Source organism: Aquimarina sp. MMG016 (genome assembly GCF_018100805.1).
Taxonomy (GTDB): Bacteria; Bacteroidota; Bacteroidia; order Flavobacteriales; family Flavobacteriaceae; genus Aquimarina.
In genome coordinates this window covers 576,713-758,352 of record NZ_JAGJEA010000001.1, presented here as the reverse complement: position 1 = coordinate 758,352, position 181,640 = coordinate 576,713, and the positions used below count along the sequence as shown (strand labels likewise).

At 34.5% G+C, this 181,640-nt stretch carries 142 protein-coding genes, 2 tRNA genes and 1 pseudogene (1 of these 145 cut by a window edge); 62 read left to right on the top strand and 83 right to left on the bottom strand.

Features of this window, described 5'->3' with window-relative positions; translation table 11 throughout:
* Positions 1 to 986: 986 nt before the first annotated feature.
* Positions 987 to 1,985 carry an IS110 family transposase gene (locus J8M14_RS03125; RefSeq protein ID WP_211072955.1) on the top strand — a complete coding sequence of 333 codons (999 nt, stop codon included), beginning with the start codon at positions 987 to 989 and terminating at the stop codon, positions 1,983 to 1,985.
* Positions 1,986 to 2,205: 220 nt separating this feature from the next.
* Here J8M14_RS03125 and J8M14_RS03120 read toward each other — a convergent pair whose 3' ends face one another.
* The 7 genes and pseudogenes from J8M14_RS03120 to J8M14_RS03095 all read right to left on the bottom strand — a co-directional run bounded on the left by J8M14_RS03120 (position 2,206) and on the right by J8M14_RS03095 (position 15,246).
* On the bottom strand, positions 2,206 to 2,520 hold the full coding sequence (locus tag J8M14_RS03120) for a hypothetical protein (protein WP_211072954.1): 315 nt from the start codon (positions 2,518 to 2,520) through the stop codon (positions 2,206 to 2,208).
* 121 nt (positions 2,521 to 2,641) lie between these two features.
* A pseudogene (locus J8M14_RS22985) lies at positions 2,642 to 2,777 on the bottom strand (transposase); the annotation flags it as partial.
* 446 nt (positions 2,778 to 3,223) lie between these two features.
* On the bottom strand, positions 3,224 to 3,874 hold the full coding sequence (locus tag J8M14_RS03115) for a DUF6794 domain-containing protein (protein WP_211072953.1): 651 nt from the start codon (positions 3,872 to 3,874) through the stop codon (positions 3,224 to 3,226).
* Positions 3,875 to 4,362: 488 nt separating this feature from the next.
* Positions 4,363 to 4,926 (bottom strand): hypothetical protein, encoded by a 564-nt coding sequence (locus J8M14_RS03110; RefSeq protein ID WP_211072952.1) that lies wholly within the window; start codon positions 4,924 to 4,926, stop codon positions 4,363 to 4,365.
* Positions 4,927 to 4,951: 25 nt separating this feature from the next.
* A complete protein-coding gene (locus tag J8M14_RS03105; RefSeq protein ID WP_211072951.1) occupies positions 4,952 to 9,751 on the bottom strand; it encodes a DUF6443 domain-containing protein in 4,800 nt (1,599 codons plus the stop codon).
* A 15-nt stretch (positions 9,752 to 9,766) separates the two neighbouring features.
* Positions 9,767 to 13,195 (bottom strand): hypothetical protein, encoded by a 3,429-nt coding sequence (locus tag J8M14_RS03100; protein WP_211072950.1) that lies wholly within the window; start codon positions 13,193 to 13,195, stop codon positions 9,767 to 9,769.
* A gap of 350 nt (positions 13,196 to 13,545) precedes the next feature.
* Positions 13,546 to 15,246, bottom strand: coding sequence for a tetratricopeptide repeat protein (locus J8M14_RS03095; protein WP_211072948.1), 1,701 nt, complete (start codon positions 15,244 to 15,246; stop codon positions 13,546 to 13,548).
* Between the two features lie 503 nt (positions 15,247 to 15,749).
* On the opposite strand from J8M14_RS03095, the gene J8M14_RS03090 reads away from it, so the two are divergent.
* The 6 genes from J8M14_RS03090 (at position 15,750) to J8M14_RS03065 (ending at position 41,370) form a co-directional block, all read left to right on the top strand.
* Positions 15,750 to 17,933, top strand: coding sequence for a family 16 glycosylhydrolase (locus J8M14_RS03090; protein WP_211072946.1), 2,184 nt, complete (start codon positions 15,750 to 15,752; stop codon positions 17,931 to 17,933).
* Between the two features lie 18 nt (positions 17,934 to 17,951).
* A complete protein-coding gene (locus J8M14_RS03085; RefSeq protein WP_211072945.1) occupies positions 17,952 to 24,284 on the top strand; it encodes a glycoside hydrolase family 48 protein in 6,333 nt (2,110 codons plus the stop codon).
* A 66-nt stretch (positions 24,285 to 24,350) separates the two neighbouring features.
* Positions 24,351 to 26,750: a cellulase family glycosylhydrolase gene (locus J8M14_RS03080; RefSeq protein WP_211072943.1), complete on the top strand. Its 2,400-nt coding sequence runs from the start codon at positions 24,351 to 24,353 to the stop codon at positions 26,748 to 26,750.
* A 70-nt stretch (positions 26,751 to 26,820) separates the two neighbouring features.
* Positions 26,821 to 30,717 (top strand): carbohydrate-binding protein, encoded by a 3,897-nt coding sequence (locus J8M14_RS03075; protein WP_211072941.1) that lies wholly within the window; start codon positions 26,821 to 26,823, stop codon positions 30,715 to 30,717.
* A 130-nt stretch (positions 30,718 to 30,847) separates the two neighbouring features.
* Positions 30,848 to 37,801, top strand: coding sequence for a PKD domain-containing protein (locus J8M14_RS03070; RefSeq protein WP_211072939.1), 6,954 nt, complete (start codon positions 30,848 to 30,850; stop codon positions 37,799 to 37,801).
* Between the two features lie 170 nt (positions 37,802 to 37,971).
* Positions 37,972 to 41,370: a PKD domain-containing protein gene (locus tag J8M14_RS03065; RefSeq protein ID WP_211072937.1), complete on the top strand. Its 3,399-nt coding sequence runs from the start codon at positions 37,972 to 37,974 to the stop codon at positions 41,368 to 41,370.
* 184 nt (positions 41,371 to 41,554) lie between these two features.
* On the opposite strand, the gene J8M14_RS03060 is transcribed toward J8M14_RS03065, so the two are convergent.
* The 3 genes from J8M14_RS03060 to rseP form a co-directional block, all read right to left on the bottom strand.
* Positions 41,555 to 47,851, bottom strand: a complete 6,297-nt coding sequence (locus J8M14_RS03060) for an ELWxxDGT repeat protein (RefSeq protein ID WP_211072935.1) — start codon at positions 47,849 to 47,851, stop codon at positions 41,555 to 41,557.
* Positions 47,852 to 48,233: 382 nt separating this feature from the next.
* Positions 48,234 to 48,307 (bottom strand) — tRNA-Asn (locus tag J8M14_RS03055).
* 96 nt (positions 48,308 to 48,403) lie between these two features.
* On the bottom strand, positions 48,404 to 49,738 hold the full coding sequence (gene rseP, locus J8M14_RS03050; RefSeq protein ID WP_211072933.1) for an RIP metalloprotease RseP: 1,335 nt from the start codon (positions 49,736 to 49,738) through the stop codon (positions 48,404 to 48,406).
* A gap of 163 nt (positions 49,739 to 49,901) precedes the next feature.
* On the opposite strand from rseP, the gene J8M14_RS03045 reads away from it, so the two are divergent.
* The 4 genes from J8M14_RS03045 (at position 49,902) to J8M14_RS03030 (ending at position 53,194) form a co-directional block, all read left to right on the top strand.
* Complete coding sequence (locus J8M14_RS03045) at positions 49,902 to 50,573, top strand: SCO family protein (protein WP_211072932.1); 672 nt, start codon at positions 49,902 to 49,904, stop codon at positions 50,571 to 50,573.
* Between the two features lie 104 nt (positions 50,574 to 50,677).
* Complete coding sequence (locus J8M14_RS03040) at positions 50,678 to 50,905, top strand: FeoA family protein (RefSeq protein ID WP_211072931.1); 228 nt, start codon at positions 50,678 to 50,680, stop codon at positions 50,903 to 50,905.
* Positions 50,906 to 50,914: 9 nt separating this feature from the next.
* Positions 50,915 to 53,011: a ferrous iron transport protein B gene (gene feoB, locus J8M14_RS03035; protein ID WP_211072930.1), complete on the top strand. Its 2,097-nt coding sequence runs from the start codon at positions 50,915 to 50,917 to the stop codon at positions 53,009 to 53,011.
* 30 nt (positions 53,012 to 53,041) lie between these two features.
* Positions 53,042 to 53,194 (top strand): hypothetical protein, encoded by a 153-nt coding sequence (locus J8M14_RS03030; RefSeq protein WP_211072929.1) that lies wholly within the window; start codon positions 53,042 to 53,044, stop codon positions 53,192 to 53,194.
* A gap of 218 nt (positions 53,195 to 53,412) precedes the next feature.
* Here the strand turns inward: J8M14_RS03030 and J8M14_RS03025 are convergent, their stop codons facing one another.
* Positions 53,413 to 54,333 carry a DMT family transporter gene (locus J8M14_RS03025; protein WP_211072928.1) on the bottom strand — a complete coding sequence of 307 codons (921 nt, stop codon included), beginning with the start codon at positions 54,331 to 54,333 and terminating at the stop codon, positions 53,413 to 53,415.
* Between the two features lie 47 nt (positions 54,334 to 54,380).
* Positions 54,381 to 54,797, bottom strand: coding sequence for a hypothetical protein (locus J8M14_RS03020; protein WP_211072927.1), 417 nt, complete (start codon positions 54,795 to 54,797; stop codon positions 54,381 to 54,383).
* An 88-nt stretch (positions 54,798 to 54,885) separates the two neighbouring features.
* On the opposite strand from J8M14_RS03020, the gene crtD reads away from it, so the two are divergent.
* Genes crtD through J8M14_RS03005 form a run of 3 tightly spaced genes read left to right on the top strand, consistent with a single transcriptional unit; the run spans position 54,886 to position 58,147 of the window.
* Positions 54,886 to 56,367 (top strand): 1-hydroxycarotenoid 3,4-desaturase CrtD, encoded by a 1,482-nt coding sequence (gene crtD / locus J8M14_RS03015; RefSeq protein ID WP_211072925.1) that lies wholly within the window; start codon positions 54,886 to 54,888, stop codon positions 56,365 to 56,367.
* Positions 56,364 to 56,990, top strand: a complete 627-nt coding sequence (locus tag J8M14_RS03010; RefSeq protein ID WP_211072923.1) for a carotenoid biosynthesis protein — start codon at positions 56,364 to 56,366, stop codon at positions 56,988 to 56,990. The genes crtD and J8M14_RS03010 overlap by 4 nt, the downstream gene beginning before the upstream one ends.
* Positions 56,990 to 58,147 (top strand): lycopene cyclase family protein, encoded by a 1,158-nt coding sequence (locus tag J8M14_RS03005; RefSeq protein WP_211072921.1) that lies wholly within the window; start codon positions 56,990 to 56,992, stop codon positions 58,145 to 58,147. Before J8M14_RS03010 ends, J8M14_RS03005 begins: the two co-directional genes overlap by 1 nt.
* A gap of 78 nt (positions 58,148 to 58,225) precedes the next feature.
* Here the strand turns inward: J8M14_RS03005 and J8M14_RS03000 are convergent, their stop codons facing one another.
* Positions 58,226 to 58,960, bottom strand: a complete 735-nt coding sequence (locus J8M14_RS03000) for a TerB family tellurite resistance protein (protein ID WP_211072919.1) — start codon at positions 58,958 to 58,960, stop codon at positions 58,226 to 58,228.
* Between the two features lie 210 nt (positions 58,961 to 59,170).
* On the opposite strand from J8M14_RS03000, the gene J8M14_RS02995 reads away from it, so the two are divergent.
* From J8M14_RS02995 to J8M14_RS02980, 4 genes are all read left to right on the top strand, one after another.
* Positions 59,171 to 59,581: a BrxA/BrxB family bacilliredoxin gene (locus J8M14_RS02995; RefSeq protein WP_211072917.1), complete on the top strand. Its 411-nt coding sequence runs from the start codon at positions 59,171 to 59,173 to the stop codon at positions 59,579 to 59,581.
* Positions 59,582 to 59,706: 125 nt separating this feature from the next.
* A complete protein-coding gene (locus tag J8M14_RS02990; RefSeq protein WP_247672531.1) occupies positions 59,707 to 60,477 on the top strand; it encodes a lysophospholipid acyltransferase family protein in 771 nt (256 codons plus the stop codon).
* Between the two features lie 13 nt (positions 60,478 to 60,490).
* Positions 60,491 to 61,492 (top strand): acyl-ACP desaturase, encoded by a 1,002-nt coding sequence (locus J8M14_RS02985; RefSeq protein WP_211072915.1) that lies wholly within the window; start codon positions 60,491 to 60,493, stop codon positions 61,490 to 61,492.
* Between the two features lie 12 nt (positions 61,493 to 61,504).
* Positions 61,505 to 62,158 carry an HD domain-containing protein gene (locus tag J8M14_RS02980; RefSeq protein WP_211072913.1) on the top strand — a complete coding sequence of 218 codons (654 nt, stop codon included), beginning with the start codon at positions 61,505 to 61,507 and terminating at the stop codon, positions 62,156 to 62,158.
* Positions 62,159 to 62,435: 277 nt separating this feature from the next.
* On the opposite strand, the gene J8M14_RS02975 is transcribed toward J8M14_RS02980, so the two are convergent.
* The 3 genes from J8M14_RS02975 to J8M14_RS02965 form a co-directional block, all read right to left on the bottom strand.
* Positions 62,436 to 62,816, bottom strand: coding sequence for a hypothetical protein (locus J8M14_RS02975; RefSeq protein ID WP_211072911.1), 381 nt, complete (start codon positions 62,814 to 62,816; stop codon positions 62,436 to 62,438).
* Positions 62,817 to 63,028: 212 nt separating this feature from the next.
* Positions 63,029 to 64,789, bottom strand: a complete 1,761-nt coding sequence (locus J8M14_RS02970) for an AraC family transcriptional regulator (RefSeq protein ID WP_211072909.1) — start codon at positions 64,787 to 64,789, stop codon at positions 63,029 to 63,031.
* Positions 64,790 to 64,835: 46 nt separating this feature from the next.
* Positions 64,836 to 65,909: a PA0069 family radical SAM protein gene (locus J8M14_RS02965; RefSeq protein WP_211072906.1), complete on the bottom strand. Its 1,074-nt coding sequence runs from the start codon at positions 65,907 to 65,909 to the stop codon at positions 64,836 to 64,838.
* 115 nt (positions 65,910 to 66,024) lie between these two features.
* Between J8M14_RS02965 and J8M14_RS02960 the strand changes: the two genes are divergently transcribed.
* The 5 genes from J8M14_RS02960 (at position 66,025) to J8M14_RS02940 (ending at position 75,038) form a co-directional block, all read left to right on the top strand.
* Positions 66,025 to 67,047: a TIR domain-containing protein gene (locus tag J8M14_RS02960; RefSeq protein ID WP_211072904.1), complete on the top strand. Its 1,023-nt coding sequence runs from the start codon at positions 66,025 to 66,027 to the stop codon at positions 67,045 to 67,047.
* Positions 67,048 to 67,050: 3 nt separating this feature from the next.
* Entirely contained in the window at positions 67,051 to 68,121 is a 1,071-nt protein-coding gene (locus J8M14_RS02955; protein WP_211072902.1) for an isoaspartyl peptidase/L-asparaginase, read from the top strand.
* A 96-nt stretch (positions 68,122 to 68,217) separates the two neighbouring features.
* Complete coding sequence (locus J8M14_RS02950) at positions 68,218 to 73,755, top strand: MG2 domain-containing protein (protein ID WP_211072900.1); 5,538 nt, start codon at positions 68,218 to 68,220, stop codon at positions 73,753 to 73,755.
* Positions 73,756 to 73,840: 85 nt separating this feature from the next.
* A complete protein-coding gene (locus J8M14_RS02945) occupies positions 73,841 to 74,134 on the top strand; it encodes an antibiotic biosynthesis monooxygenase (RefSeq protein ID WP_211072898.1) in 294 nt (97 codons plus the stop codon).
* A gap of 16 nt (positions 74,135 to 74,150) precedes the next feature.
* On the top strand, positions 74,151 to 75,038 hold the full coding sequence (locus J8M14_RS02940; protein WP_211072896.1) for a M28 family peptidase: 888 nt from the start codon (positions 74,151 to 74,153) through the stop codon (positions 75,036 to 75,038).
* A 35-nt stretch (positions 75,039 to 75,073) separates the two neighbouring features.
* Here the strand turns inward: J8M14_RS02940 and J8M14_RS02935 are convergent, their stop codons facing one another.
* Positions 75,074 to 77,284, bottom strand: a complete 2,211-nt coding sequence (locus J8M14_RS02935) for a response regulator (RefSeq protein ID WP_211072894.1) — start codon at positions 77,282 to 77,284, stop codon at positions 75,074 to 75,076.
* A gap of 394 nt (positions 77,285 to 77,678) precedes the next feature.
* Between J8M14_RS02935 and pbpC the strand changes: the two genes are divergently transcribed.
* The 12 genes from pbpC (at position 77,679) to J8M14_RS02875 (ending at position 94,445) form a co-directional block, all read left to right on the top strand.
* Positions 77,679 to 79,976, top strand: a complete 2,298-nt coding sequence (gene pbpC / locus J8M14_RS02930; RefSeq protein WP_211072892.1) for a penicillin-binding protein 1C — start codon at positions 77,679 to 77,681, stop codon at positions 79,974 to 79,976.
* A gap of 148 nt (positions 79,977 to 80,124) precedes the next feature.
* Entirely contained in the window at positions 80,125 to 80,793 is a 669-nt protein-coding gene (locus J8M14_RS02925; protein ID WP_211072890.1) for a TetR/AcrR family transcriptional regulator, read from the top strand.
* 10 nt (positions 80,794 to 80,803) lie between these two features.
* Positions 80,804 to 82,489 (top strand): AMP-binding protein, encoded by a 1,686-nt coding sequence (locus J8M14_RS02920; protein WP_211072889.1) that lies wholly within the window; start codon positions 80,804 to 80,806, stop codon positions 82,487 to 82,489.
* Complete coding sequence (locus J8M14_RS02915; RefSeq protein ID WP_211072888.1) at positions 82,480 to 83,280, top strand: SDR family NAD(P)-dependent oxidoreductase; 801 nt, start codon at positions 82,480 to 82,482, stop codon at positions 83,278 to 83,280. Before J8M14_RS02920 ends, J8M14_RS02915 begins: the two co-directional genes overlap by 10 nt.
* On the top strand, positions 83,281 to 84,882 hold the full coding sequence (locus J8M14_RS02910) for a carboxyl transferase domain-containing protein (RefSeq protein ID WP_211072886.1): 1,602 nt from the start codon (positions 83,281 to 83,283) through the stop codon (positions 84,880 to 84,882). It begins immediately after the preceding gene.
* 14 nt (positions 84,883 to 84,896) lie between these two features.
* Positions 84,897 to 86,876, top strand: a complete 1,980-nt coding sequence (locus J8M14_RS02905; protein WP_211072885.1) for a biotin carboxylase N-terminal domain-containing protein — start codon at positions 84,897 to 84,899, stop codon at positions 86,874 to 86,876.
* A gap of 2 nt (positions 86,877 to 86,878) precedes the next feature.
* Positions 86,879 to 87,697, top strand: coding sequence for an enoyl-CoA hydratase-related protein (locus tag J8M14_RS02900; protein WP_211072882.1), 819 nt, complete (start codon positions 86,879 to 86,881; stop codon positions 87,695 to 87,697).
* A 318-nt stretch (positions 87,698 to 88,015) separates the two neighbouring features.
* Positions 88,016 to 88,885: a 3-keto-5-aminohexanoate cleavage protein gene (locus J8M14_RS02895; RefSeq protein ID WP_211072880.1), complete on the top strand. Its 870-nt coding sequence runs from the start codon at positions 88,016 to 88,018 to the stop codon at positions 88,883 to 88,885.
* Positions 88,886 to 88,887: 2 nt separating this feature from the next.
* The gene (locus tag J8M14_RS02890; RefSeq protein WP_211072877.1) at positions 88,888 to 89,691 is read left to right on the top strand and encodes an SDR family oxidoreductase; all 804 of its coding nucleotides are present in this window, start codon (positions 88,888 to 88,890) and stop codon (positions 89,689 to 89,691) included.
* 2 nt (positions 89,692 to 89,693) lie between these two features.
* Positions 89,694 to 91,472 carry an acyl-CoA dehydrogenase family protein gene (locus J8M14_RS02885; protein ID WP_211072876.1) on the top strand — a complete coding sequence of 593 codons (1,779 nt, stop codon included), beginning with the start codon at positions 89,694 to 89,696 and terminating at the stop codon, positions 91,470 to 91,472.
* Between the two features lie 11 nt (positions 91,473 to 91,483).
* On the top strand, positions 91,484 to 92,989 hold the full coding sequence (locus J8M14_RS02880) for an acyl-CoA dehydrogenase family protein (RefSeq protein WP_211072875.1): 1,506 nt from the start codon (positions 91,484 to 91,486) through the stop codon (positions 92,987 to 92,989).
* Between the two features lie 34 nt (positions 92,990 to 93,023).
* Entirely contained in the window at positions 93,024 to 94,445 is a 1,422-nt protein-coding gene (locus J8M14_RS02875; RefSeq protein WP_211072874.1) for an aldehyde dehydrogenase family protein, read from the top strand.
* Positions 94,446 to 94,456: 11 nt separating this feature from the next.
* Here the strand turns inward: J8M14_RS02875 and J8M14_RS02870 are convergent, their stop codons facing one another.
* The 7 genes from J8M14_RS02870 to J8M14_RS02840 all read right to left on the bottom strand — a co-directional run bounded on the left by J8M14_RS02870 (position 94,457) and on the right by J8M14_RS02840 (position 100,114).
* Positions 94,457 to 94,987: a hypothetical protein gene (locus J8M14_RS02870; protein ID WP_211072873.1), complete on the bottom strand. Its 531-nt coding sequence runs from the start codon at positions 94,985 to 94,987 to the stop codon at positions 94,457 to 94,459.
* Positions 94,988 to 95,054: 67 nt separating this feature from the next.
* Positions 95,055 to 95,960, bottom strand: a complete 906-nt coding sequence (locus J8M14_RS02865) for a hypothetical protein (protein WP_211072872.1) — start codon at positions 95,958 to 95,960, stop codon at positions 95,055 to 95,057.
* A gap of 116 nt (positions 95,961 to 96,076) precedes the next feature.
* The gene (locus J8M14_RS02860) at positions 96,077 to 96,544 is read right to left on the bottom strand and encodes a CYTH domain-containing protein (protein WP_211072871.1); all 468 of its coding nucleotides are present in this window, start codon (positions 96,542 to 96,544) and stop codon (positions 96,077 to 96,079) included.
* A 75-nt stretch (positions 96,545 to 96,619) separates the two neighbouring features.
* Positions 96,620 to 97,465 carry a DUF2911 domain-containing protein gene (locus J8M14_RS02855; protein ID WP_211072869.1) on the bottom strand — a complete coding sequence of 282 codons (846 nt, stop codon included), beginning with the start codon at positions 97,463 to 97,465 and terminating at the stop codon, positions 96,620 to 96,622.
* A 5-nt stretch (positions 97,466 to 97,470) separates the two neighbouring features.
* On the bottom strand, positions 97,471 to 98,607 hold the full coding sequence (locus tag J8M14_RS02850; protein ID WP_211072867.1) for a helix-turn-helix domain-containing protein: 1,137 nt from the start codon (positions 98,605 to 98,607) through the stop codon (positions 97,471 to 97,473).
* A 32-nt stretch (positions 98,608 to 98,639) separates the two neighbouring features.
* Complete coding sequence (locus J8M14_RS02845; protein WP_211072866.1) at positions 98,640 to 99,338, bottom strand: hypothetical protein; 699 nt, start codon at positions 99,336 to 99,338, stop codon at positions 98,640 to 98,642.
* A 113-nt stretch (positions 99,339 to 99,451) separates the two neighbouring features.
* Positions 99,452 to 100,114 (bottom strand): NAD-dependent epimerase/dehydratase family protein, encoded by a 663-nt coding sequence (locus J8M14_RS02840; RefSeq protein ID WP_211072865.1) that lies wholly within the window; start codon positions 100,112 to 100,114, stop codon positions 99,452 to 99,454.
* A gap of 89 nt (positions 100,115 to 100,203) precedes the next feature.
* On the opposite strand from J8M14_RS02840, the gene dinB reads away from it, so the two are divergent.
* Positions 100,204 to 101,310, top strand: a complete 1,107-nt coding sequence (dinB, locus tag J8M14_RS02835; protein ID WP_211072864.1) for a DNA polymerase IV — start codon at positions 100,204 to 100,206, stop codon at positions 101,308 to 101,310.
* Here dinB and J8M14_RS02830 read toward each other — a convergent pair.
* Both J8M14_RS02830 and J8M14_RS02825 read right to left on the bottom strand, forming a co-directional pair.
* Positions 101,293 to 101,562, bottom strand: coding sequence for a helix-turn-helix transcriptional regulator (locus J8M14_RS02830; protein WP_211072863.1), 270 nt, complete (start codon positions 101,560 to 101,562; stop codon positions 101,293 to 101,295). The two genes, dinB and J8M14_RS02830, sit on opposite strands and share 18 nt — an antisense overlap.
* A gap of 451 nt (positions 101,563 to 102,013) precedes the next feature.
* A complete protein-coding gene (locus J8M14_RS02825) occupies positions 102,014 to 103,159 on the bottom strand; it encodes a methionine aminotransferase (RefSeq protein WP_211072862.1) in 1,146 nt (381 codons plus the stop codon).
* A 207-nt stretch (positions 103,160 to 103,366) separates the two neighbouring features.
* On the opposite strand from J8M14_RS02825, the gene J8M14_RS02820 reads away from it, so the two are divergent.
* Genes J8M14_RS02820 through J8M14_RS02810 form a run of 3 tightly spaced genes read left to right on the top strand, consistent with a single transcriptional unit; the run spans position 103,367 to position 106,809 of the window.
* On the top strand, positions 103,367 to 104,026 hold the full coding sequence (locus J8M14_RS02820) for a succinate dehydrogenase cytochrome b subunit (RefSeq protein ID WP_211072861.1): 660 nt from the start codon (positions 103,367 to 103,369) through the stop codon (positions 104,024 to 104,026).
* A 14-nt stretch (positions 104,027 to 104,040) separates the two neighbouring features.
* A complete protein-coding gene (locus J8M14_RS02815) occupies positions 104,041 to 106,056 on the top strand; it encodes a fumarate reductase/succinate dehydrogenase flavoprotein subunit (RefSeq protein WP_211072859.1) in 2,016 nt (671 codons plus the stop codon).
* A gap of 6 nt (positions 106,057 to 106,062) precedes the next feature.
* Entirely contained in the window at positions 106,063 to 106,809 is a 747-nt protein-coding gene (locus tag J8M14_RS02810) for a succinate dehydrogenase/fumarate reductase iron-sulfur subunit (protein ID WP_211072857.1), read from the top strand.
* Positions 106,810 to 106,914: 105 nt separating this feature from the next.
* Here the strand turns inward: J8M14_RS02810 and J8M14_RS02805 are convergent, their stop codons facing one another.
* The 3 genes from J8M14_RS02805 to J8M14_RS02795 all read right to left on the bottom strand — a co-directional run bounded on the left by J8M14_RS02805 (position 106,915) and on the right by J8M14_RS02795 (position 111,781).
* Positions 106,915 to 108,204, bottom strand: a complete 1,290-nt coding sequence (locus J8M14_RS02805; RefSeq protein WP_211072854.1) for a polysaccharide lyase family 7 protein — start codon at positions 108,202 to 108,204, stop codon at positions 106,915 to 106,917.
* 384 nt (positions 108,205 to 108,588) lie between these two features.
* Positions 108,589 to 109,407, bottom strand: a complete 819-nt coding sequence (locus tag J8M14_RS02800) for an NAD(P)H-binding protein (RefSeq protein ID WP_211072852.1) — start codon at positions 109,405 to 109,407, stop codon at positions 108,589 to 108,591.
* A complete protein-coding gene (locus J8M14_RS02795) occupies positions 109,400 to 111,781 on the bottom strand; it encodes a M28 family peptidase (RefSeq protein ID WP_211072849.1) in 2,382 nt (793 codons plus the stop codon). Before J8M14_RS02795 ends, J8M14_RS02800 begins: the two co-directional genes overlap by 8 nt.
* Before the next feature lie 216 nt (positions 111,782 to 111,997).
* On the opposite strand from J8M14_RS02795, the gene J8M14_RS02790 reads away from it, so the two are divergent.
* Entirely contained in the window at positions 111,998 to 112,468 is a 471-nt protein-coding gene (locus J8M14_RS02790) for a CBS domain-containing protein (RefSeq protein ID WP_211072847.1), read from the top strand.
* Here J8M14_RS02790 and J8M14_RS02785 read toward each other — a convergent pair.
* The 9 genes from J8M14_RS02785 to J8M14_RS02745 form a co-directional block, all read right to left on the bottom strand.
* Positions 112,463 to 113,188 carry a hypothetical protein gene (locus J8M14_RS02785; protein ID WP_211072845.1) on the bottom strand — a complete coding sequence of 242 codons (726 nt, stop codon included), beginning with the start codon at positions 113,186 to 113,188 and terminating at the stop codon, positions 112,463 to 112,465. The genes J8M14_RS02790 and J8M14_RS02785 overlap by 6 nt on opposite strands.
* Position 113,189: 1 nt before the next feature.
* Positions 113,190 to 113,540 (bottom strand): DUF2116 family Zn-ribbon domain-containing protein, encoded by a 351-nt coding sequence (locus J8M14_RS02780; protein WP_211072842.1) that lies wholly within the window; start codon positions 113,538 to 113,540, stop codon positions 113,190 to 113,192.
* Between the two features lie 56 nt (positions 113,541 to 113,596).
* Positions 113,597 to 114,499 (bottom strand): histone deacetylase, encoded by a 903-nt coding sequence (locus J8M14_RS02775; RefSeq protein ID WP_211072839.1) that lies wholly within the window; start codon positions 114,497 to 114,499, stop codon positions 113,597 to 113,599.
* A 4-nt stretch (positions 114,500 to 114,503) separates the two neighbouring features.
* Positions 114,504 to 115,991, bottom strand: coding sequence for a hypothetical protein (locus J8M14_RS02770; protein WP_211072837.1), 1,488 nt, complete (start codon positions 115,989 to 115,991; stop codon positions 114,504 to 114,506).
* Positions 115,992 to 116,008: 17 nt separating this feature from the next.
* Positions 116,009 to 117,487 carry a hypothetical protein gene (locus tag J8M14_RS02765; RefSeq protein ID WP_211072835.1) on the bottom strand — a complete coding sequence of 493 codons (1,479 nt, stop codon included), beginning with the start codon at positions 117,485 to 117,487 and terminating at the stop codon, positions 116,009 to 116,011.
* 80 nt (positions 117,488 to 117,567) lie between these two features.
* Complete coding sequence (locus J8M14_RS02760) at positions 117,568 to 117,888, bottom strand: GIY-YIG nuclease family protein (protein WP_211072833.1); 321 nt, start codon at positions 117,886 to 117,888, stop codon at positions 117,568 to 117,570.
* Between the two features lie 54 nt (positions 117,889 to 117,942).
* Positions 117,943 to 120,009 carry a methionine--tRNA ligase gene (metG, locus tag J8M14_RS02755; RefSeq protein WP_211072831.1) on the bottom strand — a complete coding sequence of 689 codons (2,067 nt, stop codon included), beginning with the start codon at positions 120,007 to 120,009 and terminating at the stop codon, positions 117,943 to 117,945.
* A 114-nt stretch (positions 120,010 to 120,123) separates the two neighbouring features.
* Entirely contained in the window at positions 120,124 to 121,785 is a 1,662-nt protein-coding gene (locus J8M14_RS02750) for a DUF1501 domain-containing protein (protein WP_211072829.1), read from the bottom strand.
* An 8-nt stretch (positions 121,786 to 121,793) separates the two neighbouring features.
* Positions 121,794 to 123,320: a DUF1800 domain-containing protein gene (locus tag J8M14_RS02745; RefSeq protein WP_211072827.1), complete on the bottom strand. Its 1,527-nt coding sequence runs from the start codon at positions 123,318 to 123,320 to the stop codon at positions 121,794 to 121,796.
* Positions 123,321 to 123,427: 107 nt separating this feature from the next.
* Here J8M14_RS02745 and J8M14_RS02740 point away from each other — a divergent pair, with 107 nt between their 5' ends.
* The 6 genes from J8M14_RS02740 (at position 123,428) to J8M14_RS02715 (ending at position 128,029) form a co-directional block, all read left to right on the top strand.
* Positions 123,428 to 124,324, top strand: a complete 897-nt coding sequence (locus tag J8M14_RS02740; RefSeq protein WP_211072825.1) for an LD-carboxypeptidase — start codon at positions 123,428 to 123,430, stop codon at positions 124,322 to 124,324.
* 2 nt (positions 124,325 to 124,326) lie between these two features.
* Positions 124,327 to 124,686: a YraN family protein gene (locus J8M14_RS02735; protein ID WP_211072822.1), complete on the top strand. Its 360-nt coding sequence runs from the start codon at positions 124,327 to 124,329 to the stop codon at positions 124,684 to 124,686.
* Positions 124,687 to 124,704: 18 nt separating this feature from the next.
* Positions 124,705 to 125,595, top strand: coding sequence for an aldo/keto reductase (locus J8M14_RS02730; protein WP_211072820.1), 891 nt, complete (start codon positions 124,705 to 124,707; stop codon positions 125,593 to 125,595).
* 100 nt (positions 125,596 to 125,695) lie between these two features.
* On the top strand, positions 125,696 to 126,820 hold the full coding sequence (locus J8M14_RS02725; RefSeq protein WP_211072818.1) for an AraC family transcriptional regulator: 1,125 nt from the start codon (positions 125,696 to 125,698) through the stop codon (positions 126,818 to 126,820).
* An 83-nt stretch (positions 126,821 to 126,903) separates the two neighbouring features.
* A complete protein-coding gene (locus tag J8M14_RS02720; RefSeq protein WP_211072816.1) occupies positions 126,904 to 127,809 on the top strand; it encodes an SMP-30/gluconolactonase/LRE family protein in 906 nt (301 codons plus the stop codon).
* A 49-nt stretch (positions 127,810 to 127,858) separates the two neighbouring features.
* Positions 127,859 to 128,029: a hypothetical protein gene (locus tag J8M14_RS02715; protein ID WP_211072814.1), complete on the top strand. Its 171-nt coding sequence runs from the start codon at positions 127,859 to 127,861 to the stop codon at positions 128,027 to 128,029.
* A gap of 94 nt (positions 128,030 to 128,123) precedes the next feature.
* On the opposite strand, the gene J8M14_RS02710 is transcribed toward J8M14_RS02715, so the two are convergent.
* The 6 genes from J8M14_RS02710 to J8M14_RS02685 all read right to left on the bottom strand — a co-directional run bounded on the left by J8M14_RS02710 (position 128,124) and on the right by J8M14_RS02685 (position 137,766).
* Positions 128,124 to 129,317 carry a serine hydrolase domain-containing protein gene (locus J8M14_RS02710; RefSeq protein WP_211072812.1) on the bottom strand — a complete coding sequence of 398 codons (1,194 nt, stop codon included), beginning with the start codon at positions 129,315 to 129,317 and terminating at the stop codon, positions 128,124 to 128,126.
* 89 nt (positions 129,318 to 129,406) lie between these two features.
* A complete protein-coding gene (locus J8M14_RS02705; protein ID WP_211072810.1) occupies positions 129,407 to 130,318 on the bottom strand; it encodes a helix-turn-helix transcriptional regulator in 912 nt (303 codons plus the stop codon).
* A gap of 112 nt (positions 130,319 to 130,430) precedes the next feature.
* Complete coding sequence (locus tag J8M14_RS02700; RefSeq protein WP_211072808.1) at positions 130,431 to 131,342, bottom strand: alpha/beta hydrolase; 912 nt, start codon at positions 131,340 to 131,342, stop codon at positions 130,431 to 130,433.
* A gap of 287 nt (positions 131,343 to 131,629) precedes the next feature.
* Complete coding sequence (locus tag J8M14_RS02695; RefSeq protein ID WP_211072806.1) at positions 131,630 to 132,952, bottom strand: IPT/TIG domain-containing protein; 1,323 nt, start codon at positions 132,950 to 132,952, stop codon at positions 131,630 to 131,632.
* 259 nt (positions 132,953 to 133,211) lie between these two features.
* The gene (gene mfd / locus J8M14_RS02690) at positions 133,212 to 136,559 is read right to left on the bottom strand and encodes a transcription-repair coupling factor (RefSeq protein WP_211072804.1); all 3,348 of its coding nucleotides are present in this window, start codon (positions 136,557 to 136,559) and stop codon (positions 133,212 to 133,214) included.
* Positions 136,560 to 136,623: 64 nt separating this feature from the next.
* Positions 136,624 to 137,766, bottom strand: a complete 1,143-nt coding sequence (locus tag J8M14_RS02685) for an aminotransferase class V-fold PLP-dependent enzyme (protein ID WP_211072802.1) — start codon at positions 137,764 to 137,766, stop codon at positions 136,624 to 136,626.
* A gap of 133 nt (positions 137,767 to 137,899) precedes the next feature.
* Between J8M14_RS02685 and J8M14_RS02680 the strand changes: the two genes are divergently transcribed.
* The 5 genes from J8M14_RS02680 (at position 137,900) to J8M14_RS02660 (ending at position 140,603) form a co-directional block, all read left to right on the top strand.
* A complete protein-coding gene (locus J8M14_RS02680) occupies positions 137,900 to 138,406 on the top strand; it encodes a hypothetical protein (RefSeq protein ID WP_211072800.1) in 507 nt (168 codons plus the stop codon).
* A gap of 33 nt (positions 138,407 to 138,439) precedes the next feature.
* Entirely contained in the window at positions 138,440 to 139,078 is a 639-nt protein-coding gene (locus tag J8M14_RS02675; protein ID WP_211072798.1) for a hypothetical protein, read from the top strand.
* 15 nt (positions 139,079 to 139,093) lie between these two features.
* Positions 139,094 to 139,651 carry an ankyrin repeat domain-containing protein gene (locus tag J8M14_RS02670; RefSeq protein WP_211072796.1) on the top strand — a complete coding sequence of 186 codons (558 nt, stop codon included), beginning with the start codon at positions 139,094 to 139,096 and terminating at the stop codon, positions 139,649 to 139,651.
* A 9-nt stretch (positions 139,652 to 139,660) separates the two neighbouring features.
* Complete coding sequence (locus J8M14_RS02665) at positions 139,661 to 140,065, top strand: hypothetical protein (RefSeq protein WP_211072794.1); 405 nt, start codon at positions 139,661 to 139,663, stop codon at positions 140,063 to 140,065.
* A 106-nt stretch (positions 140,066 to 140,171) separates the two neighbouring features.
* Positions 140,172 to 140,603 carry a TerB family tellurite resistance protein gene (locus J8M14_RS02660; protein ID WP_211072991.1) on the top strand — a complete coding sequence of 144 codons (432 nt, stop codon included), beginning with the start codon at positions 140,172 to 140,174 and terminating at the stop codon, positions 140,601 to 140,603.
* A gap of 38 nt (positions 140,604 to 140,641) precedes the next feature.
* On the opposite strand, the gene J8M14_RS02655 is transcribed toward J8M14_RS02660, so the two are convergent.
* From J8M14_RS02655 to fbp, 5 genes are all read right to left on the bottom strand, one after another.
* Positions 140,642 to 142,183, bottom strand: coding sequence for an ATP-binding protein (locus J8M14_RS02655; RefSeq protein ID WP_211072793.1), 1,542 nt, complete (start codon positions 142,181 to 142,183; stop codon positions 140,642 to 140,644).
* Positions 142,184 to 142,187: 4 nt separating this feature from the next.
* Positions 142,188 to 142,682 carry a Rab family GTPase gene (locus tag J8M14_RS02650; protein ID WP_211072792.1) on the bottom strand — a complete coding sequence of 165 codons (495 nt, stop codon included), beginning with the start codon at positions 142,680 to 142,682 and terminating at the stop codon, positions 142,188 to 142,190.
* Entirely contained in the window at positions 142,669 to 143,493 is an 825-nt protein-coding gene (locus tag J8M14_RS02645; RefSeq protein WP_211072791.1) for a cell envelope biogenesis protein OmpA, read from the bottom strand. The genes J8M14_RS02650 and J8M14_RS02645 overlap by 14 nt, the downstream gene beginning before the upstream one ends.
* Positions 143,494 to 143,510: 17 nt before the next feature.
* Complete coding sequence (locus tag J8M14_RS02640; protein ID WP_211072790.1) at positions 143,511 to 143,864, bottom strand: fructose 1,6-bisphosphatase; 354 nt, start codon at positions 143,862 to 143,864, stop codon at positions 143,511 to 143,513.
* A gap of 208 nt (positions 143,865 to 144,072) precedes the next feature.
* Entirely contained in the window at positions 144,073 to 145,071 is a 999-nt protein-coding gene (fbp, locus tag J8M14_RS02635; protein WP_211072789.1) for a class 1 fructose-bisphosphatase, read from the bottom strand.
* A 174-nt stretch (positions 145,072 to 145,245) separates the two neighbouring features.
* Between fbp and J8M14_RS02630 the strand changes: the two genes are divergently transcribed.
* From J8M14_RS02630 to J8M14_RS02620, 3 genes are read left to right on the top strand one after another with little or no spacing between them, the layout of a single operon-like run.
* On the top strand, positions 145,246 to 145,725 hold the full coding sequence (locus tag J8M14_RS02630; protein ID WP_211072788.1) for a GNAT family N-acetyltransferase: 480 nt from the start codon (positions 145,246 to 145,248) through the stop codon (positions 145,723 to 145,725).
* A gap of 24 nt (positions 145,726 to 145,749) precedes the next feature.
* Positions 145,750 to 147,003 carry an aspartate kinase gene (locus tag J8M14_RS02625; protein WP_211072787.1) on the top strand — a complete coding sequence of 418 codons (1,254 nt, stop codon included), beginning with the start codon at positions 145,750 to 145,752 and terminating at the stop codon, positions 147,001 to 147,003.
* Between the two features lie 53 nt (positions 147,004 to 147,056).
* The gene (locus J8M14_RS02620) at positions 147,057 to 148,865 is read left to right on the top strand and encodes a lysophospholipid acyltransferase family protein (RefSeq protein WP_211072786.1); all 1,809 of its coding nucleotides are present in this window, start codon (positions 147,057 to 147,059) and stop codon (positions 148,863 to 148,865) included.
* A 104-nt stretch (positions 148,866 to 148,969) separates the two neighbouring features.
* Here J8M14_RS02620 and J8M14_RS02615 read toward each other — a convergent pair whose 3' ends face one another.
* The 5 genes from J8M14_RS02615 to J8M14_RS02595 all read right to left on the bottom strand — a co-directional run bounded on the left by J8M14_RS02615 (position 148,970) and on the right by J8M14_RS02595 (position 151,201).
* The gene (locus J8M14_RS02615; RefSeq protein ID WP_211072785.1) at positions 148,970 to 149,395 is read right to left on the bottom strand and encodes an arsenate reductase ArsC; all 426 of its coding nucleotides are present in this window, start codon (positions 149,393 to 149,395) and stop codon (positions 148,970 to 148,972) included.
* A gap of 17 nt (positions 149,396 to 149,412) precedes the next feature.
* Complete coding sequence (locus J8M14_RS02610; RefSeq protein ID WP_211072784.1) at positions 149,413 to 149,913, bottom strand: GNAT family N-acetyltransferase; 501 nt, start codon at positions 149,911 to 149,913, stop codon at positions 149,413 to 149,415.
* Position 149,914: 1 nt separating this feature from the next.
* Complete coding sequence (locus tag J8M14_RS02605) at positions 149,915 to 150,400, bottom strand: DUF6428 family protein (protein ID WP_211072783.1); 486 nt, start codon at positions 150,398 to 150,400, stop codon at positions 149,915 to 149,917.
* Positions 150,401 to 150,421: 21 nt separating this feature from the next.
* Positions 150,422 to 150,745, bottom strand: a complete 324-nt coding sequence (locus J8M14_RS02600; RefSeq protein ID WP_211072782.1) for a metalloregulator ArsR/SmtB family transcription factor — start codon at positions 150,743 to 150,745, stop codon at positions 150,422 to 150,424.
* An 84-nt stretch (positions 150,746 to 150,829) separates the two neighbouring features.
* Positions 150,830 to 151,201, bottom strand: a complete 372-nt coding sequence (locus J8M14_RS02595) for a TM2 domain-containing protein (protein ID WP_211072781.1) — start codon at positions 151,199 to 151,201, stop codon at positions 150,830 to 150,832.
* A 182-nt stretch (positions 151,202 to 151,383) separates the two neighbouring features.
* On the opposite strand from J8M14_RS02595, the gene J8M14_RS02590 reads away from it, so the two are divergent.
* A complete protein-coding gene (locus J8M14_RS02590; RefSeq protein ID WP_211072780.1) occupies positions 151,384 to 151,782 on the top strand; it encodes a DUF805 domain-containing protein in 399 nt (132 codons plus the stop codon).
* Between the two features lie 52 nt (positions 151,783 to 151,834).
* Here the strand turns inward: J8M14_RS02590 and J8M14_RS02585 are convergent, their stop codons facing one another.
* From J8M14_RS02585 to J8M14_RS02540, 10 genes are all read right to left on the bottom strand, one after another.
* Positions 151,835 to 152,221: a VOC family protein gene (locus J8M14_RS02585; RefSeq protein ID WP_211072779.1), complete on the bottom strand. Its 387-nt coding sequence runs from the start codon at positions 152,219 to 152,221 to the stop codon at positions 151,835 to 151,837.
* A 42-nt stretch (positions 152,222 to 152,263) separates the two neighbouring features.
* Positions 152,264 to 152,722 (bottom strand): DUF1801 domain-containing protein, encoded by a 459-nt coding sequence (locus J8M14_RS02580; RefSeq protein ID WP_211072778.1) that lies wholly within the window; start codon positions 152,720 to 152,722, stop codon positions 152,264 to 152,266.
* Between the two features lie 28 nt (positions 152,723 to 152,750).
* Positions 152,751 to 153,269, bottom strand: coding sequence for a DUF4199 domain-containing protein (locus J8M14_RS02575; RefSeq protein ID WP_211072777.1), 519 nt, complete (start codon positions 153,267 to 153,269; stop codon positions 152,751 to 152,753).
* 102 nt (positions 153,270 to 153,371) lie between these two features.
* On the bottom strand, positions 153,372 to 153,788 hold the full coding sequence (locus J8M14_RS23250) for a response regulator transcription factor (RefSeq protein WP_348772821.1): 417 nt from the start codon (positions 153,786 to 153,788) through the stop codon (positions 153,372 to 153,374).
* A gap of 25 nt (positions 153,789 to 153,813) precedes the next feature.
* Complete coding sequence (locus J8M14_RS02565) at positions 153,814 to 154,434, bottom strand: hypothetical protein (RefSeq protein ID WP_211072776.1); 621 nt, start codon at positions 154,432 to 154,434, stop codon at positions 153,814 to 153,816.
* Positions 154,428 to 155,363: a 2-hydroxyacid dehydrogenase gene (locus J8M14_RS02560; RefSeq protein ID WP_211072775.1), complete on the bottom strand. Its 936-nt coding sequence runs from the start codon at positions 155,361 to 155,363 to the stop codon at positions 154,428 to 154,430. Before J8M14_RS02560 ends, J8M14_RS02565 begins: the two co-directional genes overlap by 7 nt.
* Before the next feature lie 39 nt (positions 155,364 to 155,402).
* Entirely contained in the window at positions 155,403 to 156,491 is a 1,089-nt protein-coding gene (locus J8M14_RS02555) for a Gfo/Idh/MocA family oxidoreductase (protein ID WP_211072774.1), read from the bottom strand.
* Between the two features lie 11 nt (positions 156,492 to 156,502).
* The gene (locus tag J8M14_RS02550; protein WP_211072773.1) at positions 156,503 to 156,985 is read right to left on the bottom strand and encodes a GNAT family N-acetyltransferase; all 483 of its coding nucleotides are present in this window, start codon (positions 156,983 to 156,985) and stop codon (positions 156,503 to 156,505) included.
* 24 nt (positions 156,986 to 157,009) lie between these two features.
* Positions 157,010 to 157,375: a cupin domain-containing protein gene (locus J8M14_RS02545; protein WP_211072772.1), complete on the bottom strand. Its 366-nt coding sequence runs from the start codon at positions 157,373 to 157,375 to the stop codon at positions 157,010 to 157,012.
* A gap of 11 nt (positions 157,376 to 157,386) precedes the next feature.
* Positions 157,387 to 157,782, bottom strand: coding sequence for a thioesterase family protein (locus tag J8M14_RS02540; protein WP_211072771.1), 396 nt, complete (start codon positions 157,780 to 157,782; stop codon positions 157,387 to 157,389).
* Between the two features lie 123 nt (positions 157,783 to 157,905).
* Between J8M14_RS02540 and J8M14_RS02535 the strand changes: the two genes are divergently transcribed.
* A complete protein-coding gene (locus J8M14_RS02535) occupies positions 157,906 to 158,085 on the top strand; it encodes a hypothetical protein (protein WP_211072770.1) in 180 nt (59 codons plus the stop codon).
* Between the two features lie 55 nt (positions 158,086 to 158,140).
* Here the strand turns inward: J8M14_RS02535 and mgtE are convergent, their stop codons facing one another.
* The 6 genes from mgtE to serS form a co-directional block, all read right to left on the bottom strand.
* On the bottom strand, positions 158,141 to 159,490 hold the full coding sequence (gene mgtE, locus J8M14_RS02530) for a magnesium transporter (protein ID WP_211072769.1): 1,350 nt from the start codon (positions 159,488 to 159,490) through the stop codon (positions 158,141 to 158,143).
* Between the two features lie 81 nt (positions 159,491 to 159,571).
* Positions 159,572 to 160,438: a 16S rRNA (adenine(1518)-N(6)/adenine(1519)-N(6))-dimethyltransferase RsmA gene (gene rsmA / locus J8M14_RS02525; protein WP_211072768.1), complete on the bottom strand. Its 867-nt coding sequence runs from the start codon at positions 160,436 to 160,438 to the stop codon at positions 159,572 to 159,574.
* A 1-nt stretch (position 160,439) separates the two neighbouring features.
* Entirely contained in the window at positions 160,440 to 160,868 is a 429-nt protein-coding gene (locus J8M14_RS02520; protein ID WP_211072767.1) for a hypothetical protein, read from the bottom strand.
* Positions 160,868 to 161,176 (bottom strand): DUF4286 family protein, encoded by a 309-nt coding sequence (locus tag J8M14_RS02515; RefSeq protein ID WP_211072766.1) that lies wholly within the window; start codon positions 161,174 to 161,176, stop codon positions 160,868 to 160,870. Before J8M14_RS02515 ends, J8M14_RS02520 begins: the two co-directional genes overlap by 1 nt.
* Positions 161,177 to 161,263: 87 nt before the next feature.
* A complete protein-coding gene (locus tag J8M14_RS02510; RefSeq protein WP_211072765.1) occupies positions 161,264 to 163,051 on the bottom strand; it encodes a tetratricopeptide repeat protein in 1,788 nt (595 codons plus the stop codon).
* Between the two features lie 160 nt (positions 163,052 to 163,211).
* Positions 163,212 to 164,483, bottom strand: a complete 1,272-nt coding sequence (serS, locus tag J8M14_RS02505; RefSeq protein WP_211072764.1) for a serine--tRNA ligase — start codon at positions 164,481 to 164,483, stop codon at positions 163,212 to 163,214.
* Positions 164,484 to 164,826: 343 nt separating this feature from the next.
* On the opposite strand from serS, the gene J8M14_RS02500 reads away from it, so the two are divergent.
* On the top strand, positions 164,827 to 167,949 hold the full coding sequence (locus J8M14_RS02500) for a CHAT domain-containing tetratricopeptide repeat protein (protein ID WP_211072763.1): 3,123 nt from the start codon (positions 164,827 to 164,829) through the stop codon (positions 167,947 to 167,949).
* Here the strand turns inward: J8M14_RS02500 and J8M14_RS02495 are convergent.
* Both J8M14_RS02495 and J8M14_RS02490 read right to left on the bottom strand, forming a co-directional pair.
* Entirely contained in the window at positions 167,938 to 168,687 is a 750-nt protein-coding gene (locus J8M14_RS02495) for a hypothetical protein (RefSeq protein ID WP_211072762.1), read from the bottom strand. The two genes, J8M14_RS02500 and J8M14_RS02495, sit on opposite strands and share 12 nt — an antisense overlap.
* Position 168,688: 1 nt before the next feature.
* Positions 168,689 to 169,291 (bottom strand): hypothetical protein, encoded by a 603-nt coding sequence (locus J8M14_RS02490; RefSeq protein ID WP_211072761.1) that lies wholly within the window; start codon positions 169,289 to 169,291, stop codon positions 168,689 to 168,691.
* Between the two features lie 297 nt (positions 169,292 to 169,588).
* Here J8M14_RS02490 and J8M14_RS02485 point away from each other — a divergent pair, with 297 nt between their 5' ends.
* The 3 genes from J8M14_RS02485 (at position 169,589) to J8M14_RS02475 (ending at position 170,705) form a co-directional block, all read left to right on the top strand.
* The gene (locus tag J8M14_RS02485; protein WP_211072760.1) at positions 169,589 to 169,801 is read left to right on the top strand and encodes a hypothetical protein; all 213 of its coding nucleotides are present in this window, start codon (positions 169,589 to 169,591) and stop codon (positions 169,799 to 169,801) included.
* Positions 169,802 to 169,850: 49 nt separating this feature from the next.
* A complete protein-coding gene (locus J8M14_RS02480; RefSeq protein WP_211072759.1) occupies positions 169,851 to 170,009 on the top strand; it encodes a hypothetical protein in 159 nt (52 codons plus the stop codon).
* Between the two features lie 252 nt (positions 170,010 to 170,261).
* Positions 170,262 to 170,705: a M23 family metallopeptidase gene (locus J8M14_RS02475; RefSeq protein ID WP_247672530.1), complete on the top strand. Its 444-nt coding sequence runs from the start codon at positions 170,262 to 170,264 to the stop codon at positions 170,703 to 170,705.
* A gap of 3 nt (positions 170,706 to 170,708) precedes the next feature.
* On the opposite strand, the gene J8M14_RS02470 is transcribed toward J8M14_RS02475, so the two are convergent.
* From J8M14_RS02470 to J8M14_RS02450, 5 genes are all read right to left on the bottom strand, one after another.
* Positions 170,709 to 172,052 (bottom strand): HTTM domain-containing protein, encoded by a 1,344-nt coding sequence (locus J8M14_RS02470; RefSeq protein WP_211072757.1) that lies wholly within the window; start codon positions 172,050 to 172,052, stop codon positions 170,709 to 170,711.
* A complete protein-coding gene (locus J8M14_RS02465) occupies positions 172,049 to 172,981 on the bottom strand; it encodes a bifunctional riboflavin kinase/FAD synthetase (RefSeq protein WP_211072756.1) in 933 nt (310 codons plus the stop codon). Before J8M14_RS02465 ends, J8M14_RS02470 begins: the two co-directional genes overlap by 4 nt.
* A gap of 224 nt (positions 172,982 to 173,205) precedes the next feature.
* A complete protein-coding gene (gene pth, locus J8M14_RS02460; RefSeq protein ID WP_211072988.1) occupies positions 173,206 to 173,838 on the bottom strand; it encodes an aminoacyl-tRNA hydrolase in 633 nt (210 codons plus the stop codon).
* A 223-nt stretch (positions 173,839 to 174,061) separates the two neighbouring features.
* Positions 174,062 to 174,691: a 50S ribosomal protein L25/general stress protein Ctc gene (locus J8M14_RS02455; protein WP_211072755.1), complete on the bottom strand. Its 630-nt coding sequence runs from the start codon at positions 174,689 to 174,691 to the stop codon at positions 174,062 to 174,064.
* A 23-nt stretch (positions 174,692 to 174,714) separates the two neighbouring features.
* Positions 174,715 to 175,656 carry a ribose-phosphate pyrophosphokinase gene (locus J8M14_RS02450; protein WP_211072754.1) on the bottom strand — a complete coding sequence of 314 codons (942 nt, stop codon included), beginning with the start codon at positions 175,654 to 175,656 and terminating at the stop codon, positions 174,715 to 174,717.
* A gap of 155 nt (positions 175,657 to 175,811) precedes the next feature.
* On the opposite strand from J8M14_RS02450, the gene J8M14_RS02445 reads away from it, so the two are divergent.
* Positions 175,812 to 175,893: transfer RNA gene (locus J8M14_RS02445), tRNA-Leu, on the top strand.
* A 224-nt stretch (positions 175,894 to 176,117) separates the two neighbouring features.
* Positions 176,118 to 176,477: a hypothetical protein gene (locus J8M14_RS02440; protein WP_211072753.1), complete on the top strand. Its 360-nt coding sequence runs from the start codon at positions 176,118 to 176,120 to the stop codon at positions 176,475 to 176,477.
* Positions 176,478 to 176,499: 22 nt separating this feature from the next.
* Here J8M14_RS02440 and J8M14_RS02435 read toward each other — a convergent pair whose 3' ends face one another.
* The 6 genes from J8M14_RS02435 to J8M14_RS02410 form a co-directional block, all read right to left on the bottom strand.
* Positions 176,500 to 177,219, bottom strand: a complete 720-nt coding sequence (locus tag J8M14_RS02435; protein WP_211072752.1) for a site-specific DNA-methyltransferase — start codon at positions 177,217 to 177,219, stop codon at positions 176,500 to 176,502.
* Positions 177,220 to 177,234: 15 nt separating this feature from the next.
* Positions 177,235 to 178,344: a hypothetical protein gene (locus J8M14_RS02430; protein WP_211072751.1), complete on the bottom strand. Its 1,110-nt coding sequence runs from the start codon at positions 178,342 to 178,344 to the stop codon at positions 177,235 to 177,237.
* Between the two features lie 43 nt (positions 178,345 to 178,387).
* Positions 178,388 to 178,729: a hypothetical protein gene (locus J8M14_RS02425; RefSeq protein ID WP_211072750.1), complete on the bottom strand. Its 342-nt coding sequence runs from the start codon at positions 178,727 to 178,729 to the stop codon at positions 178,388 to 178,390.
* Between the two features lie 24 nt (positions 178,730 to 178,753).
* On the bottom strand, positions 178,754 to 178,999 hold the full coding sequence (locus tag J8M14_RS02420; RefSeq protein ID WP_211072749.1) for a hypothetical protein: 246 nt from the start codon (positions 178,997 to 178,999) through the stop codon (positions 178,754 to 178,756).
* An 83-nt stretch (positions 179,000 to 179,082) separates the two neighbouring features.
* Positions 179,083 to 179,700 (bottom strand): hypothetical protein, encoded by a 618-nt coding sequence (locus tag J8M14_RS02415; protein ID WP_211072748.1) that lies wholly within the window; start codon positions 179,698 to 179,700, stop codon positions 179,083 to 179,085.
* 28 nt (positions 179,701 to 179,728) lie between these two features.
* Positions 179,729 to 181,640 carry the 3' portion of a DEAD/DEAH box helicase family protein gene (locus J8M14_RS02410; protein ID WP_211072747.1) on the bottom strand. It continues 587 nt past the right edge of the window, so 1,912 of the gene's 2,499 nt are visible here — the last part of the coding sequence; the start codon falls outside the window, past its right edge; the stop codon is at positions 179,729 to 179,731.

Here is a 181,640-nt window from a genome sequence, read left to right as displayed (position 1 = left end):
CCGCTAGTTTGCAACTAGTGTGCCACGCAACAAAGCTATGTATATACTACCAAAAAAATATAACAAGCTGGTTTCGTTTTTTTGAAACTAGCTTGTTACTGTATTATTTACTCGATATCGCCACTAGTCACAGACTAGCGGGAGCGGGGAGCGGGGGTAAAGTTTACTTTACTTATTTTTTAAGAAGAATTCTTTTTAAGAAGAATTTAAAACAAAATAATACTATAGTTACTAAACCAAATATAATAAGCGTATTATATATATTATTTTGCTCTAATTTTTCACCATAGTTTTTTAACAAAACTCTAAGTAAAATAATAATATCTGTAAATAAGACTACTTTAAACAAGAAAGAAACTATGTTCAATATATTTTCCAAAACATCTTTTTTTTGTAACATCATTTTCCAACTCTAGTTTTATCCACTTTTTTTTCATTCATAGTTCTTTCGTCTACTTGTTTACTAATATGATTACTGTTATTACTTAAAGAAACATTTTTTGTTTCATTAGAAGCAAAGTCTCCTTCGCTGCCGCTAGTTTGCAACTAGTGTGCCATGTAACAAAGCTATGTATATACTACCAAAAAATATAACAAGCTGGTTTCATTTTTTTGAAACTAGCTTGTTACTGTATTGCTTACTCGATATCGCCGCTAGTCACAGACTAGCGGGAGCCCTTAGTTTAGTAGAGTTATTCACATAGAGATTATTTAACGAAGTTAATATTGATGTAAATGATTGATTTTCTTTTGTTTTTGCTTCTTTTTATTTTCTTTGTTTATAACCTCAATAATTGTGGATAACCACCCAACCGATAAGGGAGAATTAGGAGCGCTGCAAAGCTTTTAGGCTTATCCCCCGATTAAATCCTTTATCGGTTATTTCTGAACCAGCATCAAATGGAAATTCAGGCTACTAGGCCTATTATCAGGGCTTCGATTGTAATTCAGATTCTTGGGTTGATTATCTCTAAAAATCTCGCATTATGAAGAAACAAAATTTTTCTCACTTTATCGGTGTTGACATAGCTAAATTAAGCTTTGATGTAGCAATCATTAATAATTTAGATAAGATAGACTCTTATGTTTTTGACAACACTAAAAAAGGTATCAAAGCTTTTTTAAGGCTGCTTAAGAACCAGAATATTGATTTGTGCGATTGCCTTATTTGTATGGAACACACAGGTATATATGGCAAACTAATTATTACATCGTTAGTAGACAATAAAGCCAACATATGCGTAGAAATGTCTCTAAAGATTATGAGAAGTCTAGGTATTCAGCGTGGTAAAAATGATAAGATTGATGCTATCCGTATTGCTAAGTATGTAGCTAAAAATTATCTAGAGCTAGAATTATATCAACCTGTACCTGAAATCCTTGATCAAATTAAAACATTGATCACTATCAGGGAAAGATTGGTTAAGAGCAGAGCTGATTTAACCAAATACCCTAATGAACTTGAACATTTTGCTCCAAATCTCTCTAAGTTAGCTAAAAAGAATATCAAAAAATCAGTAAAGACGTTTACAGAGGAAATCAAAAGGATAGAAGAACAAATACATAAACTTATTTTGTCTGATGACAGATTACATAAAACCATTGACCTAGCTAGTTCTGTAACAGGAATAGGAGTGTTTACAGCGTTGTATTTAACAATTTATACAAACTTCTTTACAAGATACTCAAACCCAAAACAACTAGCTTGTTATTGTGGTGTAGTGCCTTTTGAACACTCCTCAGGAACAAGTATTCATAAAAGAGCAAGGGTACATCATATGGCCAATAAAACACTCAAAAAACAATTACACCTATGTGCACTGGCAGCTATGACCTATGATCCACAACTTAAAGCGTATTATACCCGAAAAGTAGAAGAAGGAAAATCCAAAATGTTGGTTATAAATAATATCAGAAACAAACTCGTACACAGGGTCTGTGCCGTAATAAAAAGGCAGCAACCATATAAAAAAGTTGCTGCCTAAATCATATGATATTTTAACAATTATTACTTGGTTTTACCATGGAAATCGGGGGGAAGAATTATTATACAAAAAGTCCTATTATTGGTTTACAATAATAGGACTAAGAATAAGTTGTAAAGCTTTTTTAGGATTAATTTAAAAAATGTAAACTTTTTTTAGGACGAGACAACCTTAACTTAATGACATTTCGATCGCACTATCGCGGGAAAATCTGTTATCATTATTTTATTTTAAAGTGTCGTTCTATAACTTTGTTCTTGCTTAAATAATCTTTAAAGCAATTTATACTAGAACCGGGATCTCCACTAATTTTTGAAAATTCAGATTCAAAATAATCTAAATCCATTTCACTCTTAAATTGTGATATATCCTCATCGAAAGAAAAGTAATGTATAAAACTTTCGTCAAGTTCTTTAATATTAAAAATAGCCTTAACAATATCAGTGTCTTTTCCATTCAAAAACAAATAATGAAGGGTTTTGCTCATTTGAACAATACCACTTCTTCCATGTTTATCACATATAACTATTCCCATAATAGGCTTATTGATTATCAAATAATGTTTTTATAAAATAGTTTTGTTGTAATGAGTTTTTAGGTACATCTACTCCTCCCTGCTCCTTGTTAGCGCGAGCGTCTCGCTCGTGCCGTTAGAGTTAAATCAACCCTAACAAATAACCATCACTATCAATTTCTAAAACAGTATGATCATCCTGATAATTTCTAGCGCTACTATATTTCCAATCTATAGTATTCTGATGCTATTGGATTGTTATGGATATAATCCTCCTTCGCTGCCGCTAGTTTGCAACTAGTGTGCCACGCAACAAAGCTATGTATATACTACCAAAAAAATATAACAAGCTGGTTTCATTTTTTTGAAACTAGCTTGTTACTGTATTACTTACTCGATATCGCCACTAGTCACAGACTAGCGGGAGCGGGGAAAAACAGCCACATTATATATAAATGTGACTGCTTTTTCTTATTTATTGTTTTACATACATATCGCTCAAAGTCGGGAGACTTTGCGCAACATTCTAACTTTTATTTTATCACTCTTTGCGGAGCGGGGACTTTGCGCAGCATTTCGCTTTTATTTTTAATCACTCTTTGCGGAGCGGGTTGATATTGTGTAGCTTCACTTTAGAGCATAAAAAAACAGCTACATTGCTGTAGCTGCTTCTTAAGTTATAATGTTGTCCTAAAATCAGTAAGCACCAATTTGGAACATTACCTTACCTAATATCTTCAATAATATCAAGCTTAAAGTCAGATTCAATTTCATCTCCAACACTTACATCTCTCATCAAGACTTTTACTCCCTCTCTATTCATAGATAAAATTTTTAGCTTAATTGACATGTCACTTGTATCTTTTAGCTCTGGCTTTGAAGTTATAAGACCTTTAATCAATAAATCAATACTGTCATTATAAATCCATCCACTATTCTCGGGATACGAGTATTGAGTTGCATTATTATTGCTGTTAACAGGCATTCTTACTAAGATAGTATCACCTGTCTTATATTTGTCATAATACTTAAATGCTCTTTTAACATTTTTGTCATTTAAGGCTTTGGATTTTGCAATAACAGCCTTTATTAACTTTAATTGACTATCTAAGTCAATTGATTTGTTATTGAGCTTTCTATGTAAAGAGGTGAAAACAATATTTGATATATGATCCTCATGATAAATACCCAATGAATTAAAATATTTTAGTAATGTTGAGTCCTTAGGGTTTCTTAGTGTTTTATTCCTAAAATACATTCCATACCCAAAATGAACATCACGTACAGCCGAGCTATCAGGTTTATTTGCAAACTCTTCTAATTGGTCTTCAGTCCAAGTAATTTCAATGTCTTCTAAAGCTTTGTCTAGGGGCATTTTCTTGCTTTCACACCCTAGCAAAACAGTAAGTATTAGTATCAATAAAAAATTACGCATATTATTATTTCTTTATGGTTTTGAGATTAACACTAGTTCTAATCCTTTCGGGCTGACCACCTTTATTCTTATATATTTGAAAATCCCCCTCGCTGCCGCTAGTTTGCAACTAGTGTGCCACGCAACAAAGCTATGTATATACTACCAAAAAAAATATAACAAGCTGGTTTCGTTTTTTTGAAACTAGCTTGTTACTGTATTACTTACTCGATATCGCCACTAGTCACAGACTAGCGGGAGCGGGGAAGCTTCGGTTATTAGACTCTTTGGATGATGTAGAAAAAGTATCTATTTATAATTTGATTGATTCCCTTATTTCTAAGAAGAAGCTAAAAGATAATCTTACCAACCTTATTTCTTCGTAACAGCATTGCATAAAAAAACAGCCACCGTTTGAGTAGCTGTTTTCTCAATCTTTCTAAAATACCTTAGTTATATTTATCTAAAGCTACTTTTAAAGAGCTCAGGATTTTATTTTTGACCTCTTCATTGACTTCTAACTCAATAATCTTTTGAGTTAATTTTTTTAAATCTATAAGGTCATTTATAGGAGATTCTAATTTCTCACAGATAGTTTCCACATTAATCCCAACATCATTTTTTGATATTATATCTATAACTGATTTAGGGTTTTTATCTAAAATCGCAAATAATACTTCATTGCTATACTCACCATATTCAGCATTTGAACTACAACTCTCATCAAAGGTTAATAAGAAGTTTTTAATATCCTTTTTATTAGCATTACCAATATTTTTTTGTAATACCTTTACATAATTGGTATTACAAAAGTAGGATGAATCTCGAGCAATAATATGCTTGGTTCCTGAGTTATCTTTAGCAACTTCAGTTTTTTTAAGATCTTTGTTTATCTCTGTTTTTGATTGATTTTCCAATGAAGGGTTAACATTTTCTTTCTTTTTCTCATTACAAGAAAATACTAATGTCAATAACAAAATGAGTAACACCGTATTGTTAATTGTTTTTTTCATTATGTTTTATTTTTAATATAACGTATCAGTTATTACCTTGTTGTGATGATTGCGTACTTGTTCCGTTATTAATCTCTTGCATTTTCTTTAGTACCTTTTCCGCTTGGATCAAAACTCCTTTCATCTCAAAAATAGCTTTGTATGCATCCCTTACTTCTTCGGTTCCTCTTACTACTTGAATTGTACCACTAGAATCACCAGTTGTTTCAGCTGTATTTGTCCAGTTAAAGTTTTCAAAAAATGAATCAACATCATCAGGATGGCAAGTAATACAAGCCTGCGAACCTCTACTATTATAGTTTCCATTGTCACTTGCTCCCGAGTGAACATTTTCATATTGTATAGTTACAGAATCTCCATTAGGTTTTGTGCCTGGAGATTTTCTATCCCCATTCTCATCCACAAGGTTTAAGCCTTTTTTAGTTTGACCGCTATGCCCTGATTCATTATTATAATCATGAGTTCCTTCATTTAGAGTATTATATGATGTTGAATTATCAGAGTTAGATTTAGAATTAGGATAAGTACTACTCCTATATGGACCGCTAACTTCTCCAGTGGTTTCATTTAGGTAATACATTTGAGCAGTATATGTTTTTCCTGCGGTTCCATTATCTTGAGGCCTTTTATCTAGGTCAACAATTAAAATCTTTTCCAACCCTTCTAATTCTACCGCATCTATGACTCTGTTTTCAGAAAAGTTATAAGTTCCGTTATAAACATAATCCTCTGCCAATGGATCAATTTGCCAGAACCTACCAATAGCAGGATCACTTACACGATATTTCCATTCATGAGTGTTTAGTCCTAAGTCTTCTGTAAATTCTTGATCTTGGAATGTTTTTAAATTGTTCTTGGTTCCCCTAACTATGTCGTTGTATCCTTTATGTTCGAGTCCAAAAGGATAGTAGTTACGTTCTTGTAAGATTTCGTGAGCATTGTCACCATCTCCATCCATGTCTGCATTGTTTCGAACTATATCTATTTTTCCATCTCCATCTTTGTCTGAATATATGATTCTTACATTATTCACTTGATCTTTAATCTGATATACATAATCATACTCATTAACAGTATTTGGTTCGATATACCCTTCGGGGTGGAATATTTGTAGTAATTCTCCATTTTTATAGATGTAATTTCCAGCATACTCTGTTGTTGTTAAAGAACTTCCCTCTGTAGCAATTTTCTTTAGTTTTGCTCCAGTGGCATCGTAAATATAACTAATATTTCCGTTAGCAGTGTTGGATGGTAAAAGATTATTTACGGTTACCTGAGTAGGTAGATTAAGATGGTTATAGCTAATACCTGTGATACCCTTATTACGATCGATGGTCATATTACCATTCTGATCATATACAAAATCATTATTGGTGTTAACACAATCAATAAATCCATAGTTATCATTACCACTATCTGTAACTTTCTGTAATTTATTACTTGTACCATAGTCATACACTAGATTATCCATATTCAAATAACTACTACTATTTTGCCATCCAAGACGTTTTAATCTAGTTATGTTACCATTTTTATCATAGTGTACACTAGTAAGACTATAGCGGTTGTTATTATCGGTTGCTTTGATTATTCTATTTAACGGATCATAACTATACTTATACCAACGTTGTTGGTTGTCATTCGCAGTTTTCCACTCAGTTTCAGCTATGTTACCATTAAATAGTGCTTCAGCTCCGTGTTGAGTGATATTGTAATTGATTTTAAAAGTAAACAAATCATCACCAATAGCATTCACATCATTGATACCCTTCAGCCATCCTCTGATGTTATAGGTATAGTCTACAGTTTGTAATGGTGCTTGTGCTGCATTACCTACTTTCTTTTGTGCTAATTGCCCTAGCTCATCGTATACATTGTGAGCGATTAACTCTTCTGTTTGGTTATTGATCTTCTGTTTTTGGGTCAATAGCCTACCCATATGGTCATACTCAAATTTGTCAACGGTCACAATGGGTGCATTGTTTCCTTTGGTATGGGTGGTTTTAGTTTCTAATACTTTACCTGCAAAATCGAGTTTGGTTTCTACTATATCGGTAGTGCCTAGATAATCGTTTTTACTGGCTACATAAATCGGTCTTCCTTTTGCATCATAATAAGTAACCGTTGTGATCCAATAACTTGTTTCCAGCACTCGTACTTTAGAACCTGTAGGTAATCCTTTTACATTGTTGGTAGTAGCTGCTCCATATACACTAGCAGGTTTATTAATTCCTGCACGATCAAAAGTGTAATCATCGTAGTAGTTGATGGTGTAGACTTCTGAAATATTAATAGGTTTTGCATCATTAGTGTAATATATTAATGTTCCGGCTAAGGATATTGCATTCTGAGTTTTTGTAACATATTGTTCATTGCTTTGATTCAAAACTGATTCCATATATGCTCTGTTGCCATTGTTTTGTATCACTCCTACATATGCTAATCTTCCAAAAGCGTCATATTTAGTAAATAACCATTCCTTTGGAGATTTGGATCTCTGAACTGCATCCTGAGTCATCACGGGTTGATCCAGTTTGTTATATACGATATACTCCCAACCTTTACCCGGTATTTTCTTTTCGATCAGTCGGTTACGCTGATCATATTTATATTGGTAACACAACTCATTTAGCTCAGTGGCATCTACTCCATTACTTACAGTAACTTTAGGAGGGATCACATACGTAAGATTCCCAAACTTATCATATACATAGTAGGTATCATGTGCCTCAGAGCTTGCTGAGCTTGTCGAAGCATAGGTACGTTTAAGGATCACTCTACCTTGTTTGTCTTTGTATTCTTTGGTGGTATGATTATCACCATCGGTGGGTTGCCAGTTTTCATCCTTGGTGATGGATACATAGAGTTGGTTAACTTCATAATACCCTTCTTTTACTAAACTAGGTGCTTCAGTATTATTAGGATCAGCAAAATTGACTTTAAAATACACTACTTCATTAGTGCCATTGGCACCCCAATCAAACTTGATGGTATGGTCACTATCGCTATTAGGGTTGGCTTTCCAGGCTGTACCCGGAGCTCCTTGTTCTAATACACGATTCAGTGGTGAATCTTCAAAAATACTTTCTGAATATGGATTCGTTGTATTTTCATACTTGGTAATATAATACGCATTGAGTTCTGCCAATGGATTGGTATAGATATCTCCATTTTGGGTTTGATCAGAAGCATAAGGCAGATACTGTTTGGCTTGTCTGCCTAGATCATCATACTCATAATGAGTGATAATATCCTTAGGTTTAGACTGCGCAATCAGCTGTGCAATGGGTTGTTGTTGGTCATCCAGTTGTGTCAGTACGGGGTTCCAGAAGTATTGTCGCACATTGGTATCTACAGCATAGTATAGATAGTTTCTAAACCTGGAAGTAGTGGTATTACTTCTCCATTTAAAATCGTTACCACTTCGCACTTTAGTACCATTACTATCATAGACTCCACTGATCCCAGAGTTTCCACCGGTATAGGTATAGGGATGTACTACCCCAACCATTAGGTACCAGGTATTCAATTGAGGCAAGTCTCCTGCCCAGAAATATGGATTGTTATTAGCTGCACCATTTAAGTTATTTACATTTTGGGTACCGTGATAGGTCTTTCCGTCCTGTGATCCGGTTCGTTTTACCCAAACCGCATATCGATACCCTACATTTTTATCAACAGCGATGTAATCGGTGTTCCATCCACCATCAGCACCACTGGCAGCATCATTCACACACTCCCAAAGTAAGGATTGTTCGCCAAAAGGGTTTTCTCCAAAACTACGTTGATTTTCTGTTGGCTCACCATTCCTATTGAATAAGGGTGTAGACCCACTACCCACAGTCCAGTCATCTCTCCAATCCAGGATATTGGTAGCTTGTCCTTGTCCACCGGCTCTAACCGCAACGGATTGTTTGGCCCTGCCCAGTCCGTCAACATAGTTGATATTGACAATTTTATCATCTTCCAGCACCTGGGATTGTTGCCCTTCTTTGACTTCGGTTTGATACGTGATGATTTTAACGTAGTTTTCATTATTGGATCCTCCATCGGTATCCGCTACAGGTAATACGGTGTAGTTTACTGTTCTGCTGGTACTCCAACATCCGGAACTATTATTTCTGGCTCTGAGGTAATAGGTGGTACCTGTGGTTCTGGTAATGGATACTGCGGAATTAGCAAGACTAGTTCCTGAGGCACTACTCTGCCAATACCAGGTAGTTCCTGATGGAGGGTTTCCTCTGGTTAAGAGAGTGCTACCGGGAGTATTGGTTGCTGTTGGTACAGATGGTGTAGCCGGTATAGTTTTTATACTATACGTTACGGTTCTGGCGGTACTCCAACACTGTGTGCTATTTTTTCTTGCCCGTAAGTAATAGGTACTCCCACTGTTTCGGGTAATGGATGTACTGGAATTGGAGGTACTAGTTCCGGAAGCAGAGCTTTGCCAATACCAGGTGATTCCGCTAGGGGGATTACTTCTGGTCAAGACACTACTTCCGCAGTTATTAGCTACCGTTACTGTGGATGGGGTAGCCGGTTTAGGAGCTTCATCAATTTGACCATCACAGTCATTATCGATCCCATCGCATAGTTCTGTGGCAAATGGGTGGATAGCAGCATTATTATCGTTACAATCTTGTTTGTTACTCACATAACCGCTGGTAGGCGAAGTGAGGTATGAAGAATTTGGATTTCCATACCCATCACCATCGGCATCTCTATAGTATTTTGTGGTTCCGCCACCACCAACGGGATCACTCCCGAATTGTGCATTGGCAGTATAAGCACATAAAACCAGTATGATATATATATAATTTTTCATTTGTATTTCCCCTAATTATTGTTTGTATTGATACTTGTTTTCTGAGATGATATTATCGTCCTGATCTTTTACGAATTCTAGTCGGTTAAAGTCATCATAGTGATACGTCATCGTATATCCCCTGGGGTCGGTAACACTGGTCGCACCAATCATAGGATCATAGGTATAGGACGTAATCAAAGCACCTTTTAAAAAGGGCTTAGCCCGTAAGGCATCAAATTGTGATCTCATAGCGTTTTCTGAACTCACAGCGTTTTCTGTATTGGATGCAGCTCGTATCTGATTAATTAAGGTGGTTACATCCGATGGCATCCCGGTATAGGTGGCATTTTCAATCTTGGCAATAGGGTAGGTATCGTTATATCCCCAGATGTAGATGATATGTGAACCATCAGCCTTGGAGACTTCCAGTGGATTGCCAGAACTATCGTATTTATGGTATTGGATGCGGTTTTTTATGTCTTCATTTCCTTTAGCCGTTTTTATGGCCTCCGGGAGAATGATTGCATTTCCCCAATCTTTAAATAGTGTACGCTGAGTAGATAATTTGGATAGGTCAGCTCCTACTTCTTCATAGGTTTCTACCTGTATAGGAGTAGCAGATTGGTTTTGGTATGCCCTTTTTAGTTTAGTAATCGCATTGTATTGAGTTTGGGTAAGATTACCACCCGGCAGACTCGATACACTGGTCACATCATCGGGGTAATATGTTTTAGTAACGGTTTGATTACCCTTACTATCAGTTACCTTGGTCCGTGTGGGTAGTCTATGAAAATTATTGTCATAATAGTATTTGGTGGTGGTCGTTATTGGATTTTCTCCATTGCGATCATAGGTCTTGGCCACGGTATTATCCATATAATAGCGTTCTGAGATATGTTGTTCCCGAACCACGGTCAAAAAGGTGGACACTTCGTAATCAAAATAGATATCGTGTTGTATAATAGAATTTACCGGTTTTCCATAGCAGGGATGGTTTCGATATACTGTAATGTTATTATTTCCGGGAGCGATACAGCTATACCCATTATCAATATGCCATTGATGGGTGTGTGTTGCACTACAATAGGCATAGGGATAGGTTTTGTTTACATCTTCTGCAGTACATCCATAATGGATTAAACCGGCTCTTATCGGGTTAAAATCTTTTTGTACTACATAACTATTTACCGTATTGGAATAGGTATTGTCCTTAGCATAGGTATTGATGGTTTGTTGCGCTTTGACAAAACTATTTCCTTTTTTGGTATATACAGTCACTTTTTTAGGAAACCCATTATTCACTGCATCTGCATTGTTTAATTGGAAAGGGATAAATTCTCCGGAACCCCAAATTAGCTGATTGGTAGTATTCCTGTTAATGATAAACTCGTGTTCTTCCATACCATATTTACCATCTGGATCTCCATTGCTGACGCATACGAACGGGTAATAGATCGCGTACCCACGTTGGTTAAACAACATATTGGCACTGTTACTGGATAGTGCTATATATTTACAATGCGTATAACTTCCCAGTCCGGTAACTCCTCCGGTAGATGAAGCTGTGGAACATGAATTACGCGTTTGATATTTGTTTTCAAATGTTATGGGTAACCCTCTAACTCCTGAAGAAACTCCTGGAGTGTCTAGTTTTTCGTAACGATAATATTTGCTATTGGTTTTTAGATTGTTATCATCTTTGGTATGCACCTCTGTAATACGTAATCCGGCTTGTACAGCATCTACTACTTCTGTTTCAGAACGGTGATACTCCAGATTAGCAATGTAATGTAGAGTGCCTGAATTGGTAATGTTAAAGGTATAACTGTTGTTTTTATTTAAGACAATGGTTTCATCAACAGGAACCGCTCTACTTACAGTTTTACTAAATACGGTACGATTTTCTGTATTATCATAAATACTGATTTGTCCTGTTCCGGTACAATTCGGGCAGCTATATCCTTCCAGATCCATATAAGCAACGACCCTAGTGGGATAGATACTGTTTTGGATATAATTATTTGGTAATGCAATGTTGATATTGTTAGGATTCAAACTTCCGCTATGTATCCGCTCTCTGGTCAAAGGATATGTAAATTGATTTTCGTTTATCCTGTTAGGTTCGTATACAAATTCATTATACCCCTTGGTAGGGTATGTTATTCGTTGTAACAAGCCTTTTTTGGCATGATCAGGAGAGGGTTTACGATCTGCTCCAAAGTTGTTAAAGATCGGATTATCATTTTTAGGAACTCTATGCGTATTAATTTTACCATTATAGTATCCCCAATAGTCCTGGGCCTTGGATAATCGACTAGGAAAATCCTGTTTGTCAATATAGCTAAGCTCATAAAATTGTTTGGGATCTTTTAGTATCACTTTGTCCAAAAAAGCTCGGGTATTGTTGGTAATAGTGTATTGTAAAGTAAAGTCTTCGATTATGGTATTGTTTGCATTTTTTATCTGAACCTGGTCTAGTAACCCAAAAGGAATATCCGGGTGTTTATTACTTGCAGAAAAGACAACATTTCCTGCTGAAGGGTTGTTGCTGCTAATACCTGTTAGGTTCACTCCATAAATAGACACCCTGGTTTCTGAAGTAGAAAGATTGCCTGGAGCGCAAGGGTTATCGCCATCACATTCATTTTCTTCTAATAGCTTGGAATAGGATTCTCCCTCTGCCTGAACAAATTGATAGTTGTTGCTGGTATAGGTAAAAGTAATCTCATCACCCAGGGGATGAATGATCTTAGTCATAAACCAGGAAGTCACGGTTCTGGGAGGATCATATGATGCTGTTGGTGGCACTAAGACATCACTACTTTCTATAGCAGTAAACTCATAAGTGACTCCATCCTGGGTAGTAATCGCAAAGGTTCGGTTAAATTGATAACCCGTAGTAGTAATCTTTAATAATGGATTATCTGATAGGATATGCACTCTGTTTTGGCGATCCAGAATAAAACGCCCCGAAGCTCCCATTACATTAAAATTATAAATATCATACTCTGTATCTACTCCTGACCCCGTACCATCAATATAAAAATCTAAGACTTTAGGGTTGACTGTATTGCCTCCCGCTGCCACCATTTCATCGATTTCTTTATCCGGAGCATTTCTCATTAACCCAGCTCCGGCACCATCATCATCTTCATCTTTGATTGTTCTGGTAATCACTCCACCGGCATTAAGGCTCCATCCTAAACCAACCCAACTGGTCATTTGATCCACACGTAGCCCATTAGAATTATAGCTCAGCGTAATAGGAACTGACAAGTTTTTGGTTTTATATTGATATAACGGTATGCTAACATTTGCCGTACCGGTAAACATTCCTACAGGAACTTCTCCATATTTTCCAAGCTCAAAAGCCGTGGGAGAGGGCGGAACAATAGTAGGTAAGTCCTGCCCAACAACAGTAATCCCTAAAAAGAATAGAGATAGTAAAAAAAGTTTTCTCATAAAAGATGTAATTAACTGACTAATTAAATATGGTTTATATATAGGTAGTGCCATTTATAGCAAAAATGTTACCCTACTTTTTTAAAAAAAGATGTTTTCCCTTCAACTTTTTTAAAAACAAGCGGCAAATCTAAGGGAAAAAGTAACGTGGAACAATAGACAGAACAGGGTGTTTTTCCCCTTTGTGCTTAACAATTTGTTAAGAAGTCGGATAGTAACGATCAACTACACAGAATTAACTTTTTTGTGATGAAAAATGTTAAACTTTAACATTTGGATAATGGTTTTTGATTTCTGTGTCCTGAGATGATGTTTCGGCTTAAAAAAGCTATAACAAAAAGCAAAAATATTTATGTATTCTGTAAATGGTCTTTTAAGGAAATATGATCCGGGATGTTCATTTTTTTCTTTAATCGTTTCCGAGCCATTTTTACAGCATGTGTAGAAACACTAAGTAATTGAGCAGATTCTTTGATAGATAGGTTGAGTTTCATCAAAAGGCAATGTCTAACGTCATTGGTAGACAAATCAGGATAACTGGTGTTTATCTGTGCCGTGATACCTGGATATTGTGATTCTATACGATCTTTTAAAACACTCAGGTCAGAAGTGGAAGAGATAAAACGCTCCAATCTTTTTTCGACATCTATGATTTCTTCTCTGTTATTATATTTTATGGCAGAGGATAAGTTCTTTTTGATATAAGATAACTTGTCTAACCTTTCATTTACTGATATCATAGTGGCTAGAAATTCTTCTTCTCGGGCTTTTAGATGGTTTTCGAGAATTTTCTTTTCGTTTTCTTTTAATAACTCAACCTGTAGTTCACTTTTATAATATTTTCTATATAAGATCCAGGATAGTAATATGAATAAAAGGCTAAAAAAACCGATAGCCAGAGAAATGATATAGAGTTGTTGTTTCTCATTTTTATAGGTAAGAATATCGTTATCCTTAGTAAGAAGATTATTTTTATATTCTTCTTCTATCAATTCTATTTTCCCTTCGGATATTTTAGAAATATCATCATTTCTGCTTTGATAAAGGCTATCAACCAAAGTACCATATTTTTCATAATAATGAGCCGCAGTGTCCCAGGATTCTATTCGTTTATGAATTGCTCCCAGGTTTTTATACGAAAAAGCAATGTCCATAGGGTCATCCGGATTTTTGACGATAACATTTTGAAAATGTGTTATGGCTTCTGCCGGATTATCTAATGAATTATAAATCTTGCCTAAAACCAATGCATTTGCTGCAGCATAGGCACTAAGTTCCGGCTTATTGTCAATAATACGTTGTGCTTTTAATGCCTTTTTTAATGCGATACTATAATCACCAAGATTGCGATATGCATCTGCTATAGAAGTCATGAGATAGCTGATTTCTCCTTTTTGATCAGAATTCTCAATGCTTTTTAGGTTTGCGCTCCACCAGTTTATAGCTTTTCTGAATTCTTTTTTATCAAAATGTGCCATAGCAAGATTAGAGTACAATTTGTACTTTAAATCTTTTTGATTAATTACCTCGGGATCTGCAAGTAATTCTTTTGAATATGCTAATACTTTGTCAGGTTCACCAAGAGCCAAATGACAACCCAGAATATTCATTTTAATAATCATTGCCATTTTTTTATCACCTTGCTTTAAATTGACTTTGTGTGATTTATGAAAGTATTTTAAGGCTTGATAATGTAAATCCTGGTTAGTAAGAATAGAGGCTTTATTATTATAAATATAGGAGAGTATGAATTCTAAATCCGGATGTCTTCTTATGATTTTTTCTCCTCTTTCATAAGCGATCTTAGCACTGTCAATCATCGAATTATTAGTGTAATAAACTCCAAGATTGACAAGGCCTCTTACTTCTCCTTTAGGATAATTCGCTTCTTGTGATTGCTTAATCAATTCTTTCAACTGATCACCATTACCAATAAGATCTTTTAAGGCAATATCATATAAACTATCTATTTGTTTGATTCGATTCTCAGGGTTATGTATATGCTGTCCAACAGCAGTAGTGCATATGGACATAGAAAAAAAAACGAGCATCCAGAATGTTAAATACTTCACGGTAGTTTTGGAGGTTAAATGGCACTTATTTTATTCTAACGTATAAAATAAAAAATAGTACGCTATATGTATTCTTTTTTTTATTCATGTACCCCTAATGTACCCTTTATAAACGTATAATCAAACGTTTAAATTAGAGAACTTTATGTTCTGAAATCATAAAAAACATTAAACTTAAAATTATACAATAATTATAAAGACTTTTTAAACCTATTCACACAAACTAACGCAAACTCCATCATGAAAACTCCACTACTCAGGCATACTTTATTGCCAACAATCTTATGGCAGGTCGTCTCTCGATCTTATAATTACTTCTTATGTATACTACTCGCAGTATCATACAATGATCCATTGATTAATTCAGTCAAACGAAGCTAGAGTTATCTAGATCACTTATTACCCAATAGTATTGATAACTGTTTCCTGGATTTTCAGGAAGCCATCTTTATCTCATTTATTATAACATAACTAATCATACCATGAATTTAAAAAAACACCTGTTTTTTATACTATTTGTATTGATCACAACAATACCTTCTTTATCCCAAACACCAACCCCTCCCAATGGAAAGAAATGGGAAAAGATCGAATCGATGTCTGACGAATTTAACGGCACATCTCTTAATACCTCTAAATGGGCAATAAATAGTCCTCAATGGGAAGGTAGAAGACCTGCCAGATTTGAAACATCATCTGTATCTGTTTCTGGCGGAAACCTAAAAATTACAGCTTCAAAGAAAACAAATCCATCTAATGGATGGACTCATAATGGAGGACTAATAAGATCCAAAACCAAAAATCTATATGGGTACTACGAAGCACGAATAAAAGCCAATAAAACTTTTATGTCTTCAACCTTTTGGTTAATCAACAAAAGAAATGAATTTACAGGCTGTGATTATAGAGTTACAGAATTGGATGTCACCGAAAATGTGGGGCGTAATACTGGGGGGCAATCTTGGATAGACAGAAATATAGTTACTTTAAATGCTAATACACATAGTAGAGGGACTTCTTGTAATAGCACTCCAGTTGGTATTAGAGGCAACAAGGCTGATATTGGTGAACCTGCCTATGCCGGATATCACACCTATGGAGTATGGTGGAAAAATGCAAAAGAATGTCTGTTTTATCTTGATGGTAGATTTGTGTTTAAGATCAACCCCGCTGCAGATTTTAGTCTTGCTATGTATCTAAGGATGGTCGTAGAAACCTATGATTGGAATCCACCAAAAGCAGGACAAGACGGGATGAATGATTCTGCGGCTAATCGTACTACCTATTATGACTGGGTGCGGTCTTATAAGTTAGTAGATGATAATGGAGGTGGAGATCCAGATCCTAACCCAACAAATGAAACAGTTTCTTTTAATAATGCTCCTACTGCAATTACACCCCAAACGGCTTATACCTTTAATGTAGACTATGAAGCTTCTGCCGATCGGGAAATCGTGGTAGAATTTTGGTCACCTACAGCTTGGATTGCGCAACAAAAGAAAACAGTTGCTAAAGGAAAAGGAACAACATCTATAACGGTTACACTGCCCTCAGCACCGACTTTGGGTTCAGGATATGTCTATAAGGTTCATGTCCGCCCAGTTGGTACCACCTGGAGAGAAGCAATTGATAGAGATCAAGTCAATAACGTAATCGTTGAAAACGAGGTTGTGATTGAAGATAAAATAGCTTTTAAAAATGCACCTACTTCAATAAACCCTGCAAACTCTTATACCTTTACTATGGAGTATTCTGCATCCTTGGATAGAGAAATAGCTGTTAGTTTTTGGAAAAATAATACTTGGGTAGCAAGCAAAGTAGAGCAAGTGTCCAAAGGCTCAGGAATTAAAGCAATTACTGTGAATTTACCATCATCTCCCACACCGGGGAATGGATATGCCTATAAATCCCATATCAGACCAATAGGAACCAATTGGCAGCAGGCATTGGACACGGATCAGGTGAATAATGTTACTGTAATTACAAATAATCCGCAGTTGATTGCCAATGGAACCTATTTCATTACTGCTACTCAAAATACACAAAGGCTACTATCCAGAAACTTAGAAAACCATAGTGCCAGAATGCACAACCCAGGAAGTTATAATGATCAGAAGTGGATCTTCAAACACTTAGGAGATAATATATATACTATAAAAAATATGGGAACCCAAAGGTTTTTAGAAGTACCATATGCTCTATGCAATAATGGGGCAAATGTAGCTACCTGGACTAACTCAAGTAATAATCATAAAAAATGGAAAGTAATCACCAATGGTAACGAAGTTTTTGGACTAAAACCTATGCATTGCCCAGATTTGGGATTGGATAGAGCTTCTGGAGCTATAGATGCTAATGTGCAACTATGGGATTATAGTAGCGCCAATAATAATCAGAAATGGAAAATAATTCCTGCAGCTAGTAATAGATCATTTGATAAAAATGAAAATATTGTTGGCCTGTACCCTAATCCCGCACGAGATATAGTAACCGTAACGGGTCATGACCTTGGAGAAAAGATTGTGATCTATAATCTTTTAGGAAAAACTATCAAATCTGTAGAGACCAAATCAAATGAAGAGCTCATCTCGATAACCAATCTTGAAGCAGGTATCTATATTATTTCGATAGGCAATAAGACAAAACTGCAATTAATCAAAGAATAAACTTAAATCACATAAACTATGAAAAAAATTATTCAATCAGCTATGATATTACTGTCATATCTGATTTGTAGCACAGCAACTGCACAATTCAATTATGGAGAAGCACTCCAAAAATCATTACTTTTTTATGAAGCACAACAATCGGGAAAGTTGCCTTCTTGGAATAGGGTTTCCTGGAGAGCTGATTCAGCATTAGATGATGGATCCGATGTCGGATTAGACCTAACAGGGGGGTGGTATGATGCCGGAGACCACGTAAAGTTTAATTTTCCAATGGCTTATTCAGTGACTACATTGGCTTGGGGAGGAATCGAATTTAAGGATGCCTATGCAAGAGCAGGGCAATTAAATATTCTAAAGAGGAATCTTCGATTTGTAACGGATTACTTCCTAAAATGTCATACCGGACCTCAGGAGCTCTGGGGACAGGTCGCAGCAGGTGGTATTGACCATGCTTGGTGGGGGGCTGCAGAAGTTAACCCTCAACCAAGAGAAGCATTTAAAATTTCAGGTGCTAATGGTGGTTCTGATCTGGCAGGAGAAACTGCTGCAGCACTAGCTGCAGTAAGTATTCTTTTAAAGGATGATGATCCAGCATATAGTGCTCGTTTGTTACAAAGTGCAATAGAATTATATGATTATGCAGATAGTGTAAGAGAAGCTTACTCTAATTCTATAACGGATGCTGCTGGTTTTTATCGTTCATTCAGTAATTATGAAGATGAAATTGTATGGGGAGCCGCCTGGTTATATAGAGCTACAAATGATAATGCCTACCTCGTTAAAGCGGAAGCAGAGTATGACAATATGCAACGAGAAGGTCAAAGCGCTACTGCTAAATACAAAGAGGCGTTCTCTTGGGATGATAAAGCCTATGGTACCTATGTATTGATGTCAATACTAACAGGTAAAGATAAATACAAGCAAGATGCGGAGCGAAACCTGGATTGGTGGACTGGTGTTGGAGTAAACGGAGATGTGGTTCCTACAACTCCTGGAGGTCTTCCTCATATTAGACAATGGGGAACCTTAAGATATGCGAATAACGAAGCGTTCTTAGCTTTGGTTTATAGCGACAAGGTATCAACCAATGCTGCACAACAGACTGCCTATAGAAATTATGCAAAATTCATGGCGGATTATACCTTAGGGGATAACCCAATTAATAGAAGCTTTATGATTGGTTTTGGTAATAACCCGGCAAATAAACCTCATCACAGAGGCGCGCATGGAGGATGGACAAACAGTTGTGATAAAGTACCTGATACTTCAAGTCATATCTTATATGGAGCTGTAGTAGGGGGACCAAAAAGCCCTGCCAACGATGGCTTTGTAGATGATAGATGTGAATTTATTGCGAATGAGGTGGCTTGTGATTACAATGCAGGAATAACAGGTGTTCTGGCTTGGATGTACGATAATTTTGGAGGCACACCATTGGTTAATTTTCCACCAGCCTCGTTAGGTATTCCTACTAGAGCAGAGACCAGAACCGTTTCAAAATTTAATAGTAATAACGCTTCTGGGAGTACCGTTCAGATTCGTGTTCAAAATAGAACAGCTTGGCCTGCGAGAGTTACAGATAAATTATCTTACAGATATTTCTTTGATATTTCTGAAGGAATTGCCCAAGGATTGACAATTGCAGACTACCAACCGACGTTGAACTCTGTACAGGGAAACAGTTCTATCACAATTGGAACTTGGGATGCTAGTAGAAATATTTATTACGCTGAAGTATCCTTAGTTGGTGAGCAAATAGCCCCAATTGGAGACCCGCAATTCAGACGAGAAACACAACTTAATTTTAGAGTATCTAATGGGGTACCTTATGACACTACTAATGATTGGTCAGCACAGGGGTTAGGAGGTAACGAGATCGAAAGCTCTAACATCCCTGTGTATGATAATGGAGTGTTAGTTTTTGGTAATGAACCTAATGGAGGTAATACGCCAATGGCTTCTTTTACAGCAACCCCTGAGTCTGGTGTTGCTCCACTCGAAGTATCATTTGATGCATCAGCATCTTCTGATCCTAATGGAGATGCTTTATCTTATAATTGGAATTTTGGTAATGGAGAAACCTCTACTACCGCTAATCCTATAATTACTTACTCAGCAATAGGATCATATTTAGTAACACTTACGGTAAGTGACGGAGAAAACATCTCTGCTGAAACTAGTACAACAATTACCGTGGAGGATGGTAATATTGCACCGGTTGCAGACTTTACAGCAACACCCACTGCTGGTATTGCTCCATTAAGTGTTGCCTTTGATGCCTCTGCTTCTTCAGATGAAAATGGAGATGCATTAACGTATACTTGGGATTTTGGAGATGGCAATACTGCTGTAGGGGTAACAACGAATCACGAATATGTTGCTGTTGGTGAATATTTGGCAAAGCTTACTGTAAGTGACGGGAGCAAACAAGGAACAAAGACAATAACTATTAATGTAACAGATGGTTCCCCGGTAGCTGCCTTTACTGTAAATGCAGATACTGGAGTTGCTCCATTAGAAGTATCTTTTGATGCATCATCTTCTATAGATCCCACAGGAGGAAATCTTACGTATAATTGGGATTTAGGAAATGGTCAGACGGCAAGCACAATAACCACCACTACAACATATACTACAGTAGGACAGTTTGTGGTAACACTTACCGTTACTAATGGAATAGGAGAATCAAATACTGCTACAAAAACTATTAATGTAACTGATGGAAGTGTAAGTTGTGCTTTTGGAACACCAATAGATACTGCTTTGCCATCTATTAATTCGGCTTTCGAAAATATATATGTTTTAGGTAATGGTGGTCCAAATCTAGATAACGTCACCAATTTTACAATTAATTGGGATTTGGCTAATAATGGATTGTACCAGTTCTCTATGAATACTAGTGATGGTAATCCATCATATTGGAATGATTTCTTGCCAAAAGTTACACAGAATTTTAATACTGCTCAACCCGGGATCACCATTACAAACTCAGGGTTTGCTGGATTAGATGGCTCATACTGGGCAACAGTTGATGCAGGGAATTTTGTGTTGGTTTCTAAAACCGGAGGATTTACTATTTATTTTAGTACTTCTGCTACCGCACCAGATTGTGATGGAGGAACAGTGGATCCTCAGGTAAATGGAGGAACCATTTCAGGAGGACCATTTATATTTACTGTTGGAGATGGTATTGCGGATAATGTTTCAGGAATAACCTTAACAGGTAACATTGGAGAAACTAACCAATGGGTTATCACAGATGATCAAGGTAAAATCCTGGGGTTACCAGCAACACCAGAAGCTGTTGATTTTGATGGTGCCGGAGTTGGAAGTTGTTTTATCTATAACATAACCTATAACGGAACCATTACAGGTCTTACTGCCGAAGGAACGATTGCGGCTTTAAGCGGTGAATTTGATCTTTCTAATAGTATAGAAGTAGTGAGAAACCCTGTTGTCGTAGGTGGAAATTGTTCTTTTGGAACTCCTATAGCTACTTCTCTCTCGAGTATAAATAAGGAATATAATTTTATTTATGTTTTAGGAAATGGAGGGCCAAACTTAGACAATGTAACTAAATTTAATATTAACTGGGATCTAGCCAATAATGGATTATATCAATTTTCTATGAATACCAATAATGGTACTCCGGATTGGTATAATGATTTCCTGCCAAAAGTTACACAGAACTTTAATGCTTCGCAACCGGAAATTACTATTACAGGCTCCGGATTTACAGGGTTAGATGGTGAATACTGGGTGACAGAAGATGCAGGCAATTTTGCATTAGTATCTAAAACAGGAGGATTTACTATTTATTTTAGTACTACGGCTACTGCACCTGATTGTGGTGGAGACACGGGTGGCAATACCAATCCTATTGCTGATATTTCTGCAACCCCGGTAACAGGAGTGGCTCCATTGGTTGTTACATTTGATGCTTCGGGTTCTACAGATGCTGATGGTGATACGTTGACCTATAATTGGGATTTTGGAGATGGAAATACTGCCACTGGAGTTACTGCAGAAAATACATTTACTACCAAAGGAGATTATGAAGTTACTCTTGTTGTTGCTGATGGAAATGGAGGAGAAGATCAAGCCATAATAACGATTAAAGCAACGGATGAGATTATCATTAATCCACCTACTGGTGATAATGCATATATCGATCGTTTTATCGAAATGAGAAATGAGTTTTATGACCCTGCAAATGGATATTTTAGTGCAGACGGTTCTCCTCACCATTCGATCGAATCATTAATTGTAGAGGCGCCAGATCATGGCCATGAATCTACCAGCGAATTATACTCCTATTGGTTATGGCTAGAAGTAATGAATGGTAGGGTAACAGGAGATTGGACTCCACTAGGTAATGTATGGGATAAAATCGAACAATTTATTATTCCGACTACTGCGGATCAGCCAACTAACGGAGCGTATAATCCATCTTCTCCGGCTGCATATGCTAGTGAATTCCCTTTACCGAGCGATTATCCGGCGCCACTTAATTTCAGTGCTCCCGTAGGTTCAGATCCAGTTTCATCAGATCTGACAGCTACCTATGGTGCTGATATATATCAAATGCACTGGTTATTGGATAATGATAATTTCTATGGTTATGGAAACCGAGGTGATGGAGTAAGTACTCCTTCTTACATTAACACCTTCCAGAGAGGAGAGCAAGAATCAGTGTATGAAACCATACCTCATCCATCCTGGGAGAGCTTCGATTGGGGAGGAGCAAATGGATTCTTACCGTTATTTATTGAAGATCAAAATTATGCCAGACAATGGAGATACACTAGTGCTCCTGATGCAGATGCTAGAGCAGTACAAGCTATGTATTGGGCACAAGTATATGCGAAAGAACAAGGAACTAGTTTAAGTAGTCTTGATTTGGATAAAGCATCTAAGATGGGAGATTATTTAAGGTTAGCGATGTTTGATAAATATTTTAAACCTTTAGGAGTACAGAGTGCGACTAGTGGAGCAGGAACCGGATATGATAGTGCGCACTATTTGATGTCGTGGTATATGTCTTGGGGCGGGTCTGCGGATCCAGCCTCTCAATGGGCATTTAGAATTAGTTCCAGTCATTGTCATTTTGGATACCAAAACCCCGTTGCCGCATATGCATTAACACAGGTAAATGAGTTGAAGCCAAAATCTCAGAATGGAGAAAGAGACTGGAACGAGAGCCTGAAAAGACAAATGGAATTCTATACCTGGTTACAATCTAAAGAAGGAGCAATAGCCGGTGGAGCTACCAATAGCTGGAATGGAGATTATAGCGTGTATCCTGCTGGTAAATCAACATTCTATGATATGGCTTTTGATACAGATCCTGTATACCATGATCCGGGAAGTGGAACTTGGTTTGGATGGCAAGCCTGGTCTATGGAGCGAGTAGCTGAGTACTATTACATTACTAATGACCCAATGGCCAAAAGCCTCATGGATAAATGGACTACTTGGGTAAAAAGTGAAGTAAAACTTATTGGAGATAATGATTTTGATATCCCTGCAACGCTAGAGTGGACAGGAGAGCCTGATACTTGGGATCCGGTAAATCCGGGGAGTAATAATAACCTGAGCGTAGTTGTTACTGATTATGGAAAGGATTTAGGAGTAGCTGCGTCGATGGCTAAAGCATTAATTTACTATGCTGCTGCTACAGAAAAATACGCAACCTTGGATACGGTATCTCGCGATCTAGCTAAAGAAGTATTGGACAGGATGTGGATTACCTATCGTGATGATAAAGGAGTCTCCTCTCCTGAGTCCAGAGGTGATTTCAAAAGAATTTTTGAAGAAGAAGTATATGTACCACAAGGATTTACTGGTACTATGGCTAATGGAGATGTTATCCAGCCCGGAGTATCATTCTTAGATATAAGATCAGGACTAAAAAATGATCCGGACTATGCCAGATTAAAAACAGCATATGATTCTGGTACAGATTTTACACAAAATTATCACAGAAGTTGGGCTCAGATAGAAGTCGCACTGGCAAATGCAGAATATGGTTTCTTCTTTGGGGAGACCACTAATGCACCTGCGCCGGTAACACAACAAGCAAATGTGTTAGTGAGTCCTAATCCGGCAGCGAATTATATTAATGTGTCCGCCAATAGTAGTAAAAAGAATAGTAATGGTAATACTAACCTTAGGATACGATTGATTGACTTATCTGGTAATGTAGTTAAAGTTAAAAACATAAAGAATACAAATCAGATACAGGCTCGTATTTCTGTAGAAGAATTACCTTCTGGATTATATATTTTAGAAACTTTTGATTTCGCTTCAAAAGAAAAATTCAGAAATAAAGTGATGATTAATAGGTAGTTTTTAATCCATAAAAGAGAGGGGTTATATACCTCTCTCTTTTTTAACTAACTAAAATAAGATGAAATGAAAAATACAATAAAAAGTATAAAGTGTATTTGTACTGCTTTGACCATACTATTAGTATTTGGTATGTTTTGCAAAGGATCAGCTCAGGAACAAAACTGGCTTTCAGTTTCCGGGAATAAATTATTTGATTCTACTGGAAAAGAAGTGAGACTTACCGGGGTAAACTGGTTTGGTTTTGAAACACAAAACTACTTTCCTCACGGAATATGGACCCGTGATATGAAAAGTGTACTACAACAAATCAAGGATCTCGGATTTAATACCATAAGAGTACCTTGGTGTAACGAAATGTTAAATCCAGGAGCTACGATAACCATCCCTTCCTATGGGTCTGATGGTTATACAGGCATATCTCCAATGAACGAAGAGGAAGCCACAGTGACTAAGCCCATTGAACTTATGGATATTTTTGTAAGATGGTGTCAGGAGAATGATATGAAAATTGTCTTAGATAATCATTCTAGGGCTGCAGATGGTTTTTTAAACGAAGCTGTTTGGTATACTCCCGAGTATTCAGAACAACGGTGGATTGATGATTGGGTTTTTATAGCTGATCGTTATAAGAACTACTCAGCTGTTGTAGCTATGGACCTGAACAATGAACCTCACGGATCTTCCTGGGGGAATAGTAATCCCGCTACAGATTGGAACAAAGCTGCAGAGCGTTGTGGTAATGCTATATTACAAACTAACCCTAATGTGTTGATAATCGTAGAAGGTGTAGGTGAATTTGAAGGAAATTCATATTGGTGGGGCGGACAGTTGATGGGTGCAAAGAAGTATCCTGTACAATTATCTGACCCCGGTAAATTAATGTATTCTGCTCATGAATACGGTCCGGAAGTAGCCCCACAAGATTGGTTCGAAGCTCCTAATTTTCCTCAAAATATGCCTGGGATATGGCAAGAGAACTTTCACTATTTATATGAAGAAGGAACTTCTCCTTTATTCGTAGGAGAATTTGGGATCAAAAATCAAGATGCCTTTGGTGGTATCGCCTATACCTGGTTTACTGAGTTTACTAATTTTATGGGTGGTATTTATTCCTGGACCTTTTGGAGTATGAATCCTAATTCTGGTGATACCGGAGGAATTTTACAAGATGATTGGACTTCTGTAAATCAATGGAAATTAGACGTCTTAACACCTCATTTGGCGCCGCTAATCCCTAATGTTGTGGGTGGCACAGTTAATCGACCACCTGTTGCCAGATTTAGTAATGATATAGCTTCTGGCGATGCTCCATTAACAGTTCAGTTTGATGCTTCCACTTCTTCTGATCCGGATAATGACACACTTTCATATTCTTGGAATTTTGGAGATGGTACTACCGCTACAGGAGTAGGAATATCACATATTTTTACTCAGCCCGGAAGTTATACAATTACGCTTACAGTAAGTGATGGATCTTTAAATGATACTGAAACAACGACAATTGTAGTTAGCAACCCCGATACTTCTGTAATAGTAACAGCAGATATTATTACTAGTGCTTCTGGAGGAGTAGCGCCAGCTACTATTTCTTTTGATGGTTCAGGCTCTTCAAGTTCTGATGGTAGTTCGCTGGCATATGCTTGGGATTTTGGAGATGGTACTATAGGAAATGGTGCTACAATATCTCATGAATATATCACCTCAGGCAATTATATTGTGACATTAACAGTGACTAATTCATCGGGGAATACTGATAAAGCAACTTCTTCCATTGTGATTACAGAACCTGGAAATGGTGGAGATTGTAGTTTTGGGGCTCCTCAGGTTGATCCATTACCAACAGTCGCAAATGTTGCTTATACAAAAATCTATGTTTTAAGGTCTGGAGGTCCTAACTTAAGCAATGTAACCAATTTTACAATTAATTGGGATCTTACAAATAATGGGCTATGGCAGTTTTCAATGAATACAAATAATGGCTCTCCAGATTGGTGGAATAATTTATTGAATAACATCACTGCTCAGAATTTTAATGCTGCACAACCAAGTATAACCCTATCCGGAACGGGATTCCCCAATCTTGATGGAGCGTATAACGCTACCCTAGATGGTAATAATTTTGTACTAGTATCTAAAACAGGAACATTTACTATCTATTTCAGTAATAGTGATATTCCTCCAGTTTGTAATACTTTAAATAAAGCACCAAAAGTTTCAGATGCTTTTAGGATTGAAGCATTTCCAAATCCAGTATCGGATATTGTTTATGTAAAAAGTAAAACTACTATGGATGGAGCTATCCTGAATTTAGTAGATATTACAGGAAAGATACTAAAGACTACAACCGTAAAATCTAATGCAGATGGGACTTCATTAGATATAGCGGATCTTAGACCAGGATTGTATTTTATCAAAGTATACCATAAAAGAGAAACTTTAACGAAACAAATCATTAAGAAATAAATTTATATAAGAACCAAAATCTACCCCTAGTTAACATCTAAATCATACGTTTAACTAGAATTTTTTAATTATGAATCTAACAAAATTCAAATTTTTAATTGCATTTCTTCTTTTAGGAGTTCTGGCAAAAGCCCAGACTCCCGAGGGAGAATTAAAGAGGTGGCATAAGGTCAGCCTTACTTTTAACGGTCCGAATACTTCTGAAACTGCGAACCCCAACCCTTTTTCAGACTATAGACTAGAAGTCACCTTTACGCATCAAGGAAGTAACAGAAGCTATAAAGTTCCTGGTTATTATGCTGCGTGCGGTAATGCAGAAAATAATAGCTGTACCTCAGGGAATAAATGGAGAGTACATTTTGCCCCGGACGAAACAGGAAATTGGAACTGGTCAGCATCTTTTACATCAGGATCCAATGTCGCGATCAATGGAGGTGGATCGGGTGCAGGTTTTATGGATGGAAGCACCGGAACTTTTAGTATTGCAGAATCTGATAAGTCCGGAAGAGACTACAGAGCTAAAGCTAAGGGTATGCTAAAGTATGTAGGTGAGCATTATCTAAGATTCGCTGGTACGAACCCAACAAGTCCTAATGGTCCATGGTTTGTAAAAGCGGGAGCTGATGCACCAGAAAACACATTGGCATATGATGATTTTGATGCTACTCCTAATAGAGGGAATAGACGTAAGTCCTGGAATCCTCATCAGCAGGATTACTTAGCTTCTGATGCAAGCGCCTATACCTGGAATGGTGGAAAAGGGACTGAATTACTTGGAGTTGTAAGATACTTGTCTAATAAAGGGTTGAATGCTTTTTCGTTTTTAACATTAAGTCTACATGGAGATGATGAAAATGTATTTCCACACCTGTTAAAAGTAGGAGTAAACACATACAACGGATACAATGATGGGCAGCAGTGGAATCAAGGAGTGCACAAAGATAGATTTGATGTATCCAAACTTGCTCAATGGGAAAAGATATTCGAGTATGCTGATAAGAAAGGAATGTTTATGCATTTCAAGACCTTAGAGACCGAAAATGATAATATCATGGATAATAATGGTTTTGGTCGTCAAAGAAAATTGTATTACCGGGAATTAATTGCTCGTTTTGGGCATCACTTAGCTCTAAATTGGAACCTTTCTGAAGAAACAACCATTCCGGATAATGTAGTAAAGTCTACTGCTAGTTATATTAAGCAAATAGACCCTTATGATCATCATATCGTAATCCATACCTATCCGAATCAACAAGATCAGAGATACAACCCTCTTTTAGGAAATAACTCAGTTCTTACCGGAGCATCTGTGCAAACGGATAAAAATAAAGTACACAATGATGTGAAACGATGGTTAGAAAAATCTCGTAACGCAGGTAAAAAATGGGTGGTTGCCAATGACGAACAAGGAAGTGCCAATATTGGAGTCGATCAAGATGGAAAGGAAGATAAACTGGTTAGACATAAGGTGCTTTGGGGGACACTTATGGCAGGTGGAACAGGAGTAGAATATTATTATGGCTACCAAACCGGAGAAACCGATTTGTCTGCACAAAATCATAGGTCCAGAAATAATAAATATTCTGATGCATCTAGAGCATTGCAATTTTTTAACAACAATTTACTTGGGAATTTGACAAGTATGGTATCTTCTGATGGAGTTACTTCGGATAACAATGATTATGTTTTAGCTAAGGCAGGCGAGATATATGCAGTGTATAGACCTAATGGTGGTTCTACAGGACTTAATTTGCCTAATGGAAATAACAAATATGATGTACAGTGGTATAATCCTCGTAGTGGAGGCAATTTAACTACTAAAACTACATTGGGAGGAAGTCTAGTTGCACCTGACAATAATGATTGGGTGGCATTAATCATAAAAAAAGGCTCTGGAGGAGGAGATCCGGATCCGGATCAATGCGCCGCTTTAGAACAAAATGGAGTTGTAGCTGTTGAAGCAGAACATTTTAAAAGTCAATCTAAAACCAATAAAAGAAAATGGTATGTTTTAGATGGTAGTTCTGCTACACCAACACCTGACCCAGATCCAAGTCATCACAATGGAGCTAGTAGTGGAGGTTATCTAGAAATATTACCAGATACAAGAGTTACTCATGGCGACCCATTAATTAATGGAGAAAACTTTAGTAATACTCCTGGTCAGTTGGCAATTATAGATTATAAAGTAAAATTCACTACTCCGGGTAAATATTTTGTTTGGGTACGAGCACATTCTACAGGATCTGAAGATAACGGAGTTCATGTTGGAATAGATGGAACTTGGCCTGAATCAGGTCAAAGAATGCAATGGTGTGCTGGTAAAAATCAGTGGACCTGGGAGAGTAAACAACGTACGGCAGCGAATCATTGTGGCGAAGCACAAAAAATCTTCATTAATGTTCCAACGGCTGGGATACATACGATTTCATTTTCTATGAGAGAAGATGGATTCGAGATGGATAAATTTGTATTGTCAAAAGCATATACTAAGCCTACCGGAAATGGCCCTGCCGAAGTATTAGTAGATTGTGGAGATGAAAACAATGGGCCACAAGTGGTCATGACTTCTCCTGCAAATGGAGCGGTATATCAACCCGGAGCAACAATACCATTAATAGCTAATGCATCAGATACTGACGGTACTATTGCCAAGGTAGAGTTTTTTGTAAATGGAAATTTGGTAGCTACAGAAAATATTGCTCCTTATAATACAACTACCACAATTGCTAATACCGGGAATTATACGATAACGGCAAAAGCTACAGATAACGATGGTGCAGTAACAACTTCTTCAGGAATAAATATTGAAATAAAAGAAGATACACCACCTTCTGATGTAATAGATATTCCAGGTAATTTTGAAGCAGAGAGTTTTATTTCAAAATCTGGAAGTGTACGTATCGAGAATACTCCCGGAACATCTAATAAAAACTTAGGATATATCAAAAACGGAGATTATACCGAATATGAGGTAAATGTAGATTCGGATGGAGAATATACTTTTGATTTTTATGCTTCCAGTGCTGGTGTTGGAGGAACAATAGAGGTTATAGAAGCTTCAAAAATCGTGGGTTCAATTACTATACCCGTTACAGGACAATGGCATAGCTATAAGAAATATACTTTAGATGTATCACTTTCTAAAGGTAACAAAACATTGAAGCTATTGTATAAAGGAGGTACGGGGTATCTGTTTAATATAGATAAAGTGGTTTCTTCTAAAATCGTTGCTGTAGAACAAACAGTTACTTTGTCTCCAATTCAGGATGCTTACCTTCAGGGGGCTACCAGATTTAATAATACTATTGTTAGGGTAGAGCAAAACAAAAGAACAGCATATCTGATGTTCGATCTTTCTTCAATTAACGGAACGATTACCAAGGCACAATTGAAATTTAAGGTTGCCTCTGATCCTGGTAACGGTAATCTTAACGTGAATAAAGGAACTTCTAATAATTGGACGGAAAACAACTTGTCTAATGCTAATAAACCTTCAACAGGGGCTTTATTAGGTAGTTTAAATACTACTTATGAATTAGGAAGTAATAAAATAGTAAACCTTAATACAGCTTCAATTTCTGGTAATAAGTTATCATTGGTTATGAATATGACTTCTGGAAATGATTTTGCTTTTGCTTCTAAAGAAAATGGAGCAAATACACCTCCTCAGCTGGTGATTACTTATAAAGAAGGAGCAAGGCAAAGAGAGGTATTGAAAGAGGATATGAATATTAAAGTCGATAGAAATCCTGTTCAGGATAAACTGGTCATTAGAGGAAACGATTTTCTGGATGGCGCTAGGGTTAGTTTAGTTAACATGAATGGTACTATAATAAAAACTATCCAAGTGCAATCAAGAGTGAAGGAAGTTGAGCTAGATACGGATGATCTTCCTGCAGGAATATATTTTGTTAAGCTTAATCACAAAGCTAAATCAAGAACATTGAAAATAATGAAGAATTAATTTTTAAACCATTTAGACACATATTGAAGGAAGCTATAGGCTTTGCAAAATAGCTTCCTTCTTTTTAACTAAGTTTTTTTTGCAAAAAAACAGTAACCCTACACTTTACACGCAAACTTTTCGCTTACCCATGGAATTAAAAGAATACAATCAAAAGAATAGGGGTTTTACCTTTGTGAAAAATAATATTCGAAAGCTTTGTCTTGTCGTAATATTAATTACAATAGGTTTAGCTATTAAATCATTTACACAAGTGTATGATGGTACAGCAGGCCCAAAAATGACCACACAAACCTGGCCCGCAGGAACATTTCTGGCCAATTTTCCAGAAGGGGATAGAATTAACACTTACCACCGTAACTATTTAATGATTAATGGTCAGGCAGGAACAGGTGTTTGGGACGTTTCTAATCCTACTGCACCAAAAAGAGTACAGTTTAGTGATGCCGCAAATAATGGTCACAGATGGTGGAAACTGGAAGGAGATTTATTTTATAGAGAATACTCTGTACCAGAAGTAGAAGGGACAGGATATAAATATCTAGATCTCTCTAATATGTTGGATAGGAAACCAGTCACTTCTTCTGATATTTTGTACACCGTAAGAGATGGACAATCTAATTATGATAATTTAGAAACGTTTCCTCACACTATTGACGGGAGTAGAGTTTTTGATATGAGAACAGGAGTACAGGTAGATGATATTCCTGCTACTGTTTCTTTACCAGATGTGGTAGTGCGTGTAGGAAACTATGTTTTTTATGCCCCACAGACAGGAGATATAAGTGTATTTGATTTTGGAGACCCGAATAATATTAAGTTTTTAGGATCTTTTGGTGGAGATATTCCTCATGAACAATACAGTACTGGAATCCAGTTATGGAGAAACTACCTTGTCTTTATGAGTGGTAATCAAGGACCGGATGCTTTAGTAGGATTTGATATTAGTGATCCTACTAATGTAAAAAGAGGATTCACTTTACATTCGGATCAAATTACTTTAGGACGATATATGATCTTTCAGGATGAATATGGATTTTCAGGAAGATTTGATAGAGGAGTAAAGTTCAATTTTGAAAAAATGGAGATTGAACAAGAATTCTTTCCTCCATCAAGTGATGAAACATTACAGTTCATAGATAATCAATGGATGCCAATAGGTCATATTCTTATAGCAAGTGGAGATGATAAAACGTCTATTTTTGCTCATCAGGATGGATTAGACACCAATCCACCAACGGTTGGGCACCATTTTCCTATTGCCGGAGCTATAAATCAACCACAAACAACTACATTAGGTTTTGTAATTAATGAAACACTAGATGACCTTACCTTAAATGATGAAACCATACAAGTAAGTCCTTTAGGAGGAACACCTATAAAAGGCGATGTAACCACAACGTCATATCAAGTCATCAATTATGCTCCAAGAGAAGCGTTATTACCAAATACTACTTATGAAGTAAAATTTATTGAGGGTGGAGTAAAGGATGCTGTAGGTAATGGAATGGAAGAATATATCTTCTATTTTACCACAGGTGGGGATACCTCTAACCAAGCTCCGGAAGTTACAAGTATAGATTTAAGTATTCCTTCTCCTGTAACTATAAATACTGCAATAGATTTTACAGCGAATGCTACTGATTCGGATGGAAATACGTTGACATATCGATGGGATTTTGGAGATGGTTCCCCAAAAACCGAATGGGTTGGTAAAACAACATCTCATACGTATACAGAAGCTGGTAATTACCTCGTTCAGGTTCAGGTTTCGGATAATAACGGAGGGTTTATAGTAGGGTCTCAATCTATTGTTGTTGTGTCTGGAACGCCTTCAGTATTACCTACACAATCAGGGCCAATCACCGTAGATACAACAAACAGAATTGTTTGGTCTGTAAATCCTGATAATAACACCGTAACGCTTATAAATGCAGATAACTTAACAGTTATTAAAGAAGTTGCGGTAGGTAAAGATCCGGTAAATGTAGCGCTAGACAGTGAAGGAAAAGCCTGGATTACCTGTCGTGATGCTGATGAGGTGTATGTGTTGAATACAGATGGATCATTAGTCACAAAGATTGCATTATCAAAAGGATCACGCCCATATGGTATTGTCTTTACACCGGATGGGAGTAGAGCATTTGTATCTGCTTTTGGATCAGGACAACTCATAGAGCTTTCACCAGTAACAAACACAATAAAAGGATCTTTGTATATAGGATCTACTCCGCGAGCCTTAGCAATTACGGGAGATGGAAGTAAGTTATTAGTTACTAGGTTTATTTCTGAAGATACAGAAGGAGAGGTTTGGGAAGTAAATCTAAATACCTTTAGCTTAAAAAACACAATTCCATTAGTTATAGATGATTTTACTGTGGATAATGGAAATGAAGGCAGAGGATTACCTAATTATGTTGCAGGTATAACTATTCATCCGGATAATACATCGGCTTGGTCAGTAGCTAAAAAAGATAATACGCTACGTGGATTAGCAAGAGATGGTAAACCTTTGACCTTTGATAATGTGGTGCGTACAGCTATTTCTCCTATTAATCTAACGACTAGTCAGGAGGAACTTGCCAAAAGATTAGATATAGACAATCATGGTCAACCGTCCTCGGCATTGTATACACCAACTGGTAATTACCTTTTTGTGACTATGCAGGGAAATAACAGAATTGTGGTCATAGATCCCAAGCGAAGATTAGAACTACTAAAGAAAGATGTGGGTAGAGCTCCTCAAGGGTTAGCAATAGACCAAACTACAAATCGTGTTTTTGTAAAAAACTTTATGGATCGTAGTATTTCTGTTTTTGATGCGTCAGATATGATCAATTCAGGAAGCAATACACTCCAAGAAGTATCAACTATAAATACAGTAACAACTGAAATACTATCTCCTGTTGTATTAAAAGGAAAACAAATTTTCTACGATGCCTCAAATTTAAAAATGGGAACCGACGGGTACATTAGTTGTGTAAGTTGTCATAGTGATGGTACACAGGATGGTCGTACCTGGGATTTTACAGATAGAGGGGAAGGGTTAAGAAATACAATTTCCTTGGTTGGTAGAGCGGGAACAGCACATGGTAGAGTACATTGGAGCGCGAATTTTGATGAGATTCAGGATTTTGAAAATGATATTCGTTTCCATTTTAATGGACAAGGATTCTTAAGTGATACTGACTTTAATGAAGGAACTACTGCCTTATCTCTTGGAGATGCTAAAAAAGGAAAGTCCGCAGATCTAGATGCACTAGCTGCCTATATAGAGTCGCTTAGCACATTTGACCCTAGTCCATATCGTAATGCCAACGGAACTTTAACTACTGATGGAGTCGCAGGAAAATCGTTATTCGAAGATTTAAAATGTAATTCGTGTCATGGTGGTGAAGCTTTTACTGATAGTCCAGCTGGTAAAATGCATGATGTAGGGACTATTGTATCAAACAGTGGGAATCGTTTAGGCAAAAAATTATTGGCATTAGATGTTCCTACCTTAAAAGATGTATGGGCTACGGCACCGTATTTACATCATGGTGCAGCAAAAACTCTGGCAGAAGTATTTACCAAGTACAATGCAAATGATGCTCACGGTGCAACATCTTCATTAAGTGTTACCCAGATAAAGCAGTTAGAAGCATATCTTAAACAAATAGATGGGTCATCAGTATCGCCGGCAACACAACAAACACTAAAAATGGCTTCTCCAATAGAGGGAACCGTTATCGATAAGGCTGATCCTATTACGTTGAGCATAGAGACCAATATAGAGGGCGTTACCAAGGTAGAATATTATGTAGATAATACATTAGTGAAAGAAGTAACTACAGCACCTTTTGAAGTCACATGGACTCCGATTATTTGGAAAACATATACGATTACTGCAAAAGTTTTTTATAACAATGGACATACAGCTTCAGTTACACCAGAGATCAATATTAAATATAAGAATACCATTGAAGTGATGTTTGTGGTTGGTGATAAGAATAATTTGACTTCTGAAGATCAAAGAATCAAATCACGTTTAGAACAAAAATTAGGGTTTAAGATCACCTTGTTTTCTGATGAAGAAGCGACTAGTCCACAATCAGCAAATCCGTTTGATTTGGTGTTGGTATCATCTACAGTAGATCCAAGAGAATTAGGAAATGACCTGGAAGCTGCCAGAGTGCCATTAATGACTTGGAATCCATTTATGTATGGTAAACTCAGGTTAACTACCGGAGAATTAAATACAGGGTATGGATTTACCAGTGAAGGGTTTTCAACAATCGATGTTGTTGATCCAACACATCCTATGGCTGTAGGTGCAGGAGCAAGTACATCTTTATACTCTATTTCACAAAGTCTGCCTTTTGGTAATCCAACAGCGGATGCGATAGTAATTGCCAAAGCGGGAACAAAACCAATTTTATTTGGTTATGAAGCTAGTCTTAATATTCCTTCAAGAAGGGTAGCTTTTCCATTAAGAGACCAGTTTATGCATTTGTTGACAGATGAGGGACTGAAAATGTTTGATGCAGCAGTGTTATGGACACTCCATGGTGGGGATGCAGATACTCCAATCGGTCCTTTGCCTGATGTATTTTTTGAATCTCCTCTTGATGGTGAATTAGTAAATACTCCATTGGAGATTAAATTTAAAACAGAAGGATGGTCGATACCATCTCAGCAGTACAAGCTAAGGTTCAGAATTGATGGACAAGATAGAGGTTTAGTCACAAGTGGAGGAATACTTACGGATCCTACTACCTTAACAGAAGGACCGCATGAGCTAACCTTACAAATGGAGCGTAGTGATAACTCTTTAACTGATCTGGGAGAAACTATTACAGTAATTGTTACCAAGGATCAATTGCCGCAAGACCCCACTGCAATTATTCAATCCCCAACAGATGGGAGTCTAATAGGAACTAGTTTCGATATTGAATTTTCTACCTTCAAATGGGATATCTCACCAGGAGGGCAGCATATAAAATATTTCATTGATGATGTTGAGCAAGGATCGGTTTTCGAAATAAAACCTATTCCTATTGCTAATCTTGCAGAAGGAAGGCATACAATAAAACTAGCTTTAGCTGAGGCAGATGGCACATTAACCGGTGATCCAACAGAAATAGCTATTACAGTAGATGAGCGATTTAATAATTTGCCAAATACACCATTTAGTGTAGCATATAGAGATAATAGTACATCTGCTGGTGCAGTGGAACTAAAGCCTGTTTTCCAGGTCATTAGTGAAGCCTTAGAAGCGGTGAATCTAGCAGATTTTACAATTAGATATTGGTTCACTCCAGAAAATGATGTCCCTATGGATTTTAATGTAGATTATTCTGCTGTAACCGGTACTACAGGAATTTTCAACACCACAGGAACACAACACTATCTCGAAGTTGGTTTTGGAGCTTCTTCAGGAAGCTTGGCTGCAAATGGAAAAACAGGTGAAATTCAAACTAGATTACATCATTCAGGATTCCAGGCTCACGATCAAAGTAATGATTTCTCTTATGATGGTGGTAAAAGAGCTTTGACGCCACACGTTTTAGTAACCTTATATCGCAATGGAGAGTTAGTGTGGGGATTAGAACCCACAGGTGTTGTAACAGATACTAATGGAAAACCTACAGCTAATATTTCTACAAACATCACACAAGGGATGGCACCATTAGCGGTTACTTTTGATGCTTCTGGCTCAACTGATCCGGATGGTGACACATTATCATATAGCTGGGATTTTGGAAATGGCGATACAGCAATAGGTGTGACAACATCTTATGAATTCAAAGATGTTGGGGACCAAAATATAACATTAACCGTAGATGATGGTAAGGGTAAAAGTGATACAGCCTCAGTAATCATCAAGGTGCTTAATCCTGCAATCGCAATAGAGGCTAATTTTGTAGCAACTCCTATTTCCGGAACAATTCCGCTGGTTGTTAATTTTGATTCGTCATCATCAGTATTTCCTGTAGGTAGTACAATTAGTTACACTTGGGATTTTGGAGACGGAACCTCAAGCAACGATGCAAACCCTTCACATACATATTCACAATCTGGATCTTATGTGGTAACCTTAATTATAAGTGATAGTATAAGCACAGATGTTTCTGATGTGGTAACTATTACCGCAAATGAACCTAATACACCTGTCGCTGAAGCCAATTTCGTATCCGATATTACTACAGGAATCGCTCCTGTCATTATTAATTTTGACGCTTCTACTTCGACAAGTACTGGTGGTGTTATCTCGTCGTATTCCTGGGATTTTGGGAATGGGACAACAGGTACGGGAGTGACAACTTCTCATGAGTTTAGTGTAGCAGGTGAATATATAATTACATTAACTATTGCTGATGAGGTAGGAACGACTGATACAGTAAGTAACACAGTAACTATAACTGAACCTGGCACTACCGGTGATTGTAGTTTTGGAGCACCACAGAATTCAGCTTTACAAACACTTGCAAATGTAAGCTATACAAAAGCACATGTGTTAGGTGACGGAGGACCTGATTTAAGTAATATGACCAATTTTACCATAAATTGGGATTTAGAGAATAATGGATTGTATCAGTTATCGATGAACACAAATAATGGTTCACCAAGTTGGTGGATTAATTTGATGTCAAGCATCACAAGTCAAACTTTTAATGAGACACAGCCTGGGGTTACATTCTCTGGAACTGGGATTCCAAATTTTGATGGGATATATGAGGTTACTGTTGATACCGATAATTTTGCATTAGTATCCAATAGTGGTTTTACTATATATTTTAGTAATAGTGCCACAGCACCTGCTTGTCAAAATTTAGTTAGAAGCCAACCTTTTGGTAAGAACACAAAAAGTGTAAGAGCATTTCCCAACCCTGTTATCGATGATTTAACACTACAAAGCGAACAAAACCTTAAAGGTTCGATGATTAGACTAGTCGATATTTCAGGAAAAGTGATGTCTACACAATTTGTTAATGATAATGTAAAACAGATACAGGTAAATATGGGTGCTTTAGAAGGAGGAATATATTTTGTTCAGATTCAAAATCGAAATAATATTATTGTCAAACAAATTATCAAATAAGGACAAAAATACTATTGGGCATTTTTTATTCTCACCCAATGCCCAATAGTACTATAAATTTAGAAAGAATCAAGGAAAGTATAATAAGTGAGGTTAGAGTTTTATAAGGTTAATTGGAATGGTAACCATAAAATTTATGTAAAAAAGAACAACTTAACTAAACTTTTATTATGAAAACAAACCTTAAAAAGCTACTTGCTTTGTGCTACATATTTCTGTGCACGAGTTATTATTTGTATGCACAAACTCCTGGTTTTGTATATACAGAAGGAGAAAAATTCATGTTGGATGGGAAACCTTTTTATTTCTCGGGAGCAAACGTATATGATTTTTTTACCTATGGATCTTCTAGTGGAGATATAGAAACCCAATTTATGGATAAGGATCGTATCGATGCCCATATGCGTACTTTGTATGAAAATGGAGTACGAGTTGTACGATTATGGGGATTTAGCCACGAAGATTGGCATGGGTTTGAACCTCAAAAAGGAGTGTATAGTGAAGGTCAGTTTTCACTCTTTGACTATGTAGTGAAATCTGCTGAAGCCAATGGTATTAAACTTATTGTAGCATTAGAAAACTATTGGAATGACTATGGAGGTATTAAAGATCGTCTAAAATGGGAAGGGATTGATGTACAAGGAGCTGGAACCCATGATCAAGGGCAATTCTTTACAAATCCTTCTGCAATACAAGGATTTAAGGATTATGTAGAGTATTTCATTACTCGTATTAATCATTATGATGGCGTAGCGTACAGGGATGATCCAACGATTTTAGCGTGGGAGTTAATGAATGAACCAAGATATCAGGGATTTGGAGATGATCTTACATCTGATACCTTAAGAGCATGGGTGGATGATATGGGGCAATTTATTAAATCTATTGATTCCAAGCACCTTTTAGGAACTGGATTGGAAGCACATGGCACGAAATATGGTTTTGGAGGAGATGAAGGAAATGATTTTATAAAAATTCATCAATCCCCATTTGTAGATTTTACATCAGCACATCCATACATCAGAGAAAGCTGGTCTAATTTTACCTTAGAAGAGACAATGGCTTTGATGAAGCAATGGGCAGATGAATCTCATAACATTATCAAAAAACCATTGTACGTAGGAGAGTTTAATGTAGAAATACAAGAGCGATATGAATGGTGGGAAGAGATGTATCGTTTTATAGAAGAAAATAAAATAGGAGCAAGTGCCTTTTGGTGGTTTCCAGACAATAAGACACCAAGGGATAAATTTGGAGTGTTCGAAGGTGATGTAGAAGTAGCAATATATAAAGAACATGCACTTAGAATGGAAGAAATGTCCGGAGGAGAATCTATTTACCTTTCATTAATGTCTCCTAAGTCTGGTGATAAATATGTTTCAGGTAGTGATGTTCATATCGAAGCAAACTTGATCAATGAAAACAGAACAGTTGCCAAAGTGGAGTTTTTTAGTAATGGTATTTTAGTAGGAGAAGATATTGCTGCTCCCTATGAATTTGACTTAAAGGGGTTACCTGATGGTCAATATCAGATCACTTCTGTAGCTACTGGAGTCAACGGTATAACAAAAGAATCTACGCCCAGAAACATCCAAATAGGAGGAGAAGGTGTGTTAAACTTAGAATATAAAGATGCTTCGACAGCAATGGTTAGCAATGTTATAAAACCACATTTTAGATTATTTAATAACTCATCACAAGATGTGCCTTATGCTAACTTAAGCATCAGATATTGGTTTGAAGCAGAGGATGATCTACCATTCAATTTTTATGTGGATTATGCAATGATTGGTAGTAATAATCTTAAGGGAGAAATAGTAAAAACAGAAGGTAAAAAATATTATCTGGAAATTACTTTTGATCCCGCAGCAGGAGTATTGGGTAGAAATGATGGTTCAGGAAGAATGGAACCCAAAATAGCGAATAGCGTATGGTCTAATACAGATCAATCTAATGATTACTCATATGATGGTACCAAGAAAGCATTTACAACCTGGGAAAAAGTTGGGTTGTATCTTAATGGGCAACTTATAAGTGGTATTGAACCGGGTACAACTATTGATGCTCCAACAGCAGTTATCTCAGCTTCTACAACCTCTGGTAATGGACCATTGATAGTTTCATTTGATGCTTCCGGTTCTACGGACCCTAATGGAGATGTATTGACATATAGTTGGGATTTTGGAAATGGCGATATCGCTACAGGTGTAATAGCTAGTTATGAATTTATAGAATTTGGAGATCAATTAGTTACTTTAACCGTGGATGATGGTAATGGAAACTCAGATAGTGAAACGATTACAATTACGGTAACAGATCCTAACCAGCCTCCTATAGCGTCATTTACGAGTAATGTTAATAGTGGAATAGCGCCTGTTTTAGTAACTTTTGATGCTTCTGGCTCAACTGACCCTAATAATGATCCATTAACCTATTCCTGGGATTTTGGTGATGGAAATACTGCAGTAGGTGTTACAACAACCTATGAGTTTACCACAGTAGGAGAATTTGATGTTTCACTCACTGTAAGTGATGGAAAATTAGAAGACAGGATTACTAGTAAAATAGTAGTTACCGATGGCAAACCTATCATAAGTTTGATAACGGATAGAACTTCTGGAATAGCACCATTAGAAGTTAATTTTGACGCATCTGCTTCTGTAGATCCAGGAGGAAATACATTAACCTATTCTTGGGATTTTGGAGATGGAAATACTGATGTGGGAGCAATTGTTACTCATGTTTTTAATACTGTTGGTCAGTATACGGTAACACTAACTGTGGATAATGGGCAAGGTAATATTAATACAGAATCTGCAGTAATTACAGCTCTAGAAGAACCTACAGTTTCTGATGTTTTGATATCTTATAGAGATGCAGGTAATGGAAACACCACAGATAATTCGATAAACCCACATCTAAGAATTATAAATAACGGAACAGAACCTATAACTTATAGTGATATTACTATTCGATATTGGTTTACTTCAGAGAATAATAGTGATCTTAATTTTTGGTGTGATTGGGCACAACTAGGTACAAATAATGTGCGTGGTACATTTGGTCAAGCTAATGGAATGGATTATCTGGAAGTTTCTTTTAAAACAGCTGCAGGAAGCCTATTAGCTTCAAGTAATTCGGGGGACATACAAGCTAGATTTGCAAAATCGAATTGGAGTAATTTTGATGAGAGCGATGATTATTCCTATAATACCTCTTTTACAAATTTTCAACCCAACGATAGAATAACAATGTATTTGAACGGAAATTTGATTTGGGGTATCGAACCGGTTTTAAACAAAATTGCCTCGGTGGGCAATCTTGATTCTTTAGGTATCAAAATTTATCCTAATCCAATAACTGATATCATTACTATTACGGGAGTATCAAATGGAGCAGGTATCAAAATATTTAATTCTACAGGTATATTACAAAAAGAAGTAGTGATAACAGATGATAAAAATACTATCAATGTTGGTGATTTACCATCAGGGTATTACATTTTAAATGTTCTGGAAAAGAATGGATCAAATAAAACTATAACCAAAAGAACATTGATCAAAGAATAATTGCTTTTGTACTTATTTTTAAATATGGGTTGTCAATTACAGACAACCTCTATTTATGTTTAAAACTATATATTAGTAAGAAAAACAGATTTTTGTTATGCTATTTTCTTAAGTTAGTACATTGATTATTAGGTTAATGTAAGTTGGTGCTAAAATTCATTATCTCAAAACCAACACTCCAATGTTATTCCTTAATAAATTTTTTGACTAAAGTTTTTCCTCTATAATCAAAAAATATGATTTCGATCATATACATCCCGGATGGTAATTCAGCTACATTGATGATATCATTTTTAGAATAATCAAATAGTTGTTTTACCAAGCTTCCGTTTCCATCATAAATCGATAAGCGGTTTTTTGATGGGGTTTCAGAAATCTGAATCTCATTTACTACGGGATTAGGATATAATTTTATAAGTTCTTCTTGAATTTCTCCAGGAAGCACGGTTAAAGTATTAGTGACGGAAGTAGCAGCAGAGTAATTTTTATTTCCAGGCTGATGAGCAGAAATAATAACAACACCTTCTCCGACAATAGTAGCTATATTACCTGAAATGGTAACCACCTCGGGATTAGAACTGGTATAGGTAATATCTAATCCTGAAGAAGCAGTCGCTTTCAGTTCAAATGTAGGATCTCCAAACCTAACGTTTGCTAATGAGTCGAAGGTAATTACCTGACCTGCAGTAGTAATCTCTAAGGTGTTAGATTCAAAAGTGATGTTGTAATTAAGATTAGCTAATGTTCCTAGATTTATGGGATAGATCCCTACATCTTCTCCTACTGCTCTTTCCAGGCTTCCGGTTAGCAAATCGTTGGAAAGTAGATTTCCATTGGTGAAACTATAACTTAATTCTGGATCTACAGTGCCAAACACTTTACTTTGACCCGCATCAGCAGTAATTGTAATGTTTTTTTGAAGTACTGTCAAAGTTTGACTAACGTTAACTGCTTCATAGTTTTGGTTTCCTTCTTGTATAACCACGATATTTGTTGTTCCAGCTCCAACAATAGTTATTGTGTTTCCGGACACGGTAGCTACATTAGTATTAGCACTGCTGAAAGTAACTGCTAATCCCGATGAAGCTGTTGCATTTAGATTAAAATCTGGATCTCCATAAGTTACATCGGCTAATGGATCAAAAGTAAGTACCTGAGTTGCTTTGGTAATTTCAAAATCGTTAGATACAAAGGCAATATTGTAATTCGGGTTGTTTAAAGTTCCTTGGTTAATAGGATACGTTCCTGCATCTTCTCCGGAGATTCTTTCTAAATTTCCATTCAGAACATCTCCGCCTACTAAACTACCTGAAGTGATAGAATAGGTGAATACTGGATCTAGATCTCCAAACACTTTAGATTGGTCAGCATCTGCTGTAATTTTGATGGCTCTTGGTATTACCGTAAGTGTTTGCTTCACACTTGTGGCAGTGTTGTAATTCTCATTTCCTGATTGACTGGCAGTAATAGTTGTTGCACCAACACCAACAATAGTAATTGTGTTTCCAGATACTGTAGCTACTGAAGTATCCGAACTGTTATAGGCAACTGCCAATCCAGAAGAAGCTGTTGCATTCAGGTTGAATGTTGGATCTCCATACGTTACGTCTGCCAATGAACCAAACGTAATATTTTGATCAGCCGGAGTAATTTCAAAGTTGTCGTCAACATAAGAAATCTGATAGTTCGGATTATCCAATGTTCCTTGATTGATTGGATACAATCCTGCATTTTCTCCGGAGGTTCTTTCCAAATTTCCATTCAATACATCTCCGTTTACTATACTTCCTGAAGTGATAGAATAGGTGAATACCGGATCTATATCTCCAAACACTTTAGATTGTCCAGCATCAGCCGTAATTGTGATGGCTCTTGGTATTACCGTAAGTGTTTGCTGCACACTTGTGGCGGTGTTGTAATTCTCATTTCCTGATTGACTGGCAGTAATAGTTGTTGCACCAACACCAACGATAGTTATTGTATTTCCTGTAATAGTAACTACGGAAGTATCAGAACTGCTATAGGCAACTGCTAATCCTGAATCAGCAGTTGCATTTAGGTTGAAATCAGCATCACCATAAGTAACATCAGATAAACTATTAAAAGTAATGATTTGATCTGCTTTAATGATTTCAAATTCATCACCAATATAGGTAATGTCATATTTTGCATTAGCTAAAGTACCTTGATTGATAGGATAGGTTCCAACATCTTCTCCAGCGATTCTTTCTAAATTTCCGTTCAAGACATCTCCGTTTACTAAACTACCTGAAGTGATTGAATAGGTGAATACCGGATCTAGATCTCCAAACACTTTATTTTGACCAGCATCTGCAGTTACAGTGATGGCTCTTGGAAGTACTATTAATGTTTGGGATACTGAAGTAGCGGCATTATAATTTCCGTTTCCTGATTGGCTGGCAGTGATGGTTGTTGTTCCCATACCAACAATAGTAACCGTATTTCCAGATACGGTAGCTACTGAAGAATCAGAACTACTATAGTCAATATCCAATCCGGCAGATGAGGTTGCATTCAAGTTGAAATCAGCATCACTATATACTACATCATTCAAGCTATTGAAAGTAATTGTTTGATTTGCTTTTATGATTTCAAAGTTGTCTCCCACATAAGAAATCTCATAGTTTGCATTAGCCAATGTTCCTTGATTGATGGCATACAATCCTGCATCTTCACCTGTCGTTCTTTCCAAGTTTCCATTCAATACATCTCCACTTACTAAACTTCCTGAAGTAATAGAATATGTTAATACAGGATCTGCATCTCCAAACACTTTGTTTTGACCAGCATCTGCTGTCACAGTGATGGCTCTTGGGAGTACAGTTAAGGTTTGAGAAACATCAGTTGCGGGTTTGTATTCTAGATTTCCAGACTGACTTGCAGTTATGGTGGTTGTTCCTACGCCTATAATAGTGACCGTATTTCCAGATATGGTAGCTACGTTTGTGTCACTACTGCTGTAGGTAATAGTTAATCCAGAAGAAGCTGTTGCATTCAAGTCGAATGTTGGATCTCCATAGGTTACATTTGCTAATGGATCAAAGGTAATATTCTGATCTAATCGATCATATTCAAAAGCTCCGATATCAATCGTAGCTGTAGTATTTAGATCTCCATCAATAATACGATCATTACCTCCTAATCCTTTGACTTCGGTATTTGCGGTATTATTACCTTGATCTATTAATGGGGAAGTGGCTTGTAAATAGAAATCCTTATTAGCACCATCTTTGAATAACACATCGGTAACGGTAGTTCCATCAATATTTCCGGTACCAAATGGATTTTCTCCTTTTACATAACTATAGGTTGCTGTTAAACTTCCCGTACTTGTTGTATTGAAATTTAATGAATGTGAACCATCTACAATACTATTAGTTAAAGATATGTTTCCTGTGCTTGCTCCAAATATTCCAAAACCTGAAGCAGCCGTATTATTCACTACGGTAGAATTAGTAAATAGTAAATTTTGTGTTCCTGTTTGGAAAGGATTTTCTACGGTTGCAATATTGTCATAAAATAAACAATTGATAAAAGAAGTGTTGCCAGAAGTACCTTCAGAATATATCACTGCACCTAATTGTGCCTGATTATTTCTAAAAATACAATTGGTAATCACTAAATTATTTGAATCAGACATATAAATTGCTCCTCCATTAGTGTCAGTTGTTCTATTGATGTTGGTTTCGATAGTTGCGTTTCCACCTTCTATAACAAAACCATTGAGTAGTATATTTTCTCGATTCTCGATGTTAATAATCGTTTCAGAATTTCCTGCATCATCTCCTGGTATGCCAATATCACCACTTAAAATCGTTGTATTGTTTACCCAATCTCTTTCAGATAACATGGTTTCTGTTCCGTTAAAACCTCCATATATTTTTATGTTATCAGGAATATGAAATGTATCCGAAGAATTTTTTCCGGGTACATAGGTTCCTTGTTGCACCCAAATTTCTTCAACAGCAGGACAACTTTGAGCGATTTTTAAAGCTTGTTTTAGGGTAGTAGACTCACTCCAGGAAGTTCCATTGGCAGAATCAGTTCCTGTCTCACTTACAAATAATTTGTTTGAAGGTAAGCTGTTGCAATCGTACGGAATAAATACATAAAGTTCATCACTATGTATCGCATCCTTGGCACGAAAGTATAATCTATTATTTAGTGCTGTTAAAAAATCTACACTAGAACCTGAATTTTGTCGAGGATTGATATCTGCCGCTATTCGGGTACCTGCTTGGGTACCATCGGTTTCCCACAATTCGTCACCATGAATGCCATCATTAGCTCTAAAATATAAACGGTTGTTAAGTGCTCCAAAATAACCAGGATATGAGGAAAAATTACCTTGGTGGATATTGGCTACTAGTTGAGTACCAGCCTCGGTACCATCACTTGACCATAATTCTCTTCCGTGGATACCATCATCGGCCGAAAAATAAATTTTGCCATTAAATACATATAAGTCTTCAGGAGTACTACCATTAGTACCCGGGTTAATATCTTTAATTAATCGATTCGTATCCGTTGCTGGGTCAAAAGCCCAAAGCTCACCACCAGTTGTAGTTGGGTCATATGAAAAATAATACAGTTCTCCGTTATAAGAAGTTAAATGGCGAGGATACCCAGATGCGGTACCTACTCCTGTTTCAAAAGCTATGTTACTGCCTGCCTCAGTACCATCAGTTTCCCATACTTCTGTTCCATCGTTAGGGGTAGCAGCTGCTAAATACAACTTGTTATTTACAACTACTATTTCATAAATATTTGCCACCCCTGAAGTTAACTTAAAAACATCAATCATTTGGGTGCCCGCTTTGGTGCCATCAGTTTTAAAAAGCTCTTGACTACCTGTTGCATTGTTATAAATTGTGAAATATAACATCCCTTGCAAAACGGTTAAATGATTAGGGTTCGAATAATTACTTCCATCAACAACATCCACAGCTAATTTTGTACCAGCAGTAGTTCCATCGGTTTCCCACAATTCATTACCGTGGATACCATCATCCGCATCAAAGTATACTTTGTTATTAAATAATGTTAAGTTTGATGGTCCAGAAGCATTGGATCCTGCCCTAATGTCTTTTAGCATTTGGGTTCCTGCTTCGGTACCATCACTTATCCATAATTCATTTCCATTAATTCCATCACGAGCACCAAAAAGTAGCTTGTTATTAAATGCTACAGGATCTTTCATCGAACTATTGCCTGTTCTTTGATCGATATAGCTTATTTGTTGGGTGCCACTTTCAGTACCATCGGTACTAAACAATTCCAGACCTGCATTTTCGTCTTCGGCAGAAAAGAATAATTTGTTATCAAATACGACTAGATCTATTGGGTTACTTCGATCTGGCCCCGGATCAATATCAACAGCCAATTTTGTTCCGGCAATGGTTCCATCGGTCTCCCACAATTCATTCCCGTGGATTCCGTCATCTGCGGCAAAATACATTTTGTTGTTATACGTCGAAAAATTTTGTGGACGACTTCCACTACCTCCTGTTCTAATATCGTAAAAAAGTGTGGTTCCTGATACAGTACCATCACTTACCCATAACTCATTACCATTGATACTTTCACTAGCCTGAAAATATAACTTTCCATTAAAAACATACAAGTGACGAGTATTTGATCCATATGCTCCTACTTGAATATCCTTAAACAGTTGCGTTCCTGCTTCGGTTCCGTCACTTACCCATAGCTCGCTTCCGTGGATGCCATTATCTGCCTGAAAATATAATTTTCCATTATAGACTTCGATATCAGCAACTCTAGTACCTCTGGAACCAGGATAAATATCTTTTACGAGTTGTGTTCCTGCTTCGGTTCCGTCACTTACCCATAATTCATCTCCATAAACACCATCATTTGCTTCAAAATATAACTTGTTATTGTATATTTTAAAATCATTAGGATAGCTGTTAGACGAACCGGGATAAATATCTTTTACCATAGTGGTACCTGCTTCGGTTCCGTCACTGGTCCATAATTCGACTCCATTAACACCGTCATTAGCACCAAAATAGAGTTTGTTATTAAATACAGTGAGGTTACCAACACCTCCGTTACCTGGCTGTGGATTGATATCAGCGACCAATTTTGTGCCTTCTGGGGTACCGTCGGTTTCCCATAATTCAGCACCTATATGAGCACCTCTGGCAGAGAAATAAAGTTTTCCGTTTAATTCTACAAAATCCTTTGGATTCGAACTATAGCTTCCCGTTCGAATATCTGCTAAAAGATGGGTGCCTGCTGTGGTCCCATCGCTAACCCACAGTTCTTCTCCGTGAATTCTATCATCAGCCAAAAAGTAGAGTTTTCCGTTATACTCTGTGATGTATTCTACATAGGCATAACCTGTAAAACTCTGATTAATATCTTTTACAAGTGCTGCATGTTGTGCAAAAAAACTATAACTTAAAAGAAATAGGAATAGGGTAAAAATTTGTCTCATAGATAAAGGGGCTTTAAACAATTTTTATGGTTTTCTATAGCTTATACAGGTAGGTTTTAAAAAACCCTAGTTTTATTTGGATTTTTTTCGATAAAAGAAAAAGATATGCAAAGGCATGCCAAAGAGTGATAACAACATAAGGGGTTTATTGTGTATGAATACTATAGATTTTGAATGCTGCAAAAATAGAAGAGGATACTATATTTTGCTAAAAATTCACCCCTACAGATACCCCTACAACATGGTCTTGGCTATGGATTAAGGATTGTTAGGTGTTAGGTTGGATGCAGAATAATATACTTTTGTTTTACGGTGTTATGGATAAACTTTTAACCAAAAATCTTTAAAACAAAAAAGTCCAACATTGCTGCTGGACTTTTCGCTCCCCCTCTTGGGCTCGAACCAAGGACCCTTTGATTAACAGTCAAATGCTCTAACCAACTGAGCTAAGGAGGACTATTGCTTTTGCAAATATAGAGTGTTTTTCTCTTTTTGCGAGTGCAAATATATACTATTTTTTATATCTCCAAAAAGATTTTTTGATTTTTTCTTCTATTTAAAAATTGCTCGGTAAATATCATTACCATTTGCGAATAATAATAAAGCGATAAGAATAACAAAACCAATCAATTGCGCATATTCCATAAACTTATCGTTAGGTTTACGTCCTGCGATGATTTCATATAATAAAAACATCACATGTCCACCATCTAATGCAGGGATTGGTAAAATATTCATAAACGCTAAGATGATAGATATAAAGGCTGTAGTCATCCAGAATGCTAACCAGTTCCATTTTGAAGGGAATAGGTTACCTATTGCTCCAAAACCACCTACCTGAGTAGCCCCTTCTTTGGTAAATACATATTTAAACTGTGCGATATAATCATTCAGCGTCCAGTATCCTAACTTCAGACCTTCAGAAATACTTTCTCCAAAAGAATAATCCACTTTATTGATTTTTACGGCCTCGGGATCTGTTGACACCATAACGATACCGACTTTTTTATCTTCCGTTAGGACTAGATCGATTTCATTAACTTGTCCATTACGTTCATAAGTAATAACGGCAGTACTATCATTTTTTCTATGATTATTCAGCGCATAACCAAAATCAGTTTGATATTTGATTGGCATTCCACCAATTTTTAGGATTTTATCAGTTTTTAATAAACCTGCTTTTTTTGCAGGGCCATCTTCATCAATAGAATCCAATTTAAACGGATATCGATAATCCATAGCTATCATTTGCCCGGATTTAAAGATCTGTGTTCCTATATCTTCTGGTAAATTAATAGTTTCTGTCGTTCCATCGGGATGTTTTACGGTAACTGTCCTGATATCACGTACTAATAGGTGTCTTCCGATATCAGTATCATCAAACATCTCTTCGCCGTTAACAGTAACTAACTTATCTCCTTGCTGAAAACCATAATTCTCTAATAACTTGGTAACTCCAAAACCATATTTAATGTCATCTCCTTTAGAATAATTTTGACCCCAGGAAAAAATGATAAGAATGTATATTAAAACTCCAAGAATTATATTTACAGTAACTCCACCAAGCATAATAATCAATCGCTGCCAGGCAGGTTTAGATCTAAACTCCCAAGGTTGTGGCGGACCAGCCATTTGTTCCTTATCCATGCTCTCATCTATCATTCCGGAAATTTTTACGTACCCACCAAGAGGTAACCAACCGATACCATAAACCGTTTCTCCTATTTTTTTCTTGAATAATGAAAACTTGATATCAAAAAACAGATAGAATTTTTCTACACGAGTCTTAAATAACTTGGCAGGAATAAAATGCCCTAACTCGTGCAAAACAATTAATATAGATAAGCTCAATAACAGCTGAGCAGCTTTTACAAAAAATGGACTCATATTAGGTCTGACTTCAAAATTAAATCACGCAAAAGTAACCTTTTACGATAGTTTATAAAAGAAATACCTGATGGAGATATAGGTTTTAGTATTTTTTTAATGAAATTAAGAAAGATATACTGCGCAATCCTTGTAATTTTGTGCATTATTAAATGACACAAAAATGCTTCAGTTTTTTGCAAAATATAAGTTTTTTGGGATAGTGCTCTTTGTATTATCTGCTATAATAATTTCTATAATATATTCGATTCTTAAACCAAAAAGAACATTGCCAGTTTATGAACCTGAAATGGTGAGCACGGAATTAGTTGATAGCACAGTCCAGTATATAAGAAAATATCATAAAATAGCAGATTTTAAATTGATCAATCAAAACGGGGAAGAGATAACCCAGGAAAATTATAAAGATAAAATCTATGTAGCTGATTTTTTCTTTACAACCTGCCAAACAATTTGTCCAATTATGACGGATCATATGAAAGATATTCAGGAGCGATTAAGAGATGATAACCAGGTTTTATTATTATCTCATTCTGTGACTCCAACAATTGATAGTGTGGCAAGGCTAAAGAAATATGCTATCGAAAAAGGAGTAGACGATGCTAAGTGGAATTTAGTAACTGGTGATAAAAGACAAATTTATGATCTCGCTCGCAAATCCTACCTGGCTGCCAAATCTAACGGAGATGGAGGGCCTTATGATATGGTGCATACTGAGAATTTTGTACTAGTAGATAAAAAGAAAAGAATACGAGGTTTCTATGACGGAACTAACCCTGAAGACATTGATAAGTTGATAGAAGATATTGAGGTATTAAAGAAAGAAGACAAGTAATTTGATCTTTTAACTAATTCTTATGGCTATTTAAGGGATTTGACTTTTCTAGTATACTTTTTTCTTTTACTTTTGTCTTGTTTAAAATTAATCTAAATAAATACTTGAATACTACAATTGCAAATCTCAAAAAAGGTCAGCGCGCCTTGATTAAGGAGATTACGTCAGATATCATTCCTCTAAAACTATTAGAAATGGGCTGTTTGCCTGGTAATGAAGTGCAATTGCTTCAGACCGCTCCTTTTCAATGTCCAATGTATCTTAATATAAATGGAAGCCACTTGGCTATTCGCAGAGAGGTCGCGGCTCAGATAGAAGTTCAAGTTATTTAAGGGAAATATATGGCTAAGCAAATTAAAGTTTCCCTTATCGGAAATCCAAATACTGGTAAAACATCTGTTTTTAATTTGCTTACGGGCCTTAATCAACAGGTTGGTAATTATCCTGGAATTACAGTTGAAAAAAAAGAAGGAATATGTAAGCTTTCCAGAGGTGTAAAAGCACATATTCTTGATCTTCCCGGAACATATAGTCTTAATGCTACTTCGCTTGATGAAAATGTAGTTATAGAGCTTTTGTTAAATAAAAAAGATAAGGATTTCCCGGATGTTGCTGTAGTAGTTAGTGATGTGGAAAACCTGAAAAGAAACCTTCTTCTTTTTACACAAATTAAAGATCTTGAGATTCCAACAATCTTAGTGATCAATATGGCGGATCGCATGAATCGAAAAGGCATTTCACTTAATATTCCATTATTAGAAGAAGAATTACACACTAAAATAGCATTGATTAGTGCCAGAAAAAATCAGGGGATTGATGATTTGAAGAAGCTGATAGAGTCCTATGGTTCATTACCCAAAACACCTTGTGCAAATGCGTTGTCCTTTGCACCTGAATATTTTGAAAGGTTACAAAAAGCATTTCCTAATCAGTCTTTGTATAAACTCTGGATGGTGATCACACAAGATGTGAACTTCAGAAAATTTGATAAACAAGATATTGATGTGACTCCGGATTTTAAGATTAAATCCGAAAGTGAGCTGAAGCGTCTTCAACAAAAAGAGACCATCAAAAGATATCAGTTTATCAATACTGTGCTGAAGAAGGGGTTGATGATTGATGAAAAAGCAGCTACTGGTATACGAGCTAGATTAGATAGAGTACTCACGCACAAATTCTGGGGATATTTTATATTCTTTGCTATACTATTGTTGATTTTTCAGGCAATTTATGATTGGTCTTCCTATCCTATGGATTGGATTGATGAAACCTTTGCATCGCTTAGTGAAATTACAAAATCAGCTTTACCACCTGGACCTTTTGTAGATTTGATTACAGAAGGAATTATTCCTGGGTTAGGAGGAATTGTTATTTTCATTCCACAGATCGCATTTTTATTTCTTTTTATATCAATCCTGGAAGAAAGTGGTTATATGAGTCGTGTAGTGTTTTTGATGGACCGAGTGATGCGAAAATTTGGTCTGAGTGGTAAAAGTGTGGTTCCATTAGTGTCTGGAACAGCTTGTGCAATACCAGCCGTAATGGCGACTAGAAATATTGAAAACTGGAAAGAACGTTTGATCACAATACTCGTAGTCCCATTTACTACATGTTCAGCGAGATTACCTGTATATCTTATCATTATTTCGTTGGTGATCCCGGATGAAAAAGTAGGCTGGATATTCAGTTATCAAAGTTTAACCTTGATGTTGTTATATTTTCTTGGGTTTGCTACTGCCGTTGGATCAGCCTGGATATTGAATAAAGTGCTTAAAATTAAAAGCAAATCATACTTTGTGATTGAAATGCCGGGTTATAAAGTTCCTATGTTTAAAAATGTTGTGATTAATGTAATCGAAAAAACTAAGGCTTTTGTTTTTGGTGCGGGAAAAATTATTTTAGCAATTTCGATTATTCTTTGGGTGTTGGCAAGTTTTGGTCCAAATGAAAACTTTGATAACGCTGAAGAGATTGTGACTTCTGCTAATACAAATCTTTCACAAGAAGAATTAGATCAAAAAATTGCATCATATAAACTAGAGTACTCTTTTATTGGGTACACTGGTAAAGCTATAGAGCCTATTGTGGCTCCTTTAGGGTATGATTGGAAAGTAGGGATTGGTATTATCAGTTCATTTGCCGCTAGAGAAGTTTTTGTAGGTACTTTGGCAACTATTTATAGTGTGGGAAGTGATGAAGAGGAAACGATTAAAAATAGAATGGCTGCCGAGATAAACCCTGTCACAGGAGGTCCTTTATTCAATTTGGCTAGTGGAATTTCTTTATTGCTGTTTTATGCATTTGCCATGCAATGTATGAGTACATTAGCTATCGTAAAACGAGAAACCAATGGTTGGAAATGGCCAATGGTTCAGTTATTTTCTATGAGTATAATAGCATATAGTGTAGCACTAATTGTATATCAGATTTTGAAATAAGTTTTAGTATCTTTATACGACAGAACTATTATGAATATTCTAATTCAAAACATATTGGTAATTGTAGTTGCATTAGCAGCAATTGGTTTTTTAGTAAAGAAGTTTTTTTGGAAACCTGCTTTATCTTCTTCTAAAAAGAAATCCTCAAAATCTTGTGGTAGTAATGATTGTGGATGTCACTAATCATTATAATCATAGCATATTATTTTGATTATAAAGTTGATAAAAAGCAATTCATTCAGGATTTGTTAGGAGGATTATCGTTCTGCTTATTATTAGTGCTGATATTTGTTTTTATGAAGTTTGTTTTAAATTTAGGATTCCTTTATACGATTTTTATGGTTGGAGGAGTAATTTTCCCTATTTCTTTGTTAGTAAAACAAGTTTTTAGAAAAGGTTGATCATTTATTAAACCAACTCAATTTTTTATTGCTACTAATCAAATACACTCCTATAAAAATTAGCACACAACATAATAGTTTGGGTATGGTGATATCTCCTTGGTATTGACTGTCTACAACCAAATATGATACTACAGCAACTAGAATCATAGCAACAGCAGGTTGTATGTATATATAGCTTCCTGAAACTGTAGGTTTAACATACTGTAGTGCAAACATGTTCAGTAGATAAGCTAAAAAAGTAGGTCCAACAATAACATAAAAAAGAGCAGTCCAATTAGGAAATGCAAAACCAGCAAAATCAGTAGTAACTAATTGCTTTATTCCGAAAGGAAACATAAAAATAAAACCAAAAAGAAAAACCCAACAGATTACAGTAATTGGTTTATACTTTTGCATTAAAGGTTTTACTAAAACTAAATAAAAAGCATAAGATAATGCATTAATAAAGACAAACACATTTCCTAACAATGATCCGGATCCTAATCCCGAATTACCAAGATAAATTAGTAATACTGCTCCCAATGCACCTAGAGTTACTCCCAGAATACGTTGAGTAGTCAATGGTTCTTTTAGTATAAAATAACTAATGATTACGGTAAAAATCGGAATGGCAGTAACGATAATAGAAGCGTCCACAGGAGAGGTAAGGCTTAACCCATTCATAGAAAACATTTGATTCATGCATACACCTAGTAAACCACATAATACTAAAAGCTTTAAATCTTTTTTATCTACTTTTTCTTTGATAAAATATTTAAGAATAAAAAATAGAATCCCAGCACCGCCAATACGAAGAAAAACTAATGCAGAAGCTTCGATTTTGTTAGGCATTAGTCCTTTGGCAATAAGATAGTTCGCTCCATAGATAATATTAACACTTAGTAATGCTACATGAGCTTTTGCCTTGTTAGAAATCATTCTGCAAATGAAGTAAATACAAATAGGTTGGTAATGATTACTAACATTTATTTAACGACTAGCTCAAGATAATAATTTTCAGGTGCGATTTTTTCTTTGTCTTTAGGATAAGGACTTACCGTATATCCATAAATAGTCTTTTTGTCTATGGTAAAAACCTCTTCCATACGCTTTGGATTAATGCCTTTTACTCCAAAAACGAGTTCTTTTTCTTCTTTTAGCGTATCGTTTTCATATATACCGATAATCAATTTTGCCTGCCCCGCCCATATACAATTAACACCAGATGGACATCTGGAATCTTCAGTTACACGAAGAAATTTTATGCTTGTGGAATTAAAATCCAAAGTTTGGCCCAATTTAAGCTTAGTGATGATTTTTGGTGCTTCAACTTTAGTTGAATCCTGAGCATTTATAGTGTTTAAAGATAGAATACAGAAAATTATGCAAATGATGTGTTTCATGTCTACTATTGGGATTATCGTTAAAGATATAAAAATCAATTTTCAAAATAGATCAAAATAGATCAGTTCGTTATATTTATGGTCAGCTATGCAAAAGAAAAAAGTAATTATTATTGGGGCAGGTATCGCAGGGTTGGCATCGGCGATACGATTACAAAACCTTGGGTTTGAAGTTGAAGTATATGAGGCAAACTCCTATCCGGGAGGTAAGCTAACTGAAATTCATAAAAATGGCTATCGATTTGATTGTGGCCCTTCATTATTTACCATGCCACAATTTGTAGAAGAGCTGTTTGAGGTATCTGGTAAAAAGATTTCGGAATATTTTGAGTATATAAAAAAAGATATTGTTTGTAATTATTTTTATGAAGATGGCACACGGTTTACTGCTTTTGCTGATCAGGAAAAGTTTGCAGAGACTGCCTCAAATATTTTCGAAGTTGAAGCTTCTCAAATTTCAAGATATTTTAAGAAAAGTAAACAAAAATATGATCTCACATCTTCATTGTTTTTAGAAAAGTCACTACACAAATTATCTACGTATTTTTCTAAAGATACCGTAAAGGCAATTACCAGGATTAATCATCTTGATGTTAATACAACATTACATGCAGTCAATAAAAAACAGTTTAAAGATAAACGGCTAATTCAGTTTTTTGACAGATTTGCAACATACAATGGTTCTTCTCCTTATCTAACGCCCGGGATTATGTCTATGATTCCACATCTGGAACAATATTATGGAACATTTTTTCCAAAAGGAGGAATGTATAGTATTACTAAAGGCTTATATCAGTTGGCGCTCGATATTGGAGTGACATTTTGTTTTGGAAATAAGGTGGATAAAATTTTGATTGAAAATGGCAAAGCCATAGGTGTGTTGTCACGAAGTATTACGATTGAAGCCGATATTGTAATTTCTAATATGGATGTAGTTCCGACATATCGGAAATTACTTATTGATCAAAAAGCTCCCGAAAAGACTATGAAACAACCTAGGTCGAGTTCTGCATTGATATTTTATTGGGGAATTAAGCATAGTTTTCCCGAATTGGATTTACATAATATTTTCTTTTCTGAAGATTATCGCAAGGAGTTCGAGTATATTTTTAGTAAAAAACAAGTTATACATGACCCAACAATCTATGTAAATATAACTTCTAAAAATGAATCTAACGATGCTCCTGATCATTGTGAAAATTGGTTCGTTATGATTAATGTGCCAGGCAATGAAGGGCAGGATTGGGATAAGATCATTGAAATATCGAAGAAAAACATCCTTAAAAAGCTTTCTAGAATTCTAAAAAAAGATATCGAGCCATTAATTGAAGTCGAGGAAATTCTAGACCCTAGAAAAATAGAGAGTAATACACAGTCTTATCAGGGTTCATTATATGGATCATCAAGTAATAACAAATATGCAGCTTTTTTGAGGCATCCTAATTTTTCGCAAAAGATTAGAGACCTATATTTCTGTGGTGGAAGTGTACATCCAGGTGGCGGAATTCCATTATGTTTGTTATCAGGAAAAATAGTATCAGAATTGATTCAGAATGAATATAGCTTATGAATTGGGATAAAAGATTAATTACTTCGGTTATTATTATCTGGTTATTCAATATATCAGGGATTATAGGAGTATTTTTAGGGTATGAAGATTGGTTTATGAGTTTAACTCCATTGAATCTTTTAATATATATAACTTTAATATTTTGGAACAATCGTCTTGATAAAAGGTTATTAACTGCTTTAACAATACCATTTTTTATAGGAATGATTACTGAAGCACTTGGAGTAAACTACGGATTGATTTTTGGAAACTATGAATATGGAGAGAATCTAGGGTGGAAGATTTTTGGAGTACCCTTAATAATTGGAGTAAACTGGGCTATTTTAGTATACTGTGCTTCTGTAATTGCCCAAAAAATATATTCTAATTTATTTATAACGTCATTAATTGGTGCTATATTAATGGTTTCTTTAGATCTTATTATAGAAGTTTCAGCGCCAAGATTTGATTTTTGGGAATTTGATAGGGGAGTAGTGCCGTTGCAAAATTATATAGGTTGGTTTTGTACTGCTTTTGTTGCGAATGTATTATTCCAGAAAGTAATCAAAACTGTTCATTATGGCATTGCAATTCATGTTTTTATAGTCATATTCGTCTTTTTTACCACTTTTTTGTTTATCTGATGCAAAAATACGATTATATCATTTCGGGAACAGGAGCTTCAGGATTAATGCTGGCATATCACTTGGTGTTAGATCCTTTTTTTGATAACAAACAAATTCTCCTTATTGATAAAGATGTAAAAAATCAAAACGACAGAACTTGGTGTTTTTGGGAAAAAGTTAATGCTTTTGATAATTATCAAAACTGGGATAACATCGTAAGTAAAAAATGGGATACTATTTTTTTTGGAAGCAAAGATTTTTCAAAACAAATTTCAATTTCACCCTATGAATATAAGTTAATCAGGAGTAAAAGGTTTTATGAGTTTGTATTAAAAAACATTATTAGCAAGTCTAATATTACAATCGTTCAGGAGAATATATTGAATTTAAAGGATGAAGGAGATATTGTTCAGGTGGAAACTGACAAAGCTTTTCATTTGGGTGATAAGGTGTTTAATAGTGTGCCGTTATCTTCGTCATATAAAAATCAACAGCAATACCCCGTTCTAAGTCAACATTTTGTTGGATGGTTTGTGAAAACTAACACTCCTTCTTTTGATCCTGAAACAGCCATTTTTATGGATTTTACAGTTGCTCAAAAGGGTAATACTCGATTTATGTACGTTTTGCCGCTTTCAGAGACCGAAGCGTTGTTTGAGTATACTTTGTTTTCGGAGACCTTATTATCTAAAAAGGAATATGAAGATGAAATTGAGAGGTATCTGGAAGAAAAGGGAGTTTCTGAATATAAGATAACTGAAAAAGAACAAGGCTCTATCCCAATGACCTGTTATGAATTCAGGAAAGAAAACTCTAAAAATATTCTGCATATTGGTACAGTTGGTGGTTGGACAAAACCTAGCACAGGGTATACTTTTCAGAATTCATCTAAGAAAGTTATGGAACTTGTCCAGTTTTTAAAGATGAATAATGATCTAACCAAATTCAAAAAAAGAACGAAGTTCTGGTATTATGATTTGTTATTTTTAGATCTTTTATATACAGAAAATCAGCACGGAGCTGAGCTATTTTCGAGATTATTCCGAAAGAATAAAATAACAACTATTTTAAAATTTTTAGATGAAGAAACCACTTTTTTAGAAGACCTTAAAATTATGTGGTCAATGCCAACTGGTAAGTTTTTAAGGATGATTTGGAAGAGGTTTTTTAAATAAACTGTATAACACAGATTTTTATTTATTCTAAAAAAAACTTACCACTAAAAGCGAAGCGCCCTCACCACTCACCACTAATCAGCTAATCCCTCTTTCTTTTTTAATCTGATCATAGGCTTTTTGTACTTCACGAAATTTTTCCTCAGCACCTTTTTTATAGACTTCATCCATATGCTGTAGCTTGTCCGGATGATATTTTTTTGCCATAGTTCTAAAGGCTTTTTTTACTTCGGTATCGGTAGCAGTTTTTTCGATTTCCAGAATTTTATAAGCGTGGTCTCCAGTTTTAAAGAACATTGCTTTTATACTCTCAAAATCCCTAAAATTAATTCTTAAGAAACCAGCTATTTTCTGAATTTCATTAGCTTCAGCCGTACTTACACTACCATCGGCATTAGCAATTCCGAATAAAAAGTGAAGAATCTGTAACCTGGAAGGATATCTGGTGTGTTGGTTTATGAACATACAAATTCGTTGTGCAGAAACTTCACGACTTTTTATAATTTCATTAAAGGTTCTAAAAGTGGCATTCGCTCGCTCTTTTCCATAAGCGCTCACAAAATACTGTCGAACATAATCCAATTCTGTTTGGTTGACACGACCATCTGCTTTAATAACAATAGAAGACAGAGAAAGTAGATTCAGTTCAAAATCCTTTGGAGTTACTTTGGGTTGCTCAGAAAAAACTTGTTTAAATCCACCACTGGTTTTTATATTAGTACTATCGAGAAGACTACCCAATATAAAACCTAGAATAGCTCCTGGGAATCTGAAAAATATACCTCCTAATATGGCGGCAAACCATTTGATCATGTCATAGCAATTTTTGGGTTGTAAAGATAACTGTATTTATTCAAAAGAAAATTTAGTTACATCATATTAGACACAAGTGCTTTAAAATTGTTACGAATGCTTCAATTTTTAACGTCAGTTTTAACTTCGTTTCATTGCTACTCCACTGTTATCCTATTGATATTTCGTATCTTTGCATGAAAATTTTAAAACAAAAAATAGTTAAGAAATATGTATCCAGCAGATTTAGTAAAACCAATGCGCGAAGATCTTACCAATATTGGGTTCGATGAATTACAAACAGCTGAAGCAGTAGAAACGGCAATAGCAAAACAAGGAACCACCTTGGTTGTTGTAAATTCGGTTTGTGGTTGTGCTGCCGCTAATGCGCGTCCAGGAGCAAAAGCTTCATTACAAAATGATAAAAAACCAGATAATCTAGTTACTGTTTTTGCAGGAGTTGATCGTGAAGCAACTGATAAAGCAAGAGGGTATATGATTCCATTTCCTCCATCTTCGCCATCAATGGCATTGTTTAAGGATGGAGAATTAGTTCATATGTTAGAACGTCATCATATAGAAGGTAGGCCAGCAGAAATGATTGCTGAAAATCTTAAAGATGCTTATAACGAGCATTGTTAAAAAACTACAGTATTTGTATGCGAAACTGAATTAAAAACCGTTTGCTATAGCAGGCGGTTTTTTATTTTAATAAAACTATTGGTTTCCTTGAAATAATGTAAGACCTTGCAGTACTGTAACACAAGTTGAATTTTAGTAATTGTAAAGAGAACATGGGGGCAATAGAAAAGATGCTTTCGTATCCGCTTTCAGTATTTTTTTATTTATTTTTTGGATTAACACTGTTGATTTTTCATCCGTTACAGTGGTTAGGGAAAAATTTAGGTGGAAGTAAAACACATAGAGGAGTTGTAAATATAATGAACTTATGTTTATTAAGATGTTTACATATCTTGGGAGCTAGGATTAGTTATAAAAATAAACACCAACTCCCTAAAGATCATCCTTTGATAATTGTATCGAATCATCAAAGTATGTTTGATATTCCTTTGATATCTTGGTATTTGCGTAAGCATAAGCCGAAGTTTATTTCCAAAATTGAATTAGGGAAAGGAATACCAAGTATATCTTTTAATTTAAGGCATGGAGGACATGTTTTAATAGATAGAAAAAATGCGAAGCAATCAATTCCTGCATTATCCAAATTCGGGAAATTTGTTAGTGAGCATAATTTTTCAGGAGTTATTTTTCCTGAAGGAACCAGAAGTAGAGATGGGAAACCAAAAGAATTTGCTACTACAGGATTAAAGATTTTATTTAAAAATGCTCCAAAAGCATTAGTAGTTCCAGTAACGATTAATAATAGTTGGAAACTATTAAAGTTTGGCAATTTTCCTCTGGGAATTGGAATGCATTTAACTTTAGAAATACAAGAACCTCTGTCAATTGATAGCATGGAAACAAATGATCTTTTAGAAACAATTGAAAAGAGAGTGTTAGAAAAAATAAGAACTTAACACACATATTATAATGGCTTTAGACAATATTAGATTAGAAGTAATGCAATTACTGGAAAAGAAAATCGATACTTTTATTGATAAATTTTTAATTCCAGTAGATAAAGTATGGCAGCCCACAGATTTTTTACCGAATTCTCAGAATGAAGACACCTTTTTTGATGAAGTAAAAGAATTAAGAGAATTAGCAAAAGAACTACCATATGATTTTTGGGTAGTTTTAGTTGGGGATACAATTACAGAAGAAGCATTACCGACCTATGAATCGTGGTTAATGGATGTAGAAGGTGTCAATCAACATGAAGACGGTAAGGATAATGGTTGGGCTCGTTGGGTTCGATACTGGACTAGCGAAGAAAATCGTCATGGTGATACACTAAACAAGTATTTATATTTATCCGGAAGGGTAAATATGATTGAAGTAGAAAGAACCACACAACATTTAATCAATGATGGGTTCGATATTGGAACTGATAGAGATCCATACAAGAATTTTGTGTACACAAGCTTTCAAGAATTAGCTACTAATATTTCGCATAGTAGGGTAGCTAAATTAGCGCGAGAATATTCTAATAAATCATTAGCCAAAATGTGCAAGATTATTGCAGGTGATGAAATGAGACACTACAATGCTTATAGCGAATTCGTAAAGAATATTTTCGAGGTAGACCCTAGCCAGATGATGATTGCATTTAGTGATATGATGAAACACAAAATAGTAATGCCAGCTCATTTTCTTAGAGAATCTGGTAATGCTATCGGAACTGCTTTCGAAGAATTTTCTTATGCGGCACAGCGTTTAGGAGTGTATACTTCTCAGGATTATATTGATATCATGCAACGTTTGATAGATAAATGGGAAATTGATAAATTAATAGATCTTACAGACGAAGCTGAGAAAGCTCGTGATTTTGTAATGAAGTTGCCGGCTAGAATGCAACGCATAAGTGAAAGATTAGTTGTGCCAGAAGAAATTTTCGAGTTTAAATGGGTACAACCAGCACTGGTAAAATAATTGCCCCCAGGTATGACTGAAGATCAGATTATATCTAAAACCATTGATTTTGTAAAAGAAACTCTAAATGGAGCCGAAGGTGGTCATGATTGGTTTCATACAGAACGAGTCTATAAGAATGCAAAATTGATCGCTAGAGATGAATCTGTAGATCAGTTTATAGTTGCATTGGGCGCCTTGCTACACGATATTGCTGATTCCAAATTTCATAACGGGGATGAAACTATTGGTCCTAAAGTGGCTAAGGAGTTTTTAGAAGAGCTGCCTGTAAAAGAAAGTGTGATCCATCACGTGATAAATATTATAGAGAATATTTCTTTCAAAGGTGGAAACGAAGCTCAAAAATTCAAATCTCCGGAATTAGATGTAATACAAGATGCGGATCGATTGGATGCTATTGGAGCTATTGGTATTGCTAGGTGTTTTAATTATGGAGGATTTAAGAACAGAGCTTTATATGATCCTGAAATTAAACCTGATCTAAATATGAGCAAGGCTGCTTACAAGAAATCTACCGCTCCCACTATAAATCATTTCTACGAAAAACTCTTGCTTCTAAAAGATAGAATGAATACTCTTTCAGGCAGGAAGCTAGCCGAAGAAAGACATTCCTTTATGGAAGAATTTTTAGCACAATTTTATAGAGAGTGGGAAGGTAGGCCTTGATAAAACGCCTACCCGTAGATATTTTTACACTCATTTTTATGGTTTTAAAAGTTTAATTAGTTCTACACTTGATTATTTCCATAATATTTGGATGTAAATCTAGTTAGAGAGCCGAAAATAAAATTGTTGTAGGTTTCATAAAATAACTGTTCATTTTTTGATTAGATAAAAGGTTCGATTTTTGATTGATGATGATTTTTTATATGAATATAGTAATGGCAAGTTCTATTACTGTTACTATTATATCTAGTAAAATCTTGGATAATGCTATCATAATTTAATTGTTTACGATTCCGTTGTTTATAGTTATTAATTTAGTTGAATTTCGGTTTACAAATTCTAAGGTGAATCGGTCTATGTCTTCATATCCTTTTACCTTATTAAGAAGCAATTCATTTATTCGGTCAGCCTCCTTTTTTAAATTGGCATATTTGCAATTTTTTAATTCGTATTCTACTGTTTCTGTTGATATTCCTTTCTCAGAAATTTCTAATCCTTTCACATATAGGAACTGATTAATTTGATCACATTCACAATTAGATTTAAGAACTTTTAATATAGCACTTGATTTGTCTTCTACTTTATTAAAGGTAAATATTGCATAGACTAATAAACCAGCCAGGATACCTAAAACGAATAAACCAATTTGTTTTCTCATTGTTAATGTCTTTAGTAATCTTTTTGTTTCACTGATTACTTGATCAAATTACCTTTAAAAAAATAGTAAATACAAGAAAGAGAACCCTGTTTTAAAGAATATGGGTTGTGTTTTGTTAATTTAAATATCTAAAAAACAGTATTTTATGATTTTTTATGAAAAAATTTCAACAAAAATAGTGGAGAACCCTATTTTTATAAATTTAGGGTGATTTACGTTTTATTATGCTTTGATTTTAGCCTTTTTATATAAAAAGAAGGAAGTAAACCGGTATGAATTTTAAAGTATTTAGAGAAAGAATCAGCACTTTTGTATCCTACTTCTTCTGCAATGGATTTTACAGAAAATGATCTGAATTTAGAATCGTTTTTTAGTCTTATAATAGCATAGTTGATTCTCAAATCATTAATGTAGGTATTGAAGTTTTTTCCAAAATGTGCATTGATAACCTTAGATAAATATGAAGTATTAGTATTTATTTTTTTGGCTACATTATATAGATTACATTCTTTTTTCAGATAATATTCTTTGGATTCTAAAGATGTAAGCCCATCTAGAATCTGCTCATATACCTCGTCATTGATGTCGATTTCGTTATTATGAGAATCTAGTTTTTTATCCTTAGTGTCAATAATAGAATTGCTAGTTGATATTTCAGGATCATCTGAGTTTTTATCAGTATTCTCATGAGTTTCAATTTTAGAAAGTAACTCATTGAATTTCTGTTTGTTTTTCCTTTTGGCTTTTTGAAAGAAAAACAGAATCATTATAAGGCCTGACCCAAAAACTGCTAAACCAATTTGTGAATAAGTAAGTGAATTCTTTTGCTTTCTTTTTTGATTCTCTAGTGTTTCAATTTCGTTTTTAAAATTCTTAAAAGTAGCATCGCGTACTTTTCTTGAAGCATTAGATTTTTTGGAATTAAGTTTACTAAGGCTTAGAATATGTTTTTCATAATATTCATTAGATTTCTCTAAGTTGCCTATTTTTTTATAGGATTGCCCTAGAAGTTTATAGCACCTGCTTAATTCGTCAGAATTAAAATATTCTTTATTTAATATTTTTAAGGACTCTAATAAAATTGTGATACTGATCTCATATTTTTTCTTCTCATAATGGCATTCTGCCATAAGATTTAGGATTTTACCCAGGAAAATAACATCGTTAGCTTGATTAGAAAGATTCTTTGCCTCTTCCAAAAACCGCAAAGCAATATCATAATCGTTTTTTTCCATAAACAGGATGCCTCGATGCATTAAAAGATCTATATGAGCATTGTCTACTTTTGCTAATTTTGTAATTGCCAACCCTTCGTCATTTGCCAAAAGTGCAGAGTCCAGGTATTGCATTTTGATATAGGCTTCACATATTCTGGCTTTTGTTATCATAAGATTACGTTTGGCTAGAAAAGGATCTTTTTTGGAGATTTCCGGTATTCGTGATACGCTAATTTTTAGGTCTTCTAATGCTTTTTTTGGATCTCCGGATCTTAACTTTACAAAACCCAAATTTGTATGTAATGCCCATAGGCCATAGAGATAATTTATATCTTTAGCTATTTCCAGAGCTTGATAATATGTCGTGGCAGCTTTATCATATTCTTCGATATCAAAGTAATGATTTCCTTTAAGCTTAATTAAATCAACCAGAACTTTTTGATCGTCTATGTTTTCTGTGCTTATTCCAATAGCATTATCCAAATATTCTATGGCGAGTAAATTATTACCTTTACTTAGATTGGCCATACTCAGGTATTCGAGCGCGTCAATCATGTTCTCATAGTCATTATTGGCAAAAGCAGTTTTGTAGAGGATGTTGCTTAGAGAGATAATTTTATCCACTTTGTTTTGATCCAATGCTTCCATTTCGGTTTTGATATCATCCGCATTTTTGTTTACCATGATATCTTCAACTTGAGCCGAAACGAGATAGGTTGAAAACAGAAAAAAGAATAAAATGTGCTGAAAATTCATTATGTTGCCAAGTACTCTTTATCGAGTAAAAATAGACAAAAAACATTCAAAACAATCGTAATTGGTCATCTTTATGGTATTGATGAAGGTGACAATTCAGTTTTACCTCATTTTCCATAGGAAAATGCTTCTTCCTGGCAATGTCGAATAATTGATGAATTTGATCTGCGATATTACCAGAGCCTGTCATTCTTCTTCCGTACTGACTGTCATTTAGATTACCATTATGACATTCCATAATCTGGTGAAGAATTTTATCTTTTCGATCTGGCAATGTATGTTCTAACCATTTGGTAAAAATCTTACCAATAGCTCCATTAAGCCTTACTATAGTATAACCAATACCAATAGCCCCTCGTTTAGAGATCTCTTTAGCTAGTGGTAGTATCTCATGACTATTGATTGAGGGAATAATCGGAGCCATCATCACACCTGTAGGAATTCCTGCAGAGGACAATTTTTCTAAAGTTTCTAGTCTTTTTTTGATGCTAGCCGTTCTTGGTTCGAGGATTCTCCTTGTTTCTTCTTGTAAAGAAGTGATCGAAAGATATACTTTGATCAAATTATCGTTAGAAAGTTCTGTGAGAATATCAAGATCTCTCTGTATTAAGGCATTTTTAGTAATAATTCCTACAGGGTGTTTGAGCTTTAAGAAAATCTGAAGCAGTTGTCTAGTAATTTTAAGTTTTTTCTCTATGGGCTGGTAGCAATCTGTATTGCCAGATAAAACAATAGGGTGTGTTTGCCAATTTTTATGTCGCAATTTTTTTTCTAAAAGTTCAGGGGCATTCTTTTTAACCAGAATTTTACTTTCAAAATCAATTCCTGCACCGTACCCCCAATATTCGTGAGAATTTCTGGCATAACAATATATACAGCCATGTTCACAACCTTGATAAGGATTTAATGAATAGGTCATTCCTATATCCGGACTGGTCACTTTATTAACAATAGTTTTAGGAAAGGTTTCTATATACGATGTCTTATAATCGTGTGCATTTTCCCCTTCTTTTTCACAATAGTTCAGAAAGTCATTTCTGGTCTCATAATGATTTTGAAAAAATCTATTATGTTCCTTTCCCTGAGCCCCTCTGCCTTTTATGTGTTTTTTTGATTTCAAAAAGTAGTTTTTTTACGGTTTAAAAGTAAAACTTTTGTTGGAAATATTCCAACAAAAAATGGAATATTTCCAAATAAAGAAAGTAATTTTGTAATAAGGAATAATTAAGAGAAAAATGAAGTCGGTTTTAGGTCAAAAAAGAAAGAGGTCAGGAATGAGGAATAACAGTTATGAATATGATGTTGCGCTATCATTTGCTGGTGAAAACAGGGAATATGTAGAGGAGGTAGCAAATATTCTTAAAACAAAAGGAATTTCTGTGTTCTATGATTTGTTTGAGGAAGCAAATCTATGGGGTAAAAATTTATATGAGTATTTGTCAGATATATATCAAAATAGGGCTAGATATACGGTGCTTTTTATATCTAGTTTTTATAACCATAAACTATGGACTAACCATGAGAGAGTTTCGATGCAAGCCCGAGCGTTTCAGGAGAGTCGTGAGTACATTTTACCGGCAAGGTTTGATGACACAGAGATTCCTGGAATTCTTAAAACAGTGGGGTACATCAGTCTGAAAAACAAAACACCAGAAGAATTAGCCGTTTTGATCGAAAAGAAACTTCGAAAAGATCAAAAGTTTTTCAGGAAAAGATGGTCGAAACTCTCTACTATGGTTAGCTCCAAGCCTTTTATTTTTACGATAAAAATAGTTAATGAAAAAGGTAAAATTGTAAAAAATGCAAAAGTGGTTTTGGTAGCTGACAATTCTACGTACTTAGAAGGTTTTTCTGATGAAAAAGGGTTAGCACATTTTGTAATCAGAACCCGTAAGCTATATCGAGTGTTAATTGCACATCCAAATTATCCGGCAGTACTCTTTAAAAACATCAACCCACGAGAAGATATTGAAGTTACTATCGAAAAAAATGAAGGCTTTGGCTCTGTAATCATAAATAAATCTGGACATATTCCTGGAATTTCAGGTAAGATTGAACCTACCGTAAAATCCCCAGAAGTTTTTGGGCTACTTGCAGACAATATTGCTATTGAAGGAGGGGAAACACAACCATATGATTTTGAGTTAAATAAATCTATATCGTTAGAGGATAATGCAGGAAATGTAATACATTTAACATTCAGATTCTTCCAAGGAAGAATCGCTTTAGTAGATTATTGTAAACACAAATCATCTTAAAACATGCAAAAAGCAATCATTTTTTTATCACTAATATTATTTATAGGGTGTAAAGAAAAGTCAAAAGAAGGTATTGAAGTAGCAGCAATAGAAACTTCGTCAGAAAAGGTTAAGAATCCATCAGAATCTTTTGGAATCGTAATTCATGGTGGAGCAGGGACTATTTTAAAAGAAAATATGACTCCAGAAAAAGAAACTGCTTACAAAAAGAAGCTGGAGGAAGCTATAAAAATAGGTCACACTATTCTTAAAAATGGAGGAACAAGTCTGGAAGCTGTGGAGAAAACAATAAATGTCCTGGAAGATTCGCCATTATTTAATGCTGGAAAAGGTGCGGTATTTACCAACGCTGGGACGAATGAACTAGATGCATCAATTATGGATGGAAGTAATCTCAATGCTGGAGCAGTTGCTGGGGTGAAAACGGTTAAAAATCCAATAAATCTAGCAAAAGAAGTGATGGTCAATTCACCACATGTGATGTTATCCGGAGCAGGAGCAGAGCAATTTGCTACCGAAAGAGGATTAGAAATTGTTGATCCAAAATATTTCTATACTGAAAACCGAATGAAAGCTTTAGAAAAAGTGAAAAAGAAACCAGATCATCCTGATGCCAAAAGTGCTACTTCGTTTTATGACCCTATAATCAAGGATTCGAAATTTGGAACTGTTGGTTGTGCAGCTTTGGATAAATACGGTAATATTGCTGCAGGAACATCTACAGGAGGAATGACAAACAAAAAGTGGAACCGTATTGGAGATTCTCCTATTATTGGATCAGGAACTTATGCTAATAATGCGACCTGTGGAGTTTCGAGTACAGGATGGGGGGAGTATTTTATTAGAGGACAGGTGGCTTATGATATTTCTGCTATGATGGAATATAAAGGAATTTCTCTACAGAACGCTGCCAAAGAAGTAATCCAAAACAAATTGACCAAACTTGGAGGAACAGGAGGTATAATAGCTATAGATCATAAAGGTAATGTGGCGATGGAGTTTAATACAGCAGGAATGTATCGTGCAACCATGAATGCCGATGGAGAACTTACGATTGGGATTTATAAAGAATAGCTATAAATTCATGAATTAATTAGAAGCCCTCTATTTAGAGGGTTTTTTTATGATAAAATATCTTACATTTATAAAGTCAACTAAATCATATCTTTTATGCGATTATCCAGAATTCTTTATCCGTTACTTTTTGTAACACTCATTTTATCATGTAAGAAAAAAGATGCTAAAGCTATAGCAGAAGCTAATGCTTCAGAACTTAATAAGTATCAGGAGTATATCTCTGATGTATCCTCAGGAGTAATTTCTGTGCATGATAATGTATTTGTAGTATTACAGAGTCCTGTAGCAGGTTGGGATGATAATCAGCAGTTATCAAAAAATATATTAACGGTTTCACCGAGAGTAAAAGGTAAAGTTATCGCTATAAATAATCGTACCATTTCTTTTCAACCCGAAGAAGGGTTTGATCAGGATTCTGATTACACCTTTAATCTTAATCTCGAAGATTTAGTAAAAGACCTTAAAGATGATCTGGATGAGGAATTTGTTTTTAGTGTAAAAACCTTAAAACAACGATTTGCAGTCATTACAGACAATATGCAATCGTATACCAAAGATTGGCAGTATATCGATGGAACGATCAGTGCAAATGATCAAATGAAATTCGAAATAGCTAAACAATTGATTACAGCTAGCCAAAAAGGTAAAGAGTTATCAATTGATTTTAGTGAGTCCCCAGATAAAAGTCGACAATTTAGTTTTAGAATAGATAGTGTTCAACGATTCGAAGATGATTCTGAAGTAGAAATTAAATGGTCAGGTAAAAAATTTGATATTGATACCGAGAATTCGGCTACTTTATTCATTCCTGGGAAAAACAATTTCTCAGTAATTAGTGTCTCAGTTGCTAATGTGGATAAACAATATGTGGAAATTAATTTTTCGGATCCATTAAAGAAAAATCAGAACTTTAATGGACTAGTGACTATACCCGGAGCAACAAACTTAAAATATACTGCTTCAGGTAATGTTTTGAAGGTTTATCCTAAAAAAGAACTCAAAGGAACATTAGAGGTAACCGTTTTTGAAGGAATCCGAAGTACGGATAATTATAAATTAAAGAATACCTACACAGAAAATGTGTCTTTTCAGCAACCAAAGCCGGAAATTCGATTTTTACAAAGCGGTGTAATTCTGCCAACTTCGGATAATCTAAAATTTAATTTCGAAACTGTAAATCTGCGCGCTGTCGAAGTTCAGATCCTAAAAGTATATGAAAATAATGTACTTCAGTTTTTACAGAACAATAATCTGAATGGTAATAATAATCTTAGAAGTGTCGCTCGGCCGATTGCTAAGAAGCTAATCAATCTACAAGAAAATTCTGCTTTGAACTTAAGTAAATGGAATGCTTTCGCTATTGATCTTAAAGAGCTCATTACGCCAGATCCCGGAGCTATCTATAGAGTAGAACTAAAATACAGAAAAGCATATTCTTTATATAAATGTGAGGGTCAAGCAGCTGATGATACCTCGATTGAAGAATTAGTAGATAATTATGATGAGGAAGCCCCGGAATCTAGTTTTTGGGATAGTTCTCAGTATTACTATGATGATGATTACTACTATGATTATGATTGGAATGAAAGAGATAATCCTTGTCATAATTCATATTTCAGAAATAAAAAAATAAGTGCAAATGTACTCGCATCTAATTTAGGTGTGGTTGTAAAAAAAGGGCTTAACCATTCTTATATGGTCGCAGTTAATGATATCGTGACGACCAGTCCTATTCCTAATGCCAAAGTAACCTTCTATAATTTTCAGCAACAAGAAATGGGTGTGAGTACTACGGATGCTGAGGGGATGACAGGTTTTGATGGTGATCGCCCTGCATATTTTGCTATTGTAGAATCCGGAAAACAACAAAGTTATGTAAAATTAAATGACGGTAATGCTTTATCAGTAAGCAAATTTGATGTTTCGGGAGTACGATTACAAAAAGGAATCAAAGGATATCTATATGGCGAACGGGGAGTTTGGCGTCCTGGAGACACCTTGTTTTTATCTTTTATGCTAAACGATAATGCAAATAAACTACCAAAAGGACATCCGGTTAAATTCGAATTAAAAGATCCTTATGGTAAAGTAGTTCATCAGGAAACCAAAAATGAAGGAATTAATAATTTCTATAAGTTCATTGTCAATACTTCTGATGAGGCACCGACCGGAAATTGGCAAGCCAAGGTTAATGTAGGAGGAGCAAGTTTTACTAAAACTCTGAAAATAGAAACCATAAAACCAAATCGTCTTAAGATTAAAACTACTTTTAACGATGAGGTTTTAGGAATCAATAATAATGTAAAGGGAAATCTGGAAGTGTTGTGGCTACACGGTGCGGTTGCCAAAAATCTTCAGGCTGATATTAATGTAAGATTCACACCAATGAAAACCAGTTTCAAAACTTTTCCTGGATATGCTTTTGATGATCCCTCCAGAAAGTTCGGAACTGAGGAAAAAGAGGTGTTTAATGGTAAAATTTCTTCAGAAGGAAAAGCTAGTTTTAATTTAAAACCCACTTTAGATAAACAAGCAGCCGGAATGCTCAAGGCTTCTTTTATTACCAAAGTATATGAAAATGGAGGGGATTTCAGTACCGATGTGATTTCTAAAGATTTTTCTCCATATGACACTTATATTGGACTAAATGTTCCAAAAGGTGATAAAGCGCGTGGGATGCTGCTTACTGATACTAAACACAACTTCGAAGTAGTATCTGTTGATGAAAAAGGAAACCCAAAATCAGTTAAAGGTTTAGAAGTATATGTATACAAGGTAAAGTGGAGATGGTGGTGGGATACCTCAGAAGATAATTTGTCTTCCTATAACCGAAGTTCTTATAGAGAACAAGTTTTTAAAACTAAAGTCAATACCAATAATGCTGGAAAAGCTGATTTTAATTTTGAATTAAAATATCCGGATTGGGGAAGGTATCTGGTTCGTGTTGTGGATCCAAATGGAGGACATGCGACTGGAAAAACAATGTACATTGATTGGCCTGGCTGGGCAGGAAGATCCAGAAAAGGAGATCCATCAGCCGCGACAATGTTATTATTTTCTACAGATAAGAAAACTTATAATGTTGGAGAAAAGGCTACGGTAACTTTTCCATCTAGTGAAGGAGGGAGAGCCCTGGTAACAGTAGAGAATGGAACAGAAGTGTTATATTCTGAATGGGTAATTCCTCAAAAGAATGAAACTAAGTTCGAGCTACAAATTGATGAACTCTATACGCCTAATGTATATATTCATATTACACTATTACAACCCCATGCATCTACTGCAAATGATTTACCAATTCGACTGTATGGAGTTATACCGATTTCAGTGGAAGATCCGAATACGAAAGTACAACCTAAGCTAACCATGCCCGATGTACTGAGACCAGAAAAAACTATAACACTAAAAGTGGGTGAAAATAATGGCAAAGCAATGACCTATTCGATAGCAATCGTCGATGAAGGCTTGTTGGATCTTACTAGATTCAAAACTCCAAATCCGTGGAATAGTTTCTATGCACGCGAAGCTCTGGGAGTAAAAACCTGGGATATATATGATGATGTAATTGGCGCCTATGGCGGAAGTATTAATCAAGTGTTTGCGATAGGTGGAGATGCTGAAGCTGGAGGAAGTAAATCCAAAAAAGCCAACCGTTTTAAGCCTATGGTAGTATACGAAGGGCCTTTTGAATTGAAGCAAGGTGAAACACGAGCACATCAGATTAAAATACCCAAATACATCGGATCTGTTCGTACAATGATTGTAGCATCTGATGCAGCCAAAGCTGCTTATGGCAGTACCGACAAGACAACTCCAGTTCGTAAACCATTGATGGTATTGACTTCGATTCCTCGAAAGATTACTCCAGGCGAAAAAGTTACGATTCCGGTAACTGTTTTTGCTATGGAAAACAAAGTGAAAAATGTCAATGTCACTTTAAAGCCTAATAAAGGATTTACCGTTGTTGGAGATGCAACTCAAAAACTTTCTTTTACGCAACCCGATGAAAAGATGGTATATTTTGACATAGAAGTCATTGAAGGAGCTTCTATTACAGATATTGAAGTGGTAGCTAGCGGAAATGGTGAAAAAGCATCTTACAGTATCCCAATAGATATTGTGAATCCAAATCCTATGACAACAGAAGTTAGTTCGATTGTTTTAGAACCAAATAGTCAACAGGAAATAGATTTTGCAGCCTTTGGAGTAGATGGAAGCAATAGTGCAACTATAGAGTTTTCATCATTGCCACCAATGAATTTTGAGGGGAGATTAAAATATTTGATAAGATATCCACATGGTTGTGTAGAGCAAACTACTTCAGGAGCTTTTCCACAGTTGTACTTAGGTGAAATATTTGATTTGTCTTCAGAAAAACAAAAGAAGATTCAATATAATATGGAAGCTGCTATCAATAGATTAAAACGTTTTATCCAGCCTAGCGGGGGGATGTCCTATTGGCCAGGATACAGTAATCCAAATGATTGGGGTACAACATATGCGGGGCATTATTTACTAGAAGCTAATAAAATGGGGTATGTACTTCCAATTGGTTTTAAAAGTAATTGGATTAGTTATCAGCAACAGCAAGCCAAACGTTGGAGAAGCGGGAATAATGATCTTGCTCAGGCTTATAGATTATATACCTTGGCATTGGCAGGTAGTCCGGATATGGCTTCAATGAATCGTCTGAGAGAAACTTCTGATTTGTCAAATAATGCTAAACTAAGATTGGCTGCAGCCTATGGATTAGCTGGGCAACAGAATGCGGCAAATAAACTATTGAATCTCGCTAATATCGATTTTCAACCTTCGATTAGAAAATATTATTATACCTATGGATCAACTACGCGTAACAAAGCCATGGCATTAGAAACATTGGTGTTGCTTGATCAAAAAGTAAAAGCACAAAAACTTGCTGAAAGCCTAGCCAAAGAACTTTCATCTAAGAGATGGTATAGCACCCAGACTACTTCATATGCATTGATGGCCATGGCAAAATATGCTAAATATGTAGGAGGAAAAGGAATTAATGTCAATTATACCCTAAACGGAAAATCCAATACCGCTAATACCAATAAAACGTTATCAACATCTGGAGAGTTGGCTATCCTAAAAGGTAACAAACTGGTGTTGAAGAATAATAAAGATAATACCATTTTTGTGCAATTGGCTACTAGTGGAATTCTTCCGGTAGGTGAGGAAAAGGTCATTCAGAGTAATTTCAAAGCAATTATTGATTATAAAACAAGGGATGGGAAAATTTTGAATGTAGCTCAGTTAACTCAAGGAATGGATTTTGTTGCAGAGGTGACCATCACTAATACTACAAATGATAAGGTTAAGGATATTGCATTAACCGAGATTTTTCCATCTGGATGGGAGGTAGTAAATACACGATTTACAGATTTTGGATCATTTAAAGCAAACAAAGTTACGTATACTGATATTCGTGATGATAGAGTGAATTTTTACTTTGACTTAAAAAGTAAGGAAAGCAAAACTGTTACGCTTTTACTAAATGCTTCTTATTTAGGGAAATATTACTTGCCGGGAATCCAATGTGAAGCTATGTATGATAACGAATATGTGGTGAGAACACAAGGAAAATGGATTGAGGTGGTGAATTAGATATAATAGTTGGCAGAGAATAATGATGATTTTGTGATTTCAGCGTAGCTGTAATCCAGAATAAGAAAATATTTTAGAAAAAATAATGATATTAGAACAAGCAGTTTTACAAATAAAACCAGATCAGTCAGAAGTTTTTGAAGAAACTTTTAAAGAAGCACAAAAGATAATCTCTTCTATGAGTGGCTATATTAAACACGATATCCTAAAGTGTGTTGAAGAAGATGATAAATACTTACTTTTAGTTGAATGGGAAACTATTGAGGACCACGAAGTAGGATTTAGGCAATCTCGGGAATACCAAGAGTGGAAAAAATTATTACACCACTTTTATGATCCGTTTCCAACCGTGCATCACTATAAGTCAATTTTGGTTTGATCCCAGCACTTAATATATGAACAAGGCAATACTAACGTTACTGTTTTTTAGCAGTAATATTATAAATGTTTTCTGTCAAAACACTTTGATCGAAGAACAAAAAGAAATAGTATCTATACTTACTGGCGAAACTAAATATCAAGGCAATACCTTAGAGAGTAGATATACTGAAGAAGAGAGAAAAATAGTAAGAACTTATCTTAACGAAAAGATTAAAAACCTTTCTCTAGAGGTCAAAGAACATTCTTATACATTTAAGAATCCTTATCCAGATAGGCAACCTGAGTCTTTTAATGGGGAAAATACATATACGATTATTCCTTCTACAACAAATAGCAATGAGTTCATAATTTTAGGAGCACATTTTGACTCTGTACAAAATTGTCCTGGAGCAAACGATAATGCTACTGGTGTAGCTATGGCATATAGTATTGCTAAAAAAATTAATGAAGTAAGCAAAAGAGATAAAAGTATCATATTAGTATTCTTTGATCAAGAAGAATGGGGTCTTATCGGTAGTCGAGCATTTGCAGAATATATCAAAAAAGAGGGATTTAATATACATTCAGTGCATACGATAGATCAAATGGGGTGGGATGAAGATAACGATAAAGCAATAGAATTAGAATTACCAACAAGAGAACTTGAGAAAATTTATACTACCCAGGCAGAGAAATTTAATATTCCCATTTATGTTACCGAGGTGAATTCTACAGATCATCAAGCTTTTAGGGAGGTTGGATTTAAAGCTATTGGTATTACAGAGGAGTATGAGCATAATGATACCACACCGTTTTATCATTCACATAAAGATACATATGAAACTATAAATTTTGAATATTTAGCTTCATCTACAGAATTAGTATATAACGTGCTGAAAAGTATTGTTAATACTAAGAATTAGAATGGGTATTTAAAATCGCCTGAAATCTTAGCGTTTTAGGTTCCGGTTTGAGGATTTCTCAAAGCAAGATTTTTAAGAATTGCCGCTTTGAGATTAATTTTATTTAATGGTTTGTTTAAAAGATCATTCATTCCTGCATTTAAACATTCATCTTGTACTTCACTTAGCTCTGAGGCTGTTAAAGCAATGATTGGAGTAGTATCATCAAATTTTCGAATTTTAATAGTGGCTTGCATTCCATCAAGTACAGGCATATTAATATCCATAAGAACTAGATCAAATGATTGTCTTTTTAATGCCTCTACTGCTTCAAAACCATTTTCGACCATTACACAATCACAACCAATAAGTTTTAATAAATTTTTAGTAACCAATTGATTGATTTTATTGTCTTCTGCAACTAGTATGTTTGCCGAGATAGTATTAGAGCTTTCCTGAGAATCAATATTATTATCTGTTATATCAGCATTTTCAGAAATTTCCAAGTCTAAATTAAAATAGAATTTAGAACCCACTCCTTTTTTACTTTCAAAATGAATTTTACTATCCATCATTTCCAGTAAGTTTTTTACGATAGATAAACCTAAACCTGTTCCTTGTTTATTATCATATACGGTTCCGGCTTGAGAAAATTCTTCGAATATATAATCTTTTTGATCATCAGGGATTCCGATACCTGTATCTTCTATTTCATATCTAATACAAACGGTTTTAGAGGTTATAGATAATAATTTGATCCTAAGCCAAATCTTTCCTTTAGAAGTAAATTTTATAGCATTTCCTATCAAATTAATTAGTATTTCAGATATCCGTAAGGCATCAATATCTAATTGATTGGGAATATTTTTATTATAATCAAATAGTAACTCATTTTCCTTTTTTTCAGACTGATATTCAAACGATTGTAATATGTTCTGAGACAATGAACACAGATTGGTTGGTGTTTTAATCAAATCAGTTTGCTCAGCATCTATTTTGCTTATTTTTAGAACTTTATTTACCAAATCAAGTAAGTAATCAGCAGAGAACTTAAGAGAGTTAAGAAGTTTTTTGTCATTTTTAGAAGTATTATTTTCTAATAGAAGAGAGGAGATCCCAACCACACCATAGAGTGGTGTTCTAAGCTCATGACTTACTGTAGAGATAAATTTTGACCTAACTTTACTAAGCTTTTCCGCTTGTGATTTGGCCTCATTTAATTCAATATTTTTAGATTCAAGAATTTTACTAGATTTCTTTTTTGATTCATAGCTTTTATAATAAAAGAATACGGCTCCAATTAATAAAACAAGACCAGCTAACGAAATGTAAATGATTATTTTATTATTCTTGGCTATATCTTGCAATAATGATTTCTCTCTTTCGGAGACTTCCAGTTTGCGTTCATATTCATCAACTTCAAATCGAATTTTGGCAATTTCAGTATTTTTTAATTTGGCATTTTCAAAAACTTTACGATCGTTTTCTTGCAACAGCTTAAGATCTACTACCGCTTTGGCATATTCGCCAATATCTTCATACATTTCAGATCTATATTGATATAAGTAACTTTTTCCTTTTGGCCAATAAGGCTGTCTTTCTAATATTTTTAGTGCTTCTTCATAGCTTTTTTCGGCTTTTTCGATATCTCCAAGATGGGCATAATTTCTCCCCTTAAGCATATACAGAGAACTTTTGTTGGCTTCTATACTATCTGGGACAAACTGATCAATACTATCTGACTCTTTGAGATGAATAGCAGCCTGATCATACCTGTTTAGATCCATATAAGTCCAGATAAGACTATTTAATGGGGTTTGATATCCAGTTTCCGGATTTTGCTTTCCTAATTCTATTGCTCTTTTGTAAAATACTACTGCGTTTTCAAGTTCATTATTATCATAATAGATATTTGCCAAATTATGTAGTATGTAAGGAAGAAGTTTTTTTTCTTTTGCTTGTTTGGTGTATTCTAAAGATTTTAAAAGGTGTTTTTTGGCGTTTTCATAATCAATTATTTCATACTGAATAATTCCCATCATAAAATATGAATAGGAGATGTAATAATCATTCTTTAATTTATGAGCATAATCAACGGCTTTGAATGCTTTTTCTAAGGCTTCATACATGTTATTTTTAGCTTTTAGGTCACTAGAAGCTTTTAATAATGCATCTATACTGTCATTTTTTATAAAGGCAGAATTATCCTGCGAAAAAAAAGTGAAAGGTAGTGCACATACAAATATGAATACTATAATCTTTTTCAATACAATTATTTTTTTCAAAAATTCATAGCCTTGATCAATCAAACATTTATGCTGACAATCTGTTTTATGATATTGTTCATATTATTATTTTGAGTTGATCTAGGGGGAAAACTTAATTAAAAAGGAGTTAAGAGGTTTATAATTTAATGAAATTATGGGATTTACTGGAATAAAAACACAATAAATTAAGTTTATTACGTAATAAAATAATCGGTTTTCTGTAATTGAGTAACAATTTTTCCCTGAAAATAATGCTTTGGAATAATGAAATTTGTTTAACACACGTGATAAGGTGGTATCAATTAATTTTAGTAGACTTACATAATTATTATATACTATTGTGTTTCAAAAAATTAAAAACTACATAAAATCTAACCCTAAACGGTTTATCTTGATGGGAATAATGCTTATTTGGTATTATTTTTCACTGCCCAAGCCATTATTTAAGGATCCGACAGCAACAGTTATTGAGACAAGAAAAGGAGAATTATTAGGCGCAAAAATTGCCAGAGATGGTCAATGGCGTTTTCCTGAAACAGATAGTGTTCCCGAAAAGTTTAAAAAGTGTATTATAGCTTTTGAGGATCAGCAGTTTTATCATCATTTTGGATTTAACCCTGTGTCAATGGCTGAAGCTATTAGGGATAATATAAAAGCAGGCAAAGTAGTTCGTGGAGGAAGCACAGTGACTCAACAAGTTATTCGCTTATCGCGAAAAGGAAAAAAAAGAACGTATTTCGAAAAGTTAAAAGAACTCATTCTAGCTACTCGATTAGAATTTAGAGCTTCAAAAGAAAGAATTTTAAGACTATATGCTTCTCATGCACCTTTTGGAGGTAATGTAGTAGGGATAGATATGGCAGCTTGGCGGTATTTTGGCTTACCTGCACATCAGTTATCTTGGGCAGAAAGTGCTACACTTGCAGTATTACCCAATGCTCCTTCTTTAATTTATCCCGGAAAGAATCAAATACGTTTAAAGCAAAAAAGAAATAGACTACTAAAAACATTATTAGAACAAGAGACTATTGATTCCTTGACGTATGAGTTATCTATTAGTGAAAGCCTTCCTCAAAAACCCTTTGGATTACCTAAAAATACACAACAGGTTTTAGATCTATTAGCAAAGAAACAATCCGGAAAGAGGTTACAAGTTACGATCGATGTACGACTGCAAAAACAGGTAAGTCAAATTGTCAAACAGCATTATGAAGTACTGAGGCAGAATGAAGTACACAATATGGCAGTTCTGGTATTAGATGTAGATACTCGTGAAGTGTTGAGTTATGTTGGTAATGCTCCTACGGATAAGAATCATCAAAAGGATGTAGATATTATTCAGGCAGCACGAAGTACTGGTAGTACTCTGAAACCTCTATTGTATGCTGCTATGATGGATAAAGGAGAATTGTTTCCCGAACAATTAGTGTCTGATGTACCTACGGTTATTGCTGGATATAATCCTCAGAATTATGATGAAAGTTTTAGCGGAGCGGTTCCTGCGAATCGCGCTTTAGCAAGATCTCTCAATGTTCCTGCTGTTAGATTACTTCAGCAATATGGATTACAGCGTTTCAGGGATGAATTAGATGCGTTTCGGATAAAAGATATAAAATATAGTGCCGATCATTATGGGTTATCATTGATTGTTGGTGGAGCAGAAGGTAGTCTTTGGGATCTTTGCAAAACTTATGCGGGTCTTGCAGGAACACTAAATCATTATCAAGCCACATCCAGCGAATATTTTGAGAATGAATTCACAGAACCTATTCTGTTAGGAGATAAAAAAGTGAATTTTGGTAAAAAAAATCGGCAAAAAACGCTTTTTGGAGCAGGTAGTATCTGGCTTACTTTTGAAGCTATGAAAAAAGTAAATAGACCTGAAGGAAATGAAGCTTGGGAGTTCTACGATTCTTCTAGGGAGATTGCCTGGAAAACAGGAACCAGTTTTGGTAATCGTGATGCCTGGGCGATTGGCACCAGTCAAAAATATGTAGTAGGAGTTTGGATTGGTAATGCTGATGGAGAAGGTCGACCTGAATTAACAGGATTGAACGCAGCCGCACCTGTTTTATTTGATGTTTTTAATTTAATGCCAAACTCTACATGGTTTCCAATACCACATGATGACTTAGTAGAAGTAACAATTTGCGAAACCAGTGGTTTTCTTTCTGGGACAGAATGTCCTAAAAAAGCACAATACATTCCTGTATCCGGAGCTAGTACAAAGCCTTGTCCTTTTCATCAACTAGTACATTTAGATGTTGCAAAACAATATCGTGTAAATTCTTCCTGTGAATCGGTAGCTGATATTGCCCATGAGCCTTGGTTTGTACTCCCTCCGCTACAAGCATATTTTTATAAAACAAATAATGCCGACTATCGAACCTTACCACCCTATCGACAAGATTGTATAAAAGAGACGGAAGATAGAATGGATTTTATTTTCCCTAAGGGAAATGGAAGCGTGTATTTACCAAAAGATTTTGATGGAAAGACAAACGAAGTAATCTTGAAAATAGCACATACTAATCCCGAAACTTCGGTGTTTTGGTATGTTGATAATCAATTTGTAGGGACTACCACTCAATTTCATGAAATGCCAATACTTCCCAAACCAGGCAAGCATGTAATTACAGTTTTGGATGAAAAGGCCAATGAATTAAAACGAAGAATCGAAATAAAGCAATAGTTTTTCTGGACAGTTTTAAAATCGAACAAAAACCTATTAAATAGTTGGCTAACAGCTGTTAAGGCTAATGGTGTTGGGCGTTCGAAATGTTAAATAGTCATAAATGACTAAAATTATTTTCAATTATGTAAAATAAATATTTATTTTTATGGAAAAAAGTAAGATGGCGACGAAAGAAAGAATACTGGATCAGGCTCTTAAGACCTTTAATAAATCAGGATATGGTGCTGTCAATTTATTTGAGTTAGCAAAATCTTTGGATATGAGCAGAGGTAATATGACTTATCATTTTAAGGATAAAGAGTCATTATTAAAAGAGCTAACAGAGCAGTTGTGGAATAAGTTAATTAATGTTAGAGAAGAGAAAAGTATACCTTCTTTTCAGAATTTGCACAATGACGCCCAACACTACTATAAATTACAAAAGGAATACTCCTTCATTTTTCATGATAATCAGGTATTAAAACATCCGTTGATTGCTCCTAAAATGAAAATACTTTGTGAAAAAATGATGAAAGATATAGAAATAGCGATTGCGTTTTCTATTCAATTGGGAAATATGAGGCCAGAACCGGTTCCTGGAGTCTACAAAAATTTGGTGCTCACCTCTTGGATGATGATGTTTTTTTGGCCTTCACAGCAAGCAATTAGAGGAGATAAAACAAAAGATGATGGGGAGAAGGTTATCTGGAGTTTGTTATTACCACATCTTACTGAAAAAGGATTAGCATCATTCAAGAAGTTTTTTGGTGATGATTATCATGCGAGTATGGGAGAAAAATTTGATCAGAATATGGATTCTTATTTAACGTTTTAATTTATATACTATGAGTAGTGTAAGTTTTCCAAATTATGATTCTCTTCCGGAATACTTCTATCATTGGGTTAAAGAAAAGCCTAACCACCCTTTTCTAAAACAACCATATGGAGATAAATGGAAAACTTTGACTTTTCTTGATGCCTACAATGAGGCATCTAGAATGACCAATGCATTACAAAAATTAGGATTAAAAAAAGGGGACCACGTCGCTATATATTCTAAAAATTGTTACCACTGGATACTTACAGATCTGGCTATTATGATGGGAGGATTTGTTTCTGTCCCGTTGTATTATAATCTTTCTGCCACTCAATTAGGTCAAGTTCTAAATCTTTCAGATGCTAAAGCGGTTTTTGTTGGAAAGTTAGAAGAATGGTCAGATCATGATCAGGAAATACCAGATAATACTCAAATTATACGATTTCCGTATTATCAAGGGAATGTTAAAATTACTCAGGGATTACCTTGGGATGATTTAGTTTCAGAAAATGAACCATTAGCTCAGGGATATATTCCTGATCCGGATGAGCTTTGGACAATTATGTTTACTTCCGGTACTACTGGAACGCCAAAAGGAGCAATGCATATACATAAGACTCCTGTGAACATTATTAAAGATGATAATGATAATGATTGGATTGGTATTGCGAATTATCCGAACCCAAAATTGTTGTCATACCTACCCTTAAATCATGTGGCAGAAAAGATTGGAGTTTATGCTGTGGCCTTGATGATGGCAGGAACTATCTCTTTTGGAGAAAGTATTGAAACCTTTGCCAAAAATCTGCAAGATACTCAACCAACTATATTTTTTGCAGTACCACGGATTTGGACAAAATTTTATTTGGCGGTGGTAAATAAACTATCTCTTAAAAAACAAAGATTATTATTTAAAATCCCTGTGCTGTCTGGAATCATAAAAAAGAAGATTCGTTATGGTTTGGGTGTGGCTAATGCCAAAGTAGTAGCTACAGGATCGGCAATAACTCCTGCGTATCTTAAAGAATGGTATAAACAACTTGGAATACATCTTATAGAAGCCTATGGTATGACCGAAGTTTGTGGCTCGATCACAAATACACCAATGAAAGATGCTCCGACAGATTCTGTGGGGAAACCAGTTCCGGGTTGTGAAGTAAAAATTGATCCTAAAACTGGAGAAGTACTCATGAAATCACCATATATGATGACGGGGTATTATAAAGACCCTGATTTAACGGGAAAAGTATTAAAAGATGGCTGGCTTCATAGCGGAGATAAAGGAACCTATGATGAAAATGGTTTTCTAAAAATTATTGGACGTGTTTCAGATGCATTTAAAACTAGCAAAGGAAAGTATATTACTCCAAATCCGTTAGAAGAAAAAATAGAAAAGAATGAGTTGATTGAACAAGTTTGTATTGCAGGGCTAGGAATACCCCAGCCTATTGCAATAGTGAACCTTTCAGAAGTAGCACAATCTGCTAAAAAAGAAGAAATAGAATCATCTTTAGAGAACACACTAGTTTCGCTTAACAGAAGTTTAGCTAATTATACACGGGTGTCTACGATTATTGTTGATTCTAAAGTTTGGAATACTGAAAATGCACTATTGACTCCAACACTTAAAATAAGAAGAGGAGAAATAGACAACCAATTTGGGAAACATTTTCTGGATTGGCATAACGACGAAAAGAATGTGATATGGCTATAGGTAAAACAGTTCTTGTAACGGGAGGATCTAGTGGAATTGGTTTTTCCATTTCTAAACACTTTGCCAATGCAGGATATCAATTATTATGGGTTTCTCTTGTAAAAGAAGAAATAGATATTGCCATATCAAAATTAAGATCAGAAATTCCGGATTGTAATATCGATTCACTTGTATTAGATCTATCATCATCAGACTCGGCAGTAAAAGTATACAATTGGGTAAAAGAAAATCAATGGAATGTTGATGTATTGATTAATAATGCTGGTTTTGGAACTTTTGGATTTAGTAGTGATATAGACATCGATCGTGAGTTAAATATGATTGAACTTAATGTGGTCAACGTATACAAAATGACTAGACTTTTTTTAAAAGATATGTTGCATAAAGACGAGGGAACTATTATCAATATTAGCTCTAATACTTCTTTCCAGCCGACACCAAAACTAAGTGCTTATGGTGCTACAAAATCTTTTGTGAATCATTTTAGTCGAAGTGTAAATGAAGAACTAAAAATTCTTAAGTCTAATGTCAAAATAATGTGTGTATGCCCAGCTGCCATAAAGAATACTAATTTCAGAAAAGCTGGTAAAATGGATAAGCTGAAAACTTTTAGTGGCTTGGCAACTACTACATCAGAAGAAGTAGCAAAAGACGTTTGGAACGGTTTTATAAAGCATAAAGACTTTGTTGTTAGTGGTTGGAAAATGAGAATACTGTATAGAATATCTGGCTTGGTTCCTTATGGAATTCAGCAGTTTTTAGTAAGAAAAGAAATTAAAGAAGTACAATAAATGAGGGCATTAAAATCTAATATTAATACAGCCAGTGCTTCCTTCAAAGAGAATAAAAAGGCGATGCTTAAATTAGTTGAAAAACTAGAAGAGTATTTAGAAGAAAGCCGTTTTCAAGGCAGCGAAAAATCCATAAATCGAGCTCGTAGCCGTGATAAATTATTGGCCAGAGAACGTATAGAACTTTTGCTGGATAGAGATAGTCCGTTTCTAGAGCTCTTACCTTTGGCAGGATTGCAGAATAAAGGAGGATTTGGAGCTGGTGGGACTAATGTATCAGGAATCGGAGTAGTACATGGAAAATTATGTATGATCAATTCTAATGTTGGTACCCGAAAAGGAGGATCGGTAGATTATGCAACGGTTTTTAAAGGATTTAGAATAGGTCAGATCACACGAGAATGTAAGCTCCCTTCCATAAATCTGGTGGAGAGCGGAGGAGCAAACCTTCCTGATCAAGCTAAGATTTTTAACTATGGAGGAGAAGGGTTTAGAGAGATTACAAGAAGATCAGAATTAGGAATTCCAACGATATCAGTAGTTTTTGGTAATGCCACAGCAGGTGGAGCTTATATTCCAGGAATGTCTGATTATGCAATTTTTCAGAAAAAAGCTGCAAAAGTATTTCTTGCCGGGCCTCCATTAGTGAAAATGGCAACTAATGAAGTTGCTACTGATGAGGAATTGGGTGGAGCAGAAATGCATAGTAGAGTTTCAGGAGTTTCGGATTATCTGGCAGAAGATGAATTGGATGCCATAAGAATAGCTCGAGAGATCATGGAATTCATTCCAGAACCTAACCCGCATTTGATCCCAGATTCACCGATTAAAGAACCACTTTTTGATGTTGATGAGATTCTGGGGGTAGTTCCTGTAGATATCAAGACACCTTTTGATGTTAGAGAATTGATTATGCGGATTACCGATGGTTCAGAATTTTCAGAATTCAAATCAGAATATGGTAATACAATGATTTGCGGTTGGGCAAAAATACATGGATATCCCGTAGGGATTCTAGGCAATAACGGAGTGATTTTCTCAGAATCAGCAAATAAAGGAGCACAGTTTATTCAGCTGTCGAACAAGAAAAATATCCCATTACTATTCTTGCAGAATACTACAGGTTATATGGTGGGGAAAGCGTATGAAGAAGGAGGAATTATAAAAAATGGAGCTAAGCTTATCAATGCAGTTTCTAATAGTAAAGTGCCTTCTATTACTTTGATGATAGGCTCTTCGTTTGGGGCAGGAAACTATGGTATGAATGGTAGATCTTATGAACCGAATTTCCTTTTTACCTATCCTAATTCCAAAATCGGAGTTATGGGATCGCAGCAACTGGCAGGTGTGATGAAAATCATTCAAAAGTCCTCTGCAGAGGCAAAAGGAATACCATATGATGAAGAACAAGCCAAAATGATTGAAGCTATGCTTATTGCCGAAGCAGAGGCAAAATCTTCGGCTTGGCATGCAACATCAGAGTTATGGGATGATGGAGTGATTAACCCTAAAGAAACAAGAAATTATTTAGGATTCTCTCTTGCAGTTTTATATAGTCAGGAAATAAAGGGAACAAATAGCTATGGTGTCTGGAGACACTAGGATTATAAAGATATATGAAGAAGATTAGTACCATACTGATTGCCAATAGAGGTGAAATTGCCTCTAGAGTAATCAGAACATGTAAGAAAATAGGAATTACCTGTGTAGCAGTATATTCTGATGCAGATAAAGATGCTCCATATGTTAAGCAGGCGGATATGAGTATCTACATTGGAGCTTCAGAACCGGCAAACTCCTATCTGGATCAAGATAAAGTTATTGCAGCCGCAAAACGTTCAGGGTCTGATGCAATACACCCGGGATATGGGTTTCTATCCGAGAATGCTTCTTTTGCCCGCAAATGCGAAGAAGCTAACATCATTTTTATAGGACCAAATTCCCAAGCTATCGAAGCAATGGGATCTAAGTCACAGGCTAAAACTATTATGGAAGAGTCAGGTGTTCCTGTAATACCTGGATATAAAGGAAAAGATCAATCCGAGGATATTCTAAAAACCGAAGCACTAAAAATCGGCTTTCCAGTACTACTAAAGGCTACCGCCGGAGGTGGAGGAAAGGGGATGAGAATTGTTTATGAAGAAAAAGAAATTGCAAATGCAATCATTTCTGCAAAACGCGAGGCTAAAAATGCTTTCGGAGATGATGAATTACTGATTGAAAAGTATATCGAATCAGGAAGACATATTGAATTTCAGATTTTTGGAGATCAGCAAGGTAATGTTGTTCATCTGTTGGAAAGAGAATGTACCATACAAAGGCGATATCAAAAAGTCATAGAAGAAAGCCCTTCTCCGATAATGACCGAAGAATTGAGAGCAACCATGGGGGAAGCTGCTGTTTTAGCTGCCAAAGCATTAAACTATGATAATGCAGGAACAGTAGAATTCATTTTTGATGATAAAACTGGAGATTTTTATTTTCTGGAGGTAAATACCAGATTGCAAGTTGAGCACCCGGTTACCGAAGCCATTACAGGTCTTGATTTAGTGCAGATGCAAATAGAATCTGCTCAGGGACTTCCTTTACAGATTTCGCAAGAAGATGTAAAAGCAGATGGATATGCAATTGAAGCCAGATTGTATGCTGAGGATGCAGCAAATAATTTCGCCCCTGTTACCGGAACCGTTCATCAATTTAATTTTCCTGATATAGAAGGGCTTCGGGTAGAATCTGCTATTGAGTCTGGATCAGAGATTTCTATGTTTTATGATCCGATGATTGCTAAAATCATTGTAAAAGATAAAGATAGACTATCAGCGCATTCAAAATTGGGCTATGCGCTTCAGCAAATGATTTGTTTAGGCACTGTAACGAATCAGTCATTTTTACAAACTCTTATTCAGCATAAGGATTTCAAAAATGGAGATTATAATACACATTTTATTGATGAACATATTAATCTTTCAGAAATACATAGCTTATCAAAAGTACGTATTCAAGAAATAGCAATAGTAATTACACTTCATAGTTGGCATGATAGAGAGAGTTCCAGAGGAGTTTTAAAAAGTCTTCCGTCAGGATGGAGAAGTAATTTTTATGAATACCAAAAAGAGATATTTATAATTAATGGGGAAAAGCTGATGGTACAATATAAATATGAAAACCAGAACTTTACATTGCTTGTAAATGATCAAGAATTTACTGCAGAAATAGTAGAGGTAGTTAAAGACAAAGCTCGTTTTAGCATTAATGGTATTCAGAAGGATTATACGGTATTTAGTGAAGGCAACGATTATTTTGTGCATACTGCTACTATTGGAAATGTTCAGATGACCAGACAAGATCGTTTCCCTGTAAAGGAAAAAGAAGTTGTAAAAGGAGGGTATGAATCTCCGATACCTTCTCAAATTGTAAAAATTCATGTTTCAGAAGGAGATAAAGTAAAAGAAGGGGATCCTCTAATTGTAATTTCTTCTATGAAAATGGAAAATATTCTTTTAGCAAACGAAAATGGAACCGTAGAAGAGGTTTATGTCGAAGAAGGAAATAATGTCGAAGCAGGTTTTTTACTCCTAAAAATTAATCAAAACTAATTATGGATTTTTTTGATAACAAACTCATTCAGGATGCGCTAGATCAAAGATTTGCCTTTATAAAACTAAAGGTTGAAGATCACATCTTGACACTTACATTAGATCGACCAGAAAAGAAAAATGCATTGCATCCACATATGGTACAAGAAATTGCTTTTGCTATGCAATTTGCTAAACAAACTAGTAATATTAGGGCTATAGTGATTGATGCAGAAGGAGATGTGTTTTGTGCAGGAGCAGATCTTAAAGCTTTTATGGGAATGGTTGGAGAATTTGATTCATCAATTCCACGAGCTAAAGGAGAAGTACTTATAGGCGAACTGTTTAATAAAGTTCATAAACCTGTAATTACCAAAGTCCAAGGGAAGGTACTTGCTGGAGGTTTTTTTTTCCTTGCAGGGGCAAATTATGTGATCTGTAATGAAGGAATTAAGCTAGGACTACCAGAAGTTAAGAGAGGTTTGTTTCCTTTTCAGGTAATGGCTGCGTTGCTGGAGATCATGCCAAAACGAATTGTTGTGGATTGGTGTATTCGGGGTTATGATTTGGATGTAAGTGATGCCAAAAACTATGGACTTATTACGCATATCACTACTCCAGAAACGATTGATAATACGATCAATACTTTGCTTAACGAAATCAAAGCAAATTCTCCTACTGCTATTAGACTTGGGTTAGAAGCTTTAGATACCATTAATAAGCAGGAATCTAAACACCAATACCTTATGGAAATGCTTCAGAAAACGGTTGGTTCCAAAGATGGTCAGGAAGGATTACTTGCTTTTAGAGAAAAGAGACAACCTGTTTGGACAGGAGAATAAAATAGTAATTTATCCGATAGGTAAGTTAACGTTCCAAAGCAGGGCTTTGAGAAATCTTTTTTCACCAGCGTAGAATTTATTTTGCGTTAAAAAATTTTGAAACCTTGGAAAGATTTTAGCAAAATAAATTCGGTTTTTAGCTATGCTAAAAAATGCCTTGAAAAAAGCGCCTTTTCTTTTGGTTCGTTTTCTTTGGGCGAGCAAAGAAAATGAACATAGGGTTTAGTCAAAGGGATATTTTTAAATTGTAATGAGATGTGTTTAATTGAAAATCAAATAAATAAAAATATTAGTAGTAGTTTAATAAACTGAAAAATTATGGCTTTTAAGAAAATGATTCTTTCTGCTGCGCTAACCGGAGCGGCGACTAACAGAACACATTGCCCTGATATTCCTTATACGCCACAGGAATTGGGGCTAGAAGCAAAAAGAGCTGTAGATGCAGGAGCTGCTATAGTTCATATACATGCTAGAGAAGATAACGGAATGCCGAGTTGGAGAACAGAAGTGTTCGAGGAAATTACAAAAGAGGTTAGAAAACACTGTCCGGATGTAATTATTAATTATTCTACAGGAGCAATTGGACTTTCTATCGAAGATAGATTGAAACACTTGCCTGCTACCAAACCAGATATGGCCGCATTCAATATGGGAAGTATGAATTATGCTATTTTTTCTAAAAGAGCAAAACAATTTATATGGAATGGTGTTTTTGAAAACTCTTTTGATGATATGATCAAAGTGGTAAAAATGATGAATGAGCATCAAATCTGTCCGGAAATGGAATGCTTTGATACTGGTCATATCAGAAATGCTGAACCACTTAAAGAAATGGGATTACTACCCGAGAATGCTTGTTATAGTTTGGTTATGGGTGTTATGGGAGGAATTCCTGCAACTCCAGAAAACCTATTGCACCAGATAAAACAAGTTCCTGAAGGTGCTTTTTGGCAATCTATAGTGATTAGCCGTAAGCAATGGCAACTTTCTGCCATTGCAGCTGCAATGGGAGGTAATTTTAGAGTAGGATTAGAAGATAACTTTTATTTACCTAATGGAGATATGGCAAAATCTAACGGAGAACTGGTAGAAGCAGGAGCTTCTCTTGCCAGAATGATAGGTCGAGAAATTGCATCGATAGAAGAAGCAAGAGAAATGCTTAATATTCCTAAAAAAGTAAAAGCTTAATTATGTTGAAATCAGGTACATTTAAAGATAAAGTAGCGCTGGTAACCGGAGGAAGATCTGGTATTGGATTTCAGATTGCTCAAGATTTTCTACAGCTTGGCGCAAAAGTTATTATTTGTTCCAGAAAGGAAGATCAACTTAAAGCTGCTGCTGATCAATTAGCCGAGTATGGAGAATTATCATATCAAGCTTGTGATATCAGAAAAACTGAGGAGATTCAGTCATTAGTTGCTATGATCAAAGAAAAATATAAGCGATTAGATATCCTTGTCAATAATGCAGGAGGACAGTTCCCTGCATTAGCAGAATATATAAACGATAAAGGATGGAATGCTGTGATAAACAATAATCTAAATGGTACTTTTTCTATGATTCGTGAGATGGCAAATGCCTTTTTTATTCCTCAAAAACAAGGTGTTATTGTTAATATTACAGCAGAAGTATACCGTGGATTTCCAGGGATGGCTCATACTGGAGCAGCTAGGGCAGGAGTAGAAAACTTGACTAAAACACTGGCTCAGGAATGGAGTGATTTTAATATAAGAATCAATTGCGTGGCACCTGGAATAATTGAATCTAGTGGATTGGATAATTATCCGAAACAGATTCAGGATATGTTTGAGGAAGCTCAAAAAGCAATTCCTTTGAAACGATTCGGAAAAGTAGAGGATGTTTCTAATGCAGTAACCTTTTTATCAAGCCCAATGGCTGAGTATATCACTGGAGTTTCTTTGATGGTAGATGGAGCTCAGCATTTAAGTTTTGATAAGATGGGCTTAGCCAATGTACTTAAATCATTTATGTAGTTATGGAATCGAAATTAGAAACAATTAAAGGTGGTGAGTTTTTGATCAAAACTAGTGATCCAAACACAATTTTTACTCCAGAGGATTATACCGAGGAGCAACACATGCTTCGAGATGCAATTCGAGATTTTATAAATAAAGAAATTGAGCCTCTTAAGGAAGTTTTTGATAGTAAAGAAGGTACAGAAATTGCTCCTGAAATACTTGAAAAGCTTGGTGAGTTAGGTTTTTTGGCTATCTCCGTTCCCGAAAGTATCGGTGGTATGGGTTGCGACATTAAAACTGATCTTGTTGCTTCTGAGGTTATGTCAGATAGTTTTTCTTTTTCACAAACATTAGGAGTTCAAAGAGGACTTGGTGTTAATACAATTCTTTTTTATGGAACTGAAGCCCAAAAAAACAAATACCTTGATGATATTCTCATAGGTAAGCTTAAATGTTCTTATTGCCTGACAGAACCCGGAGCAGGATCGGATGCTAATTCAGGAAAGACTAAAGCTACTTTGAGTGAGGATGGAAAGCATTATATTTTGAATGGTCAGAAAATGTGGATTACCAATGCAGGTTTTGCTGATATATTTTCTGTATTCTGTAAAATCGAAGGAGATGAAAACTTGTCCTGCCTGATTGTAGAAAAAGAATGGGGTGTAAAATTAGGTGTAGAAGAAAATAAACTAGGAATACACGGATCATCTACCAGGCAAGTATTTTTTGAAAATGTAAAAGTACCTGTAGAAAACCTTTTGGGTGAAAGAAATAAGGGGTTCAAGATTGCAATGAACGCACTTAATATGGGTCGTTTGATGATAGGTGTTGCAGGATCTGCAATCGGTAAAAGAGCTTTTAGATTAGGAGTACAATACGCTAATCAACGAGTACAATTTAAAAAGACGATTTCATCTTTTGGAGCCATTCAGGAAAAGATTGCCAAGATGGCTATTGATATTTACGCTATAGAATCCGGGTGGAATCGGTTGGGAGGTGATATGGATAATGTTTATGATGAATTTATTGTAGAAGGATTAGACCCACTTAGAGCTAAGCAAAAGGTGGCCCAGGAATTCGCTGCAGAATGTGCTATGATAAAAGTTTTTGGATCGGAGGTAGAGCAATTTGTGGTTGATGAAGCCTTACAGATGCATGGAGGAATGGGCTTCTCTGGAGAAAGTGAAATTTCTATCCATTATCGAAACATTAGAGGTAACAGAATCTATGAGGGAACTAATGAAATTAATAGATTAGTGATACCGGGTACCATCTTAAAATATGTACTTAAAGGAAAACTGCCATTAATTCAATCTGCTACGCAGGCCTTTCAGGATTTGCAATCTGGTAATCTAAAACCAGCGGATAGTAATAAATCATTTAAAGAATTTGCATTAGACTTTTTAGAGAATTGTAAAAAATCGGCAATACTTATTAGTGGTCAGGTGATGCAAAAATTTCAACAGGACATTCAGGAACAGCAGGAGGTGTTGTCGCGTTTGGCAGATATCATTACGCAAGTATACATTTTGGAAGGAGTAATCCTTAGAACACTAAAAAATCAAGAGAAGAACAAGGAAATACGAGAAGCTATGAGCTCTATATGCATGCATACATCAGCTGGTCATATTAAAACTGCTGTTAAAGAAGTGGTTTCAGCTTCTGCTGAGGGAGATATAGCACTAATGACTATTAAAGCAATCAATAAATTATTACAATTACCAGTGCGTAATATTATAGAAGACAGAAGAACAATTGCGACACATTTCATTAAGGAAAATCAGTATAAAATTTAAAAAAGCATACAATGAAGAGTTATTATTTTAGCGAAGAACATGAGCTATTTAGAGAAAGTCTGAGAGCTTTTTTAAAAAAAGAAGTAATACCTAACATTGATCAATGGGAAGAAGATCGTCTTATTCCCAGAGATATCTGGAAAAAAATGGGAGATATGGGGTTTTTGGGACTTTCCTATCCAGAGGAGTTTGGTGGATCAAATTTGGATTTCTTTTATGATGTAATATTTTGCGAAGAAATAGCTAAAGTATTTTCCGGGGGCTTTGCGATTACCCAAACCGTAGTTCAATATATGTCTGGGCCGTATATTCTAAAGTATGGTTCCCAAAGACTTAAAGAAAAATACCTCCCAGGAATTATTTCCGGTGAAGCCATTAGTTGTATTGGAATCTCAGAACCAACTGCAGGATCTGATGTAGCTAATATAAAAACTACAGCAATGTTAGAAGATGATCATTATATCGTTAATGGTTCGAAAACTTTTATCACTAATGCCGTTTATGGTGATTTTGTGGTATGTGTGGTCAAAACGGATTCAAAAGCTGGCCCTGAAGGGGTAAGCCTATTAATTGTGGATTTGGATAAAGAAGGTGTGAGTAGAACAAAGTTAAAGAAGCTAGGATGGCATGCATCGGATACGGCAGAGTTAGCTTTTGATAATGTAAAAATACCTAAGGAAAACCTTATTGGAGAAGAAGGTCAAGGGTTTTACTATTTGATGGGAGGCTTGCAAGTAGAAAGATTGGCAGGAGCGATATTAGGCTATGCCGCTTGTGAGGCTGCAATGGAATATACTTTGAAATATATGTCAGAGAGATCTGCTTTTGGAAGACCAATCAATAAGTTTCAGGTATTAAGACATAGAATGGCACAATTGGCCTCAGAAATAGAATCTTGTAAGCAATTTGTACTGCATTGTTCAAGATTAAATAATGACGGTAAATATGCAGTAAAAGAATGTTCTATGGCTAAATTACTAGCTACAGAATTATCAGACAAAACAATGACTCAATGTTTACAATCGTTTGGTGGTTATGGTTATATCGAAGATTTCAAAATAGCAAGAATGTTTAGAGATAGCCGTATTGGAACCATTGGAGGGGGAACATCAGAGATTATGCGGGAAATTATAGCCAAAATGGTTATCGATGATGTGTCATATAAAGAAGCAGAAAATAAATCAAACAATAATATAACTAAAAACAAGAATAGCGTTATGAGTAATTTGGAAAATGTATTATCAACAATTCAAGAAAAAGCAGGTAAAGCAGATAGCCTAAACAATACATTAAAGTTTAATTTTGGTGATGAGCAATTGTATATTGACGGAACTGGAGATAAAAACATCGTTTCTATAGATGATAAAGATGCGGATTGCCAGGTAGATGTAGGGTTTGATGATTTTATGTCATTAATCAAAGGAGAACTGAATCCTATGGGAGCGGTAATGAATGGTAAAGTAAAGATCAAAGGAGATATGGGAGTAGCTATGAAGCTACAATCCTTATTTGCTTAAAAGAGATAGTTTTAATGATTTTCAAAGATGAATTATGGCTACTGAACTTAATGAAACGCCAATTTCTGTAATAGAAGAGATATATGCTGAGCAGCAATCCCATTATAGATTTGTGGGAAAGACGAATGCAAAAGAGCGTATTAAGAAACTGAAGAAATTTCAGAAATCGATCTTAAAATTTCGGAAGGAATTGCAGGAGGCAATGTGGAAAGATTACAGAAAACCTTCAGCAGAGGTAGATCTTACCGAGATTTATCCTGTTCTTACCGAGATCAGATTTGCTATAAAACATCTACGAAATTGGATGGAGCCCAAAAAGGTTCCTGCTCCGATAACCATGATAGGTTCATCCTCTTGGATTCATTATGAGCCCAAAGGGATGTGCCTCATCATCGCACCATGGAATTACCCAATGCAGTTGTTGTTTGCGCCTTTAGTTTCCGCGATTGCTGCAGGGAATTCGGTTATACTTAAACCTTCAGAATTTACTTCTCATGCTGTTAGTGTGATGAGGTTAATTATTGAAGAAACATTTGAGAGAAAAGAAATTGCTATGGTAGAAGGTGGTGTAGAAGTATCCACCACCCTACTTAGTAAGAAATTTAGTCATATCTTTTTTACGGGAGCTCCCGAGATTGGTAAAGTTGTGATGTCTGCAGCTGCTAAGCATCTATCAAGTGTAACTTTGGAACTAGGAGGGAAGTCACCTACTATTATTGATGAAACAGCAGATCTTAAAGCTATAATTCCAAGAATTGCCTGGGCTAAATTTATCAATGCAGGGCAGATTTGTATCGCACCGGATTATGTGATTGTTCATGAGAGTAAAAAGGATGATTTTATTAGAGGTTTGACCCATCAGATTGTTAAGAACTATGGGGATGATGCTATAAAATCACCGGATTATCTTAGAGTTATCAGTTCTAAACATTTTGAGAGATTAAAAGGGTATTTAGAAAATACTATCCAAAAAGGCGGAAGTGTTGTTTATGGGGGTGCGTTGGATGAAGAGGATAGATACATCGAGCCAACTTTGGTTATGGATCCACCAAAGGATTCTGATCTAATGCAATATGAAATCTTTGGGCCAATACTTCCTATTATCTCATATAAAGATAAAGAAGAGGTTGTCGAATTGATTAATACTAAAGAGAAACCGTTGGCAATGTATTTATATAGTCGAAGTAAAAAAAATATCAAGTACTTCCTGGAAAACACTAGTTCTGGCGCTTCTTGTATCAACATGTCAGCAATTCATGTTGGTAATCCTAATTTACCTTTTGGAGGCATCAACAATAGTGGTATTGGTAAATCCCGAGGACATTATGGGTTTATAGAATTTACAAACGAACGAGCCATGTTTAAGCAAAAACTACCCAGTGCCATTGAGTTTATGTCACCTCCTTATACAGAATTTAAACAAAAGCTGATTGACCTGACACTTAAGTATTTCTAATTTTCCATTTTCTATCGAAGTGGAAACCCTTTTGCAGCCCACCAAGGGTGTACCTCAATAGTTAGGCGACCTGCTTTAACCATTGGATCAAGATTTGCAAGACTATCTGCCATTTTTTGGGTTGGAGTATTGTAAATTGTGATACCGCGAATATCTCCATCATCTCCAAAAGGCCCCGAAATGTCGGCATATCCTTCTTTATACATTTTTCCTAAGTGCTCCATATGCAGTTTTTGAAGGCTATCAGCTTCTTCTTTGCTTTGGGAACGATTTGCCCCTCTTTTTAAAAAGGCTATAAAATATTGTTGCATAATTATGGTGTCTCCGGTTTCTTTATCTATATATTCGAAAATCTGAAACCCATCTTTTTCTAATTCATCTTTAATAGATTTAGCTGAAGGTTTTGTCTCAGTAACAATATTAGGGGTAGTTTCGGCCTTTGGAGCAGGTATTTCATTAGGTTGTTTGCAAGACGAAAGCAATGTGAATAATGAAAAAATATATATAATCTTTTTGCGAAGAGATAAGTATAGATATTTCATGACGAACTATTTTAAGATAAATCACCATCAAATATAATCATTTGATGGTGACCTTATGTGTTTCTAACTATCTAGCGGTATATACCAACCCAAAGGAAAAAGCAGATTCTTTGTTATAATTTCTACCATCCAAAGTAGTACCGTAACTTGCAGAAGCTCCGAAATTGTTTTTATATATAGGAACGTAAAAATCAAATGACAGATTCGTAAAATCTACTTCAGTTTCAGGAAGAATAGCGGGACCACCTGCTTGTCCGAATTCAGGAGTTCCAATATCCAAACCAGACATAGAGTTTTGTATATCTAGTTTGGCATGCAGATAAATAAATTGATTATGATATCCAACTTTAGCACTATAAACTGTAGCATTTGGAATGTCAAAATCGCTACTATTTCTATAGCTGTATCCTAATTGAATCTCGGCAAAAATGTTAATAGGAGTTGAGTATTGAAAAATTGCTGCACCATTTACAGTAGTAGCTTTATTTCCTAATGATAATACTCCTGCTCCTTCATAATCACTAACCGGAAAGGTAACTCCTGTTGCTCCTCCTATACTTATGTTGGAAGAATTATTAAATTTTTTTCCTAAAACCTTAGCTTTTAGGAAAATGCCCAGATCTTGAACTCCATAGACTTCATCTACTTGTTGAATAGGGTCTGGAGCCCCGTCTTCGCTTTGAACAGTTATGTAAGGTAAATTCACTGTAGAAGATAACCAATCTGTTATGGCATATAAACCATAAATAGAGAATATCGAAGACGAAATTTCTCCCAATCCTGCTGGATTACCATCAGAGAGTTCTGATCCACGATAAAACTGATCGTAACTCTTAAAAGAATAACTGGATGCAACAGTAAATGTATTCTTTTTAGGGTAAAAACCATCTACCGGAATCTGTGCATTAACGTTTAAAAAAGGACAAAAAAATAATACTATCCCGACTAGGGATTTTTTAGGTTTGAGTAACATATTTTCTAAATTTGGTTAATATTAAGTCCCAATAGACGAATTGATAATTCATCCCTTACGAGAAAAATATGTTACTGTTTTGTTAACTGTGGAAACTAAATAAGTGGTTTACTTTTTTACCATAGAGAATAGGGAATTTTGCTCAATTGTGAGTTGTAATATCTATTATCTCCGGTAACTTCTTTTCCTAACCAATCGGGCTTGGAAAAAGTTTCATTTTCATTATTTAATTCGATTTCAGCAATGATTAACCCTTCGTTTTCGCCAAAGAATTCATCTATTTCATAAGTATGCGTTCCGGATTTAACTTCGTAGCGTGTTTTTTCGATAATTCCTTTCTCACAAAGAGGAAGAAGGGCTTCAGCATCAGTCACTGTGATTTCCTTTTCCCATTCAAAACGAGAAGTACCAGAGTTATTACCTTTTCCCTTAACAGTGATAAACGCTTCCTCTCCTTTGATACGAATACGTACTGTTCGTTCGGGATCAGTATTCAGAAACCCTTGTACAATACGATAGCTGTTTTGAGCTTCGGTTTTAAAGGCTTCAGCAGTAACCAGAAATTTACGTTCTATTTCGATCATATCAATAATTTGTCATTCCTGCGTAGGCAAGAATCTATTTTTCTTATAACAAGTTTATTAGAATCAAAATATAGCCTATCTCTCCCATTTTTCAATAAACTTTTCGTTTAATCTGATAAAGTCCTTATTTCTAGCCTTTTTAGAAAGCTCTAAGGATTGTTTTGCGACACCAATAGCTTCAGTTTTTCTGCCAAGATCTGCCAGGATTAATGCTTCTCTATACACTTGAAAAAATAATGGGTTTTTACTTTTTGTAGCCTTTTGGATATATATCAAAGCTTTATCAAGATCTTTTCCTACTTCGTGCAAATACAATGCTACCTGAAAATAATCAAAACTGGTTGGTCCTGATAGTGTTTTTTCGATATTAGCCATTGTTTTATTATGTACTTCTACTTTTAGAGGAAGCATAACTTTACTATTTTCCCAAGCAAAGACCAGTTGTGCACTATCCAAAGAAATTTGATCGATATAGATCATAAATGTTTCCATTGTATCTTTTAATGAATTGATATTAGCGGTAAATCTTGCAATAGGTTTACTATTGACATAAGAATTCCAATTGCTTGATTCATATGTATAAAAATAAACCTCCCAACTGGCTGTGTCAGGCTTAGTGAGTATGGTATAAGAGCCTTTTTCTAATGTTGTATCAAATATTTTAATATTGTCACTAAATGTAATTTTGGTTGCAGCGTTGGCACCTGTTCTCCATATTTCGCCATTTGGCAATAAACCGCCTTTTCCAAAAATGGTACGCTCTCTTTTACTTGGTCTGGAATATTCGATTTCAATACTGGTTAGTCCAACTGTTTGTATTGTTCTAGATGATGGGCTTAGGGCAGGTATTTGAAGTTGTCCGATTATTGGATTACTAAAAATAATTATGCAACTAATTAAGAGATATAGATTTCTTTTCATTTTTTTTATGGCTTATGAATTGTTTGTTCGTTTTTGATTGATGAATTTGTAAAATATACCTTGGGAGTCGATCCCATTAAATCTTTAAATGATTTATTAAAGGTGGTTTTAGAATTAAATCCTGCCTCCTGAGCTAGGCCAAAGAAGGTCATGCTTTTGGCTTTGTCCGTTTTTGCAAGTTCGATAAACTCTTTGATTCTGTAGTAATTGATATATTCAAAAAAGTTCATACCAATACGCTCATTGAGTAAACGTGCAATTTCTGGGTTACTTACACCAAGCATTTCTGCCAATTCTGATTTTAATAATTTTCTGTTGAGGTACGGTTTTTTTTCCTCCATTAAATGCTCTAATTGTAATTTTAAAGCTTCTAGTTCTGTGTTTGATAATTTAGATTGCGCATACTTTTTTGGAGTAATTATAGTAGTAATACTAAACAATTTAGGCTCTTTCATTCCATAAAAAGTAATAAACAGGATAATAAGGGCAATACTTATCCATATCACTTGCCAGCTTAATTTGCTAAGACCCACATATCCCAAAACCCAATAAACAAACAAGGTGAACCAACAAATTAAACAGAACCCTACTGCAATAAGAAAATTCATAAAAAATTGAGATTTTATGTGGTAGCTCAATTCATTTTTAAGATCCTTTTTGAATTTTAAAAATATCTTGAGACTCAAGGCCCAATAGGTAATGTTAAAAATCAGCCCTATCGTGATAAAAAATAGGGTGAATCTGAAGTTTTCCCCACTTTCTGTTCTGGCTTTTAATATCTCATCAGAAGGTAATATAAAAGCAACTGTAACAAATATATTATATACTACAGCAGGTAGATAATGAAACAGCTCTCTATAAGAGAATGGTTTGTTCAATAAACTGGATCTGGTAAACAAATAAATGGTGGCACCAAAAAGTAGGGTGGCAAATTCGGAGAAAATAACCCAGCGATAATTATCACCAAAATAACCCGAAATATACAATACACGTCCTGTCAATCCTATGGCTAAAACAAGTACCAGAAAAGCTACATACCCGTTGATGCTTTTTCTTTTTTTAGGAGAAAGCACATAAATAAATAGTAGGAATAAACTTTGAAAATACCCAAAATAAACTAATTGATTTAGGATGGACTGCATATTTGTTGGGATCTGTTTTCGAGGTTAATATACTAGTTTAATACAAATTGGTTTACATGTAATACACCATTATGGTTCATGGCAAGATTTTCTTTATAAAAAGCATCAAAATCTTCTTTACTGTCCCATTGAGTAATCACCAGTAGATCAGGGTTATGATAATATCCAATAGGTGATTTTCCGTTGGTAAGTTGTAGAATGTTTTTTCCTCCATTTGCCGTTGATTTTTGTAACCAAAGGTTTGTAAATTTTTTAAAAGATGCAGCATCTTTTTTCCAATAAGATGTGGCTACATTGTATTTGTTCTTATCGATTTTAAAAGAAATATCTTTTGGCATTTCATAATACGTTAAATTAAATATAGACCACATATTTCTTCGTTGTACATGAAAATCCGGAACCACATCTTCGATTTCTGAAATAAACTGTTCACGATTTTTTAAGTCATTCCATTTACCAAAAATAAAAGTAGTAGGTTGAATGTTTCCCTGGGTTGTTTCCTTAATACTAAATCCAGGTTGTGGTCGATAAGTTCTTTTAAAAGCTACAGGAAAAGCAGTCTTTTTGTATTTCTCAAAGTCTTTTTCGATATTTGGCTTATTGGTTAGTAAAAGAATATCCAACACTTCTCCCTTCTTAAAACTAAAGGATTTTATATTAGATTGAGCAAAAAGACTTAAGGAAAATAAAAGGGTACAGCATACCAGTGTGATTTTTTTTAATAGCTTCATAATTCTTTGTTTTTTAATAATAAATACTTTTGGACAAATGTAGAAGCTGTTCTGGATGTTTGGTAATAATAAGGGTTTAGAAAGATACGGATACGGTAAATGAACCAATTGTACTACTTTTTAAGGGCAATTTCTTGGATCTCATCAGAAATAATTCTTTTTTGATGAAACTTGTGGTTTGCCAACCAAACCATTGCTGAAACGATCGTTTCAGGGTTGATTGTTCGATATTTTTTGAAGGAACCAATCAGTAAAGGATTAAAAACTTTCATCAATTGTTTAAAAAAGTACTCACCAGGACGTTTTTCATAACGTTGCCCACCAATTAAAGAAGGTTGTAAGATATGCGTTTTTGGAATGTCAAATTCTAAAACCGCTTCTTCCATTTCGCCTTTGGTTCGATTATAGAATACACGACTTTTAGGATCAGCTCCTAAAGCTGAAATCACAATCAAAGTTGAAATTTTATTGGTTTTACATAGTTGGGCAGCACTTACAGGAATTCCATAATCTATATTGTGATATAGTTCTTTGTCTGGAGTTTTGGCATTGGTAGTGCCAATACAACAAAAAACTTCATCAGCGATAAAGTCCTGAGCATAATTTCTTAGTTGTAAAAGATCTACCAAATGTTCTTCGATTTTAGGATGTGAAATGTTTACACTGGATCTGGAAAACAGTTTAATTTTTTCATATCGATCATCATCCATTAATTTTTGTAACAGAATCCCTCCGGTTAATCCTGTTGCGCCTAATATGATTGCTGTTTTGAGCATTTTAGATTCGTTTGTTTTGTAAAGGTATATAAACACTATTATTACTTTAATGAAAGAAGCTCTAAATTTGTAATGAATTCACTTTTCTTTTGGAAGAACAAATACCACATAGAAAGATCATACACGTAGATATGGATGCCTTTTATGCTTCTGTAGAGCAAATGGATAATCCTGAGCTTAGAGGAAAACCATTAGCAGTTGGAGGAGGAGGAAAACGTGGAGTGGTTAGTGCTGCAAGTTATGAAGCTCGCAAGTTTGGTGTACGATCAGCTATGCCTGGTTTTACAGCAAGAAAGCTGTGCCCGGAATTGATTTTTGTAAGACCTAGATTTGATCGATATCAGGATATCTCAAAACAGGTACGAAAGATATTCTTCCAGTATACGGATTTGGTGGAACCGCTATCATTAGATGAGGCTTATCTAGATGTTACCGAAAATAAAAAGGGAAATCCCAGCGCGACTTTGATTGCAAAAGAAATTAGGCAACAAATTTTTGATGAAGTTGGTTTAACAGCTTCTGCAGGAATATCGATTAATAAGTTCATTGCCAAAGTTGCCAGTGATTATAATAAACCCAATGGCCAGAAAACTGTAAATCCTGAAGAGGTAATTGAATTTCTTGAAGACCTTGATGTCAAAAAATTCTACGGAGTAGGTAAGGTCACCCAAGCTAAAATGTACCAGATGGGTATTTATACCGGAAAAGACCTGAAATCGAAATCCGAAGAGTTTCTAACACAACATTTTGGTAAATCTGGTGGACATTACTATCGTATCGTTCGTGGAATTCATCTGAGCAAGGTAAAACCGAATCGCGAGCGCAAGTCTTTGGCTGCGGAGCGTACTTTTAGTGATAATATTTCTTCAGAGATTTATATGCTGGAGCGGTTAGAAAGTATAGCCGAAGAACTCCAAAAACGTCTGAAACGAAGCAAAGTGGCCGGAAGAACAATTACTTTAAAAATCAAGTATAGCGATTTTTCATTACAAACTCGAAGTAAAACATTACCATATTACGTAAGTGATGCCGATATCTTATTAGAAACGGCAAAAGAGCTGTTGTATCAGGAGAAGATGAAGAATTCTGTACGATTACTTGGGATTTCACTTTCTAATCTGAATACAGGTAAGGAAAAGAAAAAAGACACCAAAAAGGATGAGGTGGAAATTATTCAGTTAAGGTTTGATTTTTAAGTTTAAGGAAGATTCGAATTCTTCTGTGATCTCATCAGCTGGAACGAGATAGCATTTGAAATCTAAGGCATTACATATTTTTAAAAAGGCTGATAAGGACATATCAGATTCATTATTAAAGTAACGACTTAATGAGCTCTGAGAAATATTAGTTAATTTATGAAGTTGGTAATTGGTATATTGCTTCTGCTTCATTCTGGCTTTTAATGTTTCAAAAACCTCTACTTTTCTATTTTTTTTGACGTCTTCCATGTTTATAAAGATATTACTTCCAAATATGCAACATTACTTCCAAATATGCAAATTTTGATGTGAAAATGGGGATTTTTACCCATAAATCGCAACTTTATTGTTGATAATATTGTTAAAAAGTATTTATGATGTTCAATTTAGAATAAAAATTAACATTTAACTTTATTGTAAAATAGAAAGGAGGTGTATGGTGGATGAATTTTTTTCAAAAAGAGCCAAATAATGGAAACAAGATTTGGCTCCTAATTGCAGTCCTTACATTGGTTTTAGAATTAATAGTGGCGCTATATAATTTCAGAAACCTCTTCCAGTAAGGATATTTCTTAAAAATTGTCAACCTAAAGGTTGGCAATTTTTTTCAAAAATATAAATTAAAAATAACTAAAAAAACTCAGAAAATAAAATATAGTAGACATTATCACTAGATGTATAATGTTTGCTAAATTAGGCTTCAAATACCACACAAAATATCAGCCGCTCGTTTCAAAGTTTCATCTGTCTTCGCAAAACAAAAACGTAGTACTTTATCATCTTGTTGATTTAGATTAAAAACGGATACAGGAATTGAAGCAATTTTATGTGTTGCAGTTAACCTTTCGGCGAAAGCCACATCATTTTCATCTGTAATCGCAGAATAATCCAATAACTGAAAATAAGTTCCCGAAGTAGGTTTAAAGGTAAATCTGGAATCTTTAATCAAAGAAAGAAACAAATCTCGTTTTTCTTGATAAAAACCAGAAAGTGATAAATAATTCTTAGGAGTTTTTAGATATTCACTAAGTGCGTATTGCATCGGATGATTACTGCAAAATACATTGAATTGATGTACTTTTCTGAATTCTGTCATCAATTCTTTAGGAGCGAGACAATACCCCATTTTCCAACCAGTAGCGTGAAATGTTTTTCCAAAGGAAGCAGTTATAAAACTACGCTCGGCTAATCCCGGAAATTTTGCAGCGCTTTGATGTTCCTGATCATCAAAAATAATATGTTCATATACTTCATCACTTAGTAAAATGATATCAGTACCCTTTAATAACTTTTCTAATTGTAACATATCGTCCTTAGTCCAAATTGTTCCACTTGGATTGTGTGGTGAGTTGATAATAATCATTTTAGTTTTGGAACTAATTTTGGAAGCAACTTCTTTCCAATCTACGGTAAAATCAGGTGCTGACAATTGTATTGGAACAATCGTTCCATTGAATAATTCTATAGAAGGTTCATAAGAATCGTAGGCTGGTTTAAAAACAATGACCTCATCTCCAGGGTTTATAAAGGCAGCAATAACAGTAAATATTGCTTGCGTTGCTCCAGCTGTAATTGTGATTTCGGTTTCAGGATGATAAGATTTATGATATAAGCTTTCGGTTTTTTTAGAAATGACTTCTCGTAGTGATAGCAAACCGGGCATTGGAGCATACTGGTTGTATCCTTTTTGCATACCAATAGTAACTAAATCTATGAGTTGCGGGCTAACCCCAAAATTAGGAAAGCCTTGAGAAAGGTTAATAGCATTATGCCGGTTAGCCATTTGACTCATTATTGTAAATATTGTTGTAGATACCTCTGGAAGTTTGGATATGATATTTTGCATATGGTAAAAGTAAGATATTTGTAAAAATCAATATGTTTTTTTGTTGAATCTTAAGTTGATAACTCAAACGATTTCGTAATAAAGTTTAAACAAAAAGGATTTCATATTTTAAATTCATTATAAATACTATATAAAGCTAGTATAAATGTTGTTAAAAAGACCTGCGAGCCTTACTTTTGCTATCGAAATTTTTAAACATTTTAAAAAATGGGTGGATTGATAAAATCTTCAATAGCTAGAAAAGTAGCGATGGCACTTTCGGGACTTTTCTTAGTATTTTTCTTACTTCAACATTTTAGCATCAATTTTACGTCGGTCTTTAGTCCGGATATTTTTAATGAGATTTCTCACTTTATGGGGACTAATCCAATAGTGCAGTTTGCGCTTCAACCTGTGCTAATTTTTGCAGTGATTTTTCACTTTGTTATGGGGTTTGTATTAGAGCTTCAGAATAACAAAGCACGTGCTGTTAAATATGCTAAGTATAATGGAGGTGCGAATGCTTCTTGGGTATCTAGAAATATGATATACTCAGGATTGGTAGTGCTAGCTTTTTTAGGATTGCATTTCTATGATTTCTGGGTTCCAGAAATCGTTTATAAGTATGTAGAAGTAAATCCAGAAATTCCTACAAGATATTATGAAGAACTGGTGCATAAGTTCGAAAGTCCAATCCGTACAGGATTGTATGTGCTTTCCTTTGTGTTTTTAGCCCTGCACTTATGGCATGGTTTTGCTTCTTCATTTCAATCAGTAGGTTTTAATAACAAGTATGCCGCTGGCGCAACCAAATTTGCAAAAGCTTTTGCAATTGTTATTCCTGTTGGTTTTGTTGTAATAGCTATAGTTCATCATTTTAATCATTAAAAAACACCACTATTATGTCAATTTTAGATTCTAAAATACCTGAAGGTCCACTGGCAGATAAGTGGACGAAACATAAAAATACTATTAATCTCGTTAACCCAGCCAATAAACGTAACATTGATGTGATCGTTGTGGGAACTGGATTAGCAGGGGGAAGTGCAGCTGCTACATTAGCTGAGCTTGGATATAATGTAAAAACATTCTGTTATCAAGATTCTCCGCGTCGTGCTCATTCGATTGCAGCGCAGGGAGGAATCAATGCATCAAAGAATTATCAAGGAGATGGTGATTCTGATTATCGTTTGTTCTATGACACCGTAAAAGGAGGAGATTATCGTTCTAGAGAAGCAAATGTATATCGTCTTGCAGAGGTTTCCGGAAATATAATTGATCAATGTGTTGCACAAGGAGTGCCATTTGCACGAGAATATGGAGGATTGTTAGATAACCGTTCTTTTGGAGGAGTTTTGGTATCCCGTACTTTTTATGCTAAAGGACAAACAGGACAGCAGTTATTGCTTGGAGCATATTCTGCAATGAATCGCCAGATCAATAGAGGAAAAATAGAAGCTTTTAATCGTCATGAAATGCTAGATTTAGTAAAGATCGATGGAAAAGCAAGAGGAATTATTGCTCGTAATTTAGTTACAGGAGAAATTGAACGCCACTCAGCACACGCTGTGGTATTGGCCACAGGAGGTTATGGAAATGTATTTTTCTTAAGTACTAATGCGATGGGTAGTAATGTAATGGCAGCTTGGAGAGCACACCGTAGAGGAGCTTTCTTTGCTAATCCTTGTTATACTCAGATTCACCCAACTTGTATTCCGGTATCCGGAGATCATCAGTCTAAATTGACTTTAATGTCAGAGTCATTGCGTAATGATGGACGTATTTGGGTACCTAAAAGAATAGAAGATGCAGAAGCAATCAGAGCAGGTAAATTAAAACCTACTCAACTATCTGAAGAGGAAAGAGATTATTACTTAGAGCGTCGTTATCCTGCATTTGGTAACCTTGTTCCACGAGATGTAGCGTCCAGAGCAGCAAAAGAACGTTGTGATGCTGGTTTTGGGGTAAATAAAACTGGAGAAGCTGTGTATCTTGATTTTGCAGCGGCTATCCAACGATATGGACAAGAGAAAGCATTAACCTCAGGAATTCATAATCCATCTAAAGAAGAAATTACTAAACTTGGAGAAGAGGTTATTGAAGCTAAGTATGGTAACCTTTTCCAGATGTATGAGAAAATCGTTGACGAAAATCCATATAAAACACCTATGATGATTTATCCTGCGGTACATTATACTATGGGAGGTCTTTGGGTAGATTATAACTTACAAACAACAGTTCCTGGGTGTTATGCCGCAGGGGAAGCTAATTTCTCTGATCACGGAGCAAACAGATTAGGAGCATCAGCATTGATGCAAGGTTTAGCTGATGGATATTTTGTATTACCATATACAATTGGAGATTACCTATCTCACGATATACGTACCGGAAAAATTCCAACAGATACTCCAGAATTTGATCAGGCCGAGAAAGATGTTAAAGAACGTATCGAAAAGCTGATGAGCGGATCAGGACAGAACTCCGTTGATTATTACCATAAGAAATTAGGTAAAATCATGTGGAATAAATGTGGAATGTCTCGTAATGAGAAAGAACTAAAAGAAGCAATTGATGAAATTGCAGCTTTACGTGAAGATTTCTGGAAGAATGTAAAAGTTCCTGGCGCTGCGGATAGTATGAATCCCGAGCTGGAAAAAGCAGGAAGAGTAGCAGATTTCTTGGAATTAGGAGAATTATTTGCAAAAGATGCTTTAGATCGTAATGAATCTTGTGGAGGTCATTTTAGAGAAGAATCTGTAGAGCAATCAGGTGAGCAAAAAGGAGAAGCACTAAGAGATGATGAAAACTTTAAGTATGTTGCTGCTTGGGAATACAAAGGAGAGCCTAAAGATGCAGTACTTCATAAAGAAGATTTAGTCTTCGAAAATATTGAATTAAAAACACGTTCTTATAAATAAAAAGCTATGAATCTTACATTAAAAATATGGCGTCAGAAAGACGCTCAGTCCAAAGGAAAGATAGTAGATTATCCAATATCCGGAGTGGAGGGTGATATGTCTTTCTTAGAAATGTTGGATGTGTTGAATGAAGAATTGATTGGTAAGGGCGAAGAACCGGTAGTATTTGATCATGACTGTAGAGAAGGAATCTGTGGAGCGTGTTCTTTACAAATCAATGGAGAGCCTCACGGTCCTGATAGACTGGTAACTACTTGTCAGCTGCATATGCGTAAGTTTAATGACGGAGATACGATTTATATCGAGCCTTTTAGAGCAAAGGCGTTTCCTGTGATTAAAGATTTAATGATTGATCGTAGTTCATTTGATAGAATTCAGCAAGCCGGTGGGTTTATTTCTGTAAATACTTCCGGAAATACTATTGATGCTAATGCAATACCTATTCGTAAAGAGGATGCTGATGAAGCTATGGATGCTGCTACTTGTATAGGTTGTGGTGCTTGTGTTGCAGCTTGTAAAAATGCTTCGGCAATGTTGTTTACCTCTGCCAAAGTTTCTCAGTTTTCATTATTACCACAAGGTCAGGTTGAAGCAACTGAGCGTGTGATGGCTATGGTAAATCAGATGGATGAAGAAGGATTTGGTAACTGTACAAATACTGGAGCTTGTGAGATTGAATGTCCAAAAGGTATTTCTTTAGAAAATATTGCACGAATGAATCGTGAGTATCTAAAAGCGAGTTTAAAAGGGTAGTTCCTTTTATACTTGTAATAAAAGAACAAAAACTGGAGTCTATTTAAAGACTCCGGTTTTTTTGTTTTACAAAGTAAATTTAAGTGTATTTTGCTTTAGCTTAAATTAATGGAATACCTCTAGTTTGTTAATGGCTACACTTCCATAATCTGAGCTTTTAAAGCTTTTGCCTTTCATAGACTGCAGGTAACAGCCCGCTTTAAAGTAATTTTGTTTGGCTGCTGCTTGTTGAGAGGTAAATATGGTTCTAATACGATTTCCGCTATTATTAAGCTCATATAATTTTACTACACTATTCTGGTACGTTAGTTCAAAATATAGTTCTTCTCCTAGGTTAAAATTACCAACCGTTTTACCACCACCTTCAAGTTCTTCGGTTACATATCCATTAATTCGTAATTTAACAGAACCACTGGTTTGATTGGCTGACCCTTGACATTGTACCCGAATAACATCATCAAAAAAGTCAGTTTTATCATGTATCTGTCCAAAACATACTTTTCCAGAGCTTGGTAGACGATCCACTCGTACCCTCCAGCGCATGCGATGTTCTTTATTTGTTGTGCCATCCCAGAATATATTATTGCTGCCATTGGAGGTTAGTTCTCTTAGTTCCATTCTAGGGTTGCCTGAACCAGATGAGGTATCACTGCCAGCCCAAACCTGAAATGTTGCCCAATTATTATTAACAAAGAACCAATTTGAATTTGTATACGAAGAAAGGCTAGGAATAGCATCTACATAATTATTATTAGATATAGTGCCGCTTAATCCATTAAGTTTCCAATTTACTAAACTTAGTAAATCATATGGAGTGTCAGCTCCAGATCCAGGACCTGGATCTGGGTTTCCTCCACATAGTTCTACAATATCGAATTTTTCCCAGGATAAAGGGTTTGTACGGTTACAAGTCATGGGTTGGTTACCATTTTCTGAACTGATATATTTATTATTATTTCCTTTAATTGAAAATTTACCATTTCCAACATCGGTAAGGGTAAACTTCTCCCATGCTCCAATTTGTGTACGATTACAGGTGATGGGTTGGTTGCCATTTTCTGAACTCACATATTTACCATTGTTCCCCTTTAGAGCGTATTTTCCTCCGCCAACATTTACTAGGGTAAATTTTTCCCAGATATCTTGATTGGTACGATTACAGTTCATGGGATTTAATCCATTTTCTGAACTTACGTAATTACCATTATTTCCTTTTAAAGCAATGGAAGTGCAATCACCTAAAGCTTTGGCTGATACAATATCAGACTCGAGTATTTCATCTGATAATTCTTCATTTACACATCCTCCTAAAAGAATAAATGCAAAAGATAATAACATCATTAGTGGTTTGGAACAGGATCTGCGGAACAGATTCTGATTGATTGAGTTTTTCATGAGTACAAAGTTTGTGTTGATTTTTAGTTAAACATTAAATTGGTCAACCAATTTAATGTTTACAAATGTATAATTTAAATGTTAATAAACAGATGTTTATATAATTTTTTAAGTGTTAAAATGTAAAAATGGTAATTGAAAATTATTCAGATTAATAAAAAATTAAATTTGGATACTGTTTTTAAGTGTTTATATCATCAGAAAGCCCAAGAAGATAATGATGAGAAGGAAAAGGAATTTGATTATAATATGAAATAAGAATTTAGAGTACATAGATTTCATAATTTTAAATTAGAAGAACGTTTCAAACTCCCCAATTCATATTGCGAAGAAAACAAAGAATGGATTCTTTTAATTAAAAGATTTAGACTTAAAAAGGTTTTTTCAGAATGAATCCAATCCTACTTTAAAAGTATATGCTAAAATATCATTCACTTTATTAGATTCGATTACCTTCCCTTTAGAAATAGTTTCAAAATCATAATCTGGTTTTGGTAATTCCATTTGTTCACAAGCTTTAGAATAGTAAGCGGCTTTTTCGGGATGATCAGGATAGGAAGCATTAAATACTTCATTCCAATGATTAGTTTCAATAATCTTTTGAATTACACCAATACAATCTTCCAGATGAATAAGGTTTACAGGTGCTTTAGGATTTTTGACATGCTGCCTTTTGGATAACATAGTTGCAGGATGTCTTCTGGAATCAAATAAACCTGCGAATCTCAAAATCGTTGTTTCGAATTTGTTATGGTTTTGCAGTAATTGTTCTACTTCAATTAGTTGTTTTCCGCTATTTGAGGTTGCATTAGGCATTGTTTCTTCAGAAATCAAAGGAAATCCCTCCTGATCTGCAAAAACGGACGTAGAGCTCACGAAAAGCACGTTTTTTACATTAGATTTTTCGATATGTCGAATTAGACTTCGAATTTTGGCCACAAAATTAACTTCCGGGTTTCTTCGCAATCCGGGTGGGACATTAATAATTAGCAATTCGCTATCAGCTAAGAAAGATTGTACTTCACCCGCTACACCCGTTTCTTTAAGAATGATATGGTGTGGTTCGACTGTGTTGCTTTTCAGCTGTCTTAATTTTCGTAATGATGTAGTGCTACCTTTAACAATATGCCCTTTTTCGACCAAAGCTTTGGCAAGTGGTAATCCTAACCATCCAGTGCCAAGAATACTAATTTGTTTACTCATCGGTTTCTATTGGTTCAGGAGTTTGAGGAATAGTATCCGCGACTTTTTCAATTGCTTCGAAATCTATTTTTTTCTTCACCATTATGGCATCGTTGACAACAAAAGGTTTTGGAATCATCGTTTTAGGACGTTCTGCAATTTCGAATAAGTCATTTTTTAGTAAATCATATGATGCTTCATACATGATGATTTCAGGAATGGAGTCTTTATGAAACTGCATTCTGAGTTCCAAAGGTTCATTATCTCTTATGTAATAGGTTAGCAATCGATTTCTCCATCGTTTAGTAAATGCATTATAGGTGTTTCCATCATTATAACTAATATCTTTTGGATTAACTCCATTTGCCTGAAGACTTTTGAAATTAAAAGCTTTATCTACAAAAAGATCAATACGATTGATATCTCGTTGTGGGCGGATACAAATATCGATATACCTTATGTCTCCTTGTATGCTATCATAAGAGGCTTCTAAACGAGAAGATTTGATGTCTTTTAACTCTGTTTCGGTAACATAATTAAATCGATTCTGATATTTACTGTCGATAGTGTTTTGGTTGAAATCTTTAGCTATATTTTTAACACGATCAATATGTTTTTTTGTCCATGTATCTAACACATAATCGTAAGATGCCCAATAGGCTTTTCCTCTATCTTCGTTAACCAAATACACTAAACTATTAGGTTTTTGACGCTCTTCATTAAAATCCGAATAGAAGTGTGATATCACCAAACAAACTACTGCTAACCCAAAAGCAATTGTACCCAGTAAACTTCTTTTAGCATAATAACCAAAAACTGGTAATAACAGCACGCATAATAAAACGGTAAGAGCAGAGGAGACAAACAATATTTTTAATCCTAAAGCTACCGGAAAGGATGCGATAAAAGGCATCAGAATAAAAATTGCTGGTAGACATAGAATGACCATTAATATTGGAAAAGGTTTTTTCTGATTGATCATCACAAATAAGCATAGTAATGCTAATAATACTGGAATAATTAAATAACTTGCTCCAGGAAGATAAAAAGCAGCACATCCACAGATTAGAATCCAAAAGAACAGTGGTGCAATCATAATACTTGGGAGCTCTTCTTCTACTTTGTCAAAAATACTGTAAACCTTAAAGAAAGCTGCAAGACCGAGAAGAATAGCTGCTGCGATATAATAATAGCCATTATAAGTAAAACCGTGAGACATATCCTGAAACTCAGGGTAAACAATTATGATTAACTTCCATAAACCAAAACTAAGCACTCCTGCAAGTCCTAACGAAATGATAAAGGCTAAAAAACCACTACCAATCTCGCCTGGATTAATTCGTTTTCTTTTTCTACCATATACTATAAAGGTTATAAAAAGTAGCATAGCTAGTCCAATTGATGGATAAATCCAACCAAAGGGGTATTTTACCAATTTAAAAACAGGTGTATTAAAATAAAGGAAGTCTTGATCTGACTTCATATTAGTAAGATCAGCATCAGAAAAATGTGCTAACAACGGCATTAGGTAGCTTCCCTGATGTTCCAATGTATTAAGGTCGAGATTTTGCCAAGTGTCGTTAGCAGTGTGATAATCAAAATGATCATCGATAAATGCAAAATTAAACCCATTAATATCTCCGTGTTTTCTAAAAACGGTTAAATCTGTATCATTTGGTAACAACTTATAAATACTGTACGCTAATGAATTGGTCACAGGATATTGCGGATCTGCTTTCACAAATTCTTCGATCATTTTACCATTCTTACCATTGGTTTCCATCAACATATAAGAGTTTCCTCCACTTCCCCTGGCTTCAAAATTTAACACCAGACCTACATCTTTTATCCAGGGATGCTCAGAGACAAATAAATCAGCTCCGTTTAATCCTAATTCTTCTCCATCAGTAATGCAAATAATGATATCGTTCTTAGGTGTTTTTTTTTGACTTAGGTATGCTCTTATCCCTTCTAATATAGTAGCAACACCACTTCCTGCATCACTGGCACCATAGGATGAATGTTGGCTACTATCATAATGAGAGAGAAGAAGCAAAGCTTTTCCTTCTGATGATCCTTTGATTTTTGCAATTATATTTTGAGGCTTGCTTAGGTTTCCACCGTCACCGATAGAAAATCCTTCTTGAATTGTAGGGTTTAACCCCAATTTTTTAAGTTCTCCTACAATATAATTTTTTGTTTCTTCGTGAGCTGGGCTTCCTAAGTAATGTACTTCTTTAGAAATATTTTTTACGTGCTCGAGTGCTCTCATTGTAGAGAATTCCTGTTCTGGAGCATTGATTCCTGAAATCTCTCTTGGCATACTACTATAATAGGAATACCAAGCAGATACTAAAATTAGTATGAGAGTAATAATGGAAAGAATTTTTCGCATCAGTAAAGAGGTTTGTTAAGTTAGATTTTATGTGAAGAGATTATGTTTTTTACTCAATTTGTTTTGTTAGATTATAGATAATAACTCTGATTTTAACATTTTATTGGTTAAGCTAAAGGTAATAAAATAAGATTTTACTTACATAATTGTTAAAATTTGGTTTGATTAAGTAATTGGAAATCACTATATTTAAGATTCACTAAATCACTTATAATTATGGGAATAATCAGTTTTCAAGGGGCGCGATCGAAGGTAAAGAAGCAGAATGATACCCCAATTAAAGTTTCGGATTATATGACTAGAGACTTAATAACTTTTAGGCCTAACCAACCTGTTATGGAAGTTATTGAGACTTTGGTAAAACACAAAATTTCGGGCGGTCCGGTAGTAGATGAGAATAATCAATTGTTAGGGATAATTTCTGAAGGAGATTGTATCAAACAGTTAAATGAAAGTCGCTACTATAATATGCCAATTGATGATGCTAGAGTTGAGAAATTTATGGCTAAAAATGTAGAAACCATAGATGGGAATCTTAATATTTTTGATGCAGCTAATAAATTCTTGCAGACTAAAAGAAGACGCTTTCCTATCATTGAAGATGGTAAATTAATTGGTCAGATCAGTCAGAAAGATGTTATGAAAGCTGCACTGAAACTTAATAGTCAGCATTGGAGAGATCTATAGATTTCGGCGTTTCTTAGATTCTACAGCTTTTGGATCATCAGTGATGATTAGTTTATTGGCATTATCACCAGAAATAAATAAACTTTTAGAAGAATATCGATCAAAATTATGATCGGTTTCTTCCCATTTTCCTATACCTGAGACTGTAATTTCTTCTCCAATTTCGATAACTCCTTCGTGATATCGGATGGTTTTATTAAAACCAAGGAATCCAGTACTATTTTTTCCGTGTAATTTTAGATAGCTTTCCAGAAATTTTGGAGGATCATTCCAGGTTCCGGATCGATGTTCTATATCTTTAACGATATGTACCATTTTGATTTTTGGAGCAGTATTGGCTTTTATTATTGCTTTTTCTCCTGAAGATGCTATGATAAAATCAATAGCTTTCTCTTCTTTTATGATAGTATGCCAAGAAGAACTTTTACCGTTACTTCGTTTTTCTTCGACTTTGATTTGATAATAAACACATTCTCTTTTTCCGATTGGTGAGATAAGAGGTTTGTCAATAAGCCTGGCTTTTCCATTTACTTTCGCATATTCATTTTCTTTAATCAATTGGATTCTTTTGGTATCTACTTTTTTTAGTCTTCTTAGGATTCTGTTTTTGTTATTAAAATAATAAGAAACCATTGCTATAATAGCTATTCCAACAACGATTAGAATAATATAAATGTAATTATCATCGGTTATTTGGAATTTTTTAAATAATCCAAGCATATTAGCTATTTCGTTTTACAAGTGCATAAAATTCATTTTCTAACGGAAGATACCCTTGATCATACACAAAATAGTAGATGTTTCCGGTTTTGGTGGTATATATGCTCGTAAAATGTGTAAAATCAAAACCTTTGGCAATCAACTTGGTTCTGGTGGTTTTCGTTTTCTCGTTTGGATTTAACTCTCCCAAAATGCGATAGTTTTTGCGTAAACGGTTATTGATGTTTCTTACTAGATTTTTACTGTCTTTATTTAAGCTATTGTTAAAAGAATTTCGGCAATAATCGCTACAGAATTTTTTATCGGCACGACCTAGTATTTGATTTCCACAAACAGGACACTCTTTAGGCATTTTAGTATGATTTGAAGGTAAGATACGATAATTATCCGTTTACAAATGTTTAATTCTTAAAAGAAAATATCCTGAGCTAATCTAAAGGTATTTGAATGGGCTTCAATAATCGTTTTGATTTCGGGAGAATATCCTCCTCCCATAGAACACATTACGGGTATATTAAGGTTATTACAGGTTTGTAAAACGAAACGATCTCTTTCTTTACAACCAGTTATCGTACAACCTAATTTTCCTAATTTATCAGTTGTCAAAATATCCACGCCACATAAATAATAAATGAAATCCGGTTGTTGTTGATCAATAAGTGCAGGAAGTGTTTCTTTAAGAATTTTTAGATACTCTTGATCTGCAATTTGGTTAGGTAACTCGATATCGAGATCAGATACTTCCTTTTTAAATGGGTAGTTATTGGCTCCGTGCATCGAAAACGTAAACACAGAATTATCGCTCTGAAAGATTTCGGCTGTGCCATTACCTTGATGTACGTCCAGATCTACTATCAGTATTTTTTTTGCCAAACCATTTTGTTGAAGATACCGTGCTCCAATGGCTTGGTCATTTAGTAAACAAAAGGCTTCGCCGCGATCAGTGTACGCATGATGAGTTCCACCTGCAATATTCATAGCAATGCCGTTCTCCAACGCATATTCAGAAGCTTTGATAGTGCCATCAGCAATGATTACTTCTCGATCCACGAGTTCTTTGGATAAGGGGAAACCAATTTTTCTCACTGCTTTAGGATGTAGTGAAAGTTCCATTAGTTGTTTATAGTATTCCGAAGTATGAACGGCTAAAATTGGTTCAGAACCTGGAATTAACGGTTTGAAAAAGTTTTCTTCGACGCAAGTTCCCTCATGTAATAATTGTTTAGGCAACAATTCATACTTAATCATTGGAAAACGATGTCCTTCAGGCAAAGGATGTTTATATATAGGGTGATATGCTATTTTAAGCATGGGTTTATTCGGTAAACCTTGTCAAGGTAAATTTTTTATTCTTCTTGTGATATGCCCCATAGAACACTTCTTTCTCTATATTATAAACTGATATAATTGATTTCTTATCTTTTGATACATGATATTCTATGGTTTTATCAAATATATTTTTTGACAATTCAGCATCCGGGATATGCTTGTAATTTACATCAAAAATCCCTACAGAAGTAAAAGATGTACTTCCTATATATTTTTGTAGAGATGTAGTTGCTGGATTTACAGACTTATAAATGATAATAAATACAGCTCCTCCGATAGCTCCAACAGAAGCGGTAACAGCCGCCATAGCGGGGATCTCGCCACCCTTGCTCTTCTGGCTAACATGACCAGCTTTATATTCACAACTTCCAAATACGACATGGATCTTGTCATTTTTTTTGTAAGCAGATATCCCTAACTCTTCAGTCGATAGTTTCTTTAGAAAGCTTTTAGTATTGAGTTCTTTAATTTTTTCATTTCCCATCCGTTGTTTTTTTATGGGAGCATTCCTAAAACTAATATCCTGTTTTCTAGTAGCGGTATAAGAATTTAGTAATTCTAATGTATTTATATCTTTTACTTCAATCTTTAGTTCTTTTATATTGGCTACAATTTGTATCAATTGATTGTCAATCAAGAAAGAATTTGAAGAGGGAATTAGAATACTTTTTGCAATACCCGGTTTTTCGATATTAATAAGTTCAAATGAATAATCATCCAGGTTAATTTTTATGATTTGGGTATAGGATGAACTTTCATCTAGTGTAATATAAAGCTTTTCTTTTCTATGGTATATTTTGGTGTAAGCAGAGGTTTCTTCTATAGGAATTGGGAGATCTTGCTGAATATTACTAATGCTTAATATCTCACTTCCTCCATTAGAAAGAAGACTAATAGCATCAAATAATCGCTCTTTTTTGTTATGTATATCCAAAAACTCAAATTCTGATAAATCAACAACTTTCTTTTCTACCGTATAATCCTCATTAATATGATGAAATACCAAAGAAGAATTAGATCGATCAGCACTTAAAAGGATGAGTTTGTTTTTATATTCTAAATTAATTAGATATTCTAGTCGTTTCATATCAATATCCAAATCCCCTGTGTTCACTACATTTTCAGCATAATCAAACTCCATAAATGAGAATTTTCGCATATTTTTATTTGATAAGAATAGTGTACTGTGATTTTTATAAGTTTTACTTCCAACCACATTGGAGTATTTAGGAGCTACTATTGATCTTTTAAGTTCTGCAATAGTATTGTAAACACTATCAAATTTATAAGTATATACTGTTTGCTTATCAAGAAAAAAAGAGGTAAACGTTTTTTCTTCCTTATTAGGAGTAAGAAACATGTTTCGGATTTTTCTAATAGAATCTGTTTTGGGAGTAAAAGAAAATATTTCATTCTGAGCTTGCACCATGTTTAAAGACCCGAGAAATAAGAAAAATAACAATGGTTTTTTCATAAATTCCATTTAATATTTTATTTGAATTTGAATAGCTTGTATTGAGAATCATCAATATCATAATATCCGTAATGAATTTTGTTTTGGTGCAAAAATATATTTATTGCTAAAGGGTCATCTAAAGTTTCTTCGAAATAATCTACCATATCGTAGATGTTTTTTTGAATTGTTCCTTTAAGATGTTCAAAGTTTTTATCAAACCGACAGTTTATATAAGTGGATTTAGTATTGGAGTAGTTGCTGTATCCATAAAATGTAGGATTAAAACTCACCCATGCTGTACTGAAATCACCCATAGTACCACTAATCCCAAAGCTTGGTCCAAAACTGGGTGTAAAAGTTCCGCCTGATTGAGTCTCTTTAGTGCCACCTAAAATTACATTATATACTTTACCGGTTTTATATACAGAAATTCCTAAGTCAGCAGAAGATATTTTTCTTAAATATTTTGCTGTCTTTTCCATTTCCCGAACTCGGTTTTGAGTAAAAGCAGGAAACATTCCTCCACCTTCTTGTAGAATAGGAGAGTTTTTAAAAGTAATAGAATCCTCTTTAGTTATAGCATACTCTTTGATCACTTTTTCTGTGTTTAAATCCAATATAGAGAACTTCATTTTTTGGCTAGAACTAGCAATTTGAAAAAGTTTATTGTCAAAAATATAAGAATTACTCTTTTTGTACCCTTCTTCAGATTTTCCAGGCTTATTATATGTTTTAAATATTGGCTCAAAAGTATCTAGATTTATATTGCATAACTTAGTCTCCCTGTAATTGTAATCAAAACTAAATACTATTTGATTATCAAATTGATATAACTTATTTTCTTTAGAAGTTGTTTCAATTACATTAGGGTTTTGGGTTTCTATTTTGGTAATATCAATAAATGTGCTAAGAGGGTCTTTAGTATTTAGAAGAACTTTGTATGTCGATATTAATTTTGAATTATGATTTGTAAGTTCCAATCTCTTTAAAGAAATAACTTCCTTTTGAGGATTAAATTCTTCATCAAAAGTGTAAATATTTAGATCTGAAGAGTTTTTAGTAATAGTAATGAGATGAATTTTGTTTTTGTAATTAATACTCTCAACGTATTTTTCCTTTTTTAGTTTAAAATCTAACTCGATAGGTTTAGATGTATTGTTTTTAAAATCAAATATTTGTACACCAAACTTAGTGCTTTTAGTATTGCTAAAGAATAATGAATAATTTTTATCCGTAACATTATAACCTAAGATATACTGGTATTTTGAAGGAAGTACTTTTGCGACAATTTTATCTTTAATCTTGTATTCGGAATCCAGCAAGTTTGCATTAAATATTTCTTTCTCTTCCATTAACAACATAAGCTCACCTGTTAATTGGTTAGGAATGGCATAAGAATCTTTTTGAGAATATTTGTTGGATGAAAAAGCACCATCTAGTTCAAATACCTTTTCTTGAGAAAAAAAAGATGTTGAAGAGAAAAGAAATGTAAGGATATAACAGATGTTTTTCATACATTAATTCATTTTATAAATCACTTGCTATCGTGTAAATAGAAAGACTCGAAATGTCTGGTCGAGCGCAGTCGAGACCTTCAGCTATCTTCTGGCTTATAATTGTAATGTGTTGCATTTCTGCATTCTGATAAAATTTGAAGTAGGTCAAATTGATCATTTGCTAAAGCTATTTTTTTCTTAGCACTCCATTTCTTGATTTTTTTCTCAAAATAAATAGCCTGATTAATATCATTAAATTCTTGATGAAAGATTAACTTAACAGGTCTACGATAATAAGTAAAACAATTTTTGTTCAAGCCTTTTTGATGTTCTTCTAATCTTCTGACAATATTATTAGTAACCCCTGTATAGGTTAAACCATCAGAACATTGTAGTATGTATACATAATATAATTTCAACTTAAATTTTCATAGTTAGGTCTCGACTGCGCTCGACCAGACATTTTAAATTGTTTAACTTATCACTGCCCCAGGACTCACACCATCCTCATCAGGATTTAAGAATACTAGTTTTCCAGCAGGAGTTTCGGTCATAAGAATCATTCCTTCACTTTCTACACCGCGTAATTTTCTAGGAGCTAGATTTACCAAAACGGTTACTTTTTTACCTAGGACTTCTTCTGGAGTAAAATGCTCTGCAATACCTGAAACGATCGTTCTGGTATTGATGCCTGTATCTACTTTAAGCACAAGTAACTTTTTAGCCTTAGGCATTTTTTCTGCTTCAACAATAGTACCAACTCTCATATCTAATTTGGTAAAATCTTCAAAGGTAGCAGTATCTTTCTGTGGTTCTACTTCTTTGTTTTCAGCTTCGTTAGCCTTTTTAGTAGCTTCTAGTTTATCTAATTGTTTTTGGATCTCTGCATCTTCAATTTTAGAGAATAATAATTCTCCTTTTTCGATTTGATGACCTGCAGGAAGCAGTACTTCTTTAATTGCAATTTCATTCCAAGTAGATTCTGCATCAAGTGCAGAATGACAAAGAATAGATCTTAGTTTTATACTTGTAAATGGCAAAAATGGCTCTGATAGCGTAGCTAAAGCAGAAGCGATTTGTAATGCGACGTACATGATGGTCTTAGTTCGCTCTTCATCAGTTTTGATGAGTTTCCAGGGTTCTTCATCAGCTAGATATTTGTTTCCTAATCTTGCGACGTTTAATAGTTCCTGGCTAGCTTCTCTAAACCGATAACGTTCTATGGAACTAGCAATTACAGCTGGATATGCTTTTAGTTCGGTTAAAATTTGTTCATCAACTTCAGAAAAAGAGCCTGGAGTAGGAATAACCCCATCATAGTATTTATTGGTTAAGACAACTACCCGATTGATAAAATTTCCAAAAATGGCTACTAACTCATTATTATTACGTGCCTGGAAATCTTTCCAGGTAAAATCATTATCCTTAGTTTCTGGAGCATTAGCTGTTAACGCATATCTTAATACATCTTGCTTATCCGGAAATTCTTCAAGATACTCGTGTAACCAAACTGCCCAGTTTTTAGAAGTAGATAGTTTATTTCCTTCGAGATTTAAGAATTCATTTGCAGGTACATTTTCTGGTAAAACATAACTTCCTTCAGCTTTCAGCATACTTGGGAAAATAATACAGTGAAAAACGATATTATCTTTTCCTATAAAATGAACAAGTTTTGTGTTTTTATCTTTCCAATATGGTTCCCAATCTTTTCCTTCTCTTGCTGCCCATTCTTTGGTAGAAGAGATATAACCAATTGGTGCATCAAACCACACATACAATACTTTTCCTTCTGCACCTTCAACAGGAACGGGAATTCCCCAATCCAGATCTCTTGTTACTGCACGTGGACGTAATCCATCATCAACCCAGGATTTGATTTGGCCATATACATTAGTTTTCCAATCTTTTTTATGACCTTTTAGCACCCATTCTTTTAAGAAATCTTCATATTGATCTAATGGGAGAAACCAATGTTTGGTTTGTTTTAATGTTGGTTTTGCACCAGAAATCGTAGATTTTGGATTTATTAAATCTGTTGCGTTTAGTGAGCTACCGCAGTTTTCGCATTGATCCCCATAGGCTTCTTCGTTTCCACATTTTGGACAGGTACCTGTTACAAAACGATCAGCCAGAAATTGTTCTGCTTCAGGATCATATAATTGTTCAGAAGTTTCTTCGATAAACTTGCCGTCTTCATATAACTTCTTGAAAAACTCTGAAGCTGTTTCATGATGAATAGGAGCAGAGGTTCTGGAGTAGTTGTCGAAAGATATCCCAAAGTCTTCAAAAGATTTTTTGATAATCGAGTGATACTTATCGATAATTACTTGTGGAGAAACACCTTCCTTACGAGCACGCATTGGAATAGCAGCACCATGTTCGTCACTTCCGCATATAAAAGCAACATCATTGCCGGTGATTCTTAGATGTCTAGAGTAAATATCTGCCGGAACATAAACTCCTGCCAAATGACCAATGTGAATTGGTCCGTTTGTATATGGTAATGCTGCTGTAATGGTATATCTTCCTTCTGTGCTCATAATGACTAAAAAATAAGCGACAAAGGTAAGAAATGAACATAAAAAAACTGACTATTTCTCTAGTAAAGAAATAGTCAGTTTTTATTGAGAAATTATTACAGTAATAAATCTAAATTAAGAAATAATAAGAGACTTACTGTATTCAGTATCATTAGTTTGTATCAGGTACACATATTGGCCTGTACTTAATCGGGTTTTTGCTTCATCTTTTACATTGATACTATATGCTACTCCTTCCATCATCATTTCATTTCTTAGCGTAGCCACTTTTTGACCAATAATATTATATAAATCCACATTTACGTGCGCAGTTTGATTAGGAACTATATTAATCACAGGTTTATTATCATTAGTAGCATCAGAGTCATTTGAGTTAGTATAAGAAACGTTATGAACTAATCCATCTCCAGCTCCTGGAATGCTAGGATTAGTACCTGAACAATTAAACCCTAAGTCTAGCGACTCAAAAGGTCCACCATTAGTGTCTAATAATGCTCTGCCTACTGTATCTTCATCAATACATAGCCAGTCTTTCATTATCGTGGCGTAGACCCGTCTAAAATCCGTAGTATTAGTTACATTTCCTCCTCGGGTGAGATTATTCATATCAGGATGTTCTCCTGCAAAACCATTACCATTTAATGCTGTGCCAAAGAACATCATTGGAGCTGCAGTTCCATGATCTGTTCCTAACGACCCATTTTCTCTAAATCTTCTTCCGAATTCGGATATTGTGGTAGTTAGCACTTTATCATCCCAACCTGAAGCGGTAAGATCTGCATAAAAGTTACTTATTGCTTCAGAGAATGAATTTAATAATTGCTGATGTCTTTGAATTTGATTGTTATGAGTATCAAACCCTCCCAGAGTAACTAAATATACTTTAGTACCAAGATTTCCTTTAATTAATCTAGAAATAATACTTAATTGTCTACCCAAGCTATCATCCAGATACCCGCCAAAGTCAGAAGATCTCTCATAAGCTGCACTAATAACATCTGCATAGTTAAAAGTGGTATTTGTAGCTTCTCTAAGGAATCGAACTTTATCATCATATGTACAATCTTCTAGTCCGTCAAGATTATAGAATGTTTCGTTTTCGATAATCTGTAGTAATCTCCTGGGATTAGAAACCGCAAAAGAATAATCACTTTCAGGACCTTTAAAGATTAAGTTTCCAATACTTCCGATTTGAATAGATGGAGGACTGGCAGGAGGGTTAAAAAAATAGTCAGGATATATTTCTCCAAAATATCTCCCCATAAAACCAGTTCTATCATCTTCTTGTAAATTAGTATTAGCATAGATGTCTGATCCCTTAAAGTGGGAGAGAGAAGAGTCTTCATATCCAACACCGTGTACTACACGCATTTTACCATCTCCCCATACACCTTCTAGTTTATTCATGGGTTTAGGCATTGCAAATTCGTTCTGCTGCAAATTAATAAACTCACTAGGAGGTATTCGTATTAATGGTCTTGCATTAGCATAAACATCATAGTCGTATACCGGGATAATGGTATTAAATCCATCATTACCACCTTGTAATCTTACAAGAATAAGTACTTTGTCATCTGATGGGGCTTGGCTTAAAGCCATTGATAAGGGCGAAGGTCGAGAAACAGAAAGTGGCGTATTGGCCAACATCATTGATCCTCCTCCGGCAAGCCCTAGGGCTTGAAGGAAAGATCTTCTGTTCCATTTTTTATGATCTTCAGTATTACAGGAACCTTCTTTATTTACTTTTTTATATTTTGAGTGATTAGTTTCGCACATGATAATTCTTATTTAAGTTGAAATTCGGGGATATCTACAATAAAATTTAAGAGCGCAAGAAATTGCTCTGATACTTCTGGGCGGCTAAGTCTCCAAATATTTGGTTCAGTAGCCCCAGGTTCATAGTAACTAGGTGGAAAGGCATCAATATCCTTAAAAACACCCAAAATTTCATTAAAAATAACATCATCTTCTATCCCTCTAGGGAAAAAGTAATCAACAATTGCTCTAACCACAATATCTACTTCAGAGCCACTTAAAGTATCTGCTAGATTTCCATCAGCAGCAGTACCGATAGGTAATCCAATAATAAAATCTCTAAATTGTTGCTGGTTTTCTTCCCAACCTCGACTTATAGTAAATCGTGCACTTTCCCAACGGCCTATTAACAGATCAGGACTAATCCAATCTTCGTCTCCTTGCCATCCTTCAACATCTATTGGATTTAACACATCTTGTCCTAAAATACGTGATGAATCCCATATGAAATCATTCACATCAATGGTAGATAATGGAAATCCTAATTCATTATAAAAGCAAATAAGTATATCACAAGGGCTTTTGATGATTGAACCAATAGCATTCTGATCAAAGAAATGCTGACTTTTAAATAATTGTGTAAGTACGGGAGCAATATTATAATTGTTCGTAATGAATGTTTGTGCCATCTGCGCTACAATTGCATCATTACAAGAAGGACTAACAAAATATGTATAGAGTTTAGAACAAATAAAATTGGCAACCAGATCACCTCTTTGCTCAAATAATATTCTAATTACATCATCATAAGTCCAATTACCAGTTTGACCAAAAATAGTTTTAGTTTCATTACTAAACTGTGCAGGGTTAAATAAAATATCTCCCCAAGCAATATCATTGGTATCTACATATCCGGTTAAAGCTTTTGCAGTTTCTTGGATATCATCTTCTGTATAACCATTGTCAACACCAAGTGTAAAGAGTTCATATAACTCACGAGCATAGTTTTCATTAGGTCTATCTCTTATGTTTTCATCACCATTAAGATATACTAACATGGCATTTGATGTTCCTATGGCATATACAAAATCTCTAAAATTACCGAGTGCATTAAGCTGTAGTAAGTTATAATATTGAGTTTGATATGCTGGGCTTCGATAGGTGTCATCTTCCGTTACAAAATGGTTACTCCAGAAAAGTGTCATGCGTTCTCGAACCTTGTTTTGGGTCAAGTCGGCAATCATTTGTTTTTTCCATTCACGTCGATAGAAACCAGTGTCATTATCTGGATTAGCATCTTCAGCAGCTTCAAATTGATCTCTGTTCCAGGTACTCCAAATAGGTAAGGGAGTAGGAAGTAGGGTTAAAGCATCTTGAATAAGTGTGTCAATAAGTGTAGCAGGATTCTGTGATAGAGCAGCTATTACCTCTGATTTTGAGGCGCCAAAACCAATTCTTCGATATAAATGATGTATTTTACTAACATTCCATGGGTTTTCCGGTGTAGGGACATATTCGTCTAAGGAAGCTAGGTTACAATTAGTATCCGTCATCATAGGCGTTAAGATTTAATAGTAAAATTTAAGGGACAAATTTTGTACAATATACTAGTTTACAACGAAAACATTTGTTAATTAGTATCATAATTTTGAAATTTTAAGATATGTTGAAGCCTAATTTCATTAGGAAAGGAGATAAAATTGCCATAGTTTCTACAGCTAGAAAGATCAGTTTTGCAGAAGTTAAAGAGGCAGTAAACATATTAAACAGCTGGAATTTAATTCCTGTTTTAGGTAAAACTATTGGTATCGAAGATCATCAATTTGCGGGTTCTGATGAAGAGAGGGAGTCTGATTTTCAATCCATGCTTGATAACCCTAAAATTAAAGCAATATGGTGTGCCAGAGGTGGTTATGGAACGGTTAGGATTGTTGATAAAATTGATTTTTCGAACTTTATTAAGCAACCCAAATGGATAATTGGGTATTCTGATATTACAGTTTTGCATGCACACCTTCACAATCTAAATGTTCAGACATTACACGCACCAATGCCTATAGATATTCATAAAGGAACAAAGGAATCTATAAATGCATTCAAAGAAACTATTTTTGGAAAAAAAATAGAACATATCATTGCTTCTCATAAAAAAAACAGAGTAGGTAAATGCAAAGGACAACTTGTGGGAGGTAATTTATCTATTTTATATTCTTTATGTGGTTCTAAATCGTCTTTGAATACATCTGGAAAGATTTTATGTATAGAAGATTTAGATGAATATTTATATCATATAGACAGAATGCTGCAGAACCTAAAGCGAAATAATTATTTTGAGAACTTATCTGGTTTAATTGTTGGCGGAATGACTAAAATGCATGATAATAATGTTCCTTTTGGTAAAAAAGCAAAAAGAATCATTTTAGACATTGTAAAAGAATATGATTTTCCGGTAGTATTTAATTTTCCGATGGGACATATAGAAAATAACAGAGCTTTGATTCTGGGAGCTAACATTTCTCTGGATGTAAATGAGGATAAAGTCAAAATCGAGTATATATAATTATGGCAGAACATAATACATTAGGAAAAGAAGGCGAAAAATTGGCAACAGATTTTCTGCTGAAGCTTGGATATGAGGTTTTGGAAAAAAATTATAGATATTTAAAATCCGAAATAGATATTATCGCACAAAAGGAGGGCACAGTTATTGTTGTTGAGGTTAAGACCAGAAGTACCCCAGATTTTGGTAACCCCCAGGATTTTGTAAAACCTAAACAGATACAGTCATTAGTTAAAGCAATTGATCATTATGTCACAGAGAATGATTTGGATGTAGAAGTTCGTTTTGATATTATTGCGATTATTAAGAATAAGCTCGGAACACGAATTGAACATTTAGAAGATGCTTTTTATCACTTTTAACCAAAATTTCCTTTTAAAATGAACTATAGAAAGCTTGGCCATTCTGAATTGAAGATCAGTGAGATCTCTTTTGGGTGTATGTCGCTAGAGAACAATTATGAAACTGCTAGGGAGCTCATTCATGGAGCAATTGATAAAGGGGTGAATTATTTTGACACAGCAGATTTATACCAAAAAGGTGAAAATGAATTGATGTTAGGCAAAGCGCTACAAGGAATCCGAAATGATATTATTATTGGAACTAAAGTAGGTAACCAATGGCGAGCAGATGGAAGTGGTTGGAATTGGAATCCAACTAAACAATATATCATACAAGCTGTTGAAGAAAGCCTGAAAAGATTACAAACAGATTATATTGATTTATACCAATTGCACGGAGGAACTATTGAAGATCCTATTGATGAAGTTATAGATGCTTTCGAAATTCTGCAAAAAGACGGTAAAATTAGATATTATGGTATCTCATCTATTCGTCCAAATGTGATTAAGGAGTATGTGAATAGATCAAAGATTACTAGCGTGATGATGCAATATAGCCTTTTGGATCGACGTCCGGAAGAGGAGTGTCTGGATCTTTTAAGAGATAATAATATCGGAGTTCTTACTAGAGGAACCATTGCAAAAGGATTATTAGCAGGAAAACCACCTGCTGATTATTTGAATTATTCAGAATCCGAAGTTAAACAGGTGATTGATACCGTCAATAAATTATGTTCTAATGAAATTCTACAATGCGCAATAGAATATGTGCTTAAAAACCCAGCAGTAAGCTCTGCGATAATAGGAGTTAGGAACAAAAAACAATTAGAAGAAAGTGTAATTACAAGAAATAAGCTTTTACTCACAAAAGAAAAGTATGATTTTCTAAAAACAAATATTCCAGCTTATATGTATTCGAATCACAGATAAAAACTCTAAAAAAATGGTGTGTTGAATAGTATGAATGTACACAATCGGTCGAGTATGTATATAAACTTATTTAGATTTGAAACCTAATTCTTAACCAAATATGAATTCTTTCGGGATTATTGATTTAGTAATGTTTTTAGGAATAAGCCAGGGTATTTTTCTTGCAATTACGCTATCAGTAGTACATAATAAGAACAGATCGGCTAATAAAATTCTATCATTCATACTGTTTATTGCTACGATAATGCTTGTGGGAAGAGTATTTCATCCAAGATTTTCTGGTATATTCTTTTTTAGAGTTGCAGCTTTTGTGGATACGTTAATCTTTGTCTTTGGACCATTAATATATACATATGTGCGAAGGTTAACCTTTAACGAGTCGCCTGAGTATAAAAATCATTGTGGACATTTTATTCCAGCTTTATTACATTTAGCCTTTTTCTCCTGGACACTTACCTATTCTGCAGAAGAGATGAAGAATATGATCAATAATGGAGAATTCAATCTTATCTATTTTATTGTAGAAACTTTAGGCTTGTTGTCTAACCTATTTTATACCATCAAATCATACCGTTTAGTGTCATTTTATAAAAGAGAGGAGAAAAACAATCTTTCTTATACCCAAAAGGTAAAGGCGTATCTCACCGTTTTTTTATTCGGAGTTTCAATATTTATGATTTTATGGGTTATAAGTTATTCTAATGTATATTTTATGAGAATAAGAGAACTATCTTTTATTAGTTATAACTTAATTTGGATTTCTATTCCAATATTTATTTATATTGTTGGGTTTTTTAGCTTAAGACAACCTGAGATTTTTCGATTACCTAAATACGCAAAGAAAAAGAATACCAAAAGACGACGATTGGAAGGAGCTGAGCTTACCAAATTAAAGAAAGCTCTAGAGCAATTAATTGTAGAGGAAAAAGTATACCTAAATAATAGCCTTACACTAAAAGATCTTTCTGAAAAACTAAATACATCAACTAACAATATTTCTTGGTTGTTAAATAATATTCATAAGTGTAGTTTCTATGACTATATTAATAAATATCGAGTAAAAGAGTTTATTGAGAAAATTCAAAATGGAGAACATCATAGACATACACTCCTTGCACTGTCATTAGACTCTGGGTTTAATTCTAAATCTACTTTTAATAAAGCTTTTAAAGCAGAAATGAATGACACTCCTACAAATTATATAAGTAATTTAAATACAGCTTGATAAATTGGTGCGACGGTACCCAATACGTCGATTGATAGTGGTTTTTAGCAGTAGGTTTGAATAAATCTTAAAAAATCAAATCAATGAAAACAATCTTTAGAACTTTAAAAACTAATACATTTTTTCTTTTTGTATTAACATTATTGGCTGTTCTTATAACATCTTGTTATGGAGGTGATATCCCGGTAATTGAGATAACTGTATCAACTGTTGAAGAAGGAAACTTTTTTGATGGATTGGAACCAGATAGTAAAGGAAATATTTACGGTTCTGATTTTCGAGGAGACTCGGTATTTAAATTGGATAAATCCGGTAATGTGACTGTTTTTGTTAGTGGATTAAACTCTCCTAATGGTATAGGTGTTAATAATAATGACGAAGTGTATGTATGTGATAATTTTGGAAACGCCATTTTTAAATATGATCAGGAAGGAAATCAGCTAGAAAGTTTTGTAGCAGTTTCTCCGGCAGGAATTAAAAAAATTCCTGGTAGTAATGACATGCTTTTTGTAGAATATAATACCAACACTATTAATAGACTTAGTGAAGACGGTATTATTACTAAATTATTCGAAGGGGCTCCGGTTAATGGTCCAGCTGGAATTGCTTTTGATAGAAGGGGGAATACATATATAGGTAATTTTAATGATAGAAAAATTCTGAAGTATAAAGACGGAGAAGTCACAGAAATAGCTGAATTACCAGCTGGGGCAGAAAACACTAACTTTTTAGGTTTCCTTACATACGCCAAAGGGTTTTTATTTGCTACTCAACTAGGTGAACATAAAATTTACAAGATTAATCCTAATAAAGTAAATGACTTCGAAGTTTTTGCGGGAAGTATACTAGGAAATAATGATGGTGATTTATCAGAGGCTACTTTTAATTTCCCGAATGGTATTGTTGCAAGTCGGGATCAAAAAACCTTATATGTGTCTGATGCAGGAACGAATAATCTAAGAATTATATCAAAGGAATTAAAATATTAGCAATAAATAAGTATAGGGATTTTAATAGTAATCTTAAAACCAAATAATTATGTTACAATCAATTTTAAAACAAAATGGAGTAAAAGAACTAAATAAGGAACAACAAGAAACCATTAATGGAGGTGGAGGTTTAAACGACTTTTGTCACTCAGATCAAGAATGTTGTTATCCGTTAATCTGTGCAGGATGTTTTTGCAGACCTGTGGGAGGACCTTTTTAATTAATAATTTTAAGGCTAATTCAAAAACGAAAAAGATCGGAGTCCTGAAATTCCGATCTTTTTACTAATTACCATATTTACCAGGTCTTGATATCTAGTTTTTGGTTATGAATGTTTTTGCAAGCTTATATGAATATGTAAATAATTCAGATGTAGTACCACTTCGATTCATAAGTATGGATATGGACATGTTATATTCAGGAAATAAAATAAAGACAGAAGTCGAACCAGCAGCAGTACCCGCATGATGAATGATTTGCACCTTTTGATTATTATCAAATATTTCATCTGTAAAGCCCTTACGCCAACCAATTGCATAGTTTTGTTTGTTTATTTCTCCATTATTTAGCAGAACCGGTTTTAGGATAGTTTCTGTGGTTTTCTTATCCAGGAGTTGATTATTTAAAAGAGCATTTCCAAGTTTCACGAGATCTACAGGCGTGGAGACAAATCCACCTCCAGCCCACTTATTACTATTATTAACTTCAAAAGTTTCTTTGTATTGGTTTTCCTCCACGTCGTAAAATTTAGAAATATTTTTGGTGTGCATAGAGGATCTTTCACCTTCTATATGATCAAGACCTAAAGGATTAAAAACATCTTCTTTCATAAAGTTCAGAAAATCTTTACCAGACGCGCCTTCCAGCATAGCACTTATCAAAGTATAATTGTAAGAGCTATAGCTGAAATCAGTACCTGAAGGAAACAGTAGTGTAGAATTACTAAAGATTCCTACACTTTCCTGAACTGTTGTATACTCATCATTGTTCAGGTGTTCCCAAATAGGGAAACAAAGACACACACTATAATTTCTTATTCCAGAAGTATGTGATGCTAATTGCTTTAACGTTAATTCTGAAAGAGGATCGTTTGTGTAGGGTACAAATTCTCCAACTCTAGAATTCAGGTTTAGTTTTCCATCCTGCAGCAGTAAACCTATACCTAACGAGGTCACAGCTTTTGATGTGCTTCCGATTCTGAATTTTGTGTCACGACTTAGCTTTTTATCATTTTTAATATCCTTGTATCCAATAGCATTAGACCAAATTACTTTTCCGTTCATTCCAACCGCTACAGAAAATCCTGGGGCTTTAAGATGAGTAAACATTTCATTTAAAATATTATCAGCTTTTTTTGAAGTACTGTCCTGATGAGTTACAATAGGTTTTAATGTATTGATGTTCGGAAAAGAATTCCATCCGCTTGTATAAGTCATTATAGGTTCAAAAAGAAAATAGCTTACTATGATAATCGTTGTAATCATTGTAATCCAAACAATTTTTTTCATTTGTTTTTATTTGAAATTAGAGAAAAGAATTCCAATCAATGAATGCCAATTCAATGATACTTTTATAATAAATGAAGGAAGTTTATGGTTTATGAAGTAGCTAACTCTCCAAGCTTTACCTTAAGCATTTGAGAAACCTTATACAATAGAATGATTTCTACAATAATGGCTGCAGACCAGGCTCCAAGACCAATAAAACCAAGTATTACTGTAAGAAAAGTTGCAGCAGCAATAATTTCGAGTATGCCTGAAACCTTACCAAGCATCTGTAATGAGCCCCCTAATCTTAACAATGCAATACCAAATAAAATTCCAACAATACCAAAGCAAAGTGATTCTGTTACTAGCATATAGGTATGATCAATAAGATCGATATGAAGTGCTATAATGTCATATAGATAAAAAACAATAGCCATAACAATCATTATAAATGCAGAAATCTTTAAAAGATAATTTTGAAACAACTTTCCTGTGAGGATAATACCTCTAAAAAAGAAAATGTATGATACAATAACCAATAATTTTATGATAGTATAAGTAAGCTTACTAAACACATATTCATTATCACTTACGATTCTAAAATCTGCATACATTTCTGGGATAGTCACGAAAAAAAATACAATTCCAAATATCCAGGCCGCATTAAGATGTTGGATAAGATAGGTTGCCTCCTTAGTATCTTCTACATCTAGCAATAGTAATTGCTTAAACTCAGTAGTTGCTTGATGTTCTTCTTGTTTTAAGATGGAAAGATCATAATCCAGAACATCAAGAATGGTACGTACCGTATAAGATCGGGGAGTTACTTCTCCGGCTTCGATACGTTGTATGGTCCTGACACTGATATTACACTGTTCTACTAGTTCTTCCTGCGTCAATCCTTTGGATTTTCTAAGTTCAGAAATTTTTTGTCCTAATTCTGGCTGTTTCATGATGCTTTGATTTTTAGTTTTAATTCGATTAGAATTCTCCGCGGTAGAATCGTTAGCATTTGTTTTCATTTGCTGATACAATATTAGTTTTCAGAATTAGGCTCTCAAATTTTTTAGCTTGACTTTGACCCGACATTTGCCCGTCAAATCAGTGTAGACAAGGAATATCCGGTGTTTTCGTTTAATTGTGATTTTCTAGAAAGGTATGGATTTCATATAAATATTTTTCTTTTTGATCTAACCACCCATAGTGCCCACAGTCATCCAACAATACTAGTTTAGAGTTAGGAAAAGTTTCATGTGCTTTTTCAGCTGTTTTTTTATCTATAATATCTTGTTTACCTTGAATGATTAAAACAGGTTTGTCAAAAGTTTTTAACGTATAAGTACAATTATAATTGATTTTGCGTAAATCTTGAAACACAAATGCATTTATAGTTTGATTTCCTTGTGTTAATCTTTCTGCTATTGTTGGTACATAACTTTTATCAACCACATAAGCTGGTGCTAATGCTTTTCCTCTTTCTAATCTAGCGTGATATGTAGTATCTCCTTGATTGATTTTTTGTGTCCATTCTTGTAATCTTTTTGTTTCATCTTCAGAAAGATTTGCTGCAATGTTTTGACCTACATAATTCAATAATTCCAGATCTAATCCACCAGAAGCAGAAAGAATAAGGCTTTTAATACTTTCGGGATGTTTAGAAGCATAGTATGAAGCTAATATTCCTCCAAAAGAATGACCTAAAATGGTCCATTCTTTAAGCTGAAAGTATTGACGTAGTTTTTCTATATCATCTACCATCAAGTCCATAGTTATGGTTTCACTATTGACCAGTTTAACAGTTGAATTTCCTGTTCCTCGTTGATCATAGATTATAGCTTTGTTACTCTTAGAAAGCAATTGTGCAATGTACCGAAACCCTTTACTATTCATTCCCGGACCACCATTAATGATTAATAGGGGTTCTCCTTCTCCAAAAGTTTCATAATATATTTTGGAAGATTTATTTTCTATCAAACCACTGCTATTTTGACCAAGTAATATAATGGAATTGAATATCGAAAGAATAATTACACCTAAATGTTTCATGTTTTTAAAGTAGACTATCGTGAATATACGAATTTGTATACTTAGGCTATCAAATCTAATGCAATACGTGTTTTTTACTTTAGGCTCTTGATTTATGCGTAATTTTATTAAGATGAAATGTGCTCAAAATTGCTTGTATCTCAATTTCTTTAATCATTCCTGCTTCTTTTTATAAAACTAAATTTCTTACTTACATTTCTGACGTTTACGTTAAGTATTATAGTTCGAAGAGAGGTTAGAAATACATGTTACATCCAAGAATATATGGAAAATGATTTTCTGAATATTTAGAATGCTAGGATTAATTTTCGAATATTATATTCTGTGGTAATATATAGTTCCCCATTTTCTTCATCCAAAAATAATTCTCTAGGGTTAAATAAAGTAGCAGCAAGAGCTTCACCATCTAAATTACCAGATTCTCCGGTTCCTGCAATGGTAGTAACCATACCATCAGAAATTTTCTTTATTTTATGATTAATTGTATCTGCTATATAAATAGTGCCATCACTAGCTATTAGTACATCTTGTGGTAAATTAAACTGTGATTCGTTAACGGTTCCATCAATATCTCCTGCAATTCCACTTCCTGCTACGGTAGTTACTGTTCCATCAGGACTTATTTTTTTTATTTTATGATTTCTGTAATCTGCAACATAAATATTACCTTCAGAGTCTAAGCTGATATCTACTGGATTGTTAAACTGTGCTGTTGTACCTACACCATTAACATCTCCAGCTGCTCCACTTCCTGCTATAGTAATGACTTGCCCATCTGTTTGTATTTTTCGAATACTATTATTACTAAAATCAGAAACAAAAATGTTATTCTGATTATCTACTACTATTCCCATAGGATTACGAAAAGTAGCAACAGACGATAAGCCATTATCAAAACCAGCAACTCCTGTTCCTGCTATTGTAGTTACTGTACCTTCAGGTGTTATTTTTTTGATTTGATTATTGCCTTGATCCGAAACAATAATGTTTTCATCCGTATCAAAAACTATAAGACGTGGGTTCTTAAACATTGCCTCTGTTCCGGTACCAACCATATTTCCTACCGTACTACCTGCCAAAATACTAACTGATGTAAGATCAGAATCTATTTTTTTAATTTTATTATTTCTAAAGTCCGAGATATAGATAGTCCCTTGAGAATCTTTAATAATTCCGATTGGGGCATCAAAAGACGCTTCTTCTATTGGTCCTACAATATCTCCTGCGTCTACTTGTCCTGCAATAGTAATTAATTGAGCAGGAGTAAGAATATAATTAAATTCTGGTCCTTCTATTTCTTTTCCATCTTTAATAATTTTTATTTTTCCGGTAGATGCACCTCTGGGGACTATAGTAGTTATAGAAGTTTCTGTAATCGAGGAGATTTCAGCTTCAGTTTCATTAAAGAATAAACTTATTTTATCTACATCTGTTCCAAAATTAGTACCTGTGATGATAACTTCTGTTTCTGCTTTTCCTTCTATAGGATTTACAGTTTGTATTTCAGTGATTTTAAGTATTTGATTATCATCTAATTCTTTAGAACAACTTATATATAATAATGTTGTAATAAGTATAGAAAATACTGAAACAATTCTTCCTGTTTTCATTAGAGTTTTTAAAGTTTTAAGAGGTTTGATTGTATATAAATATTTTTAATAAAAATAATCTCTTTTAAAGAATAAAAAGATAAACGTAGTTCTTATGGCAATATTTTAGTGACAAATGTATATATCTTGTGGACTTTTGTTTTTGACTGGCTTACCAATAGCTATTCCTTGGATATTTGATATGTCATTTTCCAAAACGACCAGATCCCGTTATTGCATCCATAATATGGGTATTCCTATACCATAATCATTTTTTATTTTAGATCACTTTGTTAAGAGGTTGCAACACTTTTAAAGCGCTATTTACAGAATTTATATTCTCAAAAGTTAGTAATAATCTCAATCCGTTTCTAGTTTGTTTTTCTTTCATTTTACATTTATCAGGATTTTGCTGTACAAACTGTAGCACTTTGCTAAAAGCAGGACTTTGATAAAAATTAGATTGCTGATCACTAATAAAATAACCGATTAGTTTATTTTGTTTCATAATGACTTTTTCGATGCCTATAGAAGTTGCAATCCATTTAATACGTACAGAATTTAATAGATCAATTGCCTGATCCGGTAATTCTCCAAACCGGTCTACCAATCGTTTTTCATAAGCTTGTAGGTCTTTTTCTTCTTTGATTGCATTTAATTCGGTGTATAAATTCAACCGTTCGGTAATGTTATTGATATAATCGTCAGGAAACAATAACTCAAAATCAGTGTCAATCTGAGTATCTTTCAGGTATACTTTTTCCTTGGTGTCATCTTCATACAATTCGACGAATTCGTTTTCTTTTAATTCTTCAATTGCCTCGTTCAGGATTTTTTGATAGGTATCAAAGCCAATTTCATTGATAAATCCACTTTGTTCTCCACCTAATAAATCTCCGGCACCTCTAATTTCTAAATCTTTCATGGCAATATTAAAACCACTACCCAGATCAGAATGCATTTCTAAAGCGGTGATACGTTTTCTAGCATCATCGGTCATAGCAGAATAAGGAGGTGTAATGAAATAACAAAAGGCTTTTTTGTTACTTCGACCAACTCGACCACGCATTTGATGTAGATCCGAAAGACCAAAATTATTGGCATTATTGATAAAAATGGTATTCGCATTCGGTACATCTAATCCACTTTCAACTATCGTGGTAGAAACTAATACATCAAACTCTCCATTCATAAAAGAAAGCATCAGCTCTTCTAGTTTTTTACCTTCCATTTGTCCGTGTCCAATCCCAATTTTTGCATCTGGTACAACCCGTTGGATCATTCCCGCAACTTCTTTAATATTTTCTATTCTATTATGAATAAAAAACACCTGTCCACCTCGTTGGATCTCGTAACTCACAGCGTCTCGAATAGTTTCTTCACTAAATCTAATCACATTGGTCTCAATTGGATATCGATTGGGTGGAGGCGTGGTGATGGTGGACAAATCACGTGCAGCCATCAAACTAAATTGTAGTGTTCTCGGAATTGGTGTTGCTGTCAGAGTAAGTGTGTCCACATTTTCTTTGATCGTTTTCAACTTATCTTTTACAGAAACTCCAAATTTTTGTTCTTCATCAATAACAAGTAATCCAAGGTCTTTGAATTTCACATTTTTATTAACTAGTTGATGAGTTCCGATGATAATATCTACTTTTCCATTAGCAAGATCTTCAAGCGTTTCTCTCTTTTGTTTTGCTGTTCGGAAACGATTTACATAATCAACTACAACCGGAAAATCTTTCAGTCGTTCTCTAAATGTTTTTGCGTGCTGAAATGCCAAAATTGTGGTCGGAACCAAAATGGCTACTTGTTTTCCATTATCCACTGCTTTGAATGCTGCACGTATGGCTACTTCGGTTTTACCAAAACCAACATCACCACACACCAGTCGGTCCATTGGGCGTTCACTTTCCATATCTGCTTTTACAGCTTCGGTAGCGGTACTTTGATCCGGAGTATCTTCATAAATAAATGAAGCTTCTAACTCGTGCTGTAAGTAGCTGTCAGGATTGTATTGAAATCCTTTCTGTAGTTTTCGTTTCGCATATAACTGAATCAGGTTAAAGGCAATATGTTTTACTCGTGCTTTAGTTTTCTGCTTTAACGTTTTCCAGGCTTTGGATCCTAGTTTATATATCTGCGGGGGTTTTCCGTCTTTTCCGTTATATTTTGAAATCTTGTGTAATGAATGAATGCTCAGGTACAAAACATCTCTTTCGCCATAAATCAATTTGATAGCTTCCTGTTTTTTACCTTCTACATCTATTTTTTGAAGCCCACCAAATTTTCCTATTCCGTGATCGATATGAGTTACATAGTCACCAACTTCTAGATTCGTCAGTTCTTTTAGCGTAATGGCTTGCTTTTTAGCATACCCATTCTTCAAACTAAACTTGTGATACCGTTCAAAAATCTGATGATCGGTATAACAAGCAATCTTGTGGTTGTGATCGATAAACCCTTGAAAAGCTGAAAAAACAATGGTTTCATACTGTTTTACATCTAGATCCGCATCATCAAATATATCGTGAAAACGTTTGGCTTGTTGTTCACTAACACAAAAGATATAGTTTTTATAGCCTTCCTCATGATTCTCATTCAGATTACGGATGAGTAGATCAAATTGTTTGTTAAATGATGGTTGAGGTTTGGTGTTAAACTTAATTGCATAATCTGCTTTGGTCAAAGGACGGTTGCCAATCTCTACCAAGGTAAAATCTAACAACTGTTTTTTGATTAATTCAGAATTGGCGAAAAGCTCTTCGGGAGTAGCGTGTTTAATATCTTCTGATAATGTTTTGAAGGCTTCTTTAGCTTTTTCAAAGTTTTTATCAATTCTAGCAGAAAGGAGATCAATGTCTTTGGCAAAAACTACAGTTTTAGAAGCAATATATTTCAGGAAACTTTCACGAGTTTCTTGCATCGCTTTATTTTCTACGTTAGGAATGATCGTTATCTTCTTGATCTGATCAGTAGATAATTGTGTTTCTACATCAAAGGTCCGTATACTATCTACTTCATCGCCAAAAAACTCAATACGATACGGTTCGTCATTACTAAACGAAAATACATCTACAATCCCACCACGTACAGAAAACTCTCCAGGCTCTGTTACAAAATCAACTCTTTGGAAATGATATTCGAATAAGACTTCGTTTACAAAATCTAATGAAAGGGTGTCACTAATTGCTATTTTCAGTGTGTTTTTTTCTAGCTCTTTTCGTGTAACTACTTTTTCGAATAAAGCATCAGGATACGTAATAATCAGAGCTGGTTTCTTTCTGGAGTTGATTCGGTTTAAAACTTCGGCACGTAACAACACATTAGCATTATCCGTTTCTTCAATCTGATAAGGCCTTCTATAACTTCCCGGATAGAACAATACATTTTTATCGCCTAATAATTGTTCCAGGTCGTTGAGGTAGTAAGCCGCTTCTTCTTTATCATTAAAAACACATAAAAAAGGTTTGTCTGCTTTCTGAAAAGCGTTTTCGATAACAAAAGATAATGAGGATCCGATAAGTCCTTGCAGATGTGTTTTTGTTTCAGACTGGGCAATAGCATTCCCCAGTTTCTGCAATTGCGGAGACTGTGCAAAGGTTTGCGTGATTAGGGTTTTACTCACGTAGCAATGATTTTAGGGCAAATATAAGTGCAATACTAATTTCTGACAAAGAGATACCGAGTTTCTAGATGAACTGCACAATTAATTTTTCAAAATCTGCTTCGGTATTATAAACATTGCATGAAACTCGTATCGCATTTCCTCGATAGGATACAAAAATCTGTTCTTTTATTAGCTTGGCTTTTAACTCCTCTAGATTAATATGATCTGGAAGATAAATTCCAAAAAGATGATGTGCTCTATAGTTGTCATCTTCAATAAAACACCCAATATCTCTAAGTTTTTTGATTACATCTGATGAAATACGTTTACAGTATTCCTGAATATTTTTTGGTTGCCATTCGATTAATTGTTCAATGGCTCTTGTCATCATTGGTGTCAATACAAAGTTGCTAGATTCACCAACTGAGTACCTGGCTGCTTTCTCCTGATATCGATCTTCATATTGAGTAAGATTATTAAAATCTTCGCTGTTATAACGATTCATCCAGTTGTGTTCTATAGGAGTTCCATTATTAAAAGCGTCACTATAATATGCCATTCCCACAGAATAAGGACCGAGTAACCATTTGTAACCTCCACAAATCAAAGCGTCTGGTTCAATTTGTTGTATAGAAAAGGGAAAAGCTCCAACGCTTTGTGTGCCATCAATAATCAGCATAGCGTCGACAGCTTTGGTTTTTTCTCTAATGGTTATTAGGTCAAACAAAGTTCCATCTGCCCAATGAATCTGAGCCATAGCAACGACAGCGGTTTTTTTGGTTATAGCTTCAAGGATAGTTTTATTCCATGTTTTACCTCGATTTTCGAATGAAGTTGGTGGTTTGATGATTTTTATAGTTGCTTCGTTTTTCTTAGCGATTTCTTTCCAGATATAAACGTTACTTGGAAATTGTTCGTCTATAAGCAGAATTTCATTTCCTTTTTTAATCGGAATATTATTAGCGGCATTAGCAATTCCATAAGAAACCGAAGGAATAATCGCTGTGTTTTTATAATCCGTAGCGTCTATTAGGGTTGCAAAACGTTGTTTGAGAATTTCCCTCTGATTAAAGAAGTCTTCAGGTAAAATTTCATTAGGTCTTGCTTTTCGAGTTACCGAGTGCAAACCTATTTCGGTCACTGATTTTAATTGTGGAGACATATATGCTCCGTTTAAATAAGTGATATCTTCAGAAAGGTCGAAAAAATTCTTCTTATGGTGCATTTGTTGATTTTGGTAGGTAAAAAGATAGAAAAGATCTATAAATGATATTCAGAATTTGTTGTGGTAAAGTAAAGTTTATGTCTTTTTTAACGATTCGGTTTCGTATTTTGACAAAGATTATAGATTGTATACTATGGAAAATGATAAGGATATAAATTCACTTTTTAAAATGGGTGGTCAACCTACTACCAATATACTTTCTATTAATTCTAAAGAGGTAGTTAGAGAATTACTTTGGTTAGAGACTGGATTTACCCATTGTTATGGGATTGATAGGTTATGGTTAACAAATGAATGGATGCCAGATCCAATACTATTATACATATGCAAAGAATCCGGTGGTGATATCGATGTTTTCGAACGAATTTTTTATAATTTCTTGGATCCTAAGAAGAATATAAATTCACTGGTTACCATTGAAAAAGCAATCTCTCTTTTTACTCTAATGAAAAATTGGATCCAATCTGAAAAATATGATAAACTGGTCAATCTCATTAAAGATAAGCCTAATTCAGTTTATGATCATTTAATTTTTGATTATGTTCAGAAACATCTGTTGCAAAAAGATCTAATCAGGATAGTAGAATCCCTTAATAGTGATTTGCCAAAAAATAAGTTATTTATAGAAATCTGTTTTTAAAAAACGTTTCAAATTTTTATCAAAAATAATCCAATGTTTGATTCGGCTATTCATATCAAAGCAACGCTACAGGAAATAAAAGAGTCTACACTCCCTAGTTTACGTACAGTGATTACTGAGGATGATATGAGTAGATTTAATGTTGGGTTTGATCATTTTGCTAAGTTTATTCAGACAGTAAAGACGGCAAAGATTATTCAAAACGTTATTATGCTGTATGAGAAAAATGCTTTTGCAGAATTAGAGCAATGGAAAAAAGAAACTTTTCCGGAAAATGAACGTGATATTCCTATTCTTTTTAATACAGGAAATGATGATAAATTAAGGCTTTTTGAAAATAAAGAAAAATTGGATCATTTGCAGAAGCACGAAGATTTTGTGTCTTTTCCTTGGAGTGTAATTAGTTATTATGATTTGATAAAGAAAAAGGGGTTTTATACTAGAGATGTGGGATATCAAGCAGGAATCGTAAGTAAAATATTTAAAGATAAGTTTAGCGATAGGAAAAAAGATTCTTTTGCTCTTGAGAAAGATTTTAGATTCGTTTATGAATGTATTGATGCAACTCCACCATATGATTCCTGGGAAGATATAGATATTCGGAGGAAAAACTTTAAAGAATATTTTTTGAATAATTTCGAAGCAGGAGCAAGCTATCTTTATCTTGAGTAATCTAAAATACTAACTATGGATGTTTCCGGTAAAATAAAAGAATTATTAAAGAACCTGGACAGTATAGATGTTCATTCTTTAGACCCTCTTGGAGAAACTCATTTGATGAGTGCTTGTCGTCTGGATGCGGATGCAGCAATTGATTTACTAATAAAAAAAGGGGCTGATGTAAATTATTATAATGAGAAAAGTATTGGAGGGCCTGCAACCGCATTAATGTGTGCTGCAGAGACAAATGCTGTTAAAACCATACAACTGCTGATTGAAAACAAGGTGGAAATAGATGCTAAGCATAAAGTCAATGGAATGACTGCCCTTATGTTTGCTGCAAAAAATAACGCAAAAGAAGGGTTAAGTATATTAATAGAGTCCGAAGCAAATATGGAAACAAAAACTTTTGGTCTAATTGGTCCGGGACAAACAGCTCTTGTATTCGCAATTAAAGAAAGTAATAAAGAAATTGCAGATTTTTTAATTAAAAAAGGTGCAAAAGCAAAACCACTAAGAGCTGTGGATAGAAAAAAGATTCCGATCCCTATGATTAAGTGGTTGAAGTCTAAGGGAGCATTGTAATATATAATAATGAAGATCAATAGACAGGTATATTTTAAGACTAAAGATTTTGAACTAGTTTCTAATTATTTTCATAGATTATATGAGTTTTTTGAAAGTGATATATCATCCATAGATGAATTGAAATTATATTTTGTTACTAAAAAAACTCCTGAAGCTATTATTCAGTTAATTGAAGAAACCAAAGACGATCAATTGAATGCTTATTCACTATATTGGTTAAAAAAAATATTTCGAAGATATGCTCTGACCGAACTACAACTTGCAGAGTGTTTCGTGTTTTTGGAAGACCTAGAAATATGTTTGCTTAAAAGCGATATCGAAGAAAAAGAGTTTAAAGACTTAAAGCATAAATTTGATACGATTTATAAATTACTTTTTCCAAAAAAACAAAAGATACAATGTACAGTTTAATATTACACTTTTAGGTGGTAAGGATATGCTGAAAAAAACACCAATTATAAATTTTAAAAGGTATATAGTTTAGTTATATTTGCGGCAAATTAAACAAAAGTACATGATGTCAATATCTGATTTATTTGATAGTGGGTTTCAGAAGCGAAATCAGGATCATTTTGCAGCAATAGTTAGAGTAGCAATGAGCGATGGAGTAATTACTGATGAGGAAAAAGCCTTTTTGGATCGATTAGCTCGCAATCTCAATATTTCTGAAAATGATTACAAAGAAATTTTAAAAAAATATAATTCTCATCCAGTTAATCCTCCTACTAGTTATGATAGAAGATTAGAGAGGTTGTTTGATTTGGCTAGAATGGTATATGCGGATAATATTAAAGGGGTTGAACAGGTGACTTTATTAGAAAAACTAAGTGTAGGCCTTGGTTTTAGTACTGATAATGCAAAATATGTGGTTGATAAAGCCCTTAATTTGGTTGATAAAGGAGTTGATGTAGATACTTTTGCCGAAGAGATAAAAAATATGAATCGATAATTAATTATTGATTTTAGTTATAATAAAAAGCTGCCTATTTATTGGGCAGCTTTTTTTGCTATCTGTTTTATAATTTTATACAGCAGATCTTCTTGCTCAAATGGTTTAGCAATAAAATCATTCATTCCGGATCTGATACATTTTTCTCTAGCCGATTCATCAGCTCTACCAGAGAAACCGATAATAGGAATTTCTGAAATAAATTTATCTCCATAATTATTTCTTATCATTTTGGTGGTTTGATAACCATCTACTTTAGAAACTGTAAGATCCATTAAAACTAAATCATACTTGCGCCGTTCAATATATTTGATCGCTTCTTCACCATTAATTGCAATATCTACAAAATAATTACCTGTAGCAATCAATATTTTCATGATTAAATATTGTGTGATCTCCTCATCTTCTACAACCAGTATTCTATATTTTTTTTTAGTATCGGGAAGTTTGTATTGTTTCTTTTTTTTCTCCGGAGTTGTTTTTTTAGTGATTTCAAATTTAAAAGGAAGTTTAATATTAAAAACAGTTCCTTTATCCGGTTTGCTTTCTACTTTGATCTCTCCACCAAGTACATCAATCAGGTTTTTTACAATAGCTAGACCAAGTCCGGTTCCGGAAATTTGTTTATCGATATTAAAACGTGTAAAACGTTCAAATAAATGTGGAAGGTTCTCTTCCTGAATTCCTATTCCCGTATCTTCAATTCTAAAATTTAAACTTAATTTATTAGTACGTTGATAATTTTTGGTAACCGAAAAAGCAACTTTACCTTCTTCAGTAAATTTAAAAGCATTACTGAGTAAATTATTCAATATTTGATATACTCTTGTTCTATCTCCAATTAAAATTTCCTGAATATTACTGTCAAAAGTGGTTTCAAAAACAAGATTTTTTTCCTTAGCCATCTTTGCATAAGACTCCTTGAATCCTTTGATCAATTCTTTAAACGAAAAGCGTTCTTCTACTAGATTTAGTTTTCCTGATTCTATTTTAGAGATGTCAATCATATCATCAATCAAGGTATTAAGATGAAGACTTTCTCTTTTAATGATTCTGGCCAGTTCTTCTTGTTCAAAACTTAATTGTGTTCTTTCTAATACCTCTACAAACCCTAGAATACTGGTTAGTGGTGTTCTGATTTCATGATTAATATTGGCGATGAAACTATTCTTAAATTCTTCTTTTTCCAGAAGGTATTTGTTTTTTAACTCTAGTTCTCTCGCCAGAAGAATTGATTCATTTTTTTGTTGAGCAATATGATTTAGATCTTTATATTTATGGGTGTAATCATAAATAATGATCTCAATTAATTGAGGGTCAAGTTTTACTGTAAGGTCGCATATCTTTTCTACCTCTTTTTCTTCTATATGTATACAAGGAAAATTTAGCTCCAATTCATCATTTTTTTGAATTTCTTCTAAACTGATTAACATTTCGAAAAAAGGATGTGCATCATAAATAGATGTGCCTTTTTTCCAGTTAAAAAGATTGTGGTCAGTTTCCTGAATTACTCCCTCATAAGAAATTTTAGTAATCTGAACCTGTGGGTTAAATTGAAGCTTGTCTTTTTGATCCTTCATTATTCTATTTTGTTATTTCCTCTGCTAGATCTAAAAAGAAATCCTGAACGTTTTTATTAGTTTTGGCACTTGTCAAGCAATTAAATGGCACTTCATTTTCTTTGAGATTGGTGATCGCTTCTTTTTCATTTACAAGATCTAGTTTGTTTCCAATAACTTTTATGGTTACTTTTTTATATTCCTTGGATAAATAATCAATATCTCGTTTAAGATTTATGTAGGTGTCCGGTCTTGTAAGGTCAAATACATAAATAAAAGCATGAGAGCCTAATAGATATGATTTCCTTGTGTCTTGCACAGTGTCTGAGTGCCCCTCTGTATCCCAAATGATCATGGATAATTCTCTTCCATCTGGCAATGTAACTACTTTCTTTTTTATTTGTACGCCTAAAGTTACTTTGTAATCTTCAGAAAATTCGTTGTCAATAAAACGTCTAAACAAAGACGTTTTTCCTACACCGAAGTGTCCAATAAGCACTACTTTTTTAGACAATGTCATCAGTAAAATGTTTTTTTAATTTTTTTGTAAAAAGTGAACTGTTTTCTAGATCTCTAGTAGAAATATGATGCTGAGCAAAATCAATAATTTGATCTTCCAAAACTTCTTTAAACATCATGCTATATGCACCAGAGATTACGGCTGCAATATAATACGAATAAAAATTCTGAACATGTATTGTGTATAATTCATATTCAATAGTTTCTAAATTTTGATCACCTCCTTGAAAAGCATCTTCTACAAAACTTTTAATAGCGGTAAGCATTCCGGCTATCATTTCTTTGTCAATGGTGTTATCTGATAATGGGCTGTAATCAGCAATTAAGATTCCTGAATTTTTTTCAATCACGAACATTTGCATCAATCGGGGTTTAGCATAATCTGTTATTGCCAAATCTCCTTCGCTGACACCTTGTGCTCTTGCTTTAGTTTTGCGAAACCAATTTTTAAAAGAGAATGCTTTTCGAGTTTGTTTGCTAATATTCTCGCTCAATAGCTTCATTTCATGAGCGATATATTTTTTAATCATCTTACCAATGATAGGAAATAATGCTTCGACCACAGCGTCCTGAGAATTTTTAATCTCTTCTTTTAAGGCTTCGGTAATAGTAGGACCTAAGGTTTTAGGTATTTCCTGAACGAATTCTTCAAGTTTATCATCAATAATTGGATCTACTTTATGAGAAAGTTCCTGTTTCTGATGTACAATCTTGCTTAAATCCTCAAGTTTTTTGGCAATGGAATCCGCATACTCTTTTTCCTCTGTGAGAAGAAGATCTTTAAGAATCTTAAGTTTATCCTGCTCTTCCATGATTTTGGATGATTGGATTACTTCTGACTAATTTTTTCGCCAAGAGAAATCAAAAGATCTCCTAAAGTCTTTTTATCTACTTTTTTAGCGTCTAGAGTATCGGCCTTATCAGCTAGGTTATCCTCTAATTCAGTAATTCTAATATTAATATCTGTACTCAGATTGTCAATTGCCTGATTTAGTGCAGTACGAGTATCTTCGATATAATCTTCTAGTTCTTTCTTCTTGGATGCTATATCTTTTTTTACTTTTTCAAACTCAGAATTATATGCAGCAATATTCTCTCCAAATATAAGATTCTTGATTGCTTCAATTTTTGAAGAAGGATCATTAGTAGTCGTTTCTTCAACAGCTTTATTTTCTTTAGCCATTTTGGACAATTATTTAGTTCTTTTTTAAAATTAACACAAAAATGTCGAAAACAAGAGATTGACAGCTAATAAAGTATATTATCAGACCAAAATCTTAATTTTTCAATAGATTTAGATGAAGTTTAGCTTTAAAATTGTGGGGTATAATGTTATTAAGAAGTAAATATACAACTAATAGTTCAAAAAGTGAGATCTTAGACTTCTTGTATTATTCCATAAAAGACTCTACTTTTTCTACCATATTTTTACTTCCGCAAATAAAAGGTGTACGCTCGTGTAATTCTGATGGTTTGATATCCATAATACGACGATAACCGTCACTGGCTTTACCACCTGCCTGTTCAGCTATAAATGCCATTGGATTACACTCGTATAGCAAACGTAGCTTTCCGTTTGGTGATTTAGAAGTACTAGGATACATATAAATACCTCCTTTTATCATATTACGATGAATATCACTTACAAGAGAACCAATATATCTGGATGTATATGGTCGATCTTCTTTTTCTTCTTGACAGTATTTGATATAATCTTTGATTCCTTGCGGAAAATGAATGTAATTTCCTTCATTAACTGAGTAGATATTACCATCTTCGGGAAATTTCATATTAGGGTGTGATAAATAATAGGTTCCCAGAGCAGGGTTAAGTGTAAAACCATTTACTCCATGACCAGTTGTATATACTAACATTGTAGACGTACCATAAATAATATAACCAGCAGCAACCTGAAGGTTGCCTGGCTGTAGAAAATCCTCTATGGTAACCGGAGTCCCAGTAGGAGTAACTCTGCGATAAATTGAAAATATAGTACCAACAGAAACATTAACATCTATATTAGAGCTGCCATCAAGGGGATCCATTAAAACCACATAATTGTTACGATGATCATTTTTTTGACCTTTGATCGTTATAAAATCATCATTTTCTTCAGAAGCGATACCACAAACAATTTCTCTGTTTGTCAATGTGTTGATAAACGTTTCATTAGCAAGTACATCTAGTTTTTGTTGATCCTCACCTTGTACGTTGGTTTCTCCAATAGCACCAGTAATATCTACCAGACCTGCTTTGTTTACCTCGTGATTCACCATTTTTGCAGCTAAACGAATTGAATTGATTAAGCGAGAAAGCTCTCCGCTGGCATAAGGAAAATCTTTTTGATTCTCAATGATAAATTCTCCTAAGGTTTGATTCTTTCTTGTCATTTATGGTGAATTTGATTTGGTGCAAAAATATTATTTTTTAGATAACTATAACGTTTTCGGAAGTTTAAATTATTTTATCCTTTTCGAATTATAAAAACATAAGCATGTAAATGATAACATTAGGAAATTAACCTATTTCTAGTTCATATTTTATAGATTTGATAAACTTTAGATATGGATTATAAAATCAGAGATGCTGTACAGCAAGATATGACTCAGGTTCTGGAACTGATACAAGAACTTGCTACCTTTGAAAAAGAGCCAGATGCGGTAGAAGTTACTGTAGACGAGCTTATTAAAGAAGGTTTTGGAGAAAATCCTCTTTTCCATTGTTTTGTGGCAGAAGTAAATCAAGAGATTGTAGGGATTGCACTGGTTTATTACCGTTTTTCAACCTGGAAAGGACGTTCTGTTCATTTAGAAGATCTTATTGTTAAGGAATCTATGCGAGGAACTGGTTTAGGAAGCGCTTTATACGCAGAAGTTATGAAATATGCTAAGTCCAAAGGGGTAAGAAGAGTAGAGTGGGTGGTCTTAGATTGGAATAAAAATGCAATCGATTTTTATGAAAAAAGCGGAGCTACACTGTTAAAAGATTGGTATCTAGCACAGATGGATCAGGAAAACCTAAATACTTTTGTATCCAAACTATAACCTTTAAAAAATAAAATTTTAAGAATGAGGGTCTTTAAATTTGGGGGAGCATCAGTAAAAGATGCAAAAGGGGTAAGGAATTTAGTAAGAGTTTTACAAGAAGTGGGGCATTCTGATCTTGTGGTTATCGTTTCTGCTATGGGTAAGATGACTAATGCTTTTGAAAAGGTAGTAGATCATTATGTAGATAACTCTGATGAACTTGTTTTTTCGATTAATTCTATTAAAATATATCATCAGGAAATTTTAGAAGAGTTATTTTCAAATAAACAACACCCGGTCTTTGATAAGATAAAAAAGTTGTTCGAAGATTTTAATACTACGCTGGATCGAAATAAATCTACTCAATACGATTATATCTATGATCAAGTGGTTAGTTACGGAGAACTGATTTCGACAACAATCGTTAGTGAATATCTTAATGATCAAGGATTACATAATGAATGGTTAGATGCTCGGGATTTTATTAAGACAGATAACGCATACCGTGATGCTGAAGTGGATTGGGAGGTTACACAATCTAATATTACTAAAAAAATTAATAAAAAAGCGTTGAGTATAACCCAGGGGTTTATAGGTGCTGATTCTAATAATTTTACAACTACCCTGGGAAGAGAAGGTAGTGACTATACGGCAGGAATTTTTGCATATTGCATTAATGCGGATAGCGTAAGTATCTGGAAAGATGTTCCCGGAGTATTGAATGCTGATCCTAGAGTTTTTGATCAAACACAATTATTATTTCATGTTTCTTACGAAGAAGCTATCGAACTTGCCTTTTTTGGGGCTTCAGTAATTCACCCTAAAACTATTCAGCCGCTACAACGCAAAGAAATTCCTTTACATGTAAAATCATTTATAGATCCTTTAAATGAAGGCACTTCAGTAAAAAAAGGGCAGCCTTTAGATCCATATATCCCATGTTATATTGTTAAGAAAAAACAAGTGTTATTGTCTCTTTCATCCCTAGATTTCTCATTTATTGTTGAAGACAACATTAGTGAAGTTTTTAGCCTTTTTCATAAACATCACCTCAAGGTAGATCTGATCCAAAATTCTGCAATTAGCTTTTCGGTATGCTTGGATGATAAGTTTGATCATTTTGATCAATTGTTAGTTCAGCTGAAGGCAAAATTCAGAGTGACATACAATAAAAATGTGTCTTTGTACACCATTAGACATTTTACGGATGAAGCAATTCAATCTTTAGAACAAAATAAGGATATTCTTTTAAAACAAATTACTAGAGAGACATATCAAATGGTAGCTAAAGAATAAAAAAAATAATTGAATGATTTTGCTATATTTGCAGTTAGCTCAAATTATAATTAATGCCCATAGTCACAGCAAGAGAGGTAGCCACGGGGCTCAAATTAGATAAACTTGGTTTTATAGGTACCTTTATTGGGTGGCTTATTCTTAAAACGACCAGATTATCTAAAGTAAACCGTCATTATGACAAGATAAGTCATTTAGATGGTGCTGATTTTGTAAAGGCAGTTCTTGATTTATATAAAGTCTCTTTTGAGATTCCTCCTGAAGACCTTAAAAGATTACCAAAGGATGGTGCTTTTATTACATTATCTAATCACCCTCTTGGAGGTTTGGACGGAGTGCTTTTATTAAAACTGATGCTTGAACATCGAACGGATTATAAAATTATAGCTAATTTTTTACTTCATAATTTTGCTCCTTTAAAACCTTACATAATGCCTGTTAATCCTTTTGAAGACAGAAAGGAAGCAAAATCCAGTCTTAAGGGAATTAAAGAAGCTATTTTGCATCTTAAAGAAGGGCACCCGTTAGGTATTTTTCCTGCTGGTGAGGTATCTACACTTAAACAAGGACAAAATTATGTCGATAAGCCATGGGAACCAGGAGCTATGAGACTAGTAAAAAAAGCTAAGGTCCCAGTTATACCAATATATTTTCATGCTCGTAATAGTAGACTTTTTTATAGACTAGCAGCAATGAATGATACATTGCGAACAGCTAAATTACCTAGTGAACTTTTTTCTCAAGAAAATCGAGTTATTAAAGTTCGGATAGGTAACCCCGTTTCGGTCAAAGATCAAGAAGAATATACCAACATAGAAGACTTTACAAACTTCTTAAGGAAGAAAACGTATATGTTGGCAAATCCTTATGAGAAAAAGACATTAAGAGAATCTATTCCTCAGAATCTTAAATTACCTAAATCTCCTAAACAGATTGCATTAGAAGGTAATATTAACGCTATAGAATCAGAACTGCAATATTGTAGGGATAATGATAAGCGATTATTATATAGTAAAAATTACGAGGTTTTTTTGGCTCAAAAAAAAATCATCCCTCATGTGGTTCATGAAATAGGAAGACTGCGAGAGATAACCTTTAGAGCAATTGGTGAAGGAACGAATAATTCTATAGATCTGGACCCTTTTGATGATTACTATCATCATATGTTTCTTTGGGATAACAAGGCAAAGAAATTAGTCGGGGCATATCGTATGGGGATGGGCTCCAAAATTTATTCCGATTTAGGAATTGATGGATTTTATCTTCAGGATCTATTCAGGTTTGAGCCTGAATTGCATAAAATGATGAGCCAATCTATAGAGATGGGTAGAGCTTTTATTATAAAAGAATATCAGCAGAGACCAATGCCTTTATTTTTACTTTGGAAGGGAATAGTACATTGTACGCTTCGTTTTCCAGAACATAAATACCTTATTGGAGGAGTAAGTATTAGTAATAAGTTTAGCAATTTCTCTAAGTCTTTAATGATCGAGTTTATGAAATCTCATTACTATGATCCTTATGTTGCTCAATATGTAAGACCTAAGAAAGAATTTAAAGTGAAGCTGAAAGATGCTGATAAGGATTTTGTTTTTGACGAAAGCAAAAGTGATCTTAATAAATTTGATAAAATCATTGATGAGGTAGAACCGGGAAGTCTTCGTATTCCGGTATTGATTAAGAAGTACATTAAACAAAATGCTAAAGTAGTAGCCTTTAACGTTGATCCTTTGTTTAACAATGCAGTTGATGGATTAATGTATATCAGAATAGCCGATTTACCTGAAAGTACTGTAAAACCAGTTATGGAAGAATTCCAGGCCGAATTAGAGCAGAGATATTTTAAAAATGGAGATAAGTAAAGTAAACCAGATTTAATCTGGGAAATTCAAATATAAACCCCCAATACTAATTTTGAAAATAGTATGGATTAGTATAGTATTTGGGATTTATTATTTTAAGGTTGTTAAGAAACAGTTTTTAACACTTCTCTTTCCACAAAGCCCTTACAATATTCTTTAATCTGATTTCTGGTTTTGGTAAAAGCCTGGTGGATTTCTTCTTCCGTATCTTCTACTTTAGAAGGATCAAAGAAATTATAATGTAGTCTTTTTGCCTTACCAGGAAAGAAAGGGCATCTTTCTTTAGCGTTATCACAAACCGTAAGGATATAATCAAAGTTAATGTCTAGGTATTCTTCAAGGTTATTAGAGGTGTGATTAGAAATATCAATTCCGTCTTCTTTCATAATAGAGATTGCTCTGGGATTTACTCCATGAGTTTCTACACCAGCACTATAAATGGCTGCATTGTCTTTTGCAAAATGTTTCAGATAACCTTCTGCCATTTGACTTCTACAAGAGTTTCCTGTACAAAGCACTAAAATATTCATAAATAAGATTTTTGTGGTTATAAAATGGTTTTACTTCTTCGTTCTAAAATAGTATTATCATACCAAATACCGTGTAACTTTCCAATTTTTTCCCGATATCCGATTTCACGAAAACCTAAGGATTTATGCAATGCGATACTGGGTAGATTGTTACTAAAAATCCCAGCTTGCAAAGTCCAGAAACCACAGGTTTCACTTTCTTCTATCAATCTAGACAAAAGTAGTTTACCAAGACCAATATTTTGATGTTTTGGTGTTATATAAATGCTAACTTCTGCTACACCTTTGTATACTTCTCGTTTTGAAGTAGGGGATAAAGCTGCCCAGCCAACAATTTTATCCCCAACAATACTAGCTTTTAACCTACAAGATGTTATGTGAGAAGCATTCCATTGTGCCCAAGCGGGGACTTTAGTTTCAAAAGTAGCTCTGCCAGTTTCAATACCTTCTTTATAGATTTTGGCAATTTCATCCCAATCTGATTCGGTAAATGATTGTATTTGGATATTATTATTCATTTTAACAACAACCGCTTCCGGGAGCACAAGAAGTAGCTTCTGTCATTTCGGTTTCAGGTACTCCACAAGTTTCCTTTGCTTTACAGTCGGTGGGTTGTACTGCTAGTTTTATAATCAATTGCCCATCCTTGGTTCCAAAACCAGTAACGTGTAGTTGCGCAGTATGAAACATGGCATTACCATATTCAATTTTTACTGGAGCATCCATTTCGTATGCTTTCATTTGTCCAACTTTTTTAAGTATACCTAATGCCTTATATGCACTCATATAATTTGATTTTCCTAATTCACTAGGGCTTTCCCAAAGTTGGATCACGGTTTCTTTCCAGGAGTCGGTTCCTGCACCACAATCAACCGCATCCACGGTGATGTGTTTTACCTCTGTAATATGATAATTAGTTCCTACTAACATTCCAGGCGCATATTCGAACAATAATGATTTGCCTTGATGTTCTGCTAACAATGTTATAAAATCTGATGTATTCATAGTTTTGTTATTTAGGTTGATTTAACAACAATTATTTTTGGTTGTATTAAAAAATGAGTTTAAGTTTTCTTGTAAGGAGTTCCAGCGATCGATATCAATACAGTAGCACATGCTTTTACCTTCGATTTCGCCTGTAATTAATCCTATGCTTTTTAATTCTTTGAGATGTTGAGATATTGTAGCTTGTGCAAGACCAATTTCTTCTACCAAATCATTGCAAATACAGGCGTTCTGTTTACTAATGTATTGAAGGATTGCAATACGTGCTGGATGACCAAGGATTTTAAAAAACTGAGCCAACTCATTTTGTTTTTGATTAAAAATTTGTGTTTTGGTAATACCCATAATTAATATTTGTATATCGCAATATTACGATATTAAAACGAAATAAAAAAGTCAGAGGATAATTTTCTGACTTTTAAACTATTTTTAGAACCAAGGTTTTTTACCTACCTGGTATGTTTGATGGAATTCATCATCTGATTTGGTTAGATACATAATACCCTCAATTAAACCAACAACCCCCGAAATTCCTGAGGTAATTCCACAGGTAAAAAATCCTGCAATTCCTAAGATTAGCATTATTACTCCTTCTTTATTATACCCCAAAATAAATTTGTGGACTCCTAACCATCCAAAAATAATCGCCAATACGCCAACAAGTATTTTTTTGTTGTCTTGTGAATTGATTATTTCTTTAGCTTCTTCAGTAAATTCTTTTGCTGACTCTTTTATACTTTCTGCAGCTTCTTCGGCGCCTTTTTTGATGTCGTCCCCTAGACTGTTGTTTTCTTCACTCATATTGTTTAAAATGATTTATTAGTTGGTAGAAAATTACGAAAAAATATAATAAAAGGATGAGGCTTTTAACACCTTATCATATTTAATAAAGCATACTATCTTTTGTATCTATGATAAATCAAATTTTAATAAGCCAAATTTATTTTTATATTTGAAACATACTAACTAGATAAATTTATAATATGAATTGGTATTTAAAGGTTTTAAAAGAAAATTATGCAAACTTCGAAGGTAGAGCAAGAAGAAAGGAATATTGGATGTTTACCTTATTCAATGTTTTGATAATACTTGGTCTATATGTTCTTGCAATGGTTTTTCTATTTATGGAGATTAATGCTCTAGCTTCTGTTTTTGGGATTTTGTACGTGATATATGCATTAGGAGTGTTAGTTCCTGGTTTGGCTGTAGCGGTAAGAAGGCTGCATGACACAGGGAAAAGTGGCTGGATGATATTGGTAGGCCTTATTCCGCTTATCGGCGGTATTTGGCTTCTGGTGTTATATGTAACAGAAGGTGATAAAGGCGATAATGAATATGGTCCAGATCCAAAACTTGAAGGAGAACCTGCTACTACCATTTAATATGATATAGGTACAAGTGACATAAAAGCCAGCTTTTGCTGGCTTTTTCTTTTTACATGAAAGCTTTGTCTATTGGTTCCCAAAGTTCAATTTTATTGCCTTCAGGATCAACTATCCATCCAAATTTACCATATTCGTATTCCTCAATCTCACCAACAACAGTAACTCCCTCTTTTTTCAGAACGTCCAGTAATTCGACTAGATTTTCTACTCGGAAATTCATCATAAATTCTTTCTTACTAGGAGCGAAATATGTTGTGTCATCCTTAAATGGACTCCATTGTGTAGAACAATCATTCCCCTTTTTGTCTTTCCACCAAAAAGTACATCCATAATCATCTACCGGTAGGCCAAGATGCTTGCCATACCATTCCTTTGTTGCTTTTGGATCTTTGGTTTTAAAGAAAAAACCTCCTAATCCGGTTACTCTATTTTTCATTGATAAATTTATTTTATTATTCCCTTAAAAAAGGAACCTATTTTATTTCTTTTTTACATTGCTTTCATAAATATTGATCCATTCTTCGACTGTTATTTTTGAAGCTAATTCACCAATAAGTTTCATAGGAATCTGATCTATTTTTTTAAACCGAATACAACTTTTACCCATATCCAGTTTAGTTTTTACATATTTAGGATACTCTCCTACGAACCAATCCATCAATTCCTTATCCGCATAAATACCGCTATGATACACGGCAATAAAGTTCTTTTGTGAAGCAATATTCATAAAAGGTAGTGGCAGCTTTGGATCACAATGATACCCATCTGGATACAACGTATGTGGAACCACATAACCTATCATTTTATAATTAATCTCTTCAGAAAAACCTTTAGGGAGATTGTCTTTAATTACTTTTCTAAGCTCACTCATCACCGCTTGGCGTTCCTCAGGAATAGCTTTTATATATTCGTCGGGTGTTTTGGCTTCGTATTGCATAGTATTCAGTTGTTTATAATTTATTTGATTAGGCTGCTATTGGTTTACGCTGTAAGATTAATGCTGAAATTAATGAAATTATAAATCCGATGATTAAAACTGTAAAAGACATTAATAAAAAACTCATTATAGGATTAGAAAACAGCTCTTTTTGAGCTTCTAGTTCTGCTAACTTAGTTTCAAATTCTGCGGCGGGAAGTGAGTTTTTCATTTCTTCAACATAATGTGCATAATATTCTGTGGTAAAATCCGGATTGATATATTTGATATAAACCACATCAAGTATCCCAAAGGCCAAAGCCGCTATCAAAGATATTAAAACTCCGATGAGCAAAGCTTTTCCAAAAGAAACAACACCATTATTCTCTTTATCTCTAAAGTGCTTTATCCCAAAGAACACAAAAAGTAAGGATACCACCATGCTTGTGTATCCAATAACTTCCTGAATGGAATAGTCGAGGTTTTTTCCTAAAAACCATCCTCCTAAGGCCAATAGAACAATAGTAATGGCACTATAAACTCCGTAACGTAAAATTGTATTTTTCATTCGTAATTATCATTTAAAGGTTTGGTTCAAAAGTAGATTTGTTAGGTGTAACAGCACTCATACTAAAGTATGAATTGTTTAGCACTTTTGTACTAAAGCCCTTTAAAATGAGATGATTTGGAGTTCTTTAGCAATTTGTATGGCTTGTGTTCTTCGCTTGGCATCCAATTTTACCAGTAGATTGGAAACATGGGTTTTTATAGTACTTTCTGAAACAAAAAGTTTATCTGCTATTTCTTTATTGGACAACCCTGAAGCAATTTCGCATAATACTTCATATTCACGTTTGCTTAATCCTAATTCAGTAATTTTTTGATGATTGATTTCCTGAATAGGAGTTTTTTGTTGATGTAGTACTCTTTTATTAATAATGACTCCGATAATAAAGAAGATAACTGCAATAATGGCAATTATAATTTCTATAGAAGTATTGCCAGTCATAACACTATATTTACTAAGTTGAAAAAGTGCTAGTAAAGCAATAACTAAAGCTGCGAAAATGAATATGGTTTTCTTCACTCTATAAATGTAATAAAACTGAGATTTAATTGGAAAGTAAATTCAATTCTTGCATAAGGTTTTCCTTTGCTTGTTTTTCGAACAAATTGTGGAAATGATGTGTTTTAAAGATGCGAGGCATGTCTATAAAATGTTTTAAAACTTTAATTCTTCCTTTGGTATACATGAAGTCCGGGTAATACTTATATTCCTTTCTCACGTTCTTGAAGTACCTTATGTAATCTTTTTGAGTACTACCTAAAATAGCAAGATCTGCATCCGTAAAATAATTCACATCATTGTTTGCGGAAATTTGATGGCCTTTTGTTGCCAGAATGATTGTTGAACATAGATCGACTCTACTTTCAGGAATAGATAAACTTTTCAGAATTTCTTTAGCTTTTTTTGCACTCTGTACTTCATTATCATCTTTTAATACATTATAGATATAATCGTGATAAAATAAAGCGAATAAAATCATATCCCAATCTTTGACTTGGTCTTTGATCGCAATTAATTGATAGTATAAGTGTTCAAGATGGTTTATGTTATGATAGTGCCTACTTTTTTTACTATGCTTTTTGAGAATATCCTCCCAAAGGATATTAGCATACTCAGGATCTTTAGCGTACTTGGAAACTAAATTTATAAATACTTCCTTTAACAAAACTCAGCCTTAATTTTATCAACAATAGTTTGCGCCAATTTTTCTTTAGACTCCATTGTCCAACCGGCTACGTGCGGGCTTAGTATTACATTATCCATTTGTAGAAGTTCTTGTAAAGGTTTTGGTATTTTAGAAGAAAATAAATTCTCAAAAGAGGATTTTTCATATTCCAATACGTCCAATCCAGCACCTAGTATTTTTCCTTCCTGCAATGCTTTTACTAAATCCTCGGTTACTACACTTTTACCGCGAGCAGTATTGATCAGCCAAAAAGGTTTTTTAAAACTATGGATGAATTTAGTGTTAATCATCCCGATAGTTTTGGGTGTTTGTGGTGTGTGCAAACTTAAAACATCTGTTTTGTCGAATAACTCATCTAACATTACTTGTGTGGCATCACTATTTTCTACATCATCCAGAATATCGTAACAGATTACCTCGACATCAAAACCTCTTAACTTTCTGGCAAAAGCTCGTCCCATATTGCCATAACCTATAATCCCGACAGTTTTTAAATCGAGTTCTAAGCCACGATGTTCTTCGCGAAGCCATTTACCATCCCTGACACTCTGATTAGCTTTATTCAGTTTATTAAAAAGAGAAAGAATCATTCCTAGTGCGTGTTCACCAACGGCATTACGATTACCTTCAGGAGCATTGAATAGTTTTATACCTTTTTTTGATGCATATTCAACATCAATATTTTCTAATCCGGCACCTACACGACCAATAAATTTTAGGTTTTTGGCTTTATCAAGAAAAGTTTTGTCAATTGCAAAACGACTTCTAATAATGATACCGTTATACTCTGAAATTTTATGTTCTACTTCAGATTTGGTAGCCATATAATCTTCTTCATTTATAAAACCTAAATTGTTTAATTGATCAAGAAGCAGAGGGTGATTAGAGTCTAAGTGAAGGACTTTCATAAGCTTTTACAAATAATATGCAATTTAACTATTCTTAAACTAAATTAAGGAGACTTGGGCACCACTTTTAGCGGCTTTATAAATTGCTTCTACAATGCGGATATCCTTCATTCCTTCCTCACCTGGAACTATCACAGAAGTATTATTGATAATTGCTAATGCATCATTATCCATTTGCTGGGCTTGCTGATTAGGAATGCTTTGATTGAGCAGTGTTCCATCACTAGTTTTTCCTCTGATCCCACCATAAGCTTGAAATGGACTTAACCCATATGTGCCTTTTTCGCAATCTACTAGTAATTCATTCATTCCACCTCCAAAACTAGTTTTACAGTTGGCTATAGCACCACTTGGAAATTCCAAAGTAAAACTTGTGGTTTCATCAACTTCAGTATATATTTTGGGTCTTTTATTAGTGTGGGTCGCTTTTAGAATGGCTACAGGTTCTTCTCCTGTCACATATCTTGTAGCATTAAGTGGGTAGACTCCCATATCGTACATGGCTCCGCCACCCATGGATTTTTTTTGCTTCCAATGATCAGATCTGGAATCATAATACCCAGCTTCTGCTTTAACGGATTTGATCTTTCCATAAGGTTTTGAAGTTGCCCAACTCATAATTTTTTGGGTATTAGGTTCGTGTTGCATACGATACCCAATGGAGAGTTTTACCTTATTTTTATTGCACGCATCTATAATAGCTTGACATTCGGTAGCGGTCCTGGCCATAGGCTTTTCACACCACACATGTTTCCCAGTATTTGCTGCTTTAATTGCATATTCAGAATGCATTCCTGTAGGTAATACTATATAAATTATATCTATTTCAGGATTATTAGCGATGTCTTTCATGTTTTGATAATTGTAAACATTTTTATCAGGAATTCCATACTGTTTTTGCCACTTAGGAATTTTCCAAGGGCTTCCTGTTACAATACCAGTTAATCGACAGTGTTTGGTTCTTTGTAATGCTGGAGCCAAAAGATCTGTACTGTAATATCCTAAACCTACCAGGCATACTCCTAATTGCTTTTGACCTGAATTAGCGTATAAGTTGGAATAGGGCAGTAGACTATAGCCAAGTAAAAGACTTGTATTACGTATAAAATTTCTTCTATCTAAAGCCATGTAATGAAGTTTTAAAGTTCTCTAAACATTATGTATGCATCTACATATCCCAAGGAGGAATGTTTAAATCCTTTAGGGATTGTTCCTATAATTTCGAATCCGTACTTTTTCCATAGTCGAATAGCAGGAGTATTTGTGCTCACTACTATATTAAATTGTATTGCCTTATACCCAACTTTTTTGGCAAGCTCTAATGAATGTTCACAAAGCATTTTGCCAACACCTTTTCCTTGCGCATTAGGATGTACCATATAACTACAATTAGCAATATGGGACCCTAAATCTATTTGATTAGGTTTAATAATATAAGTGCCTAATATCTTATCATTTTCTTCTAGTACATAGGTCTGCATGTAAGATGCAAACCAAAGTTTAGAAAGCGATTCTTTTTTGGTTTTAGGATCAAAAACGTAGGTATCTCCAGTTTTTATAACGCTTTTAAAGATTTCCCAAATGGAGTCTTCATCGTCCAACCTGGCTTCTCTTATTTTCATAGAGACCACTTAGTATATACGTTGTTAAATATCAATATATTGAGAAACAGTTCGTTCAGTTTGAAGCTCACCAGTATGTTTCGTGCTTTGTTTTTCAAAAAGCAACACATGTACTTCCTCCCCATTTTTGGTAGATGGACAATGTTCAACACCTTTAGGAACAACAATAAGCTCTCCTGGATTAACTTCTACAGTATTATCTCTGAATTTCATAATCAATGTTCCTTTAACTACCTGAAAGAGTTCATCTTCTTCATCGTGTTTATGCCATACAAAGTCTCCACTTAGTTTTGCCAGATATACCATATTATCATCTACGGTAGCAATACGATGTGGATGCCATTGCTTATTGAATTTATCAAACTTATCTTTAATATTAATTGCCTGCATGTTAATTCGTTTTAAAAGAACAAGTTACTTATTTCAGTTGTGATGCGGGCAGGTCTTAACGTTTCTTTAGTCAGGAGACACCAGGTTGTTTTGGCAGAGGCCAATACTTTTTGAGTTGTTGTATTGATAATTTTGGTGTGACGCTCACTCTTTGCGCCACTATGATGATCAATCCAGGTCTTAAGTGTAATATTATCACTTTCGAAAGCCGGATGATGATATTCCAGATAATGATTCAATACCACCCATACATATTTATTTCTGATTTCCAGATCGGTTTTATACTCCCAATGTTGTTTTGCAATATCCTGTACCCATTGCAGATATACCACATTATTTACATGATTCATATCGTCAATGGCAGATGGTTTTACCGTGATTTGAGCTTCGAATACTTCAGGCTTCATAAATAAGATTGGTGTTTAAGTGTTTAAAAATAAGGTAGTTGAAGCTATAAAAAAGTTAAAATCATTCTTTACAAGTATAATTTAGTATAAATTTAATGCATTAACCTTTAAATTATATATTATATGAAAACTAATCTTTTAAACATTGAAGGCGTTACTATACTTTCTAGAGAAAGTCAAAGTAAAATCAAAGGGCAAGCAGGGGTAGACCTTTCCTTATGTGGTTGTGATTGCAGTGGAGCTGTAACAGGACCTAAATATTGTAGTGATTATATTGCTTGTCCACAGGTATATGACTGCTAAGAACTCACACTAAGAATACCACTATATCCAATTGTATGGTGGTTTTCTTTTCTTCTTAAAACCCTAACATAACCTTTGCAATATAGAAGAATAGAAAAATCCCGAAGATATCATTACTTGTCGTAATAAAAGGTCCTGTGGCAATTGCAGGATCAATGCCTCTTTTATCTAAAATGATTGGAACAAAGGTTCCAATCAATGCAGCTACAATAATAACGCAAAGCATAGATAATGCTATGGTAAAGCTGAATAAAAGATCCATACCATCAAAGAATCCAAATAAAATCACTAAAACACCTAAAGTGACACCGCTAATGAGACTAAGACTTACTTCTTTAAGTAACCTACTTAATAAACTACCTTTTACATTATCGTTTGCAAGCCCTTGAACAATAATAGCAGAAGACTGTACACCAACATTACCTGCCATCGCCGCGATGAGTGGTGTAAAGAAAAATAACTCCTTATATTTTGCGAGTGCATCTTCGAACCCTTCCATTATAAAAACACTACCTAACCCACCAAATAACCCTAAGATCAACCAAGGTAGTCGGGCACGAGTTAATTCTAGTACACTGTCATCTGCTTCTACATCCTGAGAAATACCAGCCGCAAGTTGATAATCTTTTTCAGCCTCATCTTTGATGAAGTCAACCATATCATCAATGGTCACACGACCCATTAACACATTATTTTCATCTACAACCGGAATAGCCTCCAAATCATACTTTTGCATAATTCGAGCTACTTCTTCACCTTCAGTATCAACGTTTACATAATCTACTTTTGGGATATAAACATCGCTAATTTTTGCTTTGGTGGGAGCTGTAAGTAAATCCTTTAGAGATAATCTACCTTTTAGCTTTTCATCTTTATCGACCACATAAATAGAATGAACGCGAGTTACATTTTTGGCTTGCCTTCTCATTTCGCGGACGCAACCAGCAATAGTCCAGGTTTCTTTTACCTTAACCAATTCCTTAGCCATTAATCCACCTGCAGTATCTTCTTCGTATGAAAGCAGTTCTTTAATATCCTCTGCGTGCTTTTCATCTTCTATTTCCGCAATTACCTCTTCTGCCAATTCATCAGGGAGTTCTGCAACGACATCTGCGGCATCATCCGTGTCCATCTCTTCCAGCTCTTCTGCAATTTCTTTTGCAGAAAGATTCTCTAGAATACGTTCCCTAAAATCTTCTTCAAGCTCCATCAAGGCTTCAGAAGTCTTTTCACTATCTAGTAACTTAACTAGATATGTCGCATCAGTTAGGTTGAGTTCACTAAGAATCTCAGCAACATCAGCAAAGTGAATTTCACTAAGCATATCGTGCAAGCTTTTATCACCTTCAGTTTTGATGAGGTGTTTTACTTGTTTTATAAGTTCTTTTGAAACCTGAAATTGCATAGTGATCTTTTAATAGTCCCGAGAAACGCTCACAAAGATAACCAAACAATTTAATTGGGTTTTATGGTAATGTTAAAGAAGTTAAGTTGAAGATTTTTCTATTATCGAAGCCAACTCGATAAATTGATTTACGGATAGTTGTTCAGGGCGTTTGGATAGGATTTCTAATGCTCTGATTTCATCAGAAAGTTGAAAAACCTTCAGGCTGTTTCGAAGTGTCTTTCTGCGTTGTCCGAAAGCTGTTTTGACTACTTTAAAAAATAGTTTTACATCACAAGGAAGTGTGTTGTTTTCTTTTCGTGTTAATCTCAAAACACCACTATCTACTTTTGGCGGTGGATTGAAAACTCCGGGAGGCACGGTAAATAAATATTCCGCATCATAAAATACCTGAGTTAGCACCGAAAGAATTCCATAAGTTTTACTTCCTTCTTTTTCACAGATACGTTGTGCTACCTCTTTCTGAAACATTCCTGTGAACTCAGGAATTCTATCTCGGTTTTCTATGGTTTTAAAAACAATCTGTGAAGAAATATTATATGGAAAGTTGCCTGTAATGGCAAATTGTTCTCCAGGAAATAAAGTTGATAAGTCAAATTTTAAGAAATCAGCCTCCAAAACCTGAAAAGATTTACTTTTTCTTATCGCTTCTGAGTATTCTAGCGGAAAACTGGTGTTAAGATATTCAATAGATTCTGTATCCAGATCCATAGCTGTAACATGAATATCTTTTTGTAGGATGTATTTGGTCAATACTCCCATTCCTGGACCAATCTCGATTACATTCTGATATCCTCGGAGTGTAAGAGTGTCTCCAATCTTTTTGGCAATGTTCTCATCTTTTAGGAAATGTTGTCCAAGATGTTTTTTTGCCTTTACCGCAGTTTTTTCATGTCTTTCTCTCTGAGGAGCATCTTTTTTGTGACTCTTCTTGGATTTGGAAAACATATTACGACGGTTTTTTTAAAGCTGTTATCTTTTCTTTAAGCGTATTTTCGATTTCGATACGATCTTTTTTTCTAAACCACGAAAGTTGCAAGTCTATTCTACTTCCTCCTGAAGTCATTATATAAGGCTCAGATCCGCCTTTAGACGAAAAAAAATCTTCTATTTCAGCATATTTTATATCCTGATTACCAATAATCACATAAGTATCTCGGAATTTGATTATAGGATTATTTGAAATAATTGTGAAATAAGACCCAACGAGAAACAAAATATTAACCAATATTATTACTGCTAATTCATACCAAGAACTTTTTAAGAAGTAGGCAATAATATCAAAAAATAAGCTTATTATGAATATTGAAAATAACACAAAAACAATCAATCCAAAGATTTTGATAAAATACAGTAATGTTGGTTTGTAGGTCTTCATTAGTGTTCGCTTACGATTTCCAGTTCAGTTCTGAAAGCAACAAACTTACCAGCAAAACGATTGGTCTCTGCTCGTAAACGCTCGGCATCTTCATCATAATATTGCTGAAGTACTTCTTTACTACTTGTAGTATATTGGATGGAGTAGGTGATACCACCCATTTCTTCTTCGACAAGAACCTTAGTCATTAGTGCTTTACTAAATTTTCCAGTAGCCAACATTTCAGGAATATGCTCAGTCTTCATCCAATCTAACCATTCGTTATGAACGGTTTCCTCAATATTAATAGTTACGTTGTATATGTACATTTTTAATAAATGAAATTCTATATTAGAAGTAGGCAAAGGTACAAAGAAGCTGAGATCTAAACTACAAACTAATACACTTCTAAAAGGTTAGTTAATAGCATCTCCCCGGAGTGTTCGGTATTTCTTTCGGGCATCCACAAAATAAATACTATCGGCGTGATTAAAAATGATTTTTTCGTAGAGTTCTTTGGCTTTTTCAGGTTCTCCGAGTTCATTAACATATAATTCCGCCAACCAATAATAGGCATCGTCTGCTAAGATATCATAGCCATAAAATTCTATGATTTTAAGGTAATTAACTTTTGCTTTTTCGAATTGTTTTTCTTTTTCATAAAGTTTGGCTTGTCGTAAAAAAGCTTCATCCTCTATTTTTTCACCTCTGTGATTATCTAATATCTTTTGGTATTCTGTAATCGCTTCTTCGTTTTTATTCTGGAATGCCAATAAATCTGCTCTGGCAAATATCTTTAATGCCGTTTGTGTAGAATCTTCAAGGGAGTTATCGATAATAATCAAACTAAGTTCCATGGCATCGTTAGCAATTAGTTGAGAAGTAGAAGATTTTAATACATCCAACTGTGTTTGTGCCCACGCAAAATCACCTTTATAATAACTGGTTTTAGCAACCTTGAATCGTGCATCCTGAGCAAGGAAATTATTTTTTAACACATTTTGAACTTGTGTATAATAAATCAATGCTTGATTAAATTTCTGATCCAGTACTAAAATATCTGCAATCTTCATTTTTACTCGAGAAGATTGAAATCTAGAAAGGCGTTCAGTTTTGATTAGTGATTTTAAAAAATTAATAGCCTCTTGTTTTCTATCCTGATTAAAAGCTAAAAAATGTGCATAATCAACTTGTAATCCTATTGTCTCTCGAGACCTTCCATAGGTTTCAAAGACAGTATTATACTGTTCATTAATGGCTTTGTATTCTTTTTTATTTCCATTATCTACTTTGGCCTTAAGAATGATCTTATGTGCTGTAAGTTTTATGTCATCAGATGCAGGATTGTCTAGTATGTAATTTAGTATTTCTGTGGCAGATTTAATATCTTTTGCAGCAATAGCTATCCTGGCAAGGTCAATAATTCCTTGTAATCCTTCATTTTTTCGTTTGTAAATTGCTTTTTCCTGTACAAAAGCTTTTTTGAATTCCTTTTGCTGAATAAAAAGCCAACTTAACATTTCGTTATAAAAGATGTCAGGATTCTGTTGTGACTTTTTGATCAATAATTTCCGGAAAATGGTATTAGCTTCATTTGTCGGGTCATCCGTAATGTATTGGCTAAAATTACGCTGAACAATATTAATATAATTAGGTTGTAGCTGAATCAAAGCTAAATAGCTCTGAAACATTTTCTCTAGTTTACCCTGTTCACCATAAATTTTTGCTAATTGAACATTAAAATTGGAACCGGGATTGTTGACCATTCCTTTTTCGTATATAGTAGCTGCTTCGTCCAGAAGATTATACTTTTCAAAAGTCTGCGCTAATGAATACGCCTGATTGATATCATTATTATTATAAGTCTCTATAGCCTTATCATAATAAGTTCGAGATTGATCGGTTTTGCCTTGTAACTCATAATGATGACCTAGTTCAACCAAAAGTTGTGCATTGTTAGGAGTTCTCTCTATACGTTGTTGGAGAACTTTCTCAGCTTTATCAAATTCCTCTAGTTGTTGATGTGATTCTACTAGGCCCAGGATATAGTTAAGACGATTCGGATTCTTTTTATATAATTTTTTGTAAACAGCTTGCGCTTTTTCATATTGTCCTTGCTGCATGTAGTTCTTTGCTAATTGTTCTGATTGCCCGAACATAGGTATAGCAAAAAGTAATATTATGAATAAAATGACAAAGCGCATTCTGCAAGTTTTTTGTAAATATAGCTTTAAAGTAACAAAGTTACAAAGAAGCTAAAACTCAAAGAACGAATGTCTTTGTAATAAAATCACAAATTTTTAAATACAACAACAGACCTAAACCTTTTAAATCAGATCAAATAGACTCTTATGGCTTTTGGGCTTAATCAATCCATTCAAATCCACAATAAGGAACCAAAACATCAGGGATTTTAATTCCTTTAGGGGTTTGGTAATTTTCCAAAATTCCTGCTAGTACGCGTGGTAAGGCTAAAGAGCTACCATTTAGGGTATGCGCAAGTTTCTTTTTGCCATCTGCAGCTTTATAGCGAAGCTTCAAACGATTAGCCTGAAAAGATTCGAAATTAGATACAGAACTGATTTCTAACCAACGATCCTGAGCAGTGGAAAATACTTCAAAATCATAGGTCAGGGCAGAAGTAAACCCGATATCACCACCGCAAAGGCGTAAAATACGATATGGTAGTTTTAATTCTCTAAGAATATCTTTTACATGGTCCACCATACCATCCAGTGCTTGATAGGAGTTTTCTTGTTTTTCGATACGTACAATTTCTACTTTATCAAATTGGTGTAAACGATTTAAACCACGTACGTGAGCTCCATAAGAACCAGCTTCTCTTCTAAAACATGGAGTATACCCTGTACAAGTAATAGGAAGGTCTTTTTCGTTCAGCAGTTCATCTCTAAACATATTAGTCACCGGAACCTCCGCTGTAGGGATTAAATACAGGTCATCTCCAGTTACGTGATACATTTGTCCTTCTTTATCAGGTAACTGACCCGTACCAAAGCCCGAAGCTTCATTTACTAAATGTGGAACTTGATATTCTTTATATCCAGCTGCAGTGTTTTTATCCAAAAAGTAGCTGATCAATGCACGCTGCAACCTGGCACCTTTACCCTTATACACAGGGAAACCCGCTCCTGTAATCTTAACACCGAGCTCGAAATCTATGATATCATACTTTTTGGCTAATTCCCAATGTGGTAAAGCACCATCTTCTAGTTTAGGAACATCACCTTCACGAAAGGTTTCTTCATTATCTTCATCACTTTGCCCATCAGGCACAGAATCGTGTGGGATATTAGGTACAGTATACAGCAATTCGGCAAGTTCTTGTTGTATCTCTGTTAGTTTGGTAGACAGTTCTTTAGAAGCTTCTTTAAGTTGCGCAGTTTTTTCTTTGAGCAAGTTTGCTTTTTGCTGTTCTCCATTTTTAAATAGCATCCCTATTTCTTTAGAGAATTTATTAGAGTCCGCCAACGTATTATCCAGTTGTGCTTGTGTAGCTCTACGTGTTTCGTCAAGAGTAATGATCTGATCTAAAACCGGTGCCGCATCAAAGTTACGTTTGGCCAATGCTTTGATATACGCTTCTTTATTTGCTATAATGTTCTGTACTACTAACATGATTGTGTTTTTGGGCGATGACCGGGCTATCTGCTTTTACTCCTCGATTATTCAACCCTCGAGAACACTTCGACAAGCTCAGTGTAAAATCTCAGGTTTCAAAATCTGTGGGGTAACCGCTACTATCCCTATCGCAATAAAGCAGCAAATTTAAAGAAAAGAGTTGTTTAAATAACTTGATTTATATGAGAAATTTTAATTCATGAAAGAACCTGAACAACTCTTTGGAGTTAGCGGATAATTATTGAACCAATATGTTTAGAAAGTAACTATCAAATAATATTCATAATAAGTTTTAGGTTTAAGATTTTAACTACTTTTATCGCCCTTAAATAATCAATACATGTCTTCACACAACATCTCAAAAAAAGGAGTTTTCCTTACATTAGCTTTTCTGTTTTCAGGGTTTTTATACTCACAAACTGCTGTGGGTACTACAAAAGCATCTGCACTATACAAAAAAGGAGATTCTTTATTACTTCATAATAAATTTGCTAATTCTGTAATAAACTTTCAGAAGGCTCTGACCGTTTATAAGGATAGCAACGAATGGGAAAAAGTAGCAAATTGCTACAATAAAATTTCTGAAGCTCAATGGAGTAATGTTCAATTATCAAAGGCATTGCAAACAGCAAATAAGGCATTGGAAATTAGTAGACAAAGACTTAGACCTAAAAACCTACAAGAAGCTAAGGCATTAGACAATATTGGTATTAGTCACAGGTTAAATGGGAAAGATTTACAAGAAGTTATAGGATACTATAAAAAGGCATTAGATATCAAAACTAGTATCCTGAAGGAAAATGATCTAGAGTTCTCTAATTCTTATTTTAATTTAGGATCCGTTTACGGAGTTAAAGGAGAATACGAAAAGTCTTTGGATAATTATAATAAGGCTTTAAATATAAGGAAAGAACATCTAGGAAATGAACATATCAAGGTGGCAGATGTTTATGAAAATATCGGAAAGATTCTGTACGAAGTTGGTAACTATGATGAGTCCCTCAAGTATTTTGAAAATGCTTTTGAAATTGCCAATAAAACATTAGATCAAAACGATTTCTATTTTGTGAAAATGTATAATAAAATAGGAATCATATATTACTATAAAAAAGCGTTTAATAAATGTCTTAACTATTATAAGAGAGCACTTCAGATAAGTATCCATAATTTAGGAGAAGATCATCCCGATCAAGCAAGATTAAATCATAATGTAGGTATTGTTTATTTTCAATTGGGAGAAAAAGAGAAGGCATTGTATTACATAGAGAAAACTATTGAAATTGGAGTTAAAACGTATGGGGAAGGTTATAGAGATTTGTTTTTTCCATATAATATGATGGGACAAATACATGGAGGCGAAAAGGGGATCTATTATATTAAAAAAGCACTGGATATATGTCTCAAAAATGTAGGGATAAATCATGTTAGGACTGCTGAAGTTTATGCCTCATTAGGCAAATTATATAGAGATGTTGGAGCCTATGACTTGTCCTATGAATTTTTAAATAAATCTTTGGAGATTCATATAAAAATTTTTGGAAACAGGAACGCAAATATTGTTTCTTCTTATAATTTACTTTCCGATTTATTTTTAAAACAAAATAGCTATGAAGAGTCTCTTAAATATTCAGAAAAGGCCATAGAATCGAATAATCAAAATCTGAATGAGTCGGTTTTAACACAATCAGAATTCGATGACTGCCTGTCTCCTACAAAACTATTAACATCGTTAGAAAGAAAAGCATATGCGCTGCAAAAGAAATATCTTGAGGCAAAGGATGTTAAAATACTTGATGAAAGTATTAAAACATACGATAAGGCGAAGAGGTTAATTGAAGTGCTAAGGAGGTCTTACAGCACCGAGGATAAAGTGACGTTTGCCAAAGACTCAAAAAAAGTATACAGCGGTGCCATTACTACTAAAATGCTAAAGTGTAAAAATGATCTAAATCAACAGTGCGTTGAAGCTGCTTTTTATATAGCTGAAAACAGTAAGTCTAATATCCTGAAAGAATTATTAAATGATGAAAAAGCAAAAGTTTACTCAGGATTGCCAGATGAACTTTTAGAATTAGAAAAAGAATTAAGAAAGGAACTGTCGGGAGCAAAATCTAATTTAATCAACAACAAAGATAGTGGTAACAGAAAATCTTTGGAAGCAGAAGTTTTGTTGATATCCAGAAGACAGGATTCTTTGATTAAAATATTAGAAGAAAAATATCCAAAGTATTACCAGTTAAAGTTTGAGAATCAACCATTAGCTGTAAGTAAGATTCAGGATAACCTATCTGTAAGTACCACTTTTGTTGAATATTTTCAGTCGGATGATGTATTATATGCTTTTGTAATTACAAAGAATAAAATTTCTTTGAAAAAATTGTTGGTTAATAGATTGAGTGAAGAAGTTGCAAGTTTTAGAGAAAGTATTTTATTAAAAAACACCAGAGATTTCAAAAATTTGGGATTTGAACTTTATAAAACACTAATTGAACCTATAAAAGATGATTTTGTTGGCAATAACCTTATTATAGTTCCTGATGAATCCTTATGGCATCTTAATTTTGATCTTTTATTGACCTCAGATCCAAAAACAGAGGATACTAGTAAGTTGCCCTATTTGATCAAAGACTTTGCAGTTAGTTATGCAAATTCGGCAGGCCTTTTATTCAATGGTGCAGATAAGAAAAGACCAATGGGATCAGAGGTTCGCAAAGAATGTTTGGCATTTTCTTTTGCAAATGAAGATTCTTTGGCTGTTGGCGACCAAATGAATTTTGAGGTATTAAGAAATGCTCATGAAGATTTACCCGGAACCAGAAGAGAAATCAAAAAAATAGCATCCATTGTTAAAGGTCGTTACTTTTTTGGGTCACAGGCAATTGAACAAAATTTTAAAAACAACCTTGCAAACTATAATGTTTTGCACCTGGCGCTACATGGAGAAGTAGATCATCAAAATCCCGAAAATTCAAGAATTTACTTTACCAAAACCAAAGACTCTATTGAGGATAATATTCTATACAGTCACGAATTGTACGCACTCAATATCCCTGCAGAATTGGCTGTGCTTAGCGCTTGTAATACGGGTATGGGTAAAATTGCTAAAGGTGAAGGGGTTCTAAGTTTAGGTACTGCTTTTCAATATGCAGGAACCAAAAGTTTGTTACTAACCGGTTGGGAAGTATCAGATAAGACCACTCCAGAGGTGATGCAAAACTTTTACGGCAACCTAAATAAGGGGATGAACAAAGCTGAAGCACTGCAAAAAGCTAAACTAAAATACTTGGAGACAGCTGATGTGTTTACCCAAGATCCGTTTTATTGGGGTGCCTTTTACCTTATAGGAGATTACACAGCTATAGAGTTTGAAAAATCCTTAGATATGAGTTGGATATTATATATGCTAATTGCGTGTATAGGACTAGGAATATTTCTATACTTCAAAAGAAAATCAGTTCGTTGATTGCTTTAATTGGATTGCTGATTTGTTATTATTTGGGATTTCAAGATATTTTTTAGCGGATTCAAGATCGTTGAGATCCAAATAAATTAATCCTTTGTACCAACGAGCTTCTTTTGATAATTTTCGGGTAGGATAGTTTTCCAAAGAATCTAGTAGCTGCAATGCTTTTTTAGAATTACTCATTTTGTGAATAGCGAGAGCTCGTATCAACAATGCATCTTCATAGTATAATAAAGAAGGATTATAATTTTCTAATGCTTCAATAGTAGACGAATAATCTTTTTGTTCGTAAGATTTAAACGCACTAATTACTACTTGTTTTGGATTTGATTCTGAAGTGTTCCTTATCTGGTAATCACTAAAACCAGCTTTTTTACCCCAAGCTTGTTGAGCAAGCTCGTTAAGGTTATTTTCTTGTAAAGGAAAGATAAAATACCAGGAGGAAATAAGTATCAAAACAGTGGCAGCGATGCCGGCAATCCATTTCCAGGTAGTTGTATTCGTAGAAACTGAATCTTCAGAAATCAATTGTTTCCATTTTTCATCACGTTGCTCTTGATTCGAATTGGGATAGGTGTTATCAACAAGATTTACGCTTTTTTGATACCTATTTACTTTGTTGGCAAATTCCATATCTTCTTGAAACCTTTGATCGAATGCTTTCATTTCCTTTTCGGAAAGTTCCAGGTCAAAATACCGGGTAATAAGCAATATGTCTTTATCCTGTATCTCTTCCATGTTAACGTTGTTTAGGGCTCATTAATTGATCAAATATTTCATACACCTTTTTAATAAGCCTTTTTTTACAATTGTATTTTGCCTGTACCAAAGCCTGGTAATTCTGAAACCCCAATTGCCGTTGCAAGTCTTTTAATTTTGTATTGGGATCCATTTCTGATTGCATTAATGTTTTACATTTCTCTGATAAAGTATCTAATGCTTGAGATAAAGCCCTTTTTTGTAACCACTCTACTTCCAGATTCTCCATAGGATCATCAGCGTTCAAATTATGTTGATCATTCAATTTATGATCTTCAGATAGTACCTCCTTTAATACGATAGAATTCCAGGGATGACGTTTTGAAATAAGCCAGTTGTTTTTACACATTACAAAAATATAGCCCATACTATTTTCAGGTATTTTTTCCTGACGAATTACAAATCGTTCCCAAAACTTCTGCATTGCAGCAATAAAAATATCTTCAGCTTCTTGCCGCGACTGTGTCAGAGATAGAAGTTTAGGTTTTAGCTGCTCAAAAAGATCTTTAAGAAAACGATCAAAGGGCAATTCATTTCCTTGTATTGCCTGTTCAATAATCTTTTCTAGCTTGTTTTTATTCATATAAGGGGTGATTTCTTTAAAACAATGTAGCTGTCGTTGATCTATTGATTACAAACAAATTTTACTACCAATTGTTTCAAAAAGCACAAAACTAATTAAAAAAGAGTTTGAAAAAAATCAAAAAACACCTGTTATGTTTTTTGATTCTTGCATTAATACCATGTAGACCTGTAGGATTTGAATAAATACACGGGAATACAAAGGATAACAAATCAAATTAAGGGTAATTGGAATTGACACAAACCTTGAGTGTCATAAAATGTTCAGGGACTTAATCATTTTTTAAAATTATTACTTATGAAAAAATCGTTGTTAAATTTAGGGACCGCACTTAGCAAATCAGAACAAAAACAAATTTCGGGAGGAAACTCATTTGTTTATCCTCTGGGGTATTGCCTGGCTCAAGGAACAAACCCTCCACAAGTTATTGCACAGGTACCTTGCAATGAAAAATGCCCTGATGGTTCTACGCCATTTTGTTACGTATTTGACGATGGTATTCGTAACTAAGTTAGTTAGTGTCTTTTGTAAAATTATAATTTTTTAAATCATCTTAATTATGAAAAAATCATTGTTAAACATTGGTAAAGCCTTAAGCAGAGATCAGCTTAAGCAAATTAACGGAAAATCTGGTGGGTATTATTGTCCTGGAGGAAATAGCCCTGCCAATGCACCGAGATGTCCGGTTCCTTGTTTTATGGGGAATTGCCTTCTTTAAAGTAGAATACTAAAATAATCAAGAATACACAAGAGTTCTGATACAGAACTCTTGTTTTTTATACCTCAATCACGATCATAAATATACGTTGCCTTATGTTGTATATTTGAATATATGATCACAGCTACCACCAGACGATTTTTGGTTTCTCTATTTACATGGATAGGTTTTCTATACAGAAACCGAAACACCCGAAAATATACGTTACTGCCCCTCGTAGTTATCGGATTGGGGTTTTTGATACCTCAAAAAATGATTATCCCAGTCAAAGGAGCAACTACCAAAGATTGGGATGACCATTCTTTTTGGGCATATCCCTGGGGAAGTTCGATCACACATAAAGGAATTGATATTTTTAAAGAAAAAGGCACTGATGTAATTTCATCTACCTACGGTATTGTTATCTATACGTATGAAGGTGGCAAAGGAGGGAAGACAGTTATGGTGCTTGGTCCCAAATGGCGGTTTCATTACTATGCTCATCTCGATGAGGTAGATGCTTTTCCATTGCAACCAGTCAAAACAGGAACCAAATTAGGCACTGTTGGTACTACGGGTAATGCTGTAGGTAAACCACCACATCTTCATTATGCGATTACGACTCCTTTTCCTTATTGGTGGTTACGAGATAGTGAAGCTGTCCAAGGTAATAGAAAAATGTTTCACCTGGATCCGGATATTTGGTTGCGAGAATAACCTTTATTCTTTTTGTTCTGAATCGTTTACTTCAGGATATTTAATGATCCATGGATTTGTAGCAAAATAATTCCAGGGGACGCTTGCAAGATCAACTTTAGGATCAATAAAATCTCTATGCTTTTTACCATTAACAGAAACTTTACTTTTTACATATACAGCCACATCTTTCCCTTTGGTATCGTATTCTTTTTTAAGACGCTGTGCAAATTGCCACATAGCATCCGGTTTAGTAGAAACCGTACGTAATTGTTTTTTAGATAAGTAGTCGTTTTTGTTTACGTACTTCTTTTTGGCATTTGGATCATTTTTATCAAGGATATAAAAATTTGTCATACCAGAACGACCTCTAAGCATCATCCTCCAACTCATCCTATGCCCTTCTTCTGTCCAAAGCACATCTCCTGGAATCACCCAATGGCGCAGAGGTAAGGCTATCTGTATAACAAACCAAATGGATGCTAAAATAAGCAATGGTTTTTTATAAGAAGGAACAATTATTTCATTATCACTGTAGAATTCTTTTTTCTTCATAAAGACCTGATGCATTCTTTCTCTGGAGAAGAAGAAAACTGTAAATGCGAGAGACATATATGGAAATATACCAATCTGGAATACTATAGAATTAAATAGATGAAAGAAGATACTCATACAAAAAGCTGTGAACCTAGTTTTTCTCCATAATAGTAATGGAACAATTAGTAGGTCAAACAAAATTCCGAAATATGTAATGCTTATATGTGACCAATGATGTTGTAACAATTGTCCTACGATAGGGTAATTAATTTTTCCTAACATTAAATTTTTTGCTACTGTATAATCTAACCAATCAGGATATAGCTTGGCCACAGACGCATAAGTGTATACGATCCATAGTTGAGCTATGATTAGTAGAACACACCATCTGGGCATCGCTATTTTTTTGAGTGAAGGTTTTCGTTTTACGTCTATAGAAAAGTAGTTACCAGCAGGCAAAACACTCATCATAATAAGTAATAGAAATAGTAGATAGTAGTGGTTGTTGTAAGAAGATTTTTGCATAAAATATACTCCTGCCCACATGATTGTGTAGGCAATGATGCTCCAGCGATATTTATAACCAATCATTACCAGAAGTCCAAAAACTCCCATTACCGCAAAGTAAAAATACATTCCGTTGCCAGGCAATGGTTGCAAAAAGTCTAACCCAATAAAGTTAAATGTAAATTCGGGTTCTATTAATGTTCTTTTGATCCATCCGGTAAAAATGGCTCCAAAAGCTTCGGCGGCAATAAGAAAACCAAAAAAAACTCTGAAGATAATCAGAGCACTATTATCTATTTGTGTGAACAACCACCGATTGATCATACTAATGAGTTTATATAATCACGAGAGAAGTCTTCATCTTGTTGCATGGCATCCTGTAAATGCTCTATGGAGTCAAACTTTTTTTCATCACGTATACGTTTTAGCATTTCGATTTGTATCTTTTTTTCGTACAGATTAAATGATGCGTCAAAAAAATGTGCTTCAATGGTTTGATGAGTACCATTAACAGTAGGATTGTTGCCAATATTCATCATCCCATAATAAGTTTTACTGTCTATACAAGATTTAATAATATAAACTCCGTTTTTTGGGATTAGTTTATAGTTTTCTGCGATATGTAGATTAGCAGTAGGGTAATTGAGTTTACGGCCTAGCTCTTTTCCTTTTACCACTCTTCCTGTAAGCATAAAATTATATCCGAGATATTTATTGGCCCTAGTGATGTCTCCATTCAGCAAAGCTTCTCGGATCTTGGTGGAGCTTACAGCAACATCATCAATATCTTGTTTAGAAATTTCTTCTACTGTAAAGTCATTCTGGATACCATAAGAAGCCAAATCAGTGATGTTAGAATTACGATTACGCCCAAATCTATGATCATATCCAATGATTACGTGTCTTACATCTAAGCAATCCACTAACATCTGCTGCACGTATTCTCCTGCAGTAAGACGAGAGAATTCTTTAGTGAATGGGTGAATGACTAAATTGTCTAACCCTGTTTTTTCCAGAATCTGAATTCGTTCATCAATGGTATTGATCAGTTTAATATTAGAATCTTGTTGTAAAACCATTCTTGGGTGTGGAAAGAAGGTGAGTATTACAGATTCTAAACCATTATTATGAGCGCTTTCTACAAGACGCTCAATGATTTTTTTATGACCAATATGCACTCCATCAAATGTACCAATGGTAACTACAGAAGGTGTTTGGTTGTCGTATGTTTTTGCGTCAGTGTAACGTTTCATCTGTTTGTTCTTATTTGTTTTCAGTTGTCAGATGGAATTCGTTATTGAACACTATAATAAATATTAATTTGAATGATATATCTCATTTCAATAAGTCTGATTTTGGTAAAATAATAAAGCTATTACTATAATACATTAGTGTATTAAAATGTTTGTTTGCGAATCAATTTTTGCCAGCTTCTTTATTAAATATAAAATTAAGGAAATACGATGAATTTTGGTATTTATTTTCCGTTAAAGGTATTCATGGTGTTTGATAACCCGGCAGTTGCAAAAGATTTGATGAGTGCAATGCCTTTTTCTAACCTTTCTGGCATTGTGGTTTCTTCTTCCTCGCTCCATTCTCCTAATACATAATCTACTTGCCTGCCTTTACTAAATTCTGATCCTACACCAAACCTAAACCTGCAATATTTAGAAGTGTTGAGTTGAGCTTCGATATCTTTTAATCCATTATGGCCTCCAGCACTGCCTTTTGCTTTAAGTCTAATAGTTCCGAAAGGAAGATTGATATCATCGGTGACTACCAAAAGATTTTCTATAGGAACTTTTTCTTTTTCTAGCCAATATCGAACTGCTTTTCCACTAAGGTTCATATAGGTGTTGGGTTTCAGTAAAATAATTGTCCTTCCTTTGAACTTATAAGTGGTGAGATCTCCTAATTTTTGAGTTTCGAAAGTAAGGTTTTCTTCTTTTGCTAAAGCATCCAACACTCTGAAGCCTATGTTATGTCGGGTGTTATGATATTTAGGGCCTATATTCCCTAAACCTGCGACAAGAAATTTTTTCATGAGCTCTTCTTGAGTTTCGACTACTGTTCTTTTTTTTGAAAATAATGTTCTAATTATAGAAAACATATGATTTCTTTTTGCGTGAGGGATAGCAGCGGCATCCTTTTTTATGCTGCCCTGAGTCTGCTTATCGGCATAGACTTGTTGAAGGGTAATCATAAAAAAGATACAGCGGATAGCCCGGCCGTAGTGTAACGGAGGACACGCCTAAATATTTTTTGTAAAAATAAAAAAAGCACTCTGAATATGGTTCAAAGTGCTTTTATAATATTCTCTAGTTAATAAGAAACTATGCTTCTGCTGCTGGAGCTTCTGCTGCTGGAGTTTCTCCTCCTTCAGTTTCTTCTTCTTCATCCTCGTCATCTGCAATAGCAACACGAGAAGTTTTCACCATACAAATTACAGTATTATCAGGGTGCAGGATAGTGAAATCATCACTTGCTACATCTGTAACATATAATTTGTTTCCTATTTTAAGGTTGGTAATATCTCCTTCGATTAGGTCTGGTAATTTAGAAGCAAGTCCTTTTACTGTAATACGTCTAAGATTGAAACGTAATACACCACCGTTACGAACACCTTTAGAGTTTCCTGTCGTTTTGAAAGGAAGTGAAATAGTGATCGGTTTATCATCAAAGATTTCAATAAAATCGATGTGTAAGATTCTATCAGTTACAGGGTGAAATTGGATATCCTGTAGGATAGCATTTATTTTTGTACCATTATCCAACGCTATTACCACGGTATGAACGTCTGGAGTGTACACTAAATTTTTGAACGCAATTTCTGGCGCAGCAAAGTGTACAACAGTGTCTCCACCGTATATTACACAAGGTACCTGTCCAGCATTACGTAAGGCTTTTGTCGCTTTCTTGCCTACGCTTTCTCTTTGAGATGCATTGATTGTTAATGATTTCATTTTAAAATTTATTAATTATTAATTTACATTATAAATTTAGAACTGATAGACTCGTTGTGATGCACCCTGTGCATTACATCTGCAAATAAATCTGCACAAGTTATCACTCTAATTTTATTACTTTCTTGTCGCAACGGAATAGAATCAGTTACGATCAATTCTTCTAGTTTTGAGTTTTCTAATTTTTCATAAGCATTGCCGGAAAGAATAGGGTGTGTACAGATAGCACGTACACTTTTTGCTCCTCTTTCCATCATTAGATCGGCTGCTTTGGTTAATGTTCCTGCGGTATCTACCATATCATCTACTAATACCACATTTTTACCTGTTACATCACCGATTAATTCCATATGAGATATCACATTGGCTTTGGCGCGTTGCTTATAACATATTACTACATCACTACTTAATGCTTTGGAATATGCATAGGCTCTTTTAGAACCACCCATATCCGGTGACGCAATCGTAAGATCATCGAGATTTAATGATTGCAAGTAAGGTAGAAAAATGGTAGATGCAAATAAATGATCTACCGGTTTCTCAAAGAATCCTTGGATTTGATCCGCATGAAGATCCATTGTAATGATCCTTGTTGCACCCGCAGTTTCTAACATTTTAGCAATCAGCTTTGCTGCAATAGGAACTCTTGGTTTGTCTTTTCTATCCTGACGTGCCCATCCATAATAAGGTAATACGGCTGTAATATGTCGTGCTGAAGCTCTCTTTGCAGCATCCAGCATCAATAACATTTCCATCAGATGATCAGAGTTAGGATGCGTTGATCCTATAATAAATACTCTTGATCCTCTTACAGATTCTTCAAAAGAAGGTTGAAACTCTCCATCACTATATGTTGATGTAATAATATTACCTAATTCGGCACCATAGGCAGTCACCATTTTTTCTGCTAGTTCGGTACTTTGACTACAGGCGAAAAATTTTGCTTCTGTTATAGCGGTTGGCATAGGTAAACTATTGTTTTGTAATGAGTTAAAACTTCTTTTCTGAAAACAAGGTGCAAATTTAAAAATTTATTTCAACTCTGACTCTTATTTTATTACTTATTTAGTGGTTTGGAATAAATATTTTTTTAATTTTGCCGTCCAATTCAATTAGGAATGCTCAAGTGGCGGAATTGGTAGACGCGCTGGATTCAAAATCCAGTTCCTTCGGGAGTGTGGGTTCGATTCCCACCTTGAGTACAAGAGTAAACAACCTTCTGATTTACAGAAGGTTGTTTTGTTTAAAATCAAATTTGATTTTGTTTTTTGGTTGTTTATAATTGACTGTGGGTTAAACATAGGTTAAACAATTGCGCGATGAATAATAAAATTAAAAATCTTACAAGGTCCTTTTGAAACCTTCGTGATTAAGGAGATTAGGGGAGGATCAACCTTATTTTGTAACCTTAATTCTTGTAAACTAAATGAAATCTCCAATCAATATCCATAGTGTAAATCAAAAAATCTATTTATCTGTCGGGATATATAGCGTTAAAGTTTTAGGAGGTTGGGGTGTAAAAGTTAATGACTTCTCTGTTTCTCTTCGAAAGATTGAGAATGGTGTGGTTATTAAATCTGAAGATACCTTTTGGAAATACCAATCTCATGCTTTCAAAAATCGAGCTAAGAAGATAGCAGTTTTAGACGTATACGAATCCGGAAATTTCTTGGTAGAATTTAAGAACTCAAAAAAATTAAAAGTAAGGCGATCAAATTTGATTTTAACGCGATTTTTTGAAAAGGAACTCCCAAATCAGGACTTAGAGATTTGTATTGGGTGCTGAGATAAAAGTACTTTCTTGAATATTACCTTTCACTGGTCTCTATAAATTCCAGTACTCTTTCTTTAGAAATATTAGCGTACTGTTCACTTATGTCACAGCCCTGGAATTGTCTACCGGTTTCTAGCGCAGCAATGGCGGTAGTTCCACTTCCTAAAAAAGGGTCAACAACCAAGTCACCGGGATTGCTATGTTTTTTAACAATTTCTCTAAAGAGATCTAATGGCTTTTGAGTAGGATGTAATCTTTTTCCCTTATGCCTTGGTATAGGATAACTATATATACCATTATCATATGAACCGTGAAAAGTAGGTTTACCTTTTTTGACTCCCATTACGGCAACTTCACGACAATTTGATAAATAGGTACTTTTCATATTTAGAGGAACAGGATTTGTCTTTTCCCAGATAACCATTCTAATCATTTTAAACCCGGCTTTGATCATTGCCTCTGACAAATGAGAAATTTTCCAAAGGTCATACCAAACTATAGCTGTACCACCATCTCGTAGCACTCCATACATATCTTTTGATAGTTGATCTAAATCAATCTGTTCTACATCCCAATCACCAAACTCCATATTTACAGAAAACCTTTTCACCCCTTTTTTAACGCTTGAAAAACCAGTTTTTCTGCTTATAGTGTACGGAGGATCAGTAAGTATTAGATCAACCGATTTTTTATCTAATCCTTGAAGAAACTCAGAATAGTCTTTCTGAAAAATTTGATGGGGTAATACTTGCATTTTTTCGAAATAACCTTACACTAAATGAATTGTTTGTTCAAAATTAAGATTATTATCGACTATTACATTTCTATATTGATTAATTCCATGACCTTTTAGAAAAGTTCTTATTGAATTGTTGTAAGTATCATTTATCGCAGGTGCGATAATGGTTGGTATAATTTGATGAACAGAAATGCCCGGAATATGAGCCTTTAACCATTTAATATATCGATTAACTTGTCCTGCTGTGTCTTCATTAGCTTCTACTGATTTTAATTCTATAAGATGAATAAACTTATTTAGTGTATTTTCTGAATAAACCAAGATGTCAATTCTTTGCATACCTGCACCTGCATATATTTCGTTGCCCAACCAAGTCACCTGCGTTTGAGGGAATAAATTATTGGTGAGTTCTATATTTCTTTTAATCTCTTGCATTAAATATGCCTGTAAATGAGATTCCCATTTTCGGGTGGAATGATTAATTAGATGAAGCAACCTTGGCCGAATATCCTGAAAATTGGTAGTGCTTTCAAGATATTCTTCGGTATAATCATTGGAATGAGCAAGCATTTGACTATTAAAATCATAATAGATAGGATACTCATGTAATATTTGACCGTGATTCCTCAAATCCAACATCTTCTTAATAATATCACTTTCGTGCGGTAGAAGCGGAGTACAACCTCTACTTCCGGTCATTTTCCTGTAAATTATACTCCAGGGAATATCGTGAACAGAATCAAAGTCCGTCATCTCATCCATAGCTTGCCACTCTGTTACTCCATTAGGATAAATTATCTTAGGTCTAATTTGTAGTCTATAAATCAAATTTCTATCAATGGTATTTGGAATATAAGCCCCATCAGGTTCATAAAATAATCTATCACTAACTACTTCAAAAATACCAAGAAATCTACCACCTTCTCGCAAATTATCATTAGTAGTTCTTTCTAAATAAAGTAGTATTTCATCTCCTGTGTGTACCCTACAAATATCCGCATACATTGAAGCTTGGCTATTTTCTGATGATGGGTTGATGGTGACATTATCCCAGCTACAATCATTTGGTTTATGAACACCTACAAAGCTATATCGTAAATGTATAGGTAATGTATCTTGCCCTACAATGAATAAATGCATATAAATATTTAGATATTTAGTTTATACTAGATTTTTGTTCTCCTTAAAGCCACTCAATTTCATCACCAACTTCTCCTTCTTCTATTTCACCTACATTAAATCCAAGCACCTCTGTAGCGATTTTCTTAAAATCAGTTTTCCAGGAAAGCCATTCATCTTTATCCATATTTGCTTCAAACTGGAGCCCTCCAGGTTCTATAGAAGCTAATACATATTTTTCATCTTCTTTAAAGCTAAACCAATGGGGTATACCATCATAGCCATTATCTTTTGTGCCGAAACCTAACCATCCTGGCATTTTAGAATATACTCTTTCTAATTTTGCAAGAATTTCTTTGGGCAAGTCATATCTGATGTTAAGGTTGCATTCATGAAATTTCATCATTTATTTGAACTTTTGTTTATTTAATTATCCATTACCTGCTCCATCTCCACTATCATTTATTAGATAGCCTAGATTTTTCAATTCTTCAAAATAAATTGTAAAACCATCCTCATCAGGATTTTTATTAGATGCTCTGAGATTAATACGCCAATCGTTAATCAAACCTCCATCAACATGCTCATAACCTTGTACTACAAAATATCTGTCCAGAGCTGGAGCATACAATTCTTGGTTTATTTCTATTTCATTTATATTGCCAATATTCCTCATGGGTTTCAATTTATCGGTTCATTGAACTTTAGATCTAACTTTGGTTTAACCACTAAGTAGGTTTTTTTCAAAAAATTAAAGGTTTAAGAAAAATTTTTGTCATCATCAAAATTATAATCGACATCGTATATATAAAAATGTTCTTCTGAAGGCATATTACTGTTAAGCAATACTGTCTTAAAAATACCGTTGGTAAACATACACAATTGTTTATCCCCATTTTCAATGGTATAGCTAACAATACCAGAAATTAATCTATCTTCATCAAATACCTTGCATAATGCTGTTATAGCATTGCTATACAGTTCCTGACCTCCTAAAGATTCTAATAAATACCAAAAATTGTCATTTGTAGTATTGTGAATTGCTAGTATCAAGCTTAAATTATTTTTTTCTTCCTCATTTTTGTTTATAATCTCAAGTAATTTAAAATAGAATTCGCTAGTTCTATGTACTTCATCATCCTCAAGCGCATAAGATATAGCCGAAGCCGGAATATAACGTCCTTCTGGAAAATTGAGATCTTCTATTATGGATGATTTGATATCGTTAAAAGTATCAATTTTATACATTCTTCCTTTGTACTCTGCAAGCATAGATGTATTATTCATTTCATTAGCCCAACGTTGAGCTTTAAAATCATCTATTTTACAATTCATAGCTTTCATAAAAGCCTTCTTATATAATAATTCTTTGTTCATTTTGAAATAAATTTAGGTTACTAATTATTTATTTGATGACGTTCAGGTATTGTTGTATAAAAGCTTTATCGTTAAGATTATACCTTATAAACTCCTGTTGTAACTGTTCTTCGGTGATGAGGTGATTTTTTGTTGTAGAAACAAAAGTATAAAGCTTATTAATGGAATCATGGAGTTTATCTAGGTTTTTTTGATCCATAACAAGCATGTTTTTTTCAACGCCTAATTTATCTTCTTTGCTACCATTGGGTTGAAGAGTTACAGCATATAAATCAGCACTAGTTAAGTACTTGCCATTAAACCAGGAGACCGAGGTTGACAATTGTCCCAGGTTAGCCTTACTGATTTTATTTTGAGATTTTTTATTAGACTTTGCCTCTAAAATAAGATTGTAGTTTTCTGAACCCCACAAAACATCACTACCTTCTCCAGATTCCTTTTCCGGTCTGCTTGATTCGAAACCCAATAAAACCCCTAAATTCTTGAGTGCTTCTTCAAACGATTCTGAAGTAGATAAGTCTTCAACATAGATCAAGTCATTTTGAATTTCGGAAATAAAAAGCAAGACATCATTAGAAGTATCAAAAGATTTAATGAATTCTAATGATTTTTTCACCTGTGGTTGCGTAACTTGCTTTTTCCATTGATTTTTCCCCATAAATGGTTCTAGCATACGATTACTCAAAGATTTGCTTTTAATTTGATAATCATTTGATCTGTCTTTATCCATTTGATATGTATAGCCACCCAAGACTTGGTTATACCAAGCTTTCTGTACTGGATCGATATCTTTTTTTAGTATTTCATGAACCTTTCTCTCTGCGTTGGTATACTCTTTATTAATAAATGAAAATACAGATTCTTTCTCCAGTTTATTGATTTCCAGTTTTAATTCTTTGGATGTAGATTCATCAAGTACTTGAGTATCCATAAAATTTCTGTAATACGTTTTCCAGCCATCTACCTGGGCAAGACAAGCATCGGCAGCAGAAGTAATTATTTTTTCAACATTATTATCATCAAATTCTTTATCCTTCATTAGATCCAACCCCATGCGAATTTGCTTTTGGGTATAATCGTTAAAAAACTTATGATTATCTCTGTAACGTAAAAATTTAAGAAGGTATCTTCCCATCAAATACACTACGCTAAAATCGTTGCCTGATCTTACGCTTCTACCCATCCCCTGTTCAATGGTCTGTGCGACATAATTAGCACTGGTTTCGTGATGAACATCTTCATAATAAATATTTTTCAATGATTTAAATTTAGGATGATCATGTATCACCAATACATTGCAGGAATCCCCGCTTAAATCAATTCCTTCATATCTATTAATAAAAACAACGCAATTTCCTTTGCTAGTTTTCAGTTTATGTATGATATCCTCTATATTTTCTTTATCTACGATTACTGCTTCCAAAGCCTCCCATAATTCTGCTGCTCTTCTATTAGGGACTAATACTACTACATTATGTCCATTATCTAAATGATGATTCAATATCGAAATTTCTGATTCTTGCGATATTTGAGGATAGTATCTTTTAGGAGCCAATATCAGACGTTCACCATAATCTTTTCTATCTGTAGGTATAATAGGATTCATAATCGATTCAATACTAAAATCTAAGTCTTTTAATATTGCATGATCATTTACAAAAGTTGCCGAAAGAGCATATTTATATGTAGCATTATTATAAGCTGAAATATTTTTTACATAACAAAGCTCGGGAGATATTTCCAATTTATTATGGGTAAAGAACAATTCGTATTGTTCATAATTATTATGAAATAAATCCCATTTAAATAGTAAAGTTTCTTTTTCCTGCGTGTATTGTACCAAAAGAGCATTAACACTTTCCTTTTTATCAAACCAAGCCCAATATGGAACTTTCATATAACAACCGTTCCCACCTTCCTTTAACATTTCATAAGAACCA

Coding starts and splice junctions, on each gene's coding strand:
- J8M14_RS03125 (WP_211072955.1), top strand. CDS start 987: ATGAAGAAACAAAATTTTTCTCACTTTATCGGTGTTGACATAGCTAAA.
- J8M14_RS03120 (WP_211072954.1), bottom strand. CDS start 2,520: ATGGGAATAGTTATATGTGATAAACATGGAAGAAGTGGTATTGTTCAA.
- J8M14_RS03115 (WP_211072953.1), bottom strand. CDS start 3,874: ATGCCCCTAGACAAAGCTTTAGAAGACATTGAAATTACTTGGACTGAA.
- J8M14_RS03110 (WP_211072952.1), bottom strand. CDS start 4,926: ATGAAAAAAACAATTAACAATACGGTGTTACTCATTTTGTTATTGACA.
- J8M14_RS03105 (WP_211072951.1), bottom strand. CDS start 9,751: ATGAAAAATTATATATATATCATACTGGTTTTATGTGCTTATACTGCC.
- J8M14_RS03100 (WP_211072950.1), bottom strand. CDS start 13,195: ATGAGAAAACTTTTTTTACTATCTCTATTCTTTTTAGGGATTACTGTT.
- J8M14_RS03095 (WP_211072948.1), bottom strand. CDS start 15,246: ATGCTCGTTTTTTTTTCTATGTCCATATGCACTACTGCTGTTGGACAG.
- J8M14_RS03090 (WP_211072946.1), top strand. CDS start 15,750: ATGAATTTAAAAAAACACCTGTTTTTTATACTATTTGTATTGATCACA.
- J8M14_RS03085 (WP_211072945.1), top strand. CDS start 17,952: ATGAAAAAAATTATTCAATCAGCTATGATATTACTGTCATATCTGATT.
- J8M14_RS03080 (WP_211072943.1), top strand. CDS start 24,351: ATGAAAAATACAATAAAAAGTATAAAGTGTATTTGTACTGCTTTGACC.
- J8M14_RS03075 (WP_211072941.1), top strand. CDS start 26,821: ATGAATCTAACAAAATTCAAATTTTTAATTGCATTTCTTCTTTTAGGA.
- J8M14_RS03070 (WP_211072939.1), top strand. CDS start 30,848: ATGGAATTAAAAGAATACAATCAAAAGAATAGGGGTTTTACCTTTGTG.
- J8M14_RS03065 (WP_211072937.1), top strand. CDS start 37,972: ATGAAAACAAACCTTAAAAAGCTACTTGCTTTGTGCTACATATTTCTG.
- J8M14_RS03060 (WP_211072935.1), bottom strand. CDS start 47,851: ATGAGACAAATTTTTACCCTATTCCTATTTCTTTTAAGTTATAGTTTT.
- rseP (WP_211072933.1), bottom strand. CDS start 49,738: ATGAGTCCATTTTTTGTAAAAGCTGCTCAGCTGTTATTGAGCTTATCT.
- J8M14_RS03045 (WP_211072932.1), top strand. CDS start 49,902: ATGCTTCAGTTTTTTGCAAAATATAAGTTTTTTGGGATAGTGCTCTTT.
- feoB (WP_211072930.1), top strand. CDS start 50,915: ATGGCTAAGCAAATTAAAGTTTCCCTTATCGGAAATCCAAATACTGGT.
- J8M14_RS03030 (WP_211072929.1), top strand. CDS start 53,042: ATGAATATTCTAATTCAAAACATATTGGTAATTGTAGTTGCATTAGCA.
- J8M14_RS03025 (WP_211072928.1), bottom strand. CDS start 54,333: ATGATTTCTAACAAGGCAAAAGCTCATGTAGCATTACTAAGTGTTAAT.
- J8M14_RS03020 (WP_211072927.1), bottom strand. CDS start 54,797: ATGAAACACATCATTTGCATAATTTTCTGTATTCTATCTTTAAACACT.
- crtD (WP_211072925.1), top strand. CDS start 54,886: ATGCAAAAGAAAAAAGTAATTATTATTGGGGCAGGTATCGCAGGGTTG.
- J8M14_RS03010 (WP_211072923.1), top strand. CDS start 56,364: ATGAATTGGGATAAAAGATTAATTACTTCGGTTATTATTATCTGGTTA.
- J8M14_RS03005 (WP_211072921.1), top strand. CDS start 56,990: ATGCAAAAATACGATTATATCATTTCGGGAACAGGAGCTTCAGGATTA.
- J8M14_RS03000 (WP_211072919.1), bottom strand. CDS start 58,960: ATGATCAAATGGTTTGCCGCCATATTAGGAGGTATATTTTTCAGATTC.
- J8M14_RS02995 (WP_211072917.1), top strand. CDS start 59,171: ATGTATCCAGCAGATTTAGTAAAACCAATGCGCGAAGATCTTACCAAT.
- J8M14_RS02985 (WP_211072915.1), top strand. CDS start 60,491: ATGGCTTTAGACAATATTAGATTAGAAGTAATGCAATTACTGGAAAAG.
- J8M14_RS02980 (WP_211072913.1), top strand. CDS start 61,505: ATGACTGAAGATCAGATTATATCTAAAACCATTGATTTTGTAAAAGAA.
- J8M14_RS02975 (WP_211072911.1), bottom strand. CDS start 62,816: ATGAGAAAACAAATTGGTTTATTCGTTTTAGGTATCCTGGCTGGTTTA.
- J8M14_RS02970 (WP_211072909.1), bottom strand. CDS start 64,789: ATGAATTTTCAGCACATTTTATTCTTTTTTCTGTTTTCAACCTATCTC.
- J8M14_RS02960 (WP_211072904.1), top strand. CDS start 66,025: ATGAAGTCGGTTTTAGGTCAAAAAAGAAAGAGGTCAGGAATGAGGAAT.
- J8M14_RS02955 (WP_211072902.1), top strand. CDS start 67,051: ATGCAAAAAGCAATCATTTTTTTATCACTAATATTATTTATAGGGTGT.
- J8M14_RS02950 (WP_211072900.1), top strand. CDS start 68,218: ATGCGATTATCCAGAATTCTTTATCCGTTACTTTTTGTAACACTCATT.
- J8M14_RS02945 (WP_211072898.1), top strand. CDS start 73,841: ATGATATTAGAACAAGCAGTTTTACAAATAAAACCAGATCAGTCAGAA.
- J8M14_RS02940 (WP_211072896.1), top strand. CDS start 74,151: ATGAACAAGGCAATACTAACGTTACTGTTTTTTAGCAGTAATATTATA.
- pbpC (WP_211072892.1), top strand. CDS start 77,679: ATGGGAATAATGCTTATTTGGTATTATTTTTCACTGCCCAAGCCATTA.
- J8M14_RS02925 (WP_211072890.1), top strand. CDS start 80,125: ATGGAAAAAAGTAAGATGGCGACGAAAGAAAGAATACTGGATCAGGCT.
- J8M14_RS02920 (WP_211072889.1), top strand. CDS start 80,804: ATGAGTAGTGTAAGTTTTCCAAATTATGATTCTCTTCCGGAATACTTC.
- J8M14_RS02915 (WP_211072888.1), top strand. CDS start 82,480: ATGGCTATAGGTAAAACAGTTCTTGTAACGGGAGGATCTAGTGGAATT.
- J8M14_RS02910 (WP_211072886.1), top strand. CDS start 83,281: ATGAGGGCATTAAAATCTAATATTAATACAGCCAGTGCTTCCTTCAAA.
- J8M14_RS02905 (WP_211072885.1), top strand. CDS start 84,897: ATGAAGAAGATTAGTACCATACTGATTGCCAATAGAGGTGAAATTGCC.
- J8M14_RS02900 (WP_211072882.1), top strand. CDS start 86,879: ATGGATTTTTTTGATAACAAACTCATTCAGGATGCGCTAGATCAAAGA.
- J8M14_RS02895 (WP_211072880.1), top strand. CDS start 88,016: ATGGCTTTTAAGAAAATGATTCTTTCTGCTGCGCTAACCGGAGCGGCG.
- J8M14_RS02890 (WP_211072877.1), top strand. CDS start 88,888: ATGTTGAAATCAGGTACATTTAAAGATAAAGTAGCGCTGGTAACCGGA.
- J8M14_RS02885 (WP_211072876.1), top strand. CDS start 89,694: ATGGAATCGAAATTAGAAACAATTAAAGGTGGTGAGTTTTTGATCAAA.
- J8M14_RS02880 (WP_211072875.1), top strand. CDS start 91,484: ATGAAGAGTTATTATTTTAGCGAAGAACATGAGCTATTTAGAGAAAGT.
- J8M14_RS02875 (WP_211072874.1), top strand. CDS start 93,024: ATGGCTACTGAACTTAATGAAACGCCAATTTCTGTAATAGAAGAGATA.
- J8M14_RS02870 (WP_211072873.1), bottom strand. CDS start 94,987: ATGAAATATCTATACTTATCTCTTCGCAAAAAGATTATATATATTTTT.
- J8M14_RS02865 (WP_211072872.1), bottom strand. CDS start 95,960: ATGTTACTCAAACCTAAAAAATCCCTAGTCGGGATAGTATTATTTTTT.
- J8M14_RS02860 (WP_211072871.1), bottom strand. CDS start 96,544: ATGATCGAAATAGAACGTAAATTTCTGGTTACTGCTGAAGCCTTTAAA.
- J8M14_RS02855 (WP_211072869.1), bottom strand. CDS start 97,465: ATGAAAAGAAATCTATATCTCTTAATTAGTTGCATAATTATTTTTAGT.
- J8M14_RS02850 (WP_211072867.1), bottom strand. CDS start 98,607: ATGCAGTCCATCCTAAATCAATTAGTTTATTTTGGGTATTTTCAAAGT.
- J8M14_RS02845 (WP_211072866.1), bottom strand. CDS start 99,338: ATGAAGCTATTAAAAAAAATCACACTGGTATGCTGTACCCTTTTATTT.
- J8M14_RS02840 (WP_211072865.1), bottom strand. CDS start 100,114: ATGCTCAAAACAGCAATCATATTAGGCGCAACAGGATTAACCGGAGGG.
- J8M14_RS02830 (WP_211072863.1), bottom strand. CDS start 101,562: ATGGAAGACGTCAAAAAAAATAGAAAAGTAGAGGTTTTTGAAACATTA.
- J8M14_RS02825 (WP_211072862.1), bottom strand. CDS start 103,159: ATGCAAAATATCATATCCAAACTTCCAGAGGTATCTACAACAATATTT.
- J8M14_RS02820 (WP_211072861.1), top strand. CDS start 103,367: ATGGGTGGATTGATAAAATCTTCAATAGCTAGAAAAGTAGCGATGGCA.
- J8M14_RS02815 (WP_211072859.1), top strand. CDS start 104,041: ATGTCAATTTTAGATTCTAAAATACCTGAAGGTCCACTGGCAGATAAG.
- J8M14_RS02810 (WP_211072857.1), top strand. CDS start 106,063: ATGAATCTTACATTAAAAATATGGCGTCAGAAAGACGCTCAGTCCAAA.
- J8M14_RS02805 (WP_211072854.1), bottom strand. CDS start 108,204: ATGAAAAACTCAATCAATCAGAATCTGTTCCGCAGATCCTGTTCCAAA.
- J8M14_RS02800 (WP_211072852.1), bottom strand. CDS start 109,407: ATGAGTAAACAAATTAGTATTCTTGGCACTGGATGGTTAGGATTACCA.
- J8M14_RS02795 (WP_211072849.1), bottom strand. CDS start 111,781: ATGCGAAAAATTCTTTCCATTATTACTCTCATACTAATTTTAGTATCT.
- J8M14_RS02790 (WP_211072847.1), top strand. CDS start 111,998: ATGGGAATAATCAGTTTTCAAGGGGCGCGATCGAAGGTAAAGAAGCAG.
- J8M14_RS02785 (WP_211072845.1), bottom strand. CDS start 113,188: ATGCTTGGATTATTTAAAAAATTCCAAATAACCGATGATAATTACATT.
- J8M14_RS02780 (WP_211072842.1), bottom strand. CDS start 113,540: ATGCCTAAAGAGTGTCCTGTTTGTGGAAATCAAATACTAGGTCGTGCC.
- J8M14_RS02775 (WP_211072839.1), bottom strand. CDS start 114,499: ATGCTTAAAATAGCATATCACCCTATATATAAACATCCTTTGCCTGAA.
- J8M14_RS02770 (WP_211072837.1), bottom strand. CDS start 115,991: ATGAAAAAACCATTGTTATTTTTCTTATTTCTCGGGTCTTTAAACATG.
- J8M14_RS02765 (WP_211072835.1), bottom strand. CDS start 117,487: ATGAAAAACATCTGTTATATCCTTACATTTCTTTTCTCTTCAACATCT.
- metG (WP_211072831.1), bottom strand. CDS start 120,009: ATGAGCACAGAAGGAAGATATACCATTACAGCAGCATTACCATATACA.
- J8M14_RS02750 (WP_211072829.1), bottom strand. CDS start 121,785: ATGTGCGAAACTAATCACTCAAAATATAAAAAAGTAAATAAAGAAGGT.
- J8M14_RS02745 (WP_211072827.1), bottom strand. CDS start 123,320: ATGATGACGGATACTAATTGTAACCTAGCTTCCTTAGACGAATATGTC.
- J8M14_RS02740 (WP_211072825.1), top strand. CDS start 123,428: ATGTTGAAGCCTAATTTCATTAGGAAAGGAGATAAAATTGCCATAGTT.
- J8M14_RS02735 (WP_211072822.1), top strand. CDS start 124,327: ATGGCAGAACATAATACATTAGGAAAAGAAGGCGAAAAATTGGCAACA.
- J8M14_RS02730 (WP_211072820.1), top strand. CDS start 124,705: ATGAACTATAGAAAGCTTGGCCATTCTGAATTGAAGATCAGTGAGATC.
- J8M14_RS02725 (WP_211072818.1), top strand. CDS start 125,696: ATGAATTCTTTCGGGATTATTGATTTAGTAATGTTTTTAGGAATAAGC.
- J8M14_RS02720 (WP_211072816.1), top strand. CDS start 126,904: ATGAAAACAATCTTTAGAACTTTAAAAACTAATACATTTTTTCTTTTT.
- J8M14_RS02715 (WP_211072814.1), top strand. CDS start 127,859: ATGTTACAATCAATTTTAAAACAAAATGGAGTAAAAGAACTAAATAAG.
- J8M14_RS02710 (WP_211072812.1), bottom strand. CDS start 129,317: ATGAAAAAAATTGTTTGGATTACAATGATTACAACGATTATCATAGTA.
- J8M14_RS02705 (WP_211072810.1), bottom strand. CDS start 130,318: ATGAAAACAAATGCTAACGATTCTACCGCGGAGAATTCTAATCGAATT.
- J8M14_RS02700 (WP_211072808.1), bottom strand. CDS start 131,342: ATGAAACATTTAGGTGTAATTATTCTTTCGATATTCAATTCCATTATA.
- J8M14_RS02695 (WP_211072806.1), bottom strand. CDS start 132,952: ATGAAAACAGGAAGAATTGTTTCAGTATTTTCTATACTTATTACAACA.
- J8M14_RS02685 (WP_211072802.1), bottom strand. CDS start 137,766: ATGCACCATAAGAAGAATTTTTTCGACCTTTCTGAAGATATCACTTAT.
- J8M14_RS02680 (WP_211072800.1), top strand. CDS start 137,900: ATGGAAAATGATAAGGATATAAATTCACTTTTTAAAATGGGTGGTCAA.
- J8M14_RS02675 (WP_211072798.1), top strand. CDS start 138,440: ATGTTTGATTCGGCTATTCATATCAAAGCAACGCTACAGGAAATAAAA.
- J8M14_RS02670 (WP_211072796.1), top strand. CDS start 139,094: ATGGATGTTTCCGGTAAAATAAAAGAATTATTAAAGAACCTGGACAGT.
- J8M14_RS02665 (WP_211072794.1), top strand. CDS start 139,661: ATGAAGATCAATAGACAGGTATATTTTAAGACTAAAGATTTTGAACTA.
- J8M14_RS02660 (WP_211072991.1), top strand. CDS start 140,172: ATGTCAATATCTGATTTATTTGATAGTGGGTTTCAGAAGCGAAATCAG.
- J8M14_RS02655 (WP_211072793.1), bottom strand. CDS start 142,183: ATGAAGGATCAAAAAGACAAGCTTCAATTTAACCCACAGGTTCAGATT.
- J8M14_RS02650 (WP_211072792.1), bottom strand. CDS start 142,682: ATGACATTGTCTAAAAAAGTAGTGCTTATTGGACACTTCGGTGTAGGA.
- J8M14_RS02645 (WP_211072791.1), bottom strand. CDS start 143,493: ATGGAAGAGCAGGATAAACTTAAGATTCTTAAAGATCTTCTTCTCACA.
- J8M14_RS02640 (WP_211072790.1), bottom strand. CDS start 143,864: ATGGCTAAAGAAAATAAAGCTGTTGAAGAAACGACTACTAATGATCCT.
- fbp (WP_211072789.1), bottom strand. CDS start 145,071: ATGACAAGAAAGAATCAAACCTTAGGAGAATTTATCATTGAGAATCAA.
- J8M14_RS02630 (WP_211072788.1), top strand. CDS start 145,246: ATGGATTATAAAATCAGAGATGCTGTACAGCAAGATATGACTCAGGTT.
- J8M14_RS02625 (WP_211072787.1), top strand. CDS start 145,750: ATGAGGGTCTTTAAATTTGGGGGAGCATCAGTAAAAGATGCAAAAGGG.
- J8M14_RS02620 (WP_211072786.1), top strand. CDS start 147,057: ATGCCCATAGTCACAGCAAGAGAGGTAGCCACGGGGCTCAAATTAGAT.
- J8M14_RS02615 (WP_211072785.1), bottom strand. CDS start 149,395: ATGAATATTTTAGTGCTTTGTACAGGAAACTCTTGTAGAAGTCAAATG.
- J8M14_RS02610 (WP_211072784.1), bottom strand. CDS start 149,913: ATGAATAATAATATCCAAATACAATCATTTACCGAATCAGATTGGGAT.
- J8M14_RS02605 (WP_211072783.1), bottom strand. CDS start 150,400: ATGAATACATCAGATTTTATAACATTGTTAGCAGAACATCAAGGCAAA.
- J8M14_RS02600 (WP_211072782.1), bottom strand. CDS start 150,745: ATGGGTATTACCAAAACACAAATTTTTAATCAAAAACAAAATGAGTTG.
- J8M14_RS02595 (WP_211072781.1), bottom strand. CDS start 151,201: ATGAGTGAAGAAAACAACAGTCTAGGGGACGACATCAAAAAAGGCGCC.
- J8M14_RS02590 (WP_211072780.1), top strand. CDS start 151,384: ATGAATTGGTATTTAAAGGTTTTAAAAGAAAATTATGCAAACTTCGAA.
- J8M14_RS02585 (WP_211072779.1), bottom strand. CDS start 152,221: ATGAAAAATAGAGTAACCGGATTAGGAGGTTTTTTCTTTAAAACCAAA.
- J8M14_RS02580 (WP_211072778.1), bottom strand. CDS start 152,722: ATGCAATACGAAGCCAAAACACCCGACGAATATATAAAAGCTATTCCT.
- J8M14_RS02575 (WP_211072777.1), bottom strand. CDS start 153,269: ATGAAAAATACAATTTTACGTTACGGAGTTTATAGTGCCATTACTATT.
- J8M14_RS02560 (WP_211072775.1), bottom strand. CDS start 155,363: ATGAAAGTCCTTCACTTAGACTCTAATCACCCTCTGCTTCTTGATCAA.
- J8M14_RS02555 (WP_211072774.1), bottom strand. CDS start 156,491: ATGGCTTTAGATAGAAGAAATTTTATACGTAATACAAGTCTTTTACTT.
- J8M14_RS02550 (WP_211072773.1), bottom strand. CDS start 156,985: ATGAAAATAAGAGAAGCCAGGTTGGACGATGAAGACTCCATTTGGGAA.
- J8M14_RS02545 (WP_211072772.1), bottom strand. CDS start 157,375: ATGCAGGCAATTAATATTAAAGATAAGTTTGATAAATTCAATAAGCAA.
- J8M14_RS02540 (WP_211072771.1), bottom strand. CDS start 157,782: ATGAAGCCTGAAGTATTCGAAGCTCAAATCACGGTAAAACCATCTGCC.
- J8M14_RS02535 (WP_211072770.1), top strand. CDS start 157,906: ATGAAAACTAATCTTTTAAACATTGAAGGCGTTACTATACTTTCTAGA.
- mgtE (WP_211072769.1), bottom strand. CDS start 159,490: ATGCAATTTCAGGTTTCAAAAGAACTTATAAAACAAGTAAAACACCTC.
- rsmA (WP_211072768.1), bottom strand. CDS start 160,438: ATGTTTTCCAAATCCAAGAAGAGTCACAAAAAAGATGCTCCTCAGAGA.
- J8M14_RS02520 (WP_211072767.1), bottom strand. CDS start 160,868: ATGAAGACCTACAAACCAACATTACTGTATTTTATCAAAATCTTTGGA.
- J8M14_RS02515 (WP_211072766.1), bottom strand. CDS start 161,176: ATGTACATATACAACGTAACTATTAATATTGAGGAAACCGTTCATAAC.
- J8M14_RS02510 (WP_211072765.1), bottom strand. CDS start 163,051: ATGCGCTTTGTCATTTTATTCATAATATTACTTTTTGCTATACCTATG.
- serS (WP_211072764.1), bottom strand. CDS start 164,483: ATGTTAGTAGTACAGAACATTATAGCAAATAAAGAAGCGTATATCAAA.
- J8M14_RS02500 (WP_211072763.1), top strand. CDS start 164,827: ATGTCTTCACACAACATCTCAAAAAAAGGAGTTTTCCTTACATTAGCT.
- J8M14_RS02495 (WP_211072762.1), bottom strand. CDS start 168,687: ATGGAAGAGATACAGGATAAAGACATATTGCTTATTACCCGGTATTTT.
- J8M14_RS02490 (WP_211072761.1), bottom strand. CDS start 169,291: ATGAATAAAAACAAGCTAGAAAAGATTATTGAACAGGCAATACAAGGA.
- J8M14_RS02485 (WP_211072760.1), top strand. CDS start 169,589: ATGAAAAAATCGTTGTTAAATTTAGGGACCGCACTTAGCAAATCAGAA.
- J8M14_RS02480 (WP_211072759.1), top strand. CDS start 169,851: ATGAAAAAATCATTGTTAAACATTGGTAAAGCCTTAAGCAGAGATCAG.
- J8M14_RS02475 (WP_247672530.1), top strand. CDS start 170,262: ATGATTATCCCAGTCAAAGGAGCAACTACCAAAGATTGGGATGACCAT.
- J8M14_RS02470 (WP_211072757.1), bottom strand. CDS start 172,052: ATGATCAATCGGTGGTTGTTCACACAAATAGATAATAGTGCTCTGATT.
- J8M14_RS02465 (WP_211072756.1), bottom strand. CDS start 172,981: ATGAAACGTTACACTGACGCAAAAACATACGACAACCAAACACCTTCT.
- pth (WP_211072988.1), bottom strand. CDS start 173,838: ATGTTTTCTATAATTAGAACATTATTTTCAAAAAAAAGAACAGTAGTC.
- J8M14_RS02455 (WP_211072755.1), bottom strand. CDS start 174,691: ATGAAATCATTAACAATCAATGCATCTCAAAGAGAAAGCGTAGGCAAG.
- J8M14_RS02450 (WP_211072754.1), bottom strand. CDS start 175,656: ATGCCAACCGCTATAACAGAAGCAAAATTTTTCGCCTGTAGTCAAAGT.
- J8M14_RS02440 (WP_211072753.1), top strand. CDS start 176,118: ATGAAATCTCCAATCAATATCCATAGTGTAAATCAAAAAATCTATTTA.
- J8M14_RS02435 (WP_211072752.1), bottom strand. CDS start 177,219: ATGCAAGTATTACCCCATCAAATTTTTCAGAAAGACTATTCTGAGTTT.
- J8M14_RS02430 (WP_211072751.1), bottom strand. CDS start 178,344: ATGCATTTATTCATTGTAGGGCAAGATACATTACCTATACATTTACGA.
- J8M14_RS02425 (WP_211072750.1), bottom strand. CDS start 178,729: ATGATGAAATTTCATGAATGCAACCTTAACATCAGATATGACTTGCCC.
- J8M14_RS02420 (WP_211072749.1), bottom strand. CDS start 178,999: ATGAGGAATATTGGCAATATAAATGAAATAGAAATAAACCAAGAATTG.
- J8M14_RS02415 (WP_211072748.1), bottom strand. CDS start 179,700: ATGAACAAAGAATTATTATATAAGAAGGCTTTTATGAAAGCTATGAAT.